The following is a 225,271-nucleotide window of genomic DNA, read 5'->3' as shown; positions in this document are numbered from 1 at the left end:
CGACGGCCGCCGCCGCCTTGAGGCCCGGCAGGTTCCACGCCTTCGACGCGGAGACGATCGCGACGGCCGATCCCGCCCCGGGGACGGTGAGGAGCGGCGTGTGGGTCGTCGCGGGGCGCCCGTCGAGCCCGGGCCGCGTGAGGGGCGCGTGGATCTCGTCCGCCACGACGCGCACCCCGTACCGCGCGGCGAGCGCCAGGCCGTCCGCCAGCTCCGCGCGCGTGTGCGCGGTCCCCGTCGGGTTCTGCGGGTTGCACACGAGCCAGACGGCGCGGCGCCCGCTCCCCGGGCCGTCACCGTTCGCGGCGGCACCGGTCGCGTCGGCGAACGCCCGCTCCAGGGTGTCGAGGTCGAGACGCCCGTCGGTGCCCAGCGGCGCGTCGACGACGCGGCGCCCCTCGTTCGCGGTGAAGCCGTAGAACGGCGGGTACACGGGCGGGTTGACGACGACCGCGTCGCCCGGGGACGTGAGGACGCGCAGCACCTCGACGATCGCGACCATGACGTCGGGCAGCGTGCGCGACGTCGCCGCGTCGGGCGTCCAACCCCAGCGGCGCCGGGCGAAGCGCGCGTACGCCTCGCCGTACGCGGTGCCGACGTCGTACCCGGTGTCGCCCGAGCGCAGGGCGGCCGTCACGGCGTCCACGACCGCGTCGCACGGCGCGACGTCCATCTCGGCGACGAACAGCGGCAGCACGTCGGGCGCGAAGGTGCACCACTTCGCCGACGTCCGACGGCGCAGCTCGTCGAGCGTGAGGACGTCCAACGGTGTGCGCATCGTGCCCCTCCTCGGTGCGGGCCGAGCGTCTGCACGGCACCGGTCGGCGGGCCTGCCTCGGTCGGCCGACCCGGCCCACCCTAGGCGGGCTCGGGCTCCGTCGCCGCGGGCGCGCCCTCCTCGGCCGCGGCGTTCGCCGGGCTCGTCGCGAGCACGACGCACCCGCCGACGGCGGCCAGCGTCGCCACGACGGCGGGCACCGCCCAGCCCGACCGCACGACGTCGCCGAGCACGGCGAGGCCGACGATCCCCGGGGCGAGCACCTCGATCACGGAGACCGTCGCGGCGACCGTCCCCACGGCGCCCCGCTCCAGGGCGCGCAGGTAGGCGAGCGCGCCCGCGACGCCGCCGAGCACGATCGCGAGGGCGAGCGGCTGGAGCACGGTGTCGAGCAGGTCCCCGGACGCGTGCGCGCCGCGCGCCGCGACGGCGGCGACCGAGTAGCCGAGGCCGCCCAGGACGGCGAGCAGCACGGGGTGCCCGCGCCGGTACGCGGCGGCGGTGCCGACCGCCACGACCACCCCGGCGACGTTGACCCAGGTCGTGAACCCGGCCGGCGGGTGCGTCGCGGGCTGCTCCCCCGCCGCGAGCGCCAGCACCACGAGGCCCGCGACGACGACGCCGATCGACACGACGTCCGTGCGGCGCAGCGTCGCGCCCAGAACGAGGCGGGCGAGCAGCACGACGGCGACGAGCGACGCCGCGACGACGGCCTGCACCACGAAGAGCGGCAGGTGGTCCAGGGCGAGGAGGGAGAGGAGCCAGCCGACGCCGTCGACCACGAGCCCGCCGACGACGAGCGGCTGGGCCACGGCCGCGAGGCCGTGGGCCCGGCGCGTCGCGACGGCCTGCATGATCGTGCTCACCGCGTACAGGAGGCTCGCGGCCACGGCGGCGAGCAGCGAGAGGATCACGACGCGACCCCGGGGCCGTCGCCCGCGGCGGGCGCGACGTGGGCCGCGCGCGCGGGCACGCTGGGCCGTTCGGTCGGGGCGGGCACGTTCCGATCATCCGCCACGGCGGCGCGCACCGCGCGGGCGGGACCCCCGTCCGGCCGGGCGTCGGGCCGAGGTGGTCAGGCGCTGCCGCGGGCGGACGCCGTGGTCAGGCCTCGTCGCGCGCGGGCGCCGCGTCCCGACGGCCGCGCGCGTGGGCGGGGCGCTCGTCGTCGTGCACCCAGCGCCAGACGCGCGTCACGACGAACCACACGACCGCCGCCGCGACGACCGCGATGACGACCTTCTGCAGGACGCCCGCGTACTCCTCGACGACGTGCCACTGCTCGCCGAGCGCGTACCCGGCGTAGACGAAGATCGTGTTCCACACGGCGCTGCCGGCGGTGGTGAGCGCGGTGAACTTCCACAGGGGCATGCGCTCGACGCCCGCGGGGATCGAGATGAGGCTGCGGAAGATGGGGATGAAGCGGCCGAAGAACACCGTCGCGCTGCCGTGCCGGAGGAAGAACTGCTCGGTGCGGTCGACGTCCTCGACCTTGACGAGCGGGAGGCGCTCCGCGACCCACCGCGTGCGCTCGCGCCCGATGATCGCCCCGACCGCGTAGAGCGCGAGGGCGCCGACGACGGACCCCGCCGTCGTCCACAGGATCGCCTCGACGAGCCCGAAGCTCCCCTGGCTCGCCGTGAAGCCCGCGAGCGGCAGGATGATCTCGCTCGGCAGGGGTGGGAACAGGTTCTCGAGCGCGATGGCGATCGCGGCCCCGACCGGGCCCAGCGTCTCCATGAGGTTGACCGCCCAGCCGGCGACGCCGTCGAGAGCGGGCTCCGCCGTCGTGGCGGCGGGCACGGCGGCCGTCAGGGCGGCGGAGAGTCCGGAGGGCATGGGTCACGAGCCTAGGCGAGCGGTCGGTGGCGCGAACGCCGATGCGGCCGGAAGGGTGTGGAGGTCTCGTGCGGAGGCGCGGGACGTGCCGGGGACCGGCCCGCTCAGCCGCGGACGAGCTCGTCGAGGCGGCGGATCGGGTCCCAGGCGCCCGCCTCGCTGTTCGACAGCACGACGACCGTCACGCCCGGCGCCCCGGCCGGCGGGAGCGCGTCCGGGCCGTCCGCAGGGCCCACCGGGTCCGGGTAGTGGCGCAGGATCGCGCTCGCGCCCGTGTTGATGCCGTCCTTGTACGCCGAGCGCACCGACCCGTCCGCGAGCAGCTCGAGCTCGAGCCCGAAGCCGTAGTGCACGCTCGGTGCGGGCTCGGCTCCGTCCGTCGCCCCCGTCCCGCCCTCGTGGTGCAGCACCTGCGGGGTGAGGAACGCGCGCGTGAGGTCGGGCGGCAGGAGCTCGCCGTCGCGCACCGCCGCCCAGAACCGGGCGAGGTCGCGCGCCGTGACGTGCGCGCCGCCGTCGGGCGAGCCGACGGGCGGGTAGGAGTAGACGTTCTGCCGCCACCCGGTGACGGGGCCGTCGTCGTCCGGGCCCTCGTGCACGGGCTCCCAGCCCTCCGCGACGTCCGGCTCGGCCTCGTCCATGCGGAAGAACCCGGAGCGGTCCATGCCCGCGCGCGCGAACACGTGCTCGCGGACGTGGTCGCGGTACGTCGTCCCGGTGACAGACTCCAGCGCGAGGCCGGCGAGGACGTAGCCGACGTTGCAGTAGCGACACCCCTCGCCGGGCGCGAAGTTCGGCTCCTTGTGGACAAACCCGGGCAGGAAGTCTGCCGTGCGCGTCACGGAGTAGCTCGGCCGGTCGACCCACAGCTCCTCGTACGACTCCCCCGCCTCCTCGTCGGCGTCGTCCGCGATGCCTGACGTGTGGGTCAGCAGGTGCCGGATCGTCACCTCGCGCGGGATGGTCGTGCCCGCAAGGTCCACGTGGTCGTGGACGCGGTCGTCGAGCCCGAGCCGGCCGTCGCCCACGAGCTGGAGCACCGCGACGGCGGTGAAGAGCTTGGTGACGGACGCGACGTCGAACCGCGTGCTCGTGCGGACCGGGACGCCCCAGCGGCGCGACGCGACGCCGTAGGCGCGTTCGAGGAGCACCTCGCCGTGGCGTTCGACCCGCACGACGCCGGAGAAGTCGTCGGCGTCCGCGGCGGAGCGCAGGTGCGTGTCGAGGGCGGCGAGAGCGGCGTCGTCGAGCGCGGTCATGGCCCGACCGTAGGCGGGCCGGGGCGCTCCCGGCCAGGACTTTTGTCCCGGAGAGCCGCACGTCGTCACGGGTGGGAGCGCTATCACGGTACGGTCGCCGCATGGCGACCTCGACGACGACCCCCGCGCTCGGCGTGATCCTCCCGCGCGAGCTCCCCGCCGACCTCATCGTGCCGTTCGCGCGCCGCGCGGAGGAGGTCGGCCTCGACGAGCTGTGGGTCGTCGAGGACCTCACCTTCCACGGCGGGATCGCGCAGGCCGCGACGGTCCTCGCCGCGACGCAGCGCCTCACCGTCGGCATCGGGATCCTGCCCGCCGCCACGCGTGCGCCGTCGACCGCCGCGATGGAGGCCGGCACGCTCGCCGCCCTGCACCCCGGCCGCCTGCACCTCGGCCTCGGGCACGGCATGCCGGCGTGGATGCGGCAGATCGGCGTGTGGCCCGCGAGCCCGCTCGCGATGCTCGAGGAGACCACCGCGACCGTGCGCGCCCTGCTGCACGGCGAGCGCGTCAGCGTCGCGGGCCGCTACGTGTCCGTCGACGACGTCGCCCTCCACGCCCCGCCCGCCTCGCCGCCGCCCGTGCTCGCGGGCGTGCGCGGCCCGCGGTCGCTCGAGGTCTCGGGTCGCGTCGCGGACGGGACCATCCTCGACATGCCCGTGACCCCCGAGTACCTCGCCGTCGCGCGCGCCGCGATCGACGCCGGGCGCGCGAGCGCCGGGGACGCGGCCCCGCCCGCGCACCGCGTCGTCGCGTTCTCCGTCGGCGCCGTGCACGACGACGTCGCGACGGCCCGCGAGATCGTCCGCCCCTACCTCGCGGTCCTCGGCGAGGCCGACTGGTCCGCCCAGATCGACCCGCTGCCCTTCGCCGCCGACTTCCGCGCCCTGCGCGACGCGAGCGCCACCCCCGACGACTTCGCCGCCGCGGTGCCCGACGCGTGGGTCGACGCGCTCGCCGTCGTCGGGTCGCCCGAAGCCTTCCGCGCGCGGCTCGCCGAGCTCGGCGCCGGCGGGGTGTCCAGCGTCGTCCTCGTCGCCACGACAGCCGACCCTGCCCGGCCGGACGACCCGTTCAGCGCGCTCGACGCGCTCGCCGCGGTGACCCGCCCCGCCGTCTGACGGCGGCCGTCGACCTGCGAGACCGCGCCGGAGAGCCGACCATGGGCAGGTGAGCGAGCACGCACCGACCTACACCGAGACCTGGCCCCTGCTGAGCCCGGGAGACCGCCGTCGGCTCGAGGAGCTCGACGACCTCGAGACCGACATCCTCCGCCAGCTCTCCGAGGCGTTCGCCGACGAGGTGGACGCCCCCACGCTCGGCGAGGTCCAGGTCGAGCGGCTGCGGGTCTACCGCGACGCGCAGGCCCGCGCACAACGGCAGCGGACACGCGCCTGACCGCCCCATGAGCGCCCCGGGGCCACGCGCGTCCCTCGTCGACACCGTGCTCGGCGCGGTGCGCGAGGGCACGTCGGTCGTGGTCTCCGGGCTCCCGGGCTCCGGCCGGTCCACGCTCCTCGCGCGCGTCCGGGCCGCCGTCCTCGACGACGACCGGCACGTCCTGTCCCTCGTGGGCGTCGGCCCCGGCGCCCCGCGTCCGCTCGAGTCGCTCGTCCTCGCCGGGGTGCTCGACGCCGCCCCCGGCCAGCCCGTGTCGCTCGGGCGCGCGGTCGACGCCGTCGAGCGGGCGCTCGGCACCGGGCCGGCGGTCCTCCTCGCGGACGACGCCGACGCGCTCGACGACACCTCCGCCGCGGTCCTCGGGGCGGTCTCCGCCCGCCAGGACGCCACCGTCGTGCTGAGCCAGCGCCCGCCCTACCCCGCGGCCCCGGTCGAGACCGTGCTCGGCGGCCGACCCGCGACCGCGCTGCCGATGCCGCCCCTCGCCTTCGAGGAGATGCACGCCACCGCGAGCGCGCTGCTCGGCGGCGACCTCGACGCCGGTGTCGCCGGTCGCCTGTACGGCCTGTCCGGCGGCCTGCCCGGCCTGGTCCGGTCCGTCGCCACCGAGGCCCGGCGCGCCGGCCGCCTCGTCGAGGAGTCGGGGACCTGGGTCGCGCGCCGCGACCTGGTGACCTCGGCGCTCGCCGGCGACGTCGGCCGCCTGGTCAGCGGGCTGTCACCCGAGGAGGTGGACGGCGTCTGGGCGCTCGCGGCGACCGGCGCCGCGGAGCTCGGGACGGTGCACCGGTTCCTGCCCTGGCCCGTGCTCGTCGCGCTCGACGACCACGGCCTGGTCCGCTTCGTCGAGGCCGAAGGTCGCACGACGGTGACGCTCTACCCGCCGCTCGTCGGGGAGCTCCTGCGCCAGACCGGGGGCGCGCGGGCGCTGCGCGCGGCGGAGCAGGTCGCCGACGCGCTCGGCAGCGGCCGGGCGGACGAGTGGGACCCCCTCGCGCGCACCGTCGACACCGCCGTCCCGACCGGCTGGGCCGCGTCGCGCGAGTCCGCGGCGATCCTCGGCCGCGCCCTGCGCCGGCACACCGCCGCCCAGCTCCTCGCGCGCCGCGACGCCTGGGAGCGCACCCCGACGACGCGGAACACCGTGCGCTACCTCGACGACCTCGCCAACGACGAGGCTCCGCCGGACGCGATCGAGCAGGTCCTCGCGCGGGCGCACGACCTCGCGCCCGCGGAGACCGGTCGCGGGAGCTTTCTCGCCGCGTGGGAGGCCGTCTACCGCGCGGTCGTGCTCCACGAGCGCGACGCGGCCCTCGCCCTGCTCGAGCCGACGACGACCGCGCACGACGACGTCGAGGACGCCGTCCGGGAGGCCGTCGCCCAGCACGTCCTGCTCGCCGTGGGCGACGTCGAGGGCACGGGACCGTCCGCGGAGCTCCCGCCGCCCCTCGACCGCCCTCCGGCGCGTGCGGACGTGACGGTCCCGCCCGGAGAGGCGCTGCTCGTCGGGCCCGACAACGTGGTGCGGCTGGTCCGCGGCGAGGTCCTGCTCGCCCGGGGGCGGGTCGACGACGCGGGCGTCGAGCTCGACCGTGTCGTCGTGCCGCAGTCGGCGGACCGTCAGGACGCGCCCTCGTGGCGGTCCCTCGCGCTCCTCTGCTCGGGCGAAGTGGAGGTGGCCGTCGAGCGGTCGCGTCGGCTGCTGGACCAGGCGCGCGACCGGTTCGCGGCGTCCCAGATCGAGCCGCACGGCCACGTCGTCGCGCTCGGCCTGTACCTCCAGGGCCGGTTCACGTCGCTGCGCGAGCACCTGACGAGCGTCTTCGCCGCCGGCGCGCACGCGCCCCTGCGCCCGAGCACCCGCGCGGGACTGCGCTGCCTCGGCGCCGAGCTCTCGCTCCGCGAGGGGAACGTCACGAGCGCGCGCTCGCTCGCGCGCCAGCTCGACGCGCTGCAGCTCCTCGCGGCGTCCACGCCGCTCGCCCGGCCGCACCCGCTCGCCGCGGAGCTCGCGCTCGCGACCGGCCAGGCCGGGCCCGAGGTCGCGACGCGCGCGGCGTGGGAGCTCGTCGAGGCGATGGACCGCCGCGGGTACCTCGTCGCCGCGCTCTTCGACGCGGCCTGGCTCGTGACCCTCTGGCCCGACGCGCGTCGCGCCCGGCAGGTCGCGGAGCACGCGGCCGCCGCGCAGGGCACCCTCCTGCCGGCCCTCGGCCACTACGTCGTCGCCGCCGCCGACCGCTCGCCCGAGGCGCTCCTCGCGGCAGCCGACGACCTGCGCGCCCGCGGCCTCGTGCTGCACGGCACCCAGGCCCACGCGACCGCCGTCCGCCTGCTGCGCGACGACGGTCGCACGGCCCTCGCCACCGACGAGGCGCACCGGCTCCGCACCCTCGTGGCGACCGGGGGCGAGGAGCTGGACCTGCTCGTGCCGCCCGTCGCGCCTGCGGACACCCTGAGCCCGCGCGAGCGCGAGGTCGCCCGGCTCGTCGCGCGCGGGCTGAGCAACAAGGACGTCGCGCGCGAGCTCGTGCTCAGCGACCGCACCGTCGACAACCACGTCTACCGGATCTTCCGGAAGCTGGGCATCACGTCGCGCGACCAGCTCCCGTCCGTGCTCTGACGCCCGACGTCGTCCCGCCGGCGCCGCGTCAGTAGCGCCAGGCGCGCATGTCCTCCTGGTACGTGCGCTGGACCGTCGGGGACAACAGGGTCGACGGCGGCAGGTCCCGCGGCGGGTTGTCGGCCGGGAGGCGCGTGGTCGCCGCGAGCGACGTGGCGTCGTGGAAGCGCAGCCCGTCCGGCAGGGGCGTGCGCGCGAAAGGGCCGGGCACGGCGTCGGCCGGTCCGCCCGGGAGCGAGAGCGCGAAGCCCCACTCGCCGAAGGAGGGCACGTTGACGGTGAGCGGCACGACGGTGCGCCCGGGCGCCGCGGCGCGGACGGTCGAGACCACCTGCCAGAACGCGTCGGGCGTGAAGTACGACGACGTCGCCTGCGTCGCGAACGCGCCGCCGGGCCGCAGGTGCGCGGCGACCATGCCGTAGAACTCCTGCGAGTAGAGCTTGGCGACACGCTCGGACGAGGGGTCGACGAGGTCGACGAGCACGACGTCGAACGTCTGCGGCGTGTCCTCGACCCAGCGGAACGCATCGGCGTTGACGACCGTGACGCGGGGGTCGTCGAGCGCGTGCTCGTTCACGGCGGTGAGGAGCCGATTCTCGCGCGCGAGGTCGGTGACGGCGGGGTCGAGGTCGACGAGCGTGACCTCCTGGACCGAGCCGTAGCGCAGGACCTCGCGCGCGAGGAGGCCGTCGCCGCCGCCGAGGATCGCGACGGACGCGGGCGCCGCGACCGACGTCATCGCCGCGTGCGCGAGCGTCTCGTGGTACCGCGCCTCGTCGACGGAGGAGAACTGGAGCTGGTTGTCGAGGTAGAGGCGCGTATCCCCCTGGTACTCGGTGACGACGACCTGCTGGTAGGCGCTGCGCTCCTGCGCGACGACCGGGTCCTGGTACATCCCCGCGCTGATGCGCGCCTCGAGCCACGACGACGCCGCGAACCCGGCGAGGAGCACGACGAGCGTGACGCCCGCGAGCACCGACCACCGCGGCGGGTGGCCCATGCGCGCGAGCATGAACCCCGCGACGGCGACGTTGAGCACCGCGACCGCGAACGCGGTGCGCACGAGGCCGAGGTAGGGGAGCAGCAGGAAGGGGAACAGCAGCGAGGCGGCGAGCGCGCCGAAGTAGTCGAGCGCGAGCACCTTCGACAGCAGCGAGACGGAGCCTTCGCTCCCCCGCTCCTTGAGCACCGCCACGAGGAGCGGGATCTCGACGCCGATCGCCGTCCCGATCGCGAGCGACAGCACGACGAACACGACCCACGCGAGCTCCGTCGCCGCGTACGCCCAGAACAGCGCGAGCACCGACGTCCCGCCGAGGAGCGAGAGCACGAGCTCGTTGCGCACGAAGCTCAGCCCCGCGGTGCGCTGCAGACGCGGCGCGAGGAGCGAGCCGAGGCCCATGCCGAACAGCGTGAGCCCCGTCGCGACGGAGAACGCGACGACCGAGTCGCCGAACAGGTACGACGCTGCCGTCCCGAGGATGAGCTCGTAGACGAGCCCGCCGACGGCGACGAGCAGCGCGGCGGCGAACACGGTCGGTCGGTCGAGGTGGCGCGCCCCCGAGCGCCCGGCGGGCGCGTCGCGGTCCGCGGCCGCGTCCGCCCCCGGCGGGCCGCCGGGCGGGACCTCCTGCTGGTCGAGCACGGTCAGGAGCTGATCGTCCCCGCGATGATGAGGCCGATCGCCACCGCGAGGCCCGCGATCATCACGCCGAACGCGACGTTGTGCTCGTCGACGAGCTCGCGGTGCAGGTTGAGCCGGAACACCTTGTTCGCGACCACGAGCGTGACGAGCAGCAGCACGATGCCGAGCACCGAGTAGAGGACGGTCGAGAAGAAGGACCAGAGGAACGCCAGCGGGGCGGCGGCTGAGATCACGGGGTCTCCCGGGTTCGGGTCGTGGGACGGGCGGACGGGTGCAGGGGTTCGGGGCCGGGACGGGCGGGCGCGGGTCGGGTCACTTGCCGAGCCCTCCGCCGCCCCCGCCGTAGACGGTGCGCCGCACGCACGTGCCGTCGTCGGTCGTGGCGACCTGGCCCGTGGTGGGCGACGTCGTGACGACGGACCGGGGCGTGCACGACGCGCTGCCCGAGGCGGCGCGGGCGGCGCACGACCCGAGACCGAGCAGCACGACCGCCGCGACCGCGAAGGCGACGAACCGCCCGCCGGGGACCGTGCGCGGCGCGACGCGACGGCCGAACAGGCGCTGCTGCTCGGCGACGTCGAGACGACGCCCGTGGTAGACGGACGTGACGGGGCCGAGCGGTCCGGTGGTGCGCTCGATCGAGACGATCGTCCCGTGGGCCGAGAGGTCGACGTACTCGACCTCCTGCCCGACGGCGAACGGCTCGGCGAACTGCCCCTCGACGTGCTCGACGCGCCCCGTCCCGTGCTCGCGCACCGTGAGCGTGTGCTGGCGCCCCTCGAGCGTCAGCCCGAGGGTCCGGCCGGTCTGCAGGCCCGCGAGGTCGACGACGGGCGGCCACGGCTCGGTCGGGTGCAGGAGCGTCACGTCGCGCGTGTCGTGGTCGTACTCGACCCACACGTCGGAGCCGTCGTGGGCGAGGAGCTGCCACTCCTCCCACGTGAACGTGGAGCCGCCGTGCACGGTCGAGAGCACGGCGACGGCGCGCGGCGTCGCGCGCTGCGGCGGGGCGCCCACGAGGTCCTCGCCGACGCGCATCGCGAGCCGCGGGCGGGGCGTCCTGCTCACACGAGGCTCCGCACGGCGACGTCGGCGGCCCCGAGCTCCGCGGCGAGGAGCGCGCGCACGTCGTCCGTGAACGTGGCCGACGCCGGGGCGCGGCACGTCGTGAGGGTCACGTAGGCCGTGCCGTCCTCGGGCCAGGTGTGCACGGCGAGGTGCGACTCCGCGAGCAGCAGCACGACGCTGGTGCCCTGCGGCTCGAAGCGGTGGGACACCTCCCCGAGCGGCGTCATCCCGGCCTCGCGGACGATCGCGTCGAGGCAGCGGCGGACGGTCGGGTCGTCGTCGAGCAGCGCCGGGTCCGCGCCCGTCACGTCGAACACGTGGACGAGGTTGCGCTGCACGTCCACGCCCCTGTCGGTCTCGGTCCTGCCGGCCGGCGCGGGCGAGCGGCCCGCGGTCCGGTGGCCGCCGTCGGGCCGGGCACACCCTAGCCGACCTGCGGCGTCGACCGACGGGCGGACCCGCCGCGCGAGACCGGCCGCCCGTCCGCACGGGCGGACGCCGTCCAGGGAGCGGGCGACGGCCGTTCGCCTACGATGCGCGGATGGATGCCGAGTGGTTCGTCGACGCCACGGCGCAGTGCGCCGTGGGTCGGCAGGCGCGCGAGGTCGCGTGGGAGCGGACACCGCTGGGCCCGCCCGACGAGTGGCCCGAGGCGCTGCGCCACGCCGTCCGCCTGTGCTTCTCGACGCGCTTCCCCGTCATGCTCGTCTGGGGGCCGGACCTCACGCTGATCTACAACGACGGCTACGAGGAGATGCTCGGCACGGCCAAGCACGCGGGCGCGCTGGGCGCCCCGGCGGCGGTGGTGTGGGCGGAGATCTGGGACGAGGTCGGGCCGCTGTTCGACGAGGTCCTGCGCACCGGGCGTGCGTCGTCGGACCGGGACCTGCACCTCGTGATGAACCGCTCCGGCTACGACGAGGAGACGTTCTTCACCTTCTCCTACAGCCCGCTGCGGGACGACGACGGCCGTATCGCGGGCGTGCTCGACATCTCGACGGAGACGACCCTGGCGGTCGTCAACCAACGCCGCCTCGCGATGCTCGGGGAGCTCCAGGGCGCGCTCCCGACGACGTTCACCGACCTGGCGACGTTCGGCCGCCCCGTGCTCGACGTCCTCGCCGGGAGCCCCGACGTCGCGCGCGCCGCGTTCTACGACGTGCGCGGCGCGCGCCCCCGCGTGGTCGGGTCGGTCGGCCCGGAGGCGGAGCCGGCGGAGACCCGCCTCGTCGAGCGCGTGTTCCGGACCCGCCAGCGCATCGTCTCGCAGGGTCTCGTCGTCAAGCCGCTGCGCGACGCGGTGCGCGGCGGCGTGGCCGGGATCCTCGTGCTCCGGGCGAGCCCCCTGCGCCCCTGGGACCGCGACTACGCGCGGTACCTCGCCGGCCTGGCCGCGACGGTCGGGGCCGCGCTGCGCGACGCCGTCCGCCTGCGCACCACGATGGACGCGCTGCGGCTGCGGGTCGAGCGCTCGGAGGAGCAGACGGCGCAGATGCGCGAGGTCGCGCTCGCGCTCCAGCAGGCGGTGCTCACCGAGCCGCCCGACCCCGACCACCTCCAGGTCGCGGTGCACTACCAGCCCGCCGCGCTCGACCGCGACATCGGCGGCGACTGGTACGACGGGTTCGTGACGCCCGACGGCGCGACGACCCTCGTGGTGGGCGACGTCGTCGGCCACGACCTCGCGGCGGCGGTGATGATGGGGCAGCTGCGCGGGCTGGTGCGGGCGATCGGCTACGACAGCGGGGAGTCGCCGGCGCGCGTCCTCGAGCGCGTGGACACGGCGGTGCAGGGGCTCGCGCTGGGGAGCGGCGCGATCGCGACGCTGGTCCTCGCGCGCATCGAGCAGAGCCCGGAGCAGCGTCGCCGCGGGGCCCGGACGGTGCGGTGGTCGAGCGCGGGGCACCTGCCGCCCATGCTCGTGCGCGCGGACGGCCGCGTCGACACGCTCACGCGGCGCAACGACCTGCCGCTCGGGCTCTCCCAGGGCACCGTGCGGACCGAGCACACGGTCGAGCTCTACCCGGACGACACGCTCGTGCTGTACACCGACGGGCTCGTGGAGCGTCGCGGCCACAACCTGCGCGACGACCTGGCCGACCTCGCCCGCGCGCTGGAGGGCACGCACCGCGGGCCCATCGAGGAGGTCGTCGAGGCGGCGCTCACGCGGATGCTGCCGGGGCCGGGCGAGGACGACGTCGCGCTCGTCGTGCTCCGGACCGGCCCGGAGGACGCCCCGGTGTCCGGGACGGCCGAGATGCCGGGCGAGACGTCCGCCGAGCTGCCCTCCGAGCGCGGCGCGCCCGTGGCCTGACCGGCGCGACGACGCGGGTTCCCGGGGTGGTGCGCCGGGGTGCTGCGGTCGCACGGGGGTACGACGAGGGGTCGTCCCCCGCCCGTGACGGGCGGGGGACGACCCCGAGCCGGCGCCGCTCGGCGGCGCCGGTCGGCCGTCAGCCGCAGGTGGTCGCGGCGTACGGCGCGACGACCTCCGTGCTGACCTGCTCGCCGTCGACCGTCGCCGTGGCGGTGACGGTCGCCTCGCCCGCCTCGGCGGACGGGGCGCGCACCGCGAACGACTGGTACGCGTTCGCCCCCGGGGCCACGGCGGTGACCGCCTTGGTCCCGAACGGCGTGGCGAGCGTGACGTCCACGGGGACGTCCTCGCCGTTCGTCGCGCGCACGGCCACGTAGGCCTTGCCCGCGAGGCAGCGGGACTCGGCCGTGACGGTCACGTCGAGCGTCGGCTCCTCGCCGTCGTCGCCGGCGTAGACCTGGGCGACCTCGGCGTCGGACAGCGCGCGGTCGAAGACGCGCACGTCGTCGATCGTGCCCGGCCAGTAGTCGACCGGGTTGCCGCTCCACTGCCCGCGCCCGATCGTCAGCGGACCGGACGGCGTGGTGCCGCCGCACACGTCGGACTGGCCGACGAGCTCGCCGTTGACGTAGAGCTTGAGCTTCTGGTCGGCCGCGTCGCGGACGCCCACGACGTGGTACCAGTCGCCCAGCACGGGCTGCACGACGTACTCCGCGCGCGGCTCGCCGTCGTAGGAGAAGGCCCACCGGCCGCCCCCGCCGTACTGGAGGTAGAACGCGCTCGAGCCCGTGACCGAGTCCTGGCCGACGATCGTCGACCACGCGCCACCGGGCGTCTTGTCGAGCTGGACCCACGCGGACACCGTGTACGAGCCGGTCGTGTCGACCACGGGACCCTCGGTCGCGAACGACTGGTTCGTGCCGTCGAGCCTGATCGCGGACCCGCTGTCGCCGTGACCGGCGACCCACGTGCCCGTGCCCGACGCCGCGTGGTCGCCGACGCCGTCGGCCGCCGTCGTGCCCTGGCCCTCGTCGAACGACCAGCGGCCCGTGCCGGTCAGCCCCGGGGTGCCCGGGTCGACGGGCGCCGAGCCCTGCACCGCCGCCGCGACGACCCGCTCGTTGACGTCCTTGACGCGCGCGGCGTCCATCTTGAGCACGCGGCGGTCGTACGTCCAGAAGCCGTTCAGCTCGTTCTCCACGTCGGAGATCTCCGTGTACACCGAGCCGGACAGGTAGCACTGCGCCGGCCGCACGAGCTTCTCGGTGTTCTGCACGTACGCGTCGGTCAGCGCCTCGCTGTTCGCGACGCCCCCGTACGGGTTGGCGGACACGCCCGGCCACATGTGGCCCGGGACGCTCATCGAGAAGCCGCCGTGCTCGCCGTCGATCGCGGCGCGCGTCGCGTCCGGCTTCGGCAGGGCCGGGCCGGTGTACTGGTGCCAGTCGATGATGTCGCCCGTCTTCGAGTCACCCTTCGACGCGCAGCAGTTGTAGCCCGAGTGCGTGTTGAGGATGCGGCTCGGGTCGTACTCGTCGATCACGTTGCCGATCCGCGCCGTGTCGGCCAGGTTCCACTCGCCCCAGCCCTCGTTGAACGTCACCCAGCCGACGATCGACGGCACCGAGCGGTGCTGGTCGATGATCGTCTTCATCTCCTGCTCCCAGAAGACGCGCGACGCCGGGTCCGTGTCGCCGTTGTTGAACCACCCGCTCGGGATGTCCTGCCAGACCATGAGGCCCAGCGTGTCGGCGTGGTGGTACCAGCGCGCCGGCTCGACCTTGATGTGCTTGCGCACCGTGTTGAAGCCCAGGTCCTTGTGCGCCTGGAGGTCGAACACGTACGCCTCGTCGGACGCGGGCGTGTAGATCCCGTCCGGCCAGTAGCCCTGGTCGAGCGTCGACATGAGGAAGGTCCTCTCGCCGTTCAGCAGGATGCGCTGGACGCCGTCCACCTCGGAGACCTCGATCGAGCGCATGCCCGCGTACGACGCCACGGTGTCGGTCGAGTCCCCGTCGGTGAGCGTGACGTCGACGTCGTAGAGGTACGGGTCGTCGGGCGACCACAGGTGCGCGTCCGGGATCTCGACCGCGAGCAGCTCGTTCGCGGCGCCGGTCGCGGTCCCGACCTCGGTGCCGTCCGCGTCCCGCACGACGGCGGTGACCTCGGCGGCGTCGGACGCGGCGGCCGACTGCGCGGTCACCGCGAGGACGCCGGCCTCGACGTCGGGCGTCGTGACGACGGCGTCGATCGCCGCCGCCGGGACGGGCTCCATCCACACCGTCTGCCAGATGCCCGACGTCGGGGTGTAGAAGATGCCGCCCGGGTTGAGCGTCTGCTTGCCGACGGCCTGGTTGCTGCCGTCCGTCGTGTCGACGACCCGCACGACGAGCTCCTGCTCCGCGCCCGCGACGAGCGCGTCGGTGACGTCGAACGAGAACGCGTCGTAGCCGCCGCGGTGCGTGCCGACCTCCTGGCCGTTCACGTACGCCGTCGCGACGTAGTCGACCGCGCCGAAGTTCAGGCGCAGGCGGTTGTCGCTCCCGACCGCCCAGTCCTGCGGCACCTCGAACGTGCGGCGGTAGAACATGTCGTCCTCGCGCCGCTCGATGCCCGACAGCGCGGACTCGACCGCGTACGGGACGACGATCTCCTCGTCGAGGTCGCGGCCGCTCGGCACGGCGTCGTCGGACTCCGCCGCCTCGAACTGCCACACGCCGTTGAGGTTCTGCCACGCGTCGCGCGTGAGCTGGGGGCGCGGGTACTCCGGCAGCGGGTTCGTCGGGTCGAAGTCGTCGGCCCACGGGGTCTGGATCCGGAACTCGGAGCCGTTGGTGACCGGCAGGTTGAGCGGACCGACCTTCTCGCCGCCGACCGTCAGGTCGCCCTCGCCGTCGTAGACGAGGCGCGCGGTCGACGCGCGGTCGACGGGCTCGGCGAGCGTGATGCCCAGGACGTCGCCCTGCGCCGCGACCTGCGCCACGGGCCACGCGAGCTGGTCCACCTGCACCTTGAGGTGGTCGACGAGGCTCTCGTCGACGCCGCCCGCGGCGCCCTCGAACGTCACGTTGAGGCTCGTGCCGTCGCTCTCGAGCGCGGCCTGCGCGGGGAAGACGACGAAGTCGTCGGGGTACGTGAAGGCGTCGGTCGGCACGATCTCACGTTGCTGCGAAGGGCTCTGCCACCGCAACCGGAGGTGCGACCCGCCGGTGTTCTGGAACATCTCCATGCGGAACGCGTACTCCTGGCCCGCCTGGAGCTGCACCGGCGCGGACGTCTGCTCGACGTCCCAGTCGTCGACCCAGTGGTCGATGACGAGCGTGTCGTCGATCCACAGCCGGAACCCGTTGTCGCCGATCGCGGAGAACGTGTACGCCTCGCTGTAGTCGGGCGTGATCTGCCCCGTCCAGCGCGCGGACGTGCGCTCGCCGCGGCCGGTGAGCTCGGCGAACGTCGGGACCAGGTTGGGGAACTCGATCCGCTGGTCGGGGATCGTGGCCTTGAGGTCGGTGAGCGGCCACCCGGGTCCGCCGGACAGGAAGTACTCGCCCTTGAGCCCGTTGTCGAGGGCGAGGTCCTGGGCCGCGACGTCCTGCGTGGCCTCGTCGGTCGGGGCCGACGGCGTCGCGGTCGCCCCCGCCGCCGTCGCCACGGCCAGGGGCACCGTGAGCGCGGCGGCCAGTGCCGCCGCCAGGATCCTCGCCGGTCTGCCCCGTGGGGGTGCTACCGCTGTCATGGACTGCATCCGTGCTTCCTCCTCGTCGAGTGAATCCAGGGACTGCACGACGCGGCGGCGAACCGGGCACCGATGCTCCGGCGGTCGCCCTCCTTGGCGCACCGCACAACGTCTCCCCAGAATCAAACAACTTCCACCAGAAAAAGACAACAGGGCACAGCACAGAACAACCGATCGGGCGTCACGAGGCGTCAGTGCTCGCACGCAAGAGCCCTCGGCCAGGGGCCGAGGGCTGCGGAGGGATCAGCGGTGGATGAGCGACGTCCAGTCGGGCGGCACGCGGTCGGCGGGGCCCGGCGACCCCTGCTCGGGCGGCCGGGACAGCGGCGCGGCGAGGTGCGGACCCTCGAGCACCTGCTCGGTCTCGAAGTCCCAGTACCACTCCTCGCCCGGCTCGAACGAGCGCATGACCCGGTGGCCGGTCTGGTCGTAGTGCGCCGTCGCGTGCTGCGCGGGCGACGTGTCGCAGCACCCCACGTGCCCGCACGTCGCGCACCGGCGCAGGTGCACCCACCAGCCGCCGGCCTCGTCGCACTCGGCGCACCCGGTGCCGCTCGGCGGCACCTCGACGCGCACGGCCGTCGCGAGCGCGGCCGCGAGCGCAGGGTCGTCGAGACCCTCGCCGTTGACGTTCGGGGCGCGGTCCGTCGTCACCGGGCCCCCGCCCCGGCGGCCCGGACGACCGGCGCCCACGCCTCGGGGTCGAGAGCGGGTGCGGGCTCTGCCGCAGCCCAGGCGCGGCAGTCGTCGATCGTCGCGGAGAGCAGCGCGCGCAGGCGCTCGTCCGGGTCGCTCACGCACGCCTCGGCGATGCCCTGCACGGCCGCCGAGATGATGCTCGGTGCGGCGTCGCGCACGAACCGCGTGGGCCGCAGGCGCGCGCCCTCGCAGAACCGCTGCGCCCACCGAGCGGTGCGCGGGCAGCTCGCGAGCGCGTCGGCCGACTCGGCGCTCAGCGTGCCCGCGGGGCGGTCGTCGAGGACGTCGAGCATCTTCTCGGCGCCGATGATCGCCACCGCGAGGGTCTGCTGCCGGTCCGCCGGGGCGATCGGCAGCGCCGTCACGGCGGCGCGCAGCGCGATGCGCACGTCCCAGTGCGGGTCGTCGCTCGTCAACCCGATGACGGACGGGATGAGCGGCGCGAGCTTCGGGCGCTCCGGGTCGACCGTGAGGTCGTTCACGGCGCGCGCGAGCATCGCGAGCAGCGGGTGCGTGCACCGTGGATGGTCGCTCCAGCGCTCTCCCGCGAGATACGACGCGAGCTCCATGAAGCACGCACCCTTCTTCGGGTTGCGGTGCTTGCCACGGCCCAGCATCGGCAGCATGTCGTAGGTGTCGGTCACGAGGTCACCCCCACAGCGGGTCCGGTCCTGCGTCCAGTCTGCGCCGGGGTCCTCCTGTTGGCAACGGGAGGAGTGACGCGGGTCACGTTCGTCGCTCGGTCCGGCCGTCCTCCTCCCGCGTGCGCCTGCCGGACCTCCGTCAGGGCAGTCAGAGCGCGTGCAGCTCCGGGACACGCCACGTGCCGTCGAGGACTTCCGCGCGAGGGCGGTAGAGGCGGACGAGGAAGTTCCACCGCTCCGGGACCGGGATCGTGTTCGGCGCGTCTCCCACCTCGGTGCGCGGGGCGAATCGCACGGTGACCCCGCCGTCCGGGTCGGGCACGGCCGTGACGCTGTAGACGCCCTCGGGGTTCGGCTCGAAGAAGCCCTTCTCGTCGTAGACCGAGACCGACCAGAACGCGTCGACCGGGACGTCGCGCAGCGTGAGCGCGTACCGGCCGGGCGGCACGCCCGGGTCGACACCGACGTACGAGGCCTCCGTCGTGGGCAGCCCGCCCCAGCCCGCCGCGGTCCCCACCAGGTGCCGCACCGGGTCGACCTGCTCCCGGGTGCCGAACATGCCGTCGAACCTGCGCAGGCCCGCGGCGAGCGCGAGCAGCGCGTCCCGGGTCGCGTCCATGCTCACCGCGTCGTAGTCGGGCGACACGAACGGATCCGCCGAGCCGGCACGCAGCACGACGCCGTCCTGCACCGCGGCGACGGCCTCGAGGTCGGCCGGGTCGGCGGGGTCCACGAGCGTGCGGACCGCCACGACGGCGTAGCGCGTGCCCACGCCCGTCGCGTCGAGACGATGCTCGCCCGGGGCGTGCAGGACGTCCGCCACGAAGTGGTCGTTGTCGACGACCATCGCTGACAGGTAACGGTCCCCGGCGTCGGGCAGAGTCAGTGCGGCACCGGCGGACAGGTCCACGACGGCGAAGCTGTAGAGCGTGTCCCGGTTCAGACGCACGACCGTCTGCCGGTCCACGGGCGCAGGCTCCCGGTTGTGGAAGAACTGGTTGACCCCGCCCGCGTCCCGCTGCAGCGCGGCGAACATCCTGTCGGTCTCGGCGCGCACGAAGTTGTCGGCGTCGACGTGCTCGGTCATCGCTGTCCTCCCTGGTCTGTCCGCCCCGGCGGACCACGCTGGTTCGCCCACCCAAGCACCTGTCCCCCCGACGAGCGAGCGCAGCGTGGGGCCCCCGGCGTCGGCCGCCTCGGGACCGGTGCCTTAGGCGCCGGGGACCACCTCAGACCTCTCGACACCCGGATCCTCGTGCGCCTAAGGCACCCCCGGACGAACGGTGCGCGGTCGACCGATGCGACGGCCCGGTGCTCAGGACGACTGTGAGTGTCGGACAGGCAGGGAGCCTGGGAGACGGGGACGACCATGAGCACGCACATCGATCCGACGTTCGACGCGGACCTGGAGTACCGCGCGGAGCGTCTGCGGGCGGACCTGCGGCACAACGAGCCCGCGCTGCTGCACTGGTGGCGCGGCCGTCGTCGTCGCCACGACCACCCGGCGCGGTGACCGCGCCGCCCGACGCCGCCGACGAGGCACCTCTCGCCGGCGGCGTCGTCGTGTCCGGCGAGGAGTCCCGACCGGCCGGGGGCGGCCAATCGGCTGGTCACGTGTCGGTGCCCGCTGCGAGGATGGGGACCGTGCCCCGACCCTCCACGCGCGCGCCCTTCGTGGCCCGCGCGGCCGAGCTCGACGTGCTCGCCGCGGCGGTCGAGCGCGCGCGCCGCGGCGAGCCGGGCGTGGTGCTCGTCGGTGCGGACGCGGGGGTGGGCAAGACACGCCTCCTGACGCGCGCGGCGGAGCTCGCCGCCGGGACGGGCGCGACGGTGGTGTGGAGCCACTGCGTCGACCTCGGCGAGGTCGGCCTCCCCTACCTCCCCTTCTCCGAGGCGCTCACGACCCTGCGCGCCCAGCACCCCGCCGTCGACGAGACGGTCGCGGCCCGTCCCGCGCTCGCACGCCTGCTCGACGCCGGCACCCCGGCCGACGACGAGCAGAGCCAGGGCGAGCGCCTCCAGCTCTTCGAGAGCGTCGCCGCCGCGATCGCGGCGTCCGGGACGCCCGAGGCGCCGCTCGTGCTCGTCGTCGAGGACCTGCACTGGGCGGACCCGTCGAGCCGCGACGTCCTGCGCTTCGTCGTCGCACGCCTGCGCGCGGAGCACGTCCTCGTCGTCGCGAGCTACCGCGCGGACGACCTGCACCGCCGCCACCCCCTGCGCCCGGTGCTCGCGGAGCTGCTGCGCCACCCGCGCGTCGAGCACGTGCAGCTCTCGCCCTTCACCGAGCGCGAGCTGCGGGAGTTCACGACGGCGCTCGCCGGCAGCCCGCTGCCGCCCGCGGCGTTCGAGTCCGTGCGCACGCGCTCCGAGGGGAACGCCTACTTCGCGGAGGAGCTCGTCGAGTCGGGCCTGGGCGACGAGCTGCCGTGGTCGCTCGCGGACGTGCTGCGCGCCCGTCTGGAGGGGCTCGACCCGGCCGTCCAGCACCTCGTGCGCGTCGCGTCGGTCTCGGGACGTCAGGTGAGCGAGCCGCTCCTGCGGGCCGCGCTGGCGCGGGACACCGACGCGGGCGAGCCCGCGGACCGCTCGTCCGGGCGTCCGTTCGACGCCGCGCTGCGCGAGGCCATCGCGCACCACGTGCTCGCGGTCGAGGGCGACGGCGCGCGCGACACGGTCGTGTTCCGGCACGCGCTGCTCGCCGAGGCGGTCGCGTCCGACCTGCTCCCGGGCGAGCGCGTCGGCGTGCACCGCGCGTACCTCGCGGCGCTCGACGACGACCCGGCGCTCGGCTCCCCCGCCCTGCGGGCCCACCACGCGCTCGCCGCGCACGACCTCCCGGCCGCGCTCACCGCGTCGCGCGCCGCGGCGCGCAAGGCGGCGCGCGTGCTCGCGCCCGCGGAGGAGCTCCGGCACCTCGAGCAGGTGCTCGCGCTGTGGCAGGCCGTGCCCGACGCCGCGACCCTCCTCGGCGAAGACCGCGTCACCGTCGCGCTCGCCGCCGCCGGGGCCGCGAGCCGCGCGGGCGAGCCGGACCGCGCCGTCGCGCTCGCACGACGCGTCGTCGAGGGCACCGCCGACGACCCGATGCGGCAGGCGTCGCTGCGGCACGTGCTGTCCCGGTACCTGCTCGGCACGGAGGAGGTCGAGGAGACCCTCGCGCACACCGAGGCGGCGCTCGCCGTCCTGCCCGTCGAGCCGCCGTCGCTCGACCGCGCGTGGACGCTGGCCATGCGGGCGCGCGCCGCGATGAACGCCGACCTCGACGAGCTCGCCGCCGAGGTCGCGGCGGAGGCGATCGACGTCGCGCACCGCCTCGACGCGCCCGACGTGGAGGCCGACGTGCTGACCACGATGGCGATCCTCGAGGTCGCGGACGACGACCGCGCCGCGGTGCTGCTGGCCCAGGCCCGCGAGCGCGCGGTCGAGGCGGGCGACATCCTCACCGAGCTGCGCTGCTGGTACAACATCGCCGCGAACCGCTACTACGCGGGCCGCATCGACGAGGCCCTCCAGGTCACGGAGGACGGCCTCGACCGCGCGCGGGCGACCGGCCTCGGGTGGAGCGCGTACGGCGTCGAGCTGCGCCTGTTCCGCGACCTCGTCCGGTACGTGCTCGGCGACCTCACCCCCACGGACACCGCGGGCGAGACCATGCCCGAGGGCTCCGCGCCGCAGCTCTCGTGCGTCCAGCTCTACGCCGCCGTCGCGCGCGGCGACGCGGACGCGATCGCGCGGGGCACGGCGCTGCGGCGCGACTGGTTCCGGGACGGGCAGATCGCGCTCATCTCGGGCGGGTGCTCGATCGACGCCCTCACGTGGGCCGGGCGACGCGACGAGGCGGTGGCGCTCGCCGTCGAGCTCGTCGACCACCTGGGCCGCACGTGGAGCGACTACTTCCTGGGCCGCATCTGGATCTCCGCCCTCGCGCTCGCCGCCCTCGCCGACGCCGCGGACGCCGCCCGCCTCCAGGGCGCGGCCGGGGCCGCCACGGTCCGCGAGCTCGTCGCCCGCGGGGCCGAGCTGCTCGACGCCGCCCGCACGACCGCCGAGCGCGGCCGCCCCCGCGGGGGGCGGCTCGGGCCGGAGGGCCGCGCGTGGCTCGCGCGCGCGGCGGCGGAGCACTCCCGCCTCACCGGCACGGACGACCCCGCGCTGTGGGAGGAGACGACGCGCCTCTTCGACTACGGCTACCGGTACGAGGTCGCGCGGTCCCGGTTCCGGTGGGCCCAGGCCCTGCTCGGGGCGGGCGACCGCAACGCCGCCGAGATCGAGGCGGCGCAGGCGCTCGAGGAGGCCGAGGCCATGGGCGCGGCGCCGCTCGCCGAGGCGGTCCGCGCGCTCGGGCGGCGCGGTCGCCTGGACCTGCCCGGCGTCCGCCGGTCCACGACGGCCGTCCTCACCGAGCGCGAGGAGGAGGTCCTGCTGCTCGTCGCGCAGGGCCTGACCAACCGGCAGATCGGCGAGCGCCTGTTCATCTCCGGGAAGACCGTGAGCGTGCACGTCTCGAACGTCCTCGCCAAGCTCGGGGCGTCGGGGCGCGCCGAGGCCGTCTCGCTCGCGCACCAGCGCGGCCTGCTCGAGGTCTGACGCGTGGGCCCGTCACCCGGGGCGCTCGTGCTCGTGCGGCACGGGCAGAGCACGTTCAACGCGGGCGACCGCTTCACCGGGCTGCTCGACGTGCCGCTCTCCGACGTCGGGGTCGCCGAGGCACGCCGCGCGGCGCGGCTCCTCGCGGACGCCGTCGCGCGCGAGCCCGCGCTCGCCCCGCGGCGCGTCGTGACCTCGCCGCTCGTGCGCGCGTCCGCGACGGCCGCCGTCGTGGCCGAGGCCCTGCCCGGGCCCCCGCCGCTCGCGGTCGAGTGGCGGCTCGTCGAGCGGCACTACGGCGCGTTCACCGACAAGCTGCGCGACGTCGTCCGCCGCGACTACGGCGAGGCCGCCTACTGGCGCTACCGCCGGTCGTACCTGCACCGGCCGCCGCCGCTCGCCGACGACGACCCGGCTCGCGCCCTCGTCGACGACACGCTCCTGCGCCTGCCCGACGCCGCGCGCGCCACCCTGCGGCCGGACGCCGAGTCCCTCGCGGACGTCGTCGAGCGCCTGCGCCCCTTCTGGGCCGCCACCCGCGCGCGGCTCCTGCACGGCGAGGCGGTGCTCGTCGTCGGGCACGGCAACTCGCTGCGCGCCCTGTCCGTGCTCGTCGACGACCTCACGCCCGAGGAGGTCCAGGACCTCGACGTGCCCACCGGGCACCCGCTGGTCCACCGCTTCACGGCCGCGCCCGACGCCGCGCTCGTCCCCGAGGTCCGCGGCGGCACCTACCTCGACGCGCAGGGCGCCGAGCACGCCGTCACGGACCTCCGGGCCCGCGGGGGCACCTGACGGGTCCACGTCCACCGCGGCGCACCGGCCGGGAGCGTGCCCGCGCCCGCGCGCCGATCACGGTCCCGCCGCGCGCTCGGCGGCCTGCTCCGCGGAGCGCGCCGACGAGACCAGAGACACGTCGAGGTGGCACTGTCGCCAGGCGTCCCCGTCCACGCCACCCGGGTCGATGTCCCAGTGGCTCGGCAGCACGTCCGGCTCGGCCTCCCGCGCGGCGAGACAGGCGCGGAGCGCGGTCTCTGGCTCGTCCCGAGGCCCGGGCACGAGCGGGAGGAGGCGGTCGAGGACCGACCGGTCGAGGACGGAGGGCGGCGTCTCGACAGGCGCGACCTCCCGTGTCCGCGGGTCGTACGAGGACCGGCAGCCCGGGTCCCGGTCCGGGTCGCTCAGCGGCTCGCCGCAGGTCACCAGCGTGTAGTTGTTGCCGTCCGAGTACGTCGTGGAGGACAGGACGCCGCGGACGTCCGTCACCCGTCCCGCCTCCGGCCCGAGGAGCGCGGCGTTGAGGAACAACCCGCCCGCCCAGGCGTCGGGGAGCCGGAACGTCGGGCCGGTGCCGCCCGGTGCCTCCCCGGCCACGGCTACCCACGTCTGATGGCGGTCGCGCTCCCACGACGGGTCCGACCCGGCCGAGGTGCTGGACGACTGCACGCTCAGCACGAGCCCGTCCTCCCCGCCGGCGCGCTGGAGCAGCACCAGGTGCTCGAAGCCGTCGTGCACGAGGGTCCCTGCGTCGTCGCCCCGGCGCAGGGCGGCGAGGTCGTCGTCGTCGCCCGCGAGAACACGCAGGCCGCGCGGGTTCTCGCTGGCCGCCGGTACCGGGTCGTACTCGACGAGGAACCGCTCGCCGTCGCGCCACGCGCCGAGGCCGAGGTCGAGGACGTACGTGCCGTCGTCGCGCAGGTACGTCGCGGGCTCGGCGACGGCGACGACGCCGGGCGCGACGTCGACCGTGGTCGGCTCGGCGACGAGCACCTCGTAGCCCGGGGAGCCGGTGACGACCTCGCGCGCGAGCTCGCGCACGCCGCCGGGGCCGCCCGCCGTGACGACGCCCGTCCCGACGAGCCCCAGCGCGACGACGCCCGCGACCCCCGCGAGGGACCGACGCCGCTGCGCACCGCGCCGGCTCGACCGCAGGACCACGTCGAGGTCGAGCGTGGAGGGCGGGACGGCGTCGTCGGCCGTGCGTCGCAGCCGCGCGAGGAAGTCGTCGTCGGGCGGGGCGGGGGTCGAACCGGTCTCGCGGCTCATCGGGCGGTCCTTCCGCTGGTCGTCGGGGCGCTCTCGTCGAGGGCGCCGAGGAGGGTGCGGAGCCGGGCGAGGCCGCGCGACGCCGTCGACTTCACGGTGCCGACGGGCATGCCGAGCTCGGCCGCGACCTCGTTCTCGCTGAGGTCGAGCAGGTGGCGCAGCACGACGACCCGCCGCTGCCGGACCGGGAGCGCGAGCAGCGCGCGCACGACGGCGTCCCGGTCGTCGACCGGGGCCGTGCCCGCTCCGCCGTCGCGCGCCACCGGACGGGCCGCTCGCTCGGCGGACGAGAGCTCGTCCGGCCCGGCGAGCACCTCGCGCCGGGTGCGGCGCCACGTGTCGATCCGCAGGTTCGCCAGGACGCGGCGCGCGTAGGCGAGCGGGTCGCGCTGCGCCGCGCGCGACCACGCGCGGTAGGTGCGCTCCAGGGCGTGCTGCGTGAGCTCCTCCGCGCGGTGCCGGTCCCCGCACAGGAGGTACGCCATGCGGTGCAGCGGGTCGCGGGCCTCACGCATGAACGCGGTGAACTCCTCGTCGCGCGTGCGGCGGGCGACCACGTCGACCTCGAGCAGCACCTCGGGCGGCCACCCGTCGTCAGGCCCGCGCTCCTCGTCCTCCCGCACCCCGTCCCCCTGCTCGAGCACGAGCTCGTACCGCCTCGGGCGGTCCCGCGCGCTCACCGTGCCGCCCCGCTCGGGGAGCGGCCGCCGTCGTGTCGTCGTCTCACGAGCGGAACACGCAGCACCCGCACGCGACGTTCCCTTCTGTCCGATTTCACCCCCGACGCCGCGCCGGGTGGGGCGGGTTGCGCTGTTTGACCAGGCTCGTCCCGGTGATACTGGACCATGACCGACGCCCAGGCGATCCACGAGCTCGTCCAGGCGGGGCTCGCCGAGCCGGCGTCGGACGAGTCGTTCGACCGCTTCGCGCGGCTCGTGCACCGGCAGCTCGGGGTGTCGTCGGCGCTCGTCACGCTGGTCCTCGACGACGAGGCGGTGCTGCCCGGCGCGCACGGTCTGCCCGAGCCGTACCAGTCGGCGCGCCGGACCCCGCGTAACCACACGTTCTGCCAGTTCGTGGCGAACGAGGCGCGCCCGCTCGTGGTCGAGGACGCGCGCACCGTCCCGCACCTGGCCACGCTGCGGGCCGTCGACGACATCGGCGTGGTCGCCTACGCGGGCTTCCCGATCTTCGACCCGCAGGGCCGTGCGGTCGGGTCGCTGTGCGCGTTCGACCCGCGCCCCCGCACCTGGTCGGACGACGAGCTGGCGACGCTCGCGGACCTGGCGTCCGCGTGCACGTCCGAGCTCCGGCTGCGCCTGGCGCGGGCCCGCGCGAGGCGCATGCAGCGTGTCGCGCTCGCGGCGAACAAGCGGTCGCGCCTGCTCCTGGAGCTGTCCGAGTCGTTCGCCGCCGCGACGTCCGTCCGCGACGTCGCCGAGCGGCTGGCCGCCGTCGGGGCGGCCATCGGCGCGCGCTACGCCGGGCTCGCGCTGCTCGACGGCGGCGGAACCCGCCTCGAGTTCACGACGCTGGACCACCTGGAGCCGGGGGTCCCGGCGTCGTTCCGCCGCATGCGCGTGGACGCGGACCGCGCCGCGTCGACCGCGGCACGGACGCGCGAGCCCTTGTTCTTCCGTGACCACGTGCAGTACGGCGAGCGGTTCCCCGAGGCCGCGTCGCTCATCGCGCCCGACACGGTCGAGGCGCGCTCGTTCGTGCCCGTCCTCGCGGACGACCGCCTCCTGGGCGTCGTGGCGCTCGCGTGGGACACGGTCCGCGAGTTCGACGACGACGCCGTAAAGACGGAGACGACGATCGCCTCGTACGTCGCGCACGCGGTCGAGCGCGTCCGGCTGCTCGAGGAGCGCCACCGCGTCGCGGCGACCCTCCAGGCCGCGATGCTCACCGAGCTGCCGCCGGTGCGGGGTGCGGAGCTCGCGGCGACGTACGCGTCCGCGACCCGCACGGACCAGGTCGGCGGCGACTGGTACGACGCGGTGGTGCTCGACGACGACGCGTGCGTGCTCATGATCGGCGACGTCACCGGGCACGACATGCGTGCCGCAGCGCAGATGGGACAGCTCCGGTCGATGCTGCGGACGTTCGCCTGGTGCCAGGACGAGCCGCCCGCCGTGCTGCTGCGGCTGCTCGACCGGGCGAACCGCGGGCTCGCGCTGCACTCCAGCGCGACGGCCGTCGTCGTGCGGCTCGACCGCACCCCGCAGGGGTTCGACCTCACGTGGTCGAACGCCGGGCACCCCCCACCGCTCGTGCTGCGCGCCGACGGGACGGTCGACCCGCTCGAGTCCGCGCCCGACCTCATGCTGGGGGTGCTGCCGAGCACGTCGCGGCACGACCACCGCACGCGCCTCGCGCCGGGCGACACGCTGCTCCTCTACACCGACGGCCTCGTCGAGCGCCGCGGCACGTCCTTCGCCAAGCGCCTCGCCGGCCTGCGGGCCGTCCTCGGCGAGCACGCGGGCACCGCGACGTCGGCCCTCCCGGACGCGCTCGTCCGCCGCCTGGTCGCCGACCAGCGGGACGACGTCGCGGTCCTCGCCCTGCGCGTGCGGCACACGGTCTCGCGGGCACCGGCGCCCGGGCGCCCGTCCGTGCTGACGCGGCCGGTCGAGCACACGTCGGCGGCGATCGGCCCCGCGCGGCGGTGGGTCGACGACGTGCTCGAGAGCTGCGACGTGTCGCCCGCGGTGCGCCGCGTCGCGATGCTCCTGACGAGCGAGATCCTCACGAACGCGGTGCAGCACGGCACGACGCCGGTCCGGGCGGAGCTCGAGGTCGGGCACCGGGTGGTGCGGGTCGGCGTCGAGGACGGGTCGACGGCGCTGCCGAGGCTGCGCTCGCCGCGGCCGGAGGAGACGGGCGGCCGGGGCGTGCAGTTCCTCGAGCGGTGCGCGTCGCGCTGGGGCGTCGACCTCCACGACGACGCGGCCGACGGCGGCGCGGCCGACGGCCACGCGGCCAAGACCGTGTGGTTCGAGCTCGACCTCGACGACTGAGCCGGACGGTCGTCCGGTGCCCCTGTGCGGTGTCGGAGGGCGGCGGTAGCGTGTGTGAGGTGGGCCACTCCCCCCGGGCACCGCGCGCGATCCCGTGACCCCTCGTGCACGTCGAGACGACCGAGTCCTGAGAGGCAGCACCATGACCGACCTCGCCACCCCTGCGACCCTGCGCGGCGACGCCACCGCGACCGCCACTGGCACCGCCCCTACGCCCGCCCCCGCCCCGCTGCCCGACCGCGAGCACCTGGACGCCGTCCTCGACGGCCACCGGCGCGAGCTCACGGGCTACTGCTACCGCATGCTCGGGTCGTCGTTCGAGGCCGACGACGCCGTGCAGGAGACGTTCCTGCGCGCGTGGCGGTCCTACGACCGCTTCGAGGGCCGCTCGGCCCTGCGCTCGTGGCTCTACCGCATCGCGACGAACGTGTGCTTCGACGCGCTCGGCGCGCGCAAGCGGCGCGAGCGCCCGATGGGCCTGGGCGGCCCGCAGGCCCCGGAGCTGGAGAACCTGGGCCAGGTGCTGCCGGAGGAGACGTGGGTCGAGCCCGTCCCCGACGACCGGGTGCTGCCGCACGACGGCGACCCGGCGCAGGTGGCGGTGGGGCGCGAGAGCATCCGCCTCGCGTTCGTCGCGGCCCTCCAGTTCCTGCCGCCGCGGCAGCGCGCGGTGCTGCTGCTGCGCGAGGTGCTGCGCTGGCAGGCGAGCGAGGTCGCGGAGCTCCTCGACACGACGGTGGCGTCGGTGAACAGCGCGCTGCAGCGCGCCCGCGCCACGCTCGCGGCGCGCGCGCACTGGGACAGCTCAGGGCTGGGCGACGAGACGGGATCCGCCGCGCCGGTCGCGGCGAACGCGGGCCTCGGCGACGAGGAGAAGCTCCTGCTCGAGCGCTACCTCGACGCGTTCGAGCGCTACGACATGGACGCGCTGGTCGCGATCCTGCACGAGGACGCGACGCTGTCGATGCCGCCGTACCCGCTGTGGATGCGCGGCCAGGCGGACATCGTCGCGTGGATGACGGGCCCGGGTCACGAGTGCGAGGGCTCGCGCATGGTCCCGGTCGCGGTCAACGGCACGTTCGGGTTCGGCCAGTACCGCCGCGCGGCGGGCGGCGGTCACGAGCCGTGGGCGCTCCAGGTCGTCGAGACGGAGGGCGGCCGCGTCACGGCCATCAACGCGTTCCTCGACACGGCCTCGTGGTTTCCGCTGTTCGGGCTCCCGGAGCGCCTGGACGACTGAGGTGCCGCGGGTCAGCCGAATGTCTCGAGGAGCGTGCTCCGCTCGGCGTCGGTGAGGTTCGTCGCGACGAGCGTGCCGTGGACCCCGTGGAACCGCTCGCCGACGCGGTCGAGGTCGCCGTCCTCGGTGACGACGAACAGCGCCGACGTCCCGGGCGTCACGCCCTCGCGGATGCGGTCGAGCTGGTCCTTGTCGATCCCCACGGCCTCCATCGCCTTCGTCGACGCGCCGATCGCCGCCCCGGCCGCGGCACCGAGCACGGGTACCAGGAACAGCGACCCGAGCAGCAGGCCCCAGAAGGCGCCCCAACCCGTGCCGCGCCACTCGTCCTGGTGGCCGTGGCGCGTCGTCGGCTTGGCCGCGCCCTCCGGCCACGACACGACGGCGGTGTCGACGATCTTGACGGCGTGCTCGGACGCCGAGTCGTGCAGGATCCGGGACGCCGCGTCCGCGCCCTCGGGGGAGTCGAACTTCCAGACGGTGAAGGTGGCCATCGTTCTCTCCGTTCTCTCAGCCGATCGGTCGCCGGCCCGCGCCCCGCACGTTCAGCGTGCGGCGCGCTCGGCCTCGTCGCCGTGCACGACGAGCGCCCACAGGACGAAGACGTCGAGCACGATGGTGACGAGCGACCACCACGGCGTGACCTGCAGGGTCGTGAACTGTGCGATCGCGTTGATGACGACGAGCACGATCGCGACCATGCGCGCCCAGCCCTTGCCGGACAGCAGCGCGAAGCCGGTGAGGACGAGCAGCACCCCGATGACGAGGTGGATCCAGCCCCACGTCGACACGTCGAGGACGACGATGCCCGCGTCGGAGACGCCGACGAGGCTGTTCGGGGAGAACACGGCGACCAGGCCGCTGATGGCGTTGAAGAAGCCGATCGTGACGAGCACGATGCCGGCGAACCAGACCCAGCCGACCCATGCCGTCACCTGTGACGAGCGTGCCATGCCATCCTCCTGAGAACCGTGGAGCCTCGACCGGACGAGCGTGCGGATCGATCGTGGCACCGGCCGCACGGTTCGGCATCCGGAAGGTCGGCGCGTCCCGGGACCGCTGCCCGGCCGCCCCGCTAGGTTCGTGGCCATGACGACGCCGCCCTCCACCGACGACCCGTGGTCGGGCGTCCCGGACGCCGGCACACGCCCCGTCCAGCACGACTCGCGACGCCCGCCGCGCTGGGTGCCGCGCGCGCTCGCGATGGCCGTCGTCGCGGTGTTCGTCGGCGTCTTCGCCTGGTACGCCCTCGGCCAGCTGAAGGCGCTGGGCGTCAACATCCTCATCGCGTTCTTCGTCGCGCTCGCGCTCGAGCCGATCGTCGTGTGGCTCGTGCGGCACGGTTGGCGCCGGGGCGCGGCCGCCGCCGTGGCGCTCCTGGGGTCGCTCGTCGGGATCCTCGTCGTGCTCGCCCTGTTCGGGAACCTGTTCGTCCAGCAGCTCGGGCAGCTCGTCCAGTCGATCCCCGCCCTGTACGCGAGCGTCCAGGACTTCGTCGCGGACCGCTTCGACGTCGTCATCCCGGACTCCGACGACCTCCTCAAGCAGGTCATCAACGACTTCGGCGACGACGTCGCGTCCGGCGCGATCGTCGTGACGACCACGATCGTCGGCGGCGTCTTCGCGAGCCTGACGATCCTCCTCGTCACCTACTACCTCCTCGCGGCGGGACCGCGGTTCCGGGCGGCCGTGTGCCGCTGGCTCACGCCGAACCGGCAGGAGGAGGTGCTGCGCCTCTGGGAGATCACCCAGGTCAAGGTGTCGGACTTCATCAACTCGCGCATCGTGCTCGCCGCGCTGTCGAGCGTCTTCACGTTCGTCTTCCTGCTGATCCTCCAGACGCCCTACGCCCTGCCGCTCGCGGTGTTCACGGGCGTCGTCTCGCAGTTCGTCCCCACGATCGGCACGTACATCGGCGGCGCGCTGCCCGTCGCCGTCGCGCTCACGTCGCAGGGGCTGCCGCAGGCCCTGGGCGTGCTCGCGTTCATCATCGGGTACCAGCAACTCGAGAACCTGTACTTCTCGCCCAAGGTCTCCGCCCGGGCGCTGGAGATGAACCCGGCGGTGAGCTTCGTCGTCGTGCTCGCGTTCGGTGCGGTGTTCGGCGCGCTGGGCGCGTTCCTCGCCCTGCCCATCGCCGCGACGATCCAGGCTGTCGGGAACACCTACCTCCAGCGGCACGAGCTCATCGAGTCGCACATGCTCCACGACCCGGACGCCGAGGGCCACGGCCCGGGCCGGGGCAAGGGGGACGGCAAGGGCGACGGGAAGACCAAGGACGACGACGGGCGCACCGCCCGCCGCCGACGCCGCAACCGCGAGGCGAACCTCGAGGCCGAGCGCACGGTCGACGAGCGGCGCGCCGAGGGCATCGACTAGCGGCCGGCGTCGCACCGGACCGATGGCGGTCCGAGCGGCGAACCGGACGGCGGGCGAGGTGCCCGACGGCGTCACGCACCGCCGTCGGGCACCTCACCCGTGCGGCCTCGCCGCGGGTCCTGGACCGCTCAGGCGTTCTCGTCGAAGGCCGCGCGGAGCTTGGCCTCCTCGTCGGCGGAGAGGTTCGTCTGGATGAGCTCGCCGTGAATGCCCTCGGCCTGGAGCGCCTCGTGCACGCGGTCGACGACGGCGCCCGACGTGAGGACGAACAGCGCGGACGTGCCCGGCGTGACCTTGCTGCGCACGGAGTCGATGAAGTCGTCGTCGATGCCGACGTCCGTGAGCGCGCCGGCGATGGCGCCGGACGCCGCACCGATCGCGGCGCCCAGGAGCGGGACGAAGAACAGGAGCCCGAACAGCAGGCCCCAGAACGTGCCGCCGAGCGCGCCGATCGCCGTCGTGTTGTTCCCCTGGCGCGTCTTCGGCTTCTTCTTGCCCTCCTCCCAGGACACGGTGGCCGCGTCCTGGACCTGGATGAGCTCCTGCTTCTGGAGGGCGAGGAGCGCGTCCTCGGCGCGCTGGGCGCCCTCGGGGGTGTCGAACTTCCACACGGTGAGCGTTGCCACGTCAGACCTCGTTCCGGATCGTTCGTTCGGCGGGGGCGCGCCGTCGCGCCCCGTGACGCGTCGAACGTATCCCCGCCTCCCGGGTCGCGCGCGGCGAGCGTCGGGGAGCCGCGCAGCGGCGCGGTGGGGGTGCCGCGGCTCCGGATGCGGTGCGACCACCCCCGTGGTTCTCTTCCCGTGTGTCCGACGCGCCGGCTACCGGGACGACGTCGGGTCGCCTCCTGCGCTCCGTGGTGCCGGCCCTCGTCGTCGGGATCGTCAGCGCCCTGACGCTCCTCGCGCTCTCCGAGCTCGCGACGTGGATCCAGCACCTCGTGTGGGACCGGCTGCCGGAGGCGTGGGGGGTCGCGAGCACGCGGACGTGGTGGACCGTCCTCGTGCTCACCGTCACCGGGCTGCTCGTGGGCGCCACGGTCCGGTGGGCACCGGGGCACGCGGGCGTCGACCCCGCGACGACCGAGCTGGTCTCCGAGCCGCTCCCCCTGCGCGCCCTGCCCGGCCTCGCGCTCGCCCTCGTCCTCGGCCTCGCCGGCGGCGTGAGCCTCGGGCCCGAGAACCCGATCATCGCCCTCAACGTCGCGCTCGCCGCGTGGTTCCTCTGCCGCCCCCGGTTCGGCGTCCCCGTCCCGGGCGCCGTGGCGCTCGCGATGGCCGGGACCATCGGCGCGATGTTCGCCACCCCGGTCGCCGCCGCGCTCGTCCTCACGGAGAGCTTCGCGGAGCGCGGCGGACAGAGCGGCCCCCTGTTCGACCGGCTGTTCGCGCCCCTGGCCGCAGCCGGTGCGGGGGCCGTGACCATGACCGCGGTCGGGGCCCCGACGTTCTCCGTCGACCTGCCCGACTACCCCGGACCGGCCCTCGGCGACGTCGCGAGCAGCGTGCTGATCGGCGCCGTCGCGGCCCTCGTGACGGCGCTCGCCGTGGCCGCCCTGCCCGTCGTGCACACGCTCTTCCACCGCCTCCGCAGCCCGGTGCTGGCGCTCGGCGCGGGCGGTCTCGTCCTCGGTCTCCTCGGCGTCCTCGGCGGGCCGCTCACGCTGTTCAAGGGCCTCGACGAGATGAAGGAGCTCGCGCAGCAGGCCGACACGTACGCCTGGTCCACGATCCTGCTCATGGCGGTCGTCAAGGTCGCGGCGCTCGTCGTCGCGGCGGCGGCCGGGTTCCGCGGCGGCCGCATCTTCCCGGCGGTGTTCATCGGCGTCGCCCTGGGCCTCTCGGCGTCGTCCCTCGTCCCCGCCGCGCCTCCCGCCATCGCCGTCTCCGCCGCCGTCCTCGGCGCCGTCCTCGTCGTGGCGCGCGACGGCTGGCTCGCCCTCTTCATGGCGGCCGTGACGGTCGGCGACGTCCACCTGCTCCCGGTGCTCTGCGTGGCCGTCCTCCCGCTGTGGCTCGTCGCCCGCTCGATGCGCCCCCTGCGCGTGGACGTCCCCCCGGGCACCCCGGAGTTCCCCGTGCTCGCCGCGGTGGCCGACCTGACGACGACCGGGGACGGCGACCGCAGGGCGCGGTGAGCGCCGTCGGCGTCGTCAGCCGCGCGCCGTCGCCTCGCGGATGCGCTTGTCCTCCTGGCGGCGGTCCCACCAGCGGGTGAGGACGAGCCACCCGAGGAGCCAGCCGCCGAGCGCGCTGATCAGCCAGACGACGACCGTCACCCCGATCCACGTGGAGGCCCCGGAGATCTCCAGGCCGTCGCCCACGAGCGTCGCGATCCACAGCGCGAGGAACGTCGACACGAGGCCGATGCCGCCGAGCACCGCGGACGCGTACTTGCGCGCGACGTTGAACACGAAGGGCGCGAGCACCCCCTGGGCCACCGCGAACACGAGGACGGCGACCGTGAACCCGGAGGCGTGCACCGTGACGCCGTCGAAGACGTTCGCGGCGACGAGGAGGCCCACGGCGGCGAGGACCACGTTGATCGCGAAGCTCAGCAGGAACCGGATCATGCCGCAACCGTCCCGCCGCGCGGGAGGTTCCGCAACCGCTGGTGCGGCGCGGGAGCCTCGGCCCCGTGCGACCTGCCCGGGAGGTCGGGACACCTGCCCCTGGGGACCGGGACGCCGCCCGGCCGACGCTGCGGAGGCCGTCGCACCGCGTGACGGGCCCCGGCCGCGGGAGGCGGCCTCGAACGGAAGGTCGTCCCATGCAGGACAGCTCGCTCACCACGCCGTCGGTGGTCGCCGACGGCACGCCCCGCCGCACCCGCGGCACGACGCCCCGCGCGTGGGCCTGGACCGGGGTCGTCGCCGGCGTCCTCGGCCTCGTCTCGATCCAGTCCTCGATGGCGCTCGGCATCAACTGGGAGGAGACCGCGGGCGACGCGGAGGCGATCGTCGCCGACCTCTCCGGCCGCACGGGCACGCAGGTCGTGTTCCACACCGCGACGATCGCGTGCGCGCTGCTCGTGCTCGTCTTCGCCGCCGGGCTCAAGCGGCGGCTCGACGGGCAGGCGCCCGCCGGGTCGATCCTCCCGACGGTCGCGGGCTGGGGCCTCGTGCTCGTCTCCGTCGCCGGGCTGCTCGGCTCGGGGCTCGACACGCAGTTCCTGTTCGGCCTCGGCGACACGGCGCTCATCGTCCCGGAGTCGGGCGCGTTCTACAGCGACTGGGTCGCGACGATCCCGTGGCTGTGGGTCGGGGCGGGCGTCGCGGGCGTCGCGCTCGGCGTCGCGGCGCTGCGGCACGCGGCCGCGCCGCGCTGGCTCGGCGTCGTCGGGTTCGTGCTCGGCGGGCTCGCTCTCCTCACGGGCGTGTCGCCGCTGCAGTACATGGCGGGGTTCATCGGCCCGATCTGGCTCCTCGTCACCGCGCTCGGCTTCGCCCTCGGGGACCGGCGCTGAGCGCGACGCGCGAGATCGGCGACGCGCGTCGAGATCGGCGGGTCCGGTCGGGATCGGCGGTCTGGACCGCCGATCCCGCACAGGACCGCCGATCTCGCCGTCGTCCGCGGCCGGGTGATCTCCCGCCCGGGCCCTTCTCGCCGCGCGTGCCGCGGCCCTACCGTGGGCCCGTGGCCGAGCCCGGGCCCGGCCGCGCCGGGATGCCCCGCACGGGCTGGACGATCGGCGTCCTCGCCTGGGTGCTCGGCGTGTCCGCGCTCGCGCTCCAGCTCACGTCCGGCGTGCCGCTCCTGCTGGGCGACCTCCTGTTCGTCGTCGTGGACGCGACGGTCGCGCTCGTCTACGGCACGGTCGCGGCGGTGATCCTCGTGCGGCGGCCGCACGTCGTCGGGTGGCTCGTGGCCCTCGCCGCGATCGGCGGCGGGGTCGCGGCCCTGGGCGGCGGGTGGCGCAGCTACGCGTCGACCCACCCCGGCCTGCCCCCGCTCACGCCGCTCGCGGACGCCTACGGGTGGGCGTGGGTGCCGGGCACGGTCGGGCTCTTCGTCCTCGTGCCGTGGTTCGTACGCGGCGGGCGGCTCGGCGCGGGCGCGTGGTGCGGGGTCGCGGGCGGCGTCGCGTCCATCGCCGCCTTCTTCCTCGCTCCCTCCGACGACCCGCGCCCCGCGATCGTCGGCGTCGTCGTCATGGGGCTCGTCACCGCGGGCACGACGGCGTGGCGCCGGTTCCGCGGGCCGGCGGAGGAGCGCCGCGGGCTGGGCCTCCTCGCCCTGGGGACCGCCCTCATGGCGCTGTCGTTCCTCCCGCTGCTCGGCACGTGGGCCGACCCGGACGTGCTCCTCGCGCTCCCCCTCACGCATCTCGCGTGCCAGGCGCTGTTCCCCGCCGCGATCCTCGTGTGCGTGCTGCGCAACCGGCTGTGGGGCATCGACCTCGTGCTGTCGCGCGCGACCGTCGCCGCGATGCTCGCGGTCGGTCTCGCCGTCGTCTACGCGGTGGTGGTCGTGCTCGCGACGACCGTCGTCGACGGCCCCGCCGCGCAGGTCGTCGCGGCGGTCGGGGTCGCGCTCGCGGTGCAGCCCTTGCACACGTGGCTGCGGCACCGCGTGCGCACGCTCGTCTACGGGGAGGGGAACGACCCGGGCCGGGCGGCGCTGAGCGTCGGCCGCCACCTGTCGTCCGCGTCGACGGCCGACGACCTCGTCGTCAGCCTGGCCGTCGGCGTGCGCGAGGCGCTGCGCCTGGAGAGCGTGACGATCGAGCGGTCCGCGCCCGGCCCGACGGCGTCCGGCAGCCCCGCGGGCCCGGCACCCTGGGCGGGCCCGGACGGCCATCCGGTGGGGGACGCCGTCACGCTCCCCGTGGAGCACGGCGGCCGGGTGCTCGGCCGGGTCCACGTCGTCGCGCGGGCCGGCGAGCGGCTCGACGCCCGGACGCGCGACGCGCTCGAGCAGCTCCTGCCCGTGCTCGGCGCCGGTCTCGCGCTCGCCCGCGGCGCGCACGAGCTCGAGGAGGCGCGCGACGCCACGACCCGCGCGCGCCTCGCCGAGCGGCGCGTGATCCGCCGGGAGCTGCACGACGGCGTCGGGCCGTGGCTCGTGGGCCTGCGCCTCGGGCTCCAGGGCGCGCGGAACACGCTGCGGACCGATCCCGAGGCCGCGGCCGCGGTGCTGGACGCCCTGGGGGTCGAGGTGGCGCAGCGCGTCGAGGACGTGCGGGCGCTGTCCCGCAGCCTCCTGCCGCCGTCGCTCGACGAGCACGGTCTGGAGGTCGCGCTCGGCGAGCTCGCGGGGCGGCAGGCGCTCGGCGGGTTCGTCGTGGACGTGCGCTGCGACCCGTGCGGGGCCCTCGACCCGCGCGTCGCCGCGGCCGCGTACGCGATCGCGAGCGAGAGCGTCGTCAACGCCGCCCGGCACTCCGGGGCGCAGGAGTGCCGCCTGACGGTCCGGCTCGGGGACGGCGCGCTCGTCGTCACGTGCGAGGACGACGGCCGGGGCGTCGCGCCGGACGCGGTGGCCGGCGTCGGCTCCCGGTCGCTGCGCGAGCGGGCCGACGAGCTCGGCGGCCGGCTCGAGGTCGCCGCGGTGCGGCCCGACGGCGAGCGCCCGGGCACCCTCGTGCGCGCCACGCTCCCGCTGGTCCCGGCCGGGGCGCTCGCGCGCGGGGCGGCGTCGTGATCCGGGTCGCGGTCGTCGACGACCACCCGGTGTTCCGGCTCGGCATGGCCGCGCTGCTGGACTCGTTCGACGGCGTGCGCGTCGTCGGGAGCGCGGCGTCGGCGGCCGAGGCGCGGGCGCTGCTCGGTCTCGGCCCCGGCGGGGCCACGGGCGCCGAGGCGCGGGCCGACGTCGTGCTCCTGGACCTCGACCTCGGCGACGGGTCGGGCGTGGACGTGACGCGCGACCTCGTGCGCGCGGACCCGGCCGCGCGCGTGCTGGTCGTGACGATGCACGAGGACGAGGACGCCGTCGTCGCGGCCGTGCGCGCAGGGGCGCGCGGGTTCCTCGTGAAGTCCGCGAGCCCCGCGGAGGTCGAGCGCGCCGTCCGCGCCGTCGCCGACGGCGCGATGATCCTCTCCCCGTCCGTCGCCGACCGGGCGATGGCGTACGTCGTGGGCGGGCGCTCCGCCGTGCGCGCCCCGTTCCCCCAGCTCACCGACCGCGAGCGCGAGGTGCTCGACCTCGTCGCGGCCGGGCTCGACAACGCGTCGATCTCCCGGCGGCTCGTGCTCAGTCCCAAGACCGTGCGCAACCACGTCGCGAACGTCCTCGCCAAGCTCGCCGTCCGGGACCGCGCCGCCGCGATCGTGCGGGCACGCGAGGAGGGGCTGGGCGGCGGCTGACGCTGAGGTCAGGCCTCGTCGTCCTGGATGACCGACAGCACGTTGCCCGCCGGGTCGGTGAACCACGCGATGAGCGGGCCGCCGCCGCGGAAGACGAAGTCGTCGTCCGTCTCGACGGGCGTGCCCGCGTAGCGCTCGAACTCCACGCCGCGCTCGCGGAGCGCCGCGACCGTGCCCGGCACGTCGGCGACCGGGAAGTTCAGCACCGTGAACGACGCCGGGGCGTGGGCCTCGCCCTTCGGGTAGACGAGCACGCGCGCACCGCCGCCGATCTCGAGCCAGAGCATGTCGTCCCCGCTGACGGTGAGGCCGAGGTCGTCGGCGTAGAACCGCCGCGCCGCGTCGACGTCGTCGACCGAGAACCCGCTGAACGCCGTGTCGAGCATGTCTCCTCCTGAGGTCGCGCGGGCCGGTGCCCGCTCTCCCCAGGGTCGACCGGCCGCAGGCCGTCGGCTCATCGGTCGCGCGGCGTCAGGCCTCACGGCGCAGGTGCAGCAGCGGGAACGGGCGGCCCTGGTCGTCCGTCTCCGACCGCCCGGTCACCTCGAACCCGAGCGCCCGGTAGAAGCCCAGCGCGCCCGGGTTCTGCTCGTTGACGTCGAGCTCGACGACCGGGTGACCGCGCCCGACCGCGTCGAGCAGCGCGCGGCCGATCCCGCGCCCGTGCAGCGCGGGGTCCACGAACAGCATCTCGACCCGGTGCCCGACCGTCCCGGCAAACCCCGCCACCCGGCCGTCGACCTCCGCGACGGTGAGGTCGACGGCGCCCAGGTACTCGTCCCGGACGGCGGACTCCAGCTCGCGCACGTCGTCGGGGCCGAGGAAGTCGTGGGTCGCCTCGACGGCGCGCCGCCAGACGCCGACCAGCGCGTCCGTGTCGTCGGGGCGGGCGGGGCGGAGGACGTGGTCGGTCACGGCACGAGCATGCCAGTGCCACGGCGCAGGGTGCTCCGAGAACTGAGCGAGCCGCTCCCGCGCAGGAGGGACGCTTGGCACCTGCATCGAGACCTGTCAATATAGAAGCATGTCGATGCAACCACGGTGCCTCCGGATCGCTGCCCCCGACGGTCCGGCACTCCCGTGAGCACCCCCGGCACGGCACCGCGGGCGCGGCTGTCGGCGCTCGACCGGTGGCTGCCGCTGTGGATCGGGCTGGCGATGCTCGTCGGCCTGGCCCTCGGCAGGTTCGTCCCCGCCGTGTCCGACGCGCTCGCCGCGCTGGAGGTCGGCGGGATCTCCCTCCCGATCGCCGTCGGCCTGCTGGTGATGATGTACCCGGTGCTGGCCAAGGTCCGCTACGAGCGGGTGGGTGCGGTCACCGGTGACAAGCGGCTCCTGGCGTCCTCGCTGGTCCTGAACTGGTTGATCGGGCCGGCGCTGATGTTCGCCCTGGCGTGGGCCTTCCTGCCGGACCTGCCCGAGTACCGCACCGGGCTGATCGTCGTCGGTCTGGCCCGGTGCATCGCCATGGTCGTGATCTGGAACGACCTGGCGTGCGGGGACCGGGAGGCCGCGGCGGTGCTGGTCGCGATCAACTCCGTGTTCCAGGTCGTCGCCTTCTCGTTGCTCGGCTACTTCTACCTCACGGTGCTGCCCGCGTGGCTGGGCCTGGACACCCAGGGCCTGGACGTGTCGGTGGGGCAGATCGCGCTCAACGTGCTCGTGTTCCTCGGCGTCCCGCTGGCCGCCGGGTTCGCCTCGCGTCTGGTCGGGGAGCGCGCCCAGGGCCGCGCGTGGTACGAGGACCGGTTCCTCCCGGTGATCGGACCCTGGGCGTTGTACGGGCTGCTGTTCACGATCGTGCTGCTGTTCGCCCTGCAGGGCGAGGCCGTCACCTCCCACCCGCTCGACGTCGCCCGCATCGCGCTGCCGCTCCTGGTGTACTTCGCCGTCATGTGGGGCATCGGGGTCGTGACCGGCAAGGCCCTGCGCCTGGGGTACGCGCGCACCACGACGCTGGCGTTCACCGCGGCGGGCAACAACTTCGAGCTCGCGATCGCCGTCGCGATCGGCACCTTCGGCGCCACCTCGGGACAGGCCCTGGCGGGCGTCGTCGGCCCGCTCATCGAGGTCCCCGTCCTGGTCGGTCTCGTCTACGTCTCGCTGTGGGTCGCGCGCCGCTGGTTCGCCGTCGACCCCTACGCCGCGGCGGATCGGGCACCCGAGCCGGAAGAGGTGCGGTCATGACCGCTCGCAGCCTGCCCTTGACCGTCCGTGACCCCGACTGCACGCCGCAGGTCGACGCGCACGCGATCGGGGCCGAGGTCGCGGGCGCGGTCGCGGTCGCGCTCAAGGCCCTCGCCGAGCCGCTGCGGCTGCGGATGCTGTCGTTCGTGGCGACCTCGCCGACCGGGGAGGCGTGCGTGTGCGACCTCGCCGCCCTGACGGACGTGTCCCAGCCGACCGTGTCGCACCACCTGAAGGTGCTGCGCGACGTCGGCGTGCTGGCCTCGGAGCGGCGCGGCACCTGGGTCTGGTACCGCATCACGCCCGGGTACAAGGCCGCGGTGTCCACCCTGCTGGAGTCGTTCGCCCCGGCCGCGCTCGAGGCGCTCGTCGCCCCGCACGAGCTCACGGGCCTGCAGGACGTCGATGCCGCCCTCGACCACCTCGCGACCGACCTCACCGCCCGCCACCCCGACCTCGCGGCGGGCGTGGTGCTGGCCACCGTGCGCGAGTCCTACACGGCGCTGGCCCGCTCGGCCACGGTGTCCGCGCACCTGCTCACCCTGACCGACCGGTTCGCCCGCCAGCGCCTGGCCGACCTCACCCGCGAGGCCGGCGCACGCCCGCAGGTGCTGTTCGTCTGCGTCGCCAACGCCGGGCGCTCCCAGCTCGCCGCCGCCCTGGTCCGCCGCTACGCCGGCGACCGGGTCGTCGTGCGCTCGGCCGGCTCGACGCCGGCATCGGACGTGCACCCCGCCGTGCGACCCGAGCTCGCCGCGTTCGGCACCACCGAGGGCGAGGCCTACCCCAAGCCGTTGACCGACGACGCGGTCCGCGCAGCCGACGTCGTGATCACGATGGGCTGCGGCGACGTGTGCCCGGTCCTGCCCAACACCCGGTACGAGGACTGGCTCGTGGGCGACCCGGCCCTGGCCTCCCCGGCCGGGGTCGCCGCGATCCGCGACGAGCTCGACACCCGCGTGCGCGCACTGCTCGCCGAGCTCCTGCCCGACCTCGACCTGCCCGCACCCTGAGCCACCGGAGACCACCATGACCGACACCGCTTCGAAGCCGTCCGCCCTGTTCGTCTGCGTCCACAACGCCGGCCGCTCCCAGATGGCCGCCGGGTACCTGCGCGCCCTGTCCGGCGGCGCCGTGGAGGTCCGCTCTGCCGGGTCCGCCCCGGCCGACCAGGTCAACCCCGTCGCCGTCGAGGCCATGCTCGAGGAGGGCATCGACCTCCGCGCCGAGCAGCCCAAGGTCCTCACGACGGACGCGGTCCAGGCGTCCGACGTCGTGATCACCATGGGCTGCGGCGACGCGTGCCCGATCTTCCCCGGCAAGCGCTACGAGGACTGGGCCCTGGCCGACCCCGCCGGGCAGAACATCGAGTCCGTGCGCCCGATCCGCGACGAGATCCGCAGGCGCGTGCTGACCCTGCTCGACGAGCTCGGTGTCGCCCCGGTCCGCCTCTCGCAGAGCTGAGGGGTCGGCCGAGCGCCGGTCCCGCACAGGAGCGACGCGAGGCCTGTCGCTCACGGGTGGTCTGCGTCGCCCGAGCGGCCGTGCACGACGCCGGTCGCGAACCCGACCCCGGCCGGTGCCCCGACCCCGAGGGTGACCGGCTGCGGCGCCGCCGGCGCGGTGCCGCAGCACGACCCGCTCGCCCCCGCGCCGTCCGCCTCCAGAGCGAGGTCGGTCGAGCAGACCCCGGTCGCGGGAAGGGCCAGCTCGACCGCGTCGGCCGCAGCCCGGTCCCCTGCCAGCGCCGCCGCGATCGAGCGCACCTGCTCGTAGCCCGTGGCGAGCAGGAACGTCGGCGCACGCCCGTAGGACTTCATGCCTGCGAGGTAGAACCCGTCGTCCGGGTGGGACAGCACCTGCTCGCCGTGCGGCGGCACGGTGCCGCAGGAGTGCTGGTTCGGGTCGATGAGCGGAGCGAGCGCCGCAGGTGCCTCCACGACCGGGTCCAGGTCGAGGCGCACCTCGCGCAGCATGTCCAGGTCCGGCCGGAAGCCGGTCGCGTCGACGATCTGGTGCACCTCGAGGCTCAGCGCCCCGCCGCGCACGGTCCCCAGCACCTGGACGGTTCCGGCACCGGGGACGAGGCGTTCGATCGAGACGCGCGTGAGCAGCGTCAGCCGCCCAGCCTCCACGGCGGCCCGCAGGCGCGTGCCGAGCAGGCCTCGCGCAGGGAGCTCGTCGTCGGCTCCACCGCCGAAGAGGCGACGCGCGGAACCACCGCGGATCGCCCACGTGATCGTGGTGCCGGGCTCGGACTCGGAGAGCTCGACGAGGTTCAGGAGCGTGTTCGCCGCGGAGTGGCCCATCCCGACGACGAGGGTGTCCCTGCCTGCGAACCGGTCGCGCCGGGTGCCGAGCACGTCCGGGAGAGGTCCGGTGACGAACGCAGCCGACTCCTCCTCGCCCACGGCCGGAAGACCCGAGACCCCCAGCGGGTTCGACGTCGAGAACGTCCCCGACGCGTCGATCACCGCGCGGGCCAGCACGTCGGTCACCGTGCCGCCGGCGTCCACCGTCCGCACCCGGTACCCGCGCCGCTCCCGGCCGAGGGAGCGTGTCTTGTCCGCACCGTCGCGGGCGACCGACACCACTCGCGTGCCGGTACGCAGTCGGGGCGCGATCTGCGGCGTCGCGGCCAGCGGAGCCAGGTAGCGCCCCACGAGCTCCCCGCCGGTGGGCAGCGCGTCCGGATCCGGCTCCACCCACCCCGTCGCCTCCAGCAGGCGCCGCGCGGCGGCGTCGACGTCGTAGCGCCACGGCGAGAACAACCGCACGTGGCCCCACGACGCCACGGCCGCACCCGGCCCGTCGCCGGCCTCGAGCACGATCGTCTCCAGCCCGCGCTCCAGCAGGTGCGCCGCCGCGGCCAGACCCACCGGACCTGCACCGATCACCACGACCGGGAGCTCGTCCCGCCCCACCTCGACCATGAGCACTCCTCGTATTGAAGGTTATCGATGCGAGCATCGTGGACCACCCATCGATGAGTGTCAATGTGTGGCAGGATGGCCGCATGACGACGGCCACGCTGCCCCCGGCGCCCCCGCGCGGCGCACCCGGCTGCTGCGGCCCGGCCGCCCCCGGGGCGGCAGACCCCGATGCTGCGCGCGAGCTCGCGCGCACCTTCAAGGCCCTGGCGGACCCGACGCGGGTCCAGCTCCTCGCGATCGTCGCTGCCCAGGAGGGGCACGAGGCGTGCGTGTGCGACCTCACCGGGCCGGTCGGGCTCTCCCAGCCGACCGTCAGCCACCACCTCAAGATCCTGGTCGACGCCGGCCTGCTGACCCGCGAGCAGCGCGGCCGCTGGGCGTACTACTCGCTCGTCCCGGGCGCCCTCGCCCGCGTCGCACGGTCGCTCACGGAGACCGCGGGGAGCTGAGCGCCGCTCTCGCCGCGCACTCCCGTCGTCCTGCGGACCGTGCGCTGGCGGCGTGAGGACGTCGGCCCGCAGCCGGTCGAGGGCTGACCGCCACCCGTCAGGACCGTCGCCCGCGCAGCGCGACGACGGGCCCCGAGAAGAGCGCGATGCCCAGGACGAACCCGACGTCGTACCAGTTCCCGTTGTTGTCGACCTCGTAGATGCTCACCGTGTCCGTGAAGAGGGACACGATGAACGTGACCGGCAGGATCGTCCCCTGCCACAGACCCCACCAGAAGCCGTAGCCGCCGGGGTTCGCCTCCAGGTTCGGCCCGGCCGCGCAGGCTCCCAGGAGCAGGAGCACCGCGAGAGCCAGGACCGCACCGGCACCCCGTCGTGTCGTCGTGGACATGACGCTCACCTCCGGCACCAGTGAACCGCGCACGGGGAGGGACGGCGACAGCAGGGTCGGCGGCGTGCCGCACCGCGCCCACGGGCGGCGCGTCGGTGGGGTGCGGCAGGATGAGGCCATGAGCCCGAGCACGGACGACGACGCCCCCTCGACCAGCACCGCGCCGGGCGGGGAGCTCCTGCTCCTCGACACCGCGAGCCTGTACTTCCGGGCGTTCTTCGGGGTGCCGGACTCGATCAAGGCGCCGGACGGCACGCCCGTCAACGCGGTGCGCGGCCTCCTCGACATGATCGCGACGCTCGTCACCGACCGTCGTCCGACGCGCCTCGTCGCGTGCTGGGACGAGGACTGGCGGCCGGCCTTCCGGGTCGAGGCCATCCCGTCGTACAAGGCGCACCGCGTCGCGGAGCTCGTCCCGGGCACGACGGGCGTGGAGGAGGTCCCCGAGAAGCTCGTCGCCCAGGTGCCGGTGATCGTCGACGTGCTCGCGGCGCTGGGGATCGCGCGCGTCGGGGCGGCGGGCTACGAGGCGGACGACGTCATCGGCACGCTCACCGCGCGCGAGGTCGCACGCCGCGCGGCGGCGGGCGCCGCGCCGGACCCTTCGGGGCGGGCGGCGGTCGAGGTCGTCACGGGCGACCGCGACCTGTTCCAGCTCGTGGACGACGCCGCGGGCGTGCGCGTGCTCTACCCGACGAAGGGCGTGAAGAACCTCGACGTCGTCGACCAGGCGCGCCTGCGCGAGCGGTACGGCGTCGCGACGGGCGCGGCCTACGCGGACATGGCGGTGCTGCGCGGCGACCCGAGCGACGGCCTGCCGGGCGTTCCCGGCATCGGTGAGAAGACGGCGGTCGCGCTCCTCGAGAGGTACGGCGACCTCGCGGGCGTGCTCGCGGCGCGCGACGCGGGCGACCCGGGTCTGACGGCGACCCAGCGGCGCCGGCTGACCGAGGCGGCCCCGTACCTGGAGGTCGCCCCGCTCGTCGTGCGCGTCGCGCCCGACGCCCCGCTGGGCGACGTCGACGACGCGCTGCCCACCGCCCCGGCCGACCCGGACGCGCTCGCCGAGCTCGGCGAGCGCTGGGGTCTGGGGTCGTCCGTGCAGCGCCTCCTGGACGCGCTGCGCGGCTGAGCGGCCGCCGCCCGTCCGGAGGGCAGACTGGGTCCGCCGCCGCGGACCGCCGGCGGCCCGTCCGACCCCGCCGGGAGGCGACCCGTGGCTCTCGTCCGCTGCAGCTTCTACTCCGACGTGCTCGAGGTGAGCACGTCGATGACCGTCGTGCTCCCCCAGGCCACGACGACCCAGATCGGCATGGCCGGGTCGGCGAGCGCCCGCGCCGAGGGCGCCCCGGTGCTCTACCTGCTCCACGGCATGAGCGACGACGAGACGATCTGGACGCGCCGGACGTCGATCGAGCGGTACGTCGCCGACCGCGGGCTGGCCGTCGTCATGCCGCGCGTGGAGCGCAGCTTCTACGCCGACGAGGTGCACGGGCACCGCTACTGGACGTTCCTGTCCGAGGAGCTGCCGAGCCTCGTCGACCAGTTCTTCCGCGTGTCGACGCGCCGCGAGGACACGTTCGTCGCGGGGCTGTCGATGGGCGGGTACGGCGCGTTCCGCTGGGCCCTGCGGCACCCCGAGCGGTTCGCGGCGGCGGCAAGCCTGTCCGGGGTGCTCGACCTCGCCGACGAGTCGTACCGCGAGCGGCGCCTGCCGGACATCGAGCGCGTGTTCGGCGACCGCGAGATCGCCGGGTCGGACGACGACCTGCTCGCCCTGCTGCGGCGCGCCGCGGCCGAGGGCCGCACGGCCGACCTCCCCGAGCTGTTCCTCGCGTGCGGGACGGAGGACTTCCTCGTCGACGGCAACCGGGCGTTCGAGCGGGTGGCCGATGAGTCCGGCGTGGCGCTGCGGTCGGAGTTCTCGCCCGGGACGCACGAGTGGGGCTTCTGGGACCGCACCATCCAGGACGTCCTCGACTGGCTGCCGCTGGCCGGGACGCCACGAACCTGAGGCGGCACCCTCCCTACCCCTCGGGCACGTCACAGACCGTGCCCGCGCGTCGTCGTCCAGGTGACCTGACCGCACCTCCGGCCGTGCAGCGCGCACACCGCGACGAAGGGGACCAGCACCATGACCGCCTCCACCACGCTCTCGCCCACCGACGTCGCCGCGCTGCGGGACCGCGTCACGGGTCGCGTCCTCGCGCGGGGCGACCTGCCCGACGGCGGCCCGACCGCCGCGGAGGCCGTCGCCGCGCACAGCACGCTCGTCGCGCACGACCCCGACGTCGCGGTGCTCGCGGAGACGGAGGCCGACGTCGTGGAGGCCGTACGGTTCGCGGCCCACCACGGGCTGCGCGTGCGGTCGCACGCGACGGGCCACGGCGAGTCGTCGCCGATCACGGACGGCGTCGTCCTCGGGACGAGCGGCCTCGCGGGCGTCGAGGTCGACCCGGCGTCGCGCGTCGCGCGCATCGGTGCCGGGACGCGCTGGAACGCGGTCGTCGACGCGGCCGCGGAGCACGGGCTCGCGCCCGTCACGGGCTCGTCGACGTCCGTCGGGGTCGTCGGGTACACGCTCGGCGGTGGGTACGGGCCCCTGACGCGCAGCCACGGCCTCACGTCGGACCGGGTGCGCGGCTTCCGCGTCGTGCTCGCCGACGGGTCGGTCGTCGAGGCCGGCCCGGACACCGAGCCGGACCTCTTCTGGGCGCTGCGCGGCGGGAAGGGCGGGCTGGGCGTCGTGACGCGGCTCGACCTCGAGCTCGTGCCGCTGCGCACGCTGTACGCGGGGTCGCTCACGTTCGACGCCCCGCACGTCGAGGAGGTCCTGCGCGGCTGGGCGGCATGGACCGCGACCGCGCCCGACGACGTCACCACCTCGGTCGCGGTGCTCGCCCTCCCGGACCTGCCGTTCGTCCCGGAGCACCTGCGCGGCCGCACGGTGCTCGCCCTGCGCTTCGCCTACCCGGGCGACCCCGCGGAGGGCGAGCGCCTCGCCGCGCCGCTGCGGGCGCTCGCGCCCGCCCTCGCCGACACGGTGGGCGAGCTGCCCGTGAGGGCCGTCGCGACGATCCACGCGGACCCGGAGGACGCCGGGCCGTCGTGGGTCTACGGCGCGGGCCTGCGGGAGGTGGACGAGGAGTTCCTCGACCGGTTCCTCGCCGAGCTCGGGCCGGGCAGCGGGTCACCGTTCGTCGCGGCCGAGCTGCGGCACGTCGGCGGCGCCGGGGCGCGCGACGTCGAGGGCGGGTCCGCCGCGGGCGGCCGCACCGCCGGGTTCCTGCTGGGCCTCGTGGGCGTCAACCCGCCGCGGCTGCCGGACATGGTCGCCGCCGCGGCCTCGTTCGCGCAGTGGTCGCAGCCGTGGGCCGCGACGGAGACGAACATCAACTTCCTGCCCGGGCCCTGGACGGACGACGCGCTCGCCCGGGCCTGGTCGCCCGAGACCTCCGCGCGCCTCGCGTCGGTGCGCGCGGCGTACGACCCGACGGGCCTGTTCGCCTGGCGCGTGTGACCCGGTCCGCCCCCGGTCCCCCCGGGGCGGACCGTCCCGTCACACGGCGAACAGGGCGGTGAGCCGCGGGAGGCGGCGCGCGTTCTCCTCCTCGTCGTCGAAGTCCCACGGCTCGCCGGCGGGCTCGCTGCGCGCCCGCACCGACGACGTCCGCTCGCGCGCCGCGTAGTACGCCTCGTCGTCCTCGCCGGTCGCGCGGGACCACGCGTCCCTCACGAGCGAGTCCAGCGACTCGAACCCGAACCAGGGCGACCCGCCGTCGGCCATCGCGGCGACGACGGGGTGGTCGGCGAGCGTGTCCGGGTCGGCCAGGGTGCGCTCGAACACCGCCCGGCCGGCGAGGACGAGCCCGTCGCGGAAGTCCATGAACCCGTCGTCGCTGCACCCGCCCTCGACGAGGTAGGCCGCGCCCCACACCGGCCAGGCGTAGGCGTCGTTCGCCACGTCTCCCGCCACGTCGACGAACGCCAGCATCTCGTCGGCGGCCAGCCGCTCCACGAGGAGGTCGGTGAGGGCGCCGGGCAGCGGGTCGTCCTCGGCACCGCGGTCGTCGGCACCCGCGCCCGCCCGCTCGCGTGCGGTCTCGACGATGCCCCAGAAGGTCTCTCGGTCCATGGCGCGGACGGTACGGCGAGGCACCCACAGCCGACCAGGCACCCGCTCCTCCTCACCCGGCGAGGCGGTAGACCTGCTCGACGACGTCCGCACCCACGCCCGCGGCGTACGAGGTCTCGCTCCCCACTTCGACGAACCCCGCGCGGGCCAGCACCCGCGCGGAGCCCGGATTGTGCGCCGCGACGCGCGCCACGAGCGGACGCTCGCGCTCGACGGCGAGGAACGCCGCGAGCGCGGCCGACGCGATCCCCTGCCCCCAGCGCGCGGGGTCGACCCAGTAGGTCACCTCGCGCTCGCCGTCCATCGTGAAGCTCCCGATCGTGGCGACGAGCTCGCCGTCGTGCTCGACGGCGAGGACCGTGCACGTCGGGTCGCTGCGGATCCGCGCGTAGTGCCGGTCGAACGCCTCGCGGTCGGCGGGATCAGGGCGCGTGAAGGCCGCCAGCGCGACGGCGGCGGGGTCGCGCTCCCAGGCGTAGACGCGGTCAAGGTCCCGGTCCGCGAGCTCCCGGAGGCTGACATCCATGCGCGCGACAGTAGCCTCGGCGACCGACACCGCCCGACCGACCGACCGGACGCGGCGCCACCCGGCGCCGCACGACCCGATCCGGCGCGACCCGGGCACGGGCCGGCGTCGCGCGGGCGGGGTCCGCTCACCGGCCCGGGGCGGTCCCGAGGTGCGTGTGCCGCGCGAGGATCGCGTGCGCGTCGGTGCCTCGCGGCAGGACGCCGTACCCGTGGCCGCGGTCCTCGCCGAGCCGCGCGGCGACGAACGCGTCGGCCGTGCCCGACGGCGCGTGCCGCACCACGAGCGACGCCTGGAGGGCTAGGGCGAGCGACTCCACGACGCGACGCGCCTGCGCCTGCTGCGCCCCGGCGTCGGCCCCCGCGACCTCCGCGAGCAGACGGCGCGTGCGCGCGACGTGCGCGTCGAGGACGGGGTGCGCGCCCGCCGTCGTGGCGAGCTCCGCCTCGAACGCCGCGACGGACGCGGGCTCGCGGCCCATCGCGCGGAGCACGTCGAGCGCGATGACGTTGCCCGACCCCTCCCAGATCGCCATGACCGGCTGCTCGCGGTAGCGACGGGCGAGCGGGAGCGCCTCCGTGTAGCCGTTGCCGCCCAGGCACTCCATCGCCTCGTACGCGTGGTGCGGCCCGCGCTTGCACACCCAGTACTTGCTCACGGCCGTCGCGAGGCGGCGGAACGCGCGGTCGTGCTCGGACTCGCCGTCGTGCGCGGCGGCGAGGCGCACCGACGTGAGCGTCGCGGCCTCGGACTCGAGCGCGAGGTCGGCGAGCACCGCGGTCATCGCGGGCTGGTCCACGAGCGCCGCGCCGAACGCGCTGCGGTGCCGCGCGTGCCACAGCGCCTCGGTGACCGCCTGGCGCATGCCCGCGGCCGAGCCGTGCACGCAGTCGAGCCGCGTGCGCGACACCATCTCGATGATCGTCCGCACGCCGCGCCCGGGCTCCCCGACGAGGAACCCGACGGTGCCGTCGAGCTCGATCTCCGACGACGCGTTCGACCGGTTGCCCAGCTTCTCCTTGAGGCGCTGGATGCGGAACACGTTGCGCGTGCCGTCCTCCAGCACGCGCGGCACGAGGAAGCACGACGGCGCCCCCTCGCCCGGTGCGCCCGGGACCTGGGCGAGCACGAGGAACGCGTCGGACATCGGCGCCGAGCAGAACCACTTGTGCCCCGTGAGCAGGTAGGCGCCGTCGGCCCCGGCGGGCACGGCCGTCGTCGCGTTCGCGCGCACGTCCGAGCCGCCCTGCTTCTCCGTCATCGCCATGCCGACGAGCACGCCGGGCTTGCTGCCCGGGGCCGCGAGGGCGCCGTCGTACCCGCGGGAGAGCAGGCGCGGCTCCCACACCGCGGCGAGCGACGGCGCGTGCCGCAGCGAGGGTACGGCTGCGTGCGTCATGGAGACCGGGCACGCGTGGCCCGGCTCGACCTGCGCGAACAGCGAGAAGACCGCACCCCGCACGACGTTCGCCCCCGGCCCGGGCTCCGCCCACGCGCTCGTGTGCGCGCCGTGCGCGACGGCCGCCCCGATCACCTCGTGGTACGCCGGGTGGTACTCCACCTCGTCGATGCGGTGGCCCCGGCGGTCGTGCGTGCGCAGCACGGGCTCGTGGACGTTCGCGAGCTCGGCCGCCCGCTGGAAGTCCCCCGTCCCGACGAGCGCGCCGACCTCGACGAGCCGGTCCTCGCCCCACGCCCCGCCGTACGCGTGCACCGCCTCGCGCAGCACGGGGTGGTCGAGGTACTCGTTGACCCCCTCGCGCTCGGGCGGCTGGTTGGTCACGCGGTGGGTCGTGCGGGGTGCCGGGTGCGGGACGGCGGTCGCGGCGTCGGTGACGCTCGCGGTCCCGGTGGTGCCGGCGGCCCGGGTGGGGGTGTCGCTGCGGGTGTCGGTCGGGGTCACGGTGTCCTCCTGCGGCTCTGCGGGTGGCTCGGGGTCGGTGCGGCGGTGCTCGGGTGCGGCCCGGACGCTCGCGTCAGGTGGGTGGTTCGCGCGGCCGGGTCGGGTGGGCAGGTCAGGCGGGAGCGGGCGCCACCGCCCGGGCGCCCACGGCACCCAGGCAGAAGCGCTGGATCGTGGCGACGACGGCGTCCCGCTCGCCGGGGGTCGGCGCGGGGCCCGTGGACCCGCCGTCGCGGGCCGCGGCGAGCGGCGACAGCGGGCCGGTGAGCGACTCCCCGACCGCGCCGACGAGCGCGGTCGCGACGACCGCGACGTCCTGGTCGGGGATCTCGCCCGCCGCGACGCCGTCGCGCACGACGTCCGCGAACGTCGTCGCGTACGCGCGGCGGTACTCGAGGCGCGCGGCGTCGACGGCCGGGTCGACGGGCTCGAGCAGGAGCGCCCACGCGAGCGTCGGGCCGCGCAGCGCGCGCCGCGCGAACGTATCGACGGCGCGGGCGAGGCGCACCGCGGTGCCGCCGCCGGGCGGGTCGTCCGGACGCGCGGCGGCGGCCGCGCGCACCGCATCGAGCTCGACGTCGGCCGCCTGGCGGAACACCGCGACGAGCAGGTCGGCCTTCGTCGGGAAGTAGGAGTAGACGCCGCCGGTGCTCACTCCGGCGCGCGCCGCGAGCGCCTGCACGCTCGCGCCGGCGAACCCGTGCTCGGCGACGATCGTCCGGGCCGCGTCGAGCAGGGCGTCTCGCTTGCGCTCGCGGGCGGCGCGCGTCGCCGGGGTCTCGCGGTAGGGCACGGGGCCTCCGTCGTCGTCGGGTGAACCGCCTCGGGGCGGCTTCCACGAAGAATTGAAGCATGATTCAATTCATCGCGGTACCGGCCGCCGGGCCGGAGGCGTCGAGGACGACGCCGCGCACGACGTCGAGGAGGACGACATGCACCTGGGCAGCATGCTCGAGAGCACGGCACGCAAGGTCCCGACCAAGGAGGCGCTCGTGCTGGGCGAGCGCCGGCTCACGTACGCCGAGCTCGACGCGGCCGCGCGCCGCGCGGCGGCGGTCTTCCGGGACGCCGGCGTGCGCCCCGGCGACCGCGTCACGGTCATGACCTACAACACGCCGGGCTTCGTCGTCGCGGCGTTCGGCCTGTGGCGCGCGGGCGCCGTGCTCGTCCCCGTCAACCACAAGCTCCAGGCGCCCGAGGTCGCGCGGCTCGTCGCCCACAGCGGCGCCGTGCTGGGCGTCGCGGACGCGAGCCTCGCCCCCGTCGTGACCGCCGCCGCGCCCGCGGTGCGGTGGCTGTGGACGGAGGCGGACGCCGTCGGGCAGGACGTGGCAGGCGCGGAGGGGACGCCGGGGCACGACGACTTCGACGCGCTCGTCGCGGCCGCCGCGCCGTGGGACGGCGTGCCGCCGGACCAGGACACGATCGCCCAGGTGCTCTACACCTCCGGCACGACGGCGGCCCCCAAGGGCTGCGAGCACACCCACCGCGGGCTGAGCTCGGTCGCGGCCTACACGACGGCGGCCGTCGGGCTGCGCGCGGACGACCGCTTCCTCCTCGCGATGCCGATCTGGCACGCCTCGCCGCTCAACAACTGGTTCCTGTCGATGGTGTTCCTCGGCGGGACGACCGTGCTGCTGCGCGAGTACCACCCGATCGAGATGCTGCGGACGGTCGAGGCCGAGCGCACGACCGCGTTCTTCGGCGCGCCCATCGCGTACGTCGCACCGCTCCAGGTCGCCGCCGCGCAGGGCATCGACCTGTCGACGTTCGACCTGTCGAGCGCGCGGCTGTGGCTCGCCGGCGGCGCGCCCGTCGGTGCCGACACCGTGCGGGCGATCCGCGCGGCCTACCCGGGCGAGCTGCACCAGGTCTACGGCATGAGCGAGATGGGGCCGGTCGGCACCGCGCTCGGCCCGGCCGACCAGGAGCGCAAGGCGGGCTCGATCGGGCACGCGGGCATGCCCGGCGTCGACGTGCGGGTCGTGGACCTCGACGGGGACGACGTCGGCCCGGGCGGGACCGGGGAGATCTGGCTGCGGTCGGACACCCGGATGGTCGGCTACCTCGACGACCCGGAGGCGACCGAGGCCGCGCTCGTCGGCGACTGGTACCGCACCGGCGACGTCGTGCGCGTCGACGAGGACGGGTACCTGTTCATCGTCGACCGGCTCAAGGACGTCATCATCACGGGCGGCGAGAACGTCTACTCCCAGGAGGTCGAGGAGGCGCTGCGCGGCTCCCCGGAGGTCGCGGACGTCGCCGTCGTCGGGCGGCCGCACGCCGACTGGGGCGAGACGGTCGTCGCGTTCGTCGTCCCCGCTCCCGGCGCCGAGCCGACGCTCGACTCGCTGCGCGCGTTCCTCGCCGACCGGCTCGCGCGCTACAAGGTGCCGCGTGACGTCGCGCTCGTGACCGAGCTCCCCCGCAACCCCTCCGGCAAGCTCACCAAGCACGTCCTGCGGTCGCGCGTGCGGGAGGGGACGACGGTGGCGTGAGGCCGGGACGCGGCTCCCCCGGGCGCACGGCGCGGGCACGGACGGCAGGGGGGCGGACGGCCTCAGGGGCGCGCGGTCTCAGGGGCGCGCGTGCTCGAAGATCACCGTCGTGCTCGTCCCGGCCACCTCGGGGCGCACGCTGAGCGTCCGGGACACCAGGTCGCGCAGCGCGTCCGAGTCGGCGACCGCGACGTGCAGCAGGAAGTCGCGGTCGCCGGTGACGAAGAAGACGCCCTCGACGTCGGGCAGCGTCAGCAGGTAGTCGCGGAACGCCTCCAGGCCCTTGCGGGCCCCGGCCTGGAGGCGGATCGCGATGAGCGCCTCGAGCCCCCGGCCGAGCGCCGCGGGGTCGACGTCGGCCCGGAAGCCCCGGATCACGCCGCGGTCCACGAGGGCCCGGACGCGCGCGTGGCACGTCGAGGCGGCGATCCCCACCCGGGCGGCGACCGCCGCGTTCGTGGCGCGCGCGTCGGTCGCGAGGACGTCGAGGATGCGGCGGTCGACGTCGTCCAGCGCGGGCGGTCGAAGATCCTTCGGCACGGTAGGCCTTCCTTGATCAACGGGCGAACGTCGCGGCGGCGGCGCCGACCCGGAACGACGATCCTTCGGCACATCTTGCCGCACACCGAAGGATCCACCACGCTGTGAGTCGTGCGGCACCATCCCGCCGCACACCAGCCACGCGCCCGCCTCGCCACCCGCGGGGCGGGCGTCGGTCGAAGGAGCCCGGCGTGAGCACGACCTCTCGTCCCCGTCCCCGTTCCCGCGACGCCCGGTCGGCACCCCCCGGCCGCGCCCCTCGCACGGCCGTCGTCGTCGGCGCCGGCATGGTGGGGCTCGCCACCGCGTGGCACCTCCAGGAGCAGGGCGTCGAGGTGACCGTCGTCGACCGTGAGGGCGTCGCCGCGGGCTCCTCCTGGGGCAACGCCGGGTGGCTCACCCCCGGCATGGCGATGCCGCTCGCCGACCCGTCCCTGTGGACGTACGGGCCGCGCGCCCTCCTCGACCCGGCCGCTCCCCTGCACGTCCCGCTGCGGTTCGACCCGCGCCTGTGGACGTTCTTCGCGCGCTTCATGGCGCACGCGACGCAGGCCCGCTGGGACCGCGCGATGGCGGCCCTCACCCCGATCGACCGCGTCGCGCTCGACGCGTTCGACGAGCTCGCCGCGGGCGGCAGCCTCGGCCACGGCGTCGAGGCCGGCACGACGCCCGGCCCGTTCACCGTCGCGTTCGAGCACGTGCGCGAGGCCCGACCCTTCCTGCGCGAGCTCGAGCACGTCGCCGCCGCCGGGCAGACCGTCCCGGTCCGGCGCGTCGAGGCCGGGGAGCGCGCCCACCAGCTCACGGACCGCGTCTCCACCGTCTACGCGCTGGAGGGCCAGCGCTTCCTCGAGCCCGGACCGTACGTCCACGCGCTCGCCGACTCCGTGCGCGCCCGCGGCGGCACCATCCTCACCGGCCTCGACGTGCTCGACGTCGAGCCCGGCCGCCTCGGCGCGTGCGTCTTCGCGCGCGCCGTGCACCCCGACGCCGCCCGGCACCCCGCCCTCGTGGGCGCCGGGGCGAGCAGCGGGCCTGGGGCGACCGACGGCGTCGGGCCGGACGCCGGGGCGCCGCGCCGGGCCGGCTCCCCCGCCGACCGCGAGGAGGGCGTCGTGCTGCGGGGCGACGCCGTCGTGCTCGCGACCGGTGCGTGGCTGCCCTCGCTCGCGGCGCCGCTCGGCGTGCGCACGCGCGTGCAGGCCGGACGCGGCTATTCGTTCACCGTGAAGACCGACGAGCCCGTCGAGACGCCGATCTACCTGCCCGCGCGCCGCGTCGCGTGCACGCCCTACCAGGGCCGGTTCCGCATCGCGGGGACCATGGAGTTCCGCGGCCCGGACGAGCCGCTCCAGCCCCGGCGGATCGAGGCGATCCTCGCCTCCGTGCGGCACCTGTTCCAGGGCGTCGACCTCGACGACCGGCACGACGAGTGGGTCGGCTCGCGCCCCGTCACGCCCGACGGCCTGCCGCTCGTCGGCGCGACGCGCACGCGCGGCGTCTACGTCGCGGGCGGCCACGGCATGTGGGGCATGGTGCTCGGGCCCGCGACCGGCCGGGCGCTCGCCCACCTCGTGACGACCGGCGAGACCCCCGACGAGATCCGGGCTTTCGACCCGCTGCGCTGAGCCCGGCGGCCGGGCGCCCTCGGACGGCTCCCGGCTCGCGGCCCCCGGCTCGCGGCTGGCCGAACCCGGCCGAAAGACCCTGTCGGGCGGGGGCGCCGCGTCCTAGCGTGGTCGGCATGACCGTGCGAGAGGAGCACCGGGCCGCGCTGCGCGCGCTCGACGGCGGCCCGGCGGCGGTGCGCGCGCACCTCACCGCGGGGTCAGGGCTGCCGGGCCCGCGCGCGAACCTCGAGCTCCTGGGCGCGTTCGCCGACGTCGCGCCCGCCGAGCTCGTGCGCGCCCTGGCCGACGACCCCGACGAGTACCTCCGGTGCTGCGGGACGTGCGGGCTGGGCCGGCTTGTCGTCGAGGCCTCCGCCGACGCGCGCGCGGAGCCGACCGACCGGCTGCGCGCCCGCGCGTCGGACGGGTCGTGGCGGGTCCGCGAGGCCGCCGCGGTGGCGCTCCAACGGATCGGCGACGCCGAGCCCGCTACGCTCCGCGCGCTCGTCGCGTCGTGGGTCGCCGACGCCGACCCGCTGGTCCGCCGCGCCGCGGTCGCCGGGATCTGCGAGCCGCGGCTCCTCCGGGACCCGGCGACCGCGACCGCCGCGCTCGACGCGTGCGCGGCCGCGACCGCCTCGATCGGCGCGCTCCCCGCCGACGCGCGCCGTGACCCCGACGTGCGCACGCTGCGCCAAGCCCTCGGCTACTGCTGGAGCGTCGCCGTCGTCGGCGACCCGGCCGCCGGCGTGCCGCGGTTCGCGGCGCTGCGCGGGTCGTCGGACCCGGACGTGGCGTGGGTCGTGCGCGAGAACGAGAAGAAGGCGCGCCTGCGCCGCGTGCTCGACCCCACGTCCTGACCCGGCGTCGGGAGCCGCCCCGGCGACGGCGGCCCGGCGACGGCGGCCCGACGACGGCGGCCCGGCGACGGCGGCCCAGAGAGGTCGAGAGGAGTCTTGCGTCCCTTCGCGCGCACCTATATGTTTAACCGAAATACTAATCACGACGAGGGAGTCCGATGAGCAGCACGACCGAGCCGACGACGAGGATGGCCGAGCTGGCCGCCACGGACGAGGACCTCCGCAGCCTGCTCTCCGGCGGGTGGCTGCGCTACCGCACGTCGCCCGCGCTGCAGGAGCTGACCCGCGACGCGCACGCGACGTGCGCCCGCATCGGGCGCGTGTACTTCGAGGACGTCGACGAGGCACGCCGCCTCTTCCACCGGCTCGTCCCCGGCGCCGAGGAGGGGATCGACTTCCGCCCGCCGCTGACGATCGACTACGGCGACCGGCTGCAGATCGGCGCGCGCACCTTCATCAACGCCGACTTCATGGTCATCGGCGGCGGCCTCGTCACGATCGGCCCGGACTGCCTCATCGGCCCGCGCTGCTCGATCTACACGCCGAACCACGCCGAGGACGTCGTCCGCCGCCGCGAGGGCTGGGAGCGCCCCGAGCCCGTCACGATCGGGAGCAACGTGTGGATCGGCGGCTCGGTCACCATCACGCCCGGCGTGACGATCGGCGACGACAGCATCATCGGAGCAGGGTCCGTGGTCACGCGGGACATCCCCGCGGGCGTCGTCGCGGTGGGGAACCCGTGCCGACCCGTCCGCACGATCGCGACGGACCCCGCGGACGTCACCGCCCGCTGAGCCGCGCGCCCCTACGCTGGCGCGCATGGACCTCGCGCGCTCGATCCCGCTGTTCGTGCTCGCCGCGCTGCTCGAGATCGGCGGGGCGTGGCTCGTGTGGCAGGGACTCCGCGAGCACCGGGGCTGGCTGTGGATCGGGGCGGGCGTCGTCGCGCTCGGGCTCTACGGCGTCGTCGCGACGCTCCAGCCGGACGCGAACTTCGGGCGCATCCTCGCCGCGTACGGCGGGGTGTTCGTCGCCGGCTCGCTCGCCTGGGGCATGGTCGTGGACGGCTTCCGTCCGGACCGCTGGGACGTGGCCGGCGCGCTGCTGTGCCTCGCCGGCGTCGCCGTCATCATGTACGCCCCGCGCCCCGAGTGACCGAGGCCCCCCGTCCACGCCCCTGCCCATCCCCCGCCGAGCACGACGTTGCCGTCGTTATCCGGCGGACGACGACAGCAACGTCGTGCTCGACGAGGCGCTCCCGGCGACGCGGTCCTCCGGGCGCTGGGCGAACGGGCGGATGCGGTCGAGGTAGTCGGCGATCGCCTCGCGGTTCTTCTCGAGGATGCGGATGCGGTCCTCCAGGCGCGCGAGCTCGGTCTCGAGGAGCGCGATCTTGTCCGGGTACGCGTTGTGCAGGTGGATCTCCGGCGCGTTGCCGAGGCACGGCAGGAACTCCTTGATGATCTTCGTCGTGAACCCCACCTCGAGGAGCCCGCGGATCTGGAGCACGCGGTCGACGAGGTGCTCGCCGTACTCGCGGTAGCCGTTCTCGGCCCGCTCGGGCGTGAACAGGCCCTGCTCCTCGTAGTACCGCAGGAGTCGCGTCGGGGTCCCGGTGCGCCGGGACAGCTCGCCGATCCGCACGTGATCCTCCTCACCGGGTCGTGTCGCTTGACCTTAACATCAATGTCAGACATCGATGCTAACCCCATGTCCACGACGAGCACACCCACTACCGGTCCCACGGCCGCCGCCGTCCCGGGCCCCGCCTCGGCCGACACCCCGGCGACCCCGATGACCCCGATGACCCCGATGACCCCGATGACCCTCGGCCGCCTGCCCGTCGCCGCGCTCCTCGCGCTCGCGGCGTCGGGGTTCCTCACGCTCCTCACCGAGATCCTCCCCGCGGGCGTGCTGCCCGCCATGGCCGCCGACCTCGGCGTCGGGGCCGGCGCGGCCGGGCAGACCGTCACCGCGTTCGCCGTCGGGGCGATCGTCGCCGCGATCCCGCTCACGCGCGCCACCGCGCGGTGGGACCGCCGCACGCTGCTCCTCGTGGCGGTCGCGGGGTTCGTCGTCGCGAACACCGTCACCGCGGTGTCGTCGTCGTTCGCGCTGACGCTCGTCGCGCGCTTCGCCGCGGGGCTCGTCGCCGGGCTGACGTGGGCGCTCCTGCCCGGGTACGTGCGCCGGATCGTGCCCGCTGCCCGCGTCGGCCGCGCGATGACGATCGCCATGGCAGGCGGCCCGCTCGCCCTGACGCTCGGCGTCCCCGCCGGGGCCGTGCTGGGCGCTGCCGTCGGGTGGCGCTGGACGTTCGGCGTCCTCTCCGTCGTCGGGGTCGCGCTGCTCGCCTGGATCCGGCTCGGCGTCCCCGGCGCGGCGGGCACCCCGCGCGGCGCGCAGCTCGCGATCCGCGCCGTCCTCCCCCGCCCCGGCCTGCGGCCGGTGCTGCTCGTCGCCGGGCTCAACGTGCTCGCCAACACGTCCCTGTACACGTACGTCGCGGTCCACCTCGCGCACCTCGGCCAGGGCTCGCGCACCAGCGCGCTGCTCCTCGTCCTCGGCGCCGCGTCCGCCGGGGCGCTCGTGCTCGTCGGGGCGCTGATCGACCACCGCCTGCGCGCCCTCACCCTCGGGTCGGTCGTCGTCTTCGCCCTCGCGATGCTCGTGCTCGGCCTCGCCCCGACGTCGACCGTCGTCGTCGTGCTCGCCGTCGCCGCCTGGGGTGCCGCGTTCGGCGGCGCCGGGACGCTCTACACGACCGCCGCCGCCCGGGCCGCGGGCGACGGCGCCGACGTCGCGCAGTCCGCGCTCGTCACCGTGTGGAACACGTCCGTCGCGCTCGGCGGTGCCGTCGGGGGCGCGGCGCTCGCCGCCGCGGGACCGGGCGGCCTCCCGTGGGTCTCTCTCGCGCTCATGGTCCCGGTGCTCGCGACCGTCGCCCTGGGTCGGCGGCACTCCTTCCGCTGAGACGGCCGCCGAGCACGAGGTCGCTCCGCGTCGAGCAGGAGGTTCCCGGCGTTCCCGGCACGAGAACGCCGGGAACGTCGTGCTCGGCGGGAGGGTGTGGTCAGCGGGGGCGCGCTGTGCCAGGATGCGCGCGTGGCCATCGACGCCCCGACCGGCAGGGGGCCGACGCACGCCGTCGGAGCCGGAGACCTCGACGACACGCTGCCGGAGCTCGAACCCGCGCACGGCCCCTACGCGAGCTGGTCGCGCCGGGTCGTCGCGTCGCTGCTCGACACCGCGATCGCCGCGACGGTGCTGTTCCTCGCCGTCGGGCCGGCCTACGAGGTCGCCTGGATCCCGACGATCAGCTTCGGCGTGAGCACGGAGGCACCGGTGCCCGGCGGGGGCTGGTGGGCCTTCGGCACCGCGGCCGCGCTCCTCGCCCTTCAGGCCTGGACGGGCGCGACCCCCGGCAAGCGGACGGTGGGGATCGTCGTCGTGCACGACACCACGGGTCGCCCCGCGGGTCTCGTGCGCACCGTCCTGCGGAGCGTGGCGCACATCCTCGACGCGCTGCTCTACATCGGCTTCCTCCGCCCCCTGTGGAACGCGCAGCGCCGCACGTTCGCCGACTCGCTGTGCAGCACCGTCGTGCTCCGGCGCGTCCGGCCGCCCGTCCCGTTCCTCGGCCCGGACACCGGCCTCGGCGGCCCGACGCCGTCGCGCGTCGTGACCGGCGCGGCGACGGTCCTCGCTGGGGGCAGCGCCCTCTTCATGCTCGGCCCCGCCACGTCCACCACCGGCGACCCGGAGATGCAGTCGTGCACGCCCGAGGTGGCGGCCGACTCCCCGCTGACGGTCGGCGACGTCGACGTCTCCGGCTGGTCGGTCCCGGGCACCGTGACCCGCTGGGGCGTGGCCCGCACGGACCCGCTCCCCGCGTGGGCCGGCGAGGAGGCGGGCCTCGAGGCGGCGTTCACCGTCGACGTCGCCCCGGGGGTGGCGCTCGACGGGCCGCTGGACGGCGCGCTCGTCCTGCGCCTCACGACATGGCAGGGCGACGAGCTGGGCGAGTACCGGTCGTCCTTCCGCGTGGAGCAGACGCCGGACGGCGGGCCAGAGTGGGAGTCGGTCGAGCCCACGACGCCGGGCTCCGGTCTCGGCACGGTCCACGTCCCGGCGGGGACGGTCGATCTCCTGCCGGAGGCCTGGCGCTGGGAGGCCTCGGTGGTTGTCGACGGCGAGGAAGGCTCGCAGACGATCGCCACGTGCGGAGCCCGCGGCCCCGCCTGACCTGACCGGCCGCCGTCGAGCACGGGGTCGGCGACCGGGATCGGTCTCGGGCGGTCGGGAACCCCGTGCTCGGCGGCCGGGTGGGACCGCAACATGGCCGAAACGTTGAGGACGACCGGGGGAAACGTCGCGGTCGCACGATGAGGGGGCGCCGGGCGGCGAGCCCGGCGCACCAGCATCGTCCCGACCCTCCGCCGCCCCGCGCGACGGAGTCCCCGAGGAGGCTCCCGTGCCGGACAACCGCCCGCTCTTCTCCGCACCGTCCGCCCCGACGTCGGCCGGCCCGACGACCACGACGGCGCACCGCGCGGCCGACCACGGCGCCGCGCCCGACCTCAACGTCCACGGCGAGCCGCGGCGTCGGGCGAACCCCGGCGACGAGCTCACGGTCGACCCGACCGACCGCCGTCGGCGCGCCCGCGCGGCACTGCTCGACCTGCGCCGTGACGTCATCCGGAGGAGCTCGACCGGCTGGTGACGAGCGGCCGCGCGCGTGGGCGGCGCCGCGTAGGTTGGTCCCCATGCGGATCGGAGCCCACCTCGACCAGTCGGACGTCATCGCGCAGGCAGCGAGCATCGGCGCGGACGTCGCCCAGATCTTCCTCGGCGACCCCCAGTCGTGGAAGGGTCCGGAGTTCACGTTCCCGGGTGGCGCGGAGGCCCTGAAGGACGCCGCCGCGGCGGCGGACCTCGAGCTCGTCGTGCACGCGCCGTACGTCATCAACGTCGCGAGCCCCAACAACCGCATCCGCATCCCGAGCCGCAAGCTGCTCCAGCAGATCGTGGACGGCGCGGCGGCGGTCGGCGCGACGGGCGTCGTGGTCCACGGCGGGCACGTCACCGCGAAGGAGGACCCGGCGATGGGCTTCGACAACTGGCGCAAGGCGATCGACGCGCTCCAGACGGACGTCACCGTGTACATCGAGAACACCGCCGGGGGCGACTTCTCGATGGCTCGCCGACTCGACCGGATCGAGGGCCTGTGGGCGGCCGTGCAGCAGGCCGACGGCGCCGAGAACGTCGGGTTCTGCCTCGACACGTGCCACGCGTGGGCGGGCGGCATCGACCTCACGACGGCGGTCGACGACGTGCGCGCGATCACCGGCCGCGTCGACCTCGTGCACCTCAACAACAGCCGCGACACCGCGGGCTCCGGCGCCGACCGCCACGCCGGCCTCACGGCCGGGACGATCGACCCGGAGCTCCTGCTCGGGGTCGTGCGCGCGGCGGGCACGTCGGTCGTCTGCGAGACGCACGCCGACGTCCCGGCCGACGTCGCGTGGCTGCGCGAGCAGGTCGGCTGAGCCGTGGGAGACCCCCGCCCGCTGCGGCTCCGCAACGTCACCGTCGACGCACGCGACCCGCGCGCGCTCGCGGAGTTCTACCGGCGCCTGACCGGCTGGGCGTACACGCCGGGCCACGAGGTCGCCGACCCGGCGGGCGACGACTGGCTCTCGCTCCAGGTCCCGGGCGGCGCGTCGCGCCTCGCGTTCCAGCGGTCCGACGCCGAGGTACGACCCTGGCCCGGCGGGGCGCGCGTGCACATCGACCTCGACGTCCCCGACCTCGACGCGGCGCACGAGCACGCGCTCGCGTGCGGCGCGCGCCCGCTCACGGGCACGCCGGAGGACGAGGGCCACCCCGACGACCTGTTCCGCGTCTACGCGGACCCGGAGGGCCACCCGTTCTGCCTGAGCTCGCCGCCGCTCGACCACCCGTGAGCGGCCGGTGCAGGGCTGCCCGGCGCGAGGCCGGTTCCCGCAGGACCAGCCCGCGCGCGACCGGTCGGCGCACCGGTCAGTAGCCCGACCCGGCGGCGGGAGCCGCGTCCATGACCTCGGTCCCGTCGGGAGCCACGACGTGCCAGACGCCGTTCACGCCCTGGCCCGTGACGTCGCCGGGGCCGGTGTCGGCCGCGTACGTGTAGACCGGGCGGCCGTCGACGGTGACCTGGAGCTCGCCGTCGACCCCGGTGATGGTGCCGACCTCGCCCGTCACGCCGTCGACCTCGGGGTCCGCGCTCGCCGCGTGGACGGCGGGCCACGCGGCGGCACACTCGCCCTCGCACGCGCTCGTGCCCGAGCCCTTCGTGTCCTTGTCGTAGTAGTAGACGGTCATGCCCTGGCCGTCGACCACGACGGTCCCGAGCGAGGAGTCCGCCGTGCCGAGCGCGACGTCCGACGAGCCGCCGCCCGTCGAGCCGTCGGAGGTCGATTCCGACGGGCTGGAGCCACCGCCCCCGTACAGGCCGCCTCCCCCGCCGGAGCACCCGGCGAGGGTGGCGGCGAGCAGGGCGGTGACGGCCCAGGTGGTGGCGGCCGGGACACCGGTGGTCAGGGTGCGTCGCATGTCGACTCCTCGGAAGGACGGTCGGGGTCGCGAGCACGGCCCCTACTCTCACGACGGCGCGGCGCGCCGCGAGGTTCACCGGCCCGCCCGCGCGTCGGCCCGCACACCGCACGCCCGTCCGACGGCCCGTCCGACCGTCGGGCCCACCGCCCGGCCGCGCACCGTCGACGGCCCGGGTGAACCGATCAGGACGCTGCCTCGTCTCCCAGGTGACGGAGTCGCAGAGGATGATCGGAAGGGGCAGACGTGCGCAGGAGGACGAAGGTGCTCGTGGGGGTCGGGGTCGGTGTCGTGGTGCTCGGCGGTGCGGCCGTCGCGTTCGGCCCGGGCCTGTACGCGGACTGGTCCAACCGCGCGGCGGCCGAGGAGCCGACGCTCGACGCGTCGTCGGGCGACGGCGCCACGCTCGACCCGGCGGACCTGGCCGGTGCGTGGACGGTCGGGGACGGCTCGTACGCGGGGTACCGCGTGCACGAGGTGCTGCAGGGCGAGGACGTCACGGTGACCGGCCGGACCGACGAGGTCACGGGGTCGTTCACCGTCGCGGACGGCGCGCTCACCGCGGCGACGATCGAGGTCGACATGGCGAGCGTCGCGACCGACGAGCCGCCGCGCGACGCGTACTTCCGGGGCGACGCGCTCGAGGTCGGGACGTACCCGACCGCGACGTTCGAGCTGACGAGCCCCGTGGACCTGCCGACCGGGTCGGGCGACGTCGAGCTCGCGGGCGACCTGACGATCCACGGCGTGACGCAGGCCGTCACGGTCGAGGCGCAGGTCGGCCCGACCACCGACGGCGTCCAGGTCGTCGGGAGCGTGCCGATCACGTTCTCCGACTTCGACGTGGAGGCGCCGAGCCTCGGGTTCGTCACGGTCGACGACGCGGGCAGCGTCGAGTTCGGCCTCGACCTCGTGCGGTCGGCCGGGTCGTGACCGACGGGGAGGTGCCGCGCGTGCGCGCCGACGCCGACGACCTGCTGCGGGCGGTCCACGCCGCGCACGGGCCGGCGCTGGAGCGCTACGTCGCGCGCCTCACCGACGACCCGGCGCAGGCGCAGGACGTGGTGCAGGAGACGCTGCTGCGCGCGTGGCGCCACCCCGAGGTGCTGGAGCGACCGGAGGGCTCGGTGCGCGCGTGGCTCTTCACGGTGGCGCGCAACCTCGTCGTCGACGAGCTGCGCAGCGCCCACCACCGCCGCGAGCTCGCGAGCGCCGACGTGCCCGACCGCGGCGAGGCCGACGCGACCCAGGCCGTGCTCGACGCGTGGCTCGTCGCGGACGCGCTGGTCTCGCTCTCGCCCGAGCACCGGGCGGTCGTCGTCGACGCGTACTACCACGGGCGCTCCGTGGCCGAGATGGCGTCGGCGCACGGCGTCCCGCCCGGGACGGTGAAGTCCCGCATGCACTACGCGCTCCGCGCGCTGAGGCTCGCGCTGCAGGAGAAGGGAGTCTCGTCATGACCGCCACGCCGGACCCGTACCGCGAGTGGGACGCCGCCTACGTGCTGGGCGCGCTCAGCCCGCGCGACCGGCGCGCGTTCGAGCAGCACCTCGCGACGTGCGCGGCGTGCCGCGAGGCCGTCGCGGAGCTCGCGGGCATGCCGGGCATCCTCGGCATGCTCACGGCCGAGCACGCGGACGCGCTCGTCGACGACGCGCGCGCCGACGTCCCGGCCGAGGCGTCCGGCGGAGCGGGGGGCGCCGTCGTGCCCCTCGCGGTGGTGGCCGCGAGCGCCCGGCGGCGCCGCACCCGACGGCGGTCGCTCCTGTCCGTGGCGGCGGTGGGCCTGGTCGTCGCGGGCGCCGCGGGCGGCGCGGCGGTGACGCGGCCCGACGACGTCCCGCCCCCCGCGACGACCGGCACGACCCAGGTCGCGCTCGAGCCGGTCGGCGGCGCGGACGTGCGCGCCGAGCTCACGCTCACGCCGGCCTCGTGGGGCACGCGCCTCGACTGGTCGTGCTCGTACCCGGCCGGGGTCTGGGAGGACGGCGCGACGTACGAGCTCGTGCTCGTGGACGACGACGGCACGCGCTCGGTCGTGGCTACGTGGTCCTCGACGGAGGCGGGGAGCTCGTCGGGCCTGGGTGCGTCGTCGGCGGTGCCGGTGGACGGGATCGCGCGCCTCGAGCTCGGGGTCGTGGGGGTGGACGGCGCGCTCGCGGCCGCCGACGTCTGAGCCCGGCGCGGCCGGACCCTCAGGAAATCCTCGGGTCGAACCACACCACCGGGCTTCCGCAACGCTGAGCCAGACCTCGCGGACCCCCGCGCCGCCCCCGCGGGAACGCTGAGGCGACCGCCGGAGGCTCCTTGTCGACAGCACTCGTCGACCTGGAGCCTCCGGTGAACACCACTGCCCCGCACACCCCCCGCCACCGCGCCGAGGCGGCCGCCCGTCCCGCGGACGGGCCCGCCGTGCGCGTCGTCGTCGTCATCCCCGCCCACGACGAGGAGCAGGCGCTCCCCGCCACCGTCGCCTCGCTCGCGGCCCAGACGCGCCGCCCCGACCGGGTGCTCGTCGTCTCGGACAACAGCACGGACGCGACCGTCGCGGTCGCCCGCGCCGCCGGCGCGGACGTCATGGAGACCGTGGGCAACACGGCCCGCAAGGCTGGCGCGCTCAACCAGGCGATCGCGACCACGACGGAGGACGTCGTCATGGTCCTCGACGCGGACACGACGATCGCCCCCACGTTCGTCGAGGAAGGGCTCGCCGTCCTCGCCTCGGCGCCCGAGGTCGCCGCGGTCGGCGGCGTGTTCCGCGGTCGGCCGCCGCAGGGCTACCTGCAGCACTGCCAGGCCAACGAGTACACGCGCTACGGCGTGCAGGTGGACCTCACCGGCCGCACGGCCGTGCTCACCGGGACCGCCGCGCTCGTGCGCCGCACCGCGCTCCAGGAGGTCGCCGACGCCCGCGGCTCGGTCCTCCCCGGCGAGCGCGGCGACGTGTACGACCGGCACGCGATCACCGAGGACTCCGAGCTCACCCTCGCGCTGCGCACGCTCGGCCACGAGCTGCGCTCCCCCGTCACGATGAGCTGCACGACCGAGCTCATGCCGACGGCCGGCGACCTCCACCGGCAGCGCGTCCGCTGGTACAAGGGGATGCTCGACAACCTCGCCGAGTACGGGCTCACGCGCACGACGTGGCGCTACGTCGGCCAGCAGGTGATGCTCGCCGTCGGCACGCTCATGATGGCGGCCTACCTGCTCCTCACGGTCGTCACCCTCGTGACGGGGACCTTCACGCTGTCCCCGCTGTGGGCGGCTGTCGGGCTCGTCTTCGTCGCGGAGCGCCTCGTCACCGTCTGGGGTGCCGGGCGGCGCGCACGGCTGCTGGCCGCGCTCGTGCTGCCGGAGCTCCTCTACGACCTCGCCCTGCAGCGCGCGTTCCTGCACGCCGCAGCGCTGTTCGTCACGCGGCGCCAGACGACGTGGAACCACGTCGCCGCCACCGCCTGACCCTCACCCCTCCCCTCGCCGACCCGCCCCGTCGCGCACGCGACCGGGACGTCCTCGGCATGCCCTCACCCGTCCCGGAAGGACAGCAGCCATGTACAACTCGACCCTCGCCCAGACCGCCCCCGTCCTCGCCGTCACCGGAGTCGCGACCGCGTTCCACGTCGTCGCGGCCTGGACGCTCCTCGTCGCCGGCCTCGCGCTCGTCACGACGGCGCGCGTCCTGCGCCGTCGGGCCGCCGCCCGCCGCGCTGAGCAGGCCTGACCTCAGGGACAGGGGGCGGGCGCGACCGGCACGGCGACCTCCATCACCGGGCCGGGACCGCCTGCTTCCCAGGTCGGCAGGTAGACCTCCCGGTCGTCCCCCGCGGGCACACCGCCCGCGAGCGCCCGCCCGGACGCCAGGTAGTCGTGCACGAGGACCAGACGTTCCTGGTCGCGGGCCTCCGCGGCCGTGAGCGCGACGTACGCCTCCTCGTGCGCGTCGTCCGTCGTGAGGGCGAAGCCCGACGGCGGCCGCACGGGCGCGGGGACGGGAACCCGGAGCGTGAGGCGGGCGGCGTACCCCTCGGTCGCGCGCTCGTGGAGCTCGACGTAGGGGTGGCCGGCGAGGGGCACGTCGGCGGCGCGCAGCACGGCGAAGACCGCTCCGGTCGCCTCGGGCAGCACGGACGGCAGCTCGGCGAGCGTCGCGCGGCGCTCCGTCCCGAGCACGAGCCGCTCCGGCACGTGCCGTCGGTGCACCACGACGTCCAGCCGTGGCGCGCCGACGAGCGCGGACCGGACGTACTCCGCCGCCGTCAGCGACGCCGCGAGCGCCGAGCGGCGGTCGCTCCACACGGCGTCGAACGCGGGGACCGGGTCGGGGGCGGCGAGCACGTCGCCCACCTCGGCGAGCGACAGCCCGACGCCCCGCAGGAGCCGGACGAGGCGGGCGCGCTCCACCTGGCCGCCGTCGAGCAGCCGTGGGCCGTCCGCGGAGGTGCGGCGCGCGTCGAGGAGCCCGCGGTCGACGTACATCCGGACGGCCTTCTCGCTCAGCCCCGTCGCGCGCGCCACCTGACCCGTCGTGTACTCGTCCATGCCCGCGACGCTAGGGCCTTCCCCTGGGGCAGCCGCAAGGGGTCGGCTCAGTCGTCGTCGCCGGGCACGTAGGGCCCGCGGCGGAGCTCGAGGTCGATCTGCTCGGCGTCCAGCAGGTCGAGCGCGTGCCGCAGCGCCTGCGAGCTGTACGCGCCGGACGTGCGCGCGTCGAGCAGCGCGACGCGCTGCGCGGCGATCGCCCGGAGCCGCAGCTCCTTGTACTGCGCGAACAGGTCGGCCGACGTCGCGGCGTCGGTGTCGCGGTTCTCGAGCTCGCGCACGACGTCGCGGCGCACGCGGGCGACGACGGCACCGTCGTAGGTGGTGCCGTCGGCGCGGCGGAGGTCGGGCGCGTCGATCACGGCCACGGCCGCGCCGTCGAGCTCGGCGCGCACGGCGCCGCGGTCCTCGTCGGCGCGCGTGGAGCCGCCCGAGAGACCGAGCCGGCGCACGACCCACGGGAGCGTGCCGCCTTGCACGACGAGCGTCCCGGCCGCGACCCCGAACGCGACGAGCACGAGGAACGAGCGCTGGGGGGTGTCGAGCGGGAGGGTCTGCGCCGCGGCGAGCGTCACGACGCCCCGCATGCCCGCCCACACGAGGAGCGTGCCCTCGCGCCACCCGAGCCGCTCGGCCGTCAGGTAGTCGATGTCGGCCGCACGACGACGCAGCGACGTGCGGATGCGTCCGAGGCGGGCCTGCGGCACCTCCTTCGGGCCGCCCGTGCGCGCGACCTCGCGGTGCCGTCCCGAGGGCTCGACCGTGGCGAGCGGTGCCTCCGCCGGCCCGAACCGCGCGTCGAGCTTCTCCTGCATGCCCTCGATCACGTCGCGCATCGACTCTCCCCGCCGCGCGCGTCGCGCGAGCGACCGCAGGAGCGTCGCGACGTACGCGGAGCGCACGACGAGGATGACGACGGCCGCGAGCGCAGCGATGCCGACCGCGCGCCACAGGCTGCCGTGGGCCTCCTGCACGTCGGTGACGAGCGCGAACAGCTCGAGCCCCATGAGGAGGAAGACGGTGCCCTCGAGCAGGAGCTCGACGGTCCGCCAGTTCGACTCCTCGGCGAGCCGGTGCTGGGGCCGCAGGTACTTCGCGGCGCCGTTGCCGGTGACGAGGCCCGCGGTGACGACGGCGACGAGGCCCGACGCGCCGAGCTCCTCCGACGGCAGGTAGGCGAGGAACGGCACGACGAAGGACACCGCGGTGCTCAGCGCGGGGTTGGCGAGGCGGCGCCGGACGAAGAGGCCGAGGAACCCGACGAGGAACCCGACGAGCACGGCGACGACGACGGCGAACACGAAGTCGCCCGCGACCGACCACAGCGACACGCGGGTGGCGGACTCCCCGGTCGCGACGGCGATCCCGATCCCGGCGATGGCGGAGCGCAGGAGCACGAGGGCGGACGCGTCGTTGAGCAGGCTCTCGCCCTCGAGCAGCGTGACGACGCGGGGTGACGCGCCGAGCCGTTTGACGATGGACGTCGCGACGGCGTCGGTCGGGCTGACGATGGCGCCGAGCGCGAAGCCCGCCGCGAGCGGGATGCCGGGGATGAGCCACGTGAAGAGGTAGCCGAGGAGCGCGGTGCTGAGCAGGACGAGGACGACGGAGAGCCCGCTGATCGCGGTGAAGTCCCGCCGGAAGTCCATGGTGGGCAGGCCGACGGCCGCCGAGTACAGCAGCGGCGGCAGGATCCCGGCGAGGATCCACTCGGGCTCGAACTCGATCTCGGGGACGGCGGGCACGAAGCTCACGACGACGCCGACCGCGACGAGCACGAGGGGCGCGGCCACGCCCGCCTTCGGCGCCAGGGCGTTGACCCCGACGATCGCGACGACCGCGAGCGTCCCGACGACGATGAGGGAGAGGATCTGCTCCTCGGTCAGGCTGAACGGGAACTCCATCTGCACCTCCGGCTACCGGCGCCGCGCCCGGGTCGGCGCGCGCGGGACGCCCCCACGCTAGCCGCCGGGGCCGTCTCCGGCGGTGCGCACGCGGCGTTCGAGGCGCCACTCGTTGCCCGAGGTCCCCGCGACCCAGCGGTGCTCGAGCCGGTCGACGCACGCCCGCGCGAGCGCGAGCCCCCGCCCGGACTCGGCCTCGGGGGGCGGCATCGTGCGGTCGAGGTCGACGTCGGCGGCGGGTGCGGTGTCGCGCAGCACGACGACGACGCGTCCCGCCCCGGCGTCGAGCTCGGCCCGGACCTCGACCGTCTCGGGTGCGGGCGAGTGCCGCACGATGTTCGCGGCGATCTCCGTCGTGGCGAGCTCGACGGCGAGCCGGTCGTCGGTGGGCACCCACGGCGCCTGGCCCCAGAGCGCGGCGAACGCGTCCGGGAGGGCGTCGAGCCACGGCGGGGACGCGGTCGCGCTCAGCACGACGAGCGGGGCGTCGTCCGGCGGGGTCACGCGGGGGTCACCCGTCGGCGAACGCGCTCGCCGCGTCGTCGTGCACGCGCAGCACGCGGTCGAGGTTCGTGAGGCGCAGGACCGTCGCCACGGAGGGCGCGGCGTTCGCGAGCCGCAGGTCTCCGCCGGCGGCGCGCGTCGTGCGCAGCCCGCCGACGAGGGCGCCGAGGCCCGAGGAGTCGACGAACTCGAGGCTCCCGAGGTCGACGACGAGCCGGGTCCGGCCCGCCTCGACGAGGTCGGTGACCGCGTCGCGCAGCTGGGGTGCCGTGGTGAGCGTGAGCCGCCCCCGCGGCACGATCACCGCCCCCGTCTCCTCGAGCGGTGTCACGTCGAGCTTCACTGGTCCTCCGTCCGTCGTCCGGTCATCGTCGTCTCCGGCACGGGCTCGCGCGGCGGGCGCGGGCCGGAGTACCGCGCGGCGGGGACGAGCACCCCGAGCACCGCGAGGTCGTACGCCACCCAGGCGAGGGTGACGAGGGTCGCGCCGAGGTCGGCGTCGAACGCGACGAGGCGCACCGTGCCGACGACGGCCGAGACCACGAGCAGCACCATGGCCGTCAGCTGGGGCCAGATCGTGCGCCAGGCCGGCCGGTGCTCGCCGGTCCGCGTCTTGGGCGTCACGACGAACCCGAGCGGGCGGCCGAGGACGACGTTCGCGAACGCCGTCCAGCAGGCCCGGATCCACACCGGGAAGAGCGCGAGCGAGTACTGCTGCCCCCGCCAGGTCCGCACCCCGCGCGCCACGACGAGGAACAAGAGCTGGTTGAGCACGAAGTACGGCACGAAGCGCACGAAGAAGTCCGTCCCGAACGCCTGGACCGGGAGGATGCCGAAGCACAGGTACACCATGGGCGCCGCGAGGTACGCGAGGGCGGCGAAGCCCGCGAGGTAGCTCCACATCGTCGCGAAGTACATGAGCCGCTGACCCACGCGCAGCCCGCGCAGCGTGAGCGGGTTCTCCCGGAGCATCACCTGCACCGTGCCCTGCGCCCAGCGCAGGCGCTGCTGGAGCATCGTCGGCATGTCCTCGGGCGCCAGCCCGTGGGCCAGGACCTCGTGGTGGTAGACCGACCGCCAGCCGAGCGCGTGCAGCCGCATCGCGGTGGCCATGTCCTCGGTGACGGAGATCGTCGCCATCGGCATGACGGCCTGCGCCTCGTCGCTGCGCCCGACGTCGACCGCGTCCGCGAGGCGGCGCACCGCCTCGACGGCCACGAGCGGCGAGAGGTCGCGCCGGGCGAGCCGGTCGAGCGCCTCCTCGTCGACGACGAGCTGGCCGATCTCCTCGTCCACCTGGAGCGGGCCGCCGGCCACGAGCTCGGGCTCCACCGCCGCCAGCTCCACCCGCAGCGCCTCCACCTGGCCGGCGACGACGCTGCGCGACGCCTCGTCGACGCGGCGCTGGAACCGGTAGGTGACGTCGGCGGCGGGCTCCCCCGCCGCGAGAGCGCGGCGGGCCTCGTCGGCCTCCGCGCGGAGCCGCTCGACGGCGGTCCGCACCGCCGGGTCGGCCGCCTCCGGCGAGCGCGTCGCCCGGGCCAGCACCGAGCCCGCGGTGCGCAGCGCGCGCCGCACGCCGACCGTCACGCCCCGCACGTACCCGACGACGCCGAGCTGCATGAGGGCCTCGCGCCGCAGCACGGCGTTGGAGCCGCAGAAGAACGCGGCGTTCCACCCGTCCTTCCCCTGCTGGATCGGCCCGTAGAAGAGGGGCGCCTGGCTCCCGAGGGGGTCGGCGTCGTCGACGTTGACGAACCACTGCGGGGTCTGGACGATCGCGACGCGCTCGTCCGCGGTGAAGTACCCGACCGTGCGGTCGAGGATCGCCGGGTCGGGCACCTGGTCGGCGTCGAGCACGAGCAGCAGCTCGCCGTCCGTCTGGAACAGCGCGTTGTTGAGGTTGCCGGCCTTCGCGTGCCGCGGCTTGCCCGCCCAGCTCGCGCTGCGCGTGAGGTACCCGACGCCCGCCTCCGCGGCGGCGGTCCGCATGCTCTCGCGCGCGCCGTCGTCGAGGATCCACGTGCGGTGCGGGTACCGGATGGCCCGCGCCGCGCGGGCGGTCGCGAGGACGAGCTCCTCGGGCTCGTCGTACGTCGTGACGAACACGTCGACCGTGACGCCCTCCGGGGCGGGCGGCGGCTCGCCCCGCTCGCGCAGGCGCCACATCGTCACGCCGAAGAGGGCGGTGTCCACGAGGCTGTACGTCTCGGCCAGCACGAGCGGGACGGCGATCCACCAGTGCGACCACGCCACGGAGTCGAGCCACCGCCACGCGACGTAGTTGACGCCCGTGAGCAGCGCCAGCACGACGAGCACGCGGATCAGCACGAGCCGCCGCGCGGAGCCCCTCATGCCGCGACCCGCTCGACCACGAGGACCGTGAGGTCGTCCCCGACGTACCGCCCCTCGGCGATCCCGACCAGCACGTCGAGCGTCGCCGCGGCGTCCCCGGCCTGGCGGACGTCGCGCGCGGCCCGCGCGAGAGCGGGGCCCTCCGGGACGGGCAGCGGGACGTCCGGGTCCAGGAGCCGCGGGTCCCCGCCCGGGACCCCGAGGTCGGCGAGCAGGTCGACGAGCCCGTCGCTCACGACGACGAGCCGGTCGCCCGGTTCGAGGGTCACGTGGTGGACGGTGCGCGCGGTGCCCGGCGCGACGCCGAGCGGCAGGCCGTCCGCCTCCAGGCGGTGGATGCCGCCGTCGGGCCGCAGCACGCTCGCGAGGCCGTGCCCCGCGTCGACGTACGCGAGCCGGCCGCTGTCGCGCTCGAGCGTGGCGCACCAGGCCGTGACGAACGAGCCGACCTCCTCCAGGTCCGGGGCGAGCAGGTCGTCGGCCGTCTCGACGCCCGCCGCGAGCGACGGCGACCGGAGCGCGGACCGCAGCGCGGCGCGCGCCGACGCCGCCACGATCGCGGCGGGCATGCCCTTGCCCATGACGTCCGCGACGACGAACCCGGCGCCGTCGGCCGTCGTCGTCCAGTCGTAGAAGTCGCCCCCGACGCCGCGGGCCGGCAGGCAGCGCGCGGCCACCCGGTAGCCCTCGAGCTCCGGGGCGCGGCGCGGGAGGAGCCCGCGCTGCACCGCGCCCGCCCGGTCGAGCTCGACGTCGTGCTGGAGCTCCCCCTGGACCCACAGCGCGAGGTCGCGCAGCAGGGAGCGGTCGGCGTCGTCGAACCGGCGCGGCCGGGTGTCGATGACGCACAGCGTGCCGACCAGCTCGCCGCCCGGCGCCGCGATGGGGTGCCCGGCGTAGAACCGCAGGTGCGGGTCGCCGACCACGAAGGGGTTGTCGGCGAACGTGGCGTCCTGCGCCGCGTCCTCGACGACGAGCGTGCGGTCCGCACGGATCGTCACGTCGCAGAACGCGCCCTCGCGCTGCGCGACCGGGCCGTCGAGGCCGACGAACGCCTTGCGCCACTGCCGGTCCGCGTCCACGAGCGTGATGCTCACCGTCGGGACGCCGAACAGGCGCTGCGCGAGCCGCGTCACGCGGTCGAACCGTTCCTCGGGCGAGCTGTCGAGCACGCCGAGCCGCTGGAGCGCCAGGACCCGCGTGCGTTCGTCCTGGAGCGCGTCGGTCGTCGTCAAAGTCTCTTCCCCCTGCTCGTGCCTCTCCGTCGTGACGCGACCTCCCGACATCTATCACGGAGTGCTGCGCGTCGCAGGGGCAGGAGACGGTCCGCACGTCCCGGACCTGGACCTTCGCCCGTGCCTGCCGCGGTGCGTCTCGGGGTGGGGCCGCTCCGGTCGCGAGCGGCCCGCGGTCCGGAGACGCTGCCAGAGGCGACGAACCGCCGGGCACCCGAGGAGAGGGAGGACCGTGGACGCGATCACCGTGCTGGAGGACCTGTTCGGGAGGATCGGGCCGACCGCGACGCGCGCGGTCGACGGCCTCGGCGAGGACGCGCTCACCGCGCGCGTCGACCCGGGCGCCAACACGATCGCGTGGCTCGCGTGGCACCTCGCGCGCGGGCAGGACGCCCAGGTCGCGGGCGCCGTCGGGCGGGACCAGGTGTGGACGCGCGACGGGTGGGCCCGCCGGTTCGACCTGCCGTTCGACGACGGCGCGACCGGCTACGGGCAGTCGGCCGACGACGTCGCGCGCGTCCGCGCGCGCGACGACCTGCTGCTCGGCTACGTCCACGCGGTCCAGGTCGAGTCCCGCGACGTGCTCGCGTCCCTCACCGCCGACGACCTCGACCGGGTCGTCGACGAGGCGTGGGACCCGCCCGTGACGCTGGGCGTCCGGCTCGTGAGCGTCGCGGTGGACGCCCTCGAGCACGCGGGCCAGGCCGCCTACCTCCGAGGGGTGCTCGAGCGCACCGGGCGCGTCTGACGCAGCGCGGGATCGACGAGCGAGGCGCGACCGCCGGGCGCCAGGACCTGCGGTCGTAGGGTCGGACGATGGGGAACCCGATGCACTTCGACGCGCTGGCGGACGCCTACGCGTCCGCCCGTCCGCCGTACCCGGCCGAGCTGTGGGAGCGGGTGCGTCGCACGGGCCTGGTCGCGCCGGGTCGGCGAGCGGTCGACCTCGGCGCGGGCACCGGTGAGGCGACCGGGCCGCTGCTCGCAGCGGGGGTCGACGTGGTCGCCGTCGAACCAGGCACGCAGCTGGCCGCCGTGCTCGCGGCCCGTCACCCGACGGCGGAGGTGGTCGTCGCACGGGCCGAGGACGCCGAGCTCGGCCGAGCGGCGTTCGACCTGGCGGTCGCCGCGACCTCGATCCACTGGATGGACCTCGACGCGCTCCTGCCCCGGCTCCATCGCGCCCTGGTGCCAGCCGGGCGGTTCCTCGTCTGGCGGCACGTCTTCGGTGACCCCGCGGCGGAGCCGACCGCCTTCCGTGACCGGGTCGCGCGGATCGTCGCGCGGCGGAGCAGGCCGCCGCGCGCCGGAAACCCGGAGGCCGTCAGGGAGACCGCGGCACGGCTGACTGCCTCCGGGCTGTTCGCCGTCGAGGACATCGGTGAGTACCGCTGGAGCATCGAGCTCGACCCCGAGCAGGTTCACGGGCTCTTCAGCACGTTCAGCGACTGGAGTCGGGACGAGGTCGACGAGGTCGCAGCGGCCGTCGCGGACCTCGGAGGGCGCGTCGTCGAGCACTACACGTCCTGGTTGATCGTCTGTGCGCCGGTCTCGGGGGCTGGTCGCGAGTAGTTCCGCATACCGTCGAGAGCCTGGCCCGACCCGCCGTGGTGATCGAGAGCTGCTACGGCTGATCGAGTGAGGGATGCGAAGAGATTCTCAGAGAGCCGTTGAACAGCGGTGCGTGACATAAGGGAGGTCATCGGCACTGAACTAGCGCACTTTGCATCAGATGCACGATCTCGCTCCTCACGGCAAAGTCCGCGTCTGTGCAGGTCAGCGCGCCACTCGCCCTCTCGTGTCTGCCGCCGGGTTCTCCCGGTCCTTGCCGTGTTGCCGCAGATCACTGCAGCCGGCCCGTCAGCGCCTGCCTGACGTCACGCTCCGCCAGGCGCTCGATCGGGCCCAGGGGCTCAAGCACGTGCGAAAGATCCTGGTGACGCGAACTGCGGTTCGACAGCACAGGAACATTTGAGAACTAGACCTCAACGAGCCATTCCTGCTTTCCTGGCCAAGGGCTGAATGCTCCTCGATGGGCGGTGACACGTTGAAGGGCCGGTAGCGACCCTAGAACCTCCGCATCCACAATCTGGCCACAGTCGGCAACGAGCAACTCCTCCAACTTCCTGCACTCGGCAAGGGGCGCCAGACTGACAGTCCTTTCTGACCACTGCGCACGAGGAGGCTGGACGCTTAGTCGGCGCAAGCCATGGAGCGGTCGAAAGCAATCAAACGACGCCGCCGCCGCACCCTCAATGTCAACCTCTTCGATACCTTCACTCCCATCCAGGTCAAGTTCAGGGACGACCCCGCCGACCGACTTCTTGAAATCGAGTCGCAGTCGGCGAAGGCTCGGAATTCTCGCCAGGTCAAGCCGGCCGCTTGTCGCGATCGTTTCGAGCCCTAGGAACTCAATACGGCGAAGAGCAGAAAGGTGGCCGACGATCGAGGAGGCGGGGATCGAGAGAGAGGTGATTCGCTCGATACCGGACGAGACCACGGGTTCCGCGAGGCGTCCATCCAACCAAAGAACTTCGAGACTTGGAAGCAGACCCTCCGGGAGTGGTCCGATAAGTCGGCGCGTCTGCACCTGCAAGAACCGCAACTTCAGGCGCTCGAGCGCGCCCAATTCAAGAAGCCCGCGCGACTGGCGTTCGGGGAGGACTATTAGGCCATCCACGCCCGCGCGACTCAGCTCGCTTATGTCCTCGCCCGATGGCTGCCCGTAGATCTCAGCGGTCCGGTATGGACCATGGATGCCACCAGCACGAAATTCAAATACGGGAAATCTCATTGCGTCACCTCGCAATTTGGAACCGACTACTCAACAGCCGACTGCTCTTTTTAAAGAATCCGCCGAGGGCGCGGTGCCGAATTCGAATCAACGCGTCCTCAACCGCATCCATCGCGCACCCGTTGCCAATACTGTGCGTGCGAACTGATGCGATACTCTGGACAGTGTATCCCTTCTCTGTGAGCGATCCACGCTTTCTGAAGTGGGCGTGGATTCGCTTGTGCATGTTCTTCGCCTGACCAATGTACTCTTTGCCGTCCTTCGTTGTGATGTGATAGACACCGCTCGCGCGGAACACGATGCAGCGCAAGCGAGCATGCAGCGTTATGGACGAGTTGATCGTCCAGCGTGTTGGACGCGACGAAGTACGTGTGCGGACCGCTGATGTGGACGTTGTGGACGGTCTGGCCTGAGAGCCACCCGCGGTCGTGCATTGCTCGAACGACGGTAATGCCGCCCGAGGATCCAACGAGTCGGTCCCCTGGGGTGAGTTCTACCGCGTCGATCCAACCCTTGCCGTCGACCCAGAAGGGGTGGTTGCCGGTCGCGGTGATCGGCGTGCCTGTACCTTCGATGGTGATGTCGATAAGGTGCTTGGTGCCGGTGCCGGTGATCGGGTAAATCACTTGCTCGACCGTGACGTCGCCCGAAACTGGATCGCCCGCAAGAACGAGGTCACCTGTCTCGAGTGTCTCGATCGGGGCTAGGGAGCCGTCGGAAAGGCGGACGAGGGTTCCTGCGGCGAAGCTGTTGCCGCAGGCCCGGGCAGCCTTGTTCGCGGCGCGTGACCTACTGCCAGCCTTGGCTGCGACTGAGGCGACCTTGAAGCCTGCGCGTACGCCAGCGCCCGCCCCGACGAGTTGCGCTGCGGCGGTGACGCCCATCTCGAGGGCTTTGCCCTTGTTGCCGGATGCGGCGTAGGCGACCGCGGAGACTCCGGCTGCGGCGGCGCCCACAGGGCCGGGGATCCAGGAGGCGACTTCGCCGACGACGGTGACGGTCCATCGTCCGCTACGCCCTCGCGGGCGCTCCCGCGCCGCTGGCCGTGGCCAACTACACCTACGACAGCCTGCCCCCCGACGAGCAGGCCGCACTCCCCCGGGCCGACGAGCTCACCGCCATCCTCGAACACGACGTCGGCGACGATCCCGCAAACCAGACGTAACAGAAGTTACCGGGGCACAGAGAAGGGGCCCACCCGTTGGGTGGACCCCTTCGAACTCTTCTGTCCGTAGGTGGAGGCCGAAGCCCGCGGATCCTACGACTCGTCCCCCTAGTGTACGTTCTCGCCGTGCCCTACGCCAAGCCCGCCGACCCCCTCGAGATCCAGCGAGTCATGTCCGAGCCGCGCGTCGGCACGTATCTCGCGGCGGCCGAGGGCAACCTCGACAGAGCGCTCGAGCTCTACGCGTGGAACGCACGCGTGTCCGCGGCGTTCATGCTCCCAGCCCACTTCGCGGAGGTCGCAACCCGCAACGCAGTGTCCGAGGCTCTGACCGCGACCTACGGTCAGCGGTGGCCCTGGGACCAGAGCTTCGAACTGAGCGTGCCCGCGGCAGGGAAGTACTACAAGCAGCGGCGCGACCTCCAGGACACCCGCAAGCGACAGCCTACGACGGGGAAGGTCATCGCAGAGCTGAAGTTTGTCTTCTGGCAGAAGATGTTCACCGCACGCCACGACGAGCGGCTCTGGGAGCCCCAGATCCTGACGTTGTTCCCGACGGCACCGCAGACAGGCGCCGCCGCGCTTCGGGACCGCATCTACAACGACCTCGAGGTCATCCGCAAGATGCGCAACCGGCTCGCGCACCACGAGCCCATCATCAACCGAGACCTCGCCCGAGACCTCGCCAAGATGCTCGATCTGATCGAACTACGTTCGTCGAGCACGGCGGCCTGGGTCCGCACCATGGAGCGTGCGAGCTCGCTGCTCAGGGAGAGGCCCTGAGGTATCGGCCTCCGATCAAGCGCTGCGGAATCGACGGCGGTCTCAACCGATCAACGCACCACCTTCACTCCGAGGAACTCTAGCGTCGAGCTCAGCGGGGATCGTGGGTGCGCATGCGCACCGTGGCCCGTGTCCCTTGGGCGGGCTCGAGGACAGAGATCCGGGACGCGAGCCCGTCGATCACCGACGCGGGAGCTGGGATCCTCGCGGACTGCAGCGCGGTTCGGACCTCGTCTTCCGAGTGTCCGGCGTGCTGGTGCGCGATGGTGTTGAGCCGGTCCTCGACGGTGGCGGACTGGCCCTCGTTGATCCAGCGATCGACCTCATCCAGCGGCTTCGGCTTATGACGTCTCCACATGGATCGAGGCTAGGCCTCGCCCGAGCGTGCTGCCAGAGGTCGAGCACGTCCGACGGCGCGGTAGACGGTCGCGCGGGAGACCCCGAAGAGCTCGGCGATCTCGGCGGAGGTGTGGTTGCCGGCGTGGTGGAGGTCGACGAGGTGACGCTCCTGGGCAGGAGTGAGCTTGGGCTTGCGGCCCTTGAGCTTGCCCTTTGCCTTCGCGATGGCCATGCCTTCGCGGGTGCGGGCGCGGATCAGGTCAGCCTCGAACTCGGCGACCATCGCGAGCACGTTGAGCAGCAGCCGGCCAACCGGGTCGTTGGGGTCGTGGACGGTGCCTCCGATCTGCAGCCGGACGCCGTGGGTGGTGAGCTCGTCGACGATGTCGCGCGCGTCGCGGATCGAGCGGGCGAGGCGATCGAGCTTGGTCACCACGAGCGTGTCCCCGGACCGGGTCGCGGCCAGGGCCTCGCGGAGCCCGGGCCGGTCGCGGTGGGTGCCGGTCGCGCCCTGGTCGACGTAGACGCGTCTCGGGTCGACTCCCATCGTCTCGAGCGCTTGGCGTTGGGCGGTGAGGTCTTGTTCGGCGGTCGAGCAGCGTGCGTACCCGATGAGCGTCGCGGTCATGCCGTGAGTGTCGCAGATAGGCAGCCCTCACCGGGCAGATTTTCGAGCGGGTCTATCGAGACAGTCGACATCAAGGTGCTGCCTCGCCGCGTGGGCGTGCGCGGGGTGTCTCGGTAGGGGATCGGCTTACGGCACGGCGGTATGGTCAAGCGGATTTCCGGGTGATGCCGGCCGTAGGTGGTCATGCAGCCCTCGACTCCTACCCGGGCGTCACCGCCTTTGTCCCTCACCTGCGTTGAGCCCGCATAGGGTTGGCTACGTGGACCAGGTCATCCTCATGTGCGGTCCGGCTGGATCGGGGAAGTCGACCTACGCGCGTGGCCTGGAGGCCCGGGGCTATGTCAGGGTCTCGTTCGACGGCGAGGCGTGGGCCCTCGGGCACCGGACCCACCCGATCGGCGACGACGCGCGCCAGGTCGTCAACGGGACGCTCCAGGACAAGCTCGTCGACTGTGTGAAGCAGGGGAAGGGCGTCGTCGTGGACTCCTCGTTCTGGTCCCGTGCCTCGCGCGATGAGTTCAGGCGGCTCTGCGCCCCCCTCGGCGTCGTCCCGGTCGTCTACTACCTGGACACCAGGCGGTCGATCCTCCTGGACAGGTTGGCCCAGCGCGAGAACTCCGGCCCGGACGACATCGCTGTGTCGCGCGAGCGAGCGATCGCGTACATCGACGGGTTCGAGACGCCCACACCTGAAGAAGGCCCACTCAGGATCGTCCACGTGACAAGCCCGATGTGATCGTGGCTGCGCCCAGACCGGCGCCACGCCCACGCTGGTCGCCCTCCTGACTCGAAGGGGTATCCCCGGTGGGCGGTCTCGCAGAGACACATCACAGTCGCCGATTCTCATTGCCTGCCCCGGCTTCATTCCTCAGCTACAGCTCGCACGCCTGCGTCGGATCTGCTCATCGACCGGCGCAATTCTCGAGCCGCCGCTGCGGTCTCAAGAAACCTCTCCGTCGGCGCCGCCCATTCAAGGACCTGCCGAGGCCGTTCGTTGAGGAGCCTCTCGATGCGTTCGAGCTCGTCGTTACTCGTCGCGTTCATGTTCGTGCGCCGCGGGAGGTACTGGCGCAGGAGGCGGTTAGTGTTCTCGTTGGTGCCGCGCTGCCACGGGCTGCGGGGGTCGCAGAAGTAGACCGGGGCGTCGATGAGTGCGCTGAGGAAGGCGTGGTCGGCCATCTCGCGGCCGCGGTCCGAGGTCAGGGACTTGCACATGCCGGGTGGGACGTTGAACAGGGCGCGGGCGACCGCGATGCTGACGTCCTTGGCCTTGATCCCGTCGGGCAGCGGCACGATCTTCAGGTAGCGGGTGGTGCGCTCGACGAGGGTCGCGACCGCGCTCGGGCGCTTGCCCATGACGAGGTCACCTTCCCAATGACCCGGCTCGAGCCGGTCGGTCACGGTGGCGGGGCGGTGGTGGATGGAGACCATGTCGCGCAGATGCCCTCGCCCGTGCGATCGCTTCACGAGCCGGGGCCGGCGCATCGTGCGACCGGACCGCAGCCGCTGGTACGTGCTCTTCGGCAGGTTCCGCGATGCCGGCAGATAGACAGCGCGGTAGATCGTCTCGTGCGAGACCCACATGCCCGGCTCGTGGGGATGTTCGGGGCGCAGCCACGCCGCGATCTGCTGCGGGGACCAGTCCAGCTCGAGCCGCGAGAGCACCACCGCCCGCAGCCGCTCGTCGCTCGCGAGACGCGGCACCCGCGACCGCCGGGCTTCGACGCGGGCACGCTCATCGGCGACCGTCGCACGGTAGGCGTCACGGCCGCCGTTGCGGGCGATCTCGCGCGAGACCGTCGACGCCGACCGCCCCAACCCTTCGGCGATCGCCCGGGCAGAAAGACCAGCAGCGATCCCACGCGAGATCTCTTCCCGCTCACCTGGACTCAGGTGCCGTGGGGAGCGTCTCGGCAACGCGGGTCGCACCCCACCATGACGCAGCAAGTACCGGCGCACGTGATGCGACGGGACGCCGGCCCGATCGGCGATCCGCCGCAGTGACTCGCCCTCGCCCCATGCCTGCCACACGACGTCCTGTACTGCCGCTGGCAGCGACGTCACCACACTCATCCCAGCCTCCACGACCACGCATCATCTACCCTCGTGGTGCGTTGGTGGGTTGAGACCGCCATCGTTTACGGCAATCCGGCCGGTGATGACCTTCATGCGCGCGACACGCCGACCTTGACCCGCCGAAACCCACCGCCGAAACCTCACGGCGCCGAAACGCGTGTGGTACGTATTCGGCGCAGAGTCGGACGAGCGCTCTCGACAATCAGAACGCCCGTCACGAGTACGCCGAGTCACCGGTCGGTAATCGAAAACCCGGGTGCGCTCCCCCGCATCTGCCCTCAGTGCAGGTGGCACCCTCCTCAGGCGTGATGACAGCCGTTCCCGACCGCGACGAGCAGGCTCGACGCCGACCACGTTCACGTCATGATGATCGCCGGCTCCGTGCCGTCCGGCGCGACGAATCGGGCCAGGTGGGTGGCCTCGTCCCGCACAGCTGCTGTCTCGGCATCCGTCAGCGGCCGGAAGGGCGCCATGCGCAACTGATCGCGGGTCAGGCTCCAGCTTCCTTCGACGAAGCCGTCGACGAGGAACAGAGGTACGCCCGCGGACGCCCGGGGTGCGATACGTCGACGATTCTCCTCGCTGATCACCCGGGTCCGGTCCCGGTGCCCGAGAACAGCATTGTCGAAGGCGGGCAGGAACCGGACGGGTGCTGGAGCGTCCGGTTCGCCGAGCGGCGCGTCGGGCATGTCGAACAACTCTGCTCCCTGTTCATCCCGGAAGACGCGCAGGCGCGGCCGCAGCCCTTCGACGATCTCGCGGAGTCGCGTCATCCCCGACCAGGCCTGGACGTCCATGACAGAGGCCGGACCGAATGCGGCGAGGTAGCGCAGCACCATCGTCTCGGGTTGTGATGCGTCGGCGATCGGTCGGGAGAGCCACTCGTCGGCCAAGGCGACCGGTGTCCCACGGCGATGCCCCCACCCGCCCCAGATGGGGTGAGGGGGTGGATGCACCAGCGCCTCCAGCAGCTCGAAGGCCTCGGCAAGCCGGCCAGGGCTGCGGCCGGGGAAACGGTGGACGAGCAGGTCGCCGAGCTCCCGGCGCTGCAGCGTCCTGCCGGTCAGCATCCCCCGCCCGGCGCTGCCGAGCTCGTCCGGATCGATCCCCTCGATCTGCGCCGCGTAGTATGGCTCGGCCAGTGCGCTCCGCACGAGCGTCGCGACCGTCGCCCGCAGCCAACCGAAGTCCTCGCCGCGGGCCAGATGCTGCGTCCCACGCAACATGGTCGCGTGCACCACGTCCCGGCCCTCCAGCAGGGACGTGAGGTCGTCGCGCCGGAAGTTCTCCAACCGGGCCCACAGCCCCACATAGGGTCCGTTCGGCACCTGCGCCTGCATCGCCACGAGATGCTCGATCGCCTCCCGTGGGGTCCGAGAAACGCGGCGGGTCAGCAGTTGCCGCTCCAGCAGCGTCCGGTTCAGGACTCGCCGCGTGAGTGCGCGCACACCGGCGCTCACGACTCGTCGACCAACCAGTCCATCGGTACTTCCTGCGTGATACCGATCAGGTTGCCGTCGGCCGCCTTCAACACGGCGAGACGGGCGCCGGGCATGTCGACGATCCCGGTGCCCGGATCGATGTTGTCACCCTCGGCGGCCTCGGCGGTGCCGAGCTCGGCGAGGGATCCGTCGGCGACCTCGGTCATCGCCGTGGCCCCGGCGGCGACGAGCGCTCGATGGGCCTGCTCGATGTTCTCGACCGTCCAGAAGACCAGCGGATGATCCACCCACGGCGCCGCGGTCAGCCCGATCTCCACGCCATCTCCGGAGAACGCGGCGAACTCGTCGCTGTGGAATGCGGGTTCTCGACCGAGCAACGCCGTCCAGGCCGCGATGCTCGCGGGCAGATCTCGCGCGGGCAGAACCACATTGCTGAAACCGTTCAACTGCATCATGAACACTCTCCTCTGAGCCGAGTACATGGCCGGTGGGCGTCACGCTACAGCAGACCTCGGACATTCCATGGGCTGTGCGCTGCGGGCTGCGATCGCCCGGTCCTCGTCCACACTCCCCCGGCCATCGCCCGGCCCACAGGCCGCGCAAGCTACGACGCCGACCCCACATCGTCAATGCCCTCTTCTGCGGCGCCACTTCTCATTAGTGTCGGACCGTCGACCAGTGCGGTCGAGCAGAGGCCGTCCCCGCCACGATCGAGGAGCAGCAGATGACCCCAGCAGCGGTTCCAGCGGATGCGGGATCCGAGCCCGCATCCCATGACCACTCGCTATGAACGTGTGCGTCTGCCGTCAGAGTCATACCGCACACCATAGCGAGGCGGACACCAGACGCCGAGACCAACCCCTTACGCCTGACGTTTACGGCGCATTCTGCCGCCGTCAGCAACGCGGTCGCTGGAAACGATCGTGTATGGCGACCAGGCCGACGATGACCATCAAGTGCGCGACACGCTGAAACGTGACCCGCCGAAACGGCGGATTGTCGGACGGACATTCTCGACAGCGAATACGCCGGTCACGATTACGCCGGGTCACCAGTAACGGGCATATCGACGCGGGAGAACGGGTCGACTTCAGCGCGGACGACGTCGCCGATGTCGTTGCCAAAGTCGTGGGGCACGGACCCGCGCATGTGAGTCCTGCTGGATACCGTATCTGCACTCGAGCCTGGTCCTGTCCGCGTCGAACGAGTCGAGGTCGCCTCATCCGACGAGCCGCAGCGGTGCGCGGCGCGTCGAGGCAGCCGGTCGTGCCTGTCCCTCCTCGGGGGCGACGAGCAGGCTGCCTGGTGTCGGCAGGGTGAGCGTCCACCGGTCCGTCCTGCCGTTGGCGGTGCGGGCGACGCCGAGCTCGCAGGATCGCAGGTAGCCGGCGCCCCGGTCTGTGCCGGCCCAGTGATGCGTGACGACGTCCAGGCGGACCGCGGCGTGCTCCCATGGGCTCGTGCTCACCAGGCCGGCGCCGCGCTCGCGCGCCCGGGCGAGTAGGCGCCGTCGCTCGGACGCGGTGAGCCTGGCGTCCGGTCCGACGATGACGTACGTCATGCCGTCGAGCAGGGCCGCGACGACGCCGGCCGGGTCGTGTCCTGTGGCAGGGACGAGGGCGACGCGCTCGAGAGCCACGCCGACATCGGTGGCCGCGAGCATCCCGACGTCGGGCGCACCGACGACGGCGATCCAGTCCGAGGTGCCCTGCGAGGTCGCGAGCAGCGCGAGGAGCAGCGACGTCGACCCGGTGATGACGCTCGCCGCACCACGCGGCAGACGACCGTCATCGAGGACCGTGCCGAGCGGCCGCGGGGCGTCGTCGAGGTCGACGACGCCGGGCGTCGACGAGCGCACGCCCGTGCGCAGCTCGGCGCGGCGCAAGGTCGCGCGAGCCACCTCGAGCGCGCCTGGGGCGGTCGTCGTCACCCTTCCAGTATCGAACACCAGTTCCCCTGAGCAAGTCCGCTGAATCCGTTGCAAACACTGGTCTCTATCGTCGTGGACAGTGTCTTCAACGGGCGTCCTCCGCGCCCGGACGCAGGGTCGGTCGGCGCCTGGATCGAGGCCCTTAAGCGCATCCGCAAGAGGCCATATTCGTGCCATCGGTAGTGCGTGGAGTTCATCGCAGAGAAGCGGCCCCTCTCGCGATGGGAGAGGGGCCGCTTCGATGGCGATGCCCGGTAGGGCTACTTCTTGCGGTCAGGAATCACGAGCAGTGCGATCCACGGTGGTATCGCGGCAGCCCACGCGTACCAGGTGGGCTGCCAGCCGTTCAGTGCTGTGGGGATGAGCGCGAGAGCGGTCACGACCAGAGCAAGAGGGAGGGCGTGGCGTCTCCACCACGGGACGTCCCTGGCGGGCGGCTGCTGCTCTACTTGCATCGAGAGTCCTTGTACTCGCCGACGACGTAGGGGACTGCTGCAGGATCCGTTGACACGGGTTTGGTGGTGATCATGCCGCAAGCGCGGCGTTCTGGGCGGTGAAGGCGAGCTCGTACTCCACGGGGGTGAGTTTGCCGAGGGCGCGCTGGCGTCGGCGCCGGTTGTAGGTGCGTTCGATCCAGAACACGATCGCGTCGTGCAGTTGGTCGCGGGTGGCCCAGCGGCGACGGTTCAGGACGTTCTTTTGCAGCAGTGCGTGCCAGGACTCCATGGCGGCGTTGTCTCCGGCGGAGGCGACCCGTCCCATTGATCCCTGCAGGCCGGCGGCAGCAAGGACGGCCCGGAAGCTGCGCGCTCGAAATTGCGCTCCGCGGTCCGAGTGGACCACCACGACGCCGCTCGGGGCGCGACGGGCGACGGCGGTGCGTAGCGCGGTGACGGCGAGCTGGGCGGTCATGCGCTCGTCGATCGCGTAGCCGACGATGCGGTTGGAGAACAGGTCCTTGATCGCGCAGCAGTAGAGCTTGCCCTCGCCGGTGGGGTGCTCGGTGATGTCGGTGACCCAGACCTGGTCCGGCTCGGCCGCGGTGAAGTTGCGTTGGACGTGGTCGTCGTGGACCGCCGGGCCCGGAGTCTTGCCGGTCCCGCGCCTGCCCTTGCGCACGGTCACCGACCACAGCTTCTGCGCCGAGCACAACCGCCAGACCCGCCGCTCGCCGACGTCGTGACCGGCGCGCTCGAGCTCGTCGGCGAGGAACCGGTAGCCGAACTCCGGGTCGTCGCCGTGGCGTCGATCAACGCGTTGGTCAGGTGAGCGTCTTCCAGGTCGCGGTAACTGACCGGGTTGGCCGCCCAGGCGTAGTAGGCCTGCCTGGAGTGGCCGAGCACCCCGCAGGTCAGCCGCACGGGGATGCCCTCGGCGGCCAGGTCACGGACCAGCGGGTAGCTCATTTTGGGAGCGATCCAGCGGCGAAGTATGCGGCCGCGCGGCGCAGGATCTCGTTCTCCATCTCCAATCGACGCTTCTCCCGGCGCAGCTGGACCAGCTCGTTCTGCTCACTGGTCGTCTGACCATCGGTGACACCGTCGTCGATGTCGGCCTGGCGCACCCAGCGCCTTACCGACTCCACAGAGATGTCGAAGTCGGACGCGACCTCGGCGTGCGTCAGGTCGCCGCGTCGAGCGACCCGCACGACGTCACGCTTGAACTCAGGTGGGAACTTCTTGGGCACAGCGACATCCTTCCAGCAGGACCTCGTCCCGCAGATGGAGTGTCAACCGATCCTGCAGCAGTCCCTGACCTGGATCGAACGGACCTACCACCGTCGCCGACGCCAGGCCAGACTCGCACGATTGACCCCGATCGAGTTCGAGATCATCATGAGCCAGGCCGCCGACCAAGCTGCCTAACCAACTGTCACGGAATCATGCAGCAGCCCCTCCTGTACTGCCGCTGGCAGCGACGTCACCACACTCATCCCAGCCTCCACGACAACGCATCATCTACCCTCGTGGTGCGTTGGTGGGTTGAGACCGCCACGTTTTCGGAGAACGCCGATCTCGCCCTCGCCGAAGGCCGCATGGAGGCGCAGGAGCGTGACGGCTGGTACCGGCTGGCGACCCGCGTACTCGATCGCTTGCCCTCCGCAGGGGACAGCGCGGTGCAGACGGCGATCGGTGAGCTGAAGGAGATCGCGCCGGTGACGTCCGGAGCGTTTGGGGAGTCGACCGGTGTGCGCTCCCCCGAGTGGAACGACGTTCAAGGCGACCTCGGCGACGCGTGCGACGACCTCGGTGCACCGCTGGCGATCACGATGTTCACCGGCGGATGATGCAAGACCAATGCTCAGAGACGTCCACCGATCCGAGCGCGCAGGGCCATAGCGCCTTCACGAGACGCGGGTAGCGTCAAGACGTGCGGAGTCGAAGCGGCAACGGGAACGCGAGCCGTCTGCGTAGCGTCGTGATCCCCGGCCTGTCCCTCCTGGTCTTGACCGCCGCGGCCGCCAGCTTGATAGGGGTTGTGTTCTCCGGTGTCGCGCATCGTGCGACCCCGGTGGCTGAGGATGCGGTGCGGACCGCTCGTGGGGTGACGGAGGCTGACGAGTTGCGCGTGGCGTCGCTCGTCGACCGGGCTGCGAGCTGGCCAGGAGTCGAGACCGTCTCAGGTCCAGAGCGCATTCGCCGCAACTTCATGGAAAGCACGCTCAGCGTTCCTCTGGATGTCGTGATCCGTGACGACGTGTCCAGGGACGACCTGACCACCCTCACGCTGGATCTCTGCAGAGCGTCACGCGCGGGCCTGGCCTCTCGCGATGCAGTTCGCGCTTCTCTGAGATTCGAATCGGCAGTCGCCGGAGTCACCTGCAGCGCCCCCGCGCACGCCGATGCGATGGGGGCCTTGCTCTACGAGGTGGCGGCTCGAGGAGACGCCGACGAGCTCGAGTGGGTCTCGCTCAGCATCGCCGGAACTGAGGAAGCGTCTCCCCCTCTGGTGCGGATCGGTCTATGGCCCGCCGACCCGGCGAACGGCACCCGACTAGAGACCGAGTGGTCTTCGATGGCGTCAAGGCTTGGCTTCTCACCGGCCGAAGCCGCGGTTCGGGACGATCCGGCACCGCGGACGTCGGCAACTGGGGGCTGATCGTCGCTGACCGCGATCTCCTCCAGGTGTGGCCCAAGTCTCCTTGCCGATCGAGAGCGTGCCGTGCCTTCGTCGCGCCCCCTTGATCGCCGCCGAAGGAGGAATCATCGTCTGGTCGTTTTGATGCCTTGATCTTCCACGTCGACCAGCTGCGCTACGTCGTCGTCGAGCTCAAGATCGGCAAGTTCGACTCAGGACACGTCGGCCAGCTCGGCACCTACGTCGCCCTCGTCGACGACCGGCTGCGCAAACCCGATCGCCACGCCCACACCGTCGGCATCCTCCTCGTCGCCGGCCGCGACGAAGCCATCGTCCGCTACGCCCTCGCCGGCGCACCCGCACCACTCGCCATGGCCAACGACACCTACGACAGCCTGCCTCCCGACGAGCACGCTGCACTTCCCCTGGCCGACGAGCTCACTACGATCCTTGAGCACGACATCGGCGACGAGCCCGCACACGAGACGTAACGCAGGTTCTTGGCGTCGCGCAGGTAGGTCGCGACGGCGTCCATCGCATCCCCGATCCCCCGCAGCGGCGTGAACCAGCCGTCTCGGCTCGTGCCGGGCCACAGGGTGCGGCGTTCGAGGAGCAGCCACCGGTCCGAGCGAGCGTGCTCGTTGCCGCTGTGAAGCCCCTCCTCACAGCGCGCCTAGGCGCACACCGCGTCAGGCGGGCGGCGCCACGGCGTTGACGAACCAGGACGTCAGGGTCGTGGGGTGGGTGATCGCTGTCCCCACGCACACGGCGAACGCGCCGTGCGCCATCGCCTCGGCGGCCTGGGCGGGGGTGTGCACGCGCCCTTCGACGACGACCGGGAGGGTGCAGGCGGCGACCATCTCGTCGACGAGCGCGAGATCGGGGCCGTCGGTCCGGGGCCGCTCGCCGGTGTAGCCGGAGAGGGTCGTGCCGAGCAGGTCGACGCCCGCGTCCTGGGCGGCGAGCGCGTCGTCGAGCGACCCACAGTCCGCCATGACGAGCGCGTCGGTCGTCTCGCGCAGGCGCGCGACGGTCTCGGCGAGCGTGAGTCCGTCGGGGCGCGGCCGGCGCGTGCCGTCGAGCGCGACGACGTGCCCGCCCGCGTCCGCGACCGCGACGGCGTGCCGCAGGGTCGGGGTGATGAAGACCCCGCCGTCACCGTCCTTCCACAGCCCGACGACGGGCACGTCGACCGCCGCGACGACGGCCGCGACGTCGTCCAGGCCCTGGACGCGGACGGCGGCCGCGCCCCCGGCGACGACGGCGCGCGCCATCTGCGCCGTCGTGCGCGGGTCGCGCAGGGGCTCGCCGGGGTAGGCCTGGCACGACACCGTGAGGCGTCCGCGCATCGCGTCGAGGACGCGCTCGCGCGTCCAGGGGGTCCGGTCGTGCTGCTCCGCGCTCATCGCGCTCCTCCGTCGGTCGTGCGGTCGTCGAGCAGGTTCCACGCGCCGCGCGCCGCGCCGACGACCGCCGCGACGTTCCCGAGCGCGGCGGGCCGCAGCGGGAGGTCGGCGAGCACGTCGACGACCTCCGCGCGCAGCGCGTCCTCGAGCGCGGACCACCACAGGTCGCCCGCGCCGGCCATGCCGCCGCCGACGACGACCACCTCCGGGTCGAGCACGGTGACGACCCCGGCGACGGCGCGGCCCACGGCGCGGGCGGCGTCGCGCACGACCGAGGCCGCGAGCTCGTCGCCCGCGTCGGCCCGGGCGACGACGTCGCGCGTGTCGGGGCTGGTCGCGTCCCCGCCGAGCGCGAGGTAGCGGCGGTGGACGGCCGGGCCCGCCCCGATGGCCTCCAGGTGGCCGGTGCGTCCGCACGGGCAGCGCAGCAGCTCGGCGCCGGGGACGGGCACGTGCCCCAGCTCGCCCGCGACGTGGTGGGCGCCGCGCAGGGGACGCCCGTCGAGCACGACGGCGCCCCCCACCCCGGTCCCGACGGCGACGAGCAGCGCGCTGCGCGCGCCCGCGGCGGCGCCGCGCCACACCTCGCCGGCGGCGTGCGCGTCGACGTCGTTCTCGACGAACACGGGCAGGTCGGAAACCTCCGCGAGGTCGGCGAGCCGGCGACGCAGGCCGCCCGCGACGTCGGTCCCGGGCCAGCCGGGCAGCGTGTCGGTCGCGGAGACGATCACGCCGCGACCGACGTCGACCACGCCGGCCGTGCCGACCCCGAGCGCGCGCAGGCGCGCCGCGCCCGGCAGCGCGGCGACGACCTCGCGCACGACCCCGGCGACGGCGTCGAGCACCGCATCGGGGCCGCCGGCGGCCGGGGTCGGCACGGCGAGCACAGGACCGAGGGTCCCGTCGGCCGCGACGGTCGCCGCGGCCGTCTTGGTGCCGCCGAGGTCGACGCCGACGACGACCGTCGGCGCGGCGGCGGCCGGGGAGGCGTCAGCCACGCAGGAGCCCCGCGGCGCGCGTGATGTCCTCGACGCGCGCGGCGACGTCGTCCGCGAGCGGCTCGACGGGGAACGCGAGGGTCTCGGTCGCGATGAGCCCCTGGCGCTGCGCGGCCACCTTGAACGCCCCGACGCCCGCGGCGTCGCCCGAGCGGCCGCGTGCCTGGAACACGATCTCGAACAGCGCGGCGATACGGTCCTGCTCCACCCGGGCATCGTCCCACTTCCCGGCCTGGGCGAGGTCCCACAGGCGCACGTAGCCACCCGCGTCGACGTTCGCGAGGCCCGGCACGACGCCGTCGGCGCCGAGCAGCAGCATCCCGTCGACCACGACCTCGTGCCCCGTGAAGAGCGCGAGGGGCGAGCCGGCCGCCGCGTTGGCGGCGACGAGGCGGCGGAAACCGACGTCGTCGCCCGACGAGTCCTTGACACCCGCGAGGACGCCCTCGGTGCCGAGCCGGACGAGGAGGTCCGCGGGCAGCTTCGTCCGCACGCGCACCGGGATGTCGTACGCGAACAGCGGCACGTCGACGGCGGCCGCGACCGCGCGCAGGTGGCGCTCGATCTCGTCGAGGTCGTTGAGCGCGTAGACGGGGGCTGTGGCGACGACCGCGTCCACCCCGCCCGCCACGAGCGCCTTCGCCTGCTCGACGACGCGCGCCGTCGTCAGGTCGATGGCGCCGCCCATGACGGGCACGCGGCCCGCGGCCGTGCGCACGACGGTCCGCACGACGACGTCGCGCTGCGCGTCGGTGAGGTAGGCGACCTCGCCGGTCGACCCGAGCACGAACAGGCCGTGCACGCCCTCGGTGACGAGGTGGTCCACGAGACGCTCGAGGGACGCGACGTCGACCTCGCCCTCGGTCGTGAGCGGGGTGAGGACGGGCGGGACGATCCCGCGGAAGGGGGTGGTCACGAGGAGCTCCGGTTCTGGGTTCAGCGGTGTGGTGGTCGGGGTGGTGCCCGGCGTCGGGCGGGGCGCGGCGGCGCTCACAGGAGCGCGGGCGCCGCGCCGAGCAGGGTGCGGGTGTAGTCGTCCTGGGGGTCGTCGAGCACGCGCGCGGCGGGGCCGGACTCGACGATGCGGCCGCCCTGCATGACGACGATCTCGTCGGAGACGTGGCGTACCGTCTGGATGTCGTGCGAGATGAAGACCATCCCCAGGTCGAGCTCGGCCTTGAGGTCGGCGAGCAGGTTGAGGATCTGGGCCCGCACGGACACGTCGAGCGCGGACGTGGGCTCGTCGGCGACGATCACGTCCGGCGCGAGCGCGAGGGCGCGCGCGATGGCGACGCGCTGCCGCTGCCCGCCGGAGAGCTGGCCGGGCAGCGCGTCGAGCGCCGACTCGGGCAGCCCGACGAGGTGCACGAGCTCGCGCACGCGCGCCTCGCGCGACGCGGCGTCGCCGACGCGGTGCACGTCGAGCGGGTCCCGCAGGGCGTCCCGCACGCGCATGCGCGCGTTGAGCGCGGTGGCCGGGTCCTGGAACACGACGGACACGACCCGCCCGACGTCGCGCCGCACGCGCGTCGTGTACTTGTCGACCGGCTGCCCGCGGAAGCGGATCTCGCCGGACGTCGGCGCCTGCAGCCCGACGAGCACCTTCGCCATGGTCGACTTGCCCGAGCCGGACTCGCCGACGATCCCGAGCGTGCTGCCGCGGCGGACCGCGACGCTCACGTCGTTCACGGCGTGCACCCGGTTGGCCTTGAAGAGCGTGCCCGTGCGGGCCTTGAAGACGACGTGCACGCCGCGCAGCTCGACGACGGGGGTGTCGCGGTCGGTCGCGGACCCCCGCTCCGCGGCGGTCGGGGTCTGGTCAGTGGCGCTCATCGCGTCCCTCCGGTGGTGATCGGGGCCGGGCCACCGCCCGCGACGGCGCCGACCGGCTCGTCCGGCGGCATCGCGACGAGGTGCTGCCCGTCCGCGTCCACGGCGCGCAGCACGGGCCGCACGTCGAGGCCACGGTCGGGGCGCGACGAGCGCGGCGCGAACCGGTCGCCCGTCGGGAAGTCGCGCGGCGACGGGACCGTGCCAGGGATCTGGTGCAGGCGCGTGGAGCGCTGCTCGATCGAGAGCACCGCGCCGAGCAGGCCCTGCGTGTACTCGTGGCGGGGGTCGGTGAGCAGCTCGCTCGTCGGCGCCTGCTCGACGACCTGGCCCGCGTACATGACCGTGATGCGGTGCGCGATCTGCGCGACGAGCGCGAGGTCGTGGCTGACGAACACCATCGCGAAGCCGAGCTTGACGCGCAGCTCGTCGAGCAGCGCGACCACCTGGGCCTGGACGGTGACGTCGAGCGCCGTCGTCGGCTCGTCCGCGATGACCAGCTTGGGGTCGCGCGTGAGGGCCATGGCGATGAGCACGCGCTGGCGCTGCCCGCCGGAGAGCTCGTGCGGGTAGCTCTTGAGCGTGCGCTCCGGGTCGAGGCCCACGAGCTCGAGGAGCTCCTCGGCCGTGCGGGTCCCGCCGCGGCGCGTGAGCTGCTTCATCTGCGCACGGACGAGCATCGACGGGTTGAGCGAGCTCAGCGCGTCCTGGTAGATCATCGCGATCTCGGTGCCGCGCAGCGCCGCGCGCTCGCGGTTGCCCATCGCGAGCAGGTCCTTGCCGCCGTACCGGATCTCGCCGCTGATCTGCGCGGAGGGGTCCAGCAGGCCCATCACGGCGAGCGACGTGATCGACTTGCCGCAGCCGGACTCGCCGACCAGCGCCATGGTCTCGCCGGGGCGGACCGAGAAGGAGACGTCGTCGACGACCGCGACGTCCCCGTGGCGCGGAAAGCGGATGGACAGGTTGCGCACCTCGAGCAGGGGCTCGGCGTCGCCGTCGTACACGGGCCGGTCGGTGCGGGCCGACTCGGCCGCGCGCAGCGTCGCGAGGCGCGAGGCGAGGGGCACGGCGCGCCCGACGTGCGGGACGTCCGGCTCGACGTCGGGCACGACCGGCTCGGACTCGGCGAGCCGCGCCTCGTCCGCCGTCTCGACCGGCTCGTCGGCGTCCATCGCGGTGAGCTCGGCGGCGACGGCCGCGTCGTCGGAGTCGGTCACGACGGCCTTGGCCGGGGTGGCGCGCGTCGCCCGCGGGGCGGCGACCATCGCGTCCGTCATGCCCTCGGAGAGGATGTTGAGGCACAGGACCGTGAGCATGATGGCCAGGCCGGGGAAGAACGTCGCCCACCAGTAGCCGCCCATGACGAGGTCGCGGCCGGCGGCGATGATGTTGCCCCACGAGGGCTCCGGGTCGGGGACGCCCGCCTGGATGAAGGACAGCGACGCCTCGAAGACGATCGCGTCGGCCACGAGCACGGTGGTGAACACCAGCACGGGCGCCGCGCAGTTGCGGGCGACGTGCTTCGCGAGGATCCAGGCCGTGCGGGCGCCCATGACGCGGGTCGCGGCGACGTAGTCCTCGCCGTACTGGTCGAGGATGTTGGCCCGCACGACGCGCGTGAGCTGCGGCGTGTAGAGGAACGCGATCGTCAGCACGAGCACGGGCAGCGAGCGGCCGAAGACCGAGACGAACACGGCGGCCAGCGCGATGCCGGGGAACGACATGACGATGTCGAGCACGCGCATGAGGGTCTCGGAGACGCTCTTGCGGGCCGTCGCGGCGACTGCGCCGAGCACGGCGGCCGCGGCGAGCGCGATGGCGGTGGCCCCGAGGCCGATGACGAGCGAGTACCGCGCGCCGTAGACGACGCGGGAGAAGATGTCGCGCCCCTGGCGGTCGGTGCCGAACCAGTTCTCCGCGCTCGGGGGCTGGACGGGCGTGCCGGTGGCGAGCGGGTCGTGGCTCGCGACGAGCGGCGCGAAGACGGCCGCGAGCGCCACGAGGAGCACGAACGCGAGGGAGATCTTGGACCCGAGGGGCAGCGCGCGCAGGCGCAGCCCGGGGGTCGAGAGTCGTTCGGTGAGCTGTCGGCGCACGTCACACCGTCCTGATCCGCGGGTTGACGAGCACGTAGAGCATGTCGACCACGATGTTGATGAGCACGAACGCGAGCGCCACGGTGAGGGTCACGCCCTGCACGAGGTTGGGCTCGTTGTTGGTGACGCCGTTGAGGATGAGCGTGCCCATGCCGGGCAGCGCGAAGATGATCTCGATGACGACGGCGCCGCCGATGAGGTAGCCGACGCGCAGGCCGAGGACCGTGATCGGGGTGATGAGCGCGTTGCGCAGCACGTTGCGCCCGACGACGACGTGGCGTGGGATGCCCGCGCCGATCGCGGTGCGGACGTAGTCCTTGTCGAGCTCCTCGACGACGGACGTGCGCACGACGCGCGTGAGCTGGCCGACGACGGGGATCGCGAGCGCGAGCGCGGGCAGCGTCATGCGCGCGAGATAGCCGCCGAGGTCCTCGGACGGGTCGGGCAGGGGCCCGCTCGCGGGCAGCCACCCGGCGCTCAGCGTGACGACCTGGATGAGCAGCACCGCGAGCCAGAACGACGGCGTCGCGAGGGACGCGACGGACACGACGCGGATCGCCTTGTCGGGCCAGCGGTCGCGGTAGAGCGCCGCGAGGATGCCCATGACGAGCGCGGCCACGACGGCGATGACGAGGCCCATGAGCGTGAGCTGCAGGGTGATCGGCAGGGCGCGCGCGACCTCGTCGGCGACGGGCACCTGGCGGGCGCTGAACGTGCCGAGGTCCCCGTGCAGGAGGCCGCCGAGGAACGCGACGTACCGGACGAGGAGCGGGTCGTTGAGCCCGTTGGCCTCGCGGTACGCCTCGCGCGCCTCGACCGAGGCACCCTCGCCGAGGGCCTGGATCGCGGGGTCGACCTGCGAGAACGACATCACGAGGAACACGAGGAACGTGATGCCGAGGATCATGATCGGCAGCTGCAGGAGGCGGCGTCCGACGAGTCGCAGCAGCGCGCTCATGGTCGACCTCCTGGTGCGTCGGGGGTGCGGTGCATGTCTGTCCGTTCTGGGTGCCGGGCGGGTACCGGGCCCCTCGCCGGGGCGGGCGAGGGGCCCGGGGTCGGTCGGCGCCGAGGGCTACGCGCCCGCGGCTACTTGACGAGGCCGGCGTCGAGGAACGACAGGCCCGTGATGGGCAGCGGCTCGAAGCCGGAGAGCGTGTCGCCGTCCCACGCGGTCGGCAGCTTGCGGTGCAGCAGCGGGTAGAGCGGCACCTCGGTGGAGATCAGGTCGAACGCCTGGTCCCACAGCTCCTGCTGCTCGTCGCCCGACGTGCGGACCGCGGCGTCGAGGATCGACTGGAGCTCGGCGAACTTCGGGTCGTCGTTCCAGCGGTAGCGCGACTGCGACCACACGTTGTCGCCGTACCACCAGCGCATGAGCAGGTCGGGGTCGTTGCCGAAGACGGACGGGTCGCCGGGCGCCACCATGACCTGCAGGTCGCCGTTGTCGACCTTGGTGTACTGGCCGCCGGACTGGCCGATGTCGAGCGTCGTGTCGACGCCGATCGCGTCGAGGTTCTCCTTGATGAGCGGCGCGATGTCCGCGACCCAGCCGGTGTCGGTGGTGAGGAGCGTGATGGACAGGTCGCTCACGCCGGCCTCGGCGAGCAGCGACTTCGCCTTCTCCGGGTCGTACGAGTAGACGGTCGACGCCTCGTGGTAGTTCGGGTGGCTCTGCGGCAGGAAGCTCGTGGCCGCGGCACCGTTGCCGAGGAGCCCGTTGTCGATGATCTTGTCCATGTCGAGCGCGTAGAAGAACGCCTGGCGCACGCGGACGTCGTCGAACGGGGGCAGGTCGGTGTTGAACATCATGAAGAGCGTGCCGAACGACTGGACCGACTCGACGTCCACGGCGCCCTCGAGCGTCGGGACGTCGATGTAGGGGACGTCCTCGATCGCGCTGACCGTGCCGGAGCTCATCGCGGTGACGCGCGCCGCGGGGTCGGACAGCAGGTTCCACACGAGACCGGCGGCGAGCGCGGGACGACGGCCGTTGTAGTCGTCGAAGCGCTCGAACGTGATCTTGTCGTCGGGCGTCGCCTGGGTCATCTTGAACGGGCCGGTGCCGACGGGCAGGGCGTTGAACGCCTCGTAGTCGGACTCGACGAGCGCCTTCGGGACGACCTTGACGACCGAGAGACGCTCGGGGACGAGGCTGAACGGGTACTTGAGGTTGATCGAGACCGTGTCGTCGTCGACGGGGGTGACGGACTCGATGAAGTCGATGAAGCCGGCGTAGAGCGACTCGCTCGCCGGGTCGAGCACGCGCTCGAAGCTGAAGACGACGTCGTCGACGGTGACGGGCGTGCCGTCGTGGAAGACCGCGCCCTCGCGGATGTCCACCTCGTAGTGGGTGTCGTCGACCTGCGCCGGGAGGTCGGTGCCGAGCGCCGCGTAGACCTCGCGCGTCGCGGGGTCGAGCTCGGTGAGCCCCTCGAACACGTGCCAGTTCGCGGCTACTGTCACGGCACCGGTGGTGATCATCGGGTCGAACCCACCGGAGAGGGAGTACGAGATGCCCGCCTCGATCACGGCGTCCTGGTCGATCTCGCCCTGGGCGGCGGTGCCCTCGGTCGGGTCGTCCTGCGCGGCGTCGCCACCCGAGCACGCCGCGAGGCCGAGCGCGAGCACGACGCCCGCGGCGACCGCAGCGACTCCCCGGCGACGGGGAGGTGAGCTGACGTGAAGCTTCATTGGTTCTCCTGACATGAGACCGACACTCTTCCGGAGAGAAGATGTCTGATGTCTGACGTTGTGTAGCATGACACTAGGACCAGAAACCGAAGGGGTCAAGATGGCGACACCACGGCGGAGGAGCTTCGCGACGCTCGACGCCTCCAGAGCCGGCAGCACCGGTGCGACCGCACCGCGGCGGACCACCACCGCCGACCGGATCAAGGACTTCATCCTCGGCGAGGGGCTGCGGCCCGGGGACCCGCTCCCCACCGAGGCCGAGCTGTGCGAGCACCTCGGCGTCTCCCGGTCGAGCGTGCGCGAGGCGATCCGCACCCTGTCGACCCTCGACATCGTCGAGGTCCGCCACGGGCACGGCACGTTCGTCGGCAGCATGTCGCTCGACGCGCTCGTCGAGGCGCTCGTCTTCCGCGGCGTCCTCTCCCCCGGCGACGACCTGCGGGCGCTGCGCGACGTCGTCGAGGTGCGCCAGTCCCTCGACCTCGCCATGGCGGAGCGCATCGTCGCGAGCCTCACCGGGACGTCGAACCCCGAGCTGCACGCCCTCGTCGACGAGATGGTCGCCGCGGCGTCGCAGGGCCAGTCGTTCCCCACCCAGGACCGGGCGTTCCACACCGGCCTGCTCGCGCGGCTCGACAACTCGCTCGTCGGACAGCTCGTCGCCGCGTTCTGGGACGTGCACACAGCCGTGATCCCCAAGCTCGGGCTCTCCGTCGCCGCCGACCTCGACCAGACCGCGCGCGCGCACGGCGCGATGCTCGACGCCGCCGAGGCCGGCGACGTCGACGCGTTCCGTGCCGCCGTCGCCTCGCACTACCAGCCGATCGACCGGGCCCTCGGGGTGACGACCGCGTGAGACCCCAGCACCTCCCCCCGGCCGGGCGACCGTCGAGCCGCCGCCCCGTCGGGATCGCCGTCGTGGGCATCGGGGCGTTCGCCCGCGAGCACCTCACGGCCCTCGCGGCGCTCGACGGCGCGGACGTGCGCTGGGTCGTCGGGCACGACCTGGAGCGCACCCGCGCCCTCGCGGCGCTCGTCCCCGGCGCCCGGGCGACGACCGCCCTCGACGAGGCGCTCGCGGACGACGCCGTGCACGCCGTGGACGTCGTCACCGCGACACCCACGCACGCGCGCGACACGATCGCCGCGGGCGAGGCCGGCAAGCACGTCCAGGTCGAGAAGCCGGCGGCGCTGTCGCTGCCCGAGCTCGACGCGATGGTCGCGGCGACCGAGGGCCGGGGCAGGACGCTCGTCGTCGGGCAGACCGTGCGCTTCCAGCCCGCCGTGACGGCGCTCGCCGCCGCGGCCCGCCGGGGCGAGATCGGCACCCCGCGGCTCGCGCACATCTCCTGGTACACGGGACACGCGTGGCCCGCCGGGTGGCGCGGCTGGCAGCTCGACCCGGAGCTCTCGGGCGGGCACCCCGTGCACAACGGCACCCACATCATGGACGCCGCGACGTGGCTGCTCGACGACGAGCCGGTCGAGGTCTTCGCGCGCGGCTTCCGCACGTTCTCGCCCGACATGGAGTCGCCCGACTCGTTCCACGTGCAGCTCCGCACGGCGTCGGGCGCGCTCGCGACGCTCGAGCTCTGCTACGCGCTGCGCCGCCGCGGCGAGCTCGTGCGCCGGGTCGTGCTCGTGGGGACCGAGGGGACGCTCGCGCACTCGACCACCGAGGAGGACGGCCTGCACTCCGACGCCACGACCGCCCCGCCCGTCTCCGTCGAGGGCGCGCTGGGGATCCAGCTCGCGCACTGGCTCGACGTGGTGCGCGGCGACGCGACGCCCGTCGTCACGACGCCGCAGGTGCGGGCCGCGCTCGCGACCGCGCTCGCCGCGCAGCGCTCGCTCGTCTCCGGGCGGCGCGAGCGCGTCGCCGACGTCCCCGGCTACGCGACCGCGGGGGTGGCCGCATGAGCACGACCCTGCGCGTCGCGTTCGCGTCGGCCGTGCGCCACGCGGCCGACTACCTGCGGATCCTCGGCGCCGACGACCGCGTCGAGCTCGTCGGCGTCGTCGAGGAGGCGGACGCGCCCGGCTGGGTGCGCGCCGACTCGCGCGCCGTCGCCGAGCGCGCCGGGGTGCCGTACGCCGAGGTCGCCGAGGTGGCCGCGGTCGCGGAGGCCCTGGGCAGCGCGGTCGACCTCGTCGTCGTGTGCGCCGAGCCGACCCGGCACGCGCGCCTGGCGGCGGCGCTGCTGGAGGCGGGCCTCGACGTGCTCGTCGACAAGCCCGTCGCGACGACCCTCGCCGACGCCGACCACCTCGTCGCCGTCGCCGCCCGCACGGGGCGCACGTGCGCCGTCGTGAACCGCACGCACGCGCCCGCGCTGCGCCGCCTGCGCGCGTGGGTCGACGCCGGCCACGTGGGCCTGCCGCGCCACCTGGACCTCGAGTTCCTCGCGTCCGGCGCCCACTTCGCGACGTCGGTCGAGCGCCCGGGCCTCGTCGTGGACCGCGCGCTCTCCGGGGGCGGCGAGCTGCTGAACTTCCTCGGCTACTGCGCCGACGCGGCGCACCACCTCACCGGGCTGCGCACCGTCGAGGTGCACGCGTTCGCGGGGTCGCTGTTCCTCGAGCCGCACCGCGAGGCCGGGGTCGAGGACACGGCGGTCGTCACGCTCGAGCTGGAGCGCGGCGTGACCGCGACGATCACCCTCGGGCGCGTCCCGTTCGCGCCCGGCGGGACGCCCACCACGTCGTCGGTGCGGCTGCTCGGGTCGCACGGCCACGCCGTCGCGGACGACGACGCCCCGGCCGTCGCGCGGTTCGGCGCGGACGGTCGGACGACGATCGCCGCCGACGCGGGCCAGGTCGCCGCGGCGGCGTACCTGCGGCACGTGGTCGGGGCGGTGCTGGCCGGCGGACGGCCGGACTACGGGATCGAGGAGGCGCGCGCGTCGCTCGCCGTGATCGACGCGGCGTACCGCTCGGTCGAGACGGGCGACGTGGTCGCGGTGGAGCACCGGACGGTGCCCGAGGAGGCGAGGGTCTGATGGAGGTCGTGATCGCTCCGGCGGAGCGGTTGGCGGTGCTGGCTGCGGATGCCGTGGAGGCGGTGGTGCGGTCGGGGCCGGGGGCGGTGCTGGGGTTGGCGACGGGGTCGTCGCCGTTGAAGGTGTACGACGAGCTGGTGCGGCGTCATGTGCAGGAGGGGTTGTCGTTCGCGGGGGTGCGGGCGTTCATGCTGGACGAGTACGTGGGGTTGCCGGTCGATCATCCGCAGCGGTACCGCAACGTGATCGAGACGGAGATCGCCTCGCGGGTGGACTTCGCTCCGGGTGCGGTGCAGGGTCCGGACGGCAACGCGCAGGACCTGGTGGCGGCGTGCGCGGCGTACGAGGAGTCGATCGCGGGGGCGGGGGGTGTGGACCTGCAGATCCTGGGGATCGGGACGGACGGGCACATCGCGTTCAACGAGCCGGGGTCGAGCCTGGCGTCGCGGACGCGGATCAAGACGTTGACGGCGCAGACGCGCGAGGACAACGCGCGGTTCTTCGGTGACGACGTGGAGCGGGTGCCGCGGCACTGTCTGACGCAGGGTCTGGCGACGATCATGTCGGCGCGGCACCTGGTGCTGCTGGCCACGGGCAAGGGCAAGGCGGAGGCGGTGCACCAGCTGGTGGAGGGCCCGGTGAGCGCGATGTGGCCGGCGACGATCATGCAGATGCACCCGCACGCCACGGTCCTGGTCGACGACGCGGCGGCCTCGCGTCTGCAGCTGGGCGACTACTACCGCCAGACGTACGCGTCCAAGCCCGACTGGCAGGGCCTCTAGCCCGCCGCCCGGGCGGCTCGACACCGCCCGGACTTCACCCGCTCGAGAACTGGACGCCTGTCCAGTTGGGTGTCTAGGTTGAGGCCCAGCCGATGCCCGTACCACAGCCCCCTGCAGGTGCGGGCATCGGCGACGACGGCGGTGCCGCCTCTCGTGTCCGACACGCCCGTGCCCCTGCTGCTCCGGTCCCGCTGGTCCGCGGGGGTACGGCGGCGCCCGTGGACGACGACCGCCGAGACCCGACCGACCACGACCCGACGGGAACCACCATGAGCACCTCGACCGGGCGCCGCGCCGCCGGGCGGGCCACCGCCGCCGCCGCCCTCGCTGCCACCGCCGCGCTCCTCGCGGGGCCGGCCCACGCGGCGGAGGGCGACACCTACGTGCCGACCGAGCCCTCGATGCGCCTGACGACCCTCGCGCCCGTGTGCGAGAGCGACGCCGCGTACCTCGACTACGCGATCGAGGTGGAGGGCACGGACCACGACACCGCGACGGTCACGTGGATCAACCCCGACGGCGAGAGCGTCGTGCAGAGCGGGCTCCCGCTCTCGGGCCGCCTCCTGTGGCCCGGCGCGGTCGTCGACGACTCCGGCCGCGGGGTCGACTGGCCCGGCTGGCGCCTCGAGGACGGCCGGTGGGTCGAGGGCGACGAGTACGACTGGGTGCGCCCCTCCGTCGACGTGCGCTTCGAGGTCAACCCCCACGTCGTCGTGACGACCGTCTACCCGCCGGCGTCCCCCGACTGCGCGACGAACCCGCCCGGGCTCGGCGACCCGGCCGGCGTCGTCCCCGTCTCGAGCACGGTCAGCGCCTCCGCGGCGAACCCGGGCCTCGCGGAGACCGGCGTGAGCGCAGCGCTGTACGCCGGGATCGCCGCGGTGCTCGCCGCCGCGGGCACCGCCGTCGTGATCGCGTCCCGCCGGACCCGCCGCGGCTGAGCCGCCGGAGAGCTCCGACCCCACCGACGCCCGTCGGCCGCGCACCCCGCGCGGCCGCGGGCGTCGTGCTGTCCGCGCGCCGCCCTTGACCCTGCCGACCCGCCGGGCTACCTTCCTGACGTCAGACATCTGACATCATCTGTTCAAGCGTTCTCGGCAGCGTCGCCGCGTTCCCCCGCGACCGTCCGCCCGCGCCGAGCACCGACCGGAAGGAACGGCATGATCGGACACCTCCGCAGACCCGCGCACCGCGCGGTGACCGTCGCCGCGGCGCTCGCGCTCGCGGTGGGCGGCGTCGTCGCCCCCGTCACGACGGCGTCGGCCCACCACACGACCCTCGCCCCCGACTTCGACCTCGCGCCCGCCATCGGCGGACCGGGCTCGTACACCGAGCAGCAGCTCGCGACGAACGGCCAGGGCGGCTTCCCCAACTACCGCATCCCCGCGCTCACCGTGGCGCCCAACGGCGACGTCCTCGCCTCGTACGACGGCCGCCCCACCGCGGCCGACTCCCCCGGGCCGAACTCGATCCTCCAGCGCCGCTCCACCGACGACGGCGTCACGTGGGGGCCGCAGGAGGTCGTCGCCGCCGGGAAGACCACCGCGCCGATCGAGGGCTACTCCGACCCGAGCTACGTCGTCGACCGGGAGACGGGGACGATCTTCAACTTCCACGTGAAGTCCTACGACCAGGGCTTCGGCGGCTCCCGGCCGGGCGTCGACCCGACCGCGCGCGACGTCATCCACGCCAACGTCTCCGCCTCCACGGACGACGGCCGCACGTGGACCCACCGCACCATCACCGCCGACGTCACCGCGGACCTCGGGTGGCGCTCGCGCTTCGCCGCGTCGGGCCAGGGCATCCAGCTCCGGTACGGCCCCCACGCGGGCCGGCTCGTGCAGCAGTACACGATCATCAACGGCTCCGGCCAGTTCCAGGCCGTGTCCGTCTACTCCGACGACCACGGCGCGACCTGGCAGGTCGGGCAGCCCGTCGGCACGGGCATGGACGAGAACAAGACCGTCGAGCTCTCGGACGGGCGCGTCATGCTCAACTCGCGCGACTCCGCCGGGTCGAAGTACCGCAAGGTCGCGTACTCGACCGACGGCGGCGTGACGTACGGGCCGGTCACCCTCGACACCGAGCTGCCCGACCCGACCAACAACGCGTCGATCGTGCGCGCCTACCCGAACGCGCCGCAGGGGTCGGCCGAGGCGAAGGTGCTCCTCTTCTCGAACGCCGCGTCGCAGACCGGGCGCGTCAACGGCACCGTCCGCGTCAGCTACGACGACGGCGAGACGTGGCCCGTCGCGCGCGTCTTCCAGCCGGGCGGCATGGCGTACTCGACGCTCGCCACGCTCGCGGACGGGACCGTCGGCCTGCTCTACGAGCCCGGCGGTGGCGGGGGCGGCATCCGGTTCGCCAAGCTCGACCACGACTGGCTCCTCGCGGCCCCGAGCAGCACGCCGGGCGAGGTCGAGGTCACCGCGGCGAGCGTCACGAGCGCGACCCCGGCCGGCGGCTGGAAGGTCGGCGACGTCGCCACCTACTCGTTCACGGTGACCAACCTGTCCGACGCCGTGACGACCGTCTCGCCGACGGGTGACCTCGACCGGTTCGACCCCGCGCAGGGCGCGCCGAACTGCCGCTACCGCAACCTCGGGGCGCGCGCGGCGTACACGTGCACGTCCGCCCGGCACACGATCACGCAGGCCGACCTCGACGCGGGCTTCTTCGCCCCGCGCACCACGTGGACGTCGACGTCCGGCACGACCGTCACCACCGTGGAGCACGAGGGTCCCGGCGTGTACTTCGGCGCGCCCGGGAACATCAGCGTGCGCGGGACGCACGCGAACCCCCAGCCGTCGTACGCCGTGGGCGACCGCCTGAGCTTCACGTTCGACGTGCGCAACCTCTCGACGGCCGCGACCCAGGTGGTGCCCACGGGCAACCTCGCCGGGCTCGACCCCGCGAACGCCGCGCAGAACTGCCGGTACCGGAACCTCCCGGCCGAGGGGTCGTACACGTGCACGTTCGCGCACCACGTCGTCACGCAGGCCGACCTCGACCGCGGGTCGTTCACGCCCGCCACGACGTGGACCTCGACCTCCGGGTCGAGCGTGACGGTCGTCGAGCTCGACGGTCCGACGGTCGAGCTCGCCGCCGCCCCGGCCGCGCTCGCGGTCCAGGCGACGAGCCGCTGCCTCGCCGGCGGCGCGTACGTCGCGGTCACGGCGCGCAACACCGGCGACGAGCCCACCGACGTCACCCTGCGCACGCCGTACGGCGAGCGCACGGTGGCGGGCGTCCAGCCGGGCCGGGCGGCGTACCAGTCGTTCGCGGTCCGCGCGGCGTCGGTCGACGCCGGGAGCGCGAGCGCCGGGACGGCCGCAGCGGCCGTGGACGCCGACTACGCGGCGGCCGACTGCTCCTGACCCCGGGAGCGCCCGGCCGGGCGACGCGGGGGCGTCACCCGGCCGGGACTGCGTCGGTGCGGGCGGGGACACCGGCCGACCGGCGCGAGAGCAGCGCGGCGGCGAGGAAGCAGACGGCGCCGAGGAGCGTCCCGGCGTCGTCCCACCACGCGCTCAGGTACGTGCCCGTGGACGGGTCGACGTACGCCCCGACGGCGGACGCCGCGAAGGCGACGGAGCCGATCATGTTCAGCCACGTGCCGTGCCACGTGCGCGCGTCGGTGTCCCACAGATGGCCCCGGTCGCGCGTCGCGAGGACCGCGAGCGCCGACGACACGAGGAACGCGACCGAGCCGTAGGCGTCGGGCCTCCACCCCACCCACAGCGCGGTCGGGGCCTTCACGGCCGCGACGAGGGCCGCCGTCGTGCTCACGTTGAAGCACAGCGTCCCGACGAGCTGCACGGCCGCGGACCACCAGTCCCAGCGGTCGGCGGGCGGCGTGCCCGTGCGGGGCGGGCGGCGCCCGCTCAGGCCCAGCTGGACGAACGCCGCGGCCGTGAAGAACACCGAGCCGACGACGAACGTCACCCCGGTCGCCACGGCGCCCACCGCGCCCGCGTACGGCGGGAGCGCGCCGACGAGGAAGCACAGCGATCCCGCCGCGAACCCCCACGCCTCGCGCCGCAGGCGGCGCCCCGGGTCGGCGGTGCGGGTGCGGGTCATGCTCGTCCTTCCGCCGTGCCGGGCCGGCCCGCGCGACGGCGGACCGGCCGTGTCAGGCGAGGATGCGGGCCTTCTGGGCCTCGAACTCTGCCGGGGTGAGCACGCCCTGGTCGCGGAGCGCGGCGAGCTGCGTCAGCTGCTCGATGCGCGCGTCCGTGGCCGCCGGGGCAGGTGCCGGCGCGGCGTACTGCGGTGGCGGCGCCGCGTACTGCGGCTGCTGCGGCGGGGCCGCGTACTGCGGCTCCTCCTGCGCGGCCCAGCGGCCCGCCTGGCGGCGCGAGACACGGTTCGAGACGGCGGTCGCCGTCCCGGCGACGACGGCGGTGCGGGCGACGCCGCGGAGCAGTCCTGGCACGGTGGTCTCCTTCCTGGCGCCGGTCAGCCGACCGGCTCGGTGGCGTCCAGCGACGCGATGAGCGCCTGGACCGGGATGCGCCCGCTCGCGACGAGCTGGGCACCGTTGCGGCGCAGCGCGGTCGCGAAGGGCGCCGCCCACACGTTCTCGTACACCAGCACGACGGCCGTCATGCCGGGCTCGACGGCGTCCACCGCCTGCGCGAGGTCGTCGTCGTCGAGCAGCCCCGACCGCGCGCCCTCGAACACCGCGAGCTCCGTCGACCCGTCGTCGAGCTCCTCGAGCCCGACGGCCGTCACGCCGCCGTCGTCCTCGCGGCGCACGACCACCAGGTCGAGCACGCGGATGATGCCGCGGTCCACGAGGTCGACGAGGTAGGGGAACGCGGCGTCGCCCGTCGCGCGGTCCGTCGGGAGCTCGACGACGAGGAAGTCGACGGGCCCGCTCTCCCGGAGGTCGTCGAGCCCGTCACCGGGCCCGTCGCTGAGTTCCTGCGTCATCGTGGCGTCCTCCCCGCGTCCGTCCCGCGCGGCGCACGGGATCGACCCCCAGGCTCTCCCCCGGGCGCCGTCCGCGTCCTCACCCGGGAAGTGTGAAGTCGCGTCACAGGTACGCGACGTGCACACCGTCGATGCGCCCGTCGAGCGCGAACGGCATCCGGTCCGCGTACGCGCGCGACACCGCGCCCCCGTACGCGCGTCCCACGTCGAGGCAGTCGTTCGCGGAGAACAGCAGCGGCGCGCTGACGGGCACCGTGCCGGAACCGACCTCCTCGCCGTCGAGCCGCAGCACGACGTCGAGCGGCCCGGCCGGCCGCGGCTCGGCGTACGTCGTGACGATCTCGACCGTGTGGTCGCCGGCGGCGAGCGGCGCGCCCGACCGCACCACGGTCCGCTGGACGAGGAAGAGGTTGTACTCGTAGGTGAGGACGCCGTCGAGCAGGAAGCAGGTCAGCCCGCCGCCCGCGCCCCCGAGCTTGTAGAGCACGCCGTTCGCGGCGTCGGGGACGGAGAGCCGGATCTCGACCCGGTTCGGGCGGTTGCCCAGCGCCGGCGCGCAGAACTCCGGGATGCGCACGGTGTCCCCCGAGAGGTCCCACGCGGTGTACGGGGGACTGATCCGGTCCTCGGGGTGCATGACCGGCACCCACAGCCCGCCGCCCACCGGGAGCGCGTCGTTGCGTGCCGCCTCGATCGCGAAGAGCTCCTTGAGCTCGGCGAGCTTCTCGGGGTGCTCGGCGGCGAGGTCGTGCGCCTGGCTCCAGTCCTCGTCGAGGTGGTAGAGCTCCCACCGGTCCTGGTCCGGGGTCCACGTCTGGATCCCGGCCGGCATCCCCTGGACCCACGGCAGGCGTGGGCCGGTCGCCGACGCCATCCAGCCGTCGGAGTAGATCGACCGGCTGCCCATGATCTCGAAGTACTGCGTCCGACGGCGGCCCTCGGCCCCGGCGTCGTCGATCGAGTACGCGAGGCTCGTCCCGTCGATCGGGTCCTGCGGGACGCCGTTCACCGTCTCCGGGTGGGAGATGCCGAGGATCTCGTAGATCGTCGGCACCAGGTCCACGACGTGGTGGAACTGGGTACGCGGCACGGGGTCGGGCTCGATGTGCCCGGGCCAGCTCACGAACATCGGGTTCCGCGTGCCGCCGAGGTGGGACGCGAGCAGCTTCATGCCCTGGTACGGCGACGACCCGGCCCACGCCCACGCGGCGTGGTACTGGTTGTCCGTCGCGGGGGTGCCGAGCGCGTCGAGGCCCCCGAGCTCCTCCAGGGCGGCGATGTGCTGCTCGACCGTCGAGGGGATGCCGTTCTGGGCGAGCAGCTCGCTGATCGTCCCGTTCTGCCCCTCCCCCGACGAGCCGTTGTCGCCCCAGATGTAGACGACGATCGTGTCGTCCGCGTAGCCGAGCCGCTCCACCTCGTCGAGCAGGCGCCCGGCCTGGACGTCCGCGTGCTCGCCGAACCCCGCGGCGACCTCCATGAGCCGTGCCTGGAACGCCTTCTGGTCGTCGGGGATGTCGTCCCAGCCGGCGAGGCTCTCCGGGCGCGGGGTGAGCTCCGCGTCGTCGGGCACCCAGCCCGCCGCCTTCGCGCCCGCGAGGGCCCGCTCCCGGTAGGCGTCCCACCCGTCGTCGAACGCGCCGGCGTACCTCTCCGCCCACTCCTTCATGACGTGGTGCGGCCCGTGCAGCGCGCCGGTGGCCCAGTAGACGAAGAACGGCTTGTCCGGCGCGTTCGCCTTGTGGTCGCGCAGCCACCGCATGGCGTCGTCGGCGATGTCCTCGCTGAGGTGGTAGCCCTCCTCCGGGGTCCTCGGCGGCAGGGTCGGGGTCGTGTTGCGCACGAGGTGCGGCTCGTACTGCGACGCCTCGCCCGCGAGGAAGCCGTAGAAGTACTCGAACCCGTACCCGGTGGGCCAGCGGTCGAACGGGCCGGCCGTCGTCGTCTCCTCCGCCGGGGTGTTGTGCCACTTGCCCCACGCGCCGGTCGCGTACCCGTACTGGCGCAGCACCTCCGCGATCGTCGCGCTGCTCTTCGGGATGTGCCCCGAGTAGCCGTCCCAGTCGTTCGCGAGCTCCGCGATCTGGCCGTTGCCCACGCGGTGGTGGTTGCGCCCGGTGAGCAGGGACGCGCGCGTCGGCGAGCACATCGCGGTCGTGTGGAAGCGGTTGTACCCGATGCCGTCCGCGCGCACCCGGTCGAGCGTCGGGGTGCGGACGGCGCCCCCGAGCGTCGTCGGGAGCGCGGGCCCCGCGTCGTCGATGAGGATCACGACGACGTTCGGCGTGCCCGGGGGCAGGTGGCGTTCCGGCGGGCGCGGGGAGTACGTCGACTCCTGGATCGTCCGGCCCGCGACGCTGCCGGAGCGGCGGGGCGGGAACGGCAACGACCGCTCCGTGGGCAGCGGCGGTCCGACGACCGTCCGGCGGGGCTCGGTGCTCATCCACGCTCTCCCGTCTGTCCTGGGCCGTGCGGACCGACGCCGTGGCCCGCCCCGGGTGCGGACCTGCCGAGGTGCGGTGGGCGGGTGCGACGTCGTCGCCGACCGGCGCGCAGCAGGACGGCGCGGCGGAGGGCATCGGCTCGACCGTACGGACGACGAGCGAGGCGCGGCATCACCCGCGACGGGCGAACCGGGTGGGGTCGACGCCGCCACACCCGACTCCGCGAGGAGAGCTGGGTGGACCTGCGGGGACGGGTGCGCACCGCCTGACCGGGCGGCGGATCGGCCATGATGGTCCTCGATGTCGCGCGCGGCCAGGGTCGTCCTCCGCGACGTGCACGGTACCGGGACCGGTCCGCGACGAGGGGGGCACTCTATGGAGGAGCAGGACGTCGACCGGGCGCACCGGCCGCCGAGACCTCGGCGCGTGCGCCTGCCCGTCTGGGCGGGGACGAGCCTCGTGGTCGTCGGGGCGCTGGTCGTCGTGGCGCTCCTCGTCTCGCGGCTCTCCGGCGGCGCCGAGGTCTGCCCCGCGATCGCGTACGCCGATCTCCTCGAGGTGGTGCTGACCGGCGACACCGAGGAGGTGCACCATCTTCAGGTGCGCGATGGCGGACACGCCGGGTGGCAACCACCGCTGCCGACAGGTCCCGACGCGCAGGAGCCGGCCATCGCGACCTCACGGGAGGGTGACACCTGGTCCTTCACGGTCTTCTCGCGGACCAACCCGGTCGGGCTGCGCGCCCTCGACGAGACCGGAGCAGTCCTCGCCGAGACCGAGAAGTCCGTCGACTGGGTCCGCGTCGGAGGGTCGGAAGCGTGCGGCGGCCCGATGGAAGCCCGGGTGGGCTGGACGCTCTGATCACCTCCGAGCACGGACCGGCCGTCGACGGCCACCCGTAGGGCCCGAGCGTCGTCCGCGTGCCCTGCCGCCGCCCGATCAGCCAGCCAGGCGACGCAGAGCAGGACGGTCGCGATCGCGAACAGCTCGACGGCCGGTCGCGCAGCGCGAAGCCCCACGCCCAGGCTCGTCCGTCGTCCATGCGTGAGGAGTCGGGCAGAGTCCGGGTGTCGTCTCGGACGGATCGGCACCCGGGTGTCGGCCTACGGCGTGGTGGGGCTGTCGAGCGCCTGCTCGGCCAGGACCTCACCGGTGCGCGCGCCGCTTCCCCGCGCGACAGGGGTACGGCACGACGACGCCTCTGCCGCTACCCCCTGAGCCGGTCGGGGCTCGTCGCTCCCGGGCTCTGCGGCGCTCGTTGGCGTCAGCCCAGAGCCACGACCACCCTTCCCGACCTTCGCGCGCGAGCCGTCTCAGCTACAGCTGTTCTCGACGTGCTCGGTGACGGCCCTGAACGAGTCCTGGTAGTCGTCGTCGAGCAGGAGCTCGGTCCCGTCGTCGCCGTCGGCCAGGGCGTCCGCGACGTCCGCGGCCGTCGTCGTCACGCGGTCCCAGTCCGCGCTGAGCTCGTCGGGCGCGGTGACCTCGCGCATCGCCTCGGCGTCCTGCGCGAACGCGTCCGCGGCCTCGTCGCGCGTGAGCGACTCCGTGCTGGCCCTGACGGTCTCCTCGTAGGACCGGGCGGCGTCGCAGAAGCTCGGCTCGTCCGCCGTGCAGGCCCCCGCCGACACCAGCACCGCACCCGCCGCGGCGACCGCCGCGACCCGGTACCGCAGAGCTCTCATGACCGTCCTCGTCTCGCACCCCGCCCGGCCTGGGCGGCCCGGCCTCCCCGGGCGGGCCGAGGAGCACTGCCGATGATGCCCCAGGCCCTCCGTCACCGCTCCCGGACGGCGCGCACGAGCCGCGGCGACGCCGTCTGCGTAGCGTGGTGCCCATGACACGCGTCGAGAGCTCGAAGGTCACGGTGGTGGGCGCCGGGAGCGTGGGGACCAGCCTGGCGTACGCCGCGCTGATCCGCGGCTCCGCACGGACGGTGGCGCTCTACGACATCAACCGCGCGAAGGTCGAGGCCGAGGTGCTCGACCTCGCGCACGGCACGCAGTTCACGGGGGCGAGCCAGGTCGTCGGTGGTGCGGACCCGTCGGTCGCGGAGGGGTCGCACGTCGTCGTCATCACCGCCGGTGCGAAGCAGGATCCGGGCCAGAGCCGCCTGGACCTCGCGGGCACGAACGTCCGGATCCTCGAGACGCTGCTGCCGCAGCTCCTCGAGCACGCGCCGGACGCCGTCTACTGCATCGTCACCAACCCGTGCGACGTGCTGACCGTCGCGGCGCAGCAGATCAGCGGCCTGCCGACGTCGCGCGTGTTCTCGTCCGGCACGGTGCTCGACACCTCCCGGCTGCGCCGCCTCATCGCCGACAAGGCTCGGGTCGCGGCGACGAGCGTGCACGCGGACATCGTGGGCGAGCACGGGGACACGGGGTTCGCGCTGTGGTCGCAGGCGCGCATCGGGCCGGTGCCGATCCTCGACTGGGTCTCGCCCGACGGCCACCACTTCACGCACGGCGAGCTCGACGAGATCACCGACCAGGTGCGCCAGGCCGCGTACCGGGTGATCGAGGGCAAGGGCGCGACGAACTACGCGATCGGGCTCGCGGGGGCCCGGATCGTCGAGGCGGTCGTCAGCGACCAGCACGCCGTGCTGCCCGTCGGCACCGTGCACGACGACTACCGCGGCATCGGCGGCGTCGCGTTCTCCGTGCCGAGCGTCATCAGCTCCGGCGGCGTCCAGCAGGTCCTCGACCTCACGATGTCGGCGGCCGAGGAGCGTCAGCTCCGCGCGTCCGCCGACGCCCTGCACGCCGCGCAGCAGGACCTCGGGCTGGAGTAGCCGCCGGCGCGGGGGCGCTCCGCTTGCGGGTGGAGCCCGGCGCACGGAGCGTGGTGCTCGTCCGGGACGCGCCGTGAGGCCGTCCACCGACGCGAGCGTCGTGCGCCGAGGCGACGCCCACCGAGGAGGCCGCCATGACCGACAGCAGCGGACGCCACGCGTCCGGCACCGCACGGGACGAGGAGTCGCGGCCCGCCCCCGACGCCGACCACAAGCCCGACTCCCCCACGGACCTGCGCAAGCCGTCGTGGGGCTTCGCCGTCAAGGGCGCGGTGCGCGAGTTCATGGACGACCAGTGCACCGACCTGGCCGCCGCGCTGACGTACTACGCGGTGCTGGCGTCGGCGCCCGCGCTGCTGGCGCTCGTGTCGATCCTCGGGCTCGTGGGCGACGGCGAGAAGGCCGTCGAGTCGGTGCTCAAGAGCGTCGAGGGCGTCGTGCCGCAGACCACCCTCGACATGATCAAGCCGCTCGTCGAGAACGCCGCCAACACGGACAAGGCCGGGTTCGCGCTCGTCATCGGTGTCGTGCTGGCCCTGTGGTCGGCGTCCGGCTACGTGGGCGCGTTCTCCCGGTCGATGAACCGCATCTACGAGATCGAGGAGGGGCGCCCGATCTGGAAGCTGCGCCCCGTGATGCTCGGTGTCACCGTCATCACCGTGCTGCTCGCGGGCCTGGTCGTCGGGAGCCTCGTCCTGTCCGGGCCGATCGCGCGCCAGGTGGGCGTGCTCGTCGGCCTCGGGGACACCGCGATCGCCGTCTGGCAGGTCGCGAAGTGGCCGGTCGCGCTCCTGCTCGTCGTCATCCTCGTCGCGCTGCTCTACCACCTCACGCCGAACATCAAGCAGCCCAAGTTCCGCTGGGTCAGCCCGGGCGCGATCCTGGCGATCCTCGTCTGGGTCGTCGCCTCGGCGGCGTTCGGCCTCTACCTCGGCAGCGGGCTGAGCAACTACGGCGCGACCTACGGCACCCTCGCGGGCGTCATCATCTTCCTCCTGTGGCTCTGGCTGACGAACCTCGCGCTCCTGCTCGGCGCCGAGCTCGACGCGGAGGTCGAGCGCAGCCGCGAGCTGCAGAGCGGCATGCCCGCGGAGGAGCGCATCCAGCTCCCGCCGCGCGACACGCGCGCGAGCGAGAAGAAGGCCGCCAAGCGCGAGGAGGCCGTCGAGCAGGCGCGCGCCCTCCGCAAGTCGAACGGCCGGTCGACGGACACCGACACCGACTCTCCCGGCACCGGGCGCACGAGCGCGGACGACGACGCCACCGACCCGGGCACGACGCCGCGCCGCGACTGACCGCGGGGGCGCCGCCGGGCTCGACGCGCCCGGCGGCGCCCCCGCGGTTACGGTCGTGGCGGGTCGAGACGAGGCCCGAACTCGATCCCCCGGAGCCGCGACATGCCCGACCTCGCTCGACCCACCATCCCCGGCCTCGTCCCGCTGTACCTGGGCCCGCCGTCGACCCCGCTCGCCGACCGGCCCGCGCTCGTCGGGCCCGACGAGCTCGCCGCGATCGACGCGGCCGGGACCGACGTCGCGGCCCTCCTCGACCACGCGCGCACGATCGGAGCCCGGGCACCGTTCCCCGGCGACGGGCGGACCGCCGAGCTCTGGGGGGCGCTCGCCTCGCTCGCCGCGACGGACGTGGGCGCCGCGCGCGTCGTCGAGCCGCACCTCGACGCCCTCGCGATCCTCGGGCAGGTCCCGGTCCCCGTGGCGCTCGACGCCGTCGGGGCGGGTCCGGACAGCACCTGGGGCGTGTACGCGGCGGAGGGTCCCGGGGTCCGGCTGGAGGCGCACGAGCGCGACGGCGCGTGGGTGCTCTCGGGGACGAAGCCGTGGTGCTCCCTCGCCGCCGACCTCTCGCACGCGCTCGTCACGGCGTGGACCGACGCCGGTCGCCGGCTGTTCGCGGTCGCGCTGCGAGCGCCGGGCGTCGTCCCCGCCGACGGGCCGTGGGTCGCGCGCGGGCTCGCCCAGGTCGTGAGCGCCGCGGTCCGGTTCGACGACGTCCCGGCCGTGCCGGTCGGGGCGCCCGGCTGGTACCTGGAGCGGCCGGGGTTCGCGTGGGGCGGGATCGGCGTCGCGGCGTGCTGGTGGGGCGGTGCCGTCGGGCTGGCGCGGACGCAGCGCGACGCGCTCGCCGCGCGCGAGCCCGACCAGCTCGCGCTCGCGCACCTCGGCGCGACGGACCGCGCGCTCGCCGCCGGCCGGGCGGTCCTCGCGGAGGCCGCGAGCGCCGTCGACGCGGGCGTCGAGGGCTCTGACGCCTCCCTGCTGGCGCGCCGCGTGCGCGGGGTCGTCGCGGAGGTCGTCGAGGAGGTGCAGCGCCGCTGCGCCCACGCGCTCGGCCCGGGCCCGCTGACCACGGACGAGCGCTTCGCGCGACGCGTCGCGGACCTCGGCCTGTACGTGCGCCAGCACCACGCGGAGCGCGACGACGCGTCGCTCGGCCGCGCCCTCCTCGCGCACGGGACGACGGCGTGGTGACGTTCGACCACCGCGAGCCCGGCACGTCGGAGGACGCCTGGGTGCGCGCCGGGATCCTGGACGTCCCGCGCCTCGACGTGGGCGAGGTCGCGCACCTCGTGGTGCTCGCCGCGCATCCCGACGACGAGTCGTTCGGTGCGGCGGGACTCGTGCACGAGCTGGCCGCTCGCGGCGCCGCGGTCACCGTGGTGGTCGCGACGGAGGGCGAGGCGTCGCACGCGGGCTCCGCGACGATCTCGCCCGAGCGGCTCCGCGCCGTCCGCCGCGCGGAGGTGGCCGAGGCGGTGGGCGTCCTGGCGCCCGCGGCCCGGCTCGTGCTGCCCGGCCTGCCCGACGGCGGTCTGCGCGAGCACCGCGACGACCTCGCCCGGGTGCTCGGCGACGTGCTGGACGGCGTGCTCGCCGGGCCGAGGGGCGGGGGCGTGCCGCCGTCGTCGGTGGTGCTGTGCGCGCCGTGGCGCGGCGACGGGCACCGCGACCACCGGATCGCGGGCGAGGTGGCGGCGGAGGTCGCCGACCGCCTCGGCCTGCGCCTCCTGGAGTACCCCGTGTGGCTGTGGCACTGGGCGGACCCGGGCGACGACGCGGTGCCGTGGCCGACCCTGCGTGCCCTCCCCCTCGGCGCCGCGGCCCGGGACGCCAAGCGGCACGCCCTCGCCGCCCACGTGACGCAGGTCGAGCCGCTGTCCGCGGCGCCGGGCGACGAGGCGACGCTCGGCCCGGAGATGCTCCGGCACGCGGACCGCGGGGTCGAGGTGCTCGTCGACGCGTCGGGCCGCCGGGTCGCGAAGGAGCCCGCGGACCCGGGCGCGAGCCTCGACGCGGGGTTCTTCGAGCGCTTCTACGCGGGCCGGCGCGACCCCTGGGGGTTCGAGACGCGCTGGTACGAGCAGCGCAAGCGGGCCGTCCTCCTGGCGAGCCTTCCCCGGCGGCGGTTCCGGGCCGCGCTCGAGCTCGGGTGCTCGACGGGCGTGCTCACGGCCGAGCTCGCCGCGCGCTGCGACCGCGTGGTCGGCGTGGACGTCGCCGAGGCTCCGCTGGCGCAGGCGCGGCGCCGCCTCGGGCCGGAGGTCGAGCTGCTGCGTCTCGACACCCCGGACGAGTGGCCCGACGGCACGTTCGACCTCGTCGTGCTCTCGGAGGTCCTCTACTACTACGGTCGCGACGACCTCGACCGCGCGCTGGACCGGGCGACGGCGTCGCTCGCCGACGACGGCGTGCTCGTCGCGTGCCACTGGCGGCACGACGTCGTCGAGTACCCGCTCGGCGGCGACGAGGTGCACGCGCGCCTCGCCGCCCGCCCGGAGCTCGACCGGCTCGCGCACCACGTGGAGGAGGACTTCGTCCTCGACGTGCTCGTCCGCCGTCCGGCGGTCTCGGTCGCGCGCGCGACGGGGCTGCTGTGAGCGCCCTGGGGGTCGGTTCGGCGGGCGCCGTCGAGCGCGTCGTCGTGGTCGTCCCCGCCCGCGACGAGGAGGAGCTGCTGCCCGGCTGCCTCGCGGCGCTCGGGCGCGCGACGGCCGCCGTCGCGCGGGACCGCCCGGGGGTGCGGGTCGCGGTCGTCGTCGTGCTCGACGGCTGCACCGACGGCAGCGCGCGCGTCGCCCGGGCCGCGGGTGTGCGGGTGGTGGAGGTCGCGCACGGGAACGTCGGGCGCGCGCGTCGGGCGGGCGTGCGCGCGGGGGTCGCTGCCCTCGCGGTGCGCCGGGACCGTGCCGCCGCCCGCACGTGGCTCGCGTGCACCGACGCGGACTCCGCGGTGCCCGACCACTGGCTGACGCGTCAGCTCGACCTGGCCGACGCCGGGGTGGACGTCGTGGTCGGGACGGTCCGCCCCGAGCTGGCCGCGCTCTCGCCGGACCGGGCGCGCGCGTGGCTCGCGACGCACCGGCCGGGCCACGCGAACGGGCACGTGCACGGCGCCAACCTGGGCGTCCGCCTCACGGCCCACGACGCCGCGGGCGGGTTCGCGCCCGTCGCCGAGCACGAGGACGTGGGGCTGGTGGAGCGCGCCCGGGCCGCGGGGGCGCGCGTCGTCGCCGACGCGTCCGCCGAGGTCCTGACGTCGGCGCGCCTCGTCGGGCGCACGCCCGGCGGGTACGCCCGGCACCTGCGCGAGGACCTGCTCGCGCACGACCTCCCCGCCTGAGGCGCCACCTCCCGGCGAGCGCAGTCCTGGCGGCCGGGTCAGGCGCTCGTGCGCCGCACGACGACGGACGGGAACGTCCGCTCGTCGTCGTGCCGCCGCCCGAGCAGGGCCGCGGTCGCGGCGGCCGCGATGCGCTCCACCGGGTGCGTGGCGGTCGTCAGGCCGGGACCGGCCTGCTCCGCGAACGGCTGGTCGTCGAACCCGGTGACGGCGACGTCGTCGGGCACGCGGACGCCGTCCTCCGCGAGCGCGCGCATCGCGCCCACGGCGAGGGTGTCGCTCATCGCGACGAGCGCGTCGACGCCGGGCCAGCGCAGTCGCGCCTCGCGCGCGGCCTCCGCGCCGGCGAGCCACGAGAGGTCGGCCGCGACGACGCGCGTCGGGCGCCCCGCCGCCCGGACCACGCTCTCGTAGGCCTCGACGGCACGCCGCGACCCGGGCAGCCAGCCCGGTCCCGTGAGCATGACGACGTCGCGCCGTCCGTCCGCGAGCACGTGCTCGACGAGCGCGGCGATCCCGGCGGCGGCATCGACGTCGTACGAGGGGACGCGGCCGTCCGCGGGGCCGATCGCCGCGACGCGCGGGACGAGCTCGCGCGGGACGCTCGCGAGCACGTCCGCCGAGTAGTCGACGAGCAGCACGCCGCCCACGCCGGGGTCGCGCGCGAGGCGACGCAGCTCCTCCCGCGGGTCGCGGCCGAGCCAGCGCAGGGCGACCCCGACGCCCTGGGTGTCCGCGGTGCGGCTCGCCGCCGCGACGACGCGCGCGACGTAGGGATCGGCGAGCAGGTCCGCCGACGGCGACCCGACCGCGACCACGACGCGCTCGCCCCGCCCGCTCGCGAGCGCCCGCGCGCCCGGGTGCGGCACGTAGCCCAGCTCGTCGACCGCGGCAAGGACGGCGCGGCGCGCCTCGTCCGACACGCGGCCCGCCCCGCGCACGACGCGCGACGCCGTCGACCGCGACACGCGCGCGGCGGCCGCGACGTCGTCGAGCGTGGTGGTCGGCATGGCGTTCTCCTGGGCGGGGTCGTGTCGGCGGTGACGGGCGACGCGCCCGGAGCACCACGCTAACCCGGGGACCGCGCTCCGTGGAAGCGTTCCCACACCGTGTCCGCGCTGGAGTTCCCCGGCCGCGGTCGGGCGCGCGACCGCGTCGTCAGGAGGCGCGGCTCGCGGCCACGCGGTCGCCGTCCGTCGTGCGTACCCGCCGGGCGGCGAGGCGCAGCGCGACGACGGCGATCCCCGCGCCGACGAGCGCGCCGATCGAGTTGGACAGCCAGTCGTTCGTGTCGCACGACCGTCCCAGCGCCGGGACGAGCGCCTGGAACGCCTCGACGAGCGCCGACGCGACGACCCCGCCCAGCAGCGCGACGAGCGGGCGGCGGAGCAGCAGTGCCGCGAGGAGGACCGGCGGCACGAACAGCACGACGTTCGCGAACAGCTCGACCCGGGCCGGCGTCGGCACGGCCCACCCCACCGTGCAGACGGCGTACAGCTCGCGGTCGACCGGCACGAGCGTCAGCAGGAGCAGCGGCACGAGGGACAGGGCGAGCAGCGCGCCGGTGAGCCGACGGCGCCCGACGAGCCACGCGCCCGCGAGCGGGCCGACGACGACGAGGGCCGCGAGCGCGAGCGGCGACATCCAGGGGTGCGCGACGAGGAGCGTGGAGATCATGGGGGCGACAGTCTCTCAGGAGACGCGTGTCGGCGGGGCACGGTAGACCTGTGCCATGACGACGACGCCTGCGCCCTCCCCCGTCCCGACCCCGGACGCGGGCTGGTGGATCTGCCGCACGTGCGCCGTCGAGCACGCCGAGCGCCCCGGGGTGTGCGCGATCTGCGCCGACGAGCGCCAGTGGGTGCCCGCCACGGGCCAGGCGTGGACCACGCTCGCCGAGCTCGCCGCGGCGGGCGAGCGCCTCGTGCTGGAGGAGCTCGAGCCCGACCTGTTCGGCCTGACGAGCGAGCCGACCGTCGGCATCGGGCAGCAGGCCAAGGTCGTGCGCACCCCGGCAGGCACCTTGCTGTGGGACCCGCCGGGCTACGTGGACGACGCCGCCGTCGAGCAGGTGCGCGCGCTCGGCCCGGTCGTCGCGATCGCCGCGAGCCACCCCCACATGTTCGGCGTCCAGGTCGAGTGGAGCCGTGCGCTCGGCGACGTCCCCGTGCTCGTCGCCGAGGCGGACGCGCACTGGGTCGCGCGACCCGACCCGGTCGTCGAGACGTGGACCGGCGAGCGCGAGGTGCTGCCCGGCGTCGTGCTCTCGCAGCCGGGCGGCCACTTCCCCGGGAGCGCCGTCGTGCACTGGGCCGCAGGCGCCGACGGGCGGGGCGTGCTGCTCTCGGGCGACACGATCTTCGCCAACCCCGACCGCACGTCCGTGAGCTTCATGCGGTCCTACCCGAACCGCATCCCGCTCTCGGCGGCCGTCGTGCTGCGCGTCGCCGAGCGTGTGGCGCGGCGCCCGTTCGAGCGGCTCTACAACAACTTCGAGGGCGTGATCCCCGCCGACGCCCGTGCGGTCGTGCTTCGCTCCGCCCAGCGGCACGCCGCCTGGGTCCGCGGCGACTTCGACCACCTCACCTGACCGCACCACCGGCCAGGGCTGCGACCGCGCGCGGCCCGGCCGAGGATGGGAGCGGGAGGTGACGACGATGCCGAGACGTGTCTCAGGGGCCGCGGTGGCTGCGACGGGGACGTGGGTCGATCCGGAGGGCGTCCGCATGCCCGCAGGCGAGGTCCACGCGTGGGAGCGCGGCACCAACGCGACGGTGTGCCGCCTGCAGCTCAGCCGCCAGGGTCTCGTGCGGTTCCCCCACGTGACGTGGGCCGACGTCCAGCCCGCGACCGGGCGGGACGCCGACGCCGTCACGTCCGTCTGCCGCCGCTGCGCCGCCGGGACGGGCGCACGGCGCGACGAGAAGCCGTGGCGCCGGGTCGACCCGCGGCCGTGACGGCGTCCTCCCCGCCCGGCCGTGGACAGGTCGCCCGCAGGGCGCTCTGCGGGCTGGCCGTCGTCGTGGCCGTGGCGTCCGGCTGCGCTCTCGGGACCGGCGAGCCGACGGCGTACTGCCAGCCCGACGACCCGCTGGTGACGCCGCAGCGCGTCGCTCCGGGCGACGACCTGCACGTCGAGGTGGCGGGAAGCAGCGGAAGCACGGGGTGCGAGCGCGTGCTGCCCGCCCGCGCGCGCTACGAGGTGCTGATCACGGTCGCGGGGCCCGCGGACGATCCCGCCACCGGCCGGTACAGCGTCTCCCTCGGCGTGCTCGAACCCGACGACGAGGGCGACGCGGTGGGCCAGTTCCCCGTCCCTGACGACGTGCCGACCGGCGAGGCCGAGGTCTCGGTGAGCCTCCGGCACGCCCCCACCGTGTGCGAGGTCGACCCGACGATCGGGTGCGCTGCGCCGCCGTCCGCGCTCGTCGACGTCGCCCCCTGACGCGGGCGCTCGCCGGGACTCACGCCGAGACTGCCACCGGGGTGCCGGGGACGTCGCGCCGCACGACCGCCGCCTGCGGACCGGTGCGGAGCGCGACGAGCGCGACGTCGTCCTCCCCGTCGCCGGGGAGGACCTGGGAGAGCGCCGTCCGCACCACGTCGTCCAGGCTCGCGCCCGCCAGGCCCCGCAGCGCGTCGGCGAGCGCGGCGACGTCGTCGCGGATGCTGTGCCCGCGGCGCTCCACGAGGCCGTCCGTGTACAGGACGAGGGTGTCGTCGGTGTCGAGCTCGACCGTGTGGTCGTGCCGGCCCGCACCGGGGCGCAGCCCGAGCGGGAGGTCGTTGCGCACGGTGAGCACCTCCACCGCGCCGTCCGCGCGGACGACGACCGGGGGCAGGTGGCCCGCGCTGGACCAGCGGACGGTCCGCACGCCGCGGGAGCGCTCGTCGTCGCTCTGCTCGATGCGGGCGACGACCGCGGTCGCCACGGCGTTGATCCCCAGGGCGAGACCGTCGATCGCGGCGTCCACGCGCTCGAGCAGGCGGGCCGGGGTCGCGCCGCTGTCGTAGCCGATGGCGCGCACCAGGCCGCGGAGCTGGCCCATCGTCGCGGCGGCGCCGAGGTCGTGCCCGACGACGTCCCCGATGACGAGGGTCGTCACGCCGTCGGACGCCACGAACGCGTCGTACCAGTCGCCGCCGATGTCGCGGTCGTGGGTCGCGGGCTGGTAGTGCACCGCGACCTCGAGGTCCTCGGGTTGCGGCGGCTCGGTGAGCACCGCCTGCTGGAGCACGAGCGCGAGCTCGCGGGCGCGCGCCGTCTCCTCCTCCGACCGCTCCGCCCGACGGCGCAGCTCGTCCAGGGTCGTGCGCATCCGCGCGGCGTCGCGCAGCGCCGCACCGATGGTCGTGGCGAGACCGGTGAGGTAGCGCGCGTAGTCGTCGTCCCACGGGCGGCCGGGCGCCGCCTGGAGGACCAGCACGCCCGCGGCGCCCCGCGGGCTCGCGTCCCGCAGGGGCTTCACGACGCGGCCCGCCGCGACCTCGCGCTGCCCGGTGCTGAGCGTGCGCCCGACGGCGTCGGCCTCCGTACCGTCGGCCGCGTGGCCCGCCTCCAGGAGCACGCGCGGGCGCGGACCGTCGATGGCGTAGAACGCGACGCGCGCGACGTCGGCGCTGCGGGCGAGCACCTCGACCACCGGCCGGGCGAACGCGGCGAGGCTGCCCGCCGTCGTCGGCAGGACGGCGTGCAGCTCCCCGAGCGTGAGCAGGCGGCGCTGGTTCACGACCTCCCGGGTCGTCTCCGTCACGATGTCGAGGACGCCCGCGATCTGTCCGTCGTCGTCGACGAGGGGACTGTAGGAGAAGGTGAAGTAGGTCTCCTCGTCGAAGCCGGAGCGGTTCATCACGAGGGGCATGTCCTCGCTCCAGGTGGCGCGGCCCTCGGTGAGCACCGCGTCGAACAGCGGCTCGATGTCGTCCCAGATCTCCGGCCACACCGCACGGACCGGCGCCCCGAGCGCGCTCGGGTGCTTGTCCGTGCCGAGGAGGTCCCGGTACCCGTCGTTGTAGAGGAGCGTCAGCTCCGGACCCCACACGAGCATCGCGGGGAACCGGGTGGAGAAGCACAGCCGCACCGCGTGGCGGAGCGCGACCGGCCAGGTCTCGGGCTCCCCCAGCGGGGTGTCCGCCCACGCGACCTCGCGAGCGAGGCGACCGACGTCGCTGCCCGACGTCGCCTCGTCAAACCAGCTCGCGTCCGCGTTCACCTCCGCATCGTAGAGGGCTCCGGGCCTCGGGACGGCGCGTGGGGCGTGCTGAGACGGGCCGTTAATCGCTGTTCCACGCTGCGCGCACCGCGCAGGATCGGGGCCATGGACGACACGACGACGGAGCAGGAGCTCACCGGCGGCAACGTGAACGACGTCGTGCGGCGCGGGGACACCGTGCGGCGCTCGGCGGGTCCGTGGACCCCGACCGTCCAGGCGCTGCTGGCGTGGGTGCGTGCGCAGGGCGCCTCGTTCGTGCCCGCCCCGCTGGGGCTCGACGAGCAGGGCCGCGAGGTGCTCGGCTGGATCCCCGGCGAGACGGGCGGCTGGCCGATCCCGGACTGGGTGTGGACGGCCGCGGCACGCGAGCAGGCGGCGGGGATGCTGCGGACGGTGCACGACGCCTCGGTCGGCTTCGCTCCCCCGGGTGCCGTGTGGCGCTCGCCGGTGCGCGAGCCCGCGGAGATCGTGTGCCTCAACGACGTCGCGCCGTACAACATGGTGCACGACGGCGAGCGGGTCGTCGGGTTCATCGACGTCGACATGGCGGCGCCCGGGCCGCGCGCGTGGGACCTCGCCTACCTGGCCTACCGGATGTGCGGGTGGTGCGAGGACATGCCCGCTCCCGCGGACGCCCGGCCCGAGGAGCGGCTCGCGCACCTGCTGGAGGCGTACGGGCCGGACGCGGCGCCGGGGTCCGCCGTCGTGCTCCGCACGATGCGCGAGCGCCTGCTCGACCTCGCGGACTGGACCGAGGAGCGTGCCCGGACGACGGGCCGCGACGACCTGCGGGAGCACGCCGCGCTCTACCGGCGGGACGTCGAGCGCCTGCCGCGGGGGTGAGGGGTGGTTGCCGGTGCCGCACCAGCAGGGGGCAGAGATGCGGCACCGGCTGTCCCTCACGCTAGATGCGAACTGGACAAGCGTCCAGTAGCGAGAGCGGGTGAAGTTGACGAAGGTCCCTTCCGCTGACAGCGCTTTCCGCTGAAGATGTGGCCCATGGGGCTGAACTGGGGGAACACCGGACCGGACGTGTACGAGGCGCGCGCGCCCGAGGGCGTCTACCGCATCGTCGCGCGCGGCACGGAGTGGTGCCTCGAGAAGCCGTTCCCGACGCCAGGCCGCATCGGCGGGTTCCCGTCGACCGCCGAGGCCATGGCCTGGGGCGACGACCTGCACCTCGCCGCGAGCGGCCCGCGCGTCCGCACGCCGCAGCCCGCGTGGCCCACCGTGGACGAGTTCGCGCGCGTCGTCGACGTCCAGCCCACGGTCCTGCGCTCGTGGATCGCGGTGCACGCCGGCGGCTCGACGAGCCCTCGACGCCGCATCGACCCGGCGACCCAGCAGCGCATCCGCACGTTCTACCAGCTCGACCCGACGCCCTGACCCCGCGGCCCCACCGCCCCGCACCCCCCGCGTGACCCGCGCGGTGACCTGCTCCCAGCCGCTCAGCCACCCAGCAGCAGGGACACCCCGATCGTCGCCATGACGAGGGCGATCACGCCGTCGAGCACGCGCCAGGCCCCGGGCCGGGCGAAGACCGGCGCGAGCAGCCGCGCGCCGAAGCCGAGCGCGGTGAACCAGACGACGCTCGCCACCATCGCCCCGGTGCCGAACAACCACCGGGCGGTGTCGGCGCCTCCGGCCCCCACCCCGCCCGCGTGGGCGGCGGCGTAGCCCGCGGCGAGCGACCCCAGCAGCAGGACCGTGTCGAGGTACACGTGCGGGTTGAGCCAGGTGAGGGCCAGCGACGTGCCCACGGCCGACCGCGCCGACGTCGCCCCCGCGCCCGACGCCGGGTCGAGCCCTCCGGGGCGCAGCGCGCGCCGGGCGGCGAGCGCCGCGAGCGTCAGGAGGAACGCGGCGCCACCCCAGCGCACGACGGTGAGGAGCACGGGCGCACCCGTCACGAGCGCACCGAGGCCGGCCGTCCCGGCCGCGATGAGCACGAGGTCCGAGACCGCGCAGACGAGGACGACGGGCAGCACGTGCTCGCGCCGCAGCCCCTGGCGCAGCACGAACGCGTTCTGCGCGCCGATCGCGACGATGAGGGACAGCCCCGCGGCGAGGCCGGCGGCGAGGGGCGCGAGGAAGGACAGCACCCCTCGACGGTAGGGACGCGGCTCGATGAAGTACAGCGACAGATTCTGCAGAACCATAAGATGCGTTCATGGTTGACCTGCAGCCCGACCAGCTCCGCGCCCTCGAGGCGATCGCCGCGACCGGCACGTTCGACGCCGCGGCGCGCCGGCTCGGCGTCACGCCGTCGGCGGTGAGCCAGCGCATGCGTGCGCTGGAGTCCGCCGTCGGGCAGGTGCTGGTGCGGCGGGGCAAGCCCGCGGAGCTGACCCCGCCCGGGCGGGTGCTCGTGCGGCACGCACGTCACCTCGCGCTCCAGCAGGCGGACGTGCTCGCCGAGCTGGGCATCGGGCGGGACGGGCAGGACGCGGGCGACCCGGCCGCGCTGCCCGAGATCACGCTCGTCGTCTCCGGGGACGCCCTGACGACGTGGGCGCTGCCCGCGCTCGCCGAGGCGGCGCGGTGGGCACGGCTGGAGGTGCTCCGCGAGGACGAGGAGCACTCGATCGGTCTCCTGCGCGACGGGACGGCGGTCGCCGCGGTCACGTCGGTGGCGGACGCGGTGCCGGGCTGCCGGTCGACCCTCCTGGGCCGGATGCGCTACCGGCCGTGCGCGAGCCCGGCGTTCGTCGAGCGCTGGTTCCCCGACGGCCCGACGGCCGCCGCGCTCTCCCGGGCGCCCGTCCTCGCGTTCGACCGCAAGGACGACCTCCAGGAGCGCTACCTGCGGCTGCGGGCGGAGGAGGCGGGCACCGCGCTCGACCCGCCGCGCCACTACGTCCCGGCGTCGCACGAGTTCCGCCGGGCCGTCGAGCTCGGCATGGGGTGGGCGATGCTGCCCGACCTGCAGAGCGCCCGGGCCGAGCGGGCCGGGCGCCTCGTCGGCTTCGACGACGAGCGGGCGACGGAGGTGCCGCAGCACTGGCAGCAGTGGCGGCTGCACTCCGCCTCGCTCGACCGGCTCGCGACAGCGGTCGCACGCGCGGCGCGCGACGCGCTGGGATAGCACGTCGCGCGCCGCGGGCGTCGGTCAGCCGGCCAGCGCACCGGCCGGTTCGTCGGGCGGGGGCACCTCGTCGGGGCCGACGATCTCGACGAGGTCGAGGGCGTGGCTGAACTCCAGGATCTCGAGCACCTGGGGCGGGACGCCGAGGAGTCGCGGTCGCGACTCCTCGGTCACCTTCATGAGGAGCAGGTGCAGCCCCGACGAGTCCATGAACGTCACGGCCGAGAGGTCGACCGTCTTGGGTCGGCCGTCGATCGTGGCGGCGAGCCGTGCCTTGACGTCGTGGGTGACCGCGAAGTCGATCTGGCCCCACATCACCCAGCGACGGCCGCCGTCCTCGACGCGGACTCCCCCGGTGCCAGTGCTCCCCACGACGCTCCCGTCCCCGACGTCACCGACGGTGCGCCGTGCGCACGGTCAGCCCCGGTTGTTCCGGGTGACCGCACCGTACACGCCGAGGGTGATGAGCGAACCCAGGATGGCGAGGAGCCAGGTGCGGAAGTCGCCCAGGTCGCCCAGCGAGGTCCCGAAGAACACCGAGCCGAGCCACCCACCGAGCAGCGCGCCCAGGATGCCCAGCAGGATCGTGATGATCACCGAACCGGTCTGCTTGCCCGGCAGGACGGCACGGGCGATGAGACCGGCCACGAGGCCGAGGACGATGTACGCGATCCAACCCATGAGTACTCCTCCGATATGTCGGTTTCCCTTGCGGACGTGAACACTCCCAGGGTCCGGGACTCCTCGCACGCGCTGGCGCCGTCTCACCCGCACCCCGTTGCGGACGTCACACCGCCCGACGCGCGGGGCGCAGCCCTCGCTGCCCCGGTCAGGGGGCGCGCGGGGCGGCAGGCCGAGGGGCGCGTCGAGGCGACGGCGGGGTCGGGGCCCGGGACGCCGCCAGGACCGTGCGCTCGACGTCCCGCACCACGGACGCCGCGGTCGCGTCGTCGAGGCGCGCCGCGTCCGCCGTGAGCACGACGTCGACGCCGCCGTCCGGCGCGTCCACGAGGTGCAGCGTGAGCGTGACGCCGCCCTGCTCGTCGGACGCGTCGGCGCGCGCCAGCCGCCGCGACCGCGTGGGTCGTGCGCGCAGCGTCCGGTCGGGCCCGGTGCCGCGCCGGTCGTTGTACCAGCAGGTCCCGTCGTGCGCGGTCGTCAGGTCGGCGGCGGCCTCCCGCCGGAGCAGGTCCTTGTCGTAGTACGCCGAGCGGTACGCCGTCATCGCGGCCCGCCAGACGCGCGGCCCGACCTCCTCGAACGGGGCGTCGAGGCCGTCGACGTGGAGCAGCCCCTCCATCGCCGTCGTCACGACGGCGTCCGCGAGCGCCGGCCGGAACCGGTTGCTCACCATGACCTGGAGCGCGAGGTCGCCGCGGCCCGCGGCGGCGGCCAGCGCCCGGCACGACGCCGCGAGCAGCACGCCGGACGTGCTCGTGCGCCACCGGGCGGCCACGCGCTCCGCCGCGGGCCCGAGGCGGAGCGAGCGCAGGACGGTCTGCCGGTAGCGCGGCCGCGCGGCGGCCTCCGCGCCTCCCGCGCCTCCGTCCTCCGTGCCCTCGTCTCCTCTGCCCTCGCGGACGGCGCTCCCGCGGTCGGCGTCCCCGCCGTCCGGGCCCTCGCCGTCGGCGCTCCCTCGCGGGAAGACGACGACGGGCGCCGCCCGCATCGTGCGCAGGGTGCGGGCTCGGGCGGCGGCGTCGTGCCGGCGGCCGTCGTGTGACGTCTGCCAGGCCGCCTCGTCGAGCGGCGTCCACGCGGCCCGCTCGGGCGGGGCGCTCCCCGCGGCGAGGGCCGTGAGGTCGGCGTCGAGCACGGGCAGGCCCCAGCCGTCGAGGGCCGTGTGCGCGAGGACGAGCACGGTGTGGTGCACCGCGCCGTCGACGGTCACGAGACCGGCGCGCACGGGCAGGTCCGTCGCGTAGTCGAACCTCCGGCCCCAGAGCTCGTGACGCATGCGCGCGCCGCGCACGGCGACGGCGGCGAGGTCGTCGACGCGCTCCTCGACCACCTCGACCGTCCCGACACCGCAGAGCTCCTGGACGAAGCCGTCGCCCCGCGCGTGCATTCGCGTCCGCAGGGAGTCGTGGCGCTCGACGAGCGCGCGCACCACCTCCACCGCCGCGGCGGTGGGCAGCGGTCGGTCGAGCGGACCGCCCCACACGAGGTTGAACTGGTGGTCCTGCGGCGCGAGCGCCGCCAGGGCCCGCCGGATGGCGGTCTGCCCCCACGTGGCGGGCCCCTCGCCCGCGCTCCCGCGGACCTCGACCCGGTGCACGACCCTCATCGGGCCCCCTCCCCTGCGGCGACCGGTCGCGGCACGCGGACCGGGCGGTCGCGCTGCTCCCCCGGCCACGTCCGGACGCGGCACACGTGCGGGCGCGCGCCCGGCGTCGCGCACGCGGCGACGGCTCCGTCCGGGGCCGGCACGTCGGACACCCACCACTCCTGCCCGCGCCACGCGCCGTCGTCGGCCCGCACGAGCCCCGGGGCCGCGACGTCGAGGCCGAGCACGTCGAGCAGGCGCCCGCCGACCGCCTTGGCGCACGCCTCCAGGCGCGCGAGGCGACGCCAGTCGTCGGCGGCTCCCGCGGTCCGTGCCGCGGGGGCGAGGTAGCGCGCCGCGACGCGGGCGACGTCCACGCGAGGGTCGCGCACCTGCACGTCGACGCCCACGTCGTCGGCGGCGAGCGCGACGAGCGCGTGCCCCCCGCTCCGGGAGAGGTTCCACCGCTGCCCGACGACGGGCCCCGGCTTCCCGTGCGGCCCCACCTCCCACCCGACGTCCGCGGGTGCCAGGCCCGCGCGCCGCGCGAGGATCGCGCGGGCGGCGACGTGGGCGTGCACGTACCGGGAGGCGTCGACGGCCACCGCGAACCGCCGGGACCGCGCCCGCTCCGCCGCGCCCAGCAGGGTGTCGCCGCCGAGCACGGGGACCGTCGTGTCGACGTACCAGGCCTCGACGTCGAGGACTCCGCTCATGCCACGACCTCCAGGCTCGCGACGCGCAGGGGGCGGTCGGCCCGCACGAGGACCTCCAGCCCGCCGCACAGGGGTCGTGCCGTCACCGGCCGCAGGTCCGGCACGCGGTGGTGCGCCCCCGGCACGGGCTCGGGCCCGACGGCGAGCACGGCCGCCGTCGCCCCGCGACCCGCCGCGACGCCCGCCGCCGAGTCCTCCAGCACGAGGCACCGCCGCGGGTCGACGCCGAGCAGCCGGGCCCCGGCGCGGAAGCCCTCGGGGTCGGGCTTCCCGCGCGTCACGTCCTCCGAGCACACGAGGGGCCCCGGCACCGGCAGCCCCGCCGCGGTGAGGCGCGCGAGCGCGACCTCGCGCGCCGCCGACGTCACGACCGTCCACGTGCGCGGGGCGAGCCCGGCGAGCAGCTCGGCCGCGCCCGGCACGGCGACGACGCCCTCGGTGTCGTCGCACGAGAGGCGGTGCAGCCACGCGACCTCGCGCGCGACGTCGGCGCCCGGCGCGACGAGGCGGACGACCTCGACGTCGCGCCGCCCGTGCGACGCGGCGACGACGGCCGCGCCGTCGAGCCCGAGGCGGGCGGCCCACGCGAGCGTGTGGCGCTCGATCGCGGCGGACGAGTCGACGAGCGTGCCGTCGAGGTCGAGCAGCAGCGCGTCGCCGCGCCACCGCCACACGCCCGCAGGGCCGCCGCTCACAGCAGCTCCGCCGCGCGCGCGGACCGCGCCGCGGCGTACCGGTCGGCGTACTCCTGCGCGGCACCCGTCGCGTGCTGGAGGCCGAGCGGCGCGCGGCTCGGGCGGCCGAGCGGCTCGCCCACCGCGCGGGCCACGACGGGCAGGCCGGCCGCCTCGTCCGCGAGCGCCACGAGGAGGTCGGCGGCGTCGAGCCGCTCCCCGCCCGCGGCCGACGCCCGGCGTGCCGCCCACAGCCCGCGCGAGACGTGCCGTCCGCCCGGCACGAGGCCGAGGAACCCCCGCACCTCCAGCCGCTCGCACGCGAGGACCTCCACCGTCGCCCGGGCGTCCTTGGTCCGCCCGTCGCCGTGCACGGGGTCGGGGCCGCCAGGCGCCGGGTGAGGGCGGCCCGTCCCGTCGCCCGCGGAGGACACGGTGTCGTCCGACCCGACGGCGGTCGCCGCTACGCCGTGCTCGGCCACGACGCCGTGCTCGTCCACGACGTCCTGCTCGTCCGCCACGAGGTGCTCGGCCGCGCCGTCGAGGTCGCCGTGCGCGGCGAGGTCGGCGACGGCGTCCGCGGCCTGCGCACCGCACGACGCGCAGTCGTGCACGACGACCCGCACCGGCACCGCGGGACCGGCCACGCGGCAGACGACGGCCGCGTCCCGCTCGGCCAGGACCCGCACCGCGTCGAGCGCGGCCGGGTCGAGCCGGTCGCCGAGAGCGGCCGGGCCGCGACGGTCGTCGTGAGCGGCCGGGTGGGGACTGTCGTCGCCAGCGGCCGGGCCGCGACGGTCGTCGCGTGCGGCCGGGTCGGGCCGGTCTCCGCGCCCGCCGGGGCCGGGCCGGGCGGGCCCCGCGGGGGACGCGCCGCCCGCCGTGGCGGCGTCCCGCACCGTGGTCGCCCAGGCCGCGCCCGCGGCGAGCGCATCGAGACCGAACGCGACGAGCTCGTCGACGCGGCCTTCGGGGCGGTCGGCGGGGACCAGCCCCGAGAGCACCCACGTCCGCACCGCGGCTGCCCGGTGCGCCGTCGTCCCGGGGCCCGCAGGCGGTGGCCAGGCGGTCCGCGCGACGTCGGACCCGAGCAGCCAGCACGCCGCGCCGAGCTCGACGAGCGCGGCGGGCGCGACGCCCCCCAGCCGCGGGCAGACGCCCGCGGCGAGCGCCGCGACGTCGTGCGCGACGACCGCCGGGTCGACGCCGAGCCACCCCGCCCAGGCGTCCCAGGCCCACCCGAAGGGGTGCTCGAGCGGCTCGCCCGCCGCGGGCCGCAGCACGCGCAGCGTGCAGCGCGACCGTTCGAGCGTGACGGCGACCGGCCGCAGGGTCGCCGGGACGCGCGCCGGCGTGCGCTCCGGCCCGGGCCGGTCCCACGCGTCCGGGTCGACGACGTCGCCCGCCGGGACGGTGGCGTGCCGGGCGCCGTGCGCGTCGTTGCCCGCGAGGCTGGGGCCGTCGCCGTGCTCCAGCAGGTGCGGGAGCGTCGCGACGACCGGGTACCGCTCGCGCGCGCAGAACGTCACGACGGCCTCGTCGTCGTCGCGCGCGTCGTCGGGCAGGGTCGCGAGGTGCGCGGCGAGCCGTCGGGCGCCGTCGGCGGGGAGCACGAGGCCGAGCGTCGGCACCCACTCGTCGTGGCCGAGCGGCGCCCAGGCCTGGCCCGCCGCCGCGGCGGCGCGCACGAGGTAGGCGTTGCGCGGGCTGTTCCAGTTCGAGTACAGCGCGACGGCGTGCCGCGGCCGGGCCCGCACCGCCCGCCGGACGAGCTCGGCGAAGCCCGCGACGGGCGTGACGTCGTCCTGCAGCACGAGGTGGTGCGTCGCGCCGGGCGCGACGGCGGCCCAGGCGCGCTTCGCGGTGCGCAGCGGGCTGGGTGGACCGTCCGGGTCGGGGTCCTCGACGACGCGGACGTCCAGCGGCGCGCACGCGCGCACGAGGGCGGACACGTCGCCCCGCGCCGGGTGGTGCATGACGACGACGCTCAGCACCGGGTCGCGGACCTCGCCCCGCGCGGCGGTCACCCGCCCCGGCCCGGGCTCCCCGGCGCGCGCGACCGCCGGCCCGGCCGTCACGGCGCGACCTTCCGCGCCCGGCCGCCGCCCGCGCGTCGTCGCACGAGACGCACCGCGACGGGGAGCAGGACGGCCAGCCCGACGACGTTCGCCACCGCGATCGTCGCGTACAGCGCGGTCGGCCCGCCGCCCGCCCGCGCGAGCGCCCCGCCGACCCCGAGCGACACCGCGTGGTAGAGCACGTTGAGCGTCACGGCGACGCGCCCGTACCCGAGCTGCTCGAGCAGCGTCACGAGGTACAGCACGAGGCCCACGCCCGCGTACGACGGCCCGACGACCCGCAGGTACAGCGCAGCCTGCGCGGCGACCTCCGGGTCGGCGGAGAGCTGCCCCGCGAGCAGGGGCGCCGCCGCGAGCACGAGGGCGCCCACGACGACGTACGTCCCCGCGACCACGACCGTCCCGGCCCGGAACGTGCGCGGCAGGAGGCCGAGCGCACCTGCGCCCCACTGCTGGTTCATGACGATGCTCACCGCGGCCGCGAGGCCGATGGCCGGCACGACGACGAGCGTCTGGACCGTCGCGGCGCCGCCGAACCCGGCGACGACGTCGGTCCCCGAGGGCCCGAGCACCCACACCATGACGAGGTTCGTCACGGTGAGCAGGAGGTAGGACAGACCGACCGGCAGGCCGACGCCGAGGAGGAGCGCGCGCACGTCGACGCCCCGGTGGTCCGCCGCGCCCGGTCGCGCGGCGCCGCGCATCCGTCGTCCCGGGGGCGGGAGGAGGCGTGCGCGCACGAGGAGGGCCCACGCGACGCCCGCGCCGACGAGGGTCGACCCGGCGATCGCGACCGGGACGGCGAGGACGCCGAACCCGCCGACCAGCCCGACGAGCCACACGACGAGCACCTGGAGCCCCGCGACGAGCAGCGCCACGGTCGCCGACGCGCCCGTGCGGCCCCAGCCGCGCAGCGCGGCGGCCGCCACCGCCGTCGGCACGGACAGGACGCTCGCGAGCACCGTCCAGCGCGCGAACGCCACGAACTCCGCGACGAGCGGGCCCGGCACGGAGAGCACGGTCGCGAGCGCCGGGGCGGCGAGGACGACGAGAAGAGCCACGGCGCCGAGCACCGCACCGCCCGCGGCGACGAACCGCCCCAGGAGCGCCGCCGTCGCGGACGACGGCACGTCGTCCCGGCCGCGCGCGCCACGCAGGCGCGCGAACCCGACCTGCGTCGAGACGTCGAGACCCTCCTGGACGGCGAGGACGAGGAACGTCACGGGGATGAACAGCGAGCGCACGTACAGGGCGTCGTCGCCCATGTGGCCGAGGAGCGCCGCGACGACGAGCTGCGCGAGCGCCCCGACGACGAGCGCGGCGCAGATCGGGCCCGCGAGCCGCAGGACGCGCCGGCGCAGCTCCGCGACCGACGGCGCCGACGCGCCCGGCAGCCCCGACCCGCCCGGAAGCGCGGCGTCAGGTTCGAGCCCGGGGACGGGCAGGGCCGGTGCCGTTCCCGCCTCCCTAGACGAGCTCGACATGCCGTGCCCTGCCCTGCAGCCAGCCCTGGGCGAGCGTGAGCCGCTGGACGGTCCGCGTGCCCTCCATCATCTCCAGGCCGGGAACGTCGCGGACGAGCTTGTCGAGGTACGGGTGCTCCCACCGCGCGCCGGGGCCGAGCAGCGCGGGCACCGTGCGCGTGACCTCCTCCGCGAGGTCCAGCGCCGTGGCCTTCGCCGCCGCGGGCAGCGTCCCGTCCGCCGGGTCGGCGTCGGCGCCGCGCGCCGCCTCGAGCACGAGGGCCCGGGCCGCGTGGAGACGGTCGTCGAAGGTCTCGAGCAGCCGGCGCTCGTCGGCCCGGAACGACGACCGCTCGGCCCGCACGTAGTCGAGGGCCGCCTGCGTGACGCCCACGGCCAGCGCCGCGACGACGGGGCGGAGCCGGTTGAACGTGCGGACCGCGCCGAGGAGCCCGCGGCGCGACGGCGAGAGGTGCCGGCCCAGGGTGTCCTCCGGGCGGAGCGGCACGTCGCGGAGCCGGACCTCGCCGAGCTGCACGGCCCGCATGCCCGTCGTCACGAGCGGCGCGGCGTCGAAGCCCGGGCGCGCGGTGTCGACGAGGTAGACGCCGACCCCGAGCGGGCCGGGGCGGTGCCGCGCGAACACGACGCCAAGGCTGGCCCGGGCGACGTTGCCGACGTACTTCTTGTGGCCGCGCAGGACGCCTCCTGCGACCACCGCGGTCTCGAGCGCGGCGGCGTCCGAGCCGCGGTCGGGCTCGGTGAGCCCGAAGAACGTCCAGGTGCGCGGCTGCGCGACGTGCCGGTAGAAGCGGTCGCGCTGGTCGTCGTCCGCGAGGTCGTCCACGACGACCCCGGACATCGACGGCCCCGGCGCCCCGACGACGACGGACGCGTCGCCCCACGCGAGCGTCTCGGCGACGACGGCGCGCTCGACGCACGTCCGCACGAGCACGGGCACGCCCCGCACGCGCAGCGGGTCGTCGAGATAGCCCGGCGGGAAGCCGCCCAGCTGCCGGTACGGCAGCACTCCGGCGTCGAGGAGCGCGTGCAGCGCACCCGGGTCGGCGTCGACCGCGAGCGCGCGCTCGCGGAGCGCGACGGCCACGGGGCGCAGGTGGTCCCGCAGCGCGACGAGGTCGACGGTGGTCATGCGTCCTGCCCTTCCCCGCCGCGGGTCGCCCCGGTCGGCAGCGTGCCGCTCGCGTGGCCGAGCAGGTCGATCGTGCGGGCCAGCCGGGCCGCGTCGCCGTCGACGAACCCCGAGGCGCCGAACAGGTTGTGGACGGCGCGCGACGTGCGGTCGAGCACCGCGGTGACCCGCGCGAGCGTCGTGGCGGGGACCCGCCCGTCGTCCGCCCGCTCCCCGGGTTCCGGAGTCACGCGCGCCAGCAGCGCCTGCGCCTCCAGGTGCGCGAGCGCGGCGTCCGCGAGGACGAGGCGGACCGGCGGCAGGTTCACCGTCGCCGTGCCGCCGATGCTCCGGCCGCGCAGCCGGTCGACCGCACGGTCGGCCAGCCGTTCGCACAGGCCGGTCCGCGCCCACGCGACCCCGACGCGCCACGCGGCGTCCGCGGCACGGCCACGCCGGTCGTCCACCGGCTCGGACGCCGCCGCGCGCCAGGCGAGCAGCGGGCCCGCGTCCGACAGCACCTCGCCCAGCAGCGCCGACCCGGGCGGCGGGGCGACGTCGTCGGGCAGCAGGACGCACTCCCCCGGCAGCACGGCGACCGGCAGCACCGCGGCGAGCGCGACGAGCGCCGCGACCGCGCCCTGCTCGCGCGCGACGTCGCGCACCCCGGGGACCCCGGTCGCCACGACGTCGGCACTCACCGTGCCCGCGTCCCGCGAGACGACCCCCGCGCTCATGCGAGCACCGCCTCGCGGGCGCGGCCGCCGGCCTCCGGGGCCGTCGCGGCCGACCGCGGACCGAGGGCGAGCGAGCAGCGGTAGCCGAGCTCGACGCACCGCTCGTGCAGCACGACGGGCGCGTCCGGGGCGTCGTCGTCAGCGAGCACCTCCCAGACGCCCGTCGCCGCAGCCCCGGGGTCGGCGTGCCGCACGACGTCGCCGTCGAGCAGGGGCACGTCGGCCGGGTCCACGTCGACACCGAGGACGACGCGCCGGACGTCCGGGCCCGCGCCGCGGGGTGCGTCGGACGAACCCGCCGGCGCGCCGCGGCCCGCGGGGCGCGGACCCCGCGGGGCGCGCGCGACCGACAGACCCTCGACCGGCCGCCCCGCGCCGTCGCGCGCGACGACGAGCGCGACCACGCGGTCCCGCGCCGGGACGCGCGTCTCCGCGGGCGGGAGCGTGCACTGCTCGAGGACGAGCACGACGGCCGTCCCCCCGCTCGCTGCGTCACCAGACCCGACGCCCGGCCCGCCGACTGGCCCGACACCCGACCCGCCGTCAGCGAGCAGCTCGCCCGCGAGGCGCAGCGCGGTGAACGGGCCCGCGAGCCCCTGCTCCGTGACGCAGAAGGTGGACGGGCCGCCGTCGAACAGGTCCGCGACGAACCCGCCGAGGAGCCGTTCGTGCTGGAGGTCGGGCGTCGTCACGACGAGCACCACGAGGCGCACGTCGTCGAGCAGGCTGCGCCCACCGAGCGCCGCGCGCGCCGCGCGGATCATCGTCGGGTAGTCGCGGCCCGGCCCGTCCTCGAGCCAGTCCGTCGGCTGGTCCTCGCCGTAGACGTACCGCAGGTCCTCCGCGACCGACCGCCGCGTCCCGTCCCCGACGGGCGCGAGGTCGTCGACCGGCACGTCCACGACGGCCCGCACCCGCAGCGCGTCCTCGCGCGGATCCGACACCGGCGAGGCTCCGGGCCCCGCACCGCTGCCCCCGAGCGGCACGTCAGTTCCGGGTCGAGTGCTCGACGACGAAGCCGGTCAGCGAGCCGACCGTCTCGAGGTGGTGCTGCTCGAGCGACTCCGGGTCGACCTCCATGTCGAGCGAGTCCTCGAGGGCCATGAGCAGGCCGAGGACGCTCGTGGAGTCGAGGTCGAGGTCGTCGAACAGGCGCGTCGCCGCAGTCACGTCAGGCAGCGGTCGCCCGAGGACGCTCGACAGGGCCTCGACGACGGCCCCGACGACGCGCTCGCGGCCGAGGGCCTCCTGCGGCTCGGTGCTGGTGCTCACGATGGTTCCTCCGGGTGGTGGGTCGGCGCCCGCGGGGCGGGCGGTGGCTGGACGACGACGGACGGGCGGTGGGTCAGGGGACGGCGCCGACGGCGACGGGCTCGACCCGCGCGCCGAGGTCGTGGAACACCTGGCGCGCGAGGAGGTCGTCGGGCGTGTCCGCGTGCCGGACGAGGAACGTCTCGTCGCCCAGCGTGAGCACCTCGGCCGGGTACCCGTGGCTGAGGAAGTGCACCGGCGACGCCGTCGCGCCGTACGCGCCGGAGCGGTCCACCGCGACGAGGTCGCCCGGCGCGAGGTCGGCCGGGAGCGGCACGGCCTTGCCGATCGTGTCGTTGGGGGTGCAGAGCGGGCCCGTCACGTTCCACGCGACGTCCTCGGCGGTCGAGGCGGTCCCCACGCGACGCATCGGGAAGTTGCGCTTGACGAACGACCCGATACCGACGGCCGCCATGTGGTGGTTCGTGCCGCCGTCGGCCACGGCGAACCGCTCGCCCATCGACTCCTTGACGTACCGCACGCGCGCGACGTACGTGCCGCAGAGCGCCACGAGGTAGCGGCCGAGCTCCATGACGAGGTCGGTCCGGGGGTGGCGCTGCACGAACGCCTCGACGACGGGGTTGAGCGCCGCGGTGAGGACCTCGACGTCGAGGTCGCGCTCGCGCTCGAAGTACGCGACGCCCAGGCCGCCGCCGACGTCGACGAGCTCGAGCGGGAACCGCAGGCGCTCCGCGAGCCGTTCGGCGAGCTCGAAGATCCGCGTCGTGTTCTCGACGATCGTGCCCTCGTCGAGGATCCGCGTCCCCATGTACACCTGGACGCCCACGACGCGGGCCGCGGCGAGGCCGTCGCACAGGTCGGGCGCGTCGAGGAGCTGCTGCTCGTCGATGCCGAACTGGCGCGGCTTGCCGCCCATGGTGAGCCCGGAGCCCTTGACCGAGAACGACGGGTTGACGCGCAGCACGACGCGCGCGGGCCGTCCCACCGCCTGCGCGAGCTCGTCCACGAGCGCGAGCTCGGGGAGCGACTCGACGATGATCGCGCGCACGCCCGTGTTGAGGCACGAGACGAGCTCGTCCCGGCTCTTGCCGGGACCGAGGAACAGGACGTCCTGCGGTGCGACGCCCGCGGCGAGCGCGGTGCGCAGCTCGGCGAGCGACGACACCTCGGCGTTCGCGCCGAGCGCGTGCAGCAGCCCGCAGACGCTGACGTTCGGGTTCGCCTTGAGCGAGTAGAAGATCCCCAGCGCGGGGTGCAGCCGCTCGCGCAGCGCCCGGTAGTTCGCGGCGAGCACGTCGCCGTCGTACACGTACACGGGGGTCCCGTACCGCTCCGCGACCGCGGCGAGGTCCGCGCTCCCGGGCGTCGTCGGCCGGGTCGGGGTCGTGGTCATCGGGCGTCTCCTTGGGTGGGGCGGGCGGTGGGCCGCGAGGCCAGCCGCTCCGTCACGGCGCGGTCGAGGCGGGTCAGGGTGTCCTCGTCGGGCGCGACGAGGAGGCCGTGGAGCCGGCCCGCGAACGTCGTGCCCGGCGTCGGCCCGGACGCGCCCGACGCCCCCGCGTTGACCGTGCCGGTCCCCTGGACCACGAGGCCCGCCTCGCCGGGGGCGCCGGGCAGCAGGTCGCCGAGCAGGTCGTGGAGCGCCGCGAACGGGAGCGGCGCGTCGAGCACCAGCGGGTACTGGCGCGCGAGCGCGACCCACCCGTCGGGCTGGAACCGCTCCTGGAGCGGGACGGTGTACGTCGACATGTTGCTGCGCGCGTTGATCTCGAGCACGGGCAGGAGCCGGCCGTCGGTGCGCACGAGCGCGTCGACCCCGACGAGGCCGTGGAAGCCGTCGGCCGCGAGCCGCGCGCCGAGGCGGCCCGACAGCTCGGCCAGCGCGTCGACCTGCTCCGCCGGCAGGCGCGACGGGATGCGGTGGCCCTTGTGGACGCCGCCCTCCGTGATCGCCTCCTTGACGAAGTCGAACGCGACCGAGCCGTCCCGCGCGACGGTGAAGTGGTAGTTGAGGTCCGTCGCCTTGTCGGCCCACACCTCCACCACGACGGCGAGGCGGTCGTCGCCCGAGCGCGCGGCCCGGCGCGCGACCATGCGCACGAGCTGGTCGAGCCGGCGCGGGTCGTCGACGACGAGGATCCCCTTCCCGGAGACGCCGTACGCGTCCTTGACGCCGACGGTCGCGCCGTCCGCGACGAGCCGCGCGGCCTCGGCGCACGCACGCTCGAAGTCCTCGACGGTGCGGCACGCCCAGCCACGCGCCTGCTCCACGCCCAGCTCGTCGCACAGCCCGCGGCTGTAGACCTTGCTGTTGACGGTCTTGGTCGTCGCCGCGTCGGGGAGCACCGAGCGCAGGCCCGTCGCCGTCGCGAGGTCCTCCTCGGCCGACGACGTCCCGTGCGCGAGGAGCCGCACGCCGTCCGCCGCGAGCTCCCCCAGGCGCGCGAGCAGCGCGGGCGAGTCGAGCGCGTCGAGCGTCACCGTGCGCAGCGGGTCGCTCGACCCGGCGACGTGCACCGTGGGGAGCCCGACGCCGAGCGCGTCCAGGTGCGCGAGGTGGTCGGGGTCCGGCTCGGCCTTGAGCACGACGTGGTCGCGCGGGCCCGCGAGGAGCAGCGCGAGCTCGTCCATGCGGTGGACGAGCGCCGCCGTCGCCGACGCGCCGCCGACGGCGGGCAGGCCGACCTCCCCGGCCGCCCACGCGTCCTCGACCTCGACGTTCCCCAGCAGGACGAGCGGCGCGTCGGGCGCGCCCGCGAGCGCGCGCTTCGTCCGCGCGAGGAACGGCTCGCGGCCGGCCGCCGTGGTGGTCTGCGGGGCGGTCCCCGTCACCTGGTCGACCGTCATGCCTGCTCCTTCGTGTCGTGGGCCGTGGCGCCGTCGGAGTCCTCGGAGACCCCGGTGACCCCGGAGCCCTCCGAGGCCTCGTGGCGCAGGACCATGGCGGAGAACGTGGCGCCCAGCCCGACGGCGACCATGAGGAACGGGTCGCCGGGCCGCAGCCGGCCCTCGGCGCGCGCGGCGGCGTAGCCGATGAACGAGTCCGCCCCGAAGCAGTGCCCGGTCACCGGGACGTCGTCGAGCCGGACGCGCGCGAGCGGGAGGCCGAGACGCGCGCACAGCCGCCGCCAGGACACGCGGTTGACGTTGTGCGGCAGGACCAGCGCGAGGTCGTTCAGCGTGAGGCCCGCGCGCTCGACGGCCTCCAGCACGACCTCGGCGAGCACCTCGGTGTACGCGACGCCGAACGGGCCCGCGAGGTCCTCGGGGAGCGGCACCTGGTGGTACTCGCCCAGCGTGCGGGTCGCGTAGGCGAGCACGGGGCTGCCCGACGCGGGCCCGTCGGCGGACGAGCCTGCCGGGCCTGACGCCGCGACGAGGCACGCCGCCGTGCCCTCGCCCATGATCGTCGTGCCCTCGATGAGCCGGGAGCCCGGGCTGAACGCCTTCTCGCCCGTGAGCACGAGCGCGAGCGCGTCCGGGTCGCCGTCCGACGCGAGGAGGCGCCCCGCCAGGTCGACCGCGAGCAGCGCCGACGCGCACGCGTGCTGGGTGAGCGTCCACACGACCGCGTGGTCCAGACCCAGGCGCGTCGCGGCGTCGTGCAGGGGGTTCATCCCGACCGGGGCGACCGTCGCGATGGTCCGCGCCCCCAGCACGTACCGGACGCGGTGCTCGTTGCCCGCGAGCCCGGGCACGGCGCGCGCCGCGGCGACGAGCAGGTCGGTGAGGGTCTGCCCCGGCGCCGTGCACACCTCGCGCAGCCCGAAGAACCGCTCGAACACGCCGAGCTCGAGGTGGTCGAGGCCGAGCTCGTCGGCGAGGTCCCGGATCGGCACGCGCGTCGCGGGCACGTGCGCGCCGACGTCGACGAGGGTCGTCATGCCGCCGTCCCGGGGACGTCGACGACGCTGCGCAGGTGCGCCGCGAGCGCGCGGGGCGTCGGGTTGTCGACGACGGCCTCCGGGTCGATGTCGACGCCGAGGACGTCCTCCAGGTCGCCGAGCAGCGCCAGCACCTGGACCGAGCCGAGGCCGAGCCCGGCGAGGTCGGCCCCTGGGTCCACGTCGGCGGGGGCGACGCCGAGCGCGGTGGCGACGTGGCGCAGCACGAGGTCGTCGAAGGCGTCGGGGCGGGGTGCGGTCATGGTCGGCTCCCTGCGAGCTCGGGGTGCGCGCGGTCGCGGGCCGCGCGCAGGGAGTGGAGCGCGGCCAGGTCGCCCCGGCCGTGCAGGTCGCGCGCCCGGCCGCGCTGGATCTTGCCGCTCGTGGTCCGCGGCACCTGGCCGGGACGCACGAGGACGACGTCGTGCACCGCGGCGCCCGAGACCGTCGCGAGGTGGGCCGCCATCTGCCGGACGACGGCGTCCAGCTCCTCCTCGGCGCTCGCCGCCCCGCCCGCCCGGGCGCCCGGCGTGGGGCGGAACTCCTGGACCGCGCACAGCGTTCCCGGTCGGCCGTCCGCCTCGAACACCGCGCCCGGGCGGCCCTCGGCCCCGGGGTGCAGGCGGCGCAGCTCGCGCTCCAGGTCGTACGGGTAGAGGTTGCGCCCCGCGACGATGAGGAGCTCCTTGATGCGGCCCGTGACGACGAGCTGGCCGCCGTGCAGGGCCCCCAGGTCGCCGGTCCGCAGCCACGGGCCCGTGCCGTCCGCGGCGACGGCGCCGAAGGTCTCCGCCGTCGCGGACGCCGCCGCGTCGCCCCAGTACCCGGCCGCGACGCTGCCGCCGCGCAGCCAGACCTCGCCGACCGCGCCGTCCGGCACGGTGGCGCCCTCGCCGTCCACGACCCGCAGCTCTACCCCGCTCGGCACGCCGCAGCACACGAGGCGCGCGCCCGGCCCCTCGACCGCCGCAGCGTCGGGGAGGGCGGACAGGTACGTCGCCTCCTCCGTCACGACCAGGCGGCCGTCGGCGAGCGCCGTCTCGTCCGCCGTGACGACGAGCGGGAGCCGCCTGTCGGGGTACGTGGCCGTCAGCGTCGCCTCCGCGAGGCCGTAGCCCGGGCCGTGCGCGGACCCGCGGAAGCCCACGGGCTCGAACCGGCGCGTGAACGCGTCGAGGACGGCCGGGTCGACCGGCTCGGCGCCGCCGAGCGCCCAGCGCAGGCGGGACAGGTCGAGCTCGGCGAGCTGGTCGTCGCGCACGCGCCGCGCGCACTGGTCGTAGCCGAAGTTCGGCGACGCCGTGACGGTCGCCCCCGTCTCGGTGATGGCGGAGAGCCAGCGGACAGGGCGCTTGAGGAACGACGTCGAGGGCACGACGACCGCCGTCGCCCCGAGGCCGAGCGGCACGAGCAGCATCCCGACGAGGCCGAAGTCGTGGTACCCCGGGAGCCAGCTGCAGAAGACGTCGTCCGGGACGAGGCCGAGCGTCGTCGTGAAGGCGTCGTGGTGGTGCAGCACGTTCGCGTGCGTGACCACGACGCCCTTGGGGCTGCTCGTGGACCCGGAGGTGTACTGGAGGAACGCGACGTCCTGCGGACCGGGGCGGTCCCGCCGCGCCGGGCCGTCCGTCGCGCCGTCGACCACGGTGACGACGACCGGGCCGCCGTCGGCGCGCTGCAGCGGCTCGGCCCACTCCGTCGTCTCGGTCGCCGCGGTCGGGTCGACGAGCACCACCGCGGCGTCGCAGTCCGCGAGCATGCCCCGCACGCGCTCGCGCTGGTACGCCTGCCCGCCCGGGAGGGGCGACGGGACGGGGACCAGCCCGGCGGAGAAGCACGCGAGGAGCCCGACGACGAACGACGCGGTGGCGGAGTAGAGGACCAGGGCCCGGTCGCCCGGCTGGTGCAGGGACGCGAGCCGCCCCGCGAGCGCCGCCGCCTGCGCGTCGAGCTCGGCGTAGGTGAGCGTCCGACGCTCCCCCACCTCCGGCACGACGACGACCGCGGGGTGGTCCGGGCGCTCGCGCACATGGTCGCGGACGAGGTCCACGAGAGTCCGGTCGTCCGGCAGCACGCCCACGTCGCCCCCTGCTCGCCGGCGCCGGGACCGTCCCGACGCACGCGGACGCCGGGAAGCACGCGCCCCACCCCGGCGGTCCGGGGGAAGCCTCGCAGCGGTTGCTCGCGGTGTAAACAAATTCCCGTGGCCGGAAGAGGACAAATGCCTTCTCTCGGCCGCAACCCGTCAGGTCGGTCCGCACCGCGGGACGGCCCGGGACCGTTGCCGGGGTCGACTACAGTCACACGGCGTGACCTCGACGGAGCGGGACCCGGTCCTCGGGGCCCGCCGTTCCGCGCGGGCCCTCGCGCTGCGCCGCGCGCACGACGTCCTCGTCCTCGACGACGGCAGCGAGACCTGTCCGGAGCCGCTGTGGGTCCGGGTCCGCGAGCGCACCCGCCACGCCGCACGCCTCCGCGTCGTGACGCTCGGCGCCGGCGGTGCGGGCGGCGCCCCCGCGGTCGAGCGACGGGTCGCGACCTCACTCCCGGTGTCGCTCGTCGCCCTCGACGCCACCGTCGTGCTCGTGGCGCGCCCCGGGCGCACGCGCGCCGTGACCGACCGCGACGCCGTCGCCGCCCTCCGTGCCCTCGCCGAGTCCGAGTGGGACCGCGCGCGGCCCGACGGCGACGCCCTCGCCCCGAGCGAGGACACGCTGCTGCGGCTGCTCGCCGAGGGCAAGACCGACACCGCCGTCGCCGTCCGGCTCGGCGTCTCGCCCCGCACCGTGCGCCGTCACGCCGCCGGCCTCATGGGACGGCTCGGCGCCACCAGCCGGTTCGAGGCCGGCGTCCGGGCCGCGCAGCGCGGCTGGATCCGGATGACCGACCGCTAGCGCGCCGCGTCCGCCGCGACCTGGGCGTCGCTGCGCAGGATGCAGAACTCGTTGCCCTCGGGGTCGGCGAGGACGACCCAGCCGCCGCCGTCGGGCGTGCGACGGTCGGCGACCTGGGTCGCGCCGAGCGCGAGCAGGCGCTCGACCTCCTCCTCGCGCGACCCGTCGGTGGGCCGCAGGTCGAGGTGGACGCGGTTCTTCAGCTGCTTGTCGTCGGGCACCTCGACGAACAGGACGTGCCCACGGCTCTCGGCGGGCGTCGTCGCGTCGGACGGCGGGACGATCATGCACTCCTCGTGGCCGGGGAGGTTCGGGTCGCCGGGCACGTCGGTGTACCCGAGCACCTGGGCCCAGAAGACGGACTGCGCGTAGGCGTCCCGCGCGTCGAACGTGGTGTGGGAGATACGAGAGGTCATGGCGCGACCCTGCCACGCGCTCGCCGCGCGGGCACCGGCTTTTCGGCCCACACTGACCGGCGTGAGCCCACGGACGAGGCACGTCGCATGGACCGGCTGGGACGACGACCCGGACCGCCTCGAGGCGGCGACGGTCACCGTGCGCGGCGACCGCCTGGCCGCGCTCGGCACGTCGCGCGCGACGACGTACGCCACCGCGTGGGCGCTGCGCACCGGGCCGGGCTGGGTGACGGAGCACCTCGACGTGTCGGTGCGGGGCCTCGGGTGGTCGCGGCACCTCGACCTCGTCCGGACGCCCGACGGCGCGTGGCGGGCCGACGTGCGCGAGACGGGGACGCCGCCGTCGGGCCTGGCCGCGCCCGGGGTGGCGGACCCGGCCACGCTCGACGGGGCGCTGGACTGCGACATCGCGCTCTGCCCGGTGACGAACACGATGCCGATCCTGCGGCTCGGCCTGCTCGGGGACGACCCGCCGGCGCACGAGACGCACCTCGTCATGGCCTGGGTCGAGGTGCCGTCGCTGCGCGTCCTGCGCAGCGACCAGGTCTACGCGGCGCGCGAGCCGCTCGACCCCGCGACCGGGCAGGGCGTCGTCAGGTACAGGAGCGCGACGCGCGACTTCACGGCCGACCTCACCGTCGACGCCGACGGTCTCGTGGTGGACTACCCGGAGCTCGCGCGCCGCCTCTGACCCCGCCGACCACGAGGTTGCTGTCGCTCTCGCGTCGAGGACGACAGGAGGCTCGTGCTCGACCGCGCGCAGGGTCGTGGTCGGTGAGGCGTGCCCGCCCGGTCAGTCCTGCGGCGGGCGGCGCAGGCGCTTGACGTCGGTCCGCCGCTTCTTGGCGGCGATCCGCCGCTCGACGGACCCGCGCGTGGGCCGCGTCGCCCGCCGTGACGGCCCGGGCGGCGCGACGGCCGCGGCCAGGAGCGCGGCGAGCCGGGTGCGCGCCGCCTCGCGGTTGCGCCGCTGCTCCCGGTGCTCGGACGCCGCGACCGTGACGACGCCCCCGACGACGCGGCGACCCAGCCGGTCGAGCAGGCGCGCGCGCTGGGCGTCGGTGAGCACCGCCGACCGGGCGACGTCCCACGACAGCTCGACGCGCGAGTCCGTCGTGTTGACGCCCTGCCCGCCGGGGCCGGACGAGCGCGAGAACCGCCACGACAGCTCCGCCTCGGGGACGACCAGTGCGGTCGTCACGCGCAGGCCGGTGCGGGCGTCGTCGGGCATCCGTCCATCGTGCCCGACGAGGAGCCCCCCAGCCCAACGGATTCGGACCCCGGCCCCCTGGCCGACCACCGTCCGTCGAGCACGGGTCGAGCGACCGGAAAGGCGCCCTCCCGGTCGCGGACCGCGTGCTCGGCGCAGTCGTTCGACGGGCGGGACGACCCGTCCGACCTGCAAGATCACAGCGCGCCCTCCTTGACCTCAACCGTGGTCGAGGTCCTAGCGTGGCTGCATACCGACGGAAGGAACCTGAGGAACCATGCCTGTCTACACTCTCCCCGAGCTGTCCTACGACTACGGTGCGCTCGAGCCGCACATCTCCGGGCGGATCATGGAGCTGCACCACTCCAAGCACCACCAGGCCTACGTCACCGGCGCGAACACCGCCCTGGAGAAGCTCGCCGAGGCCCGCGAGTCCGGCGACTTCGCCGCGATCAACCTCCACGAGAAGAACCTCGCGTTCAACCTCGGCGGCCACGTCAACCACTCCGCCTTCTGGACCAACCTCTCCCCCGAGGGCGGCGGCGAGCCCACCGGCGAGATCGGCGCCGCGATCGACGAGCACTTCGGCTCCTTCGACGCCTTCAAGAAGCAGTTCGCCGCCGTCGCTGCCGGCGTCCAGGGCTCCGGCTGGGCCATCCTCGCCTGGGACTCCATCGGCCAGAAGCTCATCACCGTCCAGCTCTACGACCAGCAGGGCAACCTCACCCTCGGCCTGACCCCCATCGTCCTGCTCGACGTCTGGGAGCACGCCTACTACCTCGACTACCAGAACGTGCGCGCCGACTACGTCACCGCCTGGTGGAACCTCGTCAACTGGTCCGACGCCGAGGCCCGCCTCCAGCGCGCCAAGACCCAGACCGCCGGGCTCATCGTCCCCTGACGACCCCCACCGCACGACACCGGTAGGCGAGCACGACCCCGCTCCCCCACCAGAACGAGGTTGGTCCCGCTATCCGGTGGATAGCGGGACCAACCTCGTTCTCGGCGGCCGTCCAGGGCCACAAGACCGTCAGTCCGCGGTCACGAAGAGGTGGCGCGTGACGTCGTCGGGCAGGTCGAGGACGGTCAGGGCGCCCTCGCCCGAGGCGGTGACGACGCCGTCACCCACCGTGACCACGAGGGTCCGGTGCGGGAGCACGCCGGCCTCGGCGAACCGCGCGAGCAGCTCGACGTCCACCTGGATCGGCTCGGCGATGCGCTGGAGCACGACGCGCACCTCCGTGCCCGGCACCGCGCCGCGCGCGACGAGGTGCGCGCGCAGGGACACGACGCCCTGGAGGTAGCCGACCTCGGGCAGATCCTCGCCGAGCTCGCGCAGGCCGGGGATGGGGTTGCCGTACGGGTCGTGCGCCGGGTGGTCGAGGAGCCCGACGAGGCGCCGCTCGACGAGGTCGCTCATCACGTGCTCCCACCGGCAGGCCTCGGTGTGGACGTGCTCCCAGTCGAGCTTGATGACGTCGGTGAGCAGGCGCTCGGCGAGGCGGTGCTTGCGCATGACGCGCACCGCCGTCTGCTGGCCGAGGGCCGTGAGCTCGAGCTGGCGGTCACCCCCGACGACGACGAGGCCGTCGCGCTCCATGCGCGCCACGGTCTGCGAGACCGTCGGCCCCGAGTGCCCGAGGCGCTCGGCGATCCGCGCGCGCAGCGGGGGGATCCCCTCCTCCTGCAGCTCGTAGATCGACTTCAGGTACATCTCGGTGGTGTCGATCAGGTCGGTCACTCGGCCTCCCGCGGCAGGTACGCACTCTTCTCTGGAACCATTCCAGTCTAGCGCTCTCTCATAGACACGATGATGTGTCTCTTGCTTATACTGTGCGTCACACACTATGGTGTGTGACATGACCGATCCCGAGATCTACGCCGGGCACAGCCAGGAGGTGCGCCGCGGCTCCGTCGTCGTCGCGAGCCTGCTGCTGCTGCGCACGCCCGGCTACGGCTACGGGCTCCTCGAGGCGCTCGCCGCAGCGGGCGTCCCCGTCGACGCCAACACGCTCTACCCGCTCCTGCGCCGGCTCGAGAAGCAGGGCCTCCTCGTGAGCGAGTGGAACACCGACGAGGCGCGGCCGCGCAAGTTCTACCGCACCTCCCCCGCGGGCGAGCGCTTCGCCCGCGACCTGCTCGACGAGTGGCTCGCGATCGCACGGAGCCTCCAGACCATCGACTCCCAGGAAGGCACGTCATGACGCTCACCGACCGCTACGTCGCCGCCACGCTGCGCCGCGTCCCCGCGAGCCAGCACGCCGACCTCGAGCAGGAGCTCCGCACGTCCGTCGCCGACGCGGTCGAGGCCAAGGTCGAGGCCGGCGCCGACCCGGCCCGAGCCGAGACCGACGTCCTCAACGACCTCGGCGACCCCGACCGCCTCGCGGCCGACCTCGCCGGTCGCCCGCTGTACCTCATCGGGCCGACGCTCTACCTCGACTGGCTGCGCCTCCTCAAGGTGCTGCTCTGGGTCAGCCTCATCCCCGGGGCGATCGTGCTTACGACGGACCTCGTCGACGGCGGCCCCGTCGGGTCGGCCATCTGGAGCGGCATCTGGACGACCGCCTCGGTCGCCCTCCAGATCGCGTTCTGGACGACCCTCGTCTTCGTCCTGCTGGAGCGCTACGGCGCCCCGCGGAGCCGGGACGAGCTCACCGGCCCCTGGACGGTCGACCGCCTCCCGACCGAGCGCGCGCCCCGCGAGGTCACGCTCGTCGACACGGTCGTGTCGGTCGGCCTGCTCGTCCTGGTCGCCGCCGTGCTGCTCCTCCAGAACGTCGCGACCTACCGGGGCCCCGACGGCACCGCGGTCCCCGTGCTGCACCCCGACCTGTGGCCCGTCTGGACCGGCGTGCTCGTCGCGCTCGTCGCGGCCGAGATCGTCCTCACGATCCTCGTGTACGCACGCGGTCGGTGGACCATCGGGCTCGCCGCCGTCAACACGGTCATCGGGGCCCTGTTCGCCGGGGTGGTCGTGTGGCTCGCGAGCGCCGACCGCCTCGTGAACCCCGCGTTCCTCGAGGTCACGGGCGGCGACTCGCTCACGTGGCTCTCGAACGGGATCATCGCGGCGACCGTCGTCATCGCGGCCTGGGACGTCATCGACGTCTGGGTCAAGACCCTGCGTGGTCGTCGCGCCTAGGCTGACCCGGTGACCAGCCGCCGCCTCGACCGCGTCCGACGCGCGGTCGAGGCGGCCGCCGCGCGTGACGGGTTCGCGCTCGACGCGGCGCAGTCCGCGCTCCTCGACCGGCTCGTCCGGCTCGGGGAGGAGCTCGCCGGGGCCCGACGGCGCCCCGTCCGCGGCCTGTACGTGTGGGGCCCCGCGGGGCGGGGGAAGTCGTGGCTGGCGGGGGCGTTCTTCGCGGCCGTCGCGGACGGGCTCCCCGCCGGCGCGACCAAGCGGGTCCACGTGTACGACCTGTTCCGCGAGCTGCACGCGGCGATCCACGCCCGACGGGTGACCGCCCTCACCGGGCCGCGGCCCGCCGTCGGGCAGGGTGGCCCGACGCGCGGGTGGCGCACCCGGGCGACCGCGCCGGTCGCGGAGCCGACGCCGCCCAGGCCGTCGGAGGAGTCGCCGGAGCCACGCCCCGGCGCCGTCGACTCCGCGATCGACGGCCTCCTGCGCGGGACGACGCTGCTCTACCTCGACGAGCTCCACCTCCACGACACCGGCGACGCGACCCTGCTCACCCGGCTCCTGCGCCGGGCGTTCGCGGCGGGCGTCGTCGTGCTCGCGACGTCCAACTACGAGCCCGGCACGCTGCTGCCGAACCCGCTGTGGCACCACGTCGCCGAGCCGGGGATCGCGCTCCTGCGCGCGCACCTCGACGTCGTCGAGCTCGCCGGACCCACGGACTACCGGACGCTGGGCGGGCGCGGTCGCGCCGGGTTCGCCGCGGGCGCGTGGCTCCGCCCCGGCACGACGGCGCAGCTCGACGCCCGTGGCCTGCGCCGCCCGGGCGCGGACGAGGCGACGGCGGTGCGCACCGGGTCGCGCACGTTCCCCGTGACGGCGGCGCGCGCGCACGAGCTGTGGGTGACGTTCGACGACCTCGCGGGCCGGCCGACGTCGACCCTGGAGTACCTCGACTGGTCCGTGCGCTTCCGCCGGTGGGTCGTCACCGACGTCCCCCTGCTGACCGCCGTCGACCGCGAGGCGCAGCAGCGGTTCATCGCGGTCGTCGACGTGCTGGTCGACGCGGACGTCGAGCTCGTCGTCACGTCGCCCCATGCGCTCGGCACCTTCCGCACCGCGCTCCCCGACCGCCCGGACGCGTTCCGCACCGCGAGCCGGCTCCAGCTCCTCACCGAGGACGCGGGCGGCGGCGTCCCCGCGGACGACGTCCCGCACGCTTGACCCGGCGCGTCCCAGGGCTCGCGTGCGGGGGTGTCGTGGGCGACGGTTACGATCGGCCGCAACCGACTCGACTGGAGGCACCTGGTGGCACGCTCCGACGGCACCGACGACGGCGGCGCGCGCGGTCAGCGCGGGCCCCGCGCGGCGGACGCGCTCACGTGCTCGTTCTGCGGCAAGTCGCAGCGGCAGGTGAAGCGGCTCATCGCGGGCCCCGCGGGCGTCTTCATCTGCGACGAGTGCGTCGCGCTCTGCCTCGAGATGGTCGAGGAGGACCGCGAGACGGAGTCGGCCGAGCAGGACATCGTCACCGGCAGCTGCCCGCTCCCCACGCCGCACGAGATCTTCGCGCACCTCAGCCGCTACGTCGTCGGGCAGGACGGCGCCAAGCGGGCGCTGGCCGTCGCGGTGCACAACCACTACAAGCGCGTGCGCGCCGCCGCTGCCGCCGAGGAGGCGGGCGAGGCCCTCGCGACCGACGACCCGGACTACGTGGAGCTGGCGAAGTCGAACATCTTGTTGATCGGTCCGACGGGGACGGGCAAGACGTATCTGGCGCAGACGTTGGCGCGGATGTTGAACGTGCCGTTTGCGATCGCGGACGCGACGGCGCTCACCGAGGCGGGGTATGTCGGTGAGGACGTGGAGAACATTCTGCTGAAGCTGGTGCAGGCGGCGGACTTCGACGTGAAGAAGGCTGAGACGGGCATCATCTACATCGATGAGATCGACAAGGTGGCGCGCAAGGCGGAGAACCCCTCGATCACGCGGGACGTGTCGGGTGAGGGTGTGCAGCAGGCGTTGTTGAAGATCATCGAGGGCACGTCGGCGTCGGTGCCGCCGCAGGGTGGTCGTAAGCACCCGCACCAGGAGTTCATCCAGGTGGACACCTCGAACGTGCTGTTCATCGTGGCGGGGGCTTTTGCGGGGTTGGACGACATCGTGGCGGCGCGGGCGCGCAAGCGGGGTGTGGGTTTTGGTGCGCCGATCGAGACGGGTGCGGGGGAGGACCTGTTCGCGCAGGTGCGCCCCGAGGATCTGCACCGGTTCGGGTTGATCCCGGAGTTCATCGGGCGCCTTCCGGTGATCGCGTCGGTGGCGGCGTTGGACCGGGAGGCGTTGGTGCGGATCCTGACCCAGCCGCGGAATGCGTTGGTGAAGCAGTATCAGCGGATGTTCGCGATCGACGGGGTGGAGCTGGAGTTCACCGCGGGTGCGGTCGAGGCGGTCGCGGAGCAGGCGTTGTTGCGCGGGACGGGGGCGCGGGGGTTGCGCGCGATCATGGAGGAGGTGTTGCAGCAGGTGATGTTCGACGTACCGTCGCGTGATGACGTGGAGCGGGTCGTGATCACGCGTGAGGTCGTGCTGGACAACGTCAATCCCACGATCGTGCCGCGCACCACGACCGCGCGCGCCCGCACCCCGCGCGAGAAGTCCGCCTGACCCCGACGACCGTCGACCGGACGACCGGGTGAATTCCGTTCGACCGGTGCCGGGGCGCTCACCACGCCCACCTAGCATGTGCCCATGAGCACGCCCGATGGTTCTCCGGCACCCGGTTGGTACGACGACGGCAGCGGGACCGGTGTCCAGCGGTACTGGGACGGATCGTCGTGGACGCAGCACACGATCCCGGCCCCGCAGAACCAGCCTGCCGCTCCGGGAACCGGCTACGGCGCCCCCGGCGGCGACCCCTCGGCAGCAGCCTACGGAACCGCCTACCCGGGCGCGACGACGGCCACCGCCCGCACGGTCCACCCCCTCGGCTGGGTGGCGCTGACCGCCGCGGTCGTCGGGTTCGTCTTCGCCTGCATCCCCGGCGCGCTGATCATCGGCTGGGTGCTGCTCCCGATCGCCTTCATCCTGTCGATCATCGGGTTCTTCGTGCAGGGTAAGAAGTGGCCGGTCGTCACGGCGCTCGTCCTGTCCGTCGTCGGGACGATCGTCGGGTTCATCGTCTTCTTCACCGTGGTGAGCGACTCGGTGGACGAGGCCTTCGGCGGCTCGGACGTCACCGTGACCACCCCGGACGCCGAGGACTCGGCGCCTGCCGAGGACGAGGGCGCGGCGGAGGGGACCGATACGGACACGGAGCAGGAGGCGGCCTCCGAGCCGGGCAGCCGCGACAACCCGGTCCCGCTCGGCAGCGTCATCAGCGGCGACGACTTCGACGTGACCATCAACTCGGTGCAGCTCGACGCGACGGACGCGGTCATGGCACCCGACCTGTACAACGAGCCGGCCCCCGAGGGGTTCACCTACGCGCTGATCAACGCGACGATCACCTACACGGGCGCGGAGTCGAGCTTCGCCATGGCGGTGGGCATCGACTACGTCGCCAGCACCGGCGAGGTCCTGGCCGCGTACGACACCTTTGCGCTCCCGCCGGACCCAAGCCTCGGTATCGACGAGCTGTACACGGGCGGCACCACGACCGGGAACACGGTCATCGCGGTCCCGGCGGGAGACCCCGGCCTGATCCGTGTGACTCCGGGGTACTTCGCCGACGAGGTGTTCGTCGCCACCCAGTAGGGCTGTCCTACGCGGTCCGCAGCCAGTCGCGCGCCGCGGCGACGAGGAGCGCGACGCCCAGGTCGAGCGTCGGCTCGGGGACGGGCGCGAAGTACGGGGAGTGGTTCGGGGCGACGCCGTCGGGCAGGTTGCCCATGCCCGTCGCGGTGGACAGGTCGAACGCGGCGAACAGCGCGGGGTCGAACCCGCCGAGGTTCCAGTAGACGAGCGGCACGCCGGCGGCCGTGGCGAGGTCGCCGACGTCCTCGGAGCCGGGCAGCGGCGGCAGCGACACGACCGCGGCCCGCCCGCCCGCGGCCTCGATGCGGTCGTGCTGCTCGTCGAGCGTGCGAGCGAGGACGGCCCGGGTGCGCTCGGCGGCGGCGGGGTCGTTGACCATGAGGTCGAACGTCGAGACCTCCTCGTACTCCGGCGCCTGCGGCGCCCCGGACGCCGCGGCCTCGGCGTCGACGATGCGGTGGATCGCGTCGAGCACGCGACGGCGCACCTGCGGCGTGAAGGACCGGACGTTGACGAGCAGCTCCGCCGACCCCGGGATGATGTTGGCCTGCGTCCCGGCGCGCAGGGCCCCGACGGTCACGACCGCGGACTCCCGCGCCCCCACCTCCCGCGACACCACGCCCTGGAGCCGCATGACCGTCGCGGCCGCCATGACGACGGGGTCGACCGTCGACTCGGGGCTCGAGCCGTGACCACCCTTGCCGTGCAGGGTGACGCGGAACGAGTCGGTCGCGGCCATCGCCGGCCCGGCGGTGAGGTTGACGACGCCCACGGGCAGGGGCATGACGTGCTGCCCCAGGACGACGTCGGGCCGCCCGCCGGTCCGGTCGAACAGCCCGTCCGCGACCATCGCCCGCGCTCCCCCGCCGACCTCCTCGGCGGGCTGGAAGACGACGACGAGCGTGCCCGACCACGTGTCGCGGTGCGCGGCGAGCTCGGCCGCGGCGCCGAGCAGGCACGTCACGTGCACGTCGTGGCCGCACGCGTGCATGGTGCCGGACTCGTGGCCGTCGGGCGTGGTCGCGGTGTCCGTCGAGGCGTAGGGCAGGCCGGTGAGCTCGGTGACGGGGAGCCCGTCCATGTCGGCACGCAGCAGGACGCGCGGTCCGTCGCCGTTCGCGAGGACGCCCGCGACGCCGGTCCCGCCGATCCCCTCGTGCACGTCGTACCCCCAGCCGCGCAGCCGCTCGGCGACGATCCCGGCGGTCCGGTGCTCGGCGAACGCGAGCTCGGGGTGCCGGTGGAGGTCGGTGTAGACGTCGGTGAGCTCGGCGGCGGTCAGCGGGGTCGCGGTCATGCACGCATGGTCCCGCGCCCGGCGACGGGCGGCGACCGCGCGTCAGCCCACGAAGAGGCAGAACGGGTGACCGGACGGGTCGGCGTAGACGCGCAGCGGCTCGTCCGGGTCGTCGGACCGGTCGAGCAGCAGCCGTGCCCCGAGCGCGAGGGCGCGGTCGTGCTGCCGGTCGAGCTCCGCGACGTCGGGCACGGTGCAGTCGAGGTGCAGCTGCTGAGGCACGCCGTCGTCGGGCCACGTCGAGGGCGGGAGCGCCCCGACCTGCTGGAACGCGAGCTGGACCCCGCCCGGTGCGGCGCGCAGCACGAGCCAGTCCGCGCCGTCGGAGTCGGGCTCGCCCGCGGCGGGCGGCTCGTCGCCCGCGCGGTACTCGAGCCCGAACAGGCCGCGGTAGAACTCCGCGAGCGCGCGGGCGTCGGTCGTGTCGAGCACGACCTGGGCGATCCGGGGGAACACGTCGGCCACGGTGACCACCTCCGCTCGCCACCGTCGCGCCGCGCCCGCGCGCTCGCAAGCAGGTGCGGTCGCGGCACGCGAGGATGGGACCGACGACGGCACACCACCCACCGGGAGACGACGTGACGGACCAGGACGGGCGCCTCGCGCGGCACGTCGCGGAGGCGGCGGACGCGTGGCTGCGCGACCCGCTCGACGCGGGGGTGTACCGGCGCCTCGTCGACGCGACGCTCGCCTGGCGGGCCGACGGGGGCCGCGTGGTGCAGGGGCTGCCGGAGCCGGGTGCCGTGCCTGGCGCCTCGCCAGGGGACGGGCCGACGGCGCCGCCTCGCCCGGCCGTGGGCACCCCGGACGACGACGAGCGCTACCTGCGGCCCGACCGGGCCCCGCGGGCCGTGGGCAGCACGCTCGCCGACGTGGCGAGCCTGCTCCGGGCGCGCGCCGGCGCGGCGGACGCGGAGGGCACGGCGGACGTGGCGGACACGGCGGACGACGAGCGCCCCTGACAGCCGTCGGCCGCCGTCCGCCCTCGCCACGGCACGCGGCGACGCCGACGCGTCAGCCGGTGGCGCAGGTGGGCGTCGGCGGCTCGCCCGCGAGGCGCGCCTCGGTCCAGCGCACGAGGTCGGGGGCGAGCGGCGAGTCCGCCTGGACGAGGCCGACGTGGTCCCGCCCCTCGTACGTGCGGTAGTCGACCGGCTGCCCGGCCGCGCACCGCTCCCCCACGTACGCGTCCTGCGTGCTCGGGAGGACCAGCGGGTCCGACGCCCCCTGCGCGACGAGCAGCGGCGCCTCGACCGCCCCGGTCGGCACGTTCTCGGCGAGCCGCTCCCCCAGGGCGCCGTCCGTGGGGTCGGTCGTCCACAGCGGCTGGTCCATGGACAGCGCCTCGGCGACGGAGACGAGCGCGCCCGGCTCGGACAGGCAGCGGGACGCCATCTCGTGCACGACGAGGCGCGCCCCCGGGCGCACGGCCTCGATCGCGTCCGCGTCGGGGTAGGCCGCGTCGTACGCCGCCACGACGTACGACGCGAACACGCTCCCCCCGGGCACGTTCTCCAGGTGGGACACCATGGCCGTGAGGTCGCTCGCGGGAGCGAGCGCGGCGACGCCCGCGAGCGGCACGTCGGGGGCGTACGCGGGCGCGGCGGCGCCTGTCCACAGGGCGGCGTGCCCGCCCTGCGAGTGGCCCCACACGACGGTCTGCTCGCCGAGCGTCGCATCGTCGAGGGCGCGGGCCGCGCGCACTGCGTCGAGCACGGAGCGGGCCTCGCCCTGGCCGACGAGGTACGGGTGCGGTCCCGGCGTGCCGAGCCCGGCGTAGTCGGTCGCGACGAGGGCCCAGCCGCGCGCGAGCACGTCGTCGAGCAGGAAGAACGCGCCGGACTCGAACGGCTCGTCGAGCACCGACGGCGCGCACCCGCGCGCGAAGCCGGTGGTGCCGTGCGCCCACGCGACGACGGGCGGCGGCGCTCCGCCGTCCGTCCCGACGCCGTCGGGCACGACGACGAGGCCGCTCGCGACGGTGGGCTCCCCCTCGTCGAGCGTCGTCGTGTAGAGGATGCGCCAGGCCGTCGCCCCGTCCGGGATCTGCCGCGTGAACGGCTCGGCCCGCAGCAGGCTCCCGGGCGCGTCCGGGGGCGCGTCGGGCGCGTCGTAGAACGCGTCGGCGTGCGGCGCGGCGCGCTGCACGGCGACGCTCACGCCCGTGAGCCCCGCGGCCGCGACGAACGCGAGCACGGCCCCGACGAGCGCGGCCGGGCCGCGGCGCGCCGACCGGGACCGGCGCGACGGCGCGGCGACGGTTTCGGGCGGACGGCGCGCGGCGCGCGCACGGCGCACCCCGGCGACGAGCAGCCGCACGCCGAGCAGCACGAGGCGCACCCCCAGCACCACGGCGACGACGAGCACGGTCACGTCCGGCCAGACGAGCGCGAGCGCGCCGAGCAGCACGGACGCCGCGCCCACCGCCACGCGGGCCCAGCGGTCCGTGCCGGACGACCGGACGCCGTCGACCACGTCGAGGACCCCGGCGACGACCAGGCCGACGCCCACGAGCAGCGCGACGACCCCGATCGTCGGCGCGGGCCACACGAGCACGGCGACCGCGAGGGCGAGGAACAGCAGCCCGCGCACGACGCGCAGGGCGCGGGGGCCGCGCGCGTCCGGGGGCGCGCCGCCGTCGCCGACGAGCTCGGCGACGCCGAGGACGGCGAACGCCGCGACAACCGCGACGACGAGGACCGCGAGCGAGGCGAACGGCCGCAGCACGACGGCGGCGCCGAGCGCGGTCGCGGCGGCGCCGAGCACGACGGCGGCCCAGGGCGGCAGGCGGTCCCCGAGGTCGCGCAGCGCGCGGCGCGCCCGGGCGGTGGTTCGGCTCACGTCGCGACCGTAGCCACGCGTCCCGCAGGGCGCGCGCGGAGCGCGTGGCGCAGGCCGGGAGGGGTCGGCGGTCAGACCGCCTCGGGCGCCACCTGGCGCGCGAGCTCCTCGACGATGCGCACGTCGGCGTCGAGCCACGGCACGTCGAGCCAGCGCCCGGCGTCGAGCCAGGTCAGCTCGTCGTGCTCGACGAGCGGCTGGGGCTCTCCCGCGGTGACCCGCGCGAACCACAGGCGCATCACGTGGCGGTCGGTGATGATCCAGGCCCCGTGGTCGGGGCCCACGATCTCGTCACCGAGCTCCACGGCCACGCCGAGCTCCTCGCGGAGCTCGCGGTGCAGCGCCTCCGTCGGGGTCTCGCCGGGGTCGACCTTGCCCCCGGGGAACTCCCAGCGGCCCGCGAGGTGCGACGGACGGGACCGGCGCGCGCTGAGCAGGAGCCGCGGGGCGACGAGATCGTCGACGATCGCCGCGGCCACCACCAGTCTGCGCAGAGTCATACGCGGAGTGTCGCACGGCGTCGTGACGTGCGGGTGACGCGACCGTGACCGCGGCCTGCGAGGGCCGCGGAGCCGTTCGTCAGCGCAGGCCGGCCGCCCGTGCCCAGGCCACGGCCTCGGCACGGGTCGAGACGCCGAGCTTGCGGTAGAGGCTGCGGACCTGCGACTTGACCGTGTTGCGCGTGACGAAGAGCTTGGTGGCGATCTGCTCGAGCGTGACGTCCTCAGACAGGTTCGACAGGACGACCCGCTCCCGGCGGGTCAGCGGAGCGATCGGTGTGGCGATCCGCTCCGACGGGGCCGCCACGGGGCGGACCAGCTCGATGGTGCTCATGTTCTCCTCCAGATGCTCTCCGGTCACGTCATCCCCACGTGGCGAGTTCCGGTTGGTGCTACATGAAGGGATGGGACAGGAGTCGTTTCATGACGCGACTTCTCGCGACGAGTTTCAGGACGTTCGTCCAGCCCGGGACGAAGGTGCCGCCGGAGCGGCGTCGGTGCAGGTCAGACGAGGTGCTGGTACGAGAGCAGCAGCAGCGCGACGGCCGTGTAGTCCTCGACGGAACCCGTCGAACGGGTCACGACGCTCACGCTCATCTGCTCGACCGTCGGGAGCATTCCCTGGGCGAGGTCCTCCTGCAGCGTGCGCTCGACGGTGTCGCTCAGCGCTGCCATGGCGGCGTCGATGCTCGCCTGCGGGCCCGACGTGAGGTAGGTCGGCGTCGGGACGCGGGGCCCGTGGCTCGCACGGGTCTCGCGTCGGGTCGGGCTGTCGGGCGACGTCACGGTGTCGATCATGGGAGTACCCCCCTGCCAGTCCAGGGGACCGTCCCCTCGGCACCCACCACCCTGGTGCGCGGTCCTCGGGGGAATCCCACGTCCGCCGCAGGAGAACCTCAAGATTTGCTCAAGACTCGGGGTTCGTGCCCTCCCGGGCGCCGTCGGTCAGGGCGCGCAGGCGCTGGAGACGTGCCGGCACCGCGGCGAGGTCGCTCCCGCGGAGCGCCGCCTCCAGCGCACGCGCGGCCGCGGTCGTGTCGTCGTCGCCGAACGTCCCGGCAGACCCGGCGACGGCGTGGCACAGCGCCGCAGCCTCCAGGACGGCCTCGGCCGAGGGCTCCTCCGCGCCGTCCGCCCCGGGCCCCAGGAGGCGGGCGGCCTCCTCGACGCGGGCCGCGTTCCGGGCGCGCGCCCGCTGCCGCAGCACGACGAGCGCGGCGTCGAGCCGGTCCTCCGCACGGCCGTCGGGGCCGGCCGTCACGGCTCCCACCCGAGGAGCGCGCCGAGCCGGGCCGCGAGGTCGAGAGCGTCGAACGGCTTCGTGATGACGCCGGCCGCGCCCAGGCCGTCGAGGCGCGAGATCTCTCCCGCGCCGACCTTGGCGGTGAGGAAGACGACCGGAACGTCACGCAGCGCGGGGCGCGTCCGCAGGCGCGCGAGCACGGTGGGCCCGTCCACGACGGGCATCATCACGTCGAGCACGATCGCGTCGGGCCGCACGCGCTCGGCGAGCGCCGCGCCCTCGTCGCCGTCGGCGGCGACGTGCACCTCGTAGCCGCCCACCACGTCGAGCGCGAGCTCGACGACCTCGCGGATCGACGGGTCGTCGTCGATGACGACCACGCGCCGCCTGGTCTGCCCTTCCGCGTCCATCGTCCCGACGCTAGCCGAGAAGCCCGTGCCCGGCAGCGCGCGCCCACGGGCGGTCCCCTACGCTCGACGCATGGTGGGGCAGCGGGGACCGGCGGAGCGGACGCACGACCCCTTCGTCCTCTGGTGCTGGGTGGTCGGCGTCCTCCTCGTGCTCCTCGCCGCGGTCCTCGCGAGCCCCCTCGACGCCGAGACGCGACGCACGGTCTCGCAGGCCTCGATCGTGAGCGCCGGGGCGATCGCCGCGGCGAGCTGCGGGTGGCGCGCGGCGCGCTCGACGGGCCGACGGCGTCGGGCGTGGAGCCTGCTCGCGCTCGGCGGCGTGGTCGGTCTCGTCGGCAACGTCTACGCGGGCCTGGTCGACAACCCGTCGACGGGCGACTACGCCTACATCGCCGCGCTGGTCCTCGGCATCGTCGGGCTCGCGTTCTTCCCCACCGTGCGCCCGCGCGGCAAGGAGATCGGGCGGATGCTGCTCGACAGCGTCGTCGTCGGCGGCTCGGTGCTGTACATCGCGCTCTACGCGGTGACGCTCCGCTCGGCCGAGGCCCCGCCGACCGGCACCACGGCCGTCACGGCGTACACGCTCCCGGTGGTGGACGCGCTGCTCGCGACCTTCGCCGTCCTCGTGATGACCCGCTCGACCGCCTCCGAGCGGGTGCCCCTCGTGCTCGTGGGCAGCGGGTTCGTGCTCTACGCCGTCGCCGACGTCGCGTTCGCCCTGCTCTCTGCCGACGGCACGTTCACGTTCGGCAGCCCGATCGACGTCGGGTGGGTCGGCGGGTACCTCATGATCGCGCTCGCCGCGCGGCACCGGGCGGCGAGCGGCAGCCCGGTGGCCGACGAGCGGGCGCAGGGGTCCGCGATCCTGGGCACGACCGTGACGTTCTGCCTGTTCCTCGCGGCCGCCCTGATCCGGGTCGTGCAGTCCTCGACGGGCTTCACGTGGGCCCCGAACGCGCTGTGGGTCGTCGTGCTGCTCGCCGTCGTCGCACGGCAGATCCTCGTCGTCGCCGACAACGAGTCGCTGCTGCACGGCCTGGAGCGACGCGTCGAGGAGCGCACGTCCCAGCTCCGCGCGCTCGCCGGCGAGCGCGCGCGGACGCTCGAGTCCGTGGCGGACGGCATCTACGGCGTCGACCCCGACGGCCGCGTCACCTTCGTCAACGCGGCGGCGTCCCGCACGCTCGGCGCGAGCCCCGACTCGCTCATCGGCCGGGACGCGCACGCGCTCTTCCACGCCCCCGACGCGGACGGCAACCCCTATCCCGCTGACTCCTGCTACATCCGGGAGGCCGTGCGCGACGGCATCACCGCGGTCGCCGAGCAGGACGTCTACCTCCGCGAGGACGGCTCCGAGGTGGCCGTCGAGGTCACGGCGAGCCCGCTCAAGGACGACGGCCGCACGCTGGGCGCGGTCGTCGTGTTCCGCGACATCACGGACCGGCGGGAGGTCGAGCGGCTCAAGGACGAGTTCGTGTCCGTCGTGAGCCACGAGCTGCGCACGCCGCTCACCGCGATCCGCGGCGCGCTCGGCCTGCTCGACAGCGGGGCCCTGGGCACGCTCCCCGAGCGCTCGGCGCGCATGGTGCACGTCGCGCGGTCCAGCAGCGACCGCCTCAACCGGATCGTGGACGACATCCTCGACATCGAGCGCATGGACTCGGGCACGACACCGCTCGAGCGGGCCGACCACCGCGTGGCCGACCTCGTCTCGACGGCCGCGGAGCCGGTCGGGCTGCTCGCGCGCGACGCCGGCGTCGAGATCGTGCAGGAGGACACCGACGAGGTCGTCGCCGTCGACGGGGACCGCGTCGTGCAGATGCTGACCAACCTGCTGAGCAACGCCGTGAAGTTCTCCCCGTCGGGCGGGACGGTCCGCGTGTCCGCGCGCTCCGCCGGGGAGATGGTCGAGCTCCGCGTCGAGGACGAGGGACGCGGCATCCCCCCGGACAAGCTCGAGACGGTGTTTCGGCGCTTCGAGCAGGTCGACGCGTCGGACTCGCGCGAGCGCGGGGGCAGCGGGCTCGGGCTCGCGATCTCGCAGAGCATCGTGGAGCGCCACGGGGGCCGCATCTGGGCCGAGAGCCGCGGCGAGGGCACGGGCGCGACCTTCCGCGCGACGCTCCCCCGGCCCGAGCCGGTCCTCGGCACGGTCGACGAGGTGCCCGCGACGGCGCCCGGCGACCCGCGCCCCCGGGTCGTGGTGGTCGACGACGACGCGTACGTCGTCGACGTGCTGCGCGCGGTCCTGGAGTCGCGCGGGTACGACGTCGTGGGGGTGACCGACGGCACGCTCGCCTTCGCGGCCATCGAGGCCGCCCGGCCCGCCGCCGTCGTGCTCGACCTCGCGATGCCGGGGCGCGACGGGCAGGACGTGATCGACCGGGTGCGCCGGAGCGCCGCGACGGCGAACGTGCCCGTCGTCATCGTCTCGGGCTCGCAGCCCTCGAAGTCCGTGGCGACGGCGTCCCTCGCCGACCGCTGGCTCGTGAAGCCGGTCGCGCCCGCGGAGCTCGAGCGCACCGTCAGGGAGGTCGTCAGCCTGCGCCCGCACCACGAGCACGTGCTCGTCGTCGAGGACGACCCGGAGGTCGGGGAGGTCGTGCGCACCGTCCTGCAGGGGGCGGGCCTCGTCGTCACGCTGGCGCGCAGCGTCCGCGAGGCGCTGCAGGTTCTCGCGGGCGGCGAGGAACCGGCGCTCGTCGTGCTCGACCTCACGCTGCCCGACGGTGCGGGCCGCGAGGTCGTCGACGCGCTCCGCCAGGACGGCCGCCTGAGCCGGGTCCCGCTCGTCATCTACAGCGGGGCGCGCCTCGACGCGCACCAGCGTGCGGACCTCCGGCTGGGAGATACCGTCTACCTGCGCAAGGGGAGCACCGCCCCCGAGAAGCTGCTGGAACCCGTGCTCGACCTCCTGGACACGGCCGCGGGCCGCTGGGGCACGGCGCACGACGACGGGGCGAGAGCCTCAGGGACGGAGAACACATGACCGCGGGACCCATCATCTACGTGAGCCACGGGACGGGCACGGGGAGGACCGAGCTCTCCGCGTTCGACGCGGCGCTCACGGACGCTGGCGTCGGCGACTTCAACCTCGTCCGGCTGAGCTCCGTCGTGCCGCCCGGGTCCCGCGTGGTCGAGGTGGACCGTCTCGAGGAGGGGTACGGCGGGCACGGCGACCTCCTCTACTGCGTGTACGCCGAGGCGCACGCCGTGATGCCCGGTCACGAGGCGTGGGCCGGCGTGGCGTGGTCGCTGCGCGACGACGACAGCGGTGCCGGTCTCTTCGTGGAGCACGAGGCGCCGTCGCACGAGCAGCTCGAGCTGGACCTCACGCTCAGCCTCGAGGACCTGGCCGCGACGCGCGGCAACCGGTTCCACCCGGCCGGTCGCCGGGTCGCCGGGGTGCGCTGCGAGTCGCTGCCCGTGTGCTCCGTCGTCGTCGCCGCGTACCGCCGCGAGGGCTGGGACGGGGAGACCCGGTGACGGCGCCGACGCGCGCCGGCGCGGGGCGCGCCGCGGTGACGTTCGAGCAGACCGTGGACGGCGAGCTCGCCGACCGGTTCTGGGAGCTGTACCTCGAGGCGTTCGAGCCGCTGCGCACGCGCGCGGCGGCCCGGCACGTGCTGCACCGCGAGGAGTTCGACGAGGAGATGAGCGACCCGCGGGTGCTCAAGCTCCTCGCGCACGACGACGACGGCGCGGCCGTCGGGCTGACGACGCTCGCGACCGACCTCGCGGCGGTCCCGTGGGTGAGCCCGGAGTTCTTCGCGGCGCGCTACCCCGAGCACGCCGCGCGCGGCGCCGTCTGGTACATCGGCTTCACGCTCGCCCACCCGGGCCGTCGGGCGAGCCGGACGTTCATGGACATGATCGACGCGCTCGTCGCGCACCTCGCGGAGAACCGCGTGGTGTGCGCCTACGACGTGTCGCGGTTCAACGACGACTCGCTGCGGTTCGCGGACAACCTGCGCCGCCACCTCGAGCGGACGCAGGACGTCGAGGTCGAGACCGTCGACCAGCAGACGTACTACGCGACGACGTTCCGCTGACCGTTCCGCCGACCGTTCCGCCGACCCTGTGCCGGGGCGGTCCGCGCCGCCCCGGCCCGGTCGTCAGCTGCCGACGTGCGCCGCGTACTGGTCGGCGGTGAGCAGGTCGCCCGTGTCGACGACGTCGACCTTGAACAGCCAGCCGTCGGTGTACGGGTCCGAGTTCACGACGGCCGGGTCGTCGACCGCCGCCTGGTTCACCTCGACGATCGTGCCCGTGACGGGCGAGAAGAGCTCCGACACGGACTTGGTCGACTCGACCTCGCCGATGACGCTCCCGGCCGTCACCTCGGCGCCCACCTCGGGCAGCTCCAGGTAGACGATGTCGCCGAGCGCCTCGGCAGCCGTCGCGGTGATCCCGACGACGGCGGGGGTCGAGCCGTCGATCCACTCGTGCTCGGCCGTGTACTGCAGGTGCGCCGGGAACTGGGCCTCGGTCATGGGGTTCTCCTTCGGGACGACGGGGCGGTCAGGACTGCTGGGGACGACGGTAGAACGGGAGCGGCACGACGACCACGGGCTCGGCCCGGCCGCGCACGTCGACGGCGAGCTCGGTGCCCTCCGCCGACAGCTCGGGCGTGACGTACGCCAGGGCGATCGGGTGGCCGAGCGTCGGCGACGGGGCGCCGGACGTCACCGTGCCCACGCGGCGCGCGGACTCCCCCACCGCTCCCCCGGCGTCGACGCCGTCGCCCGGCAGCACGACGGCGTAGCCCGCCCGCGCGGGCCGTCGCCCCAGACCCTCGAGCCCGACGAGCACGCGCGCGGGCGGAGACTCCCGGCGCGCGGCGAGCGCGGCCCGGCCGACGAACTCGAGCGGCGCGCCGTCGCCGTCGACCTTGTCGAGCTTCACGACGCGACCGAGCCCCGCCTCATACGGCGTGGTCGTGGTGTCGAGCTCGTGCCCGTACAGCGGCATCCCCGCCTCCAGGCGCAGCGAGTCGCGCGCGGACAGTCCCGCCGGGACGAGGCCGAGCGGCGTACCCGCGGCGAGCACGGTGCGCCACAGGTCGGCGGCGCGGTCCGCGGGCACGAACAGCTCGAAGCCGTCCTCCCCCGTGTACCCGGTGCGGGCCACGAGGGCATCCACCGCTCCGTCGTCGGTCCGCAGGACGAGCGGTGCGGCCGCGTAGTACCGGAGGTCGCGCACGGTCTCGACGGCGGCCGGGTCGGCCGGGTCCGTGAGGCCCGCGACGATCTCCTCCGCGCGCGGCCCCTGGACCGCGACGAGCGCCGTGCTCGCCCCCTGGTCGGTGACCGTCGCGTCGAAGCCCGCGGCCCGCGCGACGAGCTCGCGCGCGACGAGGTCGGCGTTCCCCGCGTTCGCGACCACGAGGAACCGCTCGTCCGCGAGGCGGTACACGACGAGGTCGTCGAGGACCGCGCCGTCCTCCTGGCAGATCATCGTGTAGCGCGCCCGGCCGGGAGCGACCGCGGAGAGGTTCCCGACGAGCGCGTGGTCCAGCGCGGCCGCGGCCTGCGGTCCCGCGACCTCGATCTCGCCCATGTGGGAGAGGTCGAACAGGCCGGCCGCCTCGCGGACGGCGCGGTGCTCCGCGAGGTCGGACGTGTACCGCAGCGGCATCAGCCACCCGCCGAAGCTCGTGAGGTTCGCGCCGAGCGCGACGTGCTCGTCGTGCAGCGGGCTGCGACGCTCCGCGCTCTCGGTGGTCCCGGTCTGCTGCTCGGTCATGCGAGGTCTCCCGTCACGTAGGACTCCAGGGGCGGGCACGAGCACACCAGGTTGCGGTCGCCCCGCGCACCGTCGATGCGGCGCACCGGCGGCCAGTACTTCCCGGCGCGCAGACTCGCGACCGGGTACGCCGCGAGCTCGCGCGAGTACGGCTTGTCCCAGTCCTCCGCCACGAGCGCCGCCGCGGTGTGCGGGGCGCCGCGCAGCGGCGACTCCTCGACGCTCCAGCGGCCGGAGGAGACGGCGTCGATCTCGCCGCGGATCGCGACGAGCGCGTCGACGAACCGGTCGAGCTCCGCGAGGTCCTCGCTCTCCGTCGGCTCCACCATGAGCGTGCCCGCCACGGGGAACGAGAGCGTCGGGGCGTGGAACCCGTAGTCCATGAGCCGCTTCGCCACGTCCTCCGCCGTCACGCCCGTCTCCGCGGTGATCGGGCGCAGGTCGAGGATGCACTCGTGCGCGACGAGGCCGTTCGGCCCCGTGTACAGCACCGGGTAGTGGTCGGCGAGACGGCTCGCGACGTAGTTCGCCGTGAGCACCGCCGTCTTCGTCGCCTCCGTCAGACCGTCCGGGCCCATGAGCGCGACGTACGCGTACGAGATCGGCAGGATCCCGGCCGACCCGTACCGCGTCGCCGAGACCGGGGTGCCGGTGGCGGGGTCCTGTCCGGGAGCCAGCGGGTCGCCCGGGAGGAACGGCACGAGGTGCGCGGCGACCGCGACGGGGCCGACTCCCGGCCCTCCCCCGCCGTGCGGGATGCAGAACGTCTTGTGCAGGTTCAGGTGCGAGACGTCGCCCCCGAACTCCCCGGGGCGCGCGAGCCCCACGAGCGCGTTGAGGTTCGCACCGTCGATGTACACCTGACCACCCGCCTCGTGTACGAGGTCGCAGACCTCGCGGACGCGCTCCTCGAAGACGCCGTGCGTCGACGGGTACGTGATCATGATCGCCCCGACCCGCGGTCCGTGGTCGGCCAGCTTCGCGCGCAGGTCGGCCAGGTCCACCTCGCCGCTCTCCGCGGTCCGCACGACCTCGACCTTCAGCCCCGCCAGCGCCGCCGACGCCGCGTTCGTCCCGTGCGCCGACGCGGGGATCAGGCACACGTCGCGCTCCACGTCGCCGCGCGACACGTGGTACTCGCGGATCGCCAGCAGGCCCGCGAACTCGCCCTGCGACCCCGCGTTCGGCTGCACCGAGACGCCCGCGTAACCCGTGATCTCCGCCAGCGCCGACTCGAGGCCGCCGATCAGCTCCTCGTAGCCGCGCGCCTGGTCGGCCGGCACGAACGGGTGCAGGTCCGCGAACCCTGGCCAGGAGATGGCCTCCATCTCCGCCGTCGCGTTGAGCTTCATCGTGCACGAGCCCAGCGGGATCATCGTGCGGTCCAGCGCGAGGTCCTTGTCCGCCAGACGGCGCAGGTAGCGCAGCATCGACGTCTCGGAGCGGTGCAGGCGGAAGATCGGGTGCTGGAGGTACGACGTCGTCCGGGTCGCCCAGGTCGGGAGGTCGTGGCCGGACCCGGCCACGGAGGCGCCCTCGGCGCTCGGGCCTCCGGCGGCGTCCACGCCGAACGACCGCAGCACGGTGGCGACGGTCGCGGAGGTGGTGGTCTCGTCGCAGGCGATCTGTACATGATCTGCGTCAGGGTTGTACAGGTTGATGCCGGCGGTGGCGGCGGTCTCGACGACGGCGGTGGCGCGGCCCGGGACGACGGCGCGGACGGTGTCGAAGAAGGTGTCGTGCTCGACGGCGACGCCCGCGGCCCGGAGGCGCTCCGCGAGGGTCACGGCGTGCGCGTGCGTGCGCTCGGCGATGGCGCGGAGGCCGTCGGGCCCGTGGTAGACCGCGTACATCGAGGCGACGATCGCGAGGAGGGCCTGCGCCGTGCAGATGTTGCTCGTCGCCTTCTCGCGCCGGATGTGCTGCTCGCGCGTCTGGAGCGCGAGGCGGTAGGCGGTGTCGCCGTCGGCGTCGATCGAGACGCCCACGAGACGACCGGGGAGCGAGCGCTCCAGACCCTTGCGCACGGCCATGAACGCCGCGTGCGGGCCCCCGTAGAACAGCGGGACGCCGAACCGCTGGGCCGAGCCCACCGCCACGTCGGCGCCGAGCTCGCCGGGGGAGACGAGCAGCGTCAGCGCGAGCAGGTCGCTCGCCACGGTGACGAGCGCGCCCGCGTCCTTGGCCTCCGTGACCACGGGCCGCCAGTCCACGACGCGGCCCGACGCGCCCGACTGCTGGACGACGACGCCCACGAGGTGCGCGTCGTCGTCCACCCCGGTCGGGAACGCGCCCGCCGCGCGAGCGGCGGCGAGCCCGGCCGCAAGGCCGTCCGACAGGTCCGCGACGACGACAGGCAGGCCGACCGCCCGGGCCCGGCCCTGGGTGACGGCGAGCGTCTGCGGGAAGAGGTCGGCGTCGAGCACCACGTAGCCGCCCTTCGCGCGCGACGCCCGCCACATGAGGGCGACGGCCTCCGCGACCGCGGTCGCCTCGTCGAGCAGCGACGCGTTCGCGACGTCGAGACCCGTCAGGTCCTCGACGACCTGCTGGAAGTTGAGCAGCGCCTCCAGGCGGCCCTGCGAGATCTCGGGCTGGTACGGCGTGTACGCCGTGTACCAGGCGGGGGACTCGAGGACGTTGCGACGGATCACCGGGGGAGTGACGGTGCCGTAGTAGCCGAGCCCGATCATCTGCGTCTTCACGACGTTCTTCGCGGCGAGCGCGCGCAGGTGGTCGAGCACCTCCGTCTCGGTGCGCGCCGCAGGCAGGTCGAGCGGGCGCTCGGTGCGGATCGCCGCGGGCACGGCGGCGTCGACCAGCGCGTCGAGCGAGGCGTGGCCGAGCTGGTCGAGCATGACCTGCACCTCGCGGCCGCGCGGGCCGAGGTGGCGCGGCGCGAACGCGCCGGAGGCGGCGTCGAGCGGGGAGGTGCGGTCGAGGGACGGCTGGGTCACGGGGACCTCCGGGGGAGGGGACGACGGCGGGTCCCTCCCCGCTCTGTCATCGGACGCACGCGTCGACCTGAGAGTTTTGCCGGTCCGCCGTGCCACGAGGGCCGGGGCGCGCCGACTTGCACCGTCGGTGGGCCGCGCGCGACGCCTCGAGGGCGCCCCAGCACGGCCGCTTTCCAGAGTTGCCTCGCCTCGACGGTACGTGGGCCTGAGAGATTCCCGGGGAGGACTTTGCTCCTTCGGCGCCGTCGCCGCGGTCCGGGGACCGGGGCGACGGACTCTCCCGTCGCGGTTCTGGCGGCCCGGCCGGCACCGCGCCCGAAGGGACGGCACCGCCGGTCAAGCATGGAGTTGTGGCCTCATCGTAGCGGGCACACCGCCCTCGCTCCCGCGTACCCGGTGCCCCCGGCCCTGCGGACCCCAGGAGGCCGCCGTACATTCGGACGATGGGGGACACGCGCACGATCATCGTCACCGGTGCCGCAGGGCCGGCCGGGCGGGCGCTCGGGGCTCAGCTCGCGCGACGACCGGAGGTGCACGCCGTCGGGGTGGACCTGGCGCCACGTGCCGTCCCGGGGTTCGCGACCGTGGAGGCCGTCCCGGCGGCGGGAGACCCCGCCTACGACGGCGCGACCCTGGCGCTCGTGCGCCGGTACGGAGACGTCCTCGTCGTCCCGTCCGTCTCCGAGGAGCTGGCGCACCTCGCCGTCCTCGCCGGTGCCGCGGGCCTGACCCGCGACGTCGTGGTGTCGCCGCCCGGCCCGACGGCCGTCGCCGGCGACAAGCTCCTCACGATGCTCGCGCTCGACCGCCAGGGCGTCGGCGTCCCGCCGCACGCCGGGGCCGACGCCCTGCCCTCCGCGGCGGACGCGCTCGACTGGGCGGCGGGTCCGGTCGTCGTCAAGCCGCGTGTCGCGCGGGGCGGGCGTGGCGTCCACGTCGTGGAGACCGCGGACGACCCGGCATGGGCCGCTCTCGACGCGTCGTGGATCGTCCAGGGGTTCGCGCCGGGGCGGGAGTACTGCCCGCAGGTGTTCCGGTCGCCGTCGACCGGGGAGACGCAGGTCGTCGTCCTGGAGAAGACCGGCCGCAAGGAGGGACGCGTCGGCAACGCCACGACGGTGACGCGCCTCGAGGAGAGCGCGGCCGCGGACGTCGCCGCCGTGGCACGGGCCACGACCCTGGCGCTCGGGCTCGTCGGTCCTCTCGACATGGACGTCCGGCGGCTCGCGGACGGGACACCGGTCGTCCTGGAGGTCAACGCGCGCTTCGGGGCGGTGTCCGAGTCCGCACCGGAGCTGCTCGACGCCGTGCTCCGCGAGTGGCCGGTCTGAAGGCATGCCGGCCGCCCTGACCGGAATCCTCACCGCGCTCGCGCTCGTGGTCGGATCGACGCTCCTCGTCGTGGGGCTCGTCCGCCTCGCCCTCGTGCCGTTCGCGCTCGCCTTCGAGCACCGCCACCGACGCGCGGCACCCGGCCCCGCCGGGCTCGGCCCGTCCTGGGCGGAGCCTCCTCTGGTCTCCGTCGTGGTCCCCGCCTTCGACGAGGCGGTCGTCATCGACAACTGCGTGCGGTCGCTCCTGCGCAGCGACTACCCGCGCTTCGAGATCCTGTGCGTCGACGACGGGTCCCGCGACGACACCTTCGACAGGATGCTCAGGCTGTCCGAGCGGCACGCGCGCGTGCACGCGGTGCGGCAGGAGAACGCCGGCAAGGGCGCCGCCCTCAACCGTGGCATCGCCCTCGCGCGGGGCGAGGTCGTCCTCCTGGTCGACGCCGACGGCGTCTTCCGGCCCGACACGATCACCCGGCTGCTGCGCGGGTTCCGCGACGCCCGCGTCGGCGCGGTGTGCGGGAACGACCGCCCGGTGAACCTCGATCGGGTGCTGACGCGGTTCCTCGCCCTCGTCAGCCACGTCGGCACCGGGCTCATGCGCCGCGCGCTCGACGTGCTCGGCTGCCTCCCCGTCGTGTCGGGGAACGTGGGCGCGTTCCGGCGCGAGGTGCTCGAACGCACGGGGCCCCTCCGGACGGACACCCTGGCAGAGGACCTCGAGCTCACCTGGCGGGTGCACGCCGCCGGCTACGGGGTGACGTTCGCGCCGGACGCCGTGGTCTACGCCGAGTCGCCCTCGACGGTCCGCGGCCTCTGGCGACAGCGGGTGCGGTGGGCGCGCGGCCTGCTCCAGGTGTCGGCGCTGCACCGGCGGATGATCGGCAACCTCCGGTACGGGCGCTTCGGGGCGTACCTGCTCTACAACACCGTGTCGCAGGTGGCGGGACCGTTCCTCCAGGTGCTCGCGTTCCTCGCCCTCTCCGTCCTCGTCGCCGTCGAGGGCACGGGCTGGCTGCCTCCGTCGTGGTGGGAGTGGGCGCTGTTCCTCGGGCTGCCCCTGTCCCTGGGGCTGCTGCTCCTCGCGGTCGTGCTCGACCACGCACCCGGCGATCTTCGATATCTGTGGACGGTCCCGCTGTGGCCCGTCTACTCCTCGCTCATGACACTGGTCATGCTGGAGGCGGCACGCCGGGAGACGACGGACGCGGAGGGACGATGGGACAAGCTCGAGAGGACCGGCACGGTGTCGGTGCGCGGGCTCGGCGCGGTCGACGACCCTGGGTCGCGCTGATCGTCGTGCCCCTCGTCGCCGTCGTCGTCGCGGCGGTGCTCCTCGCAAGCCCGTGGAAGGAGTCCCTGCCGCCCATGCGGTCCACGCCCCCGCCCGACGACGTACGGTCCGTCAGCATCGACTTCGGCGTGGTGACCGATCCGAGCACCGACTGGGGAGCGGTCGACCGCCGTCTCGACGCGGCGGGCGCGAACATGGTCGAGCTCGGCGCCGGACGGGTGGAGTTCACCGCCTTCGACTGGGAGGCGTACCCCGAGGCCGCGGCGGAACCGGGGACCGACCACCTCGCCACGGCAGCGCGTGCGCTGGGCCTGGACGCCGACGGTGCGCAGCGTGAGTTCGGCCTCATCGTCGACGCCTACGTGCCTCGCTGGATCGCGCAGGACCCCTCGATCGCCGGCAAGGACGTCGACGGGCAGCCCACGGTGTACCAGTCGTCGGCGACGGCGCTCTCCTCCGGACCGGTGGCCGACCGCCTCGTCGAGTACGTGGCCGCGCTGGGGGAGCGGTACAACCCCAGCCAGATCTCGGTGACGGAGCTCTTCCTCGACCGGTTCTCGTACGGGGACGACGACCTCGAGCTGTTCCGCGAGATGACCGGAGCGACGGACTGGCCGCGGGACGCGGACGGCGCGATCGTCGAGGAGTCACCCGAGCTGGGGTCCTGGCGCTCCCGGGTCCTCGCAGACCTCCTCGGCCGGATGCGGACGGCGCTCGACGAGGTGCGCGGGGGCGCGGGCGCTCGGATCGAGCTCGCCATGGACGCTCGTGTGGACTGGTCGAGCCTGGACACGGGTGACACGAGCAGCGGGCACGACTATGCAGTCCTGCTCTCCGGGGCCGACCGCCTCAACCTCTGGGGATACACGACCCTCGACGGTCGCGACGTGGCGGAGGTCCGGAACCTCACGGCGGCGCTCGCCACCGCGGGGTTCGACATGTCGCGGATCACCGTCTCCGTCGGCCTCTGGGCGGGCGGAGGCGGTGCGACCGACCCGGAGACCATGGCGGAGGCCGTCTCCCTCGCCGCGACGAACGGGGTGCGCTCGGTCAACGTGACCCCGTACTCCCTCATGGGCGACGCGTACTGGACCGCGCTCGCGTCCGTGTGGCGCCCCGACGCGAGCGAAGAACCGGCCTAGGGCTCGTCCTGGTCCGGTGAGAGGTCGGGCAGGAGCACGTCCACCTCGGTCCCGACCCCCGGTTCGCTGGCGATGGACAGGCTCCCCCCGTGCGCGTCGACGATCGTCTGCACGAGCGACAGGCCGAGACCGACGCCCCGGACCCGCCGACGGACGGTCTCCCGGGTCCGGTAGAAGCGCTCGGTCAGGCGCGCGAGCTCATCCGCCGGGATGCCGGTGCCGTGGTCGACGACCCGGACGCGGACGCACCGGGCGGCATCCTGCGCGGGCTCGGCGGTGACGCTCACCCGCACCTGGCCGCCCCGCGTGCTGTGCTTCACGGCGTTCGTGAGCAGGTTCTCGACCACCTGGCCCAGCCGCTGCGCGTCGGAGAGCAGGCGGACCTCGGCGTCCCCGTCCTCGACGATCGCGACCCCGGCACGGGCCGCGACCGGTGCGGTGGACGCCACGGCCTCCCGGACCACCTCCACCACGTCCAGCTCCATCGGTACCAGGGCGAACGTCCCGGAGACCACCTGGGCGCTGGTGAGCAGGTCCTCCACCAGGGCCTGGAGCTGGTGCGCGTTGCGCTCCACGACCTGGAGATAGCGCTGCTGCTCGTCGTCCAGGCTCTCGGGCCGCATCCGGAGCAGGTCGACGTACCCGAGGATCGAGGCGAGCGGCGTGCGCAGCTCGTGGCTGACGAGGCCGATGAACGCGTCCTGCTCCTGCTCGTCCTCGTGGCGGCGCGTCACGTCGGTCGCCACGAACAGGTAGCCCGGCGGGAGCTCCGGCGCCGGCCCCGAGAGGGCGGGCCTGCGGGTCACGACCACCTCGAGCCGACGACTCGTACCGTCCGGCAGGGTGTGGTCGCGCTCGTGCACCTCGGTGCCGCCGTGCGCGGCGGCCCCGACGATCTCCGCGAGCGCCGACGGCGTGCCCCCCTCCTGGTCGCCCGCCTCGCCCGCCGCGGCCGATCCTCCGCCGAGGAGGCGGACGACGTCCGTCCCCACGAGCGTGCTCGCCGCCGTCCCGAGGAGACGTTCGGCGCCGGTGTTGGCGGAGACCACCGTGCCCGCGTCGTCGGTGGCCAGGAAGGCCTGCTCGGTAGCGGCGGCGAGGATGCTCGCGAGCGTGTCCCGCGAGTCGCGCAGACGTCGTGACGACGCGTCGAGGGCGTCGCGGGCGGCGGCCAGCTGGACGGCCTGGCCGCGCGCGAGCGTCACGATGCCGTGGATGCCGAGCGCGAGCGTCGCGAGGATCGAGAAGGTGACGACCGCGTGCAGGACGGGCTGGATCCGGCCGGTGTCCACGACGACCGGCACGAGGAGGACCAGACCCGCGCCCGCGAGCCCGACCGCGGGACCGGCCGAGCCCGGACGGAGCGCCAGGCTCGCGAGGGGGAGGACGAGGAGGATGTCGAGGGTCACCGCCTGGAGGCCCGCCCCGACGTCGAGCAGGCCGATCGCGAGCATCTGCGCGAGCGAGCAGGCGAAGCGCCATGAGACAGGCCACGTGTCCCACCGGCCGAGCGCGGCGACCACGAGGACGCCGACGGAGAGCACGACCGCCGCGACCAGCAGACCCGGGCGGGCGGGCTCCACCATCCACCACAGCGAGGCCGCGGCGACCACCACGGAGAGCGTGATGGGCACCTGGCGCAGCGCGACGGCGTCCTCGTCCGCCCAGCCCAGGCGGAGGACCGGGTACCTCTCGCCGAGCTCGGTCGGTCTGCTCACCGCCCGCCGGAGCCGTGCCCGGCGTCCGCCCCCTGCCCGTCGACCGCGGGAGCCGCCTGGACGACCTCCCCGCGGACGAGGGTCTCGCTGGCCCGGACCGTCTCCAACGGCTCGGCGTCGCGGGCGGGGCTGAACCTGGCCCAGTACCGCGCGGTCGCACGCACCACGTCGGGCTGCATGTACTCCCGGTGGCTCTGGGACGCGAAGGCGGCGAGCATGCTCAGCTTGGTGTCGACGAACCCGTCGACGTCGACGAAGCGGTTCGGCGCGAACTCGACGGTCGAGGACGGGCTCTGGAAGCACCAGAGCCCCGGGACCTCCCGCGCAGCGACCTGGACCGCCTCGTGCACGGCGCGGTGGTCCTGGTGGCGGTCGTGGATCCCGTGGGTGTAGATCCGCGTCGGGCGGACCTCCCGGACGACCTCCTCGATCGCGGTGATCATCCCCGCGGCGGGGTCCAGCCGCGTGTCGGGGAAGTCGAGGTGCACGAGGCGCGCACCGACGACCGCGGCCGCGGCGGCCGCCTCCGAGCGGCGGGCCGAGGTCTCGCCGCCGACCGCGCCGCCGGAGAGGACGAGCGTCACGATCTCGTCCCCGGCGGCGGCGTGCGCGGCGAGCGTGGCACCCACCCCGATCTCGACGTCGTCCGGGTGCGCTCCGACGGCGAGCACCCGCTGCCGAGAGGAGGTGCGGGCCGCCCGGGTCCGCTGCGCGAGCTCGGTGGCGCGGCGGACGACCTCGGCGGCCGTCACCGGCTTGACGAGGAAGTCGTCCGCCGACTCGCGCAGCGCACCGATCGCGTGGTCCACGGTCGGGTACGCGGTGACGATCATGACGCGCACCGCCGGGTCGATCGCCCGGAGCTCTGGCAGGACCTCGAGCCCGGAACGGCCGGGCAGCTGGATGTCGCTGACGAGGACGTCGTACGACTGCCGTCGCAGCGCCTCGACGGCTCCCTCGGCGGTCTCGACCGTGTCGACGTGCATGCCGCCGTGACGCTCGAGCGCGATCCTCAGGAACTCGGCGGCGTCGAGGTCGTCCTCGATCACAAGCACCTGGTACTGGGATTCGGGCACGGTCCCCCCTGACTGCGGACTCGGTCCCATCGACGGTACGCGCCCCGGGACGACACCGCTCGTCACGGTCCCGGCGTGCGCGGCACGGGCACCCCGGGGCGCGGTCAGGGACGCCCGGCGTCGCCTCCCGCGGGCTCGACGACGACGGAGCGCACCGTCGCGAGACGCCGGACCGCGCGCTCCAGGGCCCGCGTGCGGCGGGGCGTCGCGCGGAACGACACGACGATCCGCCCCGCCCGGCCGTCGCCGTCCACCGGCCCGGTGGCGAGCGAGTCGAAGCTCACGCCGCGCGTCGAGAACACCCCGGTGAGCGCGGTGAGCGTGCCCGGCTGGTCCAGACCGTGCACGGTCGCGACCCAGTCGCGCTCCGCACCGGCCGGGGTCGGCACGCGCTCCGCGACCGTCGTCCCGGTCGTGCCCGGGACGCCAGCCGTCCCGACCTGCGTGCCCGCCGCGCCCGACGAACCCTCCGCACCCGCCGCCGCGCTCGCCGTACCGCCCGCGGGCGACCCCGCGCTCGCCGACGCCGCGCTCGCCGACACCAGGCGATCGATCCCCCCGGCCGCCTGCACGAGCCGGCGCGCCTCGTCGTCGGGCAGCTCGTCGAGCAGGACGCGCGTCCACCCGCCCGGGCCGAGCACGACCGGGACGCCGAGGACGCCGCGCGACGGCACGTCGTCGGCCCCGGGTGGGGCGAGCCGACCGTCGAGCTCGCCGTCGAGCGCGACCTGGCCCGCGACGACGATCTCGCGCCCGTCGAGGATCACCTCGAGGAGGTCGACGGTCGCGCTCGCGGTGCCCGCGGGGGTCTTCGCGCCGGACTGGTGGGTCATCCAGGGCCGCGTGACGAGCCGCAGGTCGGCGGGCCAGGTGTCGATGAGCTCGAACGCGGCGCCCATGTCCTGGCTCGCGACGCGCGCGAGCTCGTCCTTCGCCGCGGCGATCTCGCCGGGCAGCGCGTCGAGCGTGCGGCCGCGGCGCAGCGCGGCGACGGCGCGCGCCCGCTCGTCGGCGTCGAGCCCGCTCACCCGGACGGTCGACCAGAGCGGGACGGCGTCCTCGCCGTGCTGGCCCCCCACGAACCCGCCGACGCGGTGCCGCCGCACGCCCAGCTCGACCGCGATCTCGCGCCGGAACCGCAGCGTGTCGAGCCAGGCTCCCATGCCGAGCACGCGGTGCCGCCCGAGCCGTTCCGCCATGACCGCGACGCCGAGCTCGACGGGGTTCGTCACGACGATCACGACCTCGTGGCCCGAGCCGTGCCGCGCGATCGCGTCCGCGTACTCGGCGAGCACCGCGCCGTTGGTCGCGGCCAGCACGCGCCGGTCGGGGTCGGCGCCCGTGCGGGCCGGGGGAGTGAGGCCGGCGGCGACGACGATGACGTCGGCGGTGACGTCGTCGGGCGAGTGCGCGACGTCGAGGAGGGGCGCGTGCTCGTCGTACGCGTCGACGAGGTCGGCGCGCAGCCCGTGCACGGCGCGCCCCGACGCGCCCCCGGCCCGGCCGACGAGCTGGAGCCGCGCCGTGGGCGGGAGCACCCGCCGCTCGACGATCTGCGTGCACACCTGCCGGCCGACGTCGCCCGTCGCCCCCACCACCGCTACGTCCACCCTCGCAGGCTACGACGCCCCGGAGTCAGGCGAACGCGATCCCGCCCGCGGCGGCGACCATCTCGTCGAGCACGGCGGAGACCACGGGGCGGGGCTCGTGCCGGGTCGCGCGGTGGCGCGCGACGAGGCGGCGCGAGCCGAGGCCGGGCAGCCCGACGACCGTGACGCCGTCGGGCACCTCGTCCGACGCGCCGCCCTCCACGGCGAGCGCCGGGAGCATCGCGACACCGAGCCCGGCGGCGACGAGCGAGAGCGCGACGTCGAAGTCGTAGTAGTTGTGCCGCGTGCGCAAGGTCCCGCCGAGCCCGCGCGCCAGCCGCCGGAGCGCTCGGGCGGCGGCGGTGCCGGGCTCGGGTCCCAGCCAGACGGCGTCGCGCACGTCGTCGAGGCGCGTGGGCGTCGGCATGCCGGCGGGGACGACGAGCCGCCACGGCTCGTCGAGCAGGACGATCTCGCGCGTGCCGCGCGGGGCGGGGGAGTCGGCCTCGTAGTCGCGCTCGAGGAGGACGACGTCGAGCTCGCCCGCGCGCAGGAGGCGCAGGGCCTCGGTAGGCTCGCGCTCCTGCACGTCGAGCTCGATCCCGGGGGCGGTCTCGGCGAGCCGCCCGGCGACGGGCGCGACGACGGCGCGGATCGCCGTCTGGAAGGAGCCGACGGCGACGCGCCCGCTCACCTCGTCGCCGAGCGCGGCGAGCGCCTTGCGGGCCTCGACGAGCTCGGTCTCGATGCGCTCGGCGGTCTCGGCCAGCACTCGACCGGCGGGCGTGAGGGTCACGCCGCGCGGTCCGCGGTCGAGCACGACGACCCCCTCCTCGGCCTCGAGCCGCTGGATCTGCTGCGAGACCGCGGACGGGGTGACGTGCAGGAGATCCGCTGCCGCGAGGATGCCTCCACCACGGTGCACGGCAAGGAGGAAACCAAGTCTGCGTGGGTCCGTCGCCATGTAGAGATGCTAAACGCCCGGTGCAGAATCCTTCGATTGTGCTGAACCACGGAAGGCCTCACACTTGTCGTGGCGCCGGTCGGTTACCTCCTCCTCCTTACGGGTCGGCGCCCGAGCTTCGCACCACCCGCGCCACCAGCCATCGGCCCGGAGCGCACAGCCACCGCAGCGTCGCGGTACCCCCCTCCACCCCTTCTTCGTCACCGGAGTACCGCTGTGCCTGTCACCCTCGACGCGATCGTCATGTTCCTCGGCTGGATCGGTGCCGCCGCCGGCGTCGTCGCCTACGCGATGGTCAGCCGTGGCCGCTGGGCGCCGTCGTCCGCCCCGTTCCAGCTCACCAACCTCACCGCCGCGGGCCTCATGGGCATGGTCGCCGCGGCCAACGGCGTGTGGCCGTCCGTCGCCGCGAACCTCGTGTGGGTCCTCATCGGCGCCCAGGCGATCGTCGTCATCGTGCGGGCGCGGCGTGCGCGCCGTCGTGCGCTCGACGAGGTCGCCGCCCTCACCGCGTCCGCCCCCGCGACGGTCCCCGTGCGCGCCGACGGCGAGCCCGCGCCCCAGGAGGTCGGGCTCGCCGCCTGACGGCTGCCCGACCCCGCCCGGCGCGGCTGCTCGACCCCGCTCGGCGCGGCCGCCCGACCCTGCTCAGCGCGGAGCGTCGGGCGCCGGCTCCAGGACGACGTCCACCACGACCGCACGGTGGTCGGACAGGCCCGTGTCGACGGCCGTCGCGGGCCCGAGGGCCCGGGCGGTCGGGCCGCCGGGCAGGCCGTCGGCGAGCACGTGGTCGATCTGCCGCACGGGCCGGTCCACGGGGTGCGTGAGCACGTCGGCGAGCGACGTGAACCCGGTGATCTCCGCGGGCTCCGGCGCCCGCAGGTTGAGGTCGCCCAGCAGCACGAGCGGGCGCGGGAGCGGTGCGCAGGCTCCCGTGAAGGCCCGGAGCTGGTCCGCGGTGAACTCGGGGCGCGACGTCGTGTGCGCGGTCACGACGGTGAGCGGCCCCCACGGCGTGCGGACGGCCGCGGCGAGCGCGGCGCGCGGCTCGTCGGGCACCACCCGGAACGGCAGCAGGCGCGCGGCCCCCGTCGCGGTCCCCGGTCGTCGCCGCCGCACGCGCGACCGCCACGGCATCCGCTCGAGCTCGAGGCGCGACCACCGCTCGACGGGGAACCTGCTGACGAGCCCGATCCCGTACGACGCGACGCCGGGGACGCGCCGCACTCCCGACCCCGGCCGCCCCGCGCGCACCCACGCGCCGGAGACGCCACGGAGCGTGGGGGACAGGTGCCGGTGCTCGGCGCGCAGCGCCTCCGCCGCGACGGCCACGAGGTCGGCGCGGTGCGAGCGGGGCGAGTCGCGCTCGACCTCCTGGAGCGCGAGGACGTCGGCGTCGAGGTACGCGACGGCGCGCGCGAACCGCTCGACGTCGACCGTCCCGTCGAGCGCGGCGCCGTGCAGCGTGTTGAAGGTCGCGAGGCGCAGGGCGCCGTCGGGGCGCGGGGGCAGCGGTCCGTCGCTGAGGTCACGGGAGTCGTGGGGCACCGGACGATCCTCGCGCGGGCGGCGGACCGTCGCGACCAGGGCGGGCGTCGGGCCGGGCGCGGGGGACGTCGTCGGGACGTGCGCCCGGGACGCGTCAGAGGGTGCGGCGCCAGACGGCGATGCGCTCGACCGCCTCGGCGACCGTGCTCGGGGCCGCGGCGAAGGACAGCCGGACCCAGTCCCCGCCGCGGACGCCGTCGAAGTCCGTGCCGGGGGTGAGCGCGACGCCCGCCTCGGCGAGCAGGCGCGCGCACCACGTCACGGAGTCGAGGCCGTCCCCGGAGACGTCGGCGTAGACGTAGAACGCGCCGTCGGCGGGCGCGACGCGCGACCACCCGAGGTCGTCGAGCCGGGAGAGCACGAGCTCGCGCGACGCCGCGTACCGCGCGACGTTCTCGGCCGCGGCGGCGTACCCCTCGGGGGAGAACGCGGCGACGCCCGCGTGCTGCGCGAGCGCGGGCGGCGACAGCGCGACGTTCCCGGCGAGGGCGTCGACCGGCCCCACGAGCTCGTCGGGCAGCACGAGCCACCCGAGCCGCCACCCGGTCATCGCCCAGTACTTCGAGAACGAGTTGACGACGACGGCGCCGTCGGGCACGTACCGCGCCGCCGTCGGCAGCGCCGCGGCCGGGCCGTCCGCGCCGTCCCCGTAGACGATGCCGTGGTAGATCTCGTCGCTCACGAGGCGCACCTCGTGATCGGTGCACCACGCCGCGACGGCGTCGAGCTCGGCGGGCAGGATCATCGTCCCCGTCGGGTTCGCGGGGCTCGCGACGACGAGCCCGTCGAGGCCGCCGTCGTAGTACGCCTCCATGAGCTGCGACACCGTGGGCTGGTAGCGCGTCTCCGGGCCGCAGTCGAGCTCGACGACCTCGCAGCCCAGCGCGCGCAGGATGTTCTTGTACGCGGGGTAGCCGGGGCGTGCGAGCGCGACACGGTCGCCGACGTCGAAGGCCGCGAGGAACGCGAGGAGGAACCCGCCGGACGACCCGGTCGTCACCGCGACGCGCGCCGGGTCGATCTCGACGCCGTACCAGCGGCCGTAGTGCTCGGCGATCGCGCGCCGCAGCGCGGGGACCCCGAGCGACTCGGTGTAGCCGAGGTCGCCGTGCTCGAGCAGCTCGATCGCACGCCGCCGCACGACGTCCGACGCCCCGGTCGACGGCTCGCCCGCGCAGAGGTTGAGCACGGACGCGCCCGCGTCGCGCAGCCGGTTCGCCTCGGCGAGGACCTCCATCACCGCGAACGGCGGCACGTGGGAGCGGCGTGAGACCTTCATCGACCCGGACATGAGCCCATCATGCCCGGGTCATCCGTTCGGCGGACGTCGGTCGGCCGCCCGCGGAGGTGTCGGTCGTCCGGGCGACGCGCCACACCCCGCGCCCGGGGTCGGATGGGGCCATGACGACCGACGACGCCTGGCGCGACGGCCCCGACGACCGGGAGGACGGCGACCACGGGGGGCGGGACCGCGCCGCGACCTTCCGCCCCGTCCGCGGGTGGGGGGTGCTCTGGCGCAGCGCGTTCGGGCTCCGGCACGGCGGGCACGAGTACGTCGTGGCCGTGGACTTCCTCGACTGGGACGAGCGCATCCGGCTGTACCGGGACGGCCGGCTCGTCGACGAGCAGCGCTCGCGCGCCCGGTTCGACCTCGGGGGCGCGACCCTGGAGGCGAGGATGAGCACCTACGGGATGCGGTACGTGCGCGTCGTGGACGCGGTCGGCACCGTGCACGACGTCCCGCCGCTGCCCGGGACCGCCGAGGCCTGGCGCGACCGCATGGACCGCGAGCGCCCGACGGCGAGCCGCGCCGTGGGCGTGACGGCGTGGGTCGTGCTCGCGGTCGCGCTCGTCACGCAGGTGCCGCAGCTGCTCGCGCTGGCGTCGGAGATCACGGGGTGGACGCCGCCCTTCGTCCCGGACCTTCCGGGCCCCGTGAACACGATCCTCACCGTGGGCGGCGTGCTCGCCGCGCTCGACCGGGCCCTGCGCCGCCGGTACCACCCGCTCCTCGACGGCTGATCCCCCGCTCGTCGCGCGGGGCGGCGGCTGCCTACGCTGGCGGGGACGACGAGGGAGGTTCTCGTGTTCCGACGACGTTCCCGCACGCCGGACGACGACCCGGTCCGGCGTGCCGCGCAGTACCGGGTCGACCGGGAGGCGGCACGCGAGGCCGCGCAGCAGGAGGGGTCCGCCGACGAGCCCGCCATCCCGGACCCGGCGCGCGCACCGGGAGGGGCGCGCACGACGGACGAGCCGCCCGGGGCGCGCGACGACGACCTCCCTGTCGGAGGTCCACGTCGTGTACGACCCCAGGACCGCGCGATGTACGTCGACACGGTGATCGACCAGGCCGTCCGGCGCGGCGAGTTCGACGACCTCCCGCTCGCGGGCAAGCCGATCCCCGGGCTCACGGGCACGCACGACCCGGACTGGTGGCTCAAGGCCGTGATCGAGCGCGAGCAGCTCACCGGGCTCGGGCCCCCGGCCATGCTCCTCAAGCGCGAGGACCGCGAGCTCGACGACCGCCTCGACAGGGAGCTCGACGAGCGGGCGGTCCGCGAGATCCTCGCGGACTTCAACGCGCGCGTCGTCGACGCCCGCCGCCAGCTGCTCGGCGGGCCGCCCGTCGTGACGCCGACGCGCGACGTCGAGCACGAGGTCGCGCGCTGGCGCGCCCGTCGCGCCGCCCGCTGACCACCGGACCCACCGGACCCACCGGACCGCACTCCACCCGACCGTGCCCCACCCAGCCGGTCAGCGGCCCACCGGGCGGGCGGCCGTCGTCGGGCCCGCCTAGGGTCGGCGGCATGGCGGACTGGCAGCCCGACGTCCTGGGCGACGACTACGAGCAGCTCACGCTGCCGCTCGCGCCCGACGAGGAGGGCGACGTCGTCGCGACGCTCGTGCGGCGCCGGCGCCCGGGCCCCGACCCGTACCTCGACGTGCTGTACGTGCACGGCTGGTCCGACTACTTCTTCCAGACCGAGCTCGCCGACTTCTGGGAGGCGCACGGTGCGCGGTTCCACGCGCTCGACCTGCGCAAGTACGGCCGCAGCCTGCGGCCCGGCCAGACGCCCGGGTACGTCGCCGACCTCGCCACCTACGACGAGGACATCGAGGCCGCGCTCGTGGCGATGGGCCACCGGGGCGACGGGCGGTCCCCGCGCGAGGTCGTGCTCATGGGTCACTCGACCGGTGGCCTCACGCTGAGCCTGTGGCTCGCGCGCCACCCCGGGCGCGCGGCGGCGCTCGTCCTCAACAGCCCGTGGCTCGAGTTCCAGACGCGCGAGGTCGGCCGCCTCCTCCTCGAGCCCGTGATCGGCGCGCGCGCCCGGCTCACGCCCACGCGTCCGCTGCCCAACGTCGACCTCGGCTTCTACACGCGCTCCGTGAGCAAGGAGTTCGACGGCGAGTGGTCGTACGACCTCACCTGGCGTCCGCAGCACGGCTTCCGGACGACGCCCGCGTGGCTGTCCGCCGTCTTCCACGGCCAGCAGACGGTCGCGCGCGGCCTCGGGATCGGCGCCCCGGTGCTCGTCCTGCTCTCGGCCCGGAGCACGCTGCTGCCCCGCTGGTCGCCCGAGATGATGCGCACGGACACCGCGATCGACGTCGACGGCGTCGCGCAGCGCTCGGTCCAGCTCGGCGACCTCGTCACGGTCGCGCGCCTCGACGGCGCCCTGCACGACGTCGTCCTCTCCTCCCGGCCCGTGCGCGCGCTCGCGTACGGACGTATCGCGCAGTGGGTCGGCGCGTACCTGCCGCGGCCCGCGCCTGTCACGCCGCCCGTGCCCGACGCCGTCGCCCCCTCTCCCCGCGGCGCGCCGCGCGCGACGGGAGGCGTGGGCCGCGCGCTCGGCCGGCTCGGTGCCACGGTGCGTCACGCGGGACGGTCCGTCGCGCGGTCCGTGGGCACCGCCGTCGGGACGCTGCGCGGGCGGACCCGCCGCCGGTGACGCTCGACGACAACCTTTCTCTCGCCGACCGCACGACACACCGGAGTGACGCATGACGCTGCCCCCCGCCCCGCCCGCGACCCCGGGCGGCGCTGCCCCCGCCGCCCGCCCCGCCCGTCGTCGGCCGCCGTGGCTGGTCCCGCTCGTCGTCGTGCTCGCGCTGGCCTTCGTCGCCGCGGTCGCGCTCGTCGCCACCCTCGTGCTGCGACCCGGCCTCGAGCGCCGGGCGAACATCGCCGCGGTGTCGACGGCGTTCGACGAGTGCGCCCTCGGCGGCACGGGGGCGACCGTCGACCGCGAGAACGGCTTCGTCGACCTCCGCCGCGTGGGGTCCCCGTACGGCCCGAGCTGGACCGACGTCGAGTGCCTCACGGACGCGCTCGCGATGCCGCCGGAGCTCCTCGCGGCGCTGCAGGAGCCCGGGGGCACGGACTCCGAAGAGGTGCGCTGGGACGCCTACATGGCGCAGCGGCTGGTGGGCGACGGCGAGACGTACGTCTTCCTGTACCACGACTGGTCGGCGCCGATCTACGGCGACTGACCGCTCCTCGCGGTCGGAAAGGCCGACGCACCGCGGGTCGTGCACGGCCCGGTCCACCCGCAGGGGGAGGGCGCCGCGGCCGGGGTCGCACCGTCGGGGGATCTCCCGGGTAGCGGGGCACCGCTACCGTCGGCGACGTCGTGCGTGGCGTCGTCAGCTGAAGGAGCGGTTCGAGTGTTTCGCGAGGTCCCCGTTCTCCCCGTCGTCGTCCCGCTGGGGGCGGTGGTCCTCGGGCTGCTGCTGTGGCGCCTGCACCGGACCGGTCGTCTCACGGTGCCGCGGGCCGCCGTCGCGCTCGCGCTCGCCGTCTACGCGGCCGGGGTCGTGGCGAACACGGTGTTCCCGATCTTCCTCGACAAGCCGGCGAGCAGCGCCGCGTGGGACGCCCACCTGGTCCTCGTGCCCCTCGTGGACTACGAGGTCGCCGACGCGGTGATGAACGTCCTCGTGTTCGTGCCGCTGGGCATGCTCCTGCCGCTCCTCCTGGCGCGGCCGTCGTGGTGGCGCGTCGTGCTCACGGCAGCGGCCTTCAGTCTCGCGATCGAGGTCACCCAGTACGTCACCTCGCACCTGCTGGGTGGCGGTCACATCGCGGACGCCAGCGACCTGCTCTTCAACGTCGTGGGCGGCGCGCTCGGCCTCGGGCTGTTCACCGTGCTGTGCCGCGTCCCCGCGCTCGACGCGTTCTTCGACCGCTTCCGCTGGTCCACGGCGCCGCGGCCGCGCGGGTCGCGCGCCGACGGGACGGCCGCCCGTCGCGCGGGCTCAGCCGTCGAGCTCTGAGCGCACGAGGTCCACGATCCCGTCGGCCGCGGCCTCGACCTCGGCGAGGCAGTCCTCGAAGTCCTGCTGCCCGCCGTACCAGGGGTCGGCGATGTCGAGCACGTGCTCGGACCCGCCCGGCTCGACGCGCGGCGCCGCCGGGTCGAACGAGCGGTACAGGCGCACCGGCGCCGACGCGTCGAGGCGCCGCAGCGCCCGCGCGTGCTGGGCGGTCATCGCGAGCACGAGGTCGCGCGCGGCGAGGTCGCCCGCGCGCACCTGACGCGCCCGGTGCGTCCCGTCGACGACGTACCCGTGCTCCGCGAGGACGGCGCGGGCGCGGCGGTCGATCGGGTTCCCCCGCTCCTCGTCGCTGATCCCGGTCGAGTCCACCACGACGCGGTCGCCGAGCCCGGCCGCCTCGAAGCGGTCGCGCAGCACCACCTCGGCCATAGGGGAGCGGCAGATGTTGCCGGTGCAGACGGTCATGACGCGGTAGGGCCCGGGGCGGGTCTCGGCACTGGACATGGCCCCATTCTGCGCGAGGAGGGCGTTCCCCTCCCGTCCGGGGCGGTCGTCGGGCGGCCCGTGACCAGGGCGCCTACCGTGAGGAGATGATGATCGGGGCGGGGTCGGGACGGGTCGCCGTGACGGGCGCGAGCGGTCTCCTGGGGTCGAAGCTCGCGTTCCGGCTCGCCGCCGAGGGCGCGCCGCAACGCCTGGTGGTGCGCGACGCCGCCCGCGCGCCCAGCCTGGGCGACGACCCGCTGCCGGAGTCGGACGTCGCCGTCGTCGCCGGGTACACGGACACGCGCGGCATGGTCGAGGCGTTCACCGGCGTGGACACGGTCCTGCTCGTGTCCGCGCGCGAGGACGTCGACCGCGTCGCGCAGCACCGCGCAGCCGTGGACGCGGCCGTCGCGGCGGGCGTCCACCGCATCGTCTACGTGTCGTTCGTCGGCGCCGCCCCCGACGCCGTGTTCACGTTCGCGCGCGACCACTGGCGCACCGAGGAGTACATCCGCGCGACGGGCGTGCGGCACACGTTCCTGCGCGACAACCTCTACCACCGCGGGCTCGCGCTCATGGTGGGCGACGACGGCGTGATCCGCGGCCCCGCGGGCGACGGGCGCGTCGCGTCGGTGTCGCACGACGACATCGCCGACGTCGCGACCGTCGTGCTGCTCGACGCCGACGCGCACCGCCACGACGGCGTCACCTACGACGTCACGGGCCCCCAGGCGCTCACGCTCGCCGAGGTCGCGGCCGAGCTGTCGTCGGCCACGGGCCGCGAGATCACGTACCACCCCGAGACCGTCGACGAGGCGTACGCGTCGCGCGACCGGTACGGGGCGCCGCGGTTCGAGGTGGACGGCTGGGTGTCGTCGTACACGGCGATCGCCGCGGGCGAGCTCGCGCACGTGAGCGACACGGTCCCGCGGCTCGTCGAGCGGCCCGCGCAGTCGTTCGCCGCGTGGCTCGACGACTACCCCGAGGAGTGGGCGCACCTGCGTCCCGCCTGACCCCGGCGACCCGGCGGGTCGCTCCACGGCGGTTCCACGCCGTGGGCGAAAACCCCTGGCGTGGCCGCGGGAGGCGGACGTACCGTCGTCGTACACGCGAAAGGAGGTGGTCCTGGAAGTGAAGATTCTTCGGACTCGTGAGGTGGTTGCGCGCTAGTCGTCGCGCAACCGATCCAGCAACGGACCGGATGCGGTGAGCCCGTGAACCGGGCGGGGTCTCCCGAGGGGAGCCCCCGGCGGCGAGCGAGTACCACGCAACCACCGGAGCCCGCGGGTGTCGTGCCCTCGTCCAGCACGACAGGAGGAACCCTCCAGCCCGCGGGCTTCTTGCTGCCCGCACGCCGACGCTGAGTCGGCGTCAGAAGGGCTTGCGTGCGACGACGAGGAAGCGCGGCGCCTCGTCGACGAACTCGTGGCCCGCGGCGAGGTGCAGGTGCAGGGCGCGCAGGGGCGCCTCGTAGCGCGCGACCGCCTCGGGCGAGAGCGACGCGAGCTCCGGCACCTGCCAGGCCATGAGCCGCAGGTACCAGAGCAGGGCGGACAGGTCCCGGAACCGGCGCAGGCCCTCGTGCTCGCGCGCGGCGTCGACCACGAACCCGGCCTCGCGGAGCACCTCGACCGCGGCGTCGAGCGTGACCGAGTCCGGGTCCCACGCCGGCTCGGCACCGAGCGCGGTGCTCAGGCGCACGCCGTCGCGCGAGTCGGCCTGCTGCGTGAGGAACACGCCGCCCGGCTCCAGCACGCGGAGCACCTCGTCCGGGTCGAACTCCTCGTGCCGGTCGAGGACGACCGCGAACTGGCCGTCGAAGAACGGCAGGAGCTGCTCGTCGTCGCCCTCCACGGGCCGCACCTCGACGCCGAGGGGCTCGAGCCGCCGTCGGGCCACCGGCAGGTTCGGGGCCCAGCCCTCGGTCGCCGCGGAGCCCGCGGGGAACGGGCCGAGCGTGGAGAGGAGCTCGCCGCCGCCCGTGCCGAGGTCGAGCACGGGCCCGCGCCCGCTCGCGACGAGCTCGCGCGCGAGCGCGACGTAGTCCCACGGCACTGGGTCCTCGACGACGCGGCCCGCCACGGGGGAGAGGTCGGACCCGACGACCGGGACCGCGCGGGCCCACGCGACGTGCTCCTCGAACGAGGCGTCCCGGGCGGGCACCGGCGCCTCGCTCGCGCGGTCGGGGGTGGCGGGGGTGTCGGGTACCGCGTCAGGCATGGGTCGATTGTCACCCGCCCGGGCGCCGGAGCCGAACGCGAGCGGTGCGCGTGCGCGAGCCCGCCGCGACCCGACGGGGAGGACTCCCCATCGCCCGCACGACGGCGCGCACGGTAGCCTCCCCGGTGCCCGCCTCGCGCGTCCCGGACACCGGGTGCCGGCGGGCCGGACGACCGACGAGGGGACGGGGACGACGTGAGCGGTATGTGGGGCGCGGACGTCAACGAGCTGCGGAGGCTCGCGCAGTCGCTGCGGTCAGCCTCCGACCAGCTCGTGAGCACGACGTCCGAGGTCAGCGGCCTCGTCGAGGCGGCGGGTCGCTGGCAGGGCGGCGACGCCGACCAGTTCCGCAGCGAGTGGACCGGCACGTCCGTCGCGCTGCTGCGCGGCGTGAGCCAGTCGCTCTCCGAGGCGTCGCAGGCCGTCCTGCGCCACGCCGACCAGCAGTTCGCGACGAGCACCGAGGGCGGGTCCATCCCGTCCCCGGGCGTCCCCGGGCCCGGCGTGCCGACCGGCCCCGGCGGCGGCCCTCCCGGCGCGGGCGACCCGCTCGACGGCTCGATCTGGGACGTCGGCGACACCGCGCTGTCCGCGTGGGGCGCGGGGAGCGGCGCGTGGATCGCGTACCGCACGTTCCTCGCCGCGCGCGGCTTCCTCGACGCGAGCCGGCTCGCGGCGCTGTCGCCCGCGGCCGCGAGCGCCCTGCAGCTCACGCGCGGGATGGCGGTCGGGGACGCGCTGAGCGTGCTCGGGCGGGCCACGACGTTCTCCCGGTTCATGGGCTTCGCGGGCGGCGCGGCCGGCGTGGTCGGCGGCATCAACCAGATCGTCAACACCCAGTACGACGGCGTGCGCGGCGGCATCGACCGCGGCATGGGCGTCCTGTCCGTGATCGGCGGCGCGGGCACCATGGCGATCGCGGCGGGGCTCCTCACCAACCCGGTCGGCATCGCGGTCGTCGCGGGCGCGGCGGCGGTCGCGGGCGTCTGGGCGCTCGGCAACCTCGTCTACGACAACTGGGACTCGATCACGGGGTTCTTCTCGGACCCGGGCCCGTACCTCGCGGACGGCTGGAACGACGTCACGAGCTTCGTCGGGGACGCGGCCGATACCATCGGCGACGTCGCGTCCGACGTCGGTGACGCGATCGGCGACGGGCTCTCCGCCGCCGGCGACTTCATCGGAGGCCTCTTCTCGTGACCCAGCAGCCGACCATGCAGTGGTCCGCGGCCGACATCGCGGCCGCCGAGCAGACGCTCGCGCGCACGGCCTCGGGCGAGGTGACGCACGTCGTCACGCTCACCGACGAGGAGGTCGCGATCCTCGACGGCCTCCAGAACCCGCAGCTCGTCCCGCTGCCCTGGCTCGACGCGCAGGAGGGCGCGGACCGCACGCTCGTCGGGCGCGTGGCCCTGCGGTCGCTGCTCGCACGGGGTCTCGTGGTGCCGTCCGACGAGGAGCGCCCGCCCGGGCCGGGCGGCGAGCCGCAGGTCGGGATCGACGCGGTCCCCGAGGTGACGGGCCCGCTCGTGCTGCGCCGTACGGCGTCGGCCATCCTGTCCGCGGACCGCACGACGGCGCTCGGCAAGCACTGGGTGTACGTCTACCTGCACGACGAGGACCGGGTGCTCGAGGAGGAGGTCGGGCCGAGCGGCCACCACTCCTTCAGCGTCTACCCGCTCACCGAGCTCGCGGGGCGCCTCGCGGTGTTCCTCGACCCCGCGGCGAAGGCCGTGCTCGACGGCCGCGCCCGCACCTTCACGACCGAGCAGTTCGCCGCGGAGGCCCGCACGTCGCCCGAGCTCTCCGGAGCGGTCGCCGTCACGGTGCTCGGCGCGGTGCGCGCGGGCTCGGACACCCTCGTCCGGGTGAGCGTCTACGCGACGCCGGACGGCGTGTACGTCGTGCGCGGCGGCGAGCACGGCGCCGACGGCGCGCCCGTCACGCTCGAGCTGTCGGAGGTCGGGCCGGCGACGCTGCGCCGCCTCCCCGCCGAGCTGCTCGGCCGATGACGGCCGCGCCGACCGGCGACCGCGCGACGCGCAAGGTGCGCCACTGGGCCGACGCGTCGCGCCTCGGCCGCCTCCGGCACGTCGAGGCCGCGACGCCGAACGGCCCCGCGTGGGCCGTGGTCCTCGTGCTCGTGCTGCTCGCGCCGGTCGCCAGCCTGGCCGACGGCGAGGTCGTCGCCGCGGGCGTCCTGCTCGTGGCCGTCGCCGCCGTGCTCGCCGTCCTGCTGTGGTTCCTCGGCTCGGAGAAGCTGCTCGTGCTCGACGGCGGCATCGTCGTGGGCTCCTTCGCGCCGTTCCTGCGCCCCACGGTGATCCCGTGGTCGGGGATCGACCCCCGCACTGTCTCGGCGGTCGTGGGCAACCAGCGCACGATCGGGCTCCTCATGGCCGACCGCGGCGTGAGCGGCGCGTCCCGCACGGTGCTGTGGTCGCGCCGCCCGGTCACGTTCCTGGCGGTGTCGCCGGTCGTCGCGCGGCACGCGTGGGCGCAGGGCCAGCCCGTCGACCTCGCGACCGCCCCCGGCTTCGACCTGTGGGTCTTCTCGACGCGGCGGCCGTCCCGGCAGGCGCCCCTGGTGCACGCGCTCGCCGCCGCGATGCACGACGCGCGGGTCCCCGGCGCCGACGCGGTCCTCCCGCACGCGCTCCCGCCGCGGCGGCTGCGCTCGACCGCCGAGGACGCCGACCACCTGGGCATCCCCGAGCGGTTCCGCCGCGCGCAGCTCCGGCGCGTCTGACTCCCCGGCGCGGTCAGGCGGAGGCGGGACCGAAGGCCGCGGCGAGGGGCGCCGTCGGGCCGTCGCCGGCCGTGCTCGCGCCGCCCAGCGCCCCGACCTGGAGCACCATCCACGGGCTGAACGCCCACGGCGTGGCGGCGACCCCGCGCGCGACGTCCCGCGGGTCCGCCCAGGCGAGCTCCATCACCTCGTCGGGGTTCGCCTCGACCGGGCCCGCCGCCCGGGCGGCGTAGACGGGGCAGATCTCGTTCTCCACGACGCCCGACGCGTCGACGGCCCGGTAGCGGAAGCCGGGGACCGCGACCTCCAGGTCCGCGATCTCGAGCCCGAGCTCGTGCCGCGCGTGGCGGACGATCGACTCCTCGGTCGACTCCGTCCAGCGCGGGTGCCCGCAGAACGAGTTGGTCCACACGCCGGGCCACGTGCGCTTCGCGAGGGCCCGCCGCGTGAGGAGCAGGCGGCCCGCGTCGTCGAGCACGTAGCAGGAGAAGGCGAGGTGCAGGGGCGTCTCGGTCGTGTGGACCGCGGCGCGCTCGAAGGTGCCGGTCCGGCGGCCCTGGTCGTCGACGGTGACGACGTGGTCGGCGGCGACGGGGACGTGCGAGGTCATGCGGCCACTCTCGCACACGCCGCTCGCGGACCGGCAACCTCCTCCGGCGCCGACGGTGAGCGGGGTCACTCCGCCGGGTTCGCGGACGACCTTGCCGGACCCTCCCGCGCGTGAATTAAGGTGAGGGTAACCTCACTCGTCACGACCCGCCGGGCCGAGCGCCCCCGAGCAGATCCGAGCACCATGACCTCGCCCGCGACCGCCGCCACGACGGCCGACGTCCCCGGCGGCACGGCACCGGCCGACCCCGCCGACCGCCCGGCCGGGGTCGCCCGCACGAACGCGGGGCGCAGCCTCGGGCTCGTCGTCGCCCTCGCGGTCCTCGTGCTCGCGGTCGTGCTGAGCCTCGTCGTGGGCTCGAAGCCGGTCCCGCTCGGCACGGTCTGGGACGCCCTCACCGGCTACGACGGCTCGGGCGACCACGTGATCATCCGCGACCTGCGCCTCCCGCGAACGGTCGTCGGGCTGCTCGTCGGCACCGCGCTCGGCGTCTCGGGCGCCCTCATCCAGGCCATGACGCGCAACCCCCTGGCCGACCCGGGCATCCTCGGGGTCAACGCGGGCGCCGCGTTCGCCGTCGTGCTCGCCGTCGCGTTCCTCGGGCTCACCGACATCGGGTCGTTCATCTGGTTCGCGTTCGCGGGCGCCGTCGTCGCGACCGTCGCGGTGTACGCCATCGGGTCGCAGGGCCGCGGGGGAGCGACGCCCGTGCGGCTCACCCTCGCGGGCGTCGCGCTGGGCGCGGTGCTCGGCGGCGTCTCGCAGGGCATCACCCTGCTCGACCCGGCGGCGTTCGACCGCATGCGCTTCTGGGGCGCCGGCTCGCTCGCGGGCCGCACGATGGAGATGGCGGGGACGATCGCCCCGTTCGTCGTGATCGGGCTCGTCATCGCGCTCGTCGTCGCGCGCCCGCTCAACACCGTCGCGCTCGGCGACGACCTCGCGAGCTCGCTCGGCGCGCACGTGGGGCGCACGCGCGTGCTCGTCGGCGTCGCGGTCATGCTCCTGTGCGGCGCGGCGACGGCCGCGGCCGGGCCCATCGCGTTCGTCGGCCTCATGGTGCCGCACGTCGCGCGGTGGACGGTCGGCCCGGACCAGCGCTGGATCCTCCCGTACTCGGCGGTGCTCGCGCCCGTCCTGCTGCTCGTGTCCGACGTCGTCGGCCGGGTCGTCGTCATGCCGGGCGAGCTCCAGGTCGGGATCGTCACGGCGTTCGTCGGTGCCCCGGTCCTCATCGCGCTCGTGCGCCGCTCGAAGGCGAGCGGGCTGTGAGCGCCCCGGTGCAGGACCGTCTCCCGGCCGGGGCGGACCGGCGCGTCGACTTCGGCCGCCCGACGCGCGTCGTGCGCGGCCGGGGCGTGAGCCTGCGGCTCGACCTGCGCACGCTCGCGGTGTGCGGGGCGCTCCTGCTCGTCGCGCTGGCCGTCGGCGTGGTGGCGCTCACCACCGGCGACTACCCGCTCACCGTGCCGCAGGTGCTCCAGGCGCTCGTCGGCGCGGCCGACGGCCCGGTGCACATGGTCGTCGTCGAGTGGCGCCTCCCGCGCGCGCTCATGGCGCTCGTGCTCGGCGCGGCGCTCGGCGCGAGCGGTGCCATCTTCCAGTCGCTCACGCGCAACCCGCTCGGCAGCCCCGACGTCATCGGCTTCAACACGGGCGCGTACACCGGGGCGCTCGTCGTCATCATGCTGCTCGGCGGCGGGTACGTCGGCGTGGCGGCGGGCGCGCTCGTCGGCGGGATCGTCACCGCGGGGGTGGTGTACGTCCTCGCCTACCGGCGCGGCGTGCAGGGGTTCCGCCTCATCATCGTCGGCATCGCGGTGTCGGCGATGCTCGCGTCCGCCAACCAGTGGCTCATCGTCAAGGCCGACCTCGAGACGGCGATGGCCGCCGCCGTGTGGGGCGCGGGGTCGCTCAACGGCATGACGTGGGCGCAGGCGGTCCCCGCGTGCGTGCTCGCCGCGCTCCTGGCCCTGCCGCTCGTGTGGCTCGCCCCGCGCATGGGCCTGCTCGAGCTCGGGGACGACGCCGCGGCCGCCCTGGGCCTGCGCAGCGAGCGGGTGCGGCTCGCGCTCGTCGTCCTCGGCGTCGCGCTCACCGCGCTCGTCACCGCGGCGGCCGGCCCGATCGCGTTCGTCGCGCTCGCCGCACCCCAGCTCGCGCGCCGCCTCACGGGCAGCGCGGGCGTGCGCATCCTGCCCGCCGCGTGCATGGGCGCGGTGCTCCTGGCCGCGAGCGACCTCGTCGCGCAGCGCGCGTTCGCCCCGACCCAGCTCCCCGTCGGCGTCGTCACCGTGAGCGTCGGCGGCGCCTACCTCGTCTGGCTCCTCGTCCGCGAGGCCCGCAAGTGACCCCGACCCCGCAGACCGGAAGGACCCCGGTGGCACCCACCCAGCTCGCGGACGCCCCGCACGACGCGGCCGCGCCCGGCACCGCCGACCGCCCCGCGGCCCCCACCGCCGACCGCCTGCACGCCGACGGCATCACCGTCGGCTACGACGACCGCGTCATCTCCTCGGGGCTCGACGTGACGATCCCCGACGGCTCGTTCACGGTGATCGTCGGGCCGAACGCGTGCGGGAAGTCGACGCTGCTGCGGGCGCTGTCGCGCCTGCTCAAGCCGTCGCAGGGCGAGGTCGTGCTCGACGGCCGCTCCATCTCGTCCATCCCCGCGAAGGAGGTCGCGCGCCGCCTCGGCCTCCTGCCGCAGTCGTCGATCGCGCCCGAGGGGATCACCGTCGCAGACCTCGTCGCGCGCGGGCGCTACCCCCACCAGAAGCTCCTGCGCCAGTGGTCGCGCGAGGACGAGGCGGCCGTGGTCGCCGCGCTCGCCGCGACCGGCACCACGGACCTGTCTGGCCGGCTCGTCGACGAGCTGTCCGGCGGCCAGCGCCAGCGTGTGTGGGTCGCGATGGTCCTCGCGCAGGAGACGCCCCTCCTCCTGCTCGACGAGCCGACGACGTTCCTCGACATCGCCCACCAGATCGAGCTGCTCGAGCTGTGCGCCGACCTCAACCGGGACCGCGGGCACACGCTCGTCGCCGTCCTGCACGACCTCAACCACGCGTGCCGCTACGCGACCCACCTCATCGCCATGAAGGACGGCGCGATCGTCGCCGAGGGCGCGCCGGGCGAGGTCGTCACGGCCGAGCTCGTCGAGGACGTGTTCGGCCTCCCGTGCCGCATCATCGCCGACCCCGTGACGGGCACCCCGCTCGTCGTGCCCGAGGGCCGGCCCCGCCGCGCCTGACGCGGCCCCGTTCTCCCGGTCGGACCACCCCGCCCGACCGGCCCCCCACCGTCCTGCGCTCGCCCGCACCGCCTCGTCGGAGGAGCACCGCATGACCCGCACGACCCGTCCCTCGTCCACCCTGCCCGGCGCGCCCCGTGCGCGGCGCCGGCCCGCGCGCGCGGTCGCGGCGGCCACGCTCGCGCTCGGTCTCACGGCCGTCGTCGCGGCGTGCTCCCCGGGCACCGACGCGGGCTCCGACGGCGCCGGGGACGACCAGCCGTCCGCGAGCGCCGACGGCTGGTCGTGGACGTCCTCGGGCCACGGCACGACGTACGAGCTCGACGAGGCGCCGGACCGCCTCGTCGTCGACGGCTACTCGGCCGCCGCGCTGTGGGACTACGGCGTGCGGCCCGACGGCGTGTTCGGGTACGGCTTCTCCGACACGGGCGCGCTGTCGATCGGCAACGCGCGGGTCGACGAGATGGAGGTCGTCGGCACCGACGCCGAGCTCAACCTGGAGAAGCTGCTCGCGCTCGACCCCGACCTCGTGATCGGGTTCGGCACGGAGGACGGCACGGCGTGGCGGTGGTGGGACGAGAAGATCACCGAGGAGGCGACCGCCGTCGCGCCGTTCGTCGGGATGAAGTTCTCCGGCCGGCCCGTCGTCGAGGTGATCGAGGACTACGCGTCGCTCGCGGAGGCGCTCGGCGGCGACGCGGACACCCCGGAGGTCGCGGAGGCGCGCGCCGCGTTCGACGAGCGCCTCGACACCCTGCGGGCGATCGCCGCGGAGAAGCCGCTGACGATCCTGCCGCTCAACGGGGCCGAGGAGCTGTGGGTCGGGCAGCGGACCCTGGGCCAGCTCGCGCTGCTGGAGGAGCTGGGCTTCACGATCGGCGGCCCGCAGGACCAGCAGGCCTGGGCGGAGCTCAGCTGGGAGCGCGTGCCGGACTACCCGGCGGACGTCGTGCTCAGCTACACCGGCTCCGACGAGGCCATGGCGGCGAACCCCGTCTACGCGGGCCTGCCTGCGGTCCAGGCGGGGCAGGTCGTGGGCTGGGACGACAAGCGCCCGTTCACGTGGGCGAGCTACGTCGAGTGGTTCGACGAGCTCATCGCGGTGCTCGACGGCGCCGAGGTCGTCTCGGGGCCGCCCGCGTCCTGACCGTCCCACCAGTCGAGGACGACGGTCGCGTGGTACGTGAGCCAGCGGGACGGCTCGCCCGCGGGGGCGTCGACCTCGAACCACACGCGGCCCGGGTGGCGCCGGCCCTGGAGCCAGGTGCCGTCCGGGCGCCGCGCGCGGCGGACGTGCTCGACCGCGTCCGCCGCGCGCGGGTCCGGCGGCGTGCCGTCGAGCAGCGACGCGGCGCGCAGGTAGACCAGCGCGTTGAGCACGCTGTAGTACCAGCGGAACGGGTAGGCGAGGCGGAACGCCCAGTCCCCGACGGGCTCGCCGGTGCCGAGCCGGCGGAACAGGCCGCGGCGGAGCAGGTACTCCTCGCCGGCGCGGCGCGCGGCGCGCAGCTCGTCCGTGGCCCCGGCGTGCTCCTGGTAGGCGAGGAGGCCCTTGAGCGCGTTGAGCGTCGAGTGGTACGACGACACGGTCGCGCCCTCGACCCACGCGCAGTTCCACCCGCCGTCGGGCAGCCGACCGTCGAGGACGGTGCGGAGCAGCCTCGTCACGTCGACGCCGAGCCACGCGCCCGCGGCGAGCGTGTACCCGTTGATGCACCAGTCGACCTCGCCGCCCCAGTAGGGCAGGTCGTCGTACTCCCAGCGGCAGTGCTCGGCCAGCAGCTCGGGCGTGCGGCGCGCGCGGAGCACCTCGGGGTCGAGGCCCCACTCGCGCAGCGCGACGAGCGACCAGGTGGTCGCGGTCCAGGGCTGGCCCTCCTCGGGCCTGCCCTCGGCGTCCGGCGCGGCCGCGCCGTCCCCGCCGACGTCCGCGGGGAAGTACGCGCCGCCCGCCCACTGCCCGTCCGGGTCCTGGTGGCCGAGGAGCCGGGCGCCGAAGCCCTCGGTCGCGACGCGCGCCCGCGTCGCCCGCCACACGGAGGGCGGGGCGTGCACGACGTCGCGCTCCACCTGCCAGCGCAGCGCCGGGTCGGCGTCGAGGAGCCAGCCGACGACGTCGTCGTCGACCGGCCCGCCGGACGGTCGGTCGGCCATCCCGTCACGCTACCCCCGGGGACGGCCGACCGCCGTCGGTCAGACGAAGCCGAACACGGGCGGGAACACGAGGGCGACGACCGCCGCCCACGCCGCGTGGACGGGGAGGAAGCGCGTCTGCCACGCGACGAGGTCGGCGAACGGCCGACGCCCGCGGAGGAACGCCGTCGCGAGCACGGCCGACCACGCGAGGTGGACGAGCAGCAGGAGGTTGAGCCCGAGCGCCGCCGCCTTGTTGGGGCTGACGCCGAACTCGGCGATGCGCGTGAGCATCGCGGTGAGCGCGACGGCGTCGACGGCGAGCGCCGCGCCGACGAGGACCACCAGGAGCCCGTCGAAGAACGACCCGGGCGCGAGCGGGTCGCGTGCCGAGACGGAGTAGAGGAGCAGGCACAGGACGAGCACGAGGATCGCGTCCATGAGGATGAGCAGCTCGCGGTCGACCGCCGCGAGGTTCCCCGCGGTCGCGAGGACGACGAACGCGGCGAGGAGCATGACGAGCGTCAGCGGCGTGAACACGCGCGTGAGCACGGGCGCGATGTTCTCGACGACGTTCTGCTTGGCCTCGACGAGCCAGGCGGCCACGATGAGCGCCGCCGGGACGCACAGGGTGAGGATCCAGGTGTCGAGGTAGGGCTCGAGGTCGACGCCGGCGAGCGAGAAGACCCCGATCGTCAGGCCGAGCAGCACCCCGCCCCCGAGCGCGATGAGCGTGTAGTACACGGCGAGCTCGCCCGTGAACCGCACGAAGTCCATGCGGCGCGCGTCCGAGCGCCACCGCCCGCCCACGTAGGCGAGCCCGACGACGGCCCACAGCGTCACCGGGGCGGCGAGCGCCGCGAGCACGAAGGTCGCGTCCGTGGGCTCGAACGGGTACGCGTTGAGCACGACGCCCAGCACGACGAACGGCACGACGAGCGCGCCGACGACACGCAGCGTGACCTGGCGCTTCCACGCGAGGTAGGCCGTGAGGAACGGCAGCACGAGGAGCCCGACGTTGAGGCCGACCGTCTCCCAGGGCAGGAGCACGGTCGCGACCTTGACCGTGACGCCCACCGCGACGGCGAGCCCGAGCACGACCGCGAGCTCGCGCCACGAGCGGGTGCGGCCGGCCTGCTGGCCCACGAGGACGAGCTGCTTCCACAGGCGCTCGGAGTGCTCCTGCGCGAACTCGCGCGACAGGTCGTCGAGCGTGCCCATGCGCTTCACGGCGACGAGGAACGCCTCGTCGTCGTCGAGGCCCGTCGCGCGCAGGTCCTCGACCCGCTCGCGCAGGTGGTCCTCCATCTCGTCGACGTCCGCCGCGGAGATCGCCTCCCGGCGCCGGACGTACCCGCGCCACTGGTCGATCTGCGCCTCGAGCGCGGCGTGCGGGCCGGGGCTCGCGGCACCGGCCGGCGCGGGCGCGGCGCCCATCAGGCCCACCCCTCCGCGACGCGCGGCGGGCTCTGCAGCCCGTCCTGGGCGGAGCGCCACACCTGCTGGAGCGCGTGCGCGACGACGTCCCACTGGGCCTGGCGCTCGACGAGCGCCTCCCGCCCCGCGGCCGTGATCGCGTAGTGCTTGCGGCGCCGGCCGACGTCGGACGTGCCCCACGACGCCTCGACGAGCCCCAGGCGCTCCAGCCGGTGCAGCAGCGGGTAGAGCATGCCGTCGGTCCACTGCATCCGGCCGCCCGAGAGCTCGTCCACGCGCTTGAGGATCGCGTAGCCGTAGGACTCGCCGTCGGCGAGGATCCCGAGCACGAGCGGGGTGGCCGAGGCGGCCACGAGGTCCTTGTCGATACGCATAACGCTCCTATGCCTAGTTGTTCTAGGGGTTACGACCCTAGCAGATCTAGGGTTGGCCTCGGCAGCCTCGCCCGGCGCTACGGTGACGCGATGGACGCCGCGACCCACGCCCGCCTCGTGCGAGGCCACCTCGACGCCGCGACGCCGGAGGCCGTGCGCCGCCTGCGCGCCGTCGTCGACGCGCTCCCGGACCGCGCGGAGGAGATCGTCGTCACCGTCTTCCCCGACCAGGACGGCGAGGGCACGTTCGACGTCGTCGTGTCGCTCGACGGCCCCGACGCCGCCGTGCTCGACCGCGCGATCGCGCCGCACCGCACGCTGTTCGAGGTCGTGCACGGCGAGGACGGCCCCGTCCCGGACGTGCCGCTCGTCGCGCCCGGCCGCGAGCCGTACGACGCGCGCGACGTCGTCGTCGACACCGCCGCCGACTGGGTCGTGGACGTGTGGGACGCCGCAGCGCGCGGCAGGTCGCGCGTGCCGGGCGTGGTGGACGGGCACGACGGCCACGGCACCTCCGTGCCGCGCGCGCTGGCGCCGTGAGCGCGGGAGCTGGGCCGGACGACGCCGCCGGAGGCGGCACCCGGGAGGAAGCACGGGCCCGGGAATGCGAAAGTCCCGGTCAGGGACGACCTGACCGGGACCTCGTCACGTGCGCGAGGGGGGAGTTGAACCCCCACGCCCTTTCGGGCACACGGACCTGAACCGTGCGCGTCTGCCTATTCCGCCACTCGCGCGTGCCGCAGAAGACTAGCACGGCGCGGGCGACCGACCGGCACCGCACCGTCCTGCGTGACGCCCGCCACCCGGACGCACCGCGGCGCGGCCCCGTCGCCGACCACGACCTTCGTCGCCCTCGAGCACGTCGTCGCTCCCGGGAAGAGCGGCGGGACGACGGCAACCTCGTGCTCGGCGGGGGAGCGGACGCCCGACGTTCACACGCTCCGCCACGAAAGCGCCACATCCGTCCGGTAATCGTCCGACGAAACGGGCCTGCTGGTCCGACGCGATCGATACGATCTAGGTAGTCTGCCCGGACGCGGGTGCGCGGGGGGCCACCGGGGAAGGGCGCCGGCAGAGCAGACGAGATCCGCGCGGCGTGAGCCGCGGCACGAGCGAGCACGAGGGAGGAGGTGGCATGGGAGTCCTGGACCGCTTCGAGAAGGGCGTCGAGCGCGTCGTGAACAACGCGTTCGCGAAGGTCGGGCGCAGCGAGGTCAAGCCCGTCGAGCTCGCGAGCGCGCTGCGGCGCGAGGTCGACGACCGCGCCGCCGTCGTCGACCGCGAGCGCACGGTCGTGCCCAACGAGTTCACCATCGAGCTGTCGGTGGACGACTTCGGCCAGGTCGAGGGGTGGGGCGCGGAGACGCTCGCCGACGAGCTGGCGTCGAACGTCACCCAGTACGCCGCGTCCCAGCACTACGCGTTCGTCGGCCCCGTGAGCGTGAGCTTCGAGCAGAACGACACGCTCGACGTCGGCCGCTTCCAGCTGCGCTCGGCGAGCGTGCGCGGCAACGTCGCCCCCGCCACGACGGCGTCCCCGAGCACGCGCCACCCGCTCGTCGACATCGACGGGCAGCGCTACCTGCTCACCGGTCCGGTCACGGTGATCGGCCGCGGCTCGGAGGCCGACATCGTCGTCGACGACCCGGGCGTCTCGCGGCGCCACCTGGAGATCCGCGTGACCCCGGAGGGCGTGATCGCGACGGACCTCGGCTCCACGAACGGGCTGTTCGTCGAGGGCCACCAGGTACCGGCCGCGACGCTGCTCGACGGGAACTCCCTGACGATCGGCCGGACCCGCATCATGTTCTGGACCGGCGCGTCCGACAACGAGGAGTGGTGATCCGGCCCGCATGACCGATCTCACGTTCACCCTGCTCCGGCTGGGCTACCTGGTGCTGCTCTGGGTGTTCGTGCTCTCCGCGATCGGGGTGCTGCGTCGGGACCTGTACGGCACGAAGATCACGCCGCGCCGCGGCAAGAAGGGCGGTCCCGCCCCGGCCGCCCGCCCGACGTCGGGCCCTACCCCGGCCGCGCCGGAGCCCTCACGGCCCGCCGCGCCCGCGGGCCCGTCGCGGCTCGTCGTCACCGCCGGCCCGCTGACCGGCACGACGATCCCGCTCACGACGTCGTCGATCCTCATCGGCCGCGCGCCGAGCTGCACGCTCGTCCTCGACGACGACTACTCGTCGTCGCGCCACGCCCGCATCTTCCCGCAGCACGGGTCCTGGTTCGTCGAGGACCTGGGCTCCACGAACGGCACCTACGTCGAGGACCAGCGGATCGCCCAGGTCACCCCCCTGGGCCCGGGGACGCGGGTGCGGATCGGTCAGTCCGTCGTCGAGCTGCAGAGGTAGCCCGCAGTGAACATCGCCCTGCGCTACGCCGCGCGCTCCGACGTCGGGCTCGTGCGCTCCAACAACCAGGACTCCGGCTACGCGGGCCCGCACCTGCTCGTCGTCGCGGACGGCATGGGCGGCCACGCGGGGGGCGACGTCGCGTCGTCCATCGCGATCGCCGCGCTCGCCCCGCTCGACGGCGAGTCGCACGGCCCGGACGACGCGCTGGCCGAGCTCGAGCGCTCGATCGACCACGCCCGCCAGGACCTCGTGGACCGCAGCGTGACCGACCCGGAGCTGGTCGGCATGGGCACCACCGTCACCGCGATCCTGCGCGCCGGCAACAAGCTCGCCATGGCGCACCTCGGCGACTCGCGCGCCTACCTGCTGCGCGACGGCGAGCTCAACCAGGTCACGACCGACCACACGTTCGTCCAGCACCTCGTCGACACGGGGCGCATCTCGGCGGACGAGGCGGAGACCCACCCCCAGCGCAACGTCGTCATGCGCGTGCTGGGCGACTTCGACATCGACCTGACGCCGGACATGTCCGTGCGCGAGGCGAAGCCGGGCGACCGCTGGCTCCTGTGCTCGGACGGCCTGTCCGGGTTCGTCAGCCAGGAGACCATCGCGCAGACCCTCGCCGACACGGACGACGTCGACGCGTGCGCCGACCACCTGCTCCAGCTCGCGCTGCGCGCGGGCAGCACGGACAACGTGACGGTCGTCGTCGCGGACGTCGTGGACGTCGACGCCCTGCCCGACGGCGGGGCCCCCGGCACGGGCGCGCAGGTCGTCGGGTCGGCGGCGATCGACCGCGACGCCCCGACGTCGGCCGCGGACGGCCCGGCGGCACGCGCGGCCGCGCTCATGGCGAGCACGAAGGCGACCGCCCCGGCCGAGGACCCGGACGCCGACGCGGCGGACGAGGACGGCGCGGAGGGGCGCACCGCCGCCGAGGGCTCCGGCGACGACGAGGACGACGTGCGCCCCGGCCGCGCGCCCCGGCGCTGGGTCACCGTGGTCGCGATCCTGCTCGTGGTCGCGGGTCTGGGCGTCGCGGGCTGGGCGGGCTACCGCTGGACGCAGTCGCAGTACTACGTGGGCGTCGCCGACGGCCAGGTCGCGGTGTTCCGCGGCATCCCGGAGAACGCGGGCCCGGTCACGCTGTCGACCCCGATCGAGCTCACGGGGACGCGCGTCGACGACCTGCCGGGCTACGTCGTCGACCGCCTGGAGACCACGATCCCCGCGCAGTCGCTCGAGGACGCCCGCGCCCGCGCCGAGCGGCTGGTCGCCGAGGCCACGGAGGACACCACCGAGACCCCCGCGACCGACGGCTCGACCGAACCGCCCGCGGACGGGACCGTCGACGGCGCGACGACGGGGACGCCGGACGCCGACGCGCCGGACGTGACCCCCGCGCCCACCGACGGCGCCGGCTCGGGGGCCTGATGGCCACGGTGGAGACCACCGAGGTGCGCCCCGGCCGGGGCGCGGAGCTCGGTCTGCTCGTCCTCGCGCTCGCGCTGGGCATCGGGGCGTACGCGCTCGTGGGCCTGCGGCTCACGGGCGAGCTCCCGGGGCGCTTCTACGTGTACAGCATCGGCACGGTCGTGCTCGCGGGCGCCGCGCACGTGCTGCTGCGGTTCAAGGCGCCGTACGCGGACCCGGTGATCCTGCCGATCGCCGTCGCGCTCAACGGCATCGGCCTCGCCATGATCTTCCGCCTCGACCTGGGCTCGCAGGTCACGGGCGGCACCCAGGACCTCGCGCCGCGCCAGCTCCAGTGGACCGCGCTCGGCATCCTCTGCGCGTTCGCCCTCGTCTGGTTCCTGCGCGACCACCGGACCCTGCGCCGCTACACCTACACCGCGATGATCGCGGGCATCGTGCTCGTCGCGCTGCCGCTCGTCCCGGGCCTGGGCACCCGCATCAACGGCGCCCAGATCTGGATCAACCTGTTCGGCTTCTCGCTCCAGCCGGCCGAGTTCGCGAAGGTCGCGTTCGCGATCTTCTTCGCGGGCTACCTCGTGACGAACCGCGACACGCTCGCGCTCGCCGGCCCCCGCGTGCTCGGCCTCCAGCTCCCGCGCCTGCGCGACCTCGGGCCGATCATCATCGTCTGGCTCGTCTCGCTCGCGATCCTCGTGTTCGAGCGCGACCTCGGCACCTCGCTCCTGTTCTTCGGCCTGTTCGTCGCGATGCTCTACATCGCGACCGAGCGCGTGAGCTGGGTCGTCATCGGTCTGCTCCTCATCGCGGTCGGCGCGGTGCTCGCGGCGTCGACGTTCGGGCACGTGCAGGCGCGCGTCGACGTGTGGCTGCACCCGTTCGACCCGGAGATCTTCGGCCGCAGCCCGGGTGGCTCGGGCCAGCTCGTGGGCGGCCTGTTCTCGCTCGGCAACGGCGGGCTCTTCGGCACGGGGTGGGGCGCGGGCTACCCGCGCACGGTCCCGTACGCGTTCTCCGACTTCATCTACGCGTCGCTCGGCGAGGAGCTCGGCCTCACGGGCCTCATCGGCATCCTGCTCGCGTACCTCGTCCTCGTGGAGCGCGGCCTGCGCACCGCGATCGGCGTGCGCGACGGGTTCGGCAAGCTGCTCGCGGGCGGTCTCGCGTTCGTCATGGCGTGGCAGCTCTTCGTCGTGGTCGGCGGGATCACACGGATCATCCCCCTCACGGGTCTCACGATGCCGTTCGTCGCCCAGGGCGGGTCGTCGCTCCTCGCGAACTGGCTCGTCGTCGGGCTGCTCCTGCGCATCTCGGACGACGCGCGGCGCCCCTCCTCCCTGCCCGTGCGCGGGCAGGTCGCGCCCGGCGGGGCGCGCAGCCGCACGGACTCCGACCCGGTCGCGGTCGTGGGCGGCGGCGCGGCCGTGGGCGCCCTGCCCGACGACGCCCCCACCACGGTCGGCGCGCCCGCCGTCCCCGGTCCGTCCACGGGCCCCGCGCGCGCGACGACGGGCGTCCAGCCCGCCGTCGGCCGCACCGGGGAGGTCCCCGACCACCCGGACGACCTGCGGACCGAGGTCGTGCAGCGCCCGGACGCGGGTGCCGAGACCGACCGTGACCCCTGGGGAGGAGCCCGGTGAACGTCCCCCTGCGTCGCGTCGCGACCGTCGTCCTCGTGATGTTCCTCGCGCTCATGGTGTCGACGACGTACATCCAGTTCGTCCAGGCCGACTCGCTCAACAACGACTCGCGCAACGCCCGCACGATCTACCGCGAGTACAACAAGTTCCGCGGCCCGATCGTCGTCGCGGGTGACGCCATCGCGTCCTCGACGCCGGTGGACGACGCGTTCGGCTTCCAGCGCCAGTACTCCAACGGCCCGCTCTACGCGCCCGTCTCCGGCTTCCTGTCGCTCACCAACGGGCGCACGGAGATCGAGGACAAGGAGAACGACTACCTCAACGGCGAGGCGAGCTCGCTGTGGCTCGACCGCCTGAGCGCGCTCTTCACGGGGCAGCAGCCGCAGGGCGCGTCCGTCGAGCTGACGATCGACCCGGCGGCCCAGCAGGCCGCGTGGGACGCGCTGGGCGACCAGCGCGGCGCCGTCGTCGCGATCGAGCCGAAGACGGGCCGCGTCCTCGCGCTCGTGTCCAAGCCCAGCTACGACCCGAACGAGCTCGCGACGCACGACACCGCCCTCGCGCGCCAGCGCTACCAGGAGCTGCTCAACGCCGAGGGCAACCCGATGTCGAACCGGGCCATCCGCGGCAACACGTACCCGCCGGGCTCGACGTTCAAGATCGTCACCTCGGCCGCGGCGCTCGAGAGCGGGCAGTACACGGCCGAGACCGTGATCCCGGCGCCGGACGAGCTGCCGTACCCCCAGTCGACGCAGACGATGAAGAACTTCGGCGGCACGCGCTGCTCGCCCACGGGCGAGATGACCCTCGCGGACGCGCTGCGCATCTCGTGCAACACCGCGTTCGGCGACCTGGCCATGACCCTCGGCGAGGACGCGATGCGCGACCAGGCCGAGGACTTCGGCTTCGACGCCTCGCTCGAGATCCCCATGGACGTCACGCCGAGCCGCTTCCCCGCCGAGGGCACGCCGGGCGCGGACGCCGCCGGGATCGCGCGCGCCGGCATCGGCCAGGGCGAGGTCAAGGTCACGCCGCTCCAGATGGCGATGGTCGCCGCCGCCATCGCGAACGACGGCGTGCAGATGGCCCCGTACACGGTGGAGACGATCCGCAACCCCGACCTCGACGTCGTCCGGCAGTCGGAGCCGCGCCGTCTGCGCACCTCGGTCTCCCCGTCGACGGCGGAGCAGCTCACCCAGATGATGGTGGGCGTCGTGCAGAACGGCTCGGGCAAGTCGGCGCAGATCCCGGGCGTGCAGGTCGCAGGCAAGACGGGCACCGCCGAGACGGGTGGCGAGGCCGCTCCGCACGCGTGGTTCACGAGCTTCGCCCCGGCCGACGACCCGCAGGTCGCGGTCGCGGTCATCGTCGAGAACGGCGGCTCGATGGGCAACGAGGCGACGGGCGGCGCGATCGCCGCGCCGATCGCCCGCGCCGTCATGGAGGCGGTGTTGAACGGATGAAGCCGGTCCGGGGGCTGACGCTCGGCAACCGCTACCGCCTGGTGCGGCGCATCGCCGTCGGCGGCATGGGCGAGGTGTGGGTCGCGGCCGACGACGCGCTCGGCCGCGAGGTCGCGGTCAAGGTCCTGCGGAGCGAGTACGCGGGCAACGAGGACTTCCTCAACCGCCTGCGCACCGAGGCCCGCAACAGCGCGGCGCTCTCGCACCCCAACATCGCGCAGATGTACGACTACGGCGAGACCAACGGCTCCGGGTACCTCGTCATGGAGCTCGTCGTGGGCGAGCCCATGGCGGACCTGCTGGAGCGCGAGCCGGTGCTCCCGCCCGCGCGGCTCCTGCCGATCCTCGCGCAGACCGCCCGGGCGCTGCACGCCGCCCACCTGTCCGGCGTCGTGCACCGGGACGTCAAGCCCGGCAACATCCTCATCGACCGCTCCGGCACGGTGAAGATCACCGACTTCGGTGTCTCGCTCGCGGCCAACCAGGTCCCGATGACCGCGACGGGCATGGTCATGGGCACGGCCCAGTACCTCTCGCCCGAGCAGGCCGTCGGCCAGGCCGCCACCGGCGCCTCGGACATCTACGCGCTCGGCATCGTCGCGTACGAGTCCATCGCGGGGAACCGTCCGTTCACGGGGTCCACGCCGGTGGACATCGCGGTCGCGCACGTCAACGAGCCGGTGCCGCCGCTGCCCACGTCGGTCGACCCGGAGCTCGGCGAGCTCGTCATGGTCATGCTCGCCAAGGACCCGCTGGCGCGGCCCCACCCGGCCGACGCGCTCGCGCGCGTCTTCGAGGGCATCGCCGCGCGCCTCGCGAGCGACCCCTGGTCCGCCCGCACGGGGGCGCCCGCCCCCACACGCCGCGCGCGCCGGGCCCGCACCACCGCCGACGACGTCCCCGCGCCCGAGCCGGACCCGGCACCCGTCATCACGCCGCTCGTCATCCCGGCCGCGGTGCGCGACCCGCACGCGCCCGACCCGGCGAACCCGTGGGTCGCCCCCGAGCCGCGTCGCGCCGCGCACGCCGCGCAGGCGGACGCGCCGCCGTCGGCCGCGACGCCCCCCGGCCTGCCCGACGACGACGCCACCCGCGTCCGCCCGCTCGGCCGGCACGGCGGGACGGTCCCGGAGACCGCCGAGCCCGTTCCGGCGCCGCCCGCACCGGACGACGCCGCGCCCGGCCCGGCCCTCCCGTGGGAGCGCCCCGTCCCCGCGGCCCCGGCGGACGACCCGGCCGCCCCGCGGTCGTACCCGCCGCGCCGCGAGATGCACGGTCCGACGCGCTCCTCACGACGGCCGCAGCCCACCCGCGCGGGCACGCGCCCGGCCGGCGCGCCCGGGGGCTCGACGCGCGCCGAGCCCGTCGCCCCGGCGACCCGCGCCGAGGCCCGACGTCAGTCGCAGTCGGCACCCGTGCCCTCGCGCTCCGCGGGGCGCCGCACGTCGACCACGACGGGCCGCCGCCTGGGAGGCCTGCCCAACGGCCTGACCTGGCCCCTCGTCGCCCTCCTGGGCCTCCTGCTCGTGCTGGTGATCGCGACGATCGCCACGCTCGGGGACCGGGACGGCGACGGCGGCGACGCCGCCCCCGTGCGGGGCGCGGAGACCTCCGTCGAGGTCGCCGTGCCCGACACCGAGACGCTCCCCGGACGGGTGACATCGTGACGACATCGTGGTGTTCCCCGCGTGGCCGCAGGGTCGCGGGTGGGATGATTGCGCCAGCTGTGCCGTGGGCGGACGCGCCCACGGCTCCGACGACACCGAAGGACGAATGAGTGGTGGACAACGCTCCCCGAGTGCTTGCCGGGCGCTACCAGGTCGGTGAGCTCATCGGCCGTGGTGGCATGGCCGAGGTGCACATCGGGCACGACAACCGCCTCGGTCGTACCGTCGCGATCAAGATCCTGCGCTCCGACCTCGCGCGCGACCCGTCGTTCCTCGCGCGCTTCCGTCGCGAGGCGCAGGCGGCGGCCTCCCTGAACCACCCGGCCATCGTCGCGGTCTACGACACGGGCGAGGACGTGCACGAGGACGCCACCGGCAACGCGGTGCACGTCCCGTTCATCGTCATGGAGTACGTCGAGGGCCACACCGTGCGGGACATCCTGCGCGACGGTCAGGCCGTGCCCATCGACGAGGCGGTCGAGATCACGGCGGGCGTCCTCGCGGCGCTCGAGTACTCGCACCACGCCGGGATCGTCCACCGCGACATCAAGCCCGCCAACGTGATGATCACGCCGACGGGCGCGGTGAAGGTCATGGACTTCGGCATCGCCCGCGCGGTCGCCGACTCCGCGGCCACCATGACCCAGACGCAGGCCGTCATCGGTACCGCGCAGTACCTCTCCCCGGAGCAGGCGCGCGGCGAGACGGTCGACGCGCGCTCCGACCTGTACTCGACCGGCTGCCTGCTCTACGAGCTGCTCACGGGGCGCCCGCCGTTCATCGGCGACTCGCCCGTCGCGGTGGCCTACCAGCACGTGCGCGAGGCGCCCGCCACGCCGAGCGCGATCGCTCCCGACGTGCCCGAGGTGCTCGACCGCATCACCCTCAAGGCGCTCGCCAAGGACCGCACGGCGCGCTACTCGAGCGCCGCCGAGTTCCGCGCCGACCTGGAGAACGCCGTGCGCGGCGGGTCGATCACGGCCCCGGCGCTCGGGGTCGCGGCCGCCGCCGCCGGCCTCGGCGCCGCCGCGGCGGCCGCCGACCTCCAGCCGACGATGGTCGAGTCCGCGACGCAGGTCATGGCACCGGCCGCCGCGGCGGCGAACCCCTGGGCGACCAGCGCGGCGCCCGCCGTCCCGCCGGGGGAGCAGCCGCCCGGCGAGGACGACGAGCAGCCCAAGAGCCGCAAGGGCCTCATGTGGACGCTCATCGCGATCGGCGTGCTCGCGCTCGCCGCGATCATCACGATGATCGTCATCAACAGCCAGGGCGAGGACGAGCCGACGACCGGCACCGTCCCGACGCTGTCGGCGGGCGTCACGCCCGCGGAGGCCGAGCAGAGGATCACCGAGGCGGGCTTCGAGTACGCGCAGGCGATCGACCAGGACTCCACGGAGCCCGAGGGCACGTTCACCCGGACCGACCCCGCCGGCGGCACCACCCAGGAACTGGGGGTGACCGTCACCGCCTTCTTCTCGGCCGGTCCCGACGCCGTCACCATCCAGGACCTCAAGGGCAAGACGCAGGAGGAGGCCCGGCAGTACCTCTCCGACGCCGGGCTCAACGTCGGCGACGTCAACACCGAGGACTCGCCGGACGTCCCGAAGGGCGCGGTGACGAAGACCGACCCCGGCGCCGGCCAGTCCGTGCCGGCGGGTTCGACGGTCAACCTGTTCGTGTCGAGCGGCCTCGTCGCCCTGCCGGACGTGACGGGCCAGCAGTTCGACGCCGCGAAGTCGACCGTCGAGGCGCTCGGCCTGAAGGTCGACCGCAGCGACGAGGAGTCCGACGAGCCGGAGAACCAGGTGCTCTCGCAGCAGCCCAACGCGGGCAGCGTCCCGCAGGGGTCGACCGTGACCCTCAAGGTCGCCATCCCGCGCGCGGCGGAGACGACGACGGTGCCGTCGAACCTCGTCGGGATGACCGAGGACCAGGCGAAGGACGCGCTCGGTGGTGCCGAGCTGAACGTCGGCACCCGTCAGACGCAGGAGTCCGACCAGTGGCCGGCCGGCGTCGTGATCGGGTCCGACCCGCGCGGCGGGGCAGAGGTCCCCGTCGGCACCCAGGTGTCGCTCATCGTCTCGACCGGTCCCGGACCGTCGAACGGTGAGAACAACGGCGGCGGGAACAACGGCGGCGGCAACGGGAACGGCGGGGGCAACGGCGGAGACGGCGAGGGCTGACCCACCGCCCCCGGGCCGTCCACGACGACGGGCCCTCACCTCCACGGAGGTGAGGGCCCGTCGTCGTGCGGGGCGTCCGTGGGCGGCAGACCGGGGCCGGTGCCGCGCGGTGCCCGCTACTGGCGCACGAGCGGGGCCATGCCCGCGGAGCGCTCGACGGCGCCCTCCAGTCCGCACGCCTCGAGCCAGTTCGCGAGCAGGCGGTGGCCGCCCTCGGTGAGCACGGACTCCGGGTGGAACTGGACGCCGTGCAGGGGCAGGTCCCTGTGCTGGAGGCCCATGATGACGCCCCCGGCGGTCGTCGCCGTCACCTCGAGCTCCGCGGGCACGGTGTCGCTCACGACGGCGAGCGAGTGGTACCGCGTCGCGGTGAACGGGTGGGGGAGGCCCGCGAGCACGCCCTCGCCCTCGTGCTCCACGAGGCTCGTCTTGCCGTGCATGAGCTCGGGCGCGTGCGTGACCGTCGCGCCGTACACCTCGGCGAGGGCCTGGTGGCCCAGGCACACGCCGAGCATCGGCGTGCGCGACGCGGCGCACGTGCGGATCACGTGCTCGCTCTGCCCGGCCTCCTTCGGCGTGCCGGGGCCGGGGGAGACGAGGACGCCGTCGAACACGGTGCCGTCGACGTCGCGGAAGCGACCGTCGGCGTCGGGCTCCGGCACCGCGTCGTTGCGCACGACGACGGTCTGCGCCCCCAGCTGGTCGAGGTAGCCGACGATCGTGTAGACGAACGAGTCGTAGTTGTCCACGACGAGGATGCGGGTCGGGTGGGTCATCGCGGGGCCTCCACGGACACTGCGCCGGCGGCGTCGGTCTGGATGTTGGGGTCGTTGAACGGCATGTACTCGGACACGAGCGGGAACAGCCACTCGAAGCACGCGAGCACGACGGCGGCCGCGAGGACGAGCAGGATCAGCACCCGCAGCCACGCCGGGCCGGGCAGCACGCGCCACAGCGCCCCGTACATCACGAGCCTCCTTCGGCGGCGGGAGCGGTCTGGCCGACGAGCTCCGGCGGCGTGCCGTCCTCGACGGGCATCCAGTAGTCGAACTTCGCGTTGACGATGTACCGCGCGACGAGCGAGTTGAGGCCGATCGGGTGGCACGTCGTCAGCGTGAGGTACCGCTCGGTGGGCTCGACGCCGGGCTGCCACGGGACGGGCGCGATCGCCTCGACCTGGTCGGGCTTCACGGCCTGCATCTGGTCGACGCGGTAGACGTACCACGTGCCGTCGGCCTCGACGACGATCGGGTCGCCGATCTCGAGCTCCTCGACGTCGTGGAAGATCTTGCCGTACGTCTGCCGGTGCCCGGCGAGGGAGAAGTTCCCGACGGCGCCCGGCATGACGGTCTCGGGGTAGTGCCCGGCCATCGCCTGGTCGAGGATCGACCGCTTGTCGGTGCCCTCCGCGATCGGCATCATCTTGCCGTCCCAGCGCGGCACGTAGAGCGTGCCCCACACCTCGCCGAGCGCGGGCGCGGCGGGGACGGGCGGGTCGTCGCGCAGGATCGTCGTGCCGACGTCCGCGGCGTCCGGCGTCGGCGCCTGGATCTCCTCGAGGACCTGCGCCTGGACGCGGTCCGCCTGGACGTCCGTCCACCACAGCTGCCAGACGACGTACAGGCCGAGCAGGATCCCCAGCGTGATGAGCAGCTCGCCGAGCACCCCCACGACGGCGGACACCGGACCGCGACCCGAGCCGCGGTGCCCCGCGTGGCGGACCGGTGCGGGGGTCGTCGCGGTCACGACGCCACCGCGTCGGACGGGCGCGCGTAGCGGAGCTCGAGCGCCCCCTGGTAGCCCGGCATCTCGATGTCGTTCTTGTCCTCGACCGACCAGCCGAGGTTCACCGCGTCGACGTACTCCTTGTACACCTGGACGCCCGGCGAGCGGTCGAGCGCGTCGCGCAGGGCCTCGGGGTCGCCCACGGCCTCGACGACGTAGGGCGGGGAGTAGACGCGGCCGTGCAGCAGCAGGATGTTGCCCGCGCAGCGGAACGCCGACGTCGCCGTGACGCGCTGCCCCTGGAGCGTCATCGCCTCGGCACCGCCCGCCCACAGCGCGTTGACGACGGACTGGATGTCCTGCTGGTGCACGACGAGGTCGTCGGGACGGATCCCCGCCGGGTAGCTGCCCTCCGGGGGCGCGTCGTCGAGCGTCACGGAGACGCCGGCGCCCTCGACGGGCGTCGTCCCCGCGGCGACGGCGGTGCGCGCCGCGAGGTCGGGGTCGACGCCGGTGGGCGCGTCCCCGGTCTGCGACAGGTCCGCGACCTCCGCCGTCAGGGCGTCGACCTGCGTCGCGAGGTCGGCCACGCGGTCGGACTCGCGGTCGACGAGCTGCGCGAGGTTCTCCGGGTGCCGGGACTCGTCGCCGCGCGCGAGGCGGGCGTTCGCCGTGAACATGACCCCGGCGAGCGCGAGGACGAGCGCGACCGTCACGGCGGACCGGACGCGACGCGCGCGCGGCGTGCCGCCCGGGGCGGACGACGGCCCCTCGGCGGGGTCGTCCGGGCCCGTGGCGGCGGGGTCCGTGGTGCTCACGCGACCGTCTCCTTCCTGGGGGGCGGACGAGGTCGTCGACCGGGTCGGCGTCGTGCGTCGGCGTGGTGCGTCGGCGTCGTGGACTGTGTCGTGCTGAGTCGTGCGCGGCACACCTCGCGGCACGTCCTCCGCGCGCGGTGTCCGTGCCTATTGTGTGCGCCCACTACGCTAGTCGACGAACGTCGTCCACGATCGTGACGGACCTGTGCTCCGGCAGAGCCTCGCGGCGCGTCGACGACCTTCGCCCGACCCATGCACGGTTCCTGCACGACGACGGCAGGCGTCCGCTCCCGCGGTGCGTCCCGGCGCCGGCGCAGCGAGCCCCACCAGGACAGGAGCCCACCCTCGTGCCCGAGTCGAAGTCGCGCAAGAAGCCCAAGCCGCAGCGTCCGCCGAGCGTGCCGAAGCCCGAGACGGGCAACCCGCGCTGGCTCGTGCCCACGATGCTCGGGCTCATGCTCGTCGGGCTCGCGTGGATCGTGCTGTTCTACCTCAGCGGTCCGAAGCAGCTCCCCGTCCCGCCGCTCGGCGCGTGGAACCTCGGGGTCGGCTTCGCCTTCATCATCGCGGGCTTCGCGCTCACGACGCGCTGGAAGTAGCCGCGCACCGGGCGGGGCCTGGGCCCCGTCCGGTGCCGTCGGGCTCACACCGGTGTAGTTCCACACCTGTGAGTAAGCCTGGGGATAACTCCTGTGGCCGCCTCGTCAGGTGAGATGGCCGAACTGGTCCGCCGCCGCGTAGGTGAACCAGGAGGCGGCGACCAGCGCCATCACGACGACGACCGTCGCCCCCACGGACATGAGGGTGCGACGCTCGCGCGGCGCGTAGGCGTAGGCGGCGCCGAGCGCGAGCCCCACCACGAGACCGCCCAGGTGCGCCTGCCACGCGATGCCGGGGAAGAACAGCCCGATCGCGAAGTTGATGCCGATGAGCACGACGATCTGCATCGCGTTCCGGCCCGTCCGGCGCAGGACGAGCAGGATCGCCCCGAACAGGCCGAACACGGCACCGGAAGCTCCGTAGACCCAGACGTACCAAGCCCCCGCCATAGGGCCTCCCGCGAGGAGCAGGTAGCCGACCGAGCCGCCGAGCGCGGAGAGCAGGTAGAGCGCCGTGAAGCGCAGCCGACCGAGCATCTGCTCGAGGAACGGGCCCGTGATCCACAGGGCGTACATGTTGAAGAGGATGTGGACAGGACTCGTCGAGTGTAAGAAGGCTGACGTGAGGAAGCGGTAGGGCTCCGTCTCGCCCAGGTCCGCACGGAACGCCAGCATGACCGTCCACGTGCCGCCCGTGACGAGCTGGAGGAGCCAGCTCACGACGCACAGGCCGATGATCGTGAACGTCACGACGGGCGGCCCGCCGCGCACCTTCCCACCCAGCGCGGTGCGCTGCGTCGGCGCCTGGCGGGCGGCGTCGCGCACGCAGTCGACGCACTGGACGCCGACCGCGGCCGGTCGCTGGCACTCGGGACACGCCGGGCGCCCGCACCGCTGGCAGCGCACGTACGACACGCGGTCGGGGTGCCGCGGGCACACCGGCGGGACGGCGGGACCGTCGTGCGGTCCGGCCGTCCCGTACGCCGGCGGGCCGGGCGGCCCGGGAGGTGTCGCCGAGATGGTCAGTCCTCGATGGTGACGGACGTGATGACGATGTCCTCCTGCGGGCGGTCGCCCGGACGCGTGGGCGTCGCGTTGATCGCGTCGACGACGGCGCGGGACTCGTCGTCCGCGACCTCGCCGAAGATCGTGTGCTTGCCGTTGAGCCACGGCGTGGGGACCGTCGAGATGAAGAACTGCGACCCGTTGGTGCCCTCGGCCTCGCCCGTCACCGGGTTGCGGCGCACGCCCGCGTTCGCCATCGCCAGCAGGTACGGGCGGTCGAACTGGAGCTCGGGGTGGATCTCGTCGTTGAACGTGTAGCCGGGGCCGCCGGTGCCGGTCCCGAGCGGGCAGCCGCCCTGGATCATGAAGTCCTGGATCACGCGGTGGAAGATCAGGCCGTCGTAGAAGGGCTCGGTGCGCTCGGCGCCGGTGCGGGGGTCGGACCACGTCGTGGTGCCCTGGGCGAGCCCGACGAAGTTCGCCACCGTCTTCGGGGCGTGGTTCGGCAGGAGCTCGATCCGGATGTCACCTGCGGTCGTGTGGAGGGTTGCGAACATGGGCACCATCTTCCCACGAGACCCGCGCCCGACCCGTCCGGGGCGATGTCTCGCGGCGTGGCCGGGGTGGTGGCAGAGTGGGCGGAAACGCATCGCATCCGCACATTCGTCCCGTCGGACGACGACCCCGGGGAGCACGCATGACCCGTACTCGCTCAGCGAGCGACTCCGTCAAGGACACGCTCGAGTCGATCGACACCGAGAAGCTGAAGGAACAGGCTGCGCAGGCCGCCGCGACGGCGCAGAGCGCCGCGACCCAGCTCGCGGACCAGGCCAAGGACGCCGCGGTGCACGCCAAGGAGTGGGGCACGCCCAAGGTGGAGGCGTTCCTCGAGTGGCTCCAGCCGCGCGTCGAGAAGGCGTGGCAGGACAGCATCCAGGCCGCCGCGCCGCGCGTCGAGAAGGCCGCGACCAAGGCCGCGCCCGCCATCGACACGGCGCACGACCGCCTCGTGGAGGACGTGCTGCCGAAGATCGTCGCGAGCTTCAACGCCGCCGCCGCCAGCGCGGCAGACTCCGCCCAGCGCGCCGCGGACAACGCGGCCGAGGCGACCGCCGCCGCCACGGCCGCGGCAGCCGCCGCGTCGGGCAAGAAGGCGCGCAAGCTCGCGAAGCAGGCCAAGAAGGCGACGGCGGAGGCCGCGAAGCAGGCGCAGAAGTCCGCGGGCAAGGCCGGCAAGAAGGCCGCCAAGCACGCCGACAAGACCGCGGAGAAGGCGGCCGCCAAGCTCGCCGCGGCCGCGGACAAGGCGGCGGCCAAGGCCGCCGAGGCGGACTCCTCGAAGGGCAAGGGCCGCACGCTCTGGTGGATCGCCGGTGGCGTGACCGCCGCGGGCGTGGGCTACGTGCTCTACCGCCGCGCGCAGCCCACGACCGACCCCTGGGCCGAGCCGTGGGAGCAGGAGCAGCAGCAGGTCCACTTCGACGACGTCGTCGGCGACGCCAAGCACGCCGTCGGGGACGCCGCCGAGTCGATCGGCGAGGCCGCGGGCGCCGCCGTCGCGAAGGGCCGCGAGGCCACGGACAAGCTGGCCGAGCGCGCTGCCGAGGTCCGCGACGACGTGACCGACCGCGTCACCGAGGCCGTCTCCGACGCGAAGGACGCGGCGAAGAAGGCGACGAGCCGGGCGCGCAGCACCACCCGTGGCGGCGCTGCCGGCGCGAAGGACGCGGTGAAGGACACTGCGGAGGACGTCAAGGACGCCGCCGCGGACGCCAAGGACGACCTGGGCGACGCCGGCAAGAAGGCCCGCGAGGCCGCCGAGTCCGCGGCACAGGACGCCGCCAAGAAGGCCGACGACGCCTGACGACGCTCCACCCCGCCGTCCTCGCACGGTGACAGACGACCGAGGGGCCCGTCCCAGCAGGGACGGGCCCCTCGTCGTCCCCAGGGGCGGACACCTCACGAGCACGCGGGCACGGCGGCGGCACACGGCGGCGGCACACGGCGGCGGCACACAGCCTCGGCGGCGGGCACGCCGAGGCCGGACGCACGAAGACCCCGTCCACAGCCGGACGGGGTCTTCGTGGTCGTGACGATGGTGGAGCCAGGGGGACTCGAACCCCCAACCCCCTGCTTGCAAAGCAGGTGCGCTACCAATTGCGCCATGGCCCCGGGTGACGCGGCCGGGGCCGGTCAGCGGCGAGAGGTGCTCACTCGAAGGTGTCGGTGACCTCTGCCCAGAGGTCGCGCTCGGCGTTGTCCTCCGTGTACTTGCGCCACACGAGGTACCCGGCGCCGGCGGCGAGGAGCAGGAGCAGAAGCTTCTTCATGATGTTCCCCCTCGAGTGGGTTGGCAGTGGGCCTAAGAGGACTTGAACCTCTGACCTCTTCCTTATCAGGGAAGCGCTCTAACCGTCTGAGCTATAGGCCCGCACGCGCCTCGCCGGACAGCCCCAGGAGGGCTGCTCCGCTCGCAGGCAGCGATTGAGGTTACCCCACCGGGAGCCGCAGACCCAAACCGAGGGCCCGTGCCCCCGGTCGGGGAGCCGGTGAACGGTCAGTCGTCGGTGAGCGTGAGGTGCACGCCACCCACGAGCGCCGCGACGATGTTGTACAGGAACGCCATGATCGTCGAGAGCGCCGTGATGATGACGACGTTCACCACGCCGAGCAGCGTGGCGATCGAGATCACGCGGCCGAACGCGACGTACTGGCGGATGTCGACGTCCGTCTCCGTGCCGACGATCTGCGTGAACAGCTCCTCGATCTTGAAGAAGACCTGCATGCCGTCGAGCACGTACCAGACGACGGCGGTCGCGACGACGGTCATGATCCCGATGGCGACCGCGAGGAGGAAGCCGAGCTTCATCGCGGACCACGGGTCGATGCGCGAGACCGCGAGCCGCACGCGGCGCGGGCCGCCGTCGGGCCGGACGGCGGGCGTCGCGCCCGTCGCGGTCCCCACGGCGGGCGTGGCGCCCGTGAGCGGGCGCGCGGTGCCCGTCACGCCTGCGGCGGAGTAGTGCATGGAGGCCCCGGCGGGAGCGCCGGCGGCCGCCGCGCTCGTGGGGGCCGAGGTGGTCGTGGGCACGCGCCTCACCGTCTCGTCGTCGATCTCGTCGTGCCCGCGCTCGGGCTCCGTCTCTGCGGGTGCGGCGGGGACCGCCGCCGACACCTTCTTCGCGGCCGTCTTCGCCGCCGCGATCGCCGCGGCCGCCGCCTTCACGGCCCCGGCCCGGGCGACCGCGACACGGCTCTCGCCCGACGCGCGCTCCATGCCGTCGTCGTCCACCGTGCCCTGCGCGGGCGCGGCCTGGGCGGACGGGCCCGGCGGGGGCGGGGGAGGCGGCGGGACGGCGGCCGACGCGCCGTCACGCGGGGTCGCCGGTGCCGAGGCGCCCTTCGACGAGCCCTTCTTCGACGAGCCGTTCGACGACGTGCCGTCCGCCTCGCCGTGCCGGCTCGGGGACGTGCCCCCGGAGCGGGCCGCGTCCGTGTCCGGTCGCGGCACGGTCAGCCGCGGCGTGATGGTCGGCGGTGCGTTGTTCTCGCTGCTCATCTGGTTTCCTCGGTGGTTCCGGGGGCCGGGTCGGTCCCGCCCGCCCCGTCGGACGAGGCGGTCGCGTCGGTGGTCGGTGCGCTGCTCGTGTCGGTGACGCCCGGGGCCGTGCCGGTCCCGTCCTCGCCCTCCACGGTATCCCGATCCTCTCCGAGGCGACGCTCGACGTTCCGCGCGACCGCGATGATGCGGTCGCCCTTGTCGGGCTTCGCGAACGTCACCCCCTGCGTGTTCCGACCGGTGAGGTTCACCTCGCCGACCGCGGACCGCACGATCTTCCCGCGTTCCATGATGACCAGCACCTCGTCGTCGGCCTCCGTCACCAGAGCCCCCACGAGATCTCCACGAGCCTCCACCAGGTTGGCGACCTTGATGCCCAGACCGCCACGGCCCTGGACGCGGTACTCGTCGATCCGCGTGCGCTTCGCGAACCCGCCCTCCGTGACCACGAAGAGGTCGGAGCCCTCCTCGACCACGTCGGCCGAGAGCAGCTCGTCGCCGTCGCGGAACTTCATGCCCGTGACGCCCGACGTCGCGCGGCCCAGCGGCCGCATCGTGTCGTCGTCGGCGGGGAAGCGGATGGACTGGCCCTTGCGCGACACGAGGATGAGGTCGTCGTCGGCGTCCACGAGGAGCGCCGCGACGAGCTCGTCGGGCGTACCGGTCTCGTCCTCGCGCAGGTTGATCGCGATGAGGCCGCCCGACCGGGGCGAGTCGTACTCCGACAGCCGCGTCTTCTTCACCAGGCCGCGACGCGTCGCGAGCACCAGGTACTCCGCCGCGTCGTAGTCGCGCAGGTCGAGGACCTGCGCGATCTTCTCGCCGGGCTGGAACGCCAGCAGGTTCGCCACGTGCTGGCCCTTGGCGTCGCGCCCGCCCTCGGGGAGCTCGTACGCCTTCGCGCGGTAGACGCGGCCGAGGTTCGTGAAGAACAGCAGCCAGTGGTGCGTCGTCGTCACGAAGAAGTGGTCGACGATGTCGTCCTCGCGCAGCTGCGTGCCGCGCACGCCCTTGCCGCCGCGCTTCTGGGCGCGGTAGCTGTCGCTGCGCGTCCGCTTCACGTACCCGCCGCGCGTGATGGTGACGACCATCTCCTCCTCGGCGATGAGGTCCTCGATGGAGACCTCGCCGTCGAACGGGAGGATCGTCGTCCGACGCTCGTCGCCGTACTTCGCGACGATCTCGCCCATCTCGTCGCCCACGATCGACCGCTGCCGCTCCGGCTTCGCCAGGATGTCCTGGTAGTCGAGGATCTGGCGCTCGAGCGCGTCGTGGTCGTCGAGGATCTTCTGCCGCTCCAGGGCCGCCAGACGGCGCAGCTGGAGGTTGAGGATCGCGGTCGCCTGGACCTCGTCGACGCCCAGCAGCTCCATGAGGCCCGTGCGGGCCTCCTCGACGTCGGGCGAGCGCCGGATCAGCGCGATGACCTCGTCGAGCGCGTCGAGCGCCTTGAGGTACCCACGCAGGATGTGGATGCTGCGCTCGGCCTCCGCCAGCAGGTACCGCGTGCGGCGCACGACGACGTCGAGCTGGTGCGTCGTCCAGTGCCGGACGAACGCGTCGAGGCTCAGCGTGCGCGGCACACCGTCGACGAGCGCCAGCATGTTCGCGCCGAACGTGTCCTGGAGCTGGGTGTGCTTGTACAGGTTGTTGAGGACGACCTTCGCCACCGCGTCGCGCTTGAGCACGACGACGAGGCGCTGGCCCGTGCGGCCCGACGTCTCGTCGCGGATGTCCGCGATCCCCTGGACGCGGCCCTCCTTGACGAGGTCCGCGATCTTCGCGGCCAGGTTGTCCGGGTTCACCTGGTAGGGGAGCTCCGTGACGACGAGGCACACGCGGCCCTGGATCTCCTCCACGTTGACCACGGCGCGCATGGTGATCGAGCCGCGGCCCGTGCGGTACGCCTCCTCGATGCCCTTGTGGCCGAGGATCGTGGCGCCCGTGGGGAAGTCCGGGCCCTTGATGCGCTGCAGCAGCGCCGCGAGGAGCTCCTCGCGCGAGGCGTCCGGGTGGTCGAGGTGCCACTGCACGCCCGCCGCGACCTCGCGGAGGTTGTGCGGCGGGATGTTGGTCGCCATGCCGACGGCGATGCCCGCCGAGCCGTTGACCAGCAGGTTCGGGAACCGGGCCGGCAGGACCGACGGCTCCTGGGTGCGGCCGTCGTAGTTGTCCTGGAAGTCGACGGTGTCCTTGTCGATGTCCCGGACCATCTCCATGGCGATCGGCGCCATGCGGCACTCGGTGTACCGCGGGGCGGCCGCCGGGTCGTTGCCGGGGGAGCCGAAGTTCCCCTGGCCGGCGACGAGCGGGTAGCGCAGCGACCAGTCCTGCACGAGGCGCACGAGCGCGTCGTAGATCGCGCTGTCGCCGTGCGGGTGGAACTTGCCCATGACGTCGCCGACGACGCGCGAGCACTTCGAGTACGAGCGGTCGGGGCGGTAGCCGCCGTCGTACATCGCGTACAGCACGCGCCGGTGGACGGGCTTGAGGCCGTCGCGCACGTCCGGCAGCGCACGACCCACGATGACGCTCATCGCGTAGTCGAGGTACGACCGCTGCATCTCGAGCTGCAGGTCCACCTGCTCGATGCGCCCGTGGTGCACCGCGACCGCCGTCCCGTCGGCGTGCACGATCTCCTCGGACCCGTCGCCGGGAGCCGTGGGCTCGTTCTCGGGGTTCTGCTCGTCGGTCACGGTCTACCTCGTTCGTTCGTCTCTTCGTGCGTCGTCGTCCTGGAAGACCTCCGGACCCGCCCGGGAGGGCGGGCCGCGCCGGGGCGTCCGGTCCTGCCGCGCCCCGGCTCCGCGAGGAGCGGCTCAGATGTCAAGGAACCGCACGTCCTTCGCGTTGCGCTGGATGAAGCTCCGGCGGGACTCGACGTCCTCGCCCATGAGGACCGAGAAGATCTCGTCGGCCGCCGCGGCGTCGTCGAGGGTCACCTGGTTGAGCGTGCGGTGCTCGGGGTCCATGGTCGTGTCCCACAGCTCCGAGTAGTCCATCTCGCCCAGACCCTTGTAGCGCTGGATCCCGTTCTCCTTGGGGATCCGCTTGCCGGCGGCCTGCCCGGCGGCGAGGAACGCGTCGCGCTCCTTGTCGGAGTACACGTAGTCGTGCGGGGCGTTCGACCACTTGAGCCGGTAGAGCGGCGGCTGCGCGAGGTAGACGTGCCCGTTCTCGATGAGCGGGCGCATGTACCGGAACAGCAGCGTGAGCAGGAGCGTCGCGATGTGCTGGCCGTCGACGTCGGCGTCGGCCATGAGGACGATCTTGTGGTACCGGAGCTTCGTGAGGTCGAAGTCCTCGCCGATGCCGGTGCCGAACGCCGTGATGATCGACTGGACCTCCTGGTTCGACAGGGCCCGGTCGAGGCGCGCGCGCTCGACGTTGAGGATCTTCCCGCGGATCGGCAGGATCGCCTGCGTCCGGGGGTTGCGCCCGCGCACGGCCGAACCGCCCGCCGAGTCACCCTCGACGATGAAGATCTCGCACTCCTCCGCGCGGTTCGACTGGCAGTCGCGCAGCTTGCCCGGCATGCCGCCGGACTCGAGCAGGCCCTTGCGGCGGGTGGCCTCGCGTGCCTTGCGGGCGGCGAGGCGCGCCTGCGACGCCTGGATGGCCTTGCGGATGACGTCGCGACCCTCGTTCGGGTGCGCGTCGAACCAGTCGGTGAGCTGCTCGTGCACGACGCGCTGCACGAACGTCTTCGCCTCGGTGTTGCCGAGCTTCGTCTTCGTCTGGCCCTCGAACTGCGGCTCGCCGAGCTTCACCGAGATGACCGCCGTCAGGCCCTCGCGGATGTCGTCGCCCGTGAGGTTCTCGTCCTTCTCCTTGAGGATGCCCTTGTCGCGCGCGTAGCGGTTGACCAGCGAGGTCATCGCCGCACGGAAGCCCTCCTCGTGCGTGCCGCCCTCCGTCGTGGAGATCGTGTTCGCGTAGGTGTGGACGGACTCCGAGTACGCGCTCGTCCACTGCATCGCGATCTCGACCGAGATGCGCTTCTCCGTGTCCTCCGACTCGAAGTCGATGACGTCGGGGTGGACGAGCTCGACCTTCTTCGCCGTGTTGAGGTGCTTCACGTAGTCGACGAGGCCGCCGTCGTACTTGTAGGTCACGGTGCGCGCGGGGGACGAGCCGGCCGCGGCGGTGCCGTCGGCCTCCGAGACGCCGTCGGCGTCCGCCGCCGCGTCGTCCCCGCCCGTCACCTCGTCGCCGGTGTCGAGGTGGGCCGGACGCTCGTCCGTGAGCGTGATGCGCAGCCCCTTGTTGAGGAACGCCATCTGCTGGAAGCGCGCCCGCAGGGTCTCGAAGTCGTAGTCGGTCGTCTCGAAGATCTCCGGGTCGGCCCAGAAGGTCTGCGTCGTGCCCGTCTCCTGCGACGGCTCGAGCCGCTCGACCGGCGCGACCGGCTTCCCGCCCTCGGTGAACTCCTGCCGCCACGCGTACCCGTCGCGCCGGACCTCGGACACCATGCGCGTCGAGAGCGCGTTGACGACCGACATGCCCACGCCGTGCAGACCGCCGGAGACGGCGTACCCGCCGCCGCCGAACTTGCCCCCGGCGTGGAGGATCGTCATGACGACCTCGAGCGTCGGCTTGCCCTCGGTCGGGTGGATCGCCACGGGGATGCCACGGCCGTTGTCGACGACGCGCACGCCGCCGTCGGCCAGGAGCGTCACGTCGATCGTGTCCGCGTGCCCGGCGAGGGCCTCGTCCACAGAGTTATCCACAATCTCGTACACAAGGTGGTGGAGACCGCGCTCACCGGTGGAGCCGATGTACATGCCCGGACGCTTGCGGACCGCCTCGAGGCCCTCGAGGACGGTGATGTTGCTCGCGTCGTAGCCGCCGCCCGCCGAGGGTGCCGCCTCCGCGGACGCCGTCGGGTCGGGGATGGCGGTGTCGGTGTGCTCTGCCACGGGCAGGACTGCTCCTCGTCGTCGTGCGCGCGACCGCCGTGTCCGTGCCGGACCGGCCGCCGCTGCTCAAAGGTTCCGGGCCCGCACCGCCGCCTGCGCCGGCTCCGTGCGAGGAGCGTCCGACCGGCCGCGGACGGCCGGTGGAGGCGCCGCGGACGGGTTGCGCGGGCGGGTGGTGACAAGACCCGGAATGACCTCCCCAGTCTACCCGCCACGAGCCGAATTCCGCGGATCTCGGCCGTCCTGAGGACATCTCGCAGGGCATTCGCGACGCGATCCGCGCCGTCCCGGCGGAAGTTCTCCACACGGTTGTCCACAGGCTCTGTGCACGACGCTCGGGCGACCGTCGACGGTCGCCGGAAAAGTGCCCGCAGCAACCGTCCTGCGCTCCAGGTGGGAGCGCTACCGCAGCGGACAAGTCGGGAATCGGTGTTTCACGCGGAAAGTGGTCTAATACCACACACCATCCTGATTCGCGCGTCGTCCGCGCAGCAGCGATACCACGCGGGCGGCTCGACCCCGAAGGGACCCCACTCAGTGAAGAGACTCCTCGCGAGCGCTGCGGCGACAGCGCTCGCGCTCGGCGGCCTGCTCGTGGCCACCGCGGCACCCGCCTCCGCTCACACGCCCGACGTCACCGCCGACTGCACGACGCTCTCGGTGAAGCTCTGGGCCTACTCGAAGAAGAGCAACGAGCTCACCGTCACCGTGGACGGGAAGGAGGTCGAGTCCACGACCTTCGAGCGCCAGCTCACGCGGTCGTACGACCTCGACCCCACGCAGGACCACACCTGGACCGTCTCCGTCGACGCGTCCGACGGCCGCCAGTACGACTACGAGCAGTCCGGCTCGACCCGGGCCTGCGAGACGCCCGACGCCCCGGTCCAGGTCGGCGTCTACGTGTACCCCAAGCTGGACCGCACGAAGGACGCGGCCTGGGAGAACTCCGGCCCGCAGAAGATCGTCACGAGCGCCGAGATCGCCGCGCCCGAGAAGCCGTGGGACAAGGCCTGGGTCGTGCAGCCCCTCGACCTGGACGACGTGCGCGAGGTCGCCCGCGCGATCCAGCCCGGCGTCGACACCGCCGAGCTCTGCACCGCCTGGGCCGTCCAGCAGGACCTCGTGGACCTGCCCGGCGGTCTCGACGACCTCCCGACGGACATCCGCTACTCGCCCGACGGCAAGCACCTCGGGGAGTTCCCCGAGGGCACGCTCGTCGCGTGGGACCACCAGGACCTCGCCGACCTCCTCCCCGAGGGCGCGTGCGACACCCCGAGGCCCGGTGCGCCCGCCCAGCCGGTCCAGGAGGAGGTCGACGTCCTCGTCACGCCGGACGTGCCGACCGCCGTCGAGGTGTGCGGCACCGAGCTCACCGAGCAGAACCTCCCCGCCGAGTCGGAGGACGTCCGGTACACCCTCACCGAGGAGGGCGTCGTCGCCGAGCCGAAGGACGCCGAGGCGACCTTCTCCCTCGAGACCGAGGGTCTCGGCTACCTCGTGACCGAGGACGGCCGCTTCGCGCTCTTCCCGCTCGAGGACCTCCTGCCGTCCGACGAGGCGTGCGCCCTCGTGCCCGGCGAGATCGGCGCCGTCTGCCAGGGCGACGTCCCGTACCTCGGCTACGAGATCGGGCTGCCCGAGGGCGTGACGGTCGACTCGGAGACCCCGCTGACGATCACCTTCCTGCACCCGAACGGCGGCGAGGACTACGTCGTGACGGACCAGCCGCTCAGCGGGACCCTCCTGTGGCCCGGCGCCTCCGCCGAGGAGCCGAAGCAGTGGCCCGGGTTCGTCCGGAACGAGGACGGCTCGTACACGGAGACCGACGGCAACTACGCCTGGACCCGCGACGGCGCCGAGGTGCTGTTCGAGGTCAACCCGTCGTACTGGACCGTGGTCGAGTACCCGCCGGCGACGAGCGCGTGCGCGAACCCGCCCGTCGCCCCCGTGGCCGTCGAGGACGTCGCCGGGCCCGAGGAGCCGACCGGCCCCGCGCTCGCCACGACCGGTGCGACGGTCGCCGGCGCGGCCGCGTTCGCCGCGCTGCTCGTCGGCGGCGGGGCACTGGTGCTCTGGCTGCGCCGCCGAGCCCAGGCCTGACCCCCCTGACGTGGTGACCAACGCCCCGGTCACCACCCGCGAGGCCCGCCGTGCCCCCTGCACGGCGGGCCTCGTCGTCGGTCCGGACCCTCTCAGCCCCAGGTGTCGCGGGGACCCGGCCCCCGGACGGACTTCTTCCCCCGGCGGAAGCTCGGGCCCGCCGGCCCGAGCACGGTCACCGTCTCGACGACCCCCTCGCCCACCTCGCGCGCGAGCCGCTCGAGCAGCTGCGGCGTGAGGAGCCGCACCTGCGTCGCCCACGCCGTCGAGTCGGCCCGCACGACGAGCACCTTGTCCTCGAACGTCTCGGGCTCGCAGTGGTCGGCGACCTGGTCGCCCACGACCTCGCGCCACCGCCCGACGACGCCCCCCACCGACACGTCCGCGACCCAGTCCCGCTCGTGCAGCAGGCGCGCGACGACGTCGCCCAGGAGCTGCGGGTCACGGCCGCCCGGGCGCGCGCCCGACGTCGGCGGGTCCGCGAGGATGCGTCGGCGAGGCTCCTGCCCGGGCCGCAGCCCTTTCGCGCGCGCCGCCGCCTTGGCGCGGTTCAGGGCCTGCCGCGCCACCTCCGCCGGCGGGGTCAGCTCCACGACGTGACCGACGGGCAGCCCCGTGGCGCGTCGCTCCGGGAGTTCGTCGGCCGGGCCGGGGCGCGCGTCGTCGTCCTGGCGGTCCGCCGGGTCCCGGTCCGCGGGCTCAGTCCTCGACACGGTGCACCGTCCCGTCGTGCACGGCGAACCGCGCGCCGTCGAGCCGGCTCGGGACGTCGTCGGGCACGGCCGCGGTGATGATCACCTGGCCCGCGTCGGCCACGAGCTCGGCGAGCCGCTCGCGCCGGCGGACGTCGAGCTCGGCGAACACGTCGTCGAGCACGAGGATCGGCTCGCCGTCGGGCCCCCACTGGTCTGCCCACAGGAGCGAGTCGAGGCCCGCGGGGGCGCCGTCACGCAGCAGCCGGTACGACGCGAGCCGCAGCGCGAGCGCGAACGACCACGACTCGCCGTGGCTCGCGTAGCCCTTCGCCGGGAGGCCGCCCAGGGTGAGGACGAGGTCGTCGCGGTGGGGACCGACGAGGTTCACCCCGCGGTCGACCTCCTTCGCGCGCACGGCCTCCATGGCCTCCAGCATGCGCCTCTCGAGCGTCGCCACGTCGGGGATGCCCGACGCCGGTGCGTCGCCCGGGTCCGCGGCGTCACCCGCCGCGGGCGGCCCCACGGGACCGTCGTCCGCGTCGAGCGCCTCGTCCACGGACGAGCGGTACGCGATGCGCGCCTCGCCCTGCCCCGCGCTGACCTGCTCGTACGCCTCCGCGACGTAGGGCGTGAGCGCGGCGACGAGCTGCAGGCGCAGCGCCGTGATCTCCGCGCCGAGGCTCGCGAGACGCGCGTCCCACACCTCGAGCGTCGCGAGCGGCGAGGCCGCGGTCTCGGGGGCGTCGTCGTCGGGCGGCGGCTCGACGGCGGACGGCCTCCGCCGGCCGCGGCCGCGCAGCGCCGTCGCCGACTTGAGCAGCGCGCCGCGCTGGCGCAGCACCCGGTCATAGTCCGCGAGGAGCGCCGCCACGCGCGGCACCAGGAGCACCGCGAGCTGGTCGAGGAAGCGGCGCCGTCCGTCCGGGTCGCCCTTGACGAGCGCGAGGTCCTCCGGCGCGAAGAGCACGGTCCGGACGATGCCGAGCACGTCGCGCGGCCGCTGGGCCGGGGACCGGTTGATCCGCGCCCGGTTGGCCCGCCCCGACGCGATCTCGAGCTCCACGGTGCTCGCCCGGTCACCCCGCACGACGCGCGTGCGCACGACGGCGCGCGGGGCCCCCGCACGGACGAGCGCGGCGTCGCCCGCGACACGATGGCTCGCGAGCGTCGCGACGTACCCGATCGCCTCGACGAGGTTCGTCTTGCCCTGCCCGTTCTGCCCGACGAGCGCGTTCACGCCCGGGACGAGCTCGACGTCGACGGACTCGTACGAGCGGAAGTCGACGAGGGAGAGGTGCGAGACGTACATCGGTGCGGCGAGGGTCGAGGAGGTCGGAGGGGACCGGTCAGGCCGGGGGTTCGAGCGGCCCGGCTCCCGGGGAGGCCGGCCCCGCTGCCTTGACCGCGTGCCCGCCGAACTGCTGGCGCAGCGCGGCGACGGCCTTGAGCGCCGGCGACTGCTCCTGGCGCGACGCGAAGCGCGCGAAGAGGGCGGCGGAGATCACGGGCAGCGGGACGGCGTTGTCGATCGCCTCGTCGACCGTCCAGCGGCCCTCGCCGGAGTCGTCGACCCAGTCGTCGATCGCGGCGAGCTGCGGGTCCTCCTCGAGCGCCTTGACGAAGAGGTCGAGGAGCCACGAGCGCACGACCGTGCCACGGGTCCACGCCTTCATCGTGCCGTGCACGTCCTTGACGAGCTCGCTCTTCGCGGCGAGGAGCTCGTAGCCCTCGGCGTACGCCTGCATGAGCCCGTACTCGATGCCGTTGTGGACCATCTTCGCGAAGTGCCCGGCGCCGACCTCGCCCGCGTGGACGAAGCCCTCCTCGCGCGGGCCGTCGGGACGCAGCGCGTCGAAGACCGGCATGGCCGCCTCGACGTACATCCGGTCCCCGCCGACCATGAGCCCGTAGCCGTTCTCGAGGCCCCAGACGCCGCCCGAGACGCCGACGTCGAGGTAGCCGACGCCCTTCTCGGCCAGCTCCGCAGCCCGGGCCTGGTCCTCGGCGTAGTAGGAGTTCCCGCCCTCGATGACGAAGTCGCCCTCGCCGAGCAGGCCGCCGAGCTCGGTGACCACGCCGCGGGTCGCGTCGCCCGCCGGGACCATGACCCACACGATGCGCGGGCCGTCGTCGGGCAGGGCCGCGACGAGGTCAGCGAGCGTCGCGACGTCCGACACCTCCGGACGAGGGTCGTAGCCGACGACCTCGATGCCGGCGGCACGGACGCGCGCCCGCATGTTGTTGCCCATCTTGCCGAGGCCGACGAGGCCGATGCGCGTGACCATACGAGTCCTCCGGGGTGCGGTGGTGCGGTGCGAGCCGTCCGGCTCCGTCGGGATCAGCCGGCGAAGCGGATCGGCACCAGCAGGTAGCGGTAGTGGGACGAGTCCTCGCCGTCCAGGGAGTCCTGGCCCGTGAACTCGACCGGCTTGTTCGGGTGCGTGAAGCTCAGGCGCACGAAGTCGGTGCCGAGCGCGCCCAGGCCGTCGAGCAGGAACTGCGGGTTGAACGCCACCGAGATGTCCTCGCCGACGAGCACGGCCTCCAGCGCCTCGGACGCCTGCGCGTCGTCGCCCTGCCCGGCGTCCAGGACGACCTGCCCGTCCGTGAAGGACAGGCGGATCGGCGTGTTGCGCTCGGCGACCAGGGACACGCGCTTGGCGGCGTCGATGAGCGGGGCGGTGGGGACGACGGCGTGGATGGGCGTCTCGTCCGGGAAGAGCCGGCGGACCGCGGGGTAGTCGCCGTCGACGAGCTGCGACGTCGTGTGACGACCCCCGGCCTCGAACCCGATGAGGTCCACGCCGGCGCCCGTGTTGAGCCCGATGTTGACGAGACCCGAGCCGCCGAGGGACTTCGCCACGTCGTTGAGGGTGCGCGCGCGCACGAGGGCCACGGCGGAGTAGCTCGGGGTCACGGGCGTCCAGGTGAGCTCGCGCAGGGCGAGGCGGTACCGGTCCGTCGCGAGGAGCGTGATCTTCTCGCCCTCGATCTCGACGCGCACGCCCGTGAGGAGGGGGAGCGTGTCGTCGCGGCTCGCCGCCACCGTGACCTGCGCGACGGCGTTCGTCAGCTCGTCGCCCGAGACGGTGCCGGAGAGCTCGGGCATCGCGGGCAGCGCCGGGTACTCGTCCACCGGCATGGTGAGGAGCGTGAACCGGCTCGCGCCGCACGTCACCGTGACCTTGTTGCCCTCGAGGACGACATCCACGGGCTTCGCGGGCAGCGCCCGGGATATCTCGGCGAGCAGCCGGCCGGAGACGAGGACCGTGCCGGGCTCGCTGACCTCGGCGGGGATCTCCGACCGGGCCGAGACCTCGTAGTCGAAGCTCGACAGCCCGATGGTCCCCGACGCGTCGGCCTCGAGCCGGACCCCGGCGAGGACGGGCGCGGGCGGGCGGGTCGGCAGGGTTCGCGCCGTCCAGGTCACCGCGTCGGCCAGGACATCACGCTCAACCCGGAACTTCATCCCACACCCTCTCGTCCCCACGTCTCGGTCGGACCCGATCTTCACATGTGCCGTCCTGCTTCGCCGCGACGCCGGGCTCGCCGTCGGGGCCGCTCGTCCTCGCTCGTCCACCGGGCAGGTCTGCCGCTGTGGACACGAGGTGCCGGGTCGCAGGTCCGCGCACACGTGTCGTGCATGAACCCTACGCGAGGAGGCGGGTGGGAGGAACTGGAACGGCGGGCCTGGGGATGGAGGCCCGACGGCGGTCTCCGCCGACGTCGCGCGCTCGCCGCGGCTCGACGAGGATCGGGAGCAGGCTCGTGGAGCACAGGTCGCACCGTCGGCCGCCGGAGCCTGATGAAGGCGTGTGGAATTTCCCCTCTGAGAACACTTTCGTCGTCGTCATAGGGGTTGTGGATCTCGTGGAAAACCGGTGTCCGCCCAGGTCAGAGGGCACAAATGCGTGTGGACGAACCGGTGAGCCCAGTGTGGGAAAGTCGCGGCGCCTGTGGGCGGCCGATCTGTCCCCACACGTCGTCCACCGATCGAGGGTGCCCCGTCCACACCCAGAGGGCCTTCGTCCACAACTGTCCACAGAACTGTGCACAGGCCCGGTCCGGGTGGGCCGTCCACAGGGTGTGTACGAGGGCGTCCATCCACAGGTTTCGGGGGGAAAACCATGATGTTGTCAGGATTTGTCGCGACACACGAGACCCTGTGGTCTACCGTCGTCGTCCGCATTCCGCGGATGTGAATACCCACAGGAGTCCTGTGGATGACTGTGGACAACTCCACCCACATGCTGTGTACGAGTGTCGTTCACGACCGTGGCTGGGGAGTCGCGTGGTCGCTTGGAGCCGATATCCACAGAATATGGCACCGCAGTGGGCAACCCTGTGGACAGCACGCGAGACCGGTGAGGAAGGGTCTTCGGGGTCCGTGACGAGCTGGCGACACCGTCCGGCGGCGGTGGACAAGGCCGATGACATGCCGCTCGGGGAGGGGTGCGTCCGGTCCGTCCGGGGTCGTCGGACGGCGTCTCGTCGCGACGAGGCTCGACAGCCGGAAGAAGATCGGATGGTCGCCGAGGGATCTCGGTGATCTCGGACCCGCTCCGCGGGGATAGCAGGAATCCGGGCAGAGGCCTGGAACGCGATCGATGTGGATCGTCCGAGCTCGACGCAGGCCGAGGAAGGCCACTGGGGGCGCGTGACACGGAGGGCCACCGGGGGCGTGCGGTGCGACGCGAGAGAGCCCGGCCGCGACGCGTGCCGAGGGCTGCGTCCTGCCCCGGGTGTGAGGCAGAGCGGCGGGGATGTGCGGTCGCCCGCCGTACGGCGGACCCGCCGTGGGCTCAGGGAGCCCCGGTGCGCAGGGGCGGCGGGAGCGACCCACCTCGTCCGGGACCGAGCCGCACGGTGAGGGGAGAGAGCCGCGGTGAGCATGTCGTCGAGTCGAGGAGCAGCACCGTCCGGGCACGGCCGCGCCGCCTCAGCCGCGGTGCTGCTGCTTGATCCGGCTCGTGAGCTCCGTGACCTGGTTGTACGTGGAGCGGCGCTCGGCCATCTGCTCGGTGATCTTGCGGTTCGCGTGCATGACTGTCGTGTGGTCGCGGCCCCCGAACTGCTGCCCGATCTTCGGGAGCGACAGGTCGGTGAGCTCGCGGCACAGGTACATCGCGATCTGGCGAGCGGTGACGAGGACGCGCGATCGCGAGCTGCCGCAGAGGTCGTCGATCGTCAGGCCGAAGTACGCGGCCGTCTGCGCGATGATCGCGGCGGGGGTGATCTCCGCGCTGTCCTCGTCGGTGATGAGGTCCTTCAGCACGATCTCCGCGAGCGGGAGGTCGACCTGCTGGCGGTTGAGGTTCGCGAACGCGGTGACACGGATCAGCGCGCCCTCGAGCTCCCGGATGTTCGTCGAGATGCGCGACCCGATGTAGGACAGCACGTCGTCCGGAGCGGCGAGGCGTTCGCTCGACGCCTTCTTGCGGAGGATCGCGATGCGCGTCTCGAGGTCCGGCGGCTGGACGTCCGTGATGAGGCCCCACTCGAACCGGGAGCGCAGGCGGTCCTCGAACCCGTTGAGCTGCTTGGGGGGCAGGTCGGACGTGATGACGACCTGCTTGTTGGCGTTGTGCAGCGCGTTGAAGGTGTGGAAGAACTCCTCCATCGTCTGCTCCTTGCCCTGCAGGAACTGGATGTCGTCGATGAGGAGCACGTCGACGTCGCGGTAGCGCCGTTGGAACGCCCCGGCCTTGCCCTCACCGATGGAGTTGATGAAGTCGTTCGTGAACTCCTCCGAGTTCACGTAGCGCACGCGCACGTTGGGGTACAGGTTGTGGGCGTAGTGCCCGATCGCGTGCAGCAGGTGCGTCTTGCCGAGCCCGGAGTCCCCGTAGATGAACAGCGGGTTGTAGGCCTTGGCGGGTGCCTCGGCCACCGCGACCGCGGCGGCGTGCGCGAACCGGTTGGAGGAGCCGATGACGAACGTCTCGAAGACGTACTTGGGGTTCAGCCGGCTCGGCTCGGCCTGGGGACGCGGCGGGGGAGGTGCCGGCAGGTCAGGGAGGAGCACGTCGTCGGGCTCGATGTAGGGGCGCTCCACCGCCGGCCGCGACGCGGGCGCGAGGACGGGGTCGGAGCTGAGCTCCGGGTCGACGGTGATGCCGAACCGGACGTCGCGCCCGAGGCAGGACGACATCGCGGTCACCAGCTCGTCCCGGACGCGCGTCTCGAGGTACGTGCGGGTCTGCTCGTGGGGAACCGCGATGAAGACGGTGTCGTCCAGGATCGCGAGCGGCTTGGCCAGCCGGATGAACGCGATCTGCCGCGGGGTGATGTCCGGGCTCGCCTCGAGGATGCTCAGGGTCTGTGCCCAGACGTCGGCGATGTTCTCGTCCGGGTTGGCCAC

At 74.6% G+C, this 225,271-nt stretch carries 217 protein-coding genes, 3 tRNA genes, 2 pseudogenes and 1 riboswitch (1 of these 223 cut by a window edge); of the genes and pseudogenes, 101 read left to right on the top strand and 121 right to left on the bottom strand.

Going from position 1 to position 225,271, the window contains the following annotated elements:
* From HKK73_RS01090 to HKK73_RS01075, 4 genes are all read right to left on the bottom strand, one after another.
* Positions 1–778, bottom strand: the 5' portion of a protein-coding gene (locus HKK73_RS01090) for a MalY/PatB family protein (RefSeq protein ID WP_171467237.1). 425 nt of this gene lie to the left of the window's left edge; 778 of the gene's 1,203 nt are visible here — the first part of the coding sequence; the start codon lies at positions 776–778; its stop codon lies off the left edge, out of view.
* 80 nt (positions 779–858) lie between these two features.
* Positions 859–1,692: a hypothetical protein gene (locus HKK73_RS01085; RefSeq protein ID WP_085386832.1), complete on the bottom strand. Its 834-nt coding sequence runs from the start codon at positions 1,690–1,692 to the stop codon at positions 859–861.
* Positions 1,693–1,882: 190 nt separating this feature from the next.
* Positions 1,883–2,617, bottom strand: a complete 735-nt coding sequence (locus HKK73_RS01080) for a DedA family protein (RefSeq protein WP_085386833.1) — start codon at positions 2,615–2,617, stop codon at positions 1,883–1,885.
* 104 nt (positions 2,618–2,721) lie between these two features.
* A complete protein-coding gene (locus HKK73_RS01075) occupies positions 2,722–3,876 on the bottom strand; it encodes a serine hydrolase (RefSeq protein WP_085386834.1) in 1,155 nt (384 codons plus the stop codon).
* A gap of 101 nt (positions 3,877–3,977) precedes the next feature.
* On the opposite strand from HKK73_RS01075, the gene HKK73_RS01070 reads away from it, so the two are divergent.
* From HKK73_RS01070 to HKK73_RS01060, 3 genes are read left to right on the top strand one after another with little or no spacing between them, the layout of a single operon-like run.
* The gene (locus HKK73_RS01070; protein ID WP_034656219.1) at positions 3,978–4,997 is read left to right on the top strand and encodes an LLM class flavin-dependent oxidoreductase; all 1,020 of its coding nucleotides are present in this window, start codon (positions 3,978–3,980) and stop codon (positions 4,995–4,997) included.
* Positions 4,998–5,046: 49 nt separating this feature from the next.
* Positions 5,047–5,274: a hypothetical protein gene (locus HKK73_RS01065; protein ID WP_043652196.1), complete on the top strand. Its 228-nt coding sequence runs from the start codon at positions 5,047–5,049 to the stop codon at positions 5,272–5,274.
* 7 nt (positions 5,275–5,281) lie between these two features.
* On the top strand, positions 5,282–7,900 hold the full coding sequence (locus HKK73_RS01060; RefSeq protein ID WP_171467236.1) for a LuxR C-terminal-related transcriptional regulator: 2,619 nt from the start codon (positions 5,282–5,284) through the stop codon (positions 7,898–7,900).
* A 28-nt stretch (positions 7,901–7,928) separates the two neighbouring features.
* On the opposite strand, the gene HKK73_RS01055 is transcribed toward HKK73_RS01060, so the two are convergent.
* From HKK73_RS01055 to HKK73_RS01040, 4 genes are all read right to left on the bottom strand, one after another.
* Positions 7,929–9,545 carry a polyamine aminopropyltransferase gene (locus HKK73_RS01055; RefSeq protein WP_085386836.1) on the bottom strand — a complete coding sequence of 539 codons (1,617 nt, stop codon included), beginning with the start codon at positions 9,543–9,545 and terminating at the stop codon, positions 7,929–7,931.
* Positions 9,546–9,547: 2 nt separating this feature from the next.
* Positions 9,548–9,778, bottom strand: a complete 231-nt coding sequence (locus HKK73_RS01050; protein ID WP_034656213.1) for a DUF350 domain-containing protein — start codon at positions 9,776–9,778, stop codon at positions 9,548–9,550.
* A gap of 79 nt (positions 9,779–9,857) precedes the next feature.
* Positions 9,858–10,613, bottom strand: coding sequence for a DUF4178 domain-containing protein (locus HKK73_RS01045; RefSeq protein WP_171467235.1), 756 nt, complete (start codon positions 10,611–10,613; stop codon positions 9,858–9,860).
* Entirely contained in the window at positions 10,610–10,957 is a 348-nt protein-coding gene (locus HKK73_RS01040) for an S-adenosylmethionine decarboxylase family protein (RefSeq protein ID WP_061268374.1), read from the bottom strand. Before HKK73_RS01040 ends, HKK73_RS01045 begins: the two co-directional genes overlap by 4 nt.
* Before the next feature lie 197 nt (positions 10,958–11,154).
* Here HKK73_RS01040 and HKK73_RS01035 point away from each other — a divergent pair, with 197 nt between their 5' ends.
* A complete protein-coding gene (locus tag HKK73_RS01035; RefSeq protein ID WP_051027646.1) occupies positions 11,155–12,927 on the top strand; it encodes a SpoIIE family protein phosphatase in 1,773 nt (590 codons plus the stop codon).
* A 139-nt stretch (positions 12,928–13,066) separates the two neighbouring features.
* Here HKK73_RS01035 and HKK73_RS01030 read toward each other — a convergent pair whose 3' ends face one another.
* The 4 genes from HKK73_RS01030 to HKK73_RS01015 form a co-directional block, all read right to left on the bottom strand.
* Positions 13,067–16,582: a LamG-like jellyroll fold domain-containing protein gene (locus HKK73_RS01030; RefSeq protein ID WP_216608031.1), complete on the bottom strand. Its 3,516-nt coding sequence runs from the start codon at positions 16,580–16,582 to the stop codon at positions 13,067–13,069.
* Between the two features lie 327 nt (positions 16,583–16,909).
* Entirely contained in the window at positions 16,910–17,242 is a 333-nt protein-coding gene (locus HKK73_RS01025) for a UBP-type zinc finger domain-containing protein (RefSeq protein WP_085388573.1), read from the bottom strand.
* Between the two features lie 74 nt (positions 17,243–17,316).
* Positions 17,317–18,009, bottom strand: a complete 693-nt coding sequence (locus tag HKK73_RS01020) for a hypothetical protein (protein WP_240696626.1) — start codon at positions 18,007–18,009, stop codon at positions 17,317–17,319.
* A gap of 148 nt (positions 18,010–18,157) precedes the next feature.
* Entirely contained in the window at positions 18,158–19,096 is a 939-nt protein-coding gene (locus HKK73_RS01015) for a DUF1254 domain-containing protein (protein ID WP_171467233.1), read from the bottom strand.
* Positions 19,097–19,378: 282 nt separating this feature from the next.
* On the opposite strand from HKK73_RS01015, the gene HKK73_RS01010 reads away from it, so the two are divergent.
* The 3 genes from HKK73_RS01010 (at position 19,379) to HKK73_RS01000 (ending at position 23,394) form a co-directional block, all read left to right on the top strand.
* Positions 19,379–19,522, top strand: coding sequence for a hypothetical protein (locus HKK73_RS01010; protein ID WP_157446530.1), 144 nt, complete (start codon positions 19,379–19,381; stop codon positions 19,520–19,522).
* 131 nt (positions 19,523–19,653) lie between these two features.
* Complete coding sequence (locus HKK73_RS19335; protein ID WP_277394946.1) at positions 19,654–22,599, top strand: helix-turn-helix transcriptional regulator; 2,946 nt, start codon at positions 19,654–19,656, stop codon at positions 22,597–22,599.
* Between the two features lie 3 nt (positions 22,600–22,602).
* Positions 22,603–23,394, top strand: coding sequence for a 2,3-bisphosphoglycerate-dependent phosphoglycerate mutase (locus HKK73_RS01000; RefSeq protein ID WP_171467232.1), 792 nt, complete (start codon positions 22,603–22,605; stop codon positions 23,392–23,394).
* Positions 23,395–23,451: 57 nt separating this feature from the next.
* Here the strand turns inward: HKK73_RS01000 and HKK73_RS00995 are convergent, their stop codons facing one another.
* Positions 23,452–24,645, bottom strand: a complete 1,194-nt coding sequence (locus tag HKK73_RS00995) for a hypothetical protein (protein ID WP_137279962.1) — start codon at positions 24,643–24,645, stop codon at positions 23,452–23,454.
* Positions 24,642–25,325 carry a SigE family RNA polymerase sigma factor gene (locus HKK73_RS00990; protein ID WP_253705733.1) on the bottom strand — a complete coding sequence of 228 codons (684 nt, stop codon included), beginning with the start codon at positions 25,323–25,325 and terminating at the stop codon, positions 24,642–24,644. Before HKK73_RS00990 ends, HKK73_RS00995 begins: the two co-directional genes overlap by 4 nt.
* A 165-nt stretch (positions 25,326–25,490) precedes the next feature.
* Here HKK73_RS00990 and HKK73_RS00985 point away from each other — a divergent pair, with 165 nt between their 5' ends.
* Positions 25,491–27,665 carry a SpoIIE family protein phosphatase gene (locus tag HKK73_RS00985; RefSeq protein WP_171467231.1) on the top strand — a complete coding sequence of 725 codons (2,175 nt, stop codon included), beginning with the start codon at positions 25,491–25,493 and terminating at the stop codon, positions 27,663–27,665.
* 142 nt (positions 27,666–27,807) lie between these two features.
* Complete coding sequence (locus tag HKK73_RS00980) at positions 27,808–28,905, top strand: sigma-70 family RNA polymerase sigma factor (RefSeq protein ID WP_108048230.1); 1,098 nt, start codon at positions 27,808–27,810, stop codon at positions 28,903–28,905.
* Between the two features lie 11 nt (positions 28,906–28,916).
* Here HKK73_RS00980 and HKK73_RS00975 read toward each other — a convergent pair whose 3' ends face one another.
* Positions 28,917–29,399 carry a DUF1269 domain-containing protein gene (locus HKK73_RS00975; RefSeq protein WP_034655964.1) on the bottom strand — a complete coding sequence of 161 codons (483 nt, stop codon included), beginning with the start codon at positions 29,397–29,399 and terminating at the stop codon, positions 28,917–28,919.
* Positions 29,400–29,450: 51 nt separating this feature from the next.
* A complete protein-coding gene (locus tag HKK73_RS00970) occupies positions 29,451–29,858 on the bottom strand; it encodes a hypothetical protein (RefSeq protein WP_051028277.1) in 408 nt (135 codons plus the stop codon).
* Between the two features lie 136 nt (positions 29,859–29,994).
* Here HKK73_RS00970 and HKK73_RS00965 point away from each other — a divergent pair, with 136 nt between their 5' ends.
* Positions 29,995–31,284, top strand: coding sequence for an AI-2E family transporter (locus HKK73_RS00965; RefSeq protein ID WP_253705730.1), 1,290 nt, complete (start codon positions 29,995–29,997; stop codon positions 31,282–31,284).
* Positions 31,285–31,412: 128 nt separating this feature from the next.
* Here HKK73_RS00965 and HKK73_RS00960 read toward each other — a convergent pair whose 3' ends face one another.
* Complete coding sequence (locus HKK73_RS00960) at positions 31,413–31,910, bottom strand: DUF1269 domain-containing protein (protein ID WP_061268380.1); 498 nt, start codon at positions 31,908–31,910, stop codon at positions 31,413–31,415.
* Positions 31,911–32,089: 179 nt separating this feature from the next.
* On the opposite strand from HKK73_RS00960, the gene HKK73_RS00955 reads away from it, so the two are divergent.
* Entirely contained in the window at positions 32,090–33,421 is a 1,332-nt protein-coding gene (locus tag HKK73_RS00955) for an ion channel protein (RefSeq protein ID WP_216608030.1), read from the top strand.
* Between the two features lie 15 nt (positions 33,422–33,436).
* Here HKK73_RS00955 and HKK73_RS00950 read toward each other — a convergent pair whose 3' ends face one another.
* Positions 33,437–33,856, bottom strand: coding sequence for a phage holin family protein (locus tag HKK73_RS00950; protein WP_021483470.1), 420 nt, complete (start codon positions 33,854–33,856; stop codon positions 33,437–33,439).
* Positions 33,857–34,053: 197 nt separating this feature from the next.
* On the opposite strand from HKK73_RS00950, the gene HKK73_RS00945 reads away from it, so the two are divergent.
* The 3 genes from HKK73_RS00945 (at position 34,054) to HKK73_RS00935 (ending at position 37,591) form a co-directional block, all read left to right on the top strand.
* A complete protein-coding gene (locus HKK73_RS00945) occupies positions 34,054–34,749 on the top strand; it encodes a hypothetical protein (protein WP_043656286.1) in 696 nt (231 codons plus the stop codon).
* A 170-nt stretch (positions 34,750–34,919) separates the two neighbouring features.
* A complete protein-coding gene (locus HKK73_RS00940) occupies positions 34,920–36,926 on the top strand; it encodes a histidine kinase (RefSeq protein ID WP_171467230.1) in 2,007 nt (668 codons plus the stop codon).
* A complete protein-coding gene (locus HKK73_RS00935) occupies positions 36,923–37,591 on the top strand; it encodes a response regulator transcription factor (protein ID WP_034655973.1) in 669 nt (222 codons plus the stop codon). Before HKK73_RS00940 ends, HKK73_RS00935 begins: the two co-directional genes overlap by 4 nt.
* Before the next feature lie 8 nt (positions 37,592–37,599).
* On the opposite strand, the gene HKK73_RS00930 is transcribed toward HKK73_RS00935, so the two are convergent.
* Together HKK73_RS00930 and HKK73_RS00925 are read right to left on the bottom strand one after the other, a co-directional pair.
* A complete protein-coding gene (locus HKK73_RS00930; RefSeq protein ID WP_043656432.1) occupies positions 37,600–37,977 on the bottom strand; it encodes a VOC family protein in 378 nt (125 codons plus the stop codon).
* 85 nt (positions 37,978–38,062) lie between these two features.
* Positions 38,063–38,506, bottom strand: a complete 444-nt coding sequence (locus HKK73_RS00925) for an acetyltransferase (protein ID WP_043656429.1) — start codon at positions 38,504–38,506, stop codon at positions 38,063–38,065.
* 165 nt (positions 38,507–38,671) lie between these two features.
* Between HKK73_RS00925 and arsB the strand changes: the two genes are divergently transcribed.
* From arsB to HKK73_RS00910, 3 genes are read left to right on the top strand one after another with little or no spacing between them, the layout of a single operon-like run.
* Positions 38,672–39,778, top strand: a complete 1,107-nt coding sequence (gene arsB / locus HKK73_RS00920) for an ACR3 family arsenite efflux transporter (RefSeq protein ID WP_085386848.1) — start codon at positions 38,672–38,674, stop codon at positions 39,776–39,778.
* Positions 39,775–40,791, top strand: coding sequence for a metalloregulator ArsR/SmtB family transcription factor (locus tag HKK73_RS00915; protein ID WP_043656424.1), 1,017 nt, complete (start codon positions 39,775–39,777; stop codon positions 40,789–40,791). The genes arsB and HKK73_RS00915 overlap by 4 nt, the downstream gene beginning before the upstream one ends.
* 16 nt (positions 40,792–40,807) lie before the next feature.
* Complete coding sequence (locus HKK73_RS00910) at positions 40,808–41,242, top strand: arsenate reductase ArsC (RefSeq protein WP_043656420.1); 435 nt, start codon at positions 40,808–40,810, stop codon at positions 41,240–41,242.
* A gap of 50 nt (positions 41,243–41,292) precedes the next feature.
* Here HKK73_RS00910 and HKK73_RS00905 read toward each other — a convergent pair whose 3' ends face one another.
* Entirely contained in the window at positions 41,293–42,711 is a 1,419-nt protein-coding gene (locus HKK73_RS00905; protein ID WP_171467229.1) for an FAD-dependent oxidoreductase, read from the bottom strand.
* A gap of 83 nt (positions 42,712–42,794) precedes the next feature.
* Between HKK73_RS00905 and HKK73_RS00900 the strand changes: the two genes are divergently transcribed.
* Complete coding sequence (locus HKK73_RS00900; protein WP_171467228.1) at positions 42,795–43,160, top strand: metalloregulator ArsR/SmtB family transcription factor; 366 nt, start codon at positions 42,795–42,797, stop codon at positions 43,158–43,160.
* 97 nt (positions 43,161–43,257) lie between these two features.
* Here HKK73_RS00900 and HKK73_RS00895 read toward each other — a convergent pair whose 3' ends face one another.
* Positions 43,258–43,551: a hypothetical protein gene (locus HKK73_RS00895; RefSeq protein WP_034656008.1), complete on the bottom strand. Its 294-nt coding sequence runs from the start codon at positions 43,549–43,551 to the stop codon at positions 43,258–43,260.
* 118 nt (positions 43,552–43,669) lie between these two features.
* On the opposite strand from HKK73_RS00895, the gene HKK73_RS00890 reads away from it, so the two are divergent.
* The 3 genes from HKK73_RS00890 (at position 43,670) to HKK73_RS00880 (ending at position 47,071) form a co-directional block, all read left to right on the top strand.
* Entirely contained in the window at positions 43,670–44,683 is a 1,014-nt protein-coding gene (locus HKK73_RS00890; protein ID WP_171467227.1) for a 5'-3' exonuclease, read from the top strand.
* An 84-nt stretch (positions 44,684–44,767) separates the two neighbouring features.
* Positions 44,768–45,565, top strand: a complete 798-nt coding sequence (locus HKK73_RS00885) for an alpha/beta hydrolase family protein (RefSeq protein WP_021482104.1) — start codon at positions 44,768–44,770, stop codon at positions 45,563–45,565.
* Positions 45,566–45,685: 120 nt separating this feature from the next.
* The gene (locus tag HKK73_RS00880; RefSeq protein WP_171467226.1) at positions 45,686–47,071 is read left to right on the top strand and encodes an FAD-binding oxidoreductase; all 1,386 of its coding nucleotides are present in this window, start codon (positions 45,686–45,688) and stop codon (positions 47,069–47,071) included.
* A gap of 39 nt (positions 47,072–47,110) precedes the next feature.
* On the opposite strand, the gene HKK73_RS00875 is transcribed toward HKK73_RS00880, so the two are convergent.
* From HKK73_RS00875 to HKK73_RS00860, 4 genes are all read right to left on the bottom strand, one after another.
* The gene (locus tag HKK73_RS00875; protein WP_137279971.1) at positions 47,111–47,686 is read right to left on the bottom strand and encodes a DUF4240 domain-containing protein; all 576 of its coding nucleotides are present in this window, start codon (positions 47,684–47,686) and stop codon (positions 47,111–47,113) included.
* A 52-nt stretch (positions 47,687–47,738) separates the two neighbouring features.
* Positions 47,739–48,212: a GNAT family N-acetyltransferase gene (locus tag HKK73_RS00870; protein WP_061268423.1), complete on the bottom strand. Its 474-nt coding sequence runs from the start codon at positions 48,210–48,212 to the stop codon at positions 47,739–47,741.
* Between the two features lie 127 nt (positions 48,213–48,339).
* Positions 48,340–50,115: an acyl-CoA dehydrogenase family protein gene (locus tag HKK73_RS00865; RefSeq protein ID WP_171467225.1), complete on the bottom strand. Its 1,776-nt coding sequence runs from the start codon at positions 50,113–50,115 to the stop codon at positions 48,340–48,342.
* 112 nt (positions 50,116–50,227) lie between these two features.
* Positions 50,228–50,908 (bottom strand): TetR/AcrR family transcriptional regulator, encoded by a 681-nt coding sequence (locus HKK73_RS00860; RefSeq protein WP_137279973.1) that lies wholly within the window; start codon positions 50,906–50,908, stop codon positions 50,228–50,230.
* A 139-nt stretch (positions 50,909–51,047) separates the two neighbouring features.
* On the opposite strand from HKK73_RS00860, the gene HKK73_RS00855 reads away from it, so the two are divergent.
* Complete coding sequence (locus HKK73_RS00855) at positions 51,048–52,613, top strand: class I adenylate-forming enzyme family protein (RefSeq protein ID WP_043660044.1); 1,566 nt, start codon at positions 51,048–51,050, stop codon at positions 52,611–52,613.
* 78 nt (positions 52,614–52,691) lie between these two features.
* Here HKK73_RS00855 and HKK73_RS00850 read toward each other — a convergent pair whose 3' ends face one another.
* Positions 52,692–53,153 carry an Lrp/AsnC family transcriptional regulator gene (locus HKK73_RS00850; RefSeq protein WP_021482652.1) on the bottom strand — a complete coding sequence of 154 codons (462 nt, stop codon included), beginning with the start codon at positions 53,151–53,153 and terminating at the stop codon, positions 52,692–52,694.
* Positions 53,154–53,344: 191 nt separating this feature from the next.
* Here HKK73_RS00850 and HKK73_RS00845 point away from each other — a divergent pair, with 191 nt between their 5' ends.
* The 4 genes from HKK73_RS00845 (at position 53,345) to HKK73_RS00830 (ending at position 56,778) form a co-directional block, all read left to right on the top strand.
* On the top strand, positions 53,345–54,781 hold the full coding sequence (locus tag HKK73_RS00845; RefSeq protein WP_171467224.1) for an FAD-binding oxidoreductase: 1,437 nt from the start codon (positions 53,345–53,347) through the stop codon (positions 54,779–54,781).
* A 116-nt stretch (positions 54,782–54,897) separates the two neighbouring features.
* Positions 54,898–55,623, top strand: a complete 726-nt coding sequence (locus tag HKK73_RS00840) for a HEAT repeat domain-containing protein (protein ID WP_171467223.1) — start codon at positions 54,898–54,900, stop codon at positions 55,621–55,623.
* Between the two features lie 158 nt (positions 55,624–55,781).
* Positions 55,782–56,417, top strand: a complete 636-nt coding sequence (locus HKK73_RS00835; protein WP_171467222.1) for a sugar O-acetyltransferase — start codon at positions 55,782–55,784, stop codon at positions 56,415–56,417.
* Positions 56,418–56,442: 25 nt separating this feature from the next.
* On the top strand, positions 56,443–56,778 hold the full coding sequence (locus HKK73_RS00830; RefSeq protein WP_171467221.1) for a YnfA family protein: 336 nt from the start codon (positions 56,443–56,445) through the stop codon (positions 56,776–56,778).
* Positions 56,779–56,835: 57 nt separating this feature from the next.
* Here HKK73_RS00830 and HKK73_RS00825 read toward each other — a convergent pair whose 3' ends face one another.
* On the bottom strand, positions 56,836–57,267 hold the full coding sequence (locus tag HKK73_RS00825) for a MerR family transcriptional regulator (RefSeq protein WP_021483088.1): 432 nt from the start codon (positions 57,265–57,267) through the stop codon (positions 56,836–56,838).
* Between the two features lie 168 nt (positions 57,268–57,435).
* Here HKK73_RS00825 and HKK73_RS00820 point away from each other — a divergent pair, with 168 nt between their 5' ends.
* The 5 genes from HKK73_RS00820 to HKK73_RS00800 all read left to right on the top strand — a co-directional run bounded on the left by HKK73_RS00820 (position 57,436) and on the right by HKK73_RS00800 (position 61,589).
* The gene (locus HKK73_RS00820) at positions 57,436–58,596 is read left to right on the top strand and encodes an MFS transporter (RefSeq protein WP_171467220.1); all 1,161 of its coding nucleotides are present in this window, start codon (positions 57,436–57,438) and stop codon (positions 58,594–58,596) included.
* Positions 58,597–58,728: 132 nt separating this feature from the next.
* On the top strand, positions 58,729–59,868 hold the full coding sequence (locus HKK73_RS00815) for an RDD family protein (protein ID WP_171467219.1): 1,140 nt from the start codon (positions 58,729–58,731) through the stop codon (positions 59,866–59,868).
* A 229-nt stretch (positions 59,869–60,097) separates the two neighbouring features.
* Positions 60,098–60,346, top strand: coding sequence for a hypothetical protein (locus tag HKK73_RS00810; protein ID WP_086149518.1), 249 nt, complete (start codon positions 60,098–60,100; stop codon positions 60,344–60,346).
* Positions 60,347–60,389: 43 nt separating this feature from the next.
* Positions 60,390–61,172, top strand: a complete 783-nt coding sequence (locus HKK73_RS00805) for a deoxyribonuclease IV (protein WP_043658576.1) — start codon at positions 60,390–60,392, stop codon at positions 61,170–61,172.
* Between the two features lie 3 nt (positions 61,173–61,175).
* On the top strand, positions 61,176–61,589 hold the full coding sequence (locus HKK73_RS00800; RefSeq protein ID WP_171467218.1) for a VOC family protein: 414 nt from the start codon (positions 61,176–61,178) through the stop codon (positions 61,587–61,589).
* A gap of 76 nt (positions 61,590–61,665) precedes the next feature.
* Here the strand turns inward: HKK73_RS00800 and HKK73_RS00795 are convergent, their stop codons facing one another.
* Positions 61,666–62,217 (bottom strand): hypothetical protein, encoded by a 552-nt coding sequence (locus HKK73_RS00795; RefSeq protein WP_171467217.1) that lies wholly within the window; start codon positions 62,215–62,217, stop codon positions 61,666–61,668.
* A gap of 246 nt (positions 62,218–62,463) precedes the next feature.
* Here HKK73_RS00795 and HKK73_RS19015 point away from each other — a divergent pair, with 246 nt between their 5' ends.
* The 5 genes from HKK73_RS19015 (at position 62,464) to HKK73_RS00775 (ending at position 65,938) form a co-directional block, all read left to right on the top strand.
* Complete coding sequence (locus HKK73_RS19015; protein WP_043658578.1) at positions 62,464–63,150, top strand: YceI family protein; 687 nt, start codon at positions 62,464–62,466, stop codon at positions 63,148–63,150.
* A 20-nt stretch (positions 63,151–63,170) separates the two neighbouring features.
* Positions 63,171–63,677, top strand: coding sequence for a sigma-70 family RNA polymerase sigma factor (locus HKK73_RS19010; RefSeq protein ID WP_269467723.1), 507 nt, complete (start codon positions 63,171–63,173; stop codon positions 63,675–63,677).
* Positions 63,674–64,393: an anti-sigma factor gene (locus tag HKK73_RS00785; protein ID WP_171467216.1), complete on the top strand. Its 720-nt coding sequence runs from the start codon at positions 63,674–63,676 to the stop codon at positions 64,391–64,393. The genes HKK73_RS19010 and HKK73_RS00785 overlap by 4 nt, the downstream gene beginning before the upstream one ends.
* A 164-nt stretch (positions 64,394–64,557) precedes the next feature.
* Positions 64,558–65,676 carry a glycosyltransferase gene (locus tag HKK73_RS00780; protein ID WP_051028347.1) on the top strand — a complete coding sequence of 373 codons (1,119 nt, stop codon included), beginning with the start codon at positions 64,558–64,560 and terminating at the stop codon, positions 65,674–65,676.
* 91 nt (positions 65,677–65,767) lie between these two features.
* Positions 65,768–65,938 (top strand): hypothetical protein, encoded by a 171-nt coding sequence (locus HKK73_RS00775; protein WP_156186415.1) that lies wholly within the window; start codon positions 65,768–65,770, stop codon positions 65,936–65,938.
* A gap of 2 nt (positions 65,939–65,940) precedes the next feature.
* Here HKK73_RS00775 and HKK73_RS00770 read toward each other — a convergent pair whose 3' ends face one another.
* From HKK73_RS00770 to HKK73_RS00745, 6 genes are read right to left on the bottom strand one after another with little or no spacing between them, the layout of a single operon-like run.
* Positions 65,941–66,756, bottom strand: a complete 816-nt coding sequence (locus tag HKK73_RS00770; RefSeq protein ID WP_171467215.1) for a MerR family transcriptional regulator — start codon at positions 66,754–66,756, stop codon at positions 65,941–65,943.
* Between the two features lie 47 nt (positions 66,757–66,803).
* Complete coding sequence (locus HKK73_RS00765) at positions 66,804–68,660, bottom strand: sodium:proton antiporter (protein WP_144681287.1); 1,857 nt, start codon at positions 68,658–68,660, stop codon at positions 66,804–66,806.
* Between the two features lie 57 nt (positions 68,661–68,717).
* Positions 68,718–69,164 carry an ATP-binding protein gene (locus HKK73_RS00760; protein WP_051028349.1) on the bottom strand — a complete coding sequence of 149 codons (447 nt, stop codon included), beginning with the start codon at positions 69,162–69,164 and terminating at the stop codon, positions 68,718–68,720.
* Between the two features lie 7 nt (positions 69,165–69,171).
* On the bottom strand, positions 69,172–69,507 hold the full coding sequence (locus HKK73_RS00755) for an STAS domain-containing protein (protein ID WP_051028350.1): 336 nt from the start codon (positions 69,505–69,507) through the stop codon (positions 69,172–69,174).
* Entirely contained in the window at positions 69,504–71,519 is a 2,016-nt protein-coding gene (locus HKK73_RS00750; RefSeq protein ID WP_171467214.1) for a glycosyltransferase family 2 protein, read from the bottom strand. The genes HKK73_RS00755 and HKK73_RS00750 overlap by 4 nt, the downstream gene beginning before the upstream one ends.
* Positions 71,516–72,754, bottom strand: coding sequence for a PP2C family protein-serine/threonine phosphatase (locus tag HKK73_RS00745; RefSeq protein ID WP_253705728.1), 1,239 nt, complete (start codon positions 72,752–72,754; stop codon positions 71,516–71,518). The genes HKK73_RS00750 and HKK73_RS00745 overlap by 4 nt, the downstream gene beginning before the upstream one ends.
* A gap of 232 nt (positions 72,755–72,986) precedes the next feature.
* Between HKK73_RS00745 and HKK73_RS19005 the strand changes: the two genes are divergently transcribed.
* Together HKK73_RS19005 and HKK73_RS00735 are read left to right on the top strand one after the other, a co-directional pair.
* Positions 72,987–73,502: a DUF664 domain-containing protein gene (locus HKK73_RS19005; RefSeq protein ID WP_034650952.1), complete on the top strand. Its 516-nt coding sequence runs from the start codon at positions 72,987–72,989 to the stop codon at positions 73,500–73,502.
* Positions 73,503–73,570: 68 nt separating this feature from the next.
* Positions 73,571–74,326 (top strand): trans-aconitate 2-methyltransferase, encoded by a 756-nt coding sequence (locus tag HKK73_RS00735; RefSeq protein ID WP_114553698.1) that lies wholly within the window; start codon positions 73,571–73,573, stop codon positions 74,324–74,326.
* 406 nt (positions 74,327–74,732) lie between these two features.
* On the opposite strand, the gene HKK73_RS00730 is transcribed toward HKK73_RS00735, so the two are convergent.
* From HKK73_RS00730 to HKK73_RS19395, 3 genes and pseudogenes are all read right to left on the bottom strand, one after another.
* Complete coding sequence (locus HKK73_RS00730; protein ID WP_171467212.1) at positions 74,733–75,548, bottom strand: hypothetical protein; 816 nt, start codon at positions 75,546–75,548, stop codon at positions 74,733–74,735.
* A gap of 4 nt (positions 75,549–75,552) precedes the next feature.
* Entirely contained in the window at positions 75,553–75,846 is a 294-nt protein-coding gene (locus HKK73_RS19400) for a GIY-YIG nuclease family protein (RefSeq protein WP_371810572.1), read from the bottom strand.
* A 37-nt stretch (positions 75,847–75,883) separates the two neighbouring features.
* Positions 75,884–76,432, bottom strand: a pseudogene (locus HKK73_RS19395) (polymorphic toxin-type HINT domain-containing protein); the annotation flags it as partial.
* Between the two features lie 407 nt (positions 76,433–76,839).
* Here HKK73_RS19395 and HKK73_RS00720 point away from each other — a divergent pair.
* Positions 76,840–77,496 carry a hypothetical protein gene (locus HKK73_RS00720; protein ID WP_216608029.1) on the top strand — a complete coding sequence of 219 codons (657 nt, stop codon included), beginning with the start codon at positions 76,840–76,842 and terminating at the stop codon, positions 77,494–77,496.
* Between the two features lie 91 nt (positions 77,497–77,587).
* On the opposite strand, the gene HKK73_RS00715 is transcribed toward HKK73_RS00720, so the two are convergent.
* Entirely contained in the window at positions 77,588–77,854 is a 267-nt protein-coding gene (locus HKK73_RS00715; RefSeq protein WP_114552731.1) for a hypothetical protein, read from the bottom strand.
* A 9-nt stretch (positions 77,855–77,863) separates the two neighbouring features.
* Positions 77,864–78,463 carry a recombinase family protein gene (locus HKK73_RS00710; RefSeq protein WP_171467210.1) on the bottom strand — a complete coding sequence of 200 codons (600 nt, stop codon included), beginning with the start codon at positions 78,461–78,463 and terminating at the stop codon, positions 77,864–77,866.
* A gap of 259 nt (positions 78,464–78,722) precedes the next feature.
* Here HKK73_RS00710 and HKK73_RS00705 point away from each other — a divergent pair, with 259 nt between their 5' ends.
* The gene (locus tag HKK73_RS00705) at positions 78,723–79,199 is read left to right on the top strand and encodes an ATP-binding protein (RefSeq protein WP_232089073.1); all 477 of its coding nucleotides are present in this window, start codon (positions 78,723–78,725) and stop codon (positions 79,197–79,199) included.
* A 125-nt stretch (positions 79,200–79,324) separates the two neighbouring features.
* Here the strand turns inward: HKK73_RS00705 and HKK73_RS00700 are convergent, their stop codons facing one another.
* The 5 genes and pseudogenes from HKK73_RS00700 to HKK73_RS00680 form a co-directional block, all read right to left on the bottom strand.
* Complete coding sequence (locus HKK73_RS00700; RefSeq protein WP_216608028.1) at positions 79,325–80,536, bottom strand: IS30 family transposase; 1,212 nt, start codon at positions 80,534–80,536, stop codon at positions 79,325–79,327.
* A gap of 359 nt (positions 80,537–80,895) precedes the next feature.
* Positions 80,896–81,999 carry a winged helix DNA-binding domain-containing protein gene (locus HKK73_RS00695; protein ID WP_171467208.1) on the bottom strand — a complete coding sequence of 368 codons (1,104 nt, stop codon included), beginning with the start codon at positions 81,997–81,999 and terminating at the stop codon, positions 80,896–80,898.
* A complete protein-coding gene (locus tag HKK73_RS00690) occupies positions 81,996–82,436 on the bottom strand; it encodes a VOC family protein (protein ID WP_114552744.1) in 441 nt (146 codons plus the stop codon). The genes HKK73_RS00695 and HKK73_RS00690 overlap by 4 nt, the downstream gene beginning before the upstream one ends.
* A gap of 764 nt (positions 82,437–83,200) precedes the next feature.
* The gene (locus HKK73_RS00685) at positions 83,201–83,911 is read right to left on the bottom strand and encodes a hypothetical protein (RefSeq protein ID WP_171467207.1); all 711 of its coding nucleotides are present in this window, start codon (positions 83,909–83,911) and stop codon (positions 83,201–83,203) included.
* Positions 83,912–84,436: 525 nt separating this feature from the next.
* Positions 84,437–85,598: pseudogene (locus HKK73_RS00680) on the bottom strand (IS3 family transposase).
* A 195-nt stretch (positions 85,599–85,793) separates the two neighbouring features.
* On the opposite strand from HKK73_RS00680, the gene HKK73_RS00675 reads away from it, so the two are divergent.
* From HKK73_RS00675 to HKK73_RS00665, 3 genes are all read left to right on the top strand, one after another.
* Complete coding sequence (locus HKK73_RS00675) at positions 85,794–86,198, top strand: hypothetical protein (RefSeq protein ID WP_171467206.1); 405 nt, start codon at positions 85,794–85,796, stop codon at positions 86,196–86,198.
* A 131-nt stretch (positions 86,199–86,329) separates the two neighbouring features.
* On the top strand, positions 86,330–87,010 hold the full coding sequence (locus HKK73_RS00670; RefSeq protein WP_171467205.1) for a hypothetical protein: 681 nt from the start codon (positions 86,330–86,332) through the stop codon (positions 87,008–87,010).
* Between the two features lie 128 nt (positions 87,011–87,138).
* Positions 87,139–87,480: a PDDEXK nuclease domain-containing protein gene (locus tag HKK73_RS00665; RefSeq protein ID WP_114553981.1), complete on the top strand. Its 342-nt coding sequence runs from the start codon at positions 87,139–87,141 to the stop codon at positions 87,478–87,480.
* 198 nt (positions 87,481–87,678) lie between these two features.
* Here HKK73_RS00665 and HKK73_RS00660 read toward each other — a convergent pair whose 3' ends face one another.
* The 7 genes from HKK73_RS00660 to HKK73_RS00630 form a co-directional block, all read right to left on the bottom strand.
* Complete coding sequence (locus tag HKK73_RS00660; RefSeq protein ID WP_114553980.1) at positions 87,679–88,395, bottom strand: N-acetylmannosamine-6-phosphate 2-epimerase; 717 nt, start codon at positions 88,393–88,395, stop codon at positions 87,679–87,681.
* Entirely contained in the window at positions 88,392–89,393 is a 1,002-nt protein-coding gene (locus HKK73_RS00655; protein ID WP_171467204.1) for an ROK family protein, read from the bottom strand. Before HKK73_RS00655 ends, HKK73_RS00660 begins: the two co-directional genes overlap by 4 nt.
* Positions 89,386–90,309 (bottom strand): dihydrodipicolinate synthase family protein, encoded by a 924-nt coding sequence (locus tag HKK73_RS00650; RefSeq protein ID WP_171467203.1) that lies wholly within the window; start codon positions 90,307–90,309, stop codon positions 89,386–89,388. The genes HKK73_RS00655 and HKK73_RS00650 overlap by 8 nt, the downstream gene beginning before the upstream one ends.
* A 74-nt stretch (positions 90,310–90,383) precedes the next feature.
* On the bottom strand, positions 90,384–91,226 hold the full coding sequence (locus tag HKK73_RS00645; protein ID WP_051027941.1) for an ABC transporter ATP-binding protein: 843 nt from the start codon (positions 91,224–91,226) through the stop codon (positions 90,384–90,386).
* Positions 91,223–93,322, bottom strand: coding sequence for a dipeptide/oligopeptide/nickel ABC transporter permease/ATP-binding protein (locus tag HKK73_RS00640; RefSeq protein WP_137279992.1), 2,100 nt, complete (start codon positions 93,320–93,322; stop codon positions 91,223–91,225). Before HKK73_RS00640 ends, HKK73_RS00645 begins: the two co-directional genes overlap by 4 nt.
* A gap of 1 nt (position 93,323) precedes the next feature.
* The gene (locus HKK73_RS00635) at positions 93,324–94,280 is read right to left on the bottom strand and encodes an ABC transporter permease (RefSeq protein ID WP_021481963.1); all 957 of its coding nucleotides are present in this window, start codon (positions 94,278–94,280) and stop codon (positions 93,324–93,326) included.
* 131 nt (positions 94,281–94,411) lie between these two features.
* A complete protein-coding gene (locus tag HKK73_RS00630; RefSeq protein WP_171467202.1) occupies positions 94,412–96,016 on the bottom strand; it encodes an ABC transporter substrate-binding protein in 1,605 nt (534 codons plus the stop codon).
* Between the two features lie 100 nt (positions 96,017–96,116).
* Here HKK73_RS00630 and HKK73_RS00625 point away from each other — a divergent pair, with 100 nt between their 5' ends.
* The 6 genes from HKK73_RS00625 to HKK73_RS00600 all read left to right on the top strand — a co-directional run bounded on the left by HKK73_RS00625 (position 96,117) and on the right by HKK73_RS00600 (position 103,174).
* Positions 96,117–96,872 carry a FadR/GntR family transcriptional regulator gene (locus tag HKK73_RS00625; RefSeq protein ID WP_021481961.1) on the top strand — a complete coding sequence of 252 codons (756 nt, stop codon included), beginning with the start codon at positions 96,117–96,119 and terminating at the stop codon, positions 96,870–96,872.
* Positions 96,869–97,936 (top strand): Gfo/Idh/MocA family protein, encoded by a 1,068-nt coding sequence (locus HKK73_RS00620; RefSeq protein WP_171467201.1) that lies wholly within the window; start codon positions 96,869–96,871, stop codon positions 97,934–97,936. Before HKK73_RS00625 ends, HKK73_RS00620 begins: the two co-directional genes overlap by 4 nt.
* Complete coding sequence (locus tag HKK73_RS00615; RefSeq protein WP_171467200.1) at positions 97,933–99,015, top strand: Gfo/Idh/MocA family protein; 1,083 nt, start codon at positions 97,933–97,935, stop codon at positions 99,013–99,015. Before HKK73_RS00620 ends, HKK73_RS00615 begins: the two co-directional genes overlap by 4 nt.
* Positions 99,015–99,797, top strand: a complete 783-nt coding sequence (gene nagB, locus HKK73_RS00610) for a glucosamine-6-phosphate deaminase (RefSeq protein ID WP_144681217.1) — start codon at positions 99,015–99,017, stop codon at positions 99,795–99,797. Before HKK73_RS00615 ends, nagB begins: the two co-directional genes overlap by 1 nt.
* A 269-nt stretch (positions 99,798–100,066) precedes the next feature.
* Positions 100,067–100,738, top strand: coding sequence for a hypothetical protein (locus HKK73_RS00605; RefSeq protein ID WP_076406800.1), 672 nt, complete (start codon positions 100,067–100,069; stop codon positions 100,736–100,738).
* Positions 100,739–100,957: 219 nt separating this feature from the next.
* Positions 100,958–103,174: an exo-alpha-sialidase gene (locus tag HKK73_RS00600; RefSeq protein WP_171467199.1), complete on the top strand. Its 2,217-nt coding sequence runs from the start codon at positions 100,958–100,960 to the stop codon at positions 103,172–103,174.
* Positions 103,175–103,208: 34 nt separating this feature from the next.
* On the opposite strand, the gene HKK73_RS00595 is transcribed toward HKK73_RS00600, so the two are convergent.
* The 4 genes from HKK73_RS00595 to HKK73_RS00580 form a co-directional block, all read right to left on the bottom strand.
* Positions 103,209–103,877, bottom strand: coding sequence for a YrhK family protein (locus HKK73_RS00595; RefSeq protein ID WP_171467198.1), 669 nt, complete (start codon positions 103,875–103,877; stop codon positions 103,209–103,211).
* A gap of 52 nt (positions 103,878–103,929) precedes the next feature.
* Positions 103,930–104,232, bottom strand: a complete 303-nt coding sequence (locus HKK73_RS00590) for an SHOCT domain-containing protein (protein WP_137279997.1) — start codon at positions 104,230–104,232, stop codon at positions 103,930–103,932.
* Positions 104,233–104,255: 23 nt separating this feature from the next.
* Positions 104,256–104,732, bottom strand: coding sequence for a DUF6325 family protein (locus HKK73_RS00585; protein ID WP_021480863.1), 477 nt, complete (start codon positions 104,730–104,732; stop codon positions 104,256–104,258).
* A 103-nt stretch (positions 104,733–104,835) separates the two neighbouring features.
* On the bottom strand, positions 104,836–107,175 hold the full coding sequence (locus HKK73_RS00580) for an arylsulfatase (RefSeq protein WP_171467197.1): 2,340 nt from the start codon (positions 107,173–107,175) through the stop codon (positions 104,836–104,838).
* A gap of 484 nt (positions 107,176–107,659) precedes the next feature.
* On the opposite strand from HKK73_RS00580, the gene HKK73_RS00575 reads away from it, so the two are divergent.
* The gene (locus HKK73_RS00575) at positions 107,660–108,037 is read left to right on the top strand and encodes a hypothetical protein (RefSeq protein ID WP_216608026.1); all 378 of its coding nucleotides are present in this window, start codon (positions 107,660–107,662) and stop codon (positions 108,035–108,037) included.
* Positions 108,038–108,489: 452 nt separating this feature from the next.
* Here the strand turns inward: HKK73_RS00575 and HKK73_RS00570 are convergent, their stop codons facing one another.
* Positions 108,490–108,861, bottom strand: coding sequence for a hypothetical protein (locus HKK73_RS00570; RefSeq protein ID WP_171467195.1), 372 nt, complete (start codon positions 108,859–108,861; stop codon positions 108,490–108,492).
* A 152-nt stretch (positions 108,862–109,013) separates the two neighbouring features.
* Between HKK73_RS00570 and HKK73_RS00565 the strand changes: the two genes are divergently transcribed.
* From HKK73_RS00565 to HKK73_RS00545, 5 genes are all read left to right on the top strand, one after another.
* Positions 109,014–109,970 (top strand): L-lactate dehydrogenase, encoded by a 957-nt coding sequence (locus tag HKK73_RS00565; RefSeq protein WP_137280001.1) that lies wholly within the window; start codon positions 109,014–109,016, stop codon positions 109,968–109,970.
* A gap of 134 nt (positions 109,971–110,104) precedes the next feature.
* Entirely contained in the window at positions 110,105–111,265 is a 1,161-nt protein-coding gene (locus tag HKK73_RS00560; protein ID WP_171467194.1) for a YihY/virulence factor BrkB family protein, read from the top strand.
* A gap of 102 nt (positions 111,266–111,367) precedes the next feature.
* On the top strand, positions 111,368–112,459 hold the full coding sequence (locus HKK73_RS19000) for an acyl-CoA dehydrogenase (protein ID WP_171467193.1): 1,092 nt from the start codon (positions 111,368–111,370) through the stop codon (positions 112,457–112,459).
* Positions 112,456–113,865 (top strand): PIG-L family deacetylase, encoded by a 1,410-nt coding sequence (locus HKK73_RS18995; RefSeq protein WP_253705725.1) that lies wholly within the window; start codon positions 112,456–112,458, stop codon positions 113,863–113,865. The genes HKK73_RS19000 and HKK73_RS18995 overlap by 4 nt, the downstream gene beginning before the upstream one ends.
* Positions 113,862–114,608 carry a glycosyltransferase family 2 protein gene (locus HKK73_RS00545; RefSeq protein ID WP_171467191.1) on the top strand — a complete coding sequence of 249 codons (747 nt, stop codon included), beginning with the start codon at positions 113,862–113,864 and terminating at the stop codon, positions 114,606–114,608. Before HKK73_RS18995 ends, HKK73_RS00545 begins: the two co-directional genes overlap by 4 nt.
* 38 nt (positions 114,609–114,646) lie before the next feature.
* Here the strand turns inward: HKK73_RS00545 and HKK73_RS00540 are convergent, their stop codons facing one another.
* Together HKK73_RS00540 and HKK73_RS00535 are read right to left on the bottom strand one after the other, a co-directional pair.
* Complete coding sequence (locus HKK73_RS00540; protein WP_144723508.1) at positions 114,647–115,618, bottom strand: LacI family DNA-binding transcriptional regulator; 972 nt, start codon at positions 115,616–115,618, stop codon at positions 114,647–114,649.
* Positions 115,619–115,766: 148 nt separating this feature from the next.
* Positions 115,767–116,285 (bottom strand): VanZ family protein, encoded by a 519-nt coding sequence (locus HKK73_RS00535; RefSeq protein ID WP_163186767.1) that lies wholly within the window; start codon positions 116,283–116,285, stop codon positions 115,767–115,769.
* A 55-nt stretch (positions 116,286–116,340) separates the two neighbouring features.
* Here HKK73_RS00535 and HKK73_RS00530 point away from each other — a divergent pair, with 55 nt between their 5' ends.
* The 3 genes from HKK73_RS00530 to HKK73_RS00520 all read left to right on the top strand — a co-directional run bounded on the left by HKK73_RS00530 (position 116,341) and on the right by HKK73_RS00520 (position 118,053).
* The gene (locus HKK73_RS00530) at positions 116,341–117,198 is read left to right on the top strand and encodes an MBL fold metallo-hydrolase (RefSeq protein WP_171467190.1); all 858 of its coding nucleotides are present in this window, start codon (positions 116,341–116,343) and stop codon (positions 117,196–117,198) included.
* Between the two features lie 136 nt (positions 117,199–117,334).
* Positions 117,335–117,565: a hypothetical protein gene (locus HKK73_RS00525; RefSeq protein ID WP_240949611.1), complete on the top strand. Its 231-nt coding sequence runs from the start codon at positions 117,335–117,337 to the stop codon at positions 117,563–117,565.
* Complete coding sequence (locus HKK73_RS00520; protein ID WP_171467189.1) at positions 117,562–118,053, top strand: hypothetical protein; 492 nt, start codon at positions 117,562–117,564, stop codon at positions 118,051–118,053. Before HKK73_RS00525 ends, HKK73_RS00520 begins: the two co-directional genes overlap by 4 nt.
* 19 nt (positions 118,054–118,072) lie before the next feature.
* On the opposite strand, the gene HKK73_RS00515 is transcribed toward HKK73_RS00520, so the two are convergent.
* Positions 118,073–119,821, bottom strand: a complete 1,749-nt coding sequence (locus tag HKK73_RS00515; protein WP_171467188.1) for a SpoIIE family protein phosphatase — start codon at positions 119,819–119,821, stop codon at positions 118,073–118,075.
* 105 nt (positions 119,822–119,926) lie between these two features.
* Here HKK73_RS00515 and HKK73_RS00510 point away from each other — a divergent pair, with 105 nt between their 5' ends.
* Both HKK73_RS00510 and HKK73_RS00505 read left to right on the top strand, forming a co-directional pair.
* Positions 119,927–120,664 (top strand): aminoglycoside phosphotransferase family protein, encoded by a 738-nt coding sequence (locus tag HKK73_RS00510; RefSeq protein WP_171467187.1) that lies wholly within the window; start codon positions 119,927–119,929, stop codon positions 120,662–120,664.
* Between the two features lie 156 nt (positions 120,665–120,820).
* The gene (locus HKK73_RS00505) at positions 120,821–121,207 is read left to right on the top strand and encodes a hypothetical protein (protein WP_144723503.1); all 387 of its coding nucleotides are present in this window, start codon (positions 120,821–120,823) and stop codon (positions 121,205–121,207) included.
* A gap of 62 nt (positions 121,208–121,269) precedes the next feature.
* On the opposite strand, the gene HKK73_RS00500 is transcribed toward HKK73_RS00505, so the two are convergent.
* The gene (locus HKK73_RS00500) at positions 121,270–121,980 is read right to left on the bottom strand and encodes a LysE/ArgO family amino acid transporter (RefSeq protein WP_144723502.1); all 711 of its coding nucleotides are present in this window, start codon (positions 121,978–121,980) and stop codon (positions 121,270–121,272) included.
* Positions 121,981–121,991: 11 nt separating this feature from the next.
* Between HKK73_RS00500 and HKK73_RS00495 the strand changes: the two genes are divergently transcribed.
* A complete protein-coding gene (locus HKK73_RS00495) occupies positions 121,992–122,906 on the top strand; it encodes a LysR family transcriptional regulator ArgP (RefSeq protein ID WP_043657079.1) in 915 nt (304 codons plus the stop codon).
* A 24-nt stretch (positions 122,907–122,930) separates the two neighbouring features.
* On the opposite strand, the gene HKK73_RS00490 is transcribed toward HKK73_RS00495, so the two are convergent.
* From HKK73_RS00490 to HKK73_RS00415, 16 genes are all read right to left on the bottom strand, one after another.
* On the bottom strand, positions 122,931–123,278 hold the full coding sequence (locus tag HKK73_RS00490; protein ID WP_170963661.1) for an STAS domain-containing protein: 348 nt from the start codon (positions 123,276–123,278) through the stop codon (positions 122,931–122,933).
* Positions 123,279–123,323: 45 nt separating this feature from the next.
* The gene (locus HKK73_RS00485) at positions 123,324–123,587 is read right to left on the bottom strand and encodes a GlsB/YeaQ/YmgE family stress response membrane protein (RefSeq protein WP_009863124.1); all 264 of its coding nucleotides are present in this window, start codon (positions 123,585–123,587) and stop codon (positions 123,324–123,326) included.
* Positions 123,588–123,735: 148 nt separating this feature from the next.
* Positions 123,736–125,193, bottom strand: coding sequence for a hypothetical protein (locus HKK73_RS00480; protein ID WP_171467186.1), 1,458 nt, complete (start codon positions 125,191–125,193; stop codon positions 123,736–123,738).
* Entirely contained in the window at positions 125,190–125,888 is a 699-nt protein-coding gene (locus tag HKK73_RS00475) for a 4'-phosphopantetheinyl transferase superfamily protein (protein WP_051028342.1), read from the bottom strand. Before HKK73_RS00475 ends, HKK73_RS00480 begins: the two co-directional genes overlap by 4 nt.
* A complete protein-coding gene (locus tag HKK73_RS00470; RefSeq protein WP_171467185.1) occupies positions 125,885–126,583 on the bottom strand; it encodes an HAD-IA family hydrolase in 699 nt (232 codons plus the stop codon). Before HKK73_RS00470 ends, HKK73_RS00475 begins: the two co-directional genes overlap by 4 nt.
* On the bottom strand, positions 126,580–128,640 hold the full coding sequence (locus tag HKK73_RS00465; RefSeq protein WP_171467184.1) for a hypothetical protein: 2,061 nt from the start codon (positions 128,638–128,640) through the stop codon (positions 126,580–126,582). Before HKK73_RS00465 ends, HKK73_RS00470 begins: the two co-directional genes overlap by 4 nt.
* Entirely contained in the window at positions 128,637–130,124 is a 1,488-nt protein-coding gene (locus HKK73_RS00460; protein ID WP_171467183.1) for an MATE family efflux transporter, read from the bottom strand. The genes HKK73_RS00465 and HKK73_RS00460 overlap by 4 nt, the downstream gene beginning before the upstream one ends.
* The gene (locus HKK73_RS00455) at positions 130,108–131,256 is read right to left on the bottom strand and encodes an acyl-CoA dehydrogenase family protein (RefSeq protein WP_171467182.1); all 1,149 of its coding nucleotides are present in this window, start codon (positions 131,254–131,256) and stop codon (positions 130,108–130,110) included. The genes HKK73_RS00460 and HKK73_RS00455 overlap by 17 nt, the downstream gene beginning before the upstream one ends.
* The gene (locus tag HKK73_RS00450) at positions 131,253–131,972 is read right to left on the bottom strand and encodes an acyl-CoA dehydrogenase family protein (RefSeq protein ID WP_171467181.1); all 720 of its coding nucleotides are present in this window, start codon (positions 131,970–131,972) and stop codon (positions 131,253–131,255) included. Before HKK73_RS00450 ends, HKK73_RS00455 begins: the two co-directional genes overlap by 4 nt.
* Positions 131,969–132,916: a hypothetical protein gene (locus HKK73_RS00445; protein ID WP_171467180.1), complete on the bottom strand. Its 948-nt coding sequence runs from the start codon at positions 132,914–132,916 to the stop codon at positions 131,969–131,971. The genes HKK73_RS00450 and HKK73_RS00445 overlap by 4 nt, the downstream gene beginning before the upstream one ends.
* A gap of 43 nt (positions 132,917–132,959) precedes the next feature.
* The gene (locus HKK73_RS00440; protein ID WP_171467179.1) at positions 132,960–133,244 is read right to left on the bottom strand and encodes an acyl carrier protein; all 285 of its coding nucleotides are present in this window, start codon (positions 133,242–133,244) and stop codon (positions 132,960–132,962) included.
* A 73-nt stretch (positions 133,245–133,317) separates the two neighbouring features.
* Complete coding sequence (locus HKK73_RS00435; RefSeq protein ID WP_171467178.1) at positions 133,318–134,637, bottom strand: type III PLP-dependent enzyme; 1,320 nt, start codon at positions 134,635–134,637, stop codon at positions 133,318–133,320.
* Positions 134,634–136,091: an ATP-grasp domain-containing protein gene (locus HKK73_RS00430; protein ID WP_171467177.1), complete on the bottom strand. Its 1,458-nt coding sequence runs from the start codon at positions 136,089–136,091 to the stop codon at positions 134,634–134,636. The genes HKK73_RS00435 and HKK73_RS00430 overlap by 4 nt, the downstream gene beginning before the upstream one ends.
* Positions 136,088–137,128 carry a 3-oxoacyl-[acyl-carrier-protein] synthase III C-terminal domain-containing protein gene (locus tag HKK73_RS00425; protein ID WP_171467176.1) on the bottom strand — a complete coding sequence of 347 codons (1,041 nt, stop codon included), beginning with the start codon at positions 137,126–137,128 and terminating at the stop codon, positions 136,088–136,090. The genes HKK73_RS00430 and HKK73_RS00425 overlap by 4 nt, the downstream gene beginning before the upstream one ends.
* Positions 137,125–137,391, bottom strand: a complete 267-nt coding sequence (locus tag HKK73_RS00420) for an acyl carrier protein (protein ID WP_144723492.1) — start codon at positions 137,389–137,391, stop codon at positions 137,125–137,127. Before HKK73_RS00420 ends, HKK73_RS00425 begins: the two co-directional genes overlap by 4 nt.
* A complete protein-coding gene (locus tag HKK73_RS00415) occupies positions 137,388–139,208 on the bottom strand; it encodes a fatty acyl-AMP ligase (protein ID WP_186325338.1) in 1,821 nt (606 codons plus the stop codon). The genes HKK73_RS00420 and HKK73_RS00415 overlap by 4 nt, the downstream gene beginning before the upstream one ends.
* Before the next feature lie 229 nt (positions 139,209–139,437).
* On the opposite strand from HKK73_RS00415, the gene HKK73_RS18850 reads away from it, so the two are divergent.
* A complete protein-coding gene (locus HKK73_RS18850) occupies positions 139,438–140,022 on the top strand; it encodes a LuxR C-terminal-related transcriptional regulator (RefSeq protein WP_216608025.1) in 585 nt (194 codons plus the stop codon).
* Here the strand turns inward: HKK73_RS18850 and HKK73_RS00405 are convergent.
* On the bottom strand, positions 140,019–140,438 hold the full coding sequence (locus HKK73_RS00405; protein WP_171467173.1) for a VOC family protein: 420 nt from the start codon (positions 140,436–140,438) through the stop codon (positions 140,019–140,021). The two genes, HKK73_RS18850 and HKK73_RS00405, sit on opposite strands and share 4 nt — an antisense overlap.
* Positions 140,439–140,499: 61 nt before the next feature.
* On the opposite strand from HKK73_RS00405, the gene HKK73_RS00400 reads away from it, so the two are divergent.
* On the top strand, positions 140,500–141,129 hold the full coding sequence (locus HKK73_RS00400; RefSeq protein WP_253705723.1) for a putative glycolipid-binding domain-containing protein: 630 nt from the start codon (positions 140,500–140,502) through the stop codon (positions 141,127–141,129).
* A 102-nt stretch (positions 141,130–141,231) separates the two neighbouring features.
* Here the strand turns inward: HKK73_RS00400 and arfB are convergent, their stop codons facing one another.
* Complete coding sequence (gene arfB, locus HKK73_RS00395) at positions 141,232–141,669, bottom strand: alternative ribosome rescue aminoacyl-tRNA hydrolase ArfB (protein ID WP_085386931.1); 438 nt, start codon at positions 141,667–141,669, stop codon at positions 141,232–141,234.
* Positions 141,670–141,925: 256 nt separating this feature from the next.
* On the opposite strand from arfB, the gene HKK73_RS00390 reads away from it, so the two are divergent.
* A complete protein-coding gene (locus tag HKK73_RS00390) occupies positions 141,926–142,549 on the top strand; it encodes a superoxide dismutase (protein WP_074804415.1) in 624 nt (207 codons plus the stop codon).
* 129 nt (positions 142,550–142,678) lie between these two features.
* Here the strand turns inward: HKK73_RS00390 and HKK73_RS00385 are convergent, their stop codons facing one another.
* Complete coding sequence (locus HKK73_RS00385; protein WP_043659817.1) at positions 142,679–143,389, bottom strand: metal-dependent transcriptional regulator; 711 nt, start codon at positions 143,387–143,389, stop codon at positions 142,679–142,681.
* 118 nt (positions 143,390–143,507) lie between these two features.
* Here HKK73_RS00385 and HKK73_RS00380 point away from each other — a divergent pair, with 118 nt between their 5' ends.
* From HKK73_RS00380 to HKK73_RS18845, 5 genes are all read left to right on the top strand, one after another.
* Positions 143,508–143,852, top strand: a complete 345-nt coding sequence (locus tag HKK73_RS00380; protein ID WP_043659819.1) for a PadR family transcriptional regulator — start codon at positions 143,508–143,510, stop codon at positions 143,850–143,852.
* Positions 143,849–144,793: a permease prefix domain 1-containing protein gene (locus tag HKK73_RS00375; RefSeq protein WP_085386933.1), complete on the top strand. Its 945-nt coding sequence runs from the start codon at positions 143,849–143,851 to the stop codon at positions 144,791–144,793. The genes HKK73_RS00380 and HKK73_RS00375 overlap by 4 nt, the downstream gene beginning before the upstream one ends.
* Before the next feature lie 9 nt (positions 144,794–144,802).
* The gene (zapE, locus tag HKK73_RS00370; RefSeq protein ID WP_171467171.1) at positions 144,803–146,014 is read left to right on the top strand and encodes an AFG1/ZapE family ATPase; all 1,212 of its coding nucleotides are present in this window, start codon (positions 144,803–144,805) and stop codon (positions 146,012–146,014) included.
* An 84-nt stretch (positions 146,015–146,098) separates the two neighbouring features.
* The gene (gene clpX / locus HKK73_RS00365; protein WP_171467170.1) at positions 146,099–147,454 is read left to right on the top strand and encodes an ATP-dependent Clp protease ATP-binding subunit ClpX; all 1,356 of its coding nucleotides are present in this window, start codon (positions 146,099–146,101) and stop codon (positions 147,452–147,454) included.
* Positions 147,455–147,538: 84 nt separating this feature from the next.
* Complete coding sequence (locus tag HKK73_RS18845) at positions 147,539–148,543, top strand: DUF2510 domain-containing protein (RefSeq protein ID WP_216608024.1); 1,005 nt, start codon at positions 147,539–147,541, stop codon at positions 148,541–148,543.
* Positions 148,544–148,550: 7 nt separating this feature from the next.
* On the opposite strand, the gene HKK73_RS00355 is transcribed toward HKK73_RS18845, so the two are convergent.
* Both HKK73_RS00355 and HKK73_RS00350 read right to left on the bottom strand, forming a co-directional pair.
* Positions 148,551–149,840 carry an amidohydrolase gene (locus tag HKK73_RS00355; protein WP_171467169.1) on the bottom strand — a complete coding sequence of 430 codons (1,290 nt, stop codon included), beginning with the start codon at positions 149,838–149,840 and terminating at the stop codon, positions 148,551–148,553.
* 42 nt (positions 149,841–149,882) lie between these two features.
* Positions 149,883–150,305 (bottom strand): VOC family protein, encoded by a 423-nt coding sequence (locus HKK73_RS00350; protein WP_171467168.1) that lies wholly within the window; start codon positions 150,303–150,305, stop codon positions 149,883–149,885.
* Between the two features lie 113 nt (positions 150,306–150,418).
* On the opposite strand from HKK73_RS00350, the gene HKK73_RS00345 reads away from it, so the two are divergent.
* Positions 150,419–150,802, top strand: coding sequence for a hypothetical protein (locus tag HKK73_RS00345; protein ID WP_085386937.1), 384 nt, complete (start codon positions 150,419–150,421; stop codon positions 150,800–150,802).
* A 52-nt stretch (positions 150,803–150,854) separates the two neighbouring features.
* Here the strand turns inward: HKK73_RS00345 and HKK73_RS00340 are convergent, their stop codons facing one another.
* From HKK73_RS00340 to HKK73_RS00315, 6 genes are all read right to left on the bottom strand, one after another.
* Complete coding sequence (locus HKK73_RS00340) at positions 150,855–152,681, bottom strand: lipase family protein (RefSeq protein ID WP_253705721.1); 1,827 nt, start codon at positions 152,679–152,681, stop codon at positions 150,855–150,857.
* A 71-nt stretch (positions 152,682–152,752) separates the two neighbouring features.
* On the bottom strand, positions 152,753–153,181 hold the full coding sequence (locus HKK73_RS00335; protein ID WP_085386939.1) for a (deoxy)nucleoside triphosphate pyrophosphohydrolase: 429 nt from the start codon (positions 153,179–153,181) through the stop codon (positions 152,753–152,755).
* A gap of 79 nt (positions 153,182–153,260) precedes the next feature.
* Positions 153,261–153,515 (bottom strand): helix-turn-helix transcriptional regulator, encoded by a 255-nt coding sequence (locus tag HKK73_RS00330; protein WP_043653127.1) that lies wholly within the window; start codon positions 153,513–153,515, stop codon positions 153,261–153,263.
* Between the two features lie 170 nt (positions 153,516–153,685).
* Positions 153,686–153,979 (bottom strand): hypothetical protein, encoded by a 294-nt coding sequence (locus HKK73_RS00325; protein WP_043653125.1) that lies wholly within the window; start codon positions 153,977–153,979, stop codon positions 153,686–153,688.
* Positions 153,980–154,088: 109 nt separating this feature from the next.
* A complete protein-coding gene (locus tag HKK73_RS00320) occupies positions 154,089–154,442 on the bottom strand; it encodes an Hpt domain-containing protein (protein ID WP_171467167.1) in 354 nt (117 codons plus the stop codon).
* Positions 154,439–154,834, bottom strand: a complete 396-nt coding sequence (locus HKK73_RS00315) for a response regulator (RefSeq protein ID WP_043653120.1) — start codon at positions 154,832–154,834, stop codon at positions 154,439–154,441. The genes HKK73_RS00320 and HKK73_RS00315 overlap by 4 nt, the downstream gene beginning before the upstream one ends.
* Positions 154,835–154,904: 70 nt before the next feature.
* Between HKK73_RS00315 and HKK73_RS00310 the strand changes: the two genes are divergently transcribed.
* The 3 genes from HKK73_RS00310 to HKK73_RS00300 are packed head-to-tail and all read left to right on the top strand — an operon-like array spanning position 154,905 to position 158,886.
* Complete coding sequence (locus HKK73_RS00310) at positions 154,905–157,823, top strand: response regulator (protein ID WP_171467166.1); 2,919 nt, start codon at positions 154,905–154,907, stop codon at positions 157,821–157,823.
* Complete coding sequence (locus tag HKK73_RS00305; RefSeq protein ID WP_043653117.1) at positions 157,820–158,320, top strand: pyruvoyl-dependent arginine decarboxylase; 501 nt, start codon at positions 157,820–157,822, stop codon at positions 158,318–158,320. Before HKK73_RS00310 ends, HKK73_RS00305 begins: the two co-directional genes overlap by 4 nt.
* Complete coding sequence (locus HKK73_RS00300; RefSeq protein WP_074804131.1) at positions 158,317–158,886, top strand: hypothetical protein; 570 nt, start codon at positions 158,317–158,319, stop codon at positions 158,884–158,886. Before HKK73_RS00305 ends, HKK73_RS00300 begins: the two co-directional genes overlap by 4 nt.
* Positions 158,887–158,949: 63 nt before the next feature.
* Here HKK73_RS00300 and gcvH read toward each other — a convergent pair whose 3' ends face one another.
* The 3 genes from gcvH to gcvP are packed head-to-tail and all read right to left on the bottom strand — an operon-like array spanning position 158,950 to position 163,536.
* A complete protein-coding gene (gene gcvH, locus HKK73_RS00295) occupies positions 158,950–159,327 on the bottom strand; it encodes a glycine cleavage system protein GcvH (RefSeq protein WP_021483687.1) in 378 nt (125 codons plus the stop codon).
* Between the two features lie 28 nt (positions 159,328–159,355).
* Positions 159,356–160,579 (bottom strand): glycine cleavage system aminomethyltransferase GcvT, encoded by a 1,224-nt coding sequence (gcvT, locus tag HKK73_RS00290; RefSeq protein WP_171467165.1) that lies wholly within the window; start codon positions 160,577–160,579, stop codon positions 159,356–159,358.
* Positions 160,576–163,536 (bottom strand): aminomethyl-transferring glycine dehydrogenase, encoded by a 2,961-nt coding sequence (gene gcvP, locus HKK73_RS00285; protein WP_171467164.1) that lies wholly within the window; start codon positions 163,534–163,536, stop codon positions 160,576–160,578. The genes gcvT and gcvP overlap by 4 nt, the downstream gene beginning before the upstream one ends.
* A 183-nt stretch (positions 163,537–163,719) precedes the next feature.
* A riboswitch (glycine riboswitch) is annotated at positions 163,720–163,829 on the bottom strand.
* A 150-nt stretch (positions 163,830–163,979) separates the two neighbouring features.
* Between gcvP and HKK73_RS00280 the strand changes: the two genes are divergently transcribed.
* The 3 genes from HKK73_RS00280 to HKK73_RS00270 are packed head-to-tail and all read left to right on the top strand — an operon-like array spanning position 163,980 to position 167,303.
* Entirely contained in the window at positions 163,980–164,867 is an 888-nt protein-coding gene (locus tag HKK73_RS00280) for an ATP-grasp domain-containing protein (protein ID WP_074804121.1), read from the top strand.
* A 4-nt stretch (positions 164,868–164,871) separates the two neighbouring features.
* Positions 164,872–166,161 carry a glycosyltransferase family 2 protein gene (locus HKK73_RS00275; RefSeq protein WP_171467163.1) on the top strand — a complete coding sequence of 430 codons (1,290 nt, stop codon included), beginning with the start codon at positions 164,872–164,874 and terminating at the stop codon, positions 166,159–166,161.
* Positions 166,162–166,166: 5 nt separating this feature from the next.
* A complete protein-coding gene (locus tag HKK73_RS00270; RefSeq protein ID WP_171467162.1) occupies positions 166,167–167,303 on the top strand; it encodes a hypothetical protein in 1,137 nt (378 codons plus the stop codon).
* On the opposite strand, the gene HKK73_RS00265 is transcribed toward HKK73_RS00270, so the two are convergent.
* The 4 genes from HKK73_RS00265 to HKK73_RS00250 all read right to left on the bottom strand — a co-directional run bounded on the left by HKK73_RS00265 (position 167,300) and on the right by HKK73_RS00250 (position 172,650).
* Complete coding sequence (locus HKK73_RS00265; RefSeq protein ID WP_171467161.1) at positions 167,300–169,021, bottom strand: cell wall metabolism sensor histidine kinase WalK; 1,722 nt, start codon at positions 169,019–169,021, stop codon at positions 167,300–167,302. The two genes, HKK73_RS00270 and HKK73_RS00265, sit on opposite strands and share 4 nt — an antisense overlap.
* On the bottom strand, positions 169,018–170,097 hold the full coding sequence (locus HKK73_RS00260) for a PIG-L family deacetylase (protein ID WP_074804112.1): 1,080 nt from the start codon (positions 170,095–170,097) through the stop codon (positions 169,018–169,020). Before HKK73_RS00260 ends, HKK73_RS00265 begins: the two co-directional genes overlap by 4 nt.
* A 104-nt stretch (positions 170,098–170,201) precedes the next feature.
* Complete coding sequence (locus tag HKK73_RS00255; RefSeq protein WP_171467160.1) at positions 170,202–171,707, bottom strand: lactate dehydrogenase; 1,506 nt, start codon at positions 171,705–171,707, stop codon at positions 170,202–170,204.
* A 25-nt stretch (positions 171,708–171,732) separates the two neighbouring features.
* Positions 171,733–172,650 (bottom strand): LysR family transcriptional regulator, encoded by a 918-nt coding sequence (locus HKK73_RS00250; protein ID WP_163185503.1) that lies wholly within the window; start codon positions 172,648–172,650, stop codon positions 171,733–171,735.
* A gap of 216 nt (positions 172,651–172,866) precedes the next feature.
* Here HKK73_RS00250 and HKK73_RS00245 point away from each other — a divergent pair, with 216 nt between their 5' ends.
* Positions 172,867–173,235, top strand: a complete 369-nt coding sequence (locus HKK73_RS00245) for a hypothetical protein (RefSeq protein WP_216608022.1) — start codon at positions 172,867–172,869, stop codon at positions 173,233–173,235.
* A gap of 63 nt (positions 173,236–173,298) precedes the next feature.
* Here HKK73_RS00245 and HKK73_RS00240 read toward each other — a convergent pair whose 3' ends face one another.
* Both HKK73_RS00240 and HKK73_RS00235 read right to left on the bottom strand, forming a co-directional pair.
* Positions 173,299–174,198 (bottom strand): endonuclease/exonuclease/phosphatase family protein, encoded by a 900-nt coding sequence (locus HKK73_RS00240; RefSeq protein ID WP_253705717.1) that lies wholly within the window; start codon positions 174,196–174,198, stop codon positions 173,299–173,301.
* A 94-nt stretch (positions 174,199–174,292) separates the two neighbouring features.
* Positions 174,293–175,477 (bottom strand): pyridoxal phosphate-dependent aminotransferase, encoded by a 1,185-nt coding sequence (locus tag HKK73_RS00235; RefSeq protein ID WP_171468628.1) that lies wholly within the window; start codon positions 175,475–175,477, stop codon positions 174,293–174,295.
* Positions 175,478–175,599: 122 nt separating this feature from the next.
* Between HKK73_RS00235 and HKK73_RS00230 the strand changes: the two genes are divergently transcribed.
* The 5 genes from HKK73_RS00230 (at position 175,600) to HKK73_RS00210 (ending at position 179,481) form a co-directional block, all read left to right on the top strand.
* Positions 175,600–176,220 (top strand): hypothetical protein, encoded by a 621-nt coding sequence (locus tag HKK73_RS00230; protein WP_171467159.1) that lies wholly within the window; start codon positions 175,600–175,602, stop codon positions 176,218–176,220.
* Between the two features lie 63 nt (positions 176,221–176,283).
* The gene (locus HKK73_RS18990) at positions 176,284–176,895 is read left to right on the top strand and encodes a DUF1992 domain-containing protein (RefSeq protein ID WP_253705715.1); all 612 of its coding nucleotides are present in this window, start codon (positions 176,284–176,286) and stop codon (positions 176,893–176,895) included.
* A 113-nt stretch (positions 176,896–177,008) separates the two neighbouring features.
* On the top strand, positions 177,009–178,157 hold the full coding sequence (locus tag HKK73_RS00220; RefSeq protein WP_171467158.1) for an alpha/beta hydrolase: 1,149 nt from the start codon (positions 177,009–177,011) through the stop codon (positions 178,155–178,157).
* Positions 178,158–178,209: 52 nt separating this feature from the next.
* Positions 178,210–178,698, top strand: coding sequence for a hypothetical protein (locus HKK73_RS00215; protein WP_171467157.1), 489 nt, complete (start codon positions 178,210–178,212; stop codon positions 178,696–178,698).
* Between the two features lie 174 nt (positions 178,699–178,872).
* On the top strand, positions 178,873–179,481 hold the full coding sequence (locus tag HKK73_RS00210; RefSeq protein ID WP_171467156.1) for a VanZ family protein: 609 nt from the start codon (positions 178,873–178,875) through the stop codon (positions 179,479–179,481).
* Here HKK73_RS00210 and HKK73_RS00205 read toward each other — a convergent pair.
* Positions 179,464–179,988 carry a low molecular weight protein-tyrosine-phosphatase gene (locus tag HKK73_RS00205; RefSeq protein WP_228485158.1) on the bottom strand — a complete coding sequence of 175 codons (525 nt, stop codon included), beginning with the start codon at positions 179,986–179,988 and terminating at the stop codon, positions 179,464–179,466. The two genes, HKK73_RS00210 and HKK73_RS00205, sit on opposite strands and share 18 nt — an antisense overlap.
* Before the next feature lie 86 nt (positions 179,989–180,074).
* Here HKK73_RS00205 and HKK73_RS00200 point away from each other — a divergent pair, with 86 nt between their 5' ends.
* Positions 180,075–180,983, top strand: a complete 909-nt coding sequence (locus HKK73_RS00200) for an SDR family oxidoreductase (protein ID WP_216608021.1) — start codon at positions 180,075–180,077, stop codon at positions 180,981–180,983.
* A gap of 358 nt (positions 180,984–181,341) precedes the next feature.
* Here HKK73_RS00200 and HKK73_RS00195 read toward each other — a convergent pair whose 3' ends face one another.
* Positions 181,342–182,190: a class I SAM-dependent methyltransferase gene (locus tag HKK73_RS00195; RefSeq protein ID WP_051027840.1), complete on the bottom strand. Its 849-nt coding sequence runs from the start codon at positions 182,188–182,190 to the stop codon at positions 181,342–181,344.
* Between the two features lie 195 nt (positions 182,191–182,385).
* Here HKK73_RS00195 and HKK73_RS00190 point away from each other — a divergent pair, with 195 nt between their 5' ends.
* Genes HKK73_RS00190 through HKK73_RS00180 form a run of 3 tightly spaced genes read left to right on the top strand, consistent with a single transcriptional unit; the run spans position 182,386 to position 184,939 of the window.
* Entirely contained in the window at positions 182,386–183,390 is a 1,005-nt protein-coding gene (locus HKK73_RS00190; protein WP_171467155.1) for a hypothetical protein, read from the top strand.
* On the top strand, positions 183,387–184,202 hold the full coding sequence (locus HKK73_RS00185; RefSeq protein WP_137281382.1) for a hypothetical protein: 816 nt from the start codon (positions 183,387–183,389) through the stop codon (positions 184,200–184,202). Before HKK73_RS00190 ends, HKK73_RS00185 begins: the two co-directional genes overlap by 4 nt.
* Positions 184,199–184,939: a hypothetical protein gene (locus HKK73_RS00180; protein WP_171467154.1), complete on the top strand. Its 741-nt coding sequence runs from the start codon at positions 184,199–184,201 to the stop codon at positions 184,937–184,939. Before HKK73_RS00185 ends, HKK73_RS00180 begins: the two co-directional genes overlap by 4 nt.
* Positions 184,940–184,952: 13 nt before the next feature.
* On the opposite strand, the gene idi is transcribed toward HKK73_RS00180, so the two are convergent.
* Positions 184,953–185,549, bottom strand: a complete 597-nt coding sequence (idi, locus tag HKK73_RS00175; protein ID WP_086150146.1) for an isopentenyl-diphosphate Delta-isomerase — start codon at positions 185,547–185,549, stop codon at positions 184,953–184,955.
* Between the two features lie 183 nt (positions 185,550–185,732).
* Here idi and HKK73_RS18840 point away from each other — a divergent pair, with 183 nt between their 5' ends.
* The 4 genes from HKK73_RS18840 to HKK73_RS00160 all read left to right on the top strand — a co-directional run bounded on the left by HKK73_RS18840 (position 185,733) and on the right by HKK73_RS00160 (position 189,946).
* Complete coding sequence (locus tag HKK73_RS18840; protein ID WP_163185475.1) at positions 185,733–186,821, top strand: iron chelate uptake ABC transporter family permease subunit; 1,089 nt, start codon at positions 185,733–185,735, stop codon at positions 186,819–186,821.
* Positions 186,818–187,900, top strand: a complete 1,083-nt coding sequence (fepG, locus tag HKK73_RS00170) for an iron-enterobactin ABC transporter permease (protein ID WP_253705713.1) — start codon at positions 186,818–186,820, stop codon at positions 187,898–187,900. The genes HKK73_RS18840 and fepG overlap by 4 nt, the downstream gene beginning before the upstream one ends.
* Before the next feature lie 116 nt (positions 187,901–188,016).
* On the top strand, positions 188,017–188,799 hold the full coding sequence (locus tag HKK73_RS00165; protein ID WP_031315990.1) for an ABC transporter ATP-binding protein: 783 nt from the start codon (positions 188,017–188,019) through the stop codon (positions 188,797–188,799).
* A gap of 91 nt (positions 188,800–188,890) precedes the next feature.
* Positions 188,891–189,946, top strand: coding sequence for an ABC transporter substrate-binding protein (locus HKK73_RS00160; protein WP_144722897.1), 1,056 nt, complete (start codon positions 188,891–188,893; stop codon positions 189,944–189,946).
* On the opposite strand, the gene HKK73_RS00155 is transcribed toward HKK73_RS00160, so the two are convergent.
* The 3 genes from HKK73_RS00155 to HKK73_RS00145 are packed head-to-tail and all read right to left on the bottom strand — an operon-like array spanning position 189,871 to position 192,743.
* The gene (locus tag HKK73_RS00155) at positions 189,871–190,953 is read right to left on the bottom strand and encodes a squalene cyclase (RefSeq protein ID WP_171467152.1); all 1,083 of its coding nucleotides are present in this window, start codon (positions 190,951–190,953) and stop codon (positions 189,871–189,873) included. The two genes, HKK73_RS00160 and HKK73_RS00155, sit on opposite strands and share 76 nt — an antisense overlap.
* Positions 190,954–190,992: 39 nt before the next feature.
* Complete coding sequence (locus HKK73_RS00150) at positions 190,993–192,369, bottom strand: permease prefix domain 1-containing protein (protein ID WP_171467151.1); 1,377 nt, start codon at positions 192,367–192,369, stop codon at positions 190,993–190,995.
* Entirely contained in the window at positions 192,369–192,743 is a 375-nt protein-coding gene (locus tag HKK73_RS00145) for a PadR family transcriptional regulator (RefSeq protein WP_024841614.1), read from the bottom strand. Before HKK73_RS00145 ends, HKK73_RS00150 begins: the two co-directional genes overlap by 1 nt.
* 90 nt (positions 192,744–192,833) lie before the next feature.
* On the opposite strand from HKK73_RS00145, the gene HKK73_RS00140 reads away from it, so the two are divergent.
* Positions 192,834–193,283, top strand: a complete 450-nt coding sequence (locus tag HKK73_RS00140) for a DUF6389 family protein (RefSeq protein ID WP_171467150.1) — start codon at positions 192,834–192,836, stop codon at positions 193,281–193,283.
* 110 nt (positions 193,284–193,393) lie between these two features.
* Here the strand turns inward: HKK73_RS00140 and HKK73_RS00135 are convergent.
* Positions 193,394–193,477: transfer RNA gene (locus HKK73_RS00135), tRNA-Leu, on the bottom strand.
* Positions 193,478–193,878: 401 nt separating this feature from the next.
* Between HKK73_RS00135 and HKK73_RS00130 the strand changes: the two genes are divergently transcribed.
* From HKK73_RS00130 to pknB, 7 genes are all read left to right on the top strand, one after another.
* On the top strand, positions 193,879–194,586 hold the full coding sequence (locus HKK73_RS00130; protein WP_021480387.1) for a DUF3662 and FHA domain-containing protein: 708 nt from the start codon (positions 193,879–193,881) through the stop codon (positions 194,584–194,586).
* Positions 194,587–194,596: 10 nt separating this feature from the next.
* Positions 194,597–195,100 carry an FHA domain-containing protein gene (locus HKK73_RS00125; RefSeq protein WP_034652653.1) on the top strand — a complete coding sequence of 168 codons (504 nt, stop codon included), beginning with the start codon at positions 194,597–194,599 and terminating at the stop codon, positions 195,098–195,100.
* A gap of 6 nt (positions 195,101–195,106) precedes the next feature.
* The gene (locus HKK73_RS00120) at positions 195,107–196,537 is read left to right on the top strand and encodes a Stp1/IreP family PP2C-type Ser/Thr phosphatase (RefSeq protein WP_171467149.1); all 1,431 of its coding nucleotides are present in this window, start codon (positions 195,107–195,109) and stop codon (positions 196,535–196,537) included.
* Complete coding sequence (locus HKK73_RS00115; protein WP_171467148.1) at positions 196,537–198,177, top strand: FtsW/RodA/SpoVE family cell cycle protein; 1,641 nt, start codon at positions 196,537–196,539, stop codon at positions 198,175–198,177. The genes HKK73_RS00120 and HKK73_RS00115 overlap by 1 nt, the downstream gene beginning before the upstream one ends.
* A complete protein-coding gene (locus tag HKK73_RS00110) occupies positions 198,174–199,640 on the top strand; it encodes a penicillin-binding protein 2 (RefSeq protein ID WP_074804024.1) in 1,467 nt (488 codons plus the stop codon). Before HKK73_RS00115 ends, HKK73_RS00110 begins: the two co-directional genes overlap by 4 nt.
* Complete coding sequence (locus tag HKK73_RS00105; protein WP_171467147.1) at positions 199,637–201,307, top strand: serine/threonine-protein kinase; 1,671 nt, start codon at positions 199,637–199,639, stop codon at positions 201,305–201,307. Before HKK73_RS00110 ends, HKK73_RS00105 begins: the two co-directional genes overlap by 4 nt.
* A 110-nt stretch (positions 201,308–201,417) precedes the next feature.
* The gene (gene pknB, locus HKK73_RS00100) at positions 201,418–203,490 is read left to right on the top strand and encodes a Stk1 family PASTA domain-containing Ser/Thr kinase (RefSeq protein ID WP_171467146.1); all 2,073 of its coding nucleotides are present in this window, start codon (positions 201,418–201,420) and stop codon (positions 203,488–203,490) included.
* A gap of 116 nt (positions 203,491–203,606) precedes the next feature.
* On the opposite strand, the gene HKK73_RS00095 is transcribed toward pknB, so the two are convergent.
* The 4 genes from HKK73_RS00095 to HKK73_RS00080 are packed head-to-tail and all read right to left on the bottom strand — an operon-like array spanning position 203,607 to position 206,033.
* Positions 203,607–204,266: an aminodeoxychorismate/anthranilate synthase component II gene (locus tag HKK73_RS00095; RefSeq protein WP_171467145.1), complete on the bottom strand. Its 660-nt coding sequence runs from the start codon at positions 204,264–204,266 to the stop codon at positions 203,607–203,609.
* Positions 204,263–204,457, bottom strand: coding sequence for a hypothetical protein (locus HKK73_RS00090; RefSeq protein WP_021482317.1), 195 nt, complete (start codon positions 204,455–204,457; stop codon positions 204,263–204,265). The genes HKK73_RS00095 and HKK73_RS00090 overlap by 4 nt, the downstream gene beginning before the upstream one ends.
* Complete coding sequence (locus HKK73_RS00085; protein ID WP_171467144.1) at positions 204,457–205,236, bottom strand: class E sortase; 780 nt, start codon at positions 205,234–205,236, stop codon at positions 204,457–204,459. The genes HKK73_RS00090 and HKK73_RS00085 overlap by 1 nt, the downstream gene beginning before the upstream one ends.
* The gene (locus HKK73_RS00080) at positions 205,233–206,033 is read right to left on the bottom strand and encodes a DUF881 domain-containing protein (protein WP_253705712.1); all 801 of its coding nucleotides are present in this window, start codon (positions 206,031–206,033) and stop codon (positions 205,233–205,235) included. The genes HKK73_RS00085 and HKK73_RS00080 overlap by 4 nt, the downstream gene beginning before the upstream one ends.
* Before the next feature lie 347 nt (positions 206,034–206,380).
* On the opposite strand from HKK73_RS00080, the gene HKK73_RS00075 reads away from it, so the two are divergent.
* The gene (locus HKK73_RS00075; protein WP_021483485.1) at positions 206,381–206,632 is read left to right on the top strand and encodes a cell division protein CrgA; all 252 of its coding nucleotides are present in this window, start codon (positions 206,381–206,383) and stop codon (positions 206,630–206,632) included.
* A gap of 105 nt (positions 206,633–206,737) precedes the next feature.
* Here the strand turns inward: HKK73_RS00075 and HKK73_RS00070 are convergent, their stop codons facing one another.
* Together HKK73_RS00070 and HKK73_RS00065 are read right to left on the bottom strand one after the other, a co-directional pair.
* Positions 206,738–207,457, bottom strand: a complete 720-nt coding sequence (locus tag HKK73_RS00070) for a rhomboid family intramembrane serine protease (protein ID WP_371810570.1) — start codon at positions 207,455–207,457, stop codon at positions 206,738–206,740.
* Positions 207,458–207,654: 197 nt separating this feature from the next.
* The gene (locus HKK73_RS00065) at positions 207,655–208,194 is read right to left on the bottom strand and encodes a peptidylprolyl isomerase (RefSeq protein ID WP_021483785.1); all 540 of its coding nucleotides are present in this window, start codon (positions 208,192–208,194) and stop codon (positions 207,655–207,657) included.
* Positions 208,195–208,334: 140 nt separating this feature from the next.
* On the opposite strand from HKK73_RS00065, the gene HKK73_RS00060 reads away from it, so the two are divergent.
* Positions 208,335–209,501, top strand: coding sequence for a hypothetical protein (locus HKK73_RS00060; protein ID WP_137281364.1), 1,167 nt, complete (start codon positions 208,335–208,337; stop codon positions 209,499–209,501).
* 232 nt (positions 209,502–209,733) lie between these two features.
* Here the strand turns inward: HKK73_RS00060 and HKK73_RS00055 are convergent.
* From HKK73_RS00055 to gyrB, 6 genes are all read right to left on the bottom strand, one after another.
* A tRNA-Ala gene (locus HKK73_RS00055) sits at positions 209,734–209,809 on the bottom strand.
* A gap of 38 nt (positions 209,810–209,847) precedes the next feature.
* Positions 209,848–209,967, bottom strand: a complete 120-nt coding sequence (locus HKK73_RS18835; protein WP_021483216.1) for a DLW-39 family protein — start codon at positions 209,965–209,967, stop codon at positions 209,848–209,850.
* A 27-nt stretch (positions 209,968–209,994) separates the two neighbouring features.
* Positions 209,995–210,068 (bottom strand) — tRNA-Ile (locus tag HKK73_RS00050).
* A gap of 126 nt (positions 210,069–210,194) precedes the next feature.
* The gene (locus tag HKK73_RS00045; protein WP_253705710.1) at positions 210,195–211,196 is read right to left on the bottom strand and encodes a DUF3566 domain-containing protein; all 1,002 of its coding nucleotides are present in this window, start codon (positions 211,194–211,196) and stop codon (positions 210,195–210,197) included.
* Entirely contained in the window at positions 211,193–213,832 is a 2,640-nt protein-coding gene (gyrA, locus tag HKK73_RS00040) for a DNA gyrase subunit A (protein ID WP_051027550.1), read from the bottom strand. Before gyrA ends, HKK73_RS00045 begins: the two co-directional genes overlap by 4 nt.
* Before the next feature lie 183 nt (positions 213,833–214,015).
* A complete protein-coding gene (gene gyrB / locus HKK73_RS00035) occupies positions 214,016–216,091 on the bottom strand; it encodes a DNA topoisomerase (ATP-hydrolyzing) subunit B (protein ID WP_031315400.1) in 2,076 nt (691 codons plus the stop codon).
* Between the two features lie 561 nt (positions 216,092–216,652).
* Here gyrB and HKK73_RS00030 point away from each other — a divergent pair.
* Entirely contained in the window at positions 216,653–218,215 is a 1,563-nt protein-coding gene (locus HKK73_RS00030; protein ID WP_171467143.1) for a hypothetical protein, read from the top strand.
* Positions 218,216–218,307: 92 nt separating this feature from the next.
* Here the strand turns inward: HKK73_RS00030 and HKK73_RS00025 are convergent, their stop codons facing one another.
* The 5 genes from HKK73_RS00025 to dnaA form a co-directional block, all read right to left on the bottom strand.
* Complete coding sequence (locus HKK73_RS00025; protein WP_034651951.1) at positions 218,308–218,808, bottom strand: DUF721 domain-containing protein; 501 nt, start codon at positions 218,806–218,808, stop codon at positions 218,308–218,310.
* A 106-nt stretch (positions 218,809–218,914) separates the two neighbouring features.
* A complete protein-coding gene (gene recF, locus HKK73_RS00020) occupies positions 218,915–220,219 on the bottom strand; it encodes a DNA replication/repair protein RecF (RefSeq protein WP_043651549.1) in 1,305 nt (434 codons plus the stop codon).
* A 37-nt stretch (positions 220,220–220,256) separates the two neighbouring features.
* On the bottom strand, positions 220,257–221,195 hold the full coding sequence (gene gnd, locus HKK73_RS00015) for a phosphogluconate dehydrogenase (NAD(+)-dependent, decarboxylating) (protein ID WP_114552589.1): 939 nt from the start codon (positions 221,193–221,195) through the stop codon (positions 220,257–220,259).
* Positions 221,196–221,248: 53 nt separating this feature from the next.
* A complete protein-coding gene (dnaN, locus tag HKK73_RS00010; protein ID WP_034651929.1) occupies positions 221,249–222,379 on the bottom strand; it encodes a DNA polymerase III subunit beta in 1,131 nt (376 codons plus the stop codon).
* Positions 222,380–223,849: 1,470 nt separating this feature from the next.
* The gene (gene dnaA, locus HKK73_RS00005) at positions 223,850–225,271 is read right to left on the bottom strand and encodes a chromosomal replication initiator protein DnaA (RefSeq protein ID WP_043651559.1); all 1,422 of its coding nucleotides are present in this window, start codon (positions 225,269–225,271) and stop codon (positions 223,850–223,852) included.

The sequence above is a fragment of the Cellulosimicrobium sp. 72-3 genome (assembly GCF_013127315.1).
Taxonomy (GTDB): Bacteria; Actinomycetota; Actinomycetes; order Actinomycetales; family Cellulomonadaceae; genus Cellulosimicrobium; species Cellulosimicrobium funkei.
Note: the sequence above shows the minus strand (reverse complement) of the source record. Positions and strands in the feature narration are given on the sequence as shown.

What these genes read in the sequence shown, in the direction of transcription:
- nagB (WP_144681217.1), top strand. Translation starts at nt 99,015, where the DNA reads ATGGAGGTCGTGATCGCTCCGGCGGAGCGGTTGGCGGTGCTGGCTGCG.
- HKK73_RS18835 (WP_021483216.1), bottom strand. Translation starts at nt 209,967, where the DNA reads ATGAAGAAGCTTCTGCTCCTGCTCCTCGCCGCCGGCGCCGGGTACCTC.
- HKK73_RS00890 (WP_171467227.1), top strand. Translation starts at nt 43,670, where the DNA reads ATGAGCCCGAGCACGGACGACGACGCCCCCTCGACCAGCACCGCGCCG.
- HKK73_RS00060 (WP_137281364.1), top strand. Translation starts at nt 208,335, where the DNA reads ATGACCCGTACTCGCTCAGCGAGCGACTCCGTCAAGGACACGCTCGAG.
- HKK73_RS00900 (WP_171467228.1), top strand. Translation starts at nt 42,795, where the DNA reads ATGACGACGGCCACGCTGCCCCCGGCGCCCCCGCGCGGCGCACCCGGC.
- HKK73_RS00715 (WP_114552731.1), bottom strand. Translation starts at nt 77,854, where the DNA reads ATGTGGAGACGTCATAAGCCGAAGCCGCTGGATGAGGTCGATCGCTGG.
- HKK73_RS00765 (WP_144681287.1), bottom strand. Translation starts at nt 68,660, where the DNA reads ATGGAGTTCCCGTTCAGCCTGACCGAGGAGCAGATCCTCTCCCTCATC.
- HKK73_RS00875 (WP_137279971.1), bottom strand. Translation starts at nt 47,686, where the DNA reads ATGGACCGAGAGACCTTCTGGGGCATCGTCGAGACCGCACGCGAGCGG.
- HKK73_RS01080 (WP_085386833.1), bottom strand. Translation starts at nt 2,617, where the DNA reads ATGCCCTCCGGACTCTCCGCCGCCCTGACGGCCGCCGTGCCCGCCGCC.
- HKK73_RS00675 (WP_171467206.1), top strand. Translation starts at nt 85,794, where the DNA reads ATGCAGCAGCCCCTCCTGTACTGCCGCTGGCAGCGACGTCACCACACT.
- HKK73_RS00735 (WP_114553698.1), top strand. Translation starts at nt 73,571, where the DNA reads ATGGGGAACCCGATGCACTTCGACGCGCTGGCGGACGCCTACGCGTCC.
- HKK73_RS00880 (WP_171467226.1), top strand. Translation starts at nt 45,686, where the DNA reads ATGACCGCCTCCACCACGCTCTCGCCCACCGACGTCGCCGCGCTGCGG.
- HKK73_RS00485 (WP_009863124.1), bottom strand. Translation starts at nt 123,587, where the DNA reads ATGGGTTGGATCGCGTACATCGTCCTCGGCCTCGTGGCCGGTCTCATC.
- HKK73_RS01015 (WP_171467233.1), bottom strand. Translation starts at nt 19,096, where the DNA reads ATGACCGAGCACGTCGACGCCGACAACTTCGTGCGCGCCGAGACCGAC.
- HKK73_RS00540 (WP_144723508.1), bottom strand. Translation starts at nt 115,618, where the DNA reads ATGCCGACCACCACGCTCGACGACGTCGCGGCCGCCGCGCGCGTGTCG.
- gcvT (WP_171467165.1), bottom strand. Translation starts at nt 160,579, where the DNA reads ATGACCGAGCAGCAGACCGGGACCACCGAGAGCGCGGAGCGTCGCAGC.
- HKK73_RS00180 (WP_171467154.1), top strand. Translation starts at nt 184,199, where the DNA reads ATGACGGCCGCGCCGACCGGCGACCGCGCGACGCGCAAGGTGCGCCAC.
- idi (WP_086150146.1), bottom strand. Translation starts at nt 185,549, where the DNA reads ATGACCTCGCACGTCCCCGTCGCCGCCGACCACGTCGTCACCGTCGAC.
- HKK73_RS00315 (WP_043653120.1), bottom strand. Translation starts at nt 154,834, where the DNA reads ATGGACGCGGAAGGGCAGACCAGGCGGCGCGTGGTCGTCATCGACGAC.
- HKK73_RS00635 (WP_021481963.1), bottom strand. Translation starts at nt 94,280, where the DNA reads ATGAGCGCGCTGCTGCGACTCGTCGGACGCCGCCTCCTGCAGCTGCCG.
- HKK73_RS01060 (WP_171467236.1), top strand. Translation starts at nt 5,282, where the DNA reads ATGAGCGCCCCGGGGCCACGCGCGTCCCTCGTCGACACCGTGCTCGGC.
- HKK73_RS00375 (WP_085386933.1), top strand. Translation starts at nt 143,849, where the DNA reads ATGACGCTCACCGACCGCTACGTCGCCGCCACGCTGCGCCGCGTCCCC.
- HKK73_RS00775 (WP_156186415.1), top strand. Translation starts at nt 65,768, where the DNA reads ATGTACAACTCGACCCTCGCCCAGACCGCCCCCGTCCTCGCCGTCACC.
- HKK73_RS19000 (WP_171467193.1), top strand. Translation starts at nt 111,368, where the DNA reads ATGCCCGACCTCGCTCGACCCACCATCCCCGGCCTCGTCCCGCTGTAC.
- HKK73_RS00280 (WP_074804121.1), top strand. Translation starts at nt 163,980, where the DNA reads ATGGGGGACACGCGCACGATCATCGTCACCGGTGCCGCAGGGCCGGCC.
- HKK73_RS00145 (WP_024841614.1), bottom strand. Translation starts at nt 192,743, where the DNA reads ATGCGTATCGACAAGGACCTCGTGGCCGCCTCGGCCACCCCGCTCGTG.
- HKK73_RS00600 (WP_171467199.1), top strand. Translation starts at nt 100,958, where the DNA reads ATGATCGGACACCTCCGCAGACCCGCGCACCGCGCGGTGACCGTCGCC.
- HKK73_RS00525 (WP_240949611.1), top strand. Translation starts at nt 117,335, where the DNA reads ATGCCCGCAGGCGAGGTCCACGCGTGGGAGCGCGGCACCAACGCGACG.
- dnaN (WP_034651929.1), bottom strand. Translation starts at nt 222,379, where the DNA reads ATGAAGTTCCGGGTTGAGCGTGATGTCCTGGCCGACGCGGTGACCTGG.
- HKK73_RS00095 (WP_171467145.1), bottom strand. Translation starts at nt 204,266, where the DNA reads ATGACCCACCCGACCCGCATCCTCGTCGTGGACAACTACGACTCGTTC.
- HKK73_RS00155 (WP_171467152.1), bottom strand. Translation starts at nt 190,953, where the DNA reads ATGGCCGACCGACCGTCCGGCGGGCCGGTCGACGACGACGTCGTCGGC.
- HKK73_RS00305 (WP_043653117.1), top strand. Translation starts at nt 157,820, where the DNA reads ATGACCGCGGGACCCATCATCTACGTGAGCCACGGGACGGGCACGGGG.
- HKK73_RS00480 (WP_171467186.1), bottom strand. Translation starts at nt 125,193, where the DNA reads ATGAGGGTCGTGCACCGGGTCGAGGTCCGCGGGAGCGCGGGCGAGGGG.
- HKK73_RS00220 (WP_171467158.1), top strand. Translation starts at nt 177,009, where the DNA reads ATGGCGGACTGGCAGCCCGACGTCCTGGGCGACGACTACGAGCAGCTC.
- HKK73_RS00205 (WP_228485158.1), bottom strand. Translation starts at nt 179,988, where the DNA reads ATGTCCAGTGCCGAGACCCGCCCCGGGCCCTACCGCGTCATGACCGTC.
- HKK73_RS00090 (WP_021482317.1), bottom strand. Translation starts at nt 204,457, where the DNA reads ATGTACGGGGCGCTGTGGCGCGTGCTGCCCGGCCCGGCGTGGCTGCGG.
- HKK73_RS00840 (WP_171467223.1), top strand. Translation starts at nt 54,898, where the DNA reads ATGACCGTGCGAGAGGAGCACCGGGCCGCGCTGCGCGCGCTCGACGGC.
- HKK73_RS00475 (WP_051028342.1), bottom strand. Translation starts at nt 125,888, where the DNA reads ATGAGCGGAGTCCTCGACGTCGAGGCCTGGTACGTCGACACGACGGTC.
- HKK73_RS18845 (WP_216608024.1), top strand. Translation starts at nt 147,539, where the DNA reads ATGAGCACGCCCGATGGTTCTCCGGCACCCGGTTGGTACGACGACGGC.
- HKK73_RS00835 (WP_171467222.1), top strand. Translation starts at nt 55,782, where the DNA reads ATGAGCAGCACGACCGAGCCGACGACGAGGATGGCCGAGCTGGCCGCC.
- HKK73_RS00065 (WP_021483785.1), bottom strand. Translation starts at nt 208,194, where the DNA reads ATGTTCGCAACCCTCCACACGACCGCAGGTGACATCCGGATCGAGCTC.
- HKK73_RS00325 (WP_043653125.1), bottom strand. Translation starts at nt 153,979, where the DNA reads ATGATCGACACCGTGACGTCGCCCGACAGCCCGACCCGACGCGAGACC.
- HKK73_RS00195 (WP_051027840.1), bottom strand. Translation starts at nt 182,190, where the DNA reads ATGCCTGACGCGGTACCCGACACCCCCGCCACCCCCGACCGCGCGAGC.
- HKK73_RS00995 (WP_137279962.1), bottom strand. Translation starts at nt 24,645, where the DNA reads ATGAGCCGCGAGACCGGTTCGACCCCCGCCCCGCCCGACGACGACTTC.
- HKK73_RS00950 (WP_021483470.1), bottom strand. Translation starts at nt 33,856, where the DNA reads ATGATCCGGTTCCTGCTGAGCTTCGCGATCAACGTGGTCCTCGCCGCC.
- HKK73_RS00975 (WP_034655964.1), bottom strand. Translation starts at nt 29,399, where the DNA reads ATGGCCACCTTCACCGTCTGGAAGTTCGACTCCCCCGAGGGCGCGGAC.
- HKK73_RS00915 (WP_043656424.1), top strand. Translation starts at nt 39,775, where the DNA reads ATGACCGCTCGCAGCCTGCCCTTGACCGTCCGTGACCCCGACTGCACG.
- HKK73_RS00750 (WP_171467214.1), bottom strand. Translation starts at nt 71,519, where the DNA reads ATGAGGGGCTCCGCGCGGCGGCTCGTGCTGATCCGCGTGCTCGTCGTG.
- HKK73_RS00455 (WP_171467182.1), bottom strand. Translation starts at nt 131,256, where the DNA reads ATGACCACCGTCGACCTCGTCGCGCTGCGGGACCACCTGCGCCCCGTG.
- HKK73_RS00785 (WP_171467216.1), top strand. Translation starts at nt 63,674, where the DNA reads ATGACCGCCACGCCGGACCCGTACCGCGAGTGGGACGCCGCCTACGTG.
- HKK73_RS00510 (WP_171467187.1), top strand. Translation starts at nt 119,927, where the DNA reads ATGGACGACACGACGACGGAGCAGGAGCTCACCGGCGGCAACGTGAAC.
- HKK73_RS00235 (WP_171468628.1), bottom strand. Translation starts at nt 175,477, where the DNA reads ATGAAGGTCTCACGCCGCTCCCACGTGCCGCCGTTCGCGGTGATGGAG.
- HKK73_RS00330 (WP_043653127.1), bottom strand. Translation starts at nt 153,515, where the DNA reads ATGAGCACCATCGAGCTGGTCCGCCCCGTGGCGGCCCCGTCGGAGCGG.
- HKK73_RS00150 (WP_171467151.1), bottom strand. Translation starts at nt 192,369, where the DNA reads ATGGGCGCCGCGCCCGCGCCGGCCGGTGCCGCGAGCCCCGGCCCGCAC.
- HKK73_RS00355 (WP_171467169.1), bottom strand. Translation starts at nt 149,840, where the DNA reads ATGACCGCGACCCCGCTGACCGCCGCCGAGCTCACCGACGTCTACACC.
- HKK73_RS00970 (WP_051028277.1), bottom strand. Translation starts at nt 29,858, where the DNA reads ATGGCACGCTCGTCACAGGTGACGGCATGGGTCGGCTGGGTCTGGTTC.
- recF (WP_043651549.1), bottom strand. Translation starts at nt 220,219, where the DNA reads ATGTACGTCTCGCACCTCTCCCTCGTCGACTTCCGCTCGTACGAGTCC.
- HKK73_RS00580 (WP_171467197.1), bottom strand. Translation starts at nt 107,175, where the DNA reads ATGAGCACCGAGCCCCGCCGGACGGTCGTCGGACCGCCGCTGCCCACG.
- HKK73_RS00965 (WP_253705730.1), top strand. Translation starts at nt 29,995, where the DNA reads ATGACGACGCCGCCCTCCACCGACGACCCGTGGTCGGGCGTCCCGGAC.
- HKK73_RS00595 (WP_171467198.1), bottom strand. Translation starts at nt 103,877, where the DNA reads ATGACCCGCACCCGCACCGCCGACCCGGGGCGCCGCCTGCGGCGCGAG.
- HKK73_RS00615 (WP_171467200.1), top strand. Translation starts at nt 97,933, where the DNA reads ATGAGCACGACCCTGCGCGTCGCGTTCGCGTCGGCCGTGCGCCACGCG.
- HKK73_RS00700 (WP_216608028.1), bottom strand. Translation starts at nt 80,536, where the DNA reads ATGAGTGTGGTGACGTCGCTGCCAGCGGCAGTACAGGACGTCGTGTGG.
- HKK73_RS00560 (WP_171467194.1), top strand. Translation starts at nt 110,105, where the DNA reads ATGACCGACAGCAGCGGACGCCACGCGTCCGGCACCGCACGGGACGAG.
- HKK73_RS00200 (WP_216608021.1), top strand. Translation starts at nt 180,075, where the DNA reads ATGATGATCGGGGCGGGGTCGGGACGGGTCGCCGTGACGGGCGCGAGC.
- HKK73_RS00710 (WP_171467210.1), bottom strand. Translation starts at nt 78,463, where the DNA reads ATGACCGCGACGCTCATCGGGTACGCACGCTGCTCGACCGCCGAACAA.
- HKK73_RS00140 (WP_171467150.1), top strand. Translation starts at nt 192,834, where the DNA reads ATGGACGCCGCGACCCACGCCCGCCTCGTGCGAGGCCACCTCGACGCC.
- HKK73_RS00215 (WP_171467157.1), top strand. Translation starts at nt 178,210, where the DNA reads ATGACGCTGCCCCCCGCCCCGCCCGCGACCCCGGGCGGCGCTGCCCCC.
- HKK73_RS01070 (WP_034656219.1), top strand. Translation starts at nt 3,978, where the DNA reads ATGGCGACCTCGACGACGACCCCCGCGCTCGGCGTGATCCTCCCGCGC.
- HKK73_RS00795 (WP_171467217.1), bottom strand. Translation starts at nt 62,217, where the DNA reads ATGCGACGCACCCTGACCACCGGTGTCCCGGCCGCCACCACCTGGGCC.
- HKK73_RS00535 (WP_163186767.1), bottom strand. Translation starts at nt 116,285, where the DNA reads ATGATCTCCACGCTCCTCGTCGCGCACCCCTGGATGTCGCCGCTCGCG.
- HKK73_RS00660 (WP_114553980.1), bottom strand. Translation starts at nt 88,395, where the DNA reads ATGAGCGCGGAGCAGCACGACCGGACCCCCTGGACGCGCGAGCGCGTC.
- HKK73_RS00945 (WP_043656286.1), top strand. Translation starts at nt 34,054, where the DNA reads ATGCAGGACAGCTCGCTCACCACGCCGTCGGTGGTCGCCGACGGCACG.
- HKK73_RS00420 (WP_144723492.1), bottom strand. Translation starts at nt 137,391, where the DNA reads ATGACCGCACCCCGCCCCGACGCCTTCGACGACCTCGTGCTGCGCCAC.
- HKK73_RS00335 (WP_085386939.1), bottom strand. Translation starts at nt 153,181, where the DNA reads ATGACTCTGCGCAGACTGGTGGTGGCCGCGGCGATCGTCGACGATCTC.
- HKK73_RS00830 (WP_171467221.1), top strand. Translation starts at nt 56,443, where the DNA reads ATGGACCTCGCGCGCTCGATCCCGCTGTTCGTGCTCGCCGCGCTGCTC.
- HKK73_RS00585 (WP_021480863.1), bottom strand. Translation starts at nt 104,732, where the DNA reads ATGACGCAGGAACTCAGCGACGGGCCCGGTGACGGGCTCGACGACCTC.
- HKK73_RS00460 (WP_171467183.1), bottom strand. Translation starts at nt 130,124, where the DNA reads ATGTCGAGCTCGTCTAGGGAGGCGGGAACGGCACCGGCCCTGCCCGTC.
- HKK73_RS00530 (WP_171467190.1), top strand. Translation starts at nt 116,341, where the DNA reads ATGACGACGACGCCTGCGCCCTCCCCCGTCCCGACCCCGGACGCGGGC.
- HKK73_RS00895 (WP_034656008.1), bottom strand. Translation starts at nt 43,551, where the DNA reads ATGTCCACGACGACACGACGGGGTGCCGGTGCGGTCCTGGCTCTCGCG.
- HKK73_RS00505 (WP_144723503.1), top strand. Translation starts at nt 120,821, where the DNA reads ATGGGGCTGAACTGGGGGAACACCGGACCGGACGTGTACGAGGCGCGC.
- HKK73_RS00985 (WP_171467231.1), top strand. Translation starts at nt 25,491, where the DNA reads ATGACCGACGCCCAGGCGATCCACGAGCTCGTCCAGGCGGGGCTCGCC.
- HKK73_RS00390 (WP_074804415.1), top strand. Translation starts at nt 141,926, where the DNA reads ATGCCTGTCTACACTCTCCCCGAGCTGTCCTACGACTACGGTGCGCTC.
- HKK73_RS00905 (WP_171467229.1), bottom strand. Translation starts at nt 42,711, where the DNA reads ATGGTCGAGGTGGGGCGGGACGAGCTCCCGGTCGTGGTGATCGGTGCA.
- HKK73_RS00770 (WP_171467215.1), bottom strand. Translation starts at nt 66,756, where the DNA reads ATGGACGAGTACACGACGGGTCAGGTGGCGCGCGCGACGGGGCTGAGC.
- HKK73_RS00435 (WP_171467178.1), bottom strand. Translation starts at nt 134,637, where the DNA reads ATGACCACGACCCCGACCCGGCCGACGACGCCCGGGAGCGCGGACCTC.
- HKK73_RS00045 (WP_253705710.1), bottom strand. Translation starts at nt 211,196, where the DNA reads ATGAGCAGCGAGAACAACGCACCGCCGACCATCACGCCGCGGCTGACC.
- HKK73_RS00275 (WP_171467163.1), top strand. Translation starts at nt 164,872, where the DNA reads ATGCCGGCCGCCCTGACCGGAATCCTCACCGCGCTCGCGCTCGTGGTC.
- HKK73_RS00870 (WP_061268423.1), bottom strand. Translation starts at nt 48,212, where the DNA reads ATGGATGTCAGCCTCCGGGAGCTCGCGGACCGGGACCTTGACCGCGTC.
- HKK73_RS00630 (WP_171467202.1), bottom strand. Translation starts at nt 96,016, where the DNA reads ATGAAGCTTCACGTCAGCTCACCTCCCCGTCGCCGGGGAGTCGCTGCG.
- HKK73_RS00430 (WP_171467177.1), bottom strand. Translation starts at nt 136,091, where the DNA reads ATGACGGTCGACCAGGTGACGGGGACCGCCCCGCAGACCACCACGGCG.
- HKK73_RS00730 (WP_171467212.1), bottom strand. Translation starts at nt 75,548, where the DNA reads ATGAGATTTCCCGTATTTGAATTTCGTGCTGGTGGCATCCATGGTCCA.
- HKK73_RS00405 (WP_171467173.1), bottom strand. Translation starts at nt 140,438, where the DNA reads ATGACCTCTCGTATCTCCCACACCACGTTCGACGCGCGGGACGCCTAC.
- HKK73_RS01075 (WP_085386834.1), bottom strand. Translation starts at nt 3,876, where the DNA reads ATGACCGCGCTCGACGACGCCGCTCTCGCCGCCCTCGACACGCACCTG.
- HKK73_RS00230 (WP_171467159.1), top strand. Translation starts at nt 175,600, where the DNA reads ATGACGACCGACGACGCCTGGCGCGACGGCCCCGACGACCGGGAGGAC.
- HKK73_RS00930 (WP_043656432.1), bottom strand. Translation starts at nt 37,977, where the DNA reads ATGCTCGACACGGCGTTCAGCGGGTTCTCGGTCGACGACGTCGACGCG.
- HKK73_RS00425 (WP_171467176.1), bottom strand. Translation starts at nt 137,128, where the DNA reads ATGACGACCCTCGTCGACGTCGGCGCGCACGTGCCCGCGACGCGCGTG.
- HKK73_RS00310 (WP_171467166.1), top strand. Translation starts at nt 154,905, where the DNA reads ATGGTGGGGCAGCGGGGACCGGCGGAGCGGACGCACGACCCCTTCGTC.
- HKK73_RS00625 (WP_021481961.1), top strand. Translation starts at nt 96,117, where the DNA reads ATGGCGACACCACGGCGGAGGAGCTTCGCGACGCTCGACGCCTCCAGA.
- HKK73_RS00500 (WP_144723502.1), bottom strand. Translation starts at nt 121,980, where the DNA reads ATGGTTCTGCAGAATCTGTCGCTGTACTTCATCGAGCCGCGTCCCTAC.
- HKK73_RS00125 (WP_034652653.1), top strand. Translation starts at nt 194,597, where the DNA reads ATGACCGATCTCACGTTCACCCTGCTCCGGCTGGGCTACCTGGTGCTG.
- HKK73_RS00565 (WP_137280001.1), top strand. Translation starts at nt 109,014, where the DNA reads ATGACACGCGTCGAGAGCTCGAAGGTCACGGTGGTGGGCGCCGGGAGC.
- arfB (WP_085386931.1), bottom strand. Translation starts at nt 141,669, where the DNA reads ATGCCCGACGACGCCCGCACCGGCCTGCGCGTGACGACCGCACTGGTC.
- HKK73_RS18840 (WP_163185475.1), top strand. Translation starts at nt 185,733, where the DNA reads ATGACCTCGCCCGCGACCGCCGCCACGACGGCCGACGTCCCCGGCGGC.
- HKK73_RS00105 (WP_171467147.1), top strand. Translation starts at nt 199,637, where the DNA reads ATGAAGCCGGTCCGGGGGCTGACGCTCGGCAACCGCTACCGCCTGGTG.
- HKK73_RS00855 (WP_043660044.1), top strand. Translation starts at nt 51,048, where the DNA reads ATGCACCTGGGCAGCATGCTCGAGAGCACGGCACGCAAGGTCCCGACC.
- HKK73_RS01010 (WP_157446530.1), top strand. Translation starts at nt 19,379, where the DNA reads ATGAGCACGCACATCGATCCGACGTTCGACGCGGACCTGGAGTACCGC.
- HKK73_RS00495 (WP_043657079.1), top strand. Translation starts at nt 121,992, where the DNA reads ATGGTTGACCTGCAGCCCGACCAGCTCCGCGCCCTCGAGGCGATCGCC.
- HKK73_RS00450 (WP_171467181.1), bottom strand. Translation starts at nt 131,972, where the DNA reads ATGAGCGCGGGGGTCGTCTCGCGGGACGCGGGCACGGTGAGTGCCGAC.
- HKK73_RS00805 (WP_043658576.1), top strand. Translation starts at nt 60,390, where the DNA reads ATGCGGATCGGAGCCCACCTCGACCAGTCGGACGTCATCGCGCAGGCA.
- HKK73_RS01035 (WP_051027646.1), top strand. Translation starts at nt 11,155, where the DNA reads ATGGATGCCGAGTGGTTCGTCGACGCCACGGCGCAGTGCGCCGTGGGT.
- HKK73_RS00645 (WP_051027941.1), bottom strand. Translation starts at nt 91,226, where the DNA reads ATGAGCGCCACTGACCAGACCCCGACCGCCGCGGAGCGGGGGTCCGCG.
- HKK73_RS00690 (WP_114552744.1), bottom strand. Translation starts at nt 82,436, where the DNA reads ATGATGCAGTTGAACGGTTTCAGCAATGTGGTTCTGCCCGCGCGAGAT.
- HKK73_RS00980 (WP_108048230.1), top strand. Translation starts at nt 27,808, where the DNA reads ATGACCGACCTCGCCACCCCTGCGACCCTGCGCGGCGACGCCACCGCG.
- HKK73_RS00115 (WP_171467148.1), top strand. Translation starts at nt 196,537, where the DNA reads ATGGCCACGGTGGAGACCACCGAGGTGCGCCCCGGCCGGGGCGCGGAG.
- HKK73_RS00910 (WP_043656420.1), top strand. Translation starts at nt 40,808, where the DNA reads ATGACCGACACCGCTTCGAAGCCGTCCGCCCTGTTCGTCTGCGTCCAC.
- HKK73_RS00250 (WP_163185503.1), bottom strand. Translation starts at nt 172,650, where the DNA reads ATGGCGACGGACCCACGCAGACTTGGTTTCCTCCTTGCCGTGCACCGT.
- gcvH (WP_021483687.1), bottom strand. Translation starts at nt 159,327, where the DNA reads ATGACCGAGGCCCAGTTCCCGGCGCACCTGCAGTACACGGCCGAGCAC.
- HKK73_RS00820 (WP_171467220.1), top strand. Translation starts at nt 57,436, where the DNA reads ATGACCCCGATGACCCTCGGCCGCCTGCCCGTCGCCGCGCTCCTCGCG.
- HKK73_RS00130 (WP_021480387.1), top strand. Translation starts at nt 193,879, where the DNA reads ATGGGAGTCCTGGACCGCTTCGAGAAGGGCGTCGAGCGCGTCGTGAAC.
- HKK73_RS00160 (WP_144722897.1), top strand. Translation starts at nt 188,891, where the DNA reads ATGACCCGCACGACCCGTCCCTCGTCCACCCTGCCCGGCGCGCCCCGT.
- HKK73_RS00380 (WP_043659819.1), top strand. Translation starts at nt 143,508, where the DNA reads ATGACCGATCCCGAGATCTACGCCGGGCACAGCCAGGAGGTGCGCCGC.
- HKK73_RS00605 (WP_076406800.1), top strand. Translation starts at nt 100,067, where the DNA reads ATGAGCACCTCGACCGGGCGCCGCGCCGCCGGGCGGGCCACCGCCGCC.
- HKK73_RS00570 (WP_171467195.1), bottom strand. Translation starts at nt 108,861, where the DNA reads ATGAGAGCTCTGCGGTACCGGGTCGCGGCGGTCGCCGCGGCGGGTGCG.
- gnd (WP_114552589.1), bottom strand. Translation starts at nt 221,195, where the DNA reads ATGGTCACGCGCATCGGCCTCGTCGGCCTCGGCAAGATGGGCAACAAC.